162 protein-coding genes, 2 tRNA genes, 2 pseudogenes and 1 riboswitch are annotated in these 185,765 nt (G+C 63.3%); of the genes and pseudogenes, 76 read left to right on the top strand and 90 right to left on the bottom strand.

The features are described 5' to 3' along the window. Both lolB and F753_RS28155 read right to left on the bottom strand, forming a co-directional pair. A partial coding sequence (lolB, locus tag F753_RS28150; RefSeq protein WP_023444073.1) for a lipoprotein insertase outer membrane protein LolB occupies window positions 1–324 on the bottom strand: 324 nt, incomplete at its 3' end. 3 nt (window positions 325–327) lie between these two features. After that, window positions 328–2,055 (bottom strand): tetratricopeptide repeat protein, encoded by a 1,728-nt coding sequence (locus F753_RS28155; protein WP_023444074.1) that lies wholly within the window; start codon window positions 2,053–2,055, stop codon window positions 328–330. A gap of 200 nt (window positions 2,056–2,255) precedes the next feature. On the opposite strand from F753_RS28155, the gene hemA reads away from it, so the two are divergent. The 6 genes from hemA to F753_RS28185 all read left to right on the top strand — a co-directional run bounded on the left by hemA (window position 2,256) and on the right by F753_RS28185 (window position 7,630). Beyond that, complete coding sequence (hemA, locus tag F753_RS28160; protein WP_014819346.1) at window positions 2,256–3,524, top strand: glutamyl-tRNA reductase; 1,269 nt, start codon at window positions 2,256–2,258, stop codon at window positions 3,522–3,524. Then, entirely contained in the window at window positions 3,521–4,603 is a 1,083-nt protein-coding gene (gene prfA / locus F753_RS28165; RefSeq protein WP_011914265.1) for a peptide chain release factor 1, read from the top strand. Before hemA ends, prfA begins: the two co-directional genes overlap by 4 nt. A gap of 34 nt (window positions 4,604–4,637) precedes the next feature. Next, window positions 4,638–5,465: a peptide chain release factor N(5)-glutamine methyltransferase gene (gene prmC, locus F753_RS28170; RefSeq protein WP_023444075.1), complete on the top strand. Its 828-nt coding sequence runs from the start codon at window positions 4,638–4,640 to the stop codon at window positions 5,463–5,465. 22 nt (window positions 5,466–5,487) lie between these two features. Continuing rightward, window positions 5,488–6,243, top strand: a complete 756-nt coding sequence (locus F753_RS28175) for a molybdopterin-synthase adenylyltransferase MoeB (RefSeq protein WP_023444076.1) — start codon at window positions 5,488–5,490, stop codon at window positions 6,241–6,243. Beyond that, a complete protein-coding gene (gene murI / locus F753_RS28180; RefSeq protein ID WP_023444077.1) occupies window positions 6,236–7,030 on the top strand; it encodes a glutamate racemase in 795 nt (264 codons plus the stop codon). The genes F753_RS28175 and murI overlap by 8 nt, the downstream gene beginning before the upstream one ends. Window positions 7,031–7,111: 81 nt before the next feature. Beyond that, entirely contained in the window at window positions 7,112–7,630 is a 519-nt protein-coding gene (locus F753_RS28185; RefSeq protein WP_023444078.1) for an acyloxyacyl hydrolase, read from the top strand. 57 nt (window positions 7,631–7,687) lie between these two features. Here F753_RS28185 and F753_RS28190 read toward each other — a convergent pair whose 3' ends face one another. The 3 genes from F753_RS28190 to upp form a co-directional block, all read right to left on the bottom strand. After that, window positions 7,688–7,999 carry a YkgJ family cysteine cluster protein gene (locus F753_RS28190; protein WP_003284787.1) on the bottom strand — a complete coding sequence of 104 codons (312 nt, stop codon included), beginning with the start codon at window positions 7,997–7,999 and terminating at the stop codon, window positions 7,688–7,690. Window positions 8,000–8,081: 82 nt separating this feature from the next. Continuing rightward, window positions 8,082–9,341, bottom strand: coding sequence for a uracil-xanthine permease family protein (locus tag F753_RS28195; protein ID WP_023444079.1), 1,260 nt, complete (start codon window positions 9,339–9,341; stop codon window positions 8,082–8,084). Between the two features lie 2 nt (window positions 9,342–9,343). Then, window positions 9,344–9,982: a uracil phosphoribosyltransferase gene (gene upp, locus F753_RS28200; RefSeq protein WP_003284783.1), complete on the bottom strand. Its 639-nt coding sequence runs from the start codon at window positions 9,980–9,982 to the stop codon at window positions 9,344–9,346. 250 nt (window positions 9,983–10,232) lie between these two features. Between upp and F753_RS28205 the strand changes: the two genes are divergently transcribed. The 5 genes from F753_RS28205 (at window position 10,233) to F753_RS28225 (ending at window position 19,386) form a co-directional block, all read left to right on the top strand. Further along, window positions 10,233–10,790: a hypoxanthine-guanine phosphoribosyltransferase gene (locus tag F753_RS28205; protein WP_003299821.1), complete on the top strand. Its 558-nt coding sequence runs from the start codon at window positions 10,233–10,235 to the stop codon at window positions 10,788–10,790. Between the two features lie 531 nt (window positions 10,791–11,321). Continuing rightward, entirely contained in the window at window positions 11,322–13,127 is a 1,806-nt protein-coding gene (locus F753_RS28210; protein WP_020308396.1) for a DUF1302 domain-containing protein, read from the top strand. Window positions 13,128–13,228: 101 nt separating this feature from the next. Continuing rightward, entirely contained in the window at window positions 13,229–14,590 is a 1,362-nt protein-coding gene (locus F753_RS28215; RefSeq protein WP_031297208.1) for a DUF1329 domain-containing protein, read from the top strand. Between the two features lie 484 nt (window positions 14,591–15,074). Further along, window positions 15,075–16,496 (top strand): group II intron reverse transcriptase/maturase, encoded by a 1,422-nt coding sequence (gene ltrA / locus F753_RS28220; RefSeq protein WP_017517123.1) that lies wholly within the window; start codon window positions 15,075–15,077, stop codon window positions 16,494–16,496. A 268-nt stretch (window positions 16,497–16,764) separates the two neighbouring features. Further along, window positions 16,765–19,386 carry a LuxR C-terminal-related transcriptional regulator gene (locus F753_RS28225; protein WP_023444083.1) on the top strand — a complete coding sequence of 874 codons (2,622 nt, stop codon included), beginning with the start codon at window positions 16,765–16,767 and terminating at the stop codon, window positions 19,384–19,386. 170 nt (window positions 19,387–19,556) lie between these two features. Here the strand turns inward: F753_RS28225 and F753_RS28230 are convergent, their stop codons facing one another. The 4 genes from F753_RS28230 to F753_RS28245 form a co-directional block, all read right to left on the bottom strand. After that, complete coding sequence (locus F753_RS28230) at window positions 19,557–19,826, bottom strand: DUF3509 domain-containing protein (protein WP_023444084.1); 270 nt, start codon at window positions 19,824–19,826, stop codon at window positions 19,557–19,559. Window positions 19,827–19,943: 117 nt separating this feature from the next. Next, window positions 19,944–20,198: a YebG family protein gene (locus tag F753_RS28235; RefSeq protein ID WP_003299828.1), complete on the bottom strand. Its 255-nt coding sequence runs from the start codon at window positions 20,196–20,198 to the stop codon at window positions 19,944–19,946. A 96-nt stretch (window positions 20,199–20,294) separates the two neighbouring features. After that, the gene (locus F753_RS28240; RefSeq protein WP_023444085.1) at window positions 20,295–20,759 is read right to left on the bottom strand and encodes a hypothetical protein; all 465 of its coding nucleotides are present in this window, start codon (window positions 20,757–20,759) and stop codon (window positions 20,295–20,297) included. Between the two features lie 122 nt (window positions 20,760–20,881). Continuing rightward, window positions 20,882–21,337 carry a DciA family protein gene (locus tag F753_RS28245; protein WP_023444086.1) on the bottom strand — a complete coding sequence of 152 codons (456 nt, stop codon included), beginning with the start codon at window positions 21,335–21,337 and terminating at the stop codon, window positions 20,882–20,884. A gap of 282 nt (window positions 21,338–21,619) precedes the next feature. Between F753_RS28245 and secA the strand changes: the two genes are divergently transcribed. From secA to F753_RS28285, 8 genes are all read left to right on the top strand, one after another. Continuing rightward, window positions 21,620–24,358 carry a preprotein translocase subunit SecA gene (secA, locus tag F753_RS28250; protein WP_023444087.1) on the top strand — a complete coding sequence of 913 codons (2,739 nt, stop codon included), beginning with the start codon at window positions 21,620–21,622 and terminating at the stop codon, window positions 24,356–24,358. Window positions 24,359–24,472: 114 nt separating this feature from the next. Next, on the top strand, window positions 24,473–25,690 hold the full coding sequence (argJ, locus tag F753_RS28255; protein WP_023444088.1) for a bifunctional glutamate N-acetyltransferase/amino-acid acetyltransferase ArgJ: 1,218 nt from the start codon (window positions 24,473–24,475) through the stop codon (window positions 25,688–25,690). 123 nt (window positions 25,691–25,813) lie between these two features. Beyond that, complete coding sequence (locus F753_RS28260) at window positions 25,814–26,446, top strand: glutathione S-transferase family protein (protein WP_023444089.1); 633 nt, start codon at window positions 25,814–25,816, stop codon at window positions 26,444–26,446. Next, window positions 26,443–27,381 (top strand): Nudix family hydrolase, encoded by a 939-nt coding sequence (locus tag F753_RS28265; RefSeq protein WP_023444090.1) that lies wholly within the window; start codon window positions 26,443–26,445, stop codon window positions 27,379–27,381. Before F753_RS28260 ends, F753_RS28265 begins: the two co-directional genes overlap by 4 nt. Window positions 27,382–27,555: 174 nt before the next feature. Further along, window positions 27,556–28,119 carry an alkyl hydroperoxide reductase subunit C gene (ahpC, locus tag F753_RS28270; RefSeq protein WP_003284760.1) on the top strand — a complete coding sequence of 188 codons (564 nt, stop codon included), beginning with the start codon at window positions 27,556–27,558 and terminating at the stop codon, window positions 28,117–28,119. Window positions 28,120–28,238: 119 nt separating this feature from the next. Beyond that, on the top strand, window positions 28,239–29,801 hold the full coding sequence (gene ahpF / locus F753_RS28275; protein ID WP_023444091.1) for an alkyl hydroperoxide reductase subunit F: 1,563 nt from the start codon (window positions 28,239–28,241) through the stop codon (window positions 29,799–29,801). A 153-nt stretch (window positions 29,802–29,954) separates the two neighbouring features. Beyond that, window positions 29,955–31,082 carry a DUF3182 family protein gene (locus F753_RS28280; RefSeq protein WP_023444092.1) on the top strand — a complete coding sequence of 376 codons (1,128 nt, stop codon included), beginning with the start codon at window positions 29,955–29,957 and terminating at the stop codon, window positions 31,080–31,082. After that, window positions 31,069–31,845 (top strand): alpha/beta hydrolase family protein, encoded by a 777-nt coding sequence (locus tag F753_RS28285; protein WP_023444093.1) that lies wholly within the window; start codon window positions 31,069–31,071, stop codon window positions 31,843–31,845. Before F753_RS28280 ends, F753_RS28285 begins: the two co-directional genes overlap by 14 nt. A 63-nt stretch (window positions 31,846–31,908) precedes the next feature. Here F753_RS28285 and F753_RS28290 read toward each other — a convergent pair whose 3' ends face one another. The 5 genes from F753_RS28290 to F753_RS28310 are packed head-to-tail and all read right to left on the bottom strand — an operon-like array spanning window position 31,909 to window position 37,478. Beyond that, entirely contained in the window at window positions 31,909–32,937 is a 1,029-nt protein-coding gene (locus F753_RS28290; protein WP_023444094.1) for an ion transporter, read from the bottom strand. Beyond that, window positions 32,930–33,520 carry a cob(I)yrinic acid a,c-diamide adenosyltransferase gene (locus F753_RS28295; RefSeq protein ID WP_023444095.1) on the bottom strand — a complete coding sequence of 197 codons (591 nt, stop codon included), beginning with the start codon at window positions 33,518–33,520 and terminating at the stop codon, window positions 32,930–32,932. The genes F753_RS28290 and F753_RS28295 overlap by 8 nt, the downstream gene beginning before the upstream one ends. A 16-nt stretch (window positions 33,521–33,536) precedes the next feature. Further along, window positions 33,537–35,552 carry a sensor histidine kinase gene (locus F753_RS28300; protein ID WP_023444096.1) on the bottom strand — a complete coding sequence of 672 codons (2,016 nt, stop codon included), beginning with the start codon at window positions 35,550–35,552 and terminating at the stop codon, window positions 33,537–33,539. Between the two features lie 46 nt (window positions 35,553–35,598). Continuing rightward, the gene (locus F753_RS28305; RefSeq protein WP_023444097.1) at window positions 35,599–36,510 is read right to left on the bottom strand and encodes a putative 2-dehydropantoate 2-reductase; all 912 of its coding nucleotides are present in this window, start codon (window positions 36,508–36,510) and stop codon (window positions 35,599–35,601) included. 2 nt (window positions 36,511–36,512) lie between these two features. Then, entirely contained in the window at window positions 36,513–37,478 is a 966-nt protein-coding gene (locus F753_RS28310) for a response regulator (protein WP_014819368.1), read from the bottom strand. Between the two features lie 157 nt (window positions 37,479–37,635). On the opposite strand from F753_RS28310, the gene F753_RS28315 reads away from it, so the two are divergent. Together F753_RS28315 and F753_RS28320 are read left to right on the top strand one after the other, a co-directional pair. After that, window positions 37,636–38,115, top strand: a complete 480-nt coding sequence (locus F753_RS28315) for a YajQ family cyclic di-GMP-binding protein (protein ID WP_003299849.1) — start codon at window positions 37,636–37,638, stop codon at window positions 38,113–38,115. Between the two features lie 89 nt (window positions 38,116–38,204). Next, a complete protein-coding gene (locus F753_RS28320; RefSeq protein ID WP_023444098.1) occupies window positions 38,205–39,029 on the top strand; it encodes a mechanosensitive ion channel family protein in 825 nt (274 codons plus the stop codon). 60 nt (window positions 39,030–39,089) lie between these two features. On the opposite strand, the gene F753_RS28325 is transcribed toward F753_RS28320, so the two are convergent. Further along, a complete protein-coding gene (locus F753_RS28325) occupies window positions 39,090–40,790 on the bottom strand; it encodes an AmpG family muropeptide MFS transporter (RefSeq protein ID WP_023444099.1) in 1,701 nt (566 codons plus the stop codon). Window positions 40,791–40,829: 39 nt separating this feature from the next. Next, the gene (locus F753_RS28330; RefSeq protein WP_014819370.1) at window positions 40,830–41,189 is read right to left on the bottom strand and encodes an MGMT family protein; all 360 of its coding nucleotides are present in this window, start codon (window positions 41,187–41,189) and stop codon (window positions 40,830–40,832) included. A 137-nt stretch (window positions 41,190–41,326) separates the two neighbouring features. On the opposite strand from F753_RS28330, the gene F753_RS28335 reads away from it, so the two are divergent. Continuing rightward, window positions 41,327–42,331, top strand: a complete 1,005-nt coding sequence (locus F753_RS28335) for a DUF481 domain-containing protein (RefSeq protein ID WP_023444100.1) — start codon at window positions 41,327–41,329, stop codon at window positions 42,329–42,331. Window positions 42,332–42,405: 74 nt separating this feature from the next. Here F753_RS28335 and F753_RS28340 read toward each other — a convergent pair whose 3' ends face one another. Continuing rightward, window positions 42,406–43,164 carry an SDR family oxidoreductase gene (locus F753_RS28340; RefSeq protein ID WP_023444101.1) on the bottom strand — a complete coding sequence of 253 codons (759 nt, stop codon included), beginning with the start codon at window positions 43,162–43,164 and terminating at the stop codon, window positions 42,406–42,408. 100 nt (window positions 43,165–43,264) lie between these two features. Between F753_RS28340 and F753_RS28345 the strand changes: the two genes are divergently transcribed. The 6 genes from F753_RS28345 (at window position 43,265) to F753_RS28370 (ending at window position 49,114) form a co-directional block, all read left to right on the top strand. Next, window positions 43,265–43,972, top strand: a complete 708-nt coding sequence (locus F753_RS28345) for a HugZ family pyridoxamine 5'-phosphate oxidase (protein ID WP_023444102.1) — start codon at window positions 43,265–43,267, stop codon at window positions 43,970–43,972. Between the two features lie 131 nt (window positions 43,973–44,103). Further along, window positions 44,104–44,562: an FxsA family protein gene (locus F753_RS28350; protein WP_014819374.1), complete on the top strand. Its 459-nt coding sequence runs from the start codon at window positions 44,104–44,106 to the stop codon at window positions 44,560–44,562. A 247-nt stretch (window positions 44,563–44,809) separates the two neighbouring features. Then, the gene (locus tag F753_RS28355; RefSeq protein WP_003294630.1) at window positions 44,810–45,103 is read left to right on the top strand and encodes a co-chaperone GroES; all 294 of its coding nucleotides are present in this window, start codon (window positions 44,810–44,812) and stop codon (window positions 45,101–45,103) included. 49 nt (window positions 45,104–45,152) lie between these two features. Further along, window positions 45,153–46,802, top strand: coding sequence for a chaperonin GroEL (gene groL, locus F753_RS28360; protein WP_003299861.1), 1,650 nt, complete (start codon window positions 45,153–45,155; stop codon window positions 46,800–46,802). Between the two features lie 485 nt (window positions 46,803–47,287). Next, window positions 47,288–48,709, top strand: a complete 1,422-nt coding sequence (gene ltrA / locus F753_RS28365; RefSeq protein WP_017517123.1) for a group II intron reverse transcriptase/maturase — start codon at window positions 47,288–47,290, stop codon at window positions 48,707–48,709. A 183-nt stretch (window positions 48,710–48,892) separates the two neighbouring features. Further along, the gene (locus tag F753_RS28370) at window positions 48,893–49,114 is read left to right on the top strand and encodes a hypothetical protein (protein WP_031297212.1); all 222 of its coding nucleotides are present in this window, start codon (window positions 48,893–48,895) and stop codon (window positions 49,112–49,114) included. Window positions 49,115–49,146: 32 nt separating this feature from the next. On the opposite strand, the gene F753_RS28375 is transcribed toward F753_RS28370, so the two are convergent. The 7 genes from F753_RS28375 to F753_RS28405 form a co-directional block, all read right to left on the bottom strand. After that, window positions 49,147–52,203 carry a multidrug efflux RND transporter permease subunit gene (locus tag F753_RS28375; protein ID WP_023444104.1) on the bottom strand — a complete coding sequence of 1,019 codons (3,057 nt, stop codon included), beginning with the start codon at window positions 52,201–52,203 and terminating at the stop codon, window positions 49,147–49,149. Window positions 52,204–52,270: 67 nt separating this feature from the next. Further along, the gene (locus tag F753_RS28380; protein ID WP_023444105.1) at window positions 52,271–53,407 is read right to left on the bottom strand and encodes an efflux RND transporter periplasmic adaptor subunit; all 1,137 of its coding nucleotides are present in this window, start codon (window positions 53,405–53,407) and stop codon (window positions 52,271–52,273) included. Window positions 53,408–53,629: 222 nt separating this feature from the next. Beyond that, window positions 53,630–55,252, bottom strand: coding sequence for a methyl-accepting chemotaxis protein (locus F753_RS28385; protein ID WP_023444106.1), 1,623 nt, complete (start codon window positions 55,250–55,252; stop codon window positions 53,630–53,632). A gap of 84 nt (window positions 55,253–55,336) precedes the next feature. Next, window positions 55,337–56,431: a DUF1513 domain-containing protein gene (locus F753_RS28390; protein WP_023444107.1), complete on the bottom strand. Its 1,095-nt coding sequence runs from the start codon at window positions 56,429–56,431 to the stop codon at window positions 55,337–55,339. A 2-nt stretch (window positions 56,432–56,433) separates the two neighbouring features. Then, a complete protein-coding gene (locus tag F753_RS28395) occupies window positions 56,434–57,510 on the bottom strand; it encodes an imelysin family protein (protein WP_031297213.1) in 1,077 nt (358 codons plus the stop codon). A 69-nt stretch (window positions 57,511–57,579) separates the two neighbouring features. After that, complete coding sequence (locus F753_RS28400; RefSeq protein WP_023444109.1) at window positions 57,580–58,998, bottom strand: di-heme oxidoreductase family protein; 1,419 nt, start codon at window positions 58,996–58,998, stop codon at window positions 57,580–57,582. Window positions 58,999–59,167: 169 nt separating this feature from the next. Further along, window positions 59,168–60,502 carry an imelysin family protein gene (locus tag F753_RS28405; protein WP_023444110.1) on the bottom strand — a complete coding sequence of 445 codons (1,335 nt, stop codon included), beginning with the start codon at window positions 60,500–60,502 and terminating at the stop codon, window positions 59,168–59,170. Window positions 60,503–60,674: 172 nt separating this feature from the next. Here F753_RS28405 and F753_RS28410 point away from each other — a divergent pair, with 172 nt between their 5' ends. Both F753_RS28410 and F753_RS28415 read left to right on the top strand, forming a co-directional pair. Then, window positions 60,675–61,247, top strand: coding sequence for a LemA family protein (locus F753_RS28410; RefSeq protein ID WP_014819382.1), 573 nt, complete (start codon window positions 60,675–60,677; stop codon window positions 61,245–61,247). 1 nt (window position 61,248) lies between these two features. Then, window positions 61,249–62,142, top strand: coding sequence for a GIDE domain-containing protein (locus tag F753_RS28415; protein WP_023444111.1), 894 nt, complete (start codon window positions 61,249–61,251; stop codon window positions 62,140–62,142). Window positions 62,143–62,152: 10 nt separating this feature from the next. On the opposite strand, the gene F753_RS28420 is transcribed toward F753_RS28415, so the two are convergent. The 4 genes from F753_RS28420 to F753_RS28435 form a co-directional block, all read right to left on the bottom strand. Next, the gene (locus tag F753_RS28420) at window positions 62,153–62,836 is read right to left on the bottom strand and encodes a spermidine synthase (RefSeq protein ID WP_014819384.1); all 684 of its coding nucleotides are present in this window, start codon (window positions 62,834–62,836) and stop codon (window positions 62,153–62,155) included. Window positions 62,837–62,968: 132 nt separating this feature from the next. Beyond that, complete coding sequence (locus F753_RS28425; protein ID WP_023444112.1) at window positions 62,969–65,029, bottom strand: putative bifunctional diguanylate cyclase/phosphodiesterase; 2,061 nt, start codon at window positions 65,027–65,029, stop codon at window positions 62,969–62,971. 285 nt (window positions 65,030–65,314) lie between these two features. Continuing rightward, a complete protein-coding gene (locus F753_RS28430) occupies window positions 65,315–65,896 on the bottom strand; it encodes a superoxide dismutase (protein WP_014819386.1) in 582 nt (193 codons plus the stop codon). A gap of 400 nt (window positions 65,897–66,296) precedes the next feature. Next, the gene (locus tag F753_RS28435; protein WP_014819387.1) at window positions 66,297–66,905 is read right to left on the bottom strand and encodes a LysE/ArgO family amino acid transporter; all 609 of its coding nucleotides are present in this window, start codon (window positions 66,903–66,905) and stop codon (window positions 66,297–66,299) included. 90 nt (window positions 66,906–66,995) lie between these two features. Here F753_RS28435 and F753_RS28440 point away from each other — a divergent pair, with 90 nt between their 5' ends. After that, the gene (locus F753_RS28440) at window positions 66,996–67,886 is read left to right on the top strand and encodes a LysR family transcriptional regulator ArgP (protein WP_014819388.1); all 891 of its coding nucleotides are present in this window, start codon (window positions 66,996–66,998) and stop codon (window positions 67,884–67,886) included. Window positions 67,887–67,890: 4 nt separating this feature from the next. On the opposite strand, the gene F753_RS28445 is transcribed toward F753_RS28440, so the two are convergent. Then, the gene (locus tag F753_RS28445; RefSeq protein WP_023444113.1) at window positions 67,891–68,157 is read right to left on the bottom strand and encodes a hypothetical protein; all 267 of its coding nucleotides are present in this window, start codon (window positions 68,155–68,157) and stop codon (window positions 67,891–67,893) included. A 359-nt stretch (window positions 68,158–68,516) separates the two neighbouring features. Here F753_RS28445 and F753_RS28450 point away from each other — a divergent pair, with 359 nt between their 5' ends. After that, window positions 68,517–69,422, top strand: coding sequence for a hypothetical protein (locus F753_RS28450; RefSeq protein ID WP_023444114.1), 906 nt, complete (start codon window positions 68,517–68,519; stop codon window positions 69,420–69,422). Between the two features lie 55 nt (window positions 69,423–69,477). Here the strand turns inward: F753_RS28450 and F753_RS28455 are convergent, their stop codons facing one another. Next, window positions 69,478–71,394: an autotransporter domain-containing SGNH/GDSL hydrolase family protein gene (locus F753_RS28455; RefSeq protein ID WP_023444115.1), complete on the bottom strand. Its 1,917-nt coding sequence runs from the start codon at window positions 71,392–71,394 to the stop codon at window positions 69,478–69,480. Between the two features lie 338 nt (window positions 71,395–71,732). Here F753_RS28455 and F753_RS28460 point away from each other — a divergent pair, with 338 nt between their 5' ends. Further along, complete coding sequence (locus F753_RS28460; protein ID WP_023444116.1) at window positions 71,733–72,929, top strand: GGDEF domain-containing protein; 1,197 nt, start codon at window positions 71,733–71,735, stop codon at window positions 72,927–72,929. Between the two features lie 3 nt (window positions 72,930–72,932). On the opposite strand, the gene pncB is transcribed toward F753_RS28460, so the two are convergent. The 4 genes from pncB to hmpA form a co-directional block, all read right to left on the bottom strand. Further along, on the bottom strand, window positions 72,933–74,135 hold the full coding sequence (gene pncB / locus F753_RS28465; protein WP_014819393.1) for a nicotinate phosphoribosyltransferase: 1,203 nt from the start codon (window positions 74,133–74,135) through the stop codon (window positions 72,933–72,935). A gap of 302 nt (window positions 74,136–74,437) precedes the next feature. Continuing rightward, on the bottom strand, window positions 74,438–74,608 hold the full coding sequence (locus tag F753_RS28470; protein ID WP_023444117.1) for a con-10 family general stress protein: 171 nt from the start codon (window positions 74,606–74,608) through the stop codon (window positions 74,438–74,440). Window positions 74,609–74,842: 234 nt separating this feature from the next. Further along, complete coding sequence (locus F753_RS28475; protein ID WP_014819394.1) at window positions 74,843–75,076, bottom strand: hypothetical protein; 234 nt, start codon at window positions 75,074–75,076, stop codon at window positions 74,843–74,845. 51 nt (window positions 75,077–75,127) lie between these two features. Then, entirely contained in the window at window positions 75,128–76,306 is a 1,179-nt protein-coding gene (gene hmpA / locus F753_RS28480; protein ID WP_023444118.1) for an NO-inducible flavohemoprotein, read from the bottom strand. Window positions 76,307–76,579: 273 nt separating this feature from the next. On the opposite strand from hmpA, the gene F753_RS28485 reads away from it, so the two are divergent. After that, entirely contained in the window at window positions 76,580–76,804 is a 225-nt protein-coding gene (locus tag F753_RS28485) for a DUF2188 domain-containing protein (RefSeq protein ID WP_003285107.1), read from the top strand. Between the two features lie 35 nt (window positions 76,805–76,839). Here the strand turns inward: F753_RS28485 and pyk are convergent, their stop codons facing one another. The 5 genes from pyk to gcl form a co-directional block, all read right to left on the bottom strand. Next, window positions 76,840–78,255 (bottom strand): pyruvate kinase, encoded by a 1,416-nt coding sequence (gene pyk, locus F753_RS28490; protein WP_023444119.1) that lies wholly within the window; start codon window positions 78,253–78,255, stop codon window positions 76,840–76,842. Window positions 78,256–78,287: 32 nt separating this feature from the next. Beyond that, entirely contained in the window at window positions 78,288–79,559 is a 1,272-nt protein-coding gene (locus F753_RS28495) for a glycerate kinase type-2 family protein (protein ID WP_023444120.1), read from the bottom strand. Window positions 79,560–79,886: 327 nt separating this feature from the next. After that, window positions 79,887–80,777 (bottom strand): 2-hydroxy-3-oxopropionate reductase, encoded by an 891-nt coding sequence (locus F753_RS28500; protein ID WP_023444121.1) that lies wholly within the window; start codon window positions 80,775–80,777, stop codon window positions 79,887–79,889. Between the two features lie 28 nt (window positions 80,778–80,805). Then, window positions 80,806–81,588, bottom strand: coding sequence for a hydroxypyruvate isomerase (gene hyi, locus F753_RS28505; protein WP_023444122.1), 783 nt, complete (start codon window positions 81,586–81,588; stop codon window positions 80,806–80,808). Between the two features lie 215 nt (window positions 81,589–81,803). Continuing rightward, a complete protein-coding gene (gene gcl, locus F753_RS28510; RefSeq protein ID WP_023444123.1) occupies window positions 81,804–83,585 on the bottom strand; it encodes a glyoxylate carboligase in 1,782 nt (593 codons plus the stop codon). Window positions 83,586–83,694: 109 nt separating this feature from the next. Between gcl and F753_RS28515 the strand changes: the two genes are divergently transcribed. Next, window positions 83,695–84,603, top strand: a complete 909-nt coding sequence (locus F753_RS28515; protein ID WP_014819402.1) for a LysR family transcriptional regulator — start codon at window positions 83,695–83,697, stop codon at window positions 84,601–84,603. 5 nt (window positions 84,604–84,608) lie between these two features. Here the strand turns inward: F753_RS28515 and uraH (F753_RS28520) are convergent, their stop codons facing one another. Both uraH (F753_RS28520) and F753_RS28525 read right to left on the bottom strand, forming a co-directional pair. After that, window positions 84,609–85,019, bottom strand: a complete 411-nt coding sequence (gene uraH, locus F753_RS28520; RefSeq protein ID WP_023444124.1) for a hydroxyisourate hydrolase — start codon at window positions 85,017–85,019, stop codon at window positions 84,609–84,611. Between the two features lie 16 nt (window positions 85,020–85,035). Beyond that, window positions 85,036–85,539, bottom strand: coding sequence for a GlcG/HbpS family heme-binding protein (locus tag F753_RS28525; RefSeq protein ID WP_031297216.1), 504 nt, complete (start codon window positions 85,537–85,539; stop codon window positions 85,036–85,038). A 141-nt stretch (window positions 85,540–85,680) separates the two neighbouring features. Here F753_RS28525 and F753_RS28530 point away from each other — a divergent pair, with 141 nt between their 5' ends. From F753_RS28530 to F753_RS28550, 5 genes are all read left to right on the top strand, one after another. Continuing rightward, window positions 85,681–86,355, top strand: coding sequence for a heavy metal response regulator transcription factor (locus tag F753_RS28530; protein WP_023444126.1), 675 nt, complete (start codon window positions 85,681–85,683; stop codon window positions 86,353–86,355). Beyond that, window positions 86,352–87,710, top strand: a complete 1,359-nt coding sequence (locus F753_RS28535; RefSeq protein ID WP_023444127.1) for a heavy metal sensor histidine kinase — start codon at window positions 86,352–86,354, stop codon at window positions 87,708–87,710. The genes F753_RS28530 and F753_RS28535 overlap by 4 nt, the downstream gene beginning before the upstream one ends. Window positions 87,711–87,793: 83 nt before the next feature. Beyond that, on the top strand, window positions 87,794–88,639 hold the full coding sequence (xth, locus tag F753_RS28540; protein ID WP_023444128.1) for an exodeoxyribonuclease III: 846 nt from the start codon (window positions 87,794–87,796) through the stop codon (window positions 88,637–88,639). Window positions 88,640–88,868: 229 nt separating this feature from the next. Continuing rightward, window positions 88,869–90,137 carry a sensor domain-containing phosphodiesterase gene (locus F753_RS28545; protein WP_023444129.1) on the top strand — a complete coding sequence of 423 codons (1,269 nt, stop codon included), beginning with the start codon at window positions 88,869–88,871 and terminating at the stop codon, window positions 90,135–90,137. A gap of 138 nt (window positions 90,138–90,275) precedes the next feature. After that, complete coding sequence (locus tag F753_RS28550) at window positions 90,276–90,728, top strand: PA2169 family four-helix-bundle protein (protein WP_014819409.1); 453 nt, start codon at window positions 90,276–90,278, stop codon at window positions 90,726–90,728. A 65-nt stretch (window positions 90,729–90,793) separates the two neighbouring features. Here F753_RS28550 and F753_RS28555 read toward each other — a convergent pair whose 3' ends face one another. The 9 genes and pseudogenes from F753_RS28555 to puuE all read right to left on the bottom strand — a co-directional run bounded on the left by F753_RS28555 (window position 90,794) and on the right by puuE (window position 100,501). Next, window positions 90,794–91,417 carry a TetR/AcrR family transcriptional regulator gene (locus F753_RS28555; protein WP_014819410.1) on the bottom strand — a complete coding sequence of 208 codons (624 nt, stop codon included), beginning with the start codon at window positions 91,415–91,417 and terminating at the stop codon, window positions 90,794–90,796. A gap of 125 nt (window positions 91,418–91,542) precedes the next feature. Then, a complete protein-coding gene (locus F753_RS28560; protein ID WP_023444130.1) occupies window positions 91,543–92,355 on the bottom strand; it encodes an outer membrane protein OmpK in 813 nt (270 codons plus the stop codon). A 95-nt stretch (window positions 92,356–92,450) separates the two neighbouring features. Continuing rightward, window positions 92,451–93,944, bottom strand: coding sequence for a uracil-xanthine permease family protein (locus F753_RS28565; RefSeq protein ID WP_023444131.1), 1,494 nt, complete (start codon window positions 93,942–93,944; stop codon window positions 92,451–92,453). Window positions 93,945–94,153: 209 nt separating this feature from the next. Next, entirely contained in the window at window positions 94,154–95,704 is a 1,551-nt protein-coding gene (locus tag F753_RS28570) for a cation:proton antiporter family protein (protein ID WP_023444132.1), read from the bottom strand. A gap of 249 nt (window positions 95,705–95,953) precedes the next feature. After that, window positions 95,954–97,202, bottom strand: a pseudogene (locus F753_RS28575) (urate hydroxylase PuuD). 113 nt (window positions 97,203–97,315) lie between these two features. Further along, a complete protein-coding gene (locus F753_RS28580; protein WP_023444133.1) occupies window positions 97,316–97,828 on the bottom strand; it encodes an ureidoglycolate lyase in 513 nt (170 codons plus the stop codon). Window positions 97,829–97,995: 167 nt separating this feature from the next. Continuing rightward, window positions 97,996–98,991, bottom strand: coding sequence for an allantoicase (gene alc / locus F753_RS28585; protein WP_023444134.1), 996 nt, complete (start codon window positions 98,989–98,991; stop codon window positions 97,996–97,998). A 65-nt stretch (window positions 98,992–99,056) separates the two neighbouring features. Further along, a complete protein-coding gene (gene uraD, locus F753_RS28590) occupies window positions 99,057–99,572 on the bottom strand; it encodes a 2-oxo-4-hydroxy-4-carboxy-5-ureidoimidazoline decarboxylase (RefSeq protein WP_014819417.1) in 516 nt (171 codons plus the stop codon). Beyond that, the gene (gene puuE, locus F753_RS28595) at window positions 99,572–100,501 is read right to left on the bottom strand and encodes an allantoinase PuuE (RefSeq protein WP_023444135.1); all 930 of its coding nucleotides are present in this window, start codon (window positions 100,499–100,501) and stop codon (window positions 99,572–99,574) included. The genes uraD and puuE overlap by 1 nt, the downstream gene beginning before the upstream one ends. Before the next feature lie 279 nt (window positions 100,502–100,780). On the opposite strand from puuE, the gene uraH (F753_RS28600) reads away from it, so the two are divergent. Then, window positions 100,781–101,134, top strand: a complete 354-nt coding sequence (gene uraH, locus F753_RS28600; protein WP_023444136.1) for a hydroxyisourate hydrolase — start codon at window positions 100,781–100,783, stop codon at window positions 101,132–101,134. 586 nt (window positions 101,135–101,720) lie between these two features. Here the strand turns inward: uraH (F753_RS28600) and F753_RS28605 are convergent. Both F753_RS28605 and F753_RS28610 read right to left on the bottom strand, forming a co-directional pair. Then, window positions 101,721–102,347, bottom strand: a complete 627-nt coding sequence (locus F753_RS28605; RefSeq protein ID WP_023444137.1) for a LysE family translocator — start codon at window positions 102,345–102,347, stop codon at window positions 101,721–101,723. Window positions 102,348–102,426: 79 nt separating this feature from the next. Then, entirely contained in the window at window positions 102,427–103,773 is a 1,347-nt protein-coding gene (locus tag F753_RS28610; RefSeq protein ID WP_031297218.1) for an NCS2 family permease, read from the bottom strand. A gap of 339 nt (window positions 103,774–104,112) precedes the next feature. Here F753_RS28610 and F753_RS28615 point away from each other — a divergent pair, with 339 nt between their 5' ends. The 4 genes and pseudogenes from F753_RS28615 (at window position 104,113) to F753_RS28630 (ending at window position 107,621) form a co-directional block, all read left to right on the top strand. Then, window positions 104,113–104,868, top strand: a complete 756-nt coding sequence (locus F753_RS28615) for a GntR family transcriptional regulator (protein WP_023444139.1) — start codon at window positions 104,113–104,115, stop codon at window positions 104,866–104,868. Between the two features lie 325 nt (window positions 104,869–105,193). Then, window positions 105,194–105,862, top strand: a complete 669-nt coding sequence (locus F753_RS28620) for a metal ABC transporter ATP-binding protein (protein ID WP_023444140.1) — start codon at window positions 105,194–105,196, stop codon at window positions 105,860–105,862. Window positions 105,863–105,903: 41 nt separating this feature from the next. Next, window positions 105,904–106,739: pseudogene (locus F753_RS28625) on the top strand (metal ABC transporter permease). A gap of 9 nt (window positions 106,740–106,748) precedes the next feature. Next, window positions 106,749–107,621, top strand: a complete 873-nt coding sequence (locus F753_RS28630; protein WP_023444142.1) for a metal ABC transporter substrate-binding protein — start codon at window positions 106,749–106,751, stop codon at window positions 107,619–107,621. A gap of 77 nt (window positions 107,622–107,698) precedes the next feature. Here F753_RS28630 and guaD read toward each other — a convergent pair whose 3' ends face one another. From guaD to F753_RS28670, 8 genes are all read right to left on the bottom strand, one after another. Then, on the bottom strand, window positions 107,699–109,006 hold the full coding sequence (guaD, locus tag F753_RS28635) for a guanine deaminase (protein WP_023444143.1): 1,308 nt from the start codon (window positions 109,004–109,006) through the stop codon (window positions 107,699–107,701). Window positions 109,007–109,095: 89 nt separating this feature from the next. Next, on the bottom strand, window positions 109,096–109,956 hold the full coding sequence (gene xdhC, locus F753_RS28640; RefSeq protein ID WP_023444144.1) for a xanthine dehydrogenase accessory protein XdhC: 861 nt from the start codon (window positions 109,954–109,956) through the stop codon (window positions 109,096–109,098). Window positions 109,957–110,069: 113 nt separating this feature from the next. Then, the gene (gene xdhB / locus F753_RS28645; RefSeq protein ID WP_023444145.1) at window positions 110,070–112,466 is read right to left on the bottom strand and encodes a xanthine dehydrogenase molybdopterin binding subunit; all 2,397 of its coding nucleotides are present in this window, start codon (window positions 112,464–112,466) and stop codon (window positions 110,070–110,072) included. Next, a complete protein-coding gene (gene xdhA / locus F753_RS28650) occupies window positions 112,459–113,910 on the bottom strand; it encodes a xanthine dehydrogenase small subunit (protein WP_023444146.1) in 1,452 nt (483 codons plus the stop codon). Before xdhA ends, xdhB begins: the two co-directional genes overlap by 8 nt. Window positions 113,911–114,071: 161 nt before the next feature. After that, a complete protein-coding gene (locus F753_RS28655; RefSeq protein WP_023444147.1) occupies window positions 114,072–115,046 on the bottom strand; it encodes a 2-oxoglutarate and iron-dependent oxygenase domain-containing protein in 975 nt (324 codons plus the stop codon). A gap of 138 nt (window positions 115,047–115,184) precedes the next feature. Beyond that, window positions 115,185–116,276 carry a BMP family ABC transporter substrate-binding protein gene (locus F753_RS28660; RefSeq protein ID WP_014819430.1) on the bottom strand — a complete coding sequence of 364 codons (1,092 nt, stop codon included), beginning with the start codon at window positions 116,274–116,276 and terminating at the stop codon, window positions 115,185–115,187. A 203-nt stretch (window positions 116,277–116,479) separates the two neighbouring features. After that, window positions 116,480–117,835: an 8-oxoguanine deaminase gene (locus F753_RS28665; protein ID WP_023444148.1), complete on the bottom strand. Its 1,356-nt coding sequence runs from the start codon at window positions 117,833–117,835 to the stop codon at window positions 116,480–116,482. 198 nt (window positions 117,836–118,033) lie between these two features. Beyond that, window positions 118,034–118,714, bottom strand: coding sequence for an SDR family oxidoreductase (locus tag F753_RS28670; RefSeq protein ID WP_023444149.1), 681 nt, complete (start codon window positions 118,712–118,714; stop codon window positions 118,034–118,036). Between the two features lie 206 nt (window positions 118,715–118,920). Here F753_RS28670 and F753_RS28675 point away from each other — a divergent pair, with 206 nt between their 5' ends. After that, window positions 118,921–121,638 carry an HAD-IC family P-type ATPase gene (locus F753_RS28675; protein WP_023444150.1) on the top strand — a complete coding sequence of 906 codons (2,718 nt, stop codon included), beginning with the start codon at window positions 118,921–118,923 and terminating at the stop codon, window positions 121,636–121,638. Between the two features lie 18 nt (window positions 121,639–121,656). On the opposite strand, the gene mltF is transcribed toward F753_RS28675, so the two are convergent. Further along, window positions 121,657–123,117, bottom strand: a complete 1,461-nt coding sequence (mltF, locus tag F753_RS28680) for a membrane-bound lytic murein transglycosylase MltF (protein WP_023444151.1) — start codon at window positions 123,115–123,117, stop codon at window positions 121,657–121,659. 168 nt (window positions 123,118–123,285) lie between these two features. Here mltF and F753_RS28685 point away from each other — a divergent pair, with 168 nt between their 5' ends. Further along, window positions 123,286–123,561, top strand: a complete 276-nt coding sequence (locus F753_RS28685; protein WP_003284707.1) for a GIY-YIG nuclease family protein — start codon at window positions 123,286–123,288, stop codon at window positions 123,559–123,561. Between the two features lie 103 nt (window positions 123,562–123,664). After that, complete coding sequence (locus tag F753_RS28690) at window positions 123,665–124,603, top strand: glutathione S-transferase family protein (RefSeq protein WP_023444152.1); 939 nt, start codon at window positions 123,665–123,667, stop codon at window positions 124,601–124,603. A gap of 7 nt (window positions 124,604–124,610) precedes the next feature. Here the strand turns inward: F753_RS28690 and F753_RS28695 are convergent, their stop codons facing one another. The 3 genes from F753_RS28695 to yejK are packed head-to-tail and all read right to left on the bottom strand — an operon-like array spanning window position 124,611 to window position 127,286. After that, window positions 124,611–125,456 carry a DUF4344 domain-containing metallopeptidase gene (locus F753_RS28695; protein WP_023444153.1) on the bottom strand — a complete coding sequence of 282 codons (846 nt, stop codon included), beginning with the start codon at window positions 125,454–125,456 and terminating at the stop codon, window positions 124,611–124,613. Further along, complete coding sequence (locus tag F753_RS28700; RefSeq protein ID WP_023444154.1) at window positions 125,453–126,271, bottom strand: polyphosphate kinase 2 family protein; 819 nt, start codon at window positions 126,269–126,271, stop codon at window positions 125,453–125,455. The genes F753_RS28695 and F753_RS28700 overlap by 4 nt, the downstream gene beginning before the upstream one ends. 7 nt (window positions 126,272–126,278) lie before the next feature. Next, entirely contained in the window at window positions 126,279–127,286 is a 1,008-nt protein-coding gene (yejK, locus tag F753_RS28705) for a nucleoid-associated protein YejK (RefSeq protein ID WP_023444155.1), read from the bottom strand. A gap of 163 nt (window positions 127,287–127,449) precedes the next feature. On the opposite strand from yejK, the gene F753_RS28710 reads away from it, so the two are divergent. The 3 genes from F753_RS28710 to F753_RS28720 all read left to right on the top strand — a co-directional run bounded on the left by F753_RS28710 (window position 127,450) and on the right by F753_RS28720 (window position 130,317). Then, the gene (locus F753_RS28710; RefSeq protein ID WP_023444156.1) at window positions 127,450–128,349 is read left to right on the top strand and encodes a prenyltransferase; all 900 of its coding nucleotides are present in this window, start codon (window positions 127,450–127,452) and stop codon (window positions 128,347–128,349) included. 100 nt (window positions 128,350–128,449) lie between these two features. Further along, window positions 128,450–129,661 carry an MFS transporter gene (locus F753_RS28715; protein WP_014819440.1) on the top strand — a complete coding sequence of 404 codons (1,212 nt, stop codon included), beginning with the start codon at window positions 128,450–128,452 and terminating at the stop codon, window positions 129,659–129,661. 464 nt (window positions 129,662–130,125) lie between these two features. Continuing rightward, the gene (locus tag F753_RS28720) at window positions 130,126–130,317 is read left to right on the top strand and encodes a hypothetical protein (protein ID WP_003298204.1); all 192 of its coding nucleotides are present in this window, start codon (window positions 130,126–130,128) and stop codon (window positions 130,315–130,317) included. Between the two features lie 27 nt (window positions 130,318–130,344). On the opposite strand, the gene rlmF is transcribed toward F753_RS28720, so the two are convergent. The 9 genes from rlmF to F753_RS28765 all read right to left on the bottom strand — a co-directional run bounded on the left by rlmF (window position 130,345) and on the right by F753_RS28765 (window position 142,024). Further along, window positions 130,345–131,337 (bottom strand): 23S rRNA (adenine(1618)-N(6))-methyltransferase RlmF, encoded by a 993-nt coding sequence (gene rlmF / locus F753_RS28725; RefSeq protein ID WP_023444158.1) that lies wholly within the window; start codon window positions 131,335–131,337, stop codon window positions 130,345–130,347. A 70-nt stretch (window positions 131,338–131,407) separates the two neighbouring features. Continuing rightward, complete coding sequence (locus F753_RS28730) at window positions 131,408–132,577, bottom strand: YbfB/YjiJ family MFS transporter (protein ID WP_023444159.1); 1,170 nt, start codon at window positions 132,575–132,577, stop codon at window positions 131,408–131,410. Window positions 132,578–132,687: 110 nt separating this feature from the next. Next, window positions 132,688–134,514, bottom strand: coding sequence for an SLC13 family permease (locus F753_RS28735; RefSeq protein ID WP_023444160.1), 1,827 nt, complete (start codon window positions 134,512–134,514; stop codon window positions 132,688–132,690). 6 nt (window positions 134,515–134,520) lie between these two features. Next, window positions 134,521–134,817, bottom strand: coding sequence for a winged helix-turn-helix domain-containing protein (locus F753_RS28740; RefSeq protein WP_014819444.1), 297 nt, complete (start codon window positions 134,815–134,817; stop codon window positions 134,521–134,523). A gap of 58 nt (window positions 134,818–134,875) precedes the next feature. Further along, window positions 134,876–136,258 carry a sodium:proton antiporter NhaD gene (gene nhaD / locus F753_RS28745; RefSeq protein ID WP_023444161.1) on the bottom strand — a complete coding sequence of 461 codons (1,383 nt, stop codon included), beginning with the start codon at window positions 136,256–136,258 and terminating at the stop codon, window positions 134,876–134,878. A 362-nt stretch (window positions 136,259–136,620) separates the two neighbouring features. Further along, window positions 136,621–139,476 carry a valine--tRNA ligase gene (locus F753_RS28750; protein WP_023444162.1) on the bottom strand — a complete coding sequence of 952 codons (2,856 nt, stop codon included), beginning with the start codon at window positions 139,474–139,476 and terminating at the stop codon, window positions 136,621–136,623. Window positions 139,477–139,583: 107 nt separating this feature from the next. Further along, on the bottom strand, window positions 139,584–139,970 hold the full coding sequence (locus F753_RS28755) for a hypothetical protein (RefSeq protein WP_023444163.1): 387 nt from the start codon (window positions 139,968–139,970) through the stop codon (window positions 139,584–139,586). Window positions 139,971–140,041: 71 nt separating this feature from the next. Continuing rightward, entirely contained in the window at window positions 140,042–140,461 is a 420-nt protein-coding gene (locus tag F753_RS28760; RefSeq protein ID WP_023444164.1) for a DNA polymerase III subunit chi, read from the bottom strand. Window positions 140,462–140,536: 75 nt separating this feature from the next. Continuing rightward, the gene (locus F753_RS28765; RefSeq protein ID WP_023444165.1) at window positions 140,537–142,024 is read right to left on the bottom strand and encodes a leucyl aminopeptidase; all 1,488 of its coding nucleotides are present in this window, start codon (window positions 142,022–142,024) and stop codon (window positions 140,537–140,539) included. Window positions 142,025–142,291: 267 nt separating this feature from the next. On the opposite strand from F753_RS28765, the gene lptF reads away from it, so the two are divergent. Both lptF and lptG read left to right on the top strand, forming a co-directional pair. Next, window positions 142,292–143,413: an LPS export ABC transporter permease LptF gene (lptF, locus tag F753_RS28770; RefSeq protein ID WP_014819450.1), complete on the top strand. Its 1,122-nt coding sequence runs from the start codon at window positions 142,292–142,294 to the stop codon at window positions 143,411–143,413. Further along, the gene (gene lptG / locus F753_RS28775) at window positions 143,406–144,467 is read left to right on the top strand and encodes an LPS export ABC transporter permease LptG (protein WP_023444166.1); all 1,062 of its coding nucleotides are present in this window, start codon (window positions 143,406–143,408) and stop codon (window positions 144,465–144,467) included. Before lptF ends, lptG begins: the two co-directional genes overlap by 8 nt. A 78-nt stretch (window positions 144,468–144,545) precedes the next feature. Here the strand turns inward: lptG and F753_RS28780 are convergent, their stop codons facing one another. The 3 genes from F753_RS28780 to F753_RS28790 form a co-directional block, all read right to left on the bottom strand. Further along, window positions 144,546–145,043 carry an RDD family protein gene (locus tag F753_RS28780; protein ID WP_014819452.1) on the bottom strand — a complete coding sequence of 166 codons (498 nt, stop codon included), beginning with the start codon at window positions 145,041–145,043 and terminating at the stop codon, window positions 144,546–144,548. A gap of 98 nt (window positions 145,044–145,141) precedes the next feature. Then, on the bottom strand, window positions 145,142–145,354 hold the full coding sequence (locus F753_RS28785; protein WP_003298189.1) for a cold-shock protein: 213 nt from the start codon (window positions 145,352–145,354) through the stop codon (window positions 145,142–145,144). A gap of 496 nt (window positions 145,355–145,850) precedes the next feature. Next, window positions 145,851–145,937 (bottom strand) — tRNA-Leu (locus tag F753_RS28790). Between the two features lie 113 nt (window positions 145,938–146,050). Between F753_RS28790 and queA the strand changes: the two genes are divergently transcribed. The 7 genes from queA to ltrA (F753_RS28825) all read left to right on the top strand — a co-directional run bounded on the left by queA (window position 146,051) and on the right by ltrA (F753_RS28825) (window position 153,974). Then, the gene (gene queA, locus F753_RS28795; RefSeq protein WP_023444167.1) at window positions 146,051–147,100 is read left to right on the top strand and encodes a tRNA preQ1(34) S-adenosylmethionine ribosyltransferase-isomerase QueA; all 1,050 of its coding nucleotides are present in this window, start codon (window positions 146,051–146,053) and stop codon (window positions 147,098–147,100) included. Window positions 147,101–147,114: 14 nt separating this feature from the next. After that, window positions 147,115–148,230, top strand: coding sequence for a tRNA guanosine(34) transglycosylase Tgt (tgt, locus tag F753_RS28800; RefSeq protein ID WP_023444168.1), 1,116 nt, complete (start codon window positions 147,115–147,117; stop codon window positions 148,228–148,230). Between the two features lie 42 nt (window positions 148,231–148,272). After that, a complete protein-coding gene (yajC, locus tag F753_RS28805; protein WP_003296020.1) occupies window positions 148,273–148,602 on the top strand; it encodes a preprotein translocase subunit YajC in 330 nt (109 codons plus the stop codon). A gap of 64 nt (window positions 148,603–148,666) precedes the next feature. After that, the gene (secD, locus tag F753_RS28810; protein ID WP_014819455.1) at window positions 148,667–150,535 is read left to right on the top strand and encodes a protein translocase subunit SecD; all 1,869 of its coding nucleotides are present in this window, start codon (window positions 148,667–148,669) and stop codon (window positions 150,533–150,535) included. A gap of 12 nt (window positions 150,536–150,547) precedes the next feature. Next, the gene (gene secF, locus F753_RS28815) at window positions 150,548–151,459 is read left to right on the top strand and encodes a protein translocase subunit SecF (RefSeq protein WP_023444169.1); all 912 of its coding nucleotides are present in this window, start codon (window positions 150,548–150,550) and stop codon (window positions 151,457–151,459) included. 76 nt (window positions 151,460–151,535) lie between these two features. Next, window positions 151,536–152,069, top strand: coding sequence for a glycine zipper 2TM domain-containing protein (locus F753_RS28820; RefSeq protein ID WP_014819457.1), 534 nt, complete (start codon window positions 151,536–151,538; stop codon window positions 152,067–152,069). Window positions 152,070–152,552: 483 nt separating this feature from the next. Next, window positions 152,553–153,974, top strand: coding sequence for a group II intron reverse transcriptase/maturase (gene ltrA, locus F753_RS28825; RefSeq protein WP_017517123.1), 1,422 nt, complete (start codon window positions 152,553–152,555; stop codon window positions 153,972–153,974). 95 nt (window positions 153,975–154,069) lie between these two features. On the opposite strand, the gene F753_RS28830 is transcribed toward ltrA (F753_RS28825), so the two are convergent. Further along, complete coding sequence (locus F753_RS28830; protein WP_023444170.1) at window positions 154,070–154,261, bottom strand: hypothetical protein; 192 nt, start codon at window positions 154,259–154,261, stop codon at window positions 154,070–154,072. A 168-nt stretch (window positions 154,262–154,429) separates the two neighbouring features. Here F753_RS28830 and F753_RS28835 point away from each other — a divergent pair, with 168 nt between their 5' ends. Then, window positions 154,430–155,014 (top strand): YajG family lipoprotein, encoded by a 585-nt coding sequence (locus F753_RS28835; RefSeq protein ID WP_014821319.1) that lies wholly within the window; start codon window positions 154,430–154,432, stop codon window positions 155,012–155,014. 142 nt (window positions 155,015–155,156) lie between these two features. Here the strand turns inward: F753_RS28835 and F753_RS28840 are convergent, their stop codons facing one another. Then, window positions 155,157–156,506, bottom strand: a complete 1,350-nt coding sequence (locus tag F753_RS28840) for a DUF1329 domain-containing protein (RefSeq protein ID WP_023444171.1) — start codon at window positions 156,504–156,506, stop codon at window positions 155,157–155,159. Between the two features lie 388 nt (window positions 156,507–156,894). Between F753_RS28840 and F753_RS28845 the strand changes: the two genes are divergently transcribed. Beyond that, window positions 156,895–157,167, top strand: a complete 273-nt coding sequence (locus tag F753_RS28845; protein WP_023444172.1) for a hypothetical protein — start codon at window positions 156,895–156,897, stop codon at window positions 157,165–157,167. A 56-nt stretch (window positions 157,168–157,223) separates the two neighbouring features. On the opposite strand, the gene F753_RS28850 is transcribed toward F753_RS28845, so the two are convergent. Further along, window positions 157,224–158,390 (bottom strand): 1-acyl-sn-glycerol-3-phosphate acyltransferase, encoded by a 1,167-nt coding sequence (locus F753_RS28850; RefSeq protein WP_014821316.1) that lies wholly within the window; start codon window positions 158,388–158,390, stop codon window positions 157,224–157,226. A 238-nt stretch (window positions 158,391–158,628) separates the two neighbouring features. Here F753_RS28850 and F753_RS28855 point away from each other — a divergent pair, with 238 nt between their 5' ends. From F753_RS28855 to F753_RS28865, 3 genes are read left to right on the top strand one after another with little or no spacing between them, the layout of a single operon-like run. Further along, the gene (locus F753_RS28855) at window positions 158,629–158,811 is read left to right on the top strand and encodes a CPXCG motif-containing cysteine-rich protein (RefSeq protein WP_003302744.1); all 183 of its coding nucleotides are present in this window, start codon (window positions 158,629–158,631) and stop codon (window positions 158,809–158,811) included. Then, window positions 158,811–159,071: a putative signal transducing protein gene (locus tag F753_RS28860; RefSeq protein ID WP_014821315.1), complete on the top strand. Its 261-nt coding sequence runs from the start codon at window positions 158,811–158,813 to the stop codon at window positions 159,069–159,071. The genes F753_RS28855 and F753_RS28860 overlap by 1 nt, the downstream gene beginning before the upstream one ends. A gap of 11 nt (window positions 159,072–159,082) precedes the next feature. Continuing rightward, entirely contained in the window at window positions 159,083–159,700 is a 618-nt protein-coding gene (locus F753_RS28865) for an SOS response-associated peptidase (RefSeq protein WP_023444175.1), read from the top strand. Between the two features lie 21 nt (window positions 159,701–159,721). Here F753_RS28865 and F753_RS28870 read toward each other — a convergent pair whose 3' ends face one another. Further along, the gene (locus F753_RS28870) at window positions 159,722–161,851 is read right to left on the bottom strand and encodes a methyl-accepting chemotaxis protein (protein WP_023444176.1); all 2,130 of its coding nucleotides are present in this window, start codon (window positions 161,849–161,851) and stop codon (window positions 159,722–159,724) included. A 224-nt stretch (window positions 161,852–162,075) separates the two neighbouring features. Here F753_RS28870 and F753_RS28875 point away from each other — a divergent pair, with 224 nt between their 5' ends. Further along, window positions 162,076–162,894 carry a M48 family metallopeptidase gene (locus tag F753_RS28875; RefSeq protein ID WP_014821312.1) on the top strand — a complete coding sequence of 273 codons (819 nt, stop codon included), beginning with the start codon at window positions 162,076–162,078 and terminating at the stop codon, window positions 162,892–162,894. Between the two features lie 22 nt (window positions 162,895–162,916). Here the strand turns inward: F753_RS28875 and F753_RS28880 are convergent, their stop codons facing one another. The 4 genes from F753_RS28880 to F753_RS28895 all read right to left on the bottom strand — a co-directional run bounded on the left by F753_RS28880 (window position 162,917) and on the right by F753_RS28895 (window position 166,336). Continuing rightward, entirely contained in the window at window positions 162,917–163,360 is a 444-nt protein-coding gene (locus F753_RS28880; protein WP_023444177.1) for an ester cyclase, read from the bottom strand. Window positions 163,361–163,444: 84 nt separating this feature from the next. Next, complete coding sequence (locus F753_RS28885) at window positions 163,445–164,032, bottom strand: TMEM165/GDT1 family protein (RefSeq protein ID WP_014821310.1); 588 nt, start codon at window positions 164,030–164,032, stop codon at window positions 163,445–163,447. A gap of 90 nt (window positions 164,033–164,122) precedes the next feature. After that, a riboswitch (yybP-ykoY riboswitch) is annotated at window positions 164,123–164,239 on the bottom strand. A 54-nt stretch (window positions 164,240–164,293) separates the two neighbouring features. Then, window positions 164,294–165,292: a methyltransferase gene (locus F753_RS28890; RefSeq protein ID WP_023444178.1), complete on the bottom strand. Its 999-nt coding sequence runs from the start codon at window positions 165,290–165,292 to the stop codon at window positions 164,294–164,296. Between the two features lie 84 nt (window positions 165,293–165,376). Further along, a complete protein-coding gene (locus F753_RS28895; RefSeq protein WP_023444179.1) occupies window positions 165,377–166,336 on the bottom strand; it encodes a 2-hydroxyacid dehydrogenase in 960 nt (319 codons plus the stop codon). A 68-nt stretch (window positions 166,337–166,404) separates the two neighbouring features. Here F753_RS28895 and F753_RS28900 point away from each other — a divergent pair, with 68 nt between their 5' ends. The 6 genes from F753_RS28900 (at window position 166,405) to F753_RS28925 (ending at window position 176,592) form a co-directional block, all read left to right on the top strand. Continuing rightward, window positions 166,405–167,034, top strand: coding sequence for a LysE family translocator (locus F753_RS28900; protein ID WP_031297223.1), 630 nt, complete (start codon window positions 166,405–166,407; stop codon window positions 167,032–167,034). 105 nt (window positions 167,035–167,139) lie between these two features. Continuing rightward, window positions 167,140–168,825: a fatty acid--CoA ligase gene (locus F753_RS28905; protein WP_023444181.1), complete on the top strand. Its 1,686-nt coding sequence runs from the start codon at window positions 167,140–167,142 to the stop codon at window positions 168,823–168,825. Window positions 168,826–169,040: 215 nt separating this feature from the next. Continuing rightward, window positions 169,041–169,685 carry an MBL fold metallo-hydrolase gene (locus F753_RS28910; RefSeq protein ID WP_023444182.1) on the top strand — a complete coding sequence of 215 codons (645 nt, stop codon included), beginning with the start codon at window positions 169,041–169,043 and terminating at the stop codon, window positions 169,683–169,685. Window positions 169,686–169,823: 138 nt separating this feature from the next. After that, window positions 169,824–170,477 carry a YiaD family glycine zipper/OmpA-like lipoprotein gene (locus F753_RS28915; RefSeq protein WP_003302724.1) on the top strand — a complete coding sequence of 218 codons (654 nt, stop codon included), beginning with the start codon at window positions 169,824–169,826 and terminating at the stop codon, window positions 170,475–170,477. Between the two features lie 148 nt (window positions 170,478–170,625). After that, a complete protein-coding gene (locus tag F753_RS28920) occupies window positions 170,626–174,342 on the top strand; it encodes a CHASE domain-containing protein (protein WP_023444183.1) in 3,717 nt (1,238 codons plus the stop codon). 126 nt (window positions 174,343–174,468) lie between these two features. Further along, window positions 174,469–176,592, top strand: coding sequence for a putative bifunctional diguanylate cyclase/phosphodiesterase (locus F753_RS28925; RefSeq protein ID WP_023444184.1), 2,124 nt, complete (start codon window positions 174,469–174,471; stop codon window positions 176,590–176,592). 9 nt (window positions 176,593–176,601) lie between these two features. On the opposite strand, the gene F753_RS28930 is transcribed toward F753_RS28925, so the two are convergent. From F753_RS28930 to F753_RS28940, 3 genes are all read right to left on the bottom strand, one after another. Next, entirely contained in the window at window positions 176,602–177,510 is a 909-nt protein-coding gene (locus F753_RS28930) for an acyltransferase (protein WP_023444185.1), read from the bottom strand. Between the two features lie 131 nt (window positions 177,511–177,641). Continuing rightward, entirely contained in the window at window positions 177,642–179,738 is a 2,097-nt protein-coding gene (gene pta / locus F753_RS28935) for a phosphate acetyltransferase (RefSeq protein WP_023444186.1), read from the bottom strand. Between the two features lie 164 nt (window positions 179,739–179,902). Continuing rightward, a complete protein-coding gene (locus F753_RS28940) occupies window positions 179,903–181,090 on the bottom strand; it encodes an acetate kinase (RefSeq protein ID WP_014821300.1) in 1,188 nt (395 codons plus the stop codon). A 238-nt stretch (window positions 181,091–181,328) separates the two neighbouring features. Between F753_RS28940 and F753_RS28945 the strand changes: the two genes are divergently transcribed. The 4 genes from F753_RS28945 (at window position 181,329) to F753_RS28960 (ending at window position 184,318) form a co-directional block, all read left to right on the top strand. Further along, on the top strand, window positions 181,329–181,814 hold the full coding sequence (locus F753_RS28945; RefSeq protein ID WP_014821299.1) for an FKBP-type peptidyl-prolyl cis-trans isomerase: 486 nt from the start codon (window positions 181,329–181,331) through the stop codon (window positions 181,812–181,814). 114 nt (window positions 181,815–181,928) lie between these two features. Next, a complete protein-coding gene (locus F753_RS28950) occupies window positions 181,929–182,411 on the top strand; it encodes a glutathione peroxidase (RefSeq protein ID WP_003302715.1) in 483 nt (160 codons plus the stop codon). A gap of 141 nt (window positions 182,412–182,552) precedes the next feature. Then, window positions 182,553–183,212, top strand: a complete 660-nt coding sequence (locus F753_RS28955; RefSeq protein ID WP_023444188.1) for a TetR/AcrR family transcriptional regulator — start codon at window positions 182,553–182,555, stop codon at window positions 183,210–183,212. Then, window positions 183,209–184,318, top strand: a complete 1,110-nt coding sequence (locus tag F753_RS28960) for an NADH:flavin oxidoreductase (protein ID WP_023444189.1) — start codon at window positions 183,209–183,211, stop codon at window positions 184,316–184,318. Before F753_RS28955 ends, F753_RS28960 begins: the two co-directional genes overlap by 4 nt. 98 nt (window positions 184,319–184,416) lie before the next feature. Here F753_RS28960 and F753_RS49465 read toward each other — a convergent pair. The 3 genes from F753_RS49465 to F753_RS28970 form a co-directional block, all read right to left on the bottom strand. Next, window positions 184,417–184,527 (bottom strand) — tRNA-OTHER (locus F753_RS49465). Beyond that, window positions 184,493–185,248, bottom strand: a complete 756-nt coding sequence (cysZ, locus tag F753_RS28965) for a sulfate transporter CysZ (protein ID WP_023444190.1) — start codon at window positions 185,246–185,248, stop codon at window positions 184,493–184,495. The genes F753_RS49465 and cysZ overlap by 35 nt, the downstream gene beginning before the upstream one ends. 236 nt (window positions 185,249–185,484) lie before the next feature. Then, a partial coding sequence (locus F753_RS28970; RefSeq protein WP_023444191.1) for a HopJ type III effector protein occupies window positions 185,485–185,765 on the bottom strand: 281 nt, incomplete at its 5' end.

Below are 185,765 nucleotides of genomic sequence, written 5' to 3' on the forward strand. Positions count from 1 at the left end.
CCCCCGCCCTGCGACTTCCAGAGATACGGCGTCGGGGCGGCCGGTCAGGCGGGTGGCGCCTCGGCCCAGGGGGCCGGACAGGCGAATGTCGAAGTAGTCCTGGCGCTGCAGCCAGAACAGTGTGCCGCTGCCGGATTCCTGCGGTGCGCGAATGCCGATCTTGCCGCTGATCTGCCAGCCATCGACCGTCGCGACCTGGCTGCGATGCTCTTTCCAGGCGGAGGCATTGCCGGGGCCTTCAACCGATTCGCGTGGGCCTAGCCCGGCACAGCCAGCAAGCAGGAGGGCCAGGCAGGGAGCAAGAAGGTTTTTCAACAGGGACATGGGTCAGGGCTTCTCCGATCCGGTCAGCCGTTTCAGCGTTTCGCGCAGGATCTGGCTGTCCGGTTGTAGTTTGAGTGCCTTCGACCAGACCGCGCGGGCCTCGCTGCGTTCACCTTGGGCCCAAAGCACCTCGCCCAGGTGCGCGGCGACTTCGTGGTCGGCAAAGCGTTGCAGCGCCTTGCGCAGCAGCGCTTCGGCCTCGGTCAGATTGCCCAGGCGGAAGTTGACCCAGCCGAGGCTGTCGAGGATCGCCGGGTCGTCGGGGTTGAGCTGGTAGGCCTGCTCGATCAGCTGGAGCGCTTCCTTGTGGCGATCAGTACGGTCGGCCAGGGTGTAGCCGAGCGCGTTGAGCGCCATGGCGTTGTCCGGCTCACGCTCGATGATGAAGCGCAGGTCGCGTTCCAGTTGCGCCAGATCGCCGCGCTTTTCCGCAAGCATGGCGCGGGTGTACAGCAGATTGAGGTCGTCGGGGAAATCGGCAAGCGCCTGCTCCACCAGTTGCCAGCCTTGTTCGGTGCGGTTTTGCTCGGAGAGCGCTTCGATCTCGATCAGGTACAGCTGGATAGCGTAGTCAGGCTGCTGCTGGCGTGCGTCGGCCAGTACCGCGGACGCTTCCTGGTCGCGATTGCCGGAATAGAGCAGCTGGCTCTGCAGCAGTTTCGCTGGCAGGTATTCGTTGCCAGGGCCGACTTGAGCTAGCGCGTCGAGCGCCTTGGCGTTCTTGTCCATCGCCTGATAGGCACGGCCAAGATTGAAGTAAGCCGCGTCAACGTGGCTGCCGCGTTCGATCAGCTCTTCCAGGTACACGGTGGCTTCGCGCCAGGCCTCAGCCTCCATGCAGACCAGCGCCATGGAGAAGCGCAGGTCGTCGTCGGTGGGGTGTTGCTGGACCAGGGTGGCGAACTCGCCCATGGCGTCTTCCAGGCGCTCCTGTTCCACCAGAAGGCGTGCATAGGTCAGGCGCAGACGCTTGTCCTCGGGGTGCTGGCGCAGGCTTCGCTCGAGCAGCGGGATCGCTTCGTCGCTGCGTTGCAAGCTGTGCAGCAGGCGTGCTTCGAGCAGGATCGACGGGATCTGCCGCTCCTTGTCCGGCTGCTTCTGCAGCAATGCCAGTGCTTCCTCGCTGCGATCATCCTGTTGCAGCAGCACGGCCTTGCCGAAGGAGAGCTGTGGATTGTCGGGGTGTTTGACCAACAGCTTGTCGAAGCTTTGCAGCAGACCGGCGCGGGTGTCCGGGTCGGTTTCCGAGGCCGAAAGGGCGAGGAAATCGAAATGAGTGTCGCCCTGGCCCTGCAGAACCTTCTCCATGAACTCGAGCGATTCTTCGTAACGCCCGGCGCGGGCTAGCTGCACGGCTGCGGCGCGCTGCGCGTCGAGACTGTCAGGGGCGTTGCGTGCCCAGATCATTGCGGTATCCAGCGCCGCCTGGTCTGCGCCAAGGTATTCGGCGATACGGAATCCGCGTTCGGCGACGCCGGCGTCCTGTGTCGCATGCGCCTGCTGTACGTAATTGCCCAGGGCAATGTCGAAGCGGTTGCGCTGGCCGGCAAGCTCTGCGACCAGAAGTGCATAGAGGGATTGGCGACTGAACGAGCCGTACTCTGCCGCGTCGCTGGCGGAGCTCTCCTGGGCAGCGTCCTCGACCGGCGGACTGCTTTCGGGGGCTTGCTGCGTGAAGGTCTGGCAGCCGCCGATGAACAGCAGGGCGGCAAGTGCGGCGAGTTTTTTCATAGGGGAAATGTACGGCTGGTGTGCGGTCGCGGCATGATGACACAAGCCGCAGGTCAAGCCCATGGGCCCCGGGAGGCGCGCAGGCCGGTTCGGTAGCTGATTGGCAGTACCAATCGAATCCGACAATCGAGGGCAATGGTTGTTCTCCATCTGACGAAGTAGGAGAATTGCGCGCTCTGTTATCGAATCAGCGATTCTGCATGGCTTTCCTCGCGCTTGGCATCAATCACAAGACCGCTTCGGTGGACGTCCGCGAGCGCGTAGCCTTCACGCCCGACCAGATGGTCGAGGCTTTGCGGCAACTGTGCCGCGTCACTCCGACCCGCGAAGCGGCGATCCTCTCGACCTGCAATCGCAGCGAGCTGTATCTGCAACAGGATCAGGTCGAGGCCGATGCCGTGCTCGCCTGGTTGGCCAATTATCACCGTCTCAGCCTCGACGAGCTCAAGGCATGCGCCTATGTGCATGTCGACGATCAGGCCGTGCGCCACATGATGCGCGTTGCCTCCGGGCTCGACTCGCTGGTGCTGGGCGAACCGCAGATTCTCGGGCAGATGAAGTCGGCCTATGCGGTCGCCCGTGAGGCCGGCAGCGTCGGGCCTCTGCTTGGCCGGTTGTTTCAGGCCACCTTCAGCACCGCGAAGACCGTGCGCACCGACACCGCCATCGGCGAGAACCCGGTTTCGGTGGCGTTTGCCGCGGTCAGTCTGGCGCGGCAGATCTTCAGCAATCTGCAACGCAGCCAGGCCCTGCTGATCGGCGCCGGTGAGACCATCACCCTGGTCGCGCGCCATCTGCACGAGCAGGGTGTGAAGAAGATCGTGGTCGCCAACCGCACGCTTGAGCGGGCCAGCGCGCTGGCCGCCGAGCTAGGGGCGCAGGCGATCCTGCTTGCCGATATCCCGGACGAGTTGCACAACAGCGACATCGTCATCAGCTCCACCGCCAGCCAGTTGCCGATTCTCGGCAAGGGCGCGGTCGAACAGGCGCTGAAGCGACGCAAGCACAAGCCGATGTTCATGGTCGATATCGCCGTGCCGCGGGACATCGAATCGCAGGTCGGCGAGCTGGACGACGTCTATCTGTACACGGTCGACGATCTGCATGAGGTGGTTGCGGAGAACCTCAAGAGTCGCCAGGGGGCGGCCCAGGCCGCCGAGGAGTTGGTCGCGGCCGGCACCGAGGACTTCATGCAGCGCCTGCGCGAACTGGCCGCGGTGGACGTGCTCAAGGCCTACCGGCAGCACGCCGAGCGCATTCGCGACGACGAGCTGAGCAAGGCTCAGCGGCTGCTGGCCAATGGGGGCAGCGCCGAGGAGGTTCTCGTTCAGCTCGCCCGTGGCCTGACCAACAAACTGCTGCATGCACCCAGCGTGCAACTGAAGAAACTCTCCGCCGAGGGCCGCGTCGAGGCGCTGAGCATGGCCCAGGAACTCTTCGCCCTGCACGAGGGCACGGAAAAACCATGAAAGCTTCGCTGCTGAACAAGCTGGACATCCTGCAGGACCGTTTCGAAGAACTCACCGCACTGCTCGGCGACGCCGAAGTCATCAGCGATCAAAGCCGTTTTCGCGCCTATTCCCGCGAGTACGCCGAAGTCGAGCCGGTGATCGTCGCCTATCGCCAGCTGTGCAAGGTTCAGCAGGATCTCGAGGGCGCTCAGGCGCTGCTCAAGGACAGTGATCCCGACATGCGCGAGATGGCCGAGGAGGAGGTTGCCGAAGCCAAGGCCCAGCTCGAGACGCTTGAAGCCAACCTGCAGCGCATGCTGCTGCCCAAGGACCCCAACGACGGGCGTAACGTGTTCCTCGAGATTCGCGCCGGCACCGGCGGCGACGAGGCGGCGATTTTTGCCGGCGATCTGTTCCGCATGTATTCGCGCTATGCCGAGAAGCAAGGCTGGCGAGTCGAGATCCTCTCCGAGAGCGAAGGCGAGCACGGCGGCTACAAGGAAGTGATTTCCCGCGTCGAGGGTGACAACGTCTACGCCAAGCTCAAGTTCGAATCTGGCGCGCACCGCGTGCAGCGCGTGCCGGAGACCGAATCCCAGGGACGCATTCACACCTCCGCCTGCACCGTGGCGGTGTTACCGGAGCCGGATGAGCAGGCGGCGGTGGAGATCAATCCGGCCGAGCTGCGTATCGACACCTATCGCTCCTCCGGCGCCGGCGGTCAGCACGTCAACAAGACCGACTCGGCGATTCGTATCACGCACCTGCCCACTGGCATTGTGGTCGAGTGTCAGGAAGAGCGTTCGCAGCACAAGAACCGCGCCAAGGCCATGGCCTGGCTCGCCGCCAAGCTGCAGGACCGCCAGGATGCCGCGGCGCACAAGGAAATCTCCGAGACGCGCAAGTTGCTGGTCGGCTCCGGGGATCGCTCCGAACGTATCCGTACCTACAATTTCCCCCAAGGCCGGGTCACCGACCATCGCGTCAACCTGACGCTGTATTCGCTCAACGAAGTGATCGGCGGCGCCGTGGAGCAGGTCATCGAGCCGCTGTTGCAGGAATACCAGGCCGACCAGCTGGCCGCGCTGGGCGACTGATCCTTTTCGCTGCGCTCCGCGCTAAGAGCACCTCATGCCAACCGTCGAGTCCTTGCTGCACAGTGCCGATCTCCCTGATTCGCCGAGCGCCAGGCTGGATGCCGAATGGTTGCTCGCTGCCGCCCTGAACAAGTCGACCAGCTATCTGCGCACCTGGCCGGAGCGCGAGGTGCCGGCAGAGTGTGCCGAGCGCTTTGCTGCTGATCTCGCACGGAGGCGTCAGGGTGAACCGGTCGCCTACATTCTCGGGCGCCAGGGCTTCTGGAGTCTGGAACTTGAAGTGGCAGCGGATACGCTGATCCCCCGGCCTGACACCGAACTGCTGGTGGAGACCGCGCTGCAGCTGCTCTCCGCTGCACCGGCCCGGGTGCTCGATCTGGGCACCGGCACCGGCGCGATTGCGCTGGCTCTGGCGACCGAGCGGCCGGCGTGGCAGGTCTGCGGTGTGGACCGTATCGAGGCCGCCGTGAGGCTGGCTGAGCGCAACCGGCTGCGGCTCGGACTGCACAACGCGGCGTTCACCCTGAGCGACTGGTTTGCCGGTCTGAACGGCGAGCGGTTCCAGATGATCGTCAGCAATCCACCCTATATTCCGGCCAGCGACCCGCACCTGCTGCAGGGCGATGTCCGCTTCGAGCCGCAGAGTGCGCTGATCGCGGGCGCGGATGGCCTGGACGACATCCGCACGATCATCGCCCAGGCGGCGGCGCACCTGCAGTCGGGTGGCTGGTTGCTGCTGGAGCACGGTTACGATCAGGCTGAGGCGGTGCGCATGCTTTTGCTTTCCCGCGGTTTCGAGGATGTGCAAAGCCGGCTCGATCTGGGTGGGCATGAGCGCATCAGCCTTGGCCGCCTGCCATGATTGCGTTTTGTGAGGTGCTTGGATGCTGAGTGACGAAGAGCTGCTGCGCTACAGCCGGCAGATCCTGCTCAAGCAGGTCGATATCGACGGCCAGTTGCGCCTCAAACAGAGTCGCGTGCTGATCGTCGGGCTTGGCGGGTTGGGCTCGCCGGTAGCGCTCTATCTGGCGGCCGCTGGTGTCGGTGAGCTGCACCTGGCCGACTTCGATGCGCTGGATCTGACCAATCTGCAGCGGCAGATCGCTCACGACACACCTTCGCTTGGCCTGCACAAGGTCGACTCGGCCATGGCCCGGCTGGGGGCGCTGAATCCCCATGTACAGCTGGTACCGTATCGCAGCGGGTTGGACGCCGATTCCCTGGATGCGGCAGTGGAGCGGGTCGATCTGGTGCTCGATTGCACGGACAACTTCAGCATTCGCGAAGCGGTGAACGCCGCATGCGTGAAAGCGAAAAAGCCGCTGGTCAGCGGCGCGGCGATCCGTCTTGAGGGGCAGCTTTCGGTGTTCGATCCGCGAGTCGAAACGAGCCCCTGCTACCACTGCCTCTATGGGCACGGTAGCGAAGCCGAGCTGACCTGCAGCGAAGCCGGTGTAGTGGGGCCGCTGGTGGGCATGGTTGGCAGCCTGCAGGCGTTGGAAGCGCTCAAGCTGCTGGTTGGCTTCGGCGAGCCGCTGATTGGTCGACTGCTGCTGATCGATGCGCTGTCCAGTCGCTTCCGTGAGTTGCGGGTCAAGCGCGATCCACATTGTGCGGTGTGTGGCGCAAGCCATGGCTGACTGCGCCGCACCGGTCGGCGTCTTCGACTCCGGAGTAGGCGGGCTCTCGGTGCTGCGTGAGATCCGGCAGCGCCTGCCGCATGAGTCGCTGCTCTATCTCGCCGACAGCGCCCATGTCCCCTATGGCGAAAAGAGCCCGGACTACATCCGTGAGCGCTGCCGTGTCATTGCGGCCTTTTTTGTCGAGAAGGGCGCGAAGGCGCTGGTGGTGGCCTGCAATACTGCGACCGCCGCTGGCGTCACCGAATTGCGCGAGCTGTATCCGCAATTGCCGATCATCGCCATGGAGCCTGCCGTCAAGCCTGCCGCCCAGGCCACGCGGAGTGGCGTCGTCGGCGTGCTGGCGACCACCGGAACGCTGAAGAGCGCCCGCTTTGCCGCGTTGCTCGATCGCTTTGCCGCAGATGTACGGGTGATCACTCAGCCGTGCCCCGGCTTGGTCGAGCGCATCGAGGCAGGCGATCTGAACAGTGCCGAAACGCGCGCCATGCTGATGGCATGGGTCGGGCCGCTGCTGGCACAAGGCTGCGACACGCTGATTCTGGGTTGCACGCATTACCCCTTTATAAGGCCGCTGCTCAGCGAGCTACTGCCTGGAAACGTCCGCCTGATTGATACCGGAGCAGCCGTCGCGCGACACTTGCGCGATCTGCTGGCAGAGCGCCATCTGCTCGCCAGCGGGGTGGCCTCCGAGCGTTTCTACTGCAGCGGCGATCCGCGGCGAATGGCCAGCGTGTTGCCTATACTTTGGGGCGAAAACGCGAAAGTCGAGTTTTTTCCCCGCTAGGAACTCCAAGCGCAGCGGGGTTTCTCAAATATGCTGGCACCAAAAAACCAAACAAATGCAGTGTTTGATAAGGAAGTTCTCATGAAAAAACTGTTCTCCCTGGCTGCAGTGGCGGCACTCTCTGTAGGTTCGATGGCGGCTGCCCACGCCGTAGACTTTACCGTTGCGGTCGGCCAGACGGACGAGTCGACCATGACCTATCGCCTGGGTGCGCAATTCGATTTCGGCACCAGCTGGTTCCAGACCAGCGTGGGCCGACTGACCGGCTACTGGGATGCCGGTTATACCTACTGGGAGGGCGACGAGTCGTCGAGCAATCACAGCATTTCGCTGGCCCCGGTCTTCGTCTACGAGTTCGCTGGTGAATCGGTCAAACCCTATGTCGAGGCAGGCATCGGCGTTGCGGCGTTCGAGAGCACCGAGGTCGAGGGCAATCGTCTGGGTTCGTCTTTCCAGTTCGAGGATCGGATCGGTGCAGGCCTGCGTTTCGCCGGTGGCCACGAAGTGGGCGTGCGCGCAATCCACTATTCCAACGCCGGCATCAAGAAGCCGAACGATGGTGTCGAAAGCTACGCCTTGCATTACCGGATGGCCTTCTAAGCAGGCCATCCCGAGGTGCTGCAGGGCGGTTCGCCAGCCCTGCACTGCCGATAGCGTTCAGCCATATGCCGTGGCGCTGCCCTTGCGCTCTTCGTGGCAATCCTCTGACCCCAGTTCGAACTCCCTGCAGATCAATGGCCGGTTTTCGTAGATCGTGCAGCGCATGCTGTCCCGATCAAGCGCCGCGCACCAGCCATCCTCCAGGCGCAGCATGACTTCGCCGCCCCAGCTGTCGGTGTCGATATAGCGCTGCGGAACGCCGGTATCGCTGAACAGCAACACTTCGAGTCGACAGCAGCAGGCCGCGCAGGTGGCGCAGCTCACGCTGGTGTCTTCGAGTTGTTGGTGGGGAATGGTCGAATCGTTCATCGCGCCAGTCTAGTCGATACGCTCGACCGGGCGCCCACTCAGGGCGCCGCGTGGTGGCACCAGCAAAGCCGGTGTCACGCTTTTACAGCTCTTCGTTCAGCTGCTTGTTGCGCCAACCATCCCCGCCGGGGAGCAGGAGGTTGAGCAGCAGGGCGATGATCGCGCACAGCGAGATGCCGGACAGGGTGAATTCACCGTAGCCGAACGCCATGCCGCCGATGCCGAACACCAGCGTCACCGAAACGATGATGAGGTTGCGTGCCTCGGACAGGTCGACCTGATGACGAATCAACGTGCTCAGACCCACCACGGCAATCGAGCCGAACAGCAGACAGAGAATGCCACCCATCACCGGAACCGGAATGCTCAGCAAGCCGGCGCCGAATTTGCCGATGAACGCCAGGGCGATGGCGAATACCGCTGCCCAGGTCATGATCTTCGGGTTGTAATTCTTTGTCAGCATCACCGCGCCGGTCACTTCGGCATAGGTGGTATTCGGCGGGCCGCCGAAAAGGCCGGCTGCCGAGGTGGCCACGCCATCGCCCAGCAGCGTGCGGTGCAAGCCTGGCTTCTTGACGTAGTTGTTGCCGGTCACGCTGCCGATGGCCACCACGCCGCCGATGTGCTCGATGGCCGGTGCCAGGGCGACCGGGACCATGAACAGAATGGCGCCGATATTGAACTCCGGCGCGACGAAGTTCGGCATCGCCAGCCAGGGCGCTGCGGCGATACCGCTGGTATCCACCACGCCGAAAGCGAATGACAGCCCATAGCCGACCGCAACGCCGGCGAGAATCGGTACCAGGCGAAACAAGCCCTTGCCCAGCACCGCCACGAGCAGGGTCGTGACAAGTGCCGGCATCGAGATCAGCATCGCCGTTTGGTAGGGGATCAACTGGGCGCTGCCATCGCCGGCTTTGCCCATGGCCATGTTCACCGCCACAGGTGACAGCGCCAGACCGATCGAAATGATCACTGGGGCGATGACCACCGGCGGCAGCAGGCGATCGATGAAGCCGGGGCCCTTGAGGCGCACCGCGAAGCCGAGCAGCATGTAGACAAGTCCGGCAGCGACCACGCCACCCATGACCGCCGGCAGGCCGAACTCACCCTTAGCCGCAATGATCGGTGCGATAAAGGCGAAGCTGGAGGCCAGGAATACCGGTACCTGACGGCGCGTGACCAGCTGGAATAGCAAGGTACCAAGGCCGGCGGTGAATAGTGCCACGTTGGGGTCCATGCCGGTGATCAGCGGCATCAGCACCAGGGCGCCGAAGGCCACGAACAGCATCTGTGCGCCGGCCAGTACCTGCCGGCCAAGCGGCTCGTCGGTTTGCGACATGCTCAGATGTCCTTCTGCTTGGTGCCGAAGATCTTGTCGCCAGCGTCACCCAGGCCCGGGACGATGTAGCCGTGTTCGTCGAGACGCTCATCGATGGATGCCGTGAAAATCAGCACGTCCGGGTGTGCTTTTTCCACAGCGGCGATGCCTTCCGGGGCGGCGACCAGCACCAAAGCACGGATTTCCTTGCAACCGGCCTTCTTCAGCATGTCGATGGTGGCGACCATCGAGCCGCCGGTGGCGAGCATGGGGTCGATGATGATGGCCAGGCGCTGCTCGATTTCCGGAACCAGTTTTTCCAGATAGGTCTGCGCCTGCAGCGTTTCCTCGTTACGGGCAATGCCTACCGCACTGACCTTGGCGCCCGGGATCAGGCTGAGCACGCCGTCGAGCATGCCGATGCCCGCACGCAGGATGGGTACGACGGTGATCTTCTTGCCGGATATCTTCTCGACCTGCACCGGGCCGCACCAGCCGTCGATGCTGTAGTGTTCCAGCGGCAGATCAGAAGTTGCTTCATAAGTGAGGATCGAGCCCACTTCCTGAGCCAGTTCACGGAAGTTTTTGGTGCTGATGTCGGCGCGGCGCATCAGGCCGAGCTTGTGGCGGATCAGCGGATGGCGGATCTCTCGAATGGGCATTGTGGGCTCCGGCGGGCAAATAAACCGGCTTAGATTAAAGCATCGTCGAGTCAGCGGCTATTCGCGCGTCATTCGACCGGCAGACTTGCTGCAGCCCGCGGGGGTGGGTATCTTCCACGCCCTTTCGCGGACGGCTGAAAGTGGGCTGTTCGGTCAGGTTTTTCGCTGTTCAGGATACGGCGATTCAACCGCGCGAGTTGCCAGGCTCAATTGGCGCTCTAACACTCATCTTTCTGAGGGGAATCGCATCATGTCCGTCGATCTCGCACATATCCGCCAAGTCATGGCCGAGGCTGACTGCCTGTACACCGAAGAGCAGGTAGAAGCGGCAATCAGCCAGGTCGCCGAAACGATCAACGGCGAGCTGGCCGACCGCAATCCTGTGGTCTTCTGCGTCATGAATGGCGGTCTGATCTTTTCCGGCAAGCTCGTCCCTAAGCTGAACTTCCCGCTCGAACTGTCCTACCTGCATGCCACCCGTTATCGCAATGAAACCAGCGGTGGCGAGCTCTTCTGGAAAGCCAAGCCGGAAATCTCCTTCATCGATCGCGACGTGCTGATCATTGATGACATCCTGGATGAAGGACACACCCTGGGTGCGATCATCGATTTTTGTCGCCACGCGGGCGCCGCCGCGGTGCATACAGCGGTGCTGATCGACAAGGATCATCAGCGTAAGGCCCGCCCGGATCTCAAAGCCGATTATGTTGGCCTCAGCTGTATCGACCGCTACATTTTTGGTTACGGCATGGACTACAAGGGCTACTGGCGCAACGCCCCTGGTATCTACGCCGTAAAGGGCATGTAAGCGTCTCGGCGGAGCTCATTGTCATGCGCGCCCGCAATGAGTGCGCAGCCACACGGCCGCGACGATTCGCCGACCTGGCGGCAGTCATGCGCGCTGCGATCTGGGAGCTGCGGCAGTTACGTTTCGATTGGCCCCATATGCGCTTCCTAAAGTAACGCAGCGGTGGCGTGTCCGCGCCTGATCCGCTCGTTCTCGCGCTGGCTGCGTTTGGTGTTTCACAATGCCGGCTGCCTTGATCCAGATGGATTGGGCTGCTTATCGGCATGGTGAATACTACTTTCGGATAGCCAGCCGACATTTCTTCATTTCAACCGCACGAAAGGCTCTGCGGCGGGCTTTGCGCTTCTAGCGTTCACGGCTAAGCTCAGAACATCCTTAAATACGCATGGCTGAACGAAATCACGCTGAAAGCCAATGCTGGAAAGGCTATTCATACTAAAGGATTACAAGCTAAATCAAACCTTAGTGCGCTTAACCCTCCTTCTACGTCTGGGTAGGGTTTACGCACTTCGAACCAATCAGGAGCGCCTCATGACAAAAACAACAAGGCAAGGAATCTTCCAGCCGAAGTCCCTAGCTCTCGCCGTAGCGCTGGGCACTGCCGCCCCGGCTTACGCCGTGAGCTTCAATATCGGCGAGATCGAAGGGCAATTCGACTCGGCGATGTCCATCGGTGCCAGCTGGTCCATGGCGGACAGGGACAGGGATCTGGTCGGCATCAACAACGGCGGTACCGGCTTTACCCAGACCGGCGACGATGGTCGTCTGAACTTCAAGAAGGGCGAGACCTTCTCCAAGATTTTCAAGGGTGTGCACGATCTCGAGCTTCGTTATCGCGATAGCGGTGCCTTCGTTCGCGGCAAGTATTGGTATGACTTCGAGCTGAAGGATGAGAGTCGTCTTTTCAAGGACATCAGCGACAGCAACCGGAAAGAAGCCGCTCAATCATCCGGCGCGCAAATTCTGGACGCGTTCGTCTATCACAATTATTCCGTTGGTGATCTGCCCGGGACCGTCCGTCTTGGGAAGCAGGTAGTGAGCTGGGGCGAAAGTACCTTTATCGGTAACAGCATAAACTCCATCAATCCCTTGGACGCTGCAGCATTCCGCCGGCCGGGTGCTGAGATCAAAGAGGGGCTGATTCCGGTCAATATGTTCTACATCTCGCAGAGCCTGACCGACCGGTTGAGCATGGAGGCGTTCTATCAACTCGAGTGGGATCAGACCGTTGCCGATAATTGCGGTACTTTCTTCGCTGTAGATGTCGTTCAGGATGGTTGTGATGCCAACTACCACGTGGGCAGCCCGGCAATCGCTCCTCTTCAACCCGTCGCTGCTGCGTTCGGGCAGGGGTTCGAAGTCACTCCTGAGGGTGTGGTTTTGCCGCGAGCTGGCGACCGGGATGCACGTGATTCGGGGCAGTTCGGTCTTGCATTGCGCTGGTTGGGTGATGCCACCGAGTATGGTGCGTATTTCATGAATTACCACAGTCGGACGCCAAACGTCAGTACGCGATCTGCTGGCTTGGCTACCGCAGCGCAGCTGCCTGGCATTATCGGTACAGCTAATGGGCTCGTGCCTGGTGCTGGCTCTGGTTTGGCGCAGAGCGTCATGCTTGGCAACGGCCGCTATTACCTTGAGTACCCCGAAGATATCCAGCTTTACGGCCTTAGCTTCTCTACGACATTGCCCACTGGCACCGCGTGGTCTGGTGAGATCAGCTATCGACCCAATGCACCGGTTCAGCTGAATACTCAAGACCTCACTCGGGCTTTGCTTAATCCCCTTGCGCCGGGAACCTCTCCCATTGAAAGTACTTTCGGTGCAGAAAATCGCGGCTACAACCGCAAGGAAATCACCCAGTTGCAGACCACATTCACTCACTTCTTCGATCAAGTACTGGGCGCTGGTAGGGTGACCGTGGTGGGCGAGGTCGGCTACACGCATGTCGGCGGTCTCGAGAGCACCAGCGAACTGCGCTATGGGCGTGATCCTATCTACGGCACCCCGGATGATCCAGCCGCTTTGGCCCGCTACGGCCGCCACGGTTTCGTCACCGCCAACTCCTGGGGCTACCGCCTGCGTGGCATCGCGGACTACGACAACGTCTTCGCCGGCATCAACCTCAAGCCCAACCTGTCCTTCTCCCACGACGTCGACGGCTACGGCCCCAACGGTCTGTTCAACGAAGGCTCCAAGGCGGTCAGCATTGGTCTGGATGCCGAGTACCAGAATATGTACACCGCCAGCCTGTCCTACACCGATTTCTTCGGCGGCGACTACAACACGCTGGTTGACCGCGACTTCCTCGCGTTCAGCGTGGGCGTGAACTTCTAAGGAGACCAGCCGAGTGTCCGGCCGATGAGGATGATCGGCCGGACATCAGCGACAGGCATGGGCCTCCGGCCTATAACAAGATCAAGAGGAACTGGAATCGTATGAAAAAAACAGGAAAGCTATTGAGTGTCTTGGCCTTCTCCCTGCTCGCGAGCAGTGTGATGGCTGCCGTTTCCCCAGAAGAAGCCGCCAAGCTCGGTACATCGCTGACGCCGCTGGGCGCAGAAAAAGCCGGTAACGCCGACGGCAGCATCCCTGAGTGGACCGGTGGTCTCAAGACCGACGCGGCCCCCCTCAACAATGGGCATCTGACTAACCCGTTCAAGGACGAGCAGCCGAAGTTCGTCATCACCTCGCAGAACGCCGAACAGTACAAGGACAAGCTGACCGCAGGTCAGATGGCCATGTTCAAGCGCTATCCGGAAACCTACAAGATTCGCGTGTTCCCGACTCATCGTTCGGTCGCCGTGCCGGATGAGATCTATGAGGCTGCGAAGAAGAGTGCTGTGAATACCGAACTCGTCGAGGGCGGCAACGGTATCGCCAACTTCACCGACAGCCGTTATTACGCATTCCCGATTCCGAAGAATGGTCTGGAAGTGGTGTGGAACCATATCACCCGCTATCGCGGTGGCAACGTCCGTCGCAATATCGTCCAGGCTACCCCGCAAACCAACGGTAGCTACACCATGGTTCACTTCGAGGACGAAGTGGCGTTCCCGCTGGGTATGACGGATCTGGATCCCGAGCGCGCCAAGAACGCGCTGCTTTTCTTCAAACAGCGGGTGACTGCGCCGTCTCGCCTGGCAGGGAACGTCCTGCTGGTGCACGACTCGCTGGATCAGGTTAAGGAGCCCCGTCAGGCCTGGATCTACAACGCTGGCCAGCGTCGGGTACGCCGCGCGCCGCAAGTTGCATACGACGGGCCGGGTACCGCTTCGGACGGTATGCGCACCACGGATAACTTCGATATGTTCAGCGGCGCACCTGATCGCTACGACTGGAAGTTGATCGGCAAGAAAGAGCTGTACATCCCGTACAACAGCTATGAAATCGCTTCCAGCGAACTGAAGTACGACGACGTCATCAAGGCTGGCCACGTCAATCAGGATCTGGCGCGTTACGAGCTACACCGCGTCTGGGAGATTGAAGCCACGCTCAAGAGTGGCGAGCGCAACATCTACGCCAAGCGCCGTTTCTTCGTCGACGAGGATAGCTGGACCATCGTCCAGTCGGAGCTGTACGACGGTCGTGGTCAGCTTTGGCGTGTAGGCGAGGCCCACTCGCTGCAGTACTACCAGCACAAGGTGCCGGCTTACGCGTTCGAGGCGCTCTACGACATCATCTCCGGCCGCTACATCGCGATCGGCATGAGTAACGAGGAGAAGCCGCACGAATACGGCTATCGTGCCTCCGCTCGGGACTTCACGCCGGCTGCCCTGCGTAACGCAGGGGTGCGCTGATCGACTGACATTTAACCTGTGAATAAGGCGGCCAGGTGGCCGCCTTTTTTTTTGGTGCGCCAGGCATGGCGCGTAGCGCCGTGACTGGCGCTGTCGGGTTCACTGTGGTGGTGAGCCTGGCGACTTGGAGGTGAAAGTCCTCTACACACCCGGCAAGGGGAAGTGTTAGCTGAAGGCAAGGGTGTCGCGGGCGACTGCGAATCTGAAGGAAGCCCGAGGCAAAATGCTGGCCTGACGAACAGGAAGCGGATGAGGCGGCGCAGCGGGGTGAGGTGGCCATAATCGCCAAAGCCCGATACTTGCACGGAACGCTGCGACGTAGATCCGACAGGCATAAGCAGGAAGGTCGCGCGAATTACCCTGGGAGATCTGTACGCTTGCCATTGTGCTACCGATTGTCGAGAGGCGACGGGATGGGCGTGCAGAAGTCAGCCGAGGCCGTAGTAAGTGGCGGTCAACCACGCCATCAAGGGCCGAACAGGTCATGCCGCCAGTAGGCGTCAGCGTCTCGTCGATAACCGAAATGCAGAAATTTCTCCAAGAGAAGACTGTCACCCCGAGTCCCGGCCAGAGGCCGAGGATGACGCCTGACAGCGCAGAGGTATCGGCGGCGTCGGTGACGTGGATGAACGCGGAGCCGGACACGCTGATGGAGCGGGTGCTTGCACCGGCGAATCTCAAGCGTGCGTATCAGCGCGTGGTCAGCAACAAGGGGGCGCCGGGTGCCGATGGCATGACGGTCGCCGACTTGGCAGGCTACGTGAAACAGTATTGGCCCATCCTGAAGGTCAGGCTGCTGGCAGGTGAATACCATCCCCAGGCAGTGCGGGCGGTCGAAATTCCCAAACCGCAGGGCGGTATGCGGCAACTGGGCATTCCCAGTGTCGTGGATCGCCTGATCCAGCAAGCCCTGCTGCAACAGCTCACGCCGATCTTCGATCCGCTGTTCTCGGACTATAGCTACGGCTTCCGTCCGGGCAGAAGCGCTCACCAGGCTGTCGAGATGGCCCGCACCCATGTGGCGGCGGGTCATAGGTGTTGCGTGGAACTCGATCTGGAGAAGTTCTTTGATCGGGTCAACCACGACATCCTGATGTTCTGTGTTGAGCGCCATGTCGAAGACAAACAGGTGCTCAGACTCATCCGCCGTTACCTCGAAGCGGGCGTCATGTCGGACGGGGTTGTCAGCCATCGGCAGGAGGGGGCGCCGCAAGGCGGCCCGCTTTCGCCGCTGCTGTCGAACATCCTGCTCGATGAACTCGACCGTGAGTTGGAGCGGCGAGGCCATCGCTTCGTGCGCTATGCCGATGACGCGAACATTTATGTCCGTAGTCCGCGTGCTGGCGAACGAGTGCTGGCCAGTGTCGAGCGGTTCCTGAATCACCGTCTGAAACTGAGACTGAATCGGGACAAGAGTCGCGTGGCTGGGTCGTGGAAATGCGACTACCTGGGGTATGGGATGAGTTGGCACTCGCTGCCTAGACTGCGAGTGGCAACCATGAGCCTGCGCCGTGTGCGCGACCGTCTCAGGGAACTGCTGCGAGGGGTGCGGGGCCACAAGATGGCGAATGTCATCGAGCGGGTAAACCCGGTGCTGCGAGGCTGGGCAGGCTACTTCAAGCTCAGCCAGAGCAAGCGTCCACTGGAAGAGCTGGATGGCTGGGTCAGGCACAAACTTCGCTGTGTCATCTGGCGGCAATGGAAGCAGCCCTCTACGAGGGCGCGCAACCTGATGCGCCTGGGATTGAGCGAGGAGCGTGCCTGCAAGTCGGCCTTCAATGGCCGAGGCCCGTGGTGGAACTCAGGAGCGCCGCATATGAATCAGGCGCTGCCGAAGAAGCTATGGGACAGACTTGGACTGGTCTCGATACTGGATACGATCAATCGGCTTAACCGCATGGCCTGAACCGCCGTGTACGGAACCGTACGCACGGTGGTGTGGGAGGACGGCGGCCGTGAGGCCGCCTCCTACCCGATCGGCGAACCAGTGGATGATAATTTCCATTCGGTGCCCGAGGTCAGGACGATCGCATTGCTGGAACACTGGGCCCAATATGCGACGTGTGCAACGACAAGGCTGGCGTTTCGGCTGCCCGTGGTAACGACCGAGCGCGATGCCTGGCACAGACCGCGCTGTGTTTCAATGGACTGATTCGAACAAGAGAACCTTTGCCATGTCCGTACGCTTCATTCCTGATGCGCTCAGTGCAGAGGCAGGTGCCGTAGAGCAACTCGCATCCATTCCTCGGCTGCCGCCGCTGCATATCGACCGGCCCAGGCTGGTTCGTGCGCTGCTCGATACCGATTGCCGTCTGCGCCTGATCTGCGCCCCAGCCGGGTTTGGCAAGACCGTGCTGATGAGCGAGTGCGCGCGCTTGGTGCCTCCGGGCACACGCCTGGTGTGGCTGGATCTCGGCGGGCGGGCATGTACGGTTCAGGCGCTTTACGGCCAGTTGAGCGATGCGTTGGGGGAGCGGACGGGCAAGGATGATCGTTCCGAGAACGACATGCTGGCGCTGCTGCGACAAGTCCGGCAGCCGCTGTGGATCATGCTCGACGACTACCCGCGTGATTACAGCCCGGAACTCGATGCTTGCATTGATATGTTGTTGGACATGGGGCCGGCACAAATCAGTTGGTGGGTATCCAGTCGCCGCCAGCCAGCGTGGAAGCTTCCACGGCTCCTGCTGCAAGGGCACCTTCTGGAGCTGGAGGCGGAAGCGCTGGCGTTCACCGCCGAAGAGCTCGAGCAACTCCTGAGCGTCCATCGTCTGACGCTCTCGTCCGAGACTTTTCAGCAATTGCATCATGTGATGGAGGGGTGGCCGGCTGGAGTCTGTCTGATGTTGCTCCACGCCGATGAGCAGGCGCTGCGTGAGCGTCTGGTTGCCGGGACGCCATTGCTGCGTGATTACGTCCAGCGTGAGGTCATGGCTGGACTGAGCGATGAAGTGCGGCGGGCCATGCTGGCACTGGCGCGTATGCCGCGTTTCTCGGCAGAGCTTTGCGACCATGTGCTCGACGGTGTTGGTCGCGAAATCCTCGATATCCTCAAGACGCTCCAGCTCTTCATTCGGCAGATCGATAACTGCGGTGAGTGGTTTCGCCTGTGGAAGCCGCTGGCGCTGATGCTGCAGCGCTCCGCAGAAACGACCGCGCCGACCCAGGCCCATCTGCGTGCCTGTCAGTGGTTCGCCAGTCGCGGCGAGATGCGCGAGGCGGTAGAGCATGCATTATGGGCCGGCCAGCCTGAGGTCGCTGCCAACTACCTGCAGCGTTACGGACAGGAACAGTTGCTGATCGGCGATAACGTATCGCGCTTTCTGAAATGGCGAAGCGAGCTGCCACAGGACCTGTTCGCCAGCACCACGCGCCTGATCGTTTTGCAGGGCTGGGCGCTGATCATTTCGGCGCGACTTGATGAAGTGGATGACTGTCTGGCCGAGCTGGCCAAGTTCTTCCCCCAACCCGATGCGCGCCGGCAAGCCCAGTTATTGGCTCAGTGGCAGGCCCTTCGGGGGTTTCTGGCCCGCCTGCGCGGTGAGCCCGAGGCACGCCAGAACTGCCTGCAGGCGCTCGAGGTACTGTCCGATCACGCCTGGGCGCAGCGCGTGCTCTGTTATCAGGTGCTTACGCAGCAAGCGATGGCCGAAGGTGAGCTCGACCTTGCCCAGCAATACAACAGCGAAGGCATGAAGCTCGCACGGCTGAAAGGTAGCGTGCTCTACGAAGTGATGCTCAGCGTCGATCGAATCCAGTTGCTTGAACTCACCGGTGAGTTCGAGCGTGCGGTCGGCGTGCTCAACGAGACACTCCAGGCGTTACGTGACTCCGTCCGGCGCAGCCCTCTCATCGGCAGGCTGCAACTGCTGCAGGGGCATCTGCTGGCTTACCAGGGGCTCGACGAGCCGGCGCAGGAGGCATATCAGCTCGGTAAGGCGGAGACCGAAACCTGCGGTGATTCCTACTGTTTCTTCGGTTATGTCGGGCTTGCCGAGCTTGCCGCGCGCAGTCACGAGTTTGCCTGCGCCTATCACTGGCTGCGGGACGCCGAGCGCCTGTCTCAGTGGCGCCATGTACCTGAGGCGAGATTCCGCGGCATCCTGCCGCTGATAAACGGTGTGGCCTGGCTGCATCAGGGCGAGCTGCGCAAGGCGCGTGGTGCGCTGTATCAGGTACTGGAACTGTATGAAGGACGGGGTTACCTGTCGCCGTCCGGATTCTACGAGCTGTTGCCTCGGGTGCGGCGCTATCTGGCGGTCATCGATGTGCTCGAGGGACAGCCAGCACGAGCGATCACAGCCTTGCGTGAGCAGATCGAGCAGAACCTGCTTGCCCAGCGTCTGGGGCTGGCATGCGAGTGTCGTTTCAGTCTGGCGGAAGCGTTACAGGCCGATGGCCAGGTCGCCGAGGCGGAGCTGGAGCTGCGTCTGGCGCTCAGCGAGGCCGCGCGTCAGCATCTGGTCAAGCCCTTGTACGAACTACAGTATCGGCAGCCGCAATGGCTGGCGCGAGTGCTACCCGCAGCGAAGGGCGAATCGCTTCGGCAGCGGCTGCTGAGCTACGAGCGTGAGCCGGAAATGACGCTCCCGGCAGCGGATGAAACGGTGCTCAGCAACCGCGAACTGACGGTGTTGCGGCTGATCGCCCAGGGGTGCTCGAACCAGGAGATTGCCGAACAGCTGTTCATATCCCTACATACCGTGAAGACCCATGCGCGCAGGATAAACACGAAGCTGGGCGTCGCGCGCCGTACTCAGGCGGTGGCGAAGGCCAAAGCGCTGGCCTGGCTCTGAGAACAAGCAGTTATCCAAGGGATCATTCATCGTCGCGCCTGAAACAGCAAAGTTCAGGCGCGCCGATTCGCTGCAAGCCTGGCGGCTGTCAGACGAAGATGGATTCTTGTTTTTGTTGGGTAAGTTTCGGGGCGGAGCGGCGCAACCTGCAGGCAGTCAGGTTGATGACATTACACTGGTGCGGGTTGCAAGCCTCCGTGGGACATCCGTTGTGGCAACTGCTCGCCGCGCTCGATGGCCAGACTGACTTGCAGGCTGGTGATGAGTCGCTGCAATTGCTGTTGATCGCGCCATTGGTAGGCACTGATGTAGCGCTTCACTGCAACGCCTTCCGAGCCCGTCAATGTCAGCAGAATGCTGCCATCGGGCTTCTCGATGCTGAAGTTGACGTTGTAGCGCGGACGAAACACATCACTGATCTTCTGAAATGGACTCGTCATGCCTGGATACCTATGTGAGGGGTTGCCAGCAATGGACCAGGCAAGGCGATGACAAGTTTCCCGGGCGCAACGGCATGACCGCCGCAAAAATGTCGCGGGCATACCTGCCATCTCATTTCATGCCTGCGCAGTCAGCTCCGTCAGAACATCGGGGCTGCTCTTGAATGCCTTGGCAAACAACTCGCGGTGCCTGGCCATGTAGATGCCGATGTCTTCGGCTTGCTGTTCGCTCAGCGACGGCGAAGCTTGCTGCAGCACCGCAGCTAGCGCCTCTGCCAGCTCAAGCATCTTGTCGTGACGATCGGCTTCGGCTTTATCCATGAACAAACGCTCCAGGTCCCGGCTGCTGCGGTACACCACTTCGACGGCCATTTACCACCTCGGTCATTGGCAGATTGATACTGTTTATTTGTACAGCATAAGCGGCTGCGGCGAAGATTGAAAGCCTGCGCAGGAAGCGGAGTTTCGTCAGTTCTCGAATCGGCCTTGCACGCGCTCGGCCCGAAACTCCAGTGTGGCGGCGCGGTAACCGGCGCGCAGCAGCGGTAGCGGCAGGCAGGATTCCCAGCTTGCGCCGGGCTGCAGACCACCTGCCCCCTGGTAATCCGGTGCATCGTAGGCGCGTCGCGCCAGGTTGGTGCGCGAGCCCGGCGCATAGGCGGCGACTTCCCACTGCAGGCTCTGCAACTTCTTGTCGGTGTGATTGCGCAGGCGCACATGCAGCGGCTGCCCGCCGGCGCAGTGACGAGGGTCGTGAGTCAACTGAATTTCGATACGAGCGAGCAACTGCTCTTCGCGATGCTCCTGCCAGAGTACCCAGCCAGCGACCAAGGCAAGGCCGAGCACGGCACCCAGTGAAATGGGTACGGCCCTGAATGGATAGCGGATCAGCAGCACCAGCCAGGTCAGGATGAGCAGAGCGCCAATCAGCATGGTCGAGTACCGACGATCAGGTGGTTGGGCAGCATGAACGTCCTCCGTTGCGATGGGGGCATGCTAACCCGTGGCGGCGGACCCCGGGCAACAACGAAGTGGCAAGCATTTGTCGCAGGATGTCAGTCGTCCACTTTGCTGCGGCTGGCCAGACGTTCCAGTGCAGCGCGAAGCTTAGGGTCGCGGATGCCATCAGCTGCCGCCTGAATGCTGTCGGCGGCGTTGCTCGAAAGCGGTTGCGTACGCGCCGGCGTGTGCCTGGGCGGGGGCGGTGGCTGTACCTTGAACTGGATACGCGTCAGGCCCGCGAACTCTTCGAGCACTTCCAGTTGACGTTGCAGACGCCGCTGCTGATAGCGCAGCCGTGTCGCCCAGTGGCCGTCGGTGACGATAAGCAGCAGACAACCTTCGCGCCAGGATGCCACGCGGCAGTGTTCGCGTGCTGCGGGCTGCAACTGGCTCTCCAGCAGCTGTTGCAGACGATCGAGCCGAAGCGCTTCGCCGAACAAAGCTCTGAGCGGCTTCGCTTCGCGCAACAATGAGGCAGGAGCACGAGCCGGCGACGGGCGAAAGGCCATGATGGTCCGAGATGCTTGGTAGAAGCGTGAATGGTAGCAGAAGCCGGTTCGGGGAATATCCTGCCGCCTCCGGCGTTGGCGTGCTGCGCAAATGCCCAGCCTAGAGGGTTTATCGCCTGCCAGCTGCGAATATACAGGTACCCGGTAGCGCGTCCGTTGCGTCATGGTGCTGCGCAGTCAGGCACCTTTCCTCACTGCCGTTTCCGAGTAGAATGGCCCCTTTGCACGCAGCCGTGACCTCGCGGACGTGCCTCCATCCCCAGCATGGAAGTCTTTGTCGATATGTTTGCGCCTTTATTGAAGAAACTCTTTGGAAGCAAGAATGAGCGTGAGGTCAAACGCATGCTCAAGGCGGTGCAGTCCGTCAATGCCCTCGAAGAGCAGATGCTGTCGCTCTCCGACGAGCAACTGCGCAGCAAGACCGAAGAGTTCAAGGCCCGTCTCGAGAAAGGCGAAACCCTCGATCAGATCCTCCCCGAAGCATTCGCCGTCTGCCGCGAAGCGGGCAAACGCGTCATGGGCATGCGCCACTTCGATGTGCAGTTGATCGGTGGCATGACCCTGCACGAAGGGCGCATCGCCGAGATGCGTACCGGTGAAGGCAAGACCCTGGTGGCTACCCTGGCCGTTTACCTCAATGCGCTGGCCGGCAAAGGTGTGCACGTAGTCACGGTCAACGACTACCTGGCGCGACGCGATGCCAACTGGATGCGCCCGCTGTACGAATTCCTCGGCCTCTCGGTCGGCATCGTCACCCCGTTCCAGCCGCCGGAAGAAAAGCGCGCTGCCTACGCAGCCGACATTACGTATGGCACCAACAACGAGTTCGGCTTCGACTACCTGCGTGACAACATGGCGTTCAGCCTGCAGGAAAAGAACCAGCGCGAACTCAACTTCGCCGTGATCGACGAAGTCGACTCCATTCTGATCGATGAAGCGCGCACACCGCTGATCATTTCCGGCCAGGCCGAAGACAGCTCCAAGCTTTACCAGCAGATCAACCTGCTCATTCCACGCCTTACCCAGCACATCGAGGAAGAGGAGGGAGTCGTTACTCAGGAAGGGCATTTCTCCATCGATGAGAAAACCCGTCAGGTCGAGCTGAACGAACAGGGTCACCAGTATATCGAGGAGCTGCTGACCCAGGCCGGTCTGCTGGCCGAGGGCGAAAGCCTCTATTCGGCGCATAACCTCGGTTTGCTGACACATGTGTATTCTGGCCTGCGCGCCCACAAGCTGTTCCATCGCAACGTCGAATACATCGTGCAGAACAACCAGGTACTGCTGATCGACGAGCACACCGGCCGCACCATGCCGGGCCGCCGTCTTTCCGAAGGTCTGCATCAGGCCATCGAAGCGAAGGAAGGGCTGCAGATCCAGCCCGAGAGCCAGACCCTGGCTTCGACCACCTTCCAGAACTACTTCCGCCTGTACAAGAAGCTGGCCGGCATGACCGGTACCGCCGACACCGAAGCGTTTGAATTCCAGCAGATCTACAACCTGCCGGTGGTGGTCATCCCGACCAATAGGCCGCTGGCGCGCAAGGACTTCAACGACCTGGTTTATCTGACCCAGGAAGAGAAGTTCGCCGCGATCATCTCCGACATCAAGGAGTGCCGGGAGCAGGGCCGTCCGGTGCTGGTCGGTACAGCCACCATCGAGTCCTCCGAATACGTGTCGCGCCTGCTGGAGGCCGAAGGTTTCGAGCACAAGGTGCTTAACGCCAAGCACCACGACAAGGAAGCCGAGATCATCGCCCAGGCCGGGCGCCCCGGTGCCGTGACCATCGCCACCAACATGGCCGGCCGTGGTACCGACATCCTGCTGGGCGGCAACTGGGAAGTGGAAGTCGCGGCGCTGGACAACCCGACCGAAGAACAGGTCGCGCAGATCAAGGCGGATTGGCAGAAGCGTCACCAGCAGGTCCTCGAGGCGGGCGGCCTGCACGTGATTGCATCCGAGCGTCATGAATCCCGTCGTATCGACAACCAGTTGCGCGGTCGTGCCGGTCGTCAGGGCGACCCGGGTTCGAGCCGTTTCTATCTGTCGCTGGAAGACAGCCTGATGCGCATCTTCGCCTCCGATCGGGTGAAGAACTTCATGAAGGCGCTGGGCATGGAGTCCGGCGAGGCCATCGAGCACCGCATGGTCACCAACGCCATTGAAAAGGCGCAGCGCAAGGTCGAAGGCCGCAACTTCGACATGCGCAAGCAGCTGCTCGAGTACGACGACGTGGCCAACGAGCAGCGCAAGGTGATCTACCACATGCGCAACAGCCTGCTCGCAGCCGATGAAATCGGCCAGACCATCGCCGAATTCCGCCAGGAAGCGCTGGACGCCGCGATCAGCGCGCACATTCCGCCGCAGTCGCTGCCGGAACAGTGGGATATCCCGGGCCTGGAGGCGGTGCTCTACAGCGATTTCGGTACGCGTCTGCCGGTCCAGCAGTGGCTCGACGAGGACGAAAAACTCTACGAGGAAACGCTGCGCGAGCGCATTCTCGAAGCGCTGCTGGCCGCCTACAACGAGAAGGAAGAGCTGGCTGGCGTCGAGGCACTGCGCTCCTTCGAGAAGCAGATCGTGCTGCGTGTGCTGGATGATCTGTGGAAAGACCACCTCTCAACCATGGACCACCTGCGTCACGGCATCCACCTGCGAGGCTACGCGCAGAAGAACCCGAAGCAGGAATACAAGCGCGAGTCCTTCACGTTGTTCCAGGACCTGCTCGAATCGATCAAGCGCGACAGCATCCGCGTGCTGTCCCATGTGCAGGTTCGTCGAGAAGATCCGGCCGAAGAAGAAGCCCGTCTGCGCCGCGAAGCCGAAGAGCTGGCCAAGCGCATGCAGTTCCAGCATGCCGAGGTGTCCGCGCTGGATCAGCCGGAGGAGGAGCCCGAGGTCGAAGGTCAGGCTGACGTCGCCGCGGCGCCAGTGCGGACCGAACCGAAGATCGGTCGCAACGAGCCCTGCCCGTGCGGATCGGGCAAGAAGTACAAGCATTGCCACGGGCAGGTTCAGTAAGTCCGACCTCGCCTGACGATTCCGCGCCGCGACCGGCTTCTGCCGCTCGCGGCGTTTTTGTCGCAACCCCTTTCTCGGCCTGTTGGCCATCCATTGTTCTGAAGGAGCGCATCCATGGCTGTCGGTCTTGGTCCTTTACCTACTCTGCACCCGGTACCCGGTTTCGAACTCGGCATCGCTTCGGCCGGCATCAAGCGACCAGGGCGTAAGGACGTAGTGATCATGCGCTGTGCCGAGGGCTCCCGTGTCGCCGGCGTGACCACCACCAATGCCTTTTGCGCTGCCCCCGTGCTCGTCACCCGCGAACGCATGCACGGGCCGGTGCGTTATCTGCTGACCAATACCGGTAACGCCAATGCCGGAACCGGCCCGCAAGGTCTTGCCGACGCCCGCCACACCTGTGCGGCCCTTGCGGCCATCACCGGAGTCGACGAGACGGCCGTGCTGCCCTTCTCGACTGGCGTGATCGGCGAGCCGCTGCCGGTACAGAAGATCGAATCGGCATTGCAGGCTGCACTCGATGATCTGTCGCCTGATCACTGGGCCGATGCCGCGACCGGCATCATGACCACCGATACGCTGCCCAAGGGCGCCAGTCGACAGTTCCAGCATGATGGTGTGACGGTCACCGTCACCGGTATCAGCAAGGGCGCCGGCATGATCCGGCCGAACATGGCGACCATGCTCGGTTACATCGCCACCGACGCCAAGGTGGCTGGCAGCGTGCTGCAGGATCTGGTACGCGATGCGGCGAACAAGTCGTTCAACCGCATCACCATCGATGGTGATACCTCTACCAACGATTGCTGCATGCTGATCGCCACCGGCCAGGCGGCGCTGCCGGAGATCACCTCCGCCTCCGGCGAGCTGTTCGCCAGGCTCAGGCAGGCGGTGCTGGAAGTCTTCATGGAAGTGGCTCAGGCCATCGTTCGCGATGGCGAAGGCGCGACCAAGTTCGTCACGGTGCAGGTCAACGGCGGTGGCAATCATCAGGAGTGCCTGGACGTCGCCTATGCCGTCGCGCATTCGCCGCTGATCAAGACCGCGCTGTTCGCCTCGGACCCGAACTGGGGCCGCATTCTCGCTGCGGTCGGCTACGCCGGCGTGCCAGATCTGGACGTGAGCAAGATCGACGTGTTCCTCGGCGAGGTCTGCATCGCCAGCCAGGGCGGGCGCTCGCCCAGCTACACGGAAGAGCAGGGCGCGGCGGTAATGGCCCGCGAGGAAATCACCATCCGTATCGAACTCGGACGTGGAGATTGCAGCGAGACCATCTGGACCACCGACCTGTCCCACGAGTACGTGAAGATCAACGCCGAATACCGAACCTGATCGAATCCTGCCCTTAGCTATTCCCGTTGTGCATGGCCCCATGTGCAACGGGAATTGCCATTTGCGCTTGCCGCGCTTTAACGTCCGCTGACTCTTCCGAAGGCAACTCGAGGTGCATCGGTCATGGCTCTGCAACTGGTAGTCGGCGACAAGAACTATTCATCCTGGTCGCTTCGCGCCGCGCTGGCAGTGGAACTGTCCGGCGCTGCGTGCGAACAGGTTCCGGTCTCACTCTATCGGCCGGACAGCCGAGCCCGGCTGCTGGCTTACTCGCCCACCGGCAAGGTGCCGGTGCTTCTGACCGAGGACGGCCCGGTGTGGGATTCGCTGGCAATCGCCGAATACCTGGCAGAGCAGTTCCCTGATGCAAACCTGTGGCCGCGTGAGCGCTATGCGCGCGCATTGGCGCGAAGTATCTGCGCGGAGATGCACAGCGGCTTTCAGGCACTGCGCAGCCATCTGCCGATGGATATGGCGCGCGGCCAGGCCTTGCCCGAGCTTCCCGATGCAGTGCAGGCAGACATCGAGCGAATCTGCGCCATCTGGAGCGGTTGCCGCGAGCGCTTTGGCCGGAGTGGTGATTATCTGTTTGGCCAGCCAAGCATTGCCGACGCCTTCTATGCGCCGGTGGCTTCGCGCCTGCGCAGTTATCAGGTGGCCTTGCCAGCTGCCGCAGCAAGCTACGTCGAGACGATCCATCAGTGGCCGGCTTTTCAGCGCTGGCATCGGAGTGCCCTGCAGGAAGTGCGAAAGTGAAACGAATCCATGTCGCCGCAGCCGTCATTCGTGGTGCCGACGGGCGCGTACTGATCGCCAAGCGCCCGCTCGACAAGCATCAGGGTGGGTTGTGGGAGTTTCCCGGCGGCAAGGTCGAGGCTGGTGAGCGCGTCGAGGCGGCGCTGGCGCGCGAGTTGCTGGAGGAGTTGGGCATCGTCGTTACCGCGGCGCAGCCGCTGATCCAGGTGCGCCACGATTATCCGGACAAGCAAGTGCTGCTCGATGTCTGGGAGGTGCAGGCGTTTACCGGTGAACCCCACGGGGCGGAAGGCCAGCCGCTGATGTGGGTGACGGCCGACCAGCTGACGAACTACAGCTTTCCTGCCGCCAATCAGCCGATCGTGGCGGCTGCGCGCCTGCCGCAGCGCTATCTGATCACCCCCGATGGTGTCGCTCCGCAGCGGTTGCTCGATGGACTCGTGCGGGCGCTGGATGAGGGCATCCGGCTGATTCAGCTGCGTGCACCGTCGCTATCCGTCGTCGATTATCGTGCGCTGGCGGAAAGGGCACTTGGCTTGTGCGAGGGTCGCGCCCAGCTGATGCTTAAAGGCCCGCTGCAGTGGGCTGGCGACTATCCCCAAGCGGGTTGGCACCTGACGGCCGCACAGCTGCGGCAGGGGGGGGCAGAGCGGCCGATACCGGCCGAACAATGGCTGGCCGCCTCCTGCCATGATGCCAAGGAGCTGGAACTGGCCGCCGCATTGGGAGTAGATTTCATCACGTTGTCGCCGGTGCAGGTCACTGTGAGTCATCCGGAAGCGTCGCCACTGGGTTGGGCGTCTGTTGCTGATTTGCTGTTAGGCTTTGACCGGCCGGTTTACCTGCTGGGCGGCCTGGCCGCGGTGGATATTCCCAGAGCTCGTGCGGCAGGCGCCCAGGGCATCGCGGCAATCCGAGCGTTCTGGCCGAATTGAACCGCAGGCGGTATTTGCCGGTCACTGCCGGTGCAGCCCGCAAACTGACACCGAAATATGTCATTGATAGTTAAAAGCAATCGGCGCAATTCCCTTAATCAATTATCGGTATGCTGTCGGCTACGCTATCGTAGGCCCCGTTAAGTTTTCTGAACCCCCCAAAGGAGTTAGCAGATGTCGCTGATCAACACTCAAGTTCAACCCTTCAAAGTCAATGCCTTCCACAACGGCAAGTTCATCGAAGTCACCGAAGAATCCCTGAAGGGCAAGTGGTCCGTGCTGATCTTCATGCCGGCTGCCTTCACCTTCAACTGCCCGACTGAAATCGAAGACGCAGCCAACAGCTACGCCGAATTCCAGAAGGCCGGTACCGAGGTTTACATCGTCACCACCGACACCCATTTCTCGCACAAGGTCTGGCATGAAACTTCCCCTGCCGTTGGCAAGGCGCAGTTCCCGCTGATCGGTGACCCGACTCACCAGCTGACCCGCGCTTTCGGTGTGCACATCGAAGAAGAAGGTCTGGCTCTGCGTGGCACCTTCCTGATCAACCCGGAAGGCGTGATCAAGACCGTCGAGATTCATTCCAACGAGATCGCCCGTGACGTGTCGGAAACTCTGCGCAAGCTGAAAGCCGCTCAGTACACCGCCGCTCACCCGGGCGAAGTCTGCCCGGCCAAGTGGAAAGAAGGCGAGAAGACCCTGGCTCCTTCGCTGGACCTGGTCGGCAAGATCTAAGGCTTCGCCTATCTGCCCTGCGTGCTGGAGAGGCTGTAACCGGCCTCTCCAACCCAACGCCTGGACGCGAACCGTCCGGGCGTTTTATTTCCTGAATTCCGTACGGGGTACCGCTGCTCATGTTGGACACCAATCTCAAGACCCAGTTGAAAGCCTACCTGGAGAAGGTCACCCAGCCCTTCGAGATCGTCGCGTCCCTCGATGACGGCGAGAAATCCCGGGAAATGCTGAGCCTGCTGCAAGACATCGCCGAGCTCAGCGACAAGATCACCCTCAAGACCGACGGTGACGATGCACGCAAGCCGTCGTTCTCGCTCAACCGCATCGGCGGCAACATCAGCCTGCGTTTTGCCGGCATCCCCATGGGCCACGAATTCACCTCGCTGGTGCTGGCCCTGCTGCAGGTCGGCGGTCATCCGTCGAAGACGGCACCGGAAGTGATCGAGCAGATCAAGGCGCTGGATGGCGACTACAGCTTCGAAACCTACTTCTCGCTGTCCTGCCAGAACTGCCCGGACGTGGTCCAGGCGCTGAACCTGATGGCCGTGCTGAACCCCAACATCAAGCACGTCGCCATCGACGGCGCACTGTTCCAGGACGAAGTCGAAGCTCGTCAGATCATGTCGGTGCCGAGCATCTACCTCAACGGCGAGCTGTTCACCCAAGGTCGCATGAGTGAGGAAGAGATTCTCGCCAAGCTCGATACCGGCTCCAGCGCCCGTGACGCCGAAAAGCTCAAGGCCAAGGACGCCTTCGACGTGCTTGTGGTCGGCGGTGGCCCGGCCGGCGCCGCAGCGGCGATCTACGCGGCGCGCAAGGGCATCCGCACCGGTGTCGCCGCCGAGCGCTTCGGCGGTCAGGTGCTCGACACCATGGCCATCGAGAACTTCATCTCGGTGAAGGAAACCGAAGGCCCGAAACTGGCCCGCGCGCTGGAAGAGCACGTGCGCGAGTACGAGGTCGACATCATGAACCTGCAGCGCGCCAGCCAGCTGATCCCGGCCGGCGACGACGGCCTGCACCGCGTGCAGTTCGAGAACGGCGGCGAGCTCAAGGCCAAGACCCTGATCCTCGCCACCGGCGCGCGCTGGCGCGAAATGAAGGTGCCGGGCGAGCAGGAATACCGCGGTCGTGGCGTCGCCTACTGCCCGCACTGCGACGGCCCGCTGTTCAAGGGCAAGCGCGTGGCGGTGATCGGCGGCGGCAACTCGGGCGTGGAAGCGGCCATCGACCTGGCCGGCATCGTCGCCCACGTGACCCTGCTCGAGTTCGGTGAGGAACTGCGTGCCGACGCCGTGCTGCAGCGCAAGCTCAACAGCCTGCCCAACGTCCGCGTGCTGAAGATGGCGCAGACCACCGAGGTCAAAGGCGACGGCCAGAAGGTCACCGGCCTGGTCTACAAGGACCGCAGCAGCGAAGAAATGCACAGCGTCGAGCTGGAAGGCATCTTCGTGCAGATCGGCCTGCTGCCCAACAGCGAATGGCTCAAGGGCACCCTGGAGCTGTCGCGTTTCGGCGAGATCATCGTCGACGCCAAGGGCCAGACCAGCATCCCCGGCGTGTTCGCTGCCGGTGACGTGACCACGGTGCCGTACAAGCAGATCGTGATCGCCGTCGGCGAAGGCGCCAAGGCCTCGCTGAGCGCCTTCGATCACCTGATCCGGTCGTCCGCGCCGGCCTGAATCGAAGCGCAATAAAGAAGGGGAGCAGCCGCGAGGTTGCTCCCCTTTTTCGTTTCTGGCGCTCGGCGGGACGCTCAGGCAGAAGCGAACGCCTGCCGGCGCGCCGGGTCTCAGGACGTACATGCCGAGCAGTCCATGGAGCTGTCCACAACGATGATGAATGCGCAAACGCTGCAGAGCTCACGCCGGGTCGTGCTGACCTATGCCAACCGACCACGCGAGCCGCAGCACGAGAAGGTCGTCCACGCGGCCTTGGCCGAACGCCTGGCGACCTTGCTGGGGACGAGTTACGGCGGTGAGTACGATCCAACGCGTCGCTATGACGCCCATCCCTACCTGATACCGTCGGGCACCGTCGTCGGCCTCCGCGAAGCCCAGGAGCTGGGGCTGAACGAGGAGGGTGACCTGTTTGGTGGTGTCGTGCCGCAGGCCTTCGTCGAAACCAAAGCGATCACACACCCGCTGGTGCGTCCGGACGCCGTGGCGCCGGTCGGCTGGTCGCGGGACTTCAGTACCCAGGTCAAGGGCAGCGTGCTGGCCGGCTACAGCGCCTTCAGCATTGAGGATGCGCGTGACGCCGGGCGGCGCCTTTTGCACGAAGGGCCGGTGCGGATCAAGCCGGTACGCGCCACTGGTGGCCGCGGGCAGCTGCGCGTCGATGATGCCGATACCCTCGATAAGGCCTTGTTTGCGCTCGATGAAAAGGAGCTGGCCCAGTACGGCCTGGTTCTGGAGGCGCATCTGGATCGCGTCATCACCTTCAGTGTCGGCCAGGTACGTGTCGGGGGCCGTCTGGCCAGTTACTACGGTACGCAGCGCCTGACTCGGGACAACGCGGGCAACGAGGTGTATGGCGGCTCGGATCTGGTGGTTGTCGATGGCGACTTCGAGGCGCTGATGGCCCTTGATCTGCCGGAGACGACTCGTCTGGCCGTGCGCCAGGCGCAGGTCTACGACGAGGCAGCCTCGGCCTGTTATCGGCATTTCTTCGCCTCGCGACGCAACTACGACATCGCCCAGGGCGTCGATGGCCGGGGCCGGTCACGTTCCGGCGTGCTCGAGCAATCCTGGCGTATCGGCGGTGCCAGCAGCGCTGAAGTGGCTGCCCTGGAAGTCTTCAGGCAAGGCACTTCGGCGCGCGCGGTGAAGGCGTCTTCGCTGGAGTTCTATGGGCGCGAGCAGAGCGTGCCGGCCGGTGCGCAAGTTCTGTATCGGGACGAGGACGCCGATGTGGGTTTCATCACCAAGTGTGTAACGGTGGAGGACTATGGCGACGCATAGCGAAATGGTGAACATCCTGGTGGGTGATGAGCATATCGCCGGGACCTTCCTCTCACCGCCGGAGAAGATGCCAGGCGTGCTGTTCGTACACGGTTGGGGTGGCAGCCAGCAGCGCGACCTGAACCGCGCGCGTGGTATCGCCGGGCTTGGTTGTGTCTGCCTGTCGTTCGATCTGCGCGGCCATGCGCAGACCCGCGCGCAACAGGAAACCGTGACGCGGGAGCAGAACCTCAATGATCTGCTCGCCGCTTACGATCTGCTGGCCCAGCACCCGCATATCGACCCCTCCGCGATTGCAGTGGTCGGCACCAGCTATGGCGGCTACCTCGCGGCGATTCTCACCGAGCTGCGTCCGGTGAAGTGGCTGGCCCTGCGCGTGCCGGCGCTGTACCGCGACGAGGAGTGGCAGGTGCCCAAGCGGCAGCTCGATCGCGACGTCCTCAACCAGCTGCGCAGCCGGCGCGTGCTACCGGACGAGAACCGCGCGTTGGCCGCCTGCGCGGCGTTTCGCGGCGACGTGCTGATCGTCGAATCCGAGCACGATACCTTCGTCCCGCACGAAACCATCATGAGCTATCGTGCCGCCTTCCACGGCACCCACTCCCTCACCCATCGCATCATCGACGGTGCCGACCATGCGCTGAGCAACGAGCGCTGCCAGGAGGCCTACACCTCGATTCTGGTGAACTGGGCGACCGAGATGATCATCGGCGCGCGTCTCGACGAAAAATCTCCTGAGGGCTTCAAGGCGGTCGACGAGTAGCAGGTCAGCACTCGCCTCCAACGGCCCTTGGGGCACGCAGCGGAGAGCACTGCGTCAGTCCGCTCACTCGGGATGTGTCGGTGGGGGCGTGGGGCCGACGAAACGACTCCAGCGGCGGTCGAGCACCTGCTGCTTGAGCACTTCGATGACGTCGACCAGCAGTTCTTCCAGCGCCAGGTCGGTATTTTCGTCCTGGTAGACCCAGGCATCGAAGAACTCGTCGGCGAGATTGCCGGCCAGTGCCTGGAACTGCGGGCCACGCATGCCTTCCACGGCGCCCTGCAGCAGCCGCGCGGCGATGTCGCCGAGTGCATCGTCGAGCGTGCTGGCCAGGCGGTTGCCCAGTGGCAGGCGCCGCAGATTGTGCATCTCGGGATTGTTCTGCAGCGCCTGGTGAATCAGTTGGCTGACATAACCTTCGATGGCGCCGCGATTGTCGCGGTAGCCAGTCTCCAGCATGTCCTGCAGGCGCCGCGAGATGTCGTTGAGCAAGCGCTGTTTGCGCGGCCGCACCACTTCCTGCAGCAGCCGGCGCGAAAGGTCGTCGCTGGCGCCGATCTCCTGCTGCAGGCGGCCGAACAGGCGCACCATCACCCGGTCGGAAAGCTCCTCGATCAGCAGGTAGTAATAACGGCTGAAAAGGCCGTAGATGGCCCAGCCGCGCATGTCGATCAGCCCTAGGCGCTGCAGGCGGATCAGCAGCGCGCCGACACGCAGTACGCGCAACCAGCGCAGCCCGGCCAGGGGAATGCAGCCGAGCACGTCATACCAGTGCGCGAACGGGTAGTAGTACCAGCGTGCATAGCGGCGCTCGAACAGTGCCACGGTCCAGCCGAGCAGCACGTCGAGGACGAAGATCGCGACGAAGCCCAGGTCGATGTACTGGAAGTTGGCGTGGACACTCTGCTGGTAACGCGCGTGCAGCTCTGGCGCGAGGTCCGCCAGCACTGCGCTGACAGGCTGCAGGGCGAACAGGCTGTCGAACAGAATCAGCGACAGGTTGATGCACACCAACAGAACGATGAAGGCTTCCCAGGCGGCGTGCAGCTGGTCGCGACGGCGGGCCTGTCGCGCCACGACCGGCTCAGTCATCCGCGGCAGGTGAAGCAGCGGCTGGCTGCCAGAGTATTTCACCGCAACCCTGGCGCCGAGCGATCAGGCGGGCGGCGACGAACAGCGCATCGGAGAGCCGGTTCAGATAGGCCAGCAGCACCGGGCGTACCGTTTCGCTGGCATTGAGCTGCTGACAACGACGCTCGGCAGTGCGCGTCATGCTGCGGCACAGGTGGGCGAGGGCGATCAGCCGGGAACCGCCTGGCAGGATGAATTCCTTCAGCGGCCCGAGCTCCTGGTTCCAGCGATCGATGGCCTGTTCCAGCCGCTCGATTTCGTTGTCCTGCAGCGCCTGGTAGTCGGGCATCGCCAGCTCGCCGCCGAGGTCGAACAAACGGTGCTGGCAAGGCGCGAAAACGCTGATCAGCTCGTCGAGCGTTGGCCACTGCACCTGCGCATCGGCCAGTTCGGCCAGCAACAGGCCGAGCTGACTGTTGAGGGTGTCGACCTCGCCCATGGCCTCCACGCGAGGATGGTCCTTGGCAACCCGACGGCCGTCGCCGAGGCCGGTTTCGCCGCTATCGCCGGTGCGGGTGTAGATTTTCGACAGTCGATTGCCCATGTATCGGTTCCTTGGTTCAGGTCGCCATCTGCTCGCCGGGCGAGCTCAGCGGCAACCGCAGGGTGAACGTGGTGCCGTGGCCAGCTTGGCACTGCACCTCCATCTGCCCCTGATGGTTGTTGGTGATGATGAAATACGAGACGGAAAGACCCAGCCCGGTTCCCTGGCCGACTTCCTTGGTGGTGAAGAACGGCTCGAAGATGCGCTTGCGCACATTCTCCGGGATGCCGCCGCCGTTGTCCTCGACCTGAATTTCCGCCCACGGCGGATTCAGGCGCGTGCGCAGGATGATCTGTCCCGGCTCGTCGCTCTGATGGGTATGGATGGCCTGTGCAGCGTTCTTCAGCAGGTTGAGCAAGACCTGCTCCAGCTCGTTGCCGATGCACGGTACGCGGTCGATCCGCGGGTCGAAGTCACGAACGATATCGATGGCCTTGAAGTCGAAGCCTTCCATCAGGGCGAAGTCGTTTCCGGCGATCTCCAGTGCCTGATCGATCAGAACGGGCAACTGGCAGTCCGCCAGCTGACGGTTGCTCATGCGGCTGAAGCTGAGCATGTGGCTGACGATCTTCGCCGCGCGCGAGCCGGCCTGCTGGATACCATCGAGCAGCTGCGGCACTTCGCGGCGCTGTAGGTACTGGTTGACCGCTTCCAGGCGCACGCCGGTTTCCTCCGCGGCCTCGCGATTGCGCTCGAGCTCGGGCGAGAGCCGGCGGCGGATGTTCTGCGCGTTGTGCAGGATGGCGCCGAGAGGATTGTTGATCTCGTGGGCCATGCCGGCCGCGAGGCTGCCCACCGAGAGCATTTTCTCCGACTGCACCATCATTTCTTCCATGTTGATGCGCTGGGTGATGTCGTCGATGCGGATCACCACACCGCGGCCACCTGCGCCGGTCAGTGGGTAGCAGGTCAGCGCATAGTGGTGCGGCTCGTCGTTGCGCATCCAGGTCACCCGCTCGATCTTCGCCACCACGTGCTGTTCCGAAGTACGGCGGATCTGCGCGAGAAACGGCTTGAGCGGCTCGAAGGCGACGAACACCGGCTGGTTGAGGGCGTCATCCAGCGGCGTGCCGGAGAGGGCGCTGGCTTCCTGGTTCCATTGAGTAACGTAGAGCTGTTCATCGAGGGCGATCAGCGCGGAGGGCATCGAGTCGATGATGCTGTTGAGGTATTTCTGGAAGCCGGTCAGCTTCTGCTCGATCTTGCTGCGCACCTGCACTTCCAGCTCCAGCTTGCGGTTGGAGTGGCGGGTTTCCTCGGCCAGGCCCTGGGCATGATCGAATGCCTCCTGGGCATCGTCACGGGCGCGCTTGAGCTGCTGCTCGCGGGCCTCCATGCGCGACAGCATGGTGTTGAAGGCATCGGCCAACCGGCCGATCTCGTCCTGGTTGCCGGGCTTGGCGCGCAGGGAATAGTCCTCCTCGCGGGTGACCTGGCGTGACAGCGCCTCCAGATCGCGAATCGGGCGGGTAATGAGCTGGCGGATCTGCCGCGCAACCAGGATCCACAGCAGCAGGCTGGCAACGAGAATGGCCAGGCTGGCGGTCAGCGTGCCGGTGTAGAAGGCGCCGGGCAGCTCGCTGCTGGCGACCATCAGCAGATGCCCGGCACTGCCATCGGCTTGCGGCAGCCTGACCAGCAGGTTGGCGCGAATCTCGCTGGCGCGCCAACGTTCGACATCGCTGAGCTGTTCCGGCAGACGCAATCGGTCGCCTTGCTGGAGTTGCGCGAGGCTGTTGCCGTCACGGTCGTAGATCATCGCCGCGCGCAGCGGTGCGTAGCCTTCGAGGCGCTTGAGCAATCTACTGGCGGCTTCCGGCGAAGACAGCGCCCGCGCGCTCAGTTCTTCGGTAGCGAATAGCTCGCCGAGGGTGTGCATGGCCTGCGGCGCGACGCTCTGCCGTGAAATCCAGTAGGCCGCGCTGATGAACGTCAGGTTGGAAACCAGCAGAACGGCGGCAAGCAGGACGAGCAGGGCCAGCAGCAGTTTGCGACCGACCGGAAGGTTTTCGAGGCGCTGACGCAGGATCATTGGCGGGACACGGCATAGCAGAGAGTTTCTGCAGGGTAGCCGCGGCTCAGTCCGTGGGCAATCCGCGCTGGCTCAGGTGTTCACGCAGGTGGCGGTGCAGCTCGTGCAGCCGGGGTAGCGCGAGCCCCAGCGAGTCGGCGCTGCGGCAGGCATGGCCGAGCAGGTAGGCGATCTCGGTGCGCCGGCCGAGTCGAACGTCCTGATACATCGATGAATAGTTGGCCGCGGTGGCGTCGATCACCCGCAGTACCTCGCCTTGCAGATCGCTGGCCGCGGCTGGCTGACCGCTGGCTTCGAGCAGATCGACGAGTTCTTGGCAAAGCCCGGAGAGCTGCTCGCGATGCTGCAGCAGCTCGCCATTACGGCAATCGTGGAGCACCGTCAGCGGATTGATCGCGCAGTTCAGTGCCAGCTTGCGCCAGAGCCGCGCCAGGATGTCGCTGGACCAGGTTTGCGGGATGCCCGCTCTGTTCAGTTCGTCCAGCCAGGCCGGTGCACTGCCGCCGTTCGAATCGCCCAGCCAGTTCTGCCCACGGCCGGCGAACACGACATGGAAATCGTCTTGTCGATAGGCCCCTTCGGTACTCGACACGAAGATGCAACGCGCCTGCGGCCAGCGTTCGGCGATGGCCTGCTGGCTGCCGAGGCCGTTCTGCAACAGGAGTATTTCGCAGCCAGAGGAGAGGCGGGACGCCACCTGAGCGACCGCGGCTTCGGCGTCGTAGGCCTTGCATGCAACCAGCAGGCGCTGGATTGGTTCGCTCGCATCAGGCAGTTCTGCCGGGATGGCGTAGAGCCGAGATAGATCTTCGGCAGTCAGCGTGAGTCCTCCGGCGCGCTGGTAATCGGCGAGGCGCTGGGCAGAGCGCAGGATTATCCGTACTGTTGCGTCCGCTCCAGCCAGGCGGGCCGCCCAGAGGCTGCCGAGTGCGCCTGCGCCGAGGACGTGCCAGCTCACCCTCAGGCCGACTGCTTCAGGCGCAACGGCACGATGCGGCCGGTGCTGTAGGCGCTCGGCAGCAGGGCGGCCGCGCGCTCGATGATGGTTTCAGGCGCGATCGGCAGCGCATCGGTGTCGAGGCTGATCAGACTGATTCCCGCCTTGATGGATACGAAACCCTCGCTGGTCTTCAGCGCCCTGAGGTTCAGGCCTTCATGCAGGCGCTTGAAGCTGCTTGGCGAGCACCCCTTGAGATCGTTGACCAGGGCCAGCAGGCCGAACTGGCTTTCATTGATTCGGCACACGACATCCAGCGGGCGGACGAGCTGCTGCAGGCGTGTGCCGATGGCGCTGAGGATTTCCGCGTAGACCGCATCGCCATAGCGCTCGCGCAGCGCATCGGCGTCGGGCAGGCCGATCTGCAGGTAGTACAGCGCCGTGCCGCGGTTCTCCATCTGGCGCAGGCTGGCCGCCAGGCGCTGGTGCATGTAGCGGGCGTTGCCGAGATGGGTCTGCGGGTCCTGCAGGCTCTGCCCTTCGAGGCTCGCGACATTCTCTGCGAGCTGGTGATTCTCCTGCTTGAGCCGTTGCAGCGAGCCGCATAGACGGTCGGCGGCGAAGATGCGCGGCAACAGCTGCTCGTTCATCGCCGACTTGCTGATGAAATCGTCAACGCCGTGGTCGAACGCCTGCCCCAGGGCGTTCTCGCTGTCACGGCCGGTGAGCAGAATGATGTAGCTGTAGTGCCCGCTCTGGGCGTCGCGCTGGCGAATCTGGCCGGTCAGCTCGAGGCCGTCCATTTCCGGCATCAGCCAGTCCGCCAGCAGGACATGCGCGGGGCGTTGCGAATGCTGCACCAGTGCGTCGGCGGCGCTGCTGGCGAAGCGGATATCCTGGTAGCCGGCCTTGCTCAGCGCGCGACCGATCATGACGCTGGAGAATTTGGCGTCATCGACGACGAGAATGCTCAGGAGAGGGTTGGGCATGGCAAGCTCAATCAATTGAAGGGGGACGTCCTGTCACTCCTTGCCGTAGGGCGGGCGCTGACACGTCGAATCGTTATAATGACCGCGCTTTCTTAACCGTCAAGACATACGCGCTCGGCTCATGCGGCCGGTCGCGCTATACAGTGGAGGAATCCCCATGCCCTCGTTCGACGTGGTGTCCGAACTGGACAAGCACGAAGTCACCAACGCGGTCGATAACGCGATCAAGGAACTGGATCGTCGTTATGATCTGCGCGGCAAAGGCAGCTTCGAACATAAGGATCTGACCGTGCAGCTGACGGCGGACGCCGAGTTCCAATTGGAGCAGATGCTCGAGATCCTCAAGTTGAGCCTGGTCAAACGCAAGATCGATATCCAGTGCCTGGAGATCAAGGACGCCTACGCTTCCGGCAAGAGCACCAAGCAGGAAGTGGTGCTGCGCGAGGGCATCGACAAGGAGCTGGCGAAGAAGATCGTCGCCTACATCAAGGATGCCAAGCTCAAGGTGCAGGCCGCCATCCAGGGTGAGCAGGTACGCGTCACCGGCAAGAAGCGCGACGACTTGCAGGAAGCCATCGCCCTGCTGCGTGGCCACGAATTCGGCATGCCGCTGCAGTTCAACAACTTCCGCGACTGATCCTCCCTCCGCGCCTCGGCGCGTGCATTCATCCCCCGCTTTCCATCGGTGCTCGCGCTGCGGGCACCGATCCTCACAAGGAGTAATCCATGGACCTGAGCGTCGACTACCTGGTCGATCTTTCCGAATCCTGGCTGCCTGTGGTGCTGCAATACGGTGCCCAGGTGACCCTGGCGATATTGACCCTGCTGCTCGGCTGGTGGTTGATCAACACCCTGACCGGCAAGGTCGCCAGCCTGCTGCAGCGTCGTCATGTGGATCCGACTCTGCATGGTTTCATCGGCAGCCTCGCCAGCATCGTGCTCAAGGTGCTGCTGCTGGTCAGCGTGGCTTCGATGATCGGCGTGGAGACCACCTCGTTCATCGCCGTGATCGGTGCTGCCGGCCTGGCCATCGGTCTGGCGTTGCAGGGCAGCCTGGCGAACTTCGCTGGCGGCGTGCTGATTCTGCTGTTCCGTCCGATTCGGGTCGGCGAGTGGATCGAAGCCCAGGGCGTAGCGGGCACCGTGCATTCCATCCAGATATTCCATACGGTGCTCAAGTCTGCTGACAACAAGACCATCGTGGTGCCCAACGGCAGTCTGTCCAACGGTCATATCACCAATTACTCCCGCGAACCGCGGCGTCGTGCCGATATCAACGTCGGCATCGATTACGGCGCAGACATCAAGCTTGCGCGGCAGATACTGCTGGAAATCGCGCAGGACGAGCGCGTGTTGCGCGACCCCGAGCCGGTGGTATTTGTCACTGGGCTGGGTGACAGTTCGGTCAATCTGTCGTTGCGGGTCTGGGTCGCGACCGGTGATTTCTGGCCGGTGACCTTCGGTTTCACCGAACTGGTGAAGGAGCGTTTCGACGAGGCGGGGATCGGCATTCCGTTTCCGCAGCGCGTGGTGCACCTGGTTCAGAGCTGAGGTCTTGCCTGAACGAAGCGAAGCCGGCATTTGCCGGCTTCGTCGTTTCTGCTTGTCGCCTCAGGAATGTTCGGAGGCTGTTTCGTGCGGCGTGTCGTCCGGCTGCTGGCGGGTTCTGCGCCACTGCCAGACGATCAGAATCAGCGTCGGCACACCGAGCAACGCGGTGACCAGGAAGAAGTCGCTGTAGCCGAGGTGTTCCACCATGACCCCGGAGTAGCCACCCAGCAGACGGGGCAGCAACAGCATGAGCGAACTCAGCAGGGCGTATTGGGTGGCCGAGAACTTCAGGTTGGTCAGGCTGGACAGATAGGCGACGAAGGCGGTGGAGGCGAGGCCGCCGCTGAAGTTGTCGCAGGAGATGGTGACGATCAACATGTTCAGATTCGCGCCCATCTCTACCAGCAGCATGAACATCAGGTTGGTCGCTGCCGAGGCGACTCCGCCGATGAACAGGATTGGCAGGATGCTGAAACGCACGATAAGCAAGCCGCCGAAGGCCGCGCCGAGCAGCGTCATCACCAGACCGAACAGCTTGCTGACGCTGGCGATCTCGTCCTTGGAAAAACCCTGATCGATGTAGAACACGTTGGCCATCACGCCCATCACCGTATCCGACATTCGGTAGGTGGCGATCAGCCCCAACAGCAGCAGCGCCTGCCAGCGGTAGCGCAGGATGAAGTCGGTGATCGGCGTCAGCACCGGCCCCATCAGGATGCGCCCAGGTGCCGAGAGGCAGCCCCAGCAGATCAGCAGGTACATGGTGCCGCGCGGCCAGTAACCGCCCCAGTAGGACTGGAACATGCCGGTGGTCGACACCATGAGGATGATCAGCACGATCACCGATACCGCCTGGTGGGCGAAGTCGAAGCGCGCCGGTCGCTGGCGTTGCTTGGCTTGGCTGAAAATATGGCGTACCGGCACGAACAGCGCCCGGCCCATCGGCGAAATGCTGCCGAGGATGAATAGTGCATACAGCGTCGCTCGCGGCCAGGCCTGGGCGATCAGTGCGTTGATCATCGCCGGTATCGAGATCAGCAGCACCAGTAGCAGACCGACTGCAGCGAGCTGGTGATTGAAGCTGTAGCGCGAGGGCTCGTTGGGTAGCGGCGGGGCGGCGTCCGGCTCGCGGATCACCAGGCTGGTGATCAACCCCGGAAGGATCAACAGGGCGAAGGCGAAATAGGTCGTGGTCCAGGCGGCCTGGTTGTAGTCGAGGCTGCTCGAGCCCAGCCATTCGGCGAGGAAGAGCGCGCCGGCGCTGGCGAGCAGCATGGCGATGCGATAGCCAGTCATGTAACTGGCTGCCAGGGTCGCCTGCAACTTGTCCTCGGCGATCTCCAGGCGATAGGCATCGATGGCGATGTCCTGGGTAGCCGACGAAAACGCCACGACCACCGCCAGGGCGATGAGCATCGTGAGGTTGTATTGCGGGTTGCACAGGGCCATGCCAACCAGGCCGATGGCGATCAGCGCCTGCGACAGCACCAGCCAGGAGCGTCTGCGCCCGAGCGCGCCGATCCAGGGCAGTCGCCACTGGTCGAGCATCGGCGACCAGACCCATTTGAATGCATACGCCAGGCTGATCCAGCTGGCAAAGCCGATGGTTTCCCGCGAGACGCCCGCTTCGCGCAGCCAGACCGACAGCGTGGAGAACACCAGAACGGCGGGAAGACCCGCAGCGAAACCCAGCAACAGCAGGGCCAGCGTAGCGGGGCTGGCGTAGGCGGCTAGCGCATCGCGCCAGGTTTCACGGGACATACATCGAGGATCTGTGCAGTTTTGGACGAAGCGCGCACTCTAACCGCTGTGCTCCGTCGAATGCCAGCCGTGCCGACGCATGTCCACCCGGTCGTTGATGATGGTCAGCCCTTCAGCCCGCAGGCGCATGCGCTGCTCGTGCCCGGCAGGGGAACCGGCCGGCAGGCTGAGCCGTCCGCCGGCAGCGATCACCCGGTGCCAGGGCAGGCTGGTGCCGTCGGGCAGCTGAGACATCAACCGGCCAACCCAGCGGGCCGCGCGACCGAGTCCGGCCATGGCGGCCAGTTCGCCGTAGCTCACCACCTTACCCGGCGGTATCTGCGACATTACCAGATAAACAGCGGCACGCCGTGCATCGGCGTCGGCAGCAGGTGGCAGCAGTGGTGGAAGGTCGGCCATGACAGGTACTCCGGTGCAGGCAGGCGTACTGCGCGCCGAACTAGTGCTCCATTCGGCGGTCTTTGCTTGCTGTAGTTAAACGCATAGGGATAATGCCAGCCTTTCAACCGCCTTCGACCAGATTTTCAGCACATAATATGTTCTCCAGAACCCTGCTTTGCGTGACCCTTTCCGCGATTGCCCTGCCTTCGTTCGCCGACACCGTGTGGTTGAAGAATGGTGATCGTCTGACCGGCAAGATCAGTGTGCTCGACGGCGGCAAGCTGCTCATCGAAACCGAATACGGCGGCTCGATTCCGCTGAAGTGGAGCAAGATCGCCACGCTGGAAAGCGACCAGAAGCTTCTGATCAAGCAGAACGACGTGACCGGCGAGGTCGCGCAGTCGCTGCAGGCAGCCGACGAGGGCAAGGTTGTCATCGCCAATGGTGCCGCGCCGCGCACGGTGGAATTGGCAAGCATCACGCAGATCATCCATCCCAAGCCGTTGATCCAGGATTTCACCTGGAGTGGCAATGTCGACGTGGCGATGGATTACAAGCGTGCCGAAACCGACACCGATGACTACGACGTTTCCTTCGACACCAAGGCGCGCCATGGGCTCTGGCGCCACAACGGTACCGGTAACTACAACCGTGAATATCGCGATGGAGTGACGGTCACCGACAACTGGGATGCCGAATATGCGCTGGACCGCTTCCTCGACGAACACTGGTTCTGGCAGGGGCGTCTGAGCTACAAGCGCGACCAGATCGAAGATGTCCGTCGTCAGCGCACCATCGGTACCGGCCCGGGTTATCAGTTCTGGGACAACGAGCTTGGCGCGTTCTCGCTGGCGGCGTTGTTCAACCGCAGCGACTACGAATTCGCCGACGGCGACAAGGAGAACTTCTACCTGGCGGCGATGAAGTGGGACTACAACCGCTACCTGGTGGGCAAGACCTTCGAGCTGTTCAGCACCGGTGAGCTTGGCAAGCCGCTGGAAAATGTCGCCGACTATGCCCTGGATGCCGAGGTTGGCCTGCGTTACAAGGTCACCGACTGGGCCTCGCTGAACATGAAGGCAGAGAAGGACATCATCAGTGGTGCCGACAGCGACCTCGACGAGACCCGCTACAGCATCGGGTTCGGTGTAGGCTGGTAAGCAAATCCCGTACGTCACGCATATATAAGAAAGGCAGCCAGATGGCTGCCTTTCTTTTTGCTCTGACGACACGCTCAGAGGCGCAGGCCGCCGTCGAGTTCGAGAATGCGCCCAGTGTAATAGTCGTTCTCGAAGATGTACGCCACCGAATGGGCGATCTCGGCCGGCTTGCCCATGCGCCTGAGCGGGATGCCGGAGGTCATCTTCTCCAGCGCTTCGGGTTTCATGCTGGCAACCATCTCCGTCTCGATGAAGCCCGGCGCCACGCCCGCAACGCGGATGCCGTAACGCGCCAGCTCCTTGGCCCAGACCACTGTGGCCGAGGCCACGCCGGCCTTGGCGGCGGAGTAGTTGGTCTGGCCCATGTTGCCGGCGCGGGAGATCGAGGAGATGTTGATGATCGCGCCCTCGCTTTTGAGCTCGACCATCTTCGCCGCGACCTCGCGGGTGCAGAGGAACACTCCGGTCAGGTTGACATCGATCACCGCTTGCCACTGCGCCACGCTCATCTTGCTGATCTCGCCGTCCTTGACCTTGAGCAGCAGACCGTCGCGCAGGATGCCGGCGTTGTTCACCAGGCCATGCAGGCCGTCGAAATCCTCGGCGACGCGCGCAACCATGTCGCTGACCTGCTCTTCAATGGCGACGTTGCATAGGTAGGCGCGGGCGTCACCGCCAGCGGCCTTGCAGGCCGCGACCGCCTCATCCAGACGCTCCTGATTCAGGTCCACCAGTGCCAGCCGCGCGCCCTTGCTCGCCAGGTACTCGCCCATGGCGCGGCCGAGGCCCTGGCCGCCGCCGGTGACGATGATGACTTTGTCTTGAAGGTGCATGCCTATCTCCATGTGGTCGTTCTGCTGCGGGAACGACGCCCGCCGGGGAAACCGTTATGCTGGGCGCCCGTCGATCCGGACCCGTCTCGAGGAGCCTCAGGTGAGCGCCGAAGCCAGCAAGCATGCCCGACAACTCCTGCTCAAGGAATACCGCGGCGTGCTCTCCACCCATTCCCAGGCCATGCCCGGCTTTCCGTTCGGCTCGGTAGTGCCTTACTGCCTGGACGCCAATGGCTGGCCGCTGATCCTGATCAGCCGCATCGCCCAGCACACGCGCAATCTGAAGGCCGACGGGCGGTGCTCGCTGCTGGTCGGCGAACGCGGCGCCGAGGATGTGCAGGCGGCCGGTCGACTCACGCTGCTTGCCGAAGCCCGTCAGCTCGCTGAGCCCGCTGCAATCGAGTCGGCGGCACAGCGCTACTACCGCTACTTTCCCGAGTCGCGCGACTACCATCGTGTGCATGACTTCGATTTCTGGATGCTGGAGCCGGTGCGCTGGCGCTACATCGGCGGCTTTGGCGCCATTCACTGGCTGGACCACGTCGCGCTGGCCAATCCCTTCGCGATCGAAAGCGGCGAGGTGGAGCAGGGCATGGTCGAGCACATGAACGATGACCACGCCGCTGCCATCGCCCGCTATGTCGAACAGGCCGGGGTGCGTCAGAGCGCGCCAGCGCAAATGGTCGGGATCGATAGCGAGGGCTTCCATCTGCGTATCGGCCAGGCACTGCATTGGCTGGCGTTTCCGGAACCATGCGAAACGCCAATGGCGGTGCGCCAGGCGCTGGTTGCCATGGCGCGAGGTTGAGGGGATTCAGTTTCGCTTCAGCCGTGTCGCGCATAATCCGGTTACAGGCCGATTGTCACCCGGGTTGAATTAGACCCCTCCTGCCGCCATCTACAGAGGACTGGAAGCTGATCTTCCGTCAAGGACCATCGATGCGAATCTTCTTTGTACTGTTTCTGTTGTTTCCGCTGGCCGAGCTGTATGTGCTGATCAAGGTCGGCGGCTCCATTGGCGCGCTGGCGACCATCCTGCTGCTGGTGCTCAGTGGCATCGCCGGCATTCTGCTGCTGCGCCTGGCGGGTTTCGCCACCGCCTGGCGCGCCCGCGAACGTCTGGCCCGCGGTGAACTGCCCGAGCGCGAGATGCTGCAGGGGCTGATGATGGCCATTGGCGGTGGCTTGCTGTTCCTGCCCGGTTTCATCAGCGATGTGCTGGCGCTGGTTGTGCTTTTCCCACCGACACGCAACTTCCTGTTCCGCCAGATCAACCGGCGGATCGAGGCGCAGGTGCGCCGCCAGCGTGCTTTTGCCGACGATCTGCAGGCGCGCTCCAACCCGCAACGGCCGAATGTGATCGAAGGCGAGTGGGAGCGCAATGACCGCGACCGCTAAGCTGCTCAGCCGACAATCCGGCATGCCATCAGGCATGCCGGTTTCGTTTGTGGCCATGAAAATTTCATCTGCGCCCCTTGAAATGCACTTGAACGCCCGCATGTAGCGGACACCGCAAGGTCGCTGTCGTGTTCGACAGTCCGTCTTCTGCGGCTCGCATTGCGGGCCGCAACCGGCACCGCCGGATTTGCCCAACCCGCCGATGAAGATCATCGGCATGGAACAACTCTACTAGGAGAGATCGACAATGAAGCTTCGTCCTCTGCATGACCGCGTCGTGATTCGTCGCAGCGAAGAAGAAACCAAGACCGCAGGCGGCATCGTCCTGCCGGGCTCCGCTGCCGAGAAGCCGAACCGTGGCGAAGTCGTTGCTGTGGGTACCGGCCGCGTGCTGGACAACGGCGAAGTACGCGCCCTGGCCGTGAAGGTCGGCGACAAGGTGGTGTTCGGCCCTTATTCGGGTAGCAACACCGTCAAGGTTGACGGCGAAGACCTGCTGGTGATGAGCGAGAACGAAATTCTCGCTGTCGTCGAAGCCTGATCGCCCCGCGAATCTCCGTAAATAATTCACGAATTGAGGATCAATCAACATGGCTGCTAAAGAAGTCAAATTCGGCGACTCCGCACGCAAGAAGATGCTGGTCGGTGTAAACGTCCTGGCTGATGCCGTTAAAGCGACCCTCGGCCCGAAAGGCCGTAACGTCGTGCTGGAGAAGAGCTTCGGTGCCCCGACCATCACCAAGGATGGCGTTTCCGTTGCCAAGGAAATCGAGCTGAAGGATCGCTTCGAGAACATGGGCGCCCAGCTGGTCAAGGACGTTGCGTCCAAGGCCAACGACGAAGCCGGTGACGGCACCACCACCGCTACCGTTCTGGCCCAGGCCATCGTCAACGAAGGCCTGAAGGCTGTTGCGGCCGGCATGAACCCGATGGACCTGAAGCGCGGCATCGACAAGGCCACCATCGCCATCGTCGCCGAGCTGAAGAACCTGGCCAAGCCGTGCACCGACTCCAAGGCCATCGCCCAGGTTGGCACCATCTCCGCCAACTCCGACTCCTCCATCGGTGACATCATCGCCGAAGCCATGGAGCGCGTAGGCAAGGAAGGCGTGATCACCGTCGAGGAAGGTTCGGGTCTGGAGAACGAGCTGTCCGTCGTAGAAGGCATGCAGTTCGATCGCGGCTACCTGTCGCCGTACTTCATCAACAAGCCGGACACCATGGTCGCCGAGCTGGACAGCCCGCTGCTGCTGCTGGTCGACAAGAAGATTTCCAACATCCGCGAACTGCTTCCGGTGCTGGAAGCCGTTGCCAAGGCCGGTCGTCCGCTGCTGATCGTTGCCGAAGACGTCGAAGGCGAAGCCCTCGCGACTCTGGTGGTCAACAACATGCGCGGCATCGTCAAGGTTGCTGCAGTCAAGGCCCCGGGCTTTGGCGATCGCCGCAAGGCCATGCTGCAGGACATCGCCATCCTGACTGGCGGTACCGTGATTTCCGAAGAAGTCGGCCTGAGCCTGGAAACCGCTACCCTGGAGCACCTGGGTAACGCCAAGCGCGTCGTGCTGAACAAGGAAAACACCACCATCATCGACGGTGCTGGTCAGCAGGCCGATATCGAAGCCCGCGTTGCGCAGATCCGCAAGCAGGTCGAAGACACCACCTCCGACTACGACAAAGAGAAGCTGCAAGAGCGTCTGGCCAAGCTGGCCGGCGGTGTTGCCGTGATCAAGGTCGGTGCCGGTACCGAAGTCGAGATGAAAGAGAAGAAGGCCCGCGTTGAAGACGCCCTGCACGCGACCCGTGCTGCCGTCGAAGAAGGCGTGGTTCCTGGCGGTGGCGTTGCCCTGGTGCGCGCTCTGCAGGCCATCTCCGAGCTGAAGGGCGAGAACGAAGACCAGAACGTTGGTATCGCACTGCTGCGTCGCGCTGTCGAAGCACCGCTGCGCCAGATCGTCTCCAACGCCGGCGGCGAGCCAAGCGTAGTGGTCGACAAGGTCAAGCAGGGTGAAGGTAACTACGGCTTCAACGCCGCTTCCGACACCTACGGCGACATGATCGAGATGGGTATTCTCGACCCGGCCAAGGTGACCCGTTCGGCTCTGCAAGCTGCAGCGTCCATCGGCAGCCTGATGATCACCACCGAAGCGATGATCGCCGAAGTGGCTGAAGACAAGGCCGCCGGCGGCATGCCGGACATGGGTGGCATGGGCGGTATGGGTGGCATGGGCGGCATGATGTAAGCCGACCGGCTCTTAGCTACAAAAAGAACCCCGCCTCGTGCGGGGTTTTTTTATGGTGCGCCAGGCATGGCGCGTAGCGCCGTGACTGGCGCTGTCGGGTTCACTGTGGTGGTGAGCCTGGCGACTTGGAGGTGAAAGTCCTCTACACACCCGGCAAGGGGAAGTGTTAGCTGAAGGCAAGGGTGTCGCGGGCGACTGCGAATCTGAAGGAAGCCCGAGGCAAAATGCTGGCCTGACGAACAGGAAGCGGATGAGGCGGCGCAGCGGGGTGAGGTGGCCATAATCGCCAAAGCCCGATACTTGCACGGAACGCTGCGACGTAGATCCGACAGGCATAAGCAGGAAGGTCGCGCGAATTACCCTGGGAGATCTGTACGCTTGCCATTGTGCTACCGATTGTCGAGAGGCGACGGGATGGGCGTGCAGAAGTCAGCCGAGGCCGTAGTAAGTGGCGGTCAACCACGCCATCAAGGGCCGAACAGGTCATGCCGCCAGTAGGCGTCAGCGTCTCGTCGATAACCGAAATGCAGAAATTTCTCCAAGAGAAGACTGTCACCCCGAGTCCCGGCCAGAGGCCGAGGATGACGCCTGACAGCGCAGAGGTATCGGCGGCGTCGGTGACGTGGATGAACGCGGAGCCGGACACGCTGATGGAGCGGGTGCTTGCACCGGCGAATCTCAAGCGTGCGTATCAGCGCGTGGTCAGCAACAAGGGGGCGCCGGGTGCCGATGGCATGACGGTCGCCGACTTGGCAGGCTACGTGAAACAGTATTGGCCCATCCTGAAGGTCAGGCTGCTGGCAGGTGAATACCATCCCCAGGCAGTGCGGGCGGTCGAAATTCCCAAACCGCAGGGCGGTATGCGGCAACTGGGCATTCCCAGTGTCGTGGATCGCCTGATCCAGCAAGCCCTGCTGCAACAGCTCACGCCGATCTTCGATCCGCTGTTCTCGGACTATAGCTACGGCTTCCGTCCGGGCAGAAGCGCTCACCAGGCTGTCGAGATGGCCCGCACCCATGTGGCGGCGGGTCATAGGTGTTGCGTGGAACTCGATCTGGAGAAGTTCTTTGATCGGGTCAACCACGACATCCTGATGTTCTGTGTTGAGCGCCATGTCGAAGACAAACAGGTGCTCAGACTCATCCGCCGTTACCTCGAAGCGGGCGTCATGTCGGACGGGGTTGTCAGCCATCGGCAGGAGGGGGCGCCGCAAGGCGGCCCGCTTTCGCCGCTGCTGTCGAACATCCTGCTCGATGAACTCGACCGTGAGTTGGAGCGGCGAGGCCATCGCTTCGTGCGCTATGCCGATGACGCGAACATTTATGTCCGTAGTCCGCGTGCTGGCGAACGAGTGCTGGCCAGTGTCGAGCGGTTCCTGAATCACCGTCTGAAACTGAGACTGAATCGGGACAAGAGTCGCGTGGCTGGGTCGTGGAAATGCGACTACCTGGGGTATGGGATGAGTTGGCACTCGCTGCCTAGACTGCGAGTGGCAACCATGAGCCTGCGCCGTGTGCGCGACCGTCTCAGGGAACTGCTGCGAGGGGTGCGGGGCCACAAGATGGCGAATGTCATCGAGCGGGTAAACCCGGTGCTGCGAGGCTGGGCAGGCTACTTCAAGCTCAGCCAGAGCAAGCGTCCACTGGAAGAGCTGGATGGCTGGGTCAGGCACAAACTTCGCTGTGTCATCTGGCGGCAATGGAAGCAGCCCTCTACGAGGGCGCGCAACCTGATGCGCCTGGGATTGAGCGAGGAGCGTGCCTGCAAGTCGGCCTTCAATGGCCGAGGCCCGTGGTGGAACTCAGGAGCGCCGCATATGAATCAGGCGCTGCCGAAGAAGCTATGGGACAGACTTGGACTGGTCTCGATACTGGATACGATCAATCGGCTTAACCGCATGGCCTGAACCGCCGTGTACGGAACCGTACGCACGGTGGTGTGGGAGGACGGCGGCCGTGAGGCCGCCTCCTACCCGATCCTGCTGAACAGTGGCGTCACAGGCCGTACATACCGTTCGTCCAAAATTGCACAGGAATTAAACAACTGAACTACGGTCAGTTAACTACTCGCTTAATCAAGGGCTTACGCCATGAAGCTGGAAATAGCTCGAGGATTGTTCCTGGTTGGCGCTCTGGGAGTGACCACGCTGTGCGTGGCGGCCTGGAATGAGCCCGGAGCGACGCTGGTGCAGAGCAGCGAAAGCCGCAGCTATTGCCCGGTGCCGCCTGGTGGGCACCCGCAGTTCGAGGCGATGCGGCCTGATCAGGATTTGTTGTTGCTGCTGTATGGCCTGTCCCAGGGCATGCAGTGAGCTGGAGGCTATCCTCGCAGGCCACACCGCACTCAGCCGGCGCTCGGTACGGCCGCCGTGGACGGGCTTTGGTCGGGCTTGGCCAGCAGGTCATAGACCGCCGGTAGCACGAACAGGGTGAACAGCGTGCCCACCGACATGCCGGTGGCAATCACCAGGCCGATGTCAAACCGGCTGACCGCGCCGGCCCCACTGGCGATGATCAGCGGCACCATGCCGAACACCGTCGCTGCTGTGGTCATTAGCACCGGCCGCAGGCGGATCGCCGCCGCTTCTTCCACCGCTTCGCGTCGACTCAGGCCCTGTTCGCGGCGCAGCTGATTGGCGAACTCGACGATCATGATGCCGTGCTTGCTGATCAGTCCGATCAGCGTCACTAGGCCCACCTGGGTATAGATGTTCATGCTCGACAGGCCAAGGAACAGCGGCACCAGCGCACCGCAAACCGACAGCGGCACGGTGACCAGGATCACCAGCGGATCGCGGAAGCTCTCGAACTGCGCGGCCAAGACCAGGAAGATCACCGCCAATGCCAGCGCGAAGGTCAGGTACAGCGCGTCGCCTTCCTGGATGTACTGGCGCGAGGCGCCGGCGTAATCGAAGCTGAAACCTTCGGGCGCTTCTTCGCGGGCGATGGTCTGCAGCGTTTCGATCGCCTCGCCCATGCTGACGATCGGAAAGCCCTGGATCATCGCGGCGTTGAGTTGCTGGAACTGCTTGAGCTGAGTCGGTCGGGCGCGATCGTGCACCTGGATCAGCGTCGACAGTGGAAGCATTTGGCCTTGCCCGTTGCGCACGTAGTAGTTGCTCAGCCAGTCCGGGTTGTCGCGGTAGGCGCGCTCGACCTGAGCGATGACCTTGTAGCTGCGGCCTTCGATGGTGAACCGGTTGATCTCCCCTTCGCCGAGCAGGGTGCTCAGGGTCAGGCCGAGGTCTTCCATGGAGACGCTCATTTGTGCCGCCTTCTCGCGGTCTATCTCGACCACGATTTCGGGTTTGTCGAAGGCCAGGTCCACATCAAGGAAGGCGAACTTGCCCGATTCCTCGGCGCGCTTGCGGATGCGCTCGGTCACCTGCAGCAGCGTCTCGTAGTCGTTGGCGGTGTTGATCACGAACTGGAAGGGCAGGCCTTCGCCAGTGCCCGGCAGCGAAGGCAGGTTGAAACCGAAGATCTGCAGGCCCGGCAGGCGATCGAGCTTGGCCTGTACCTCGGGAAGGATCTCCATCTGCGAGCGCTCGCGCTCGTCCCAGGGCTTGAGCAGGAAGCCGCCGATGCCGCTCTGCACGCCGTCAAAGCCGTTGATCTGGAACCAGGAGTAGTACTCCGGGAAGCTCTTGAAGATCTCCAGAAACTGGTCGGTGTAGGCGTTCAGGTAGTCCAGGTTGGCGGTCTTCGGTGCGCTGGCCATCATGAAGACGATGCCCTGGTCCTCTTCCGGCGCCAGCTCGCTCTCGGTGAACATCAGCAGCACCGGAATCAGCGCCAGCACGAGCACGGCGAACACCAGTACCACCGGGCGTGTATTGAGGGTGCCGTGCAGCGCGTGCTGGTAACGCTGCTTGAGGCGTTCGAACAGTTCGTCCAGGCGATGGGCGAAGCCGCTGGGGTTCTCCTCATGGCGCAGCAGCTTCGAACACATCATCGGTGACAGCGTCAGCGCCACGACTCCGGAAATCAGCACCGCGCCGGCCAGGGTCAGGGCGAACTCCTGGAACAGCGCGCCGGTCAGCCCCTGCAGGAAGCCGATGGGTGCATAGACCGCCGCCAGGGTGATGGTCATGGTCACCACCGGCATGGCGATTTCCCGTGCGCCGTCGATGGCCGCCTGGAACGGTGACTTGCCCTGTTCTATATGCCGGTGGATGTTCTCCACCACGACGATGGCATCGTCCACCACCAGGCCGATCGCCAACACCATGGCCAGCAGCGTCAGCAGATTGATCGAGTAACCCATCGCCTGCATGAAGAACAGCACGCCGATCATCGACAGCGGAATGGTCACCACCGGAATCAGCACGGTGCGCAGCGAGCCGAGGAAGAGAAACACCACGACGATGACGATCACTGCGGCTTCGGCCAGGGTCTTCACCACCTCGTCGATGGAGGCCTGGATGAACTCGGTGGCGTCGTAGGCGATGGTCGCCTTCAGGCCCGGCGGCAGCTGTGCCTCGATCTGCGGCATGATCGCGCGCACTTCCTTGATCACGTCCAGCGGGTTGGCGCTGGGTGTGCCCTTGATGCCGATATAGACCGAGGGGATACCGTCGAACGAGCTGATCGAGTTGTAGCTTTCGGCGCCCATCTCCACCCGCGCCACATCACCCAGCAGAACGCGACTGTCGCCCTGCGTGCGCAGCGGGATGGCGGCGAACGCTTCCGGCGTCTTCAGCTCGGTGTCGGCGTTGATGCTGGTGACCACGTACTGGCCCTTCACTTCGCCGGCCGCCGAGAGGAAGTTGTACTTGCGCACCGCCTCGTTCACGTCGCTGGCGGAAACCCCATAGGCCGCGAGCTTCACCGGGTCCAGCCAGAGGCGCATGGCGAACACCTGGTTGCCGAGAATTTCCGCTTCGGCCATGCCCGGTAGCGTTGCCAGCTTGGGCTGGATGACCCGCGACAAGTAGTCGGTGATCTGCGGGTTGCTTAGCTGGTCGCTGTAGAAGCTGATGTACATCAGCGCGGTGGAGTCGGCTGCCTGCTTGTTCAGCACCGGGTCCTCGGCATCCTGCGGCAGCTGGTTCTTCACCGAGTTGGCCTGGCTCAGCAGCTCGGTGTAGAGGCGATCGGTGTCGGCACCGATGCGCGCATAGACCGAGATCACCGAGGCGTTCTGCTGGCTGACCGAGGTCATGTAGTCGACGCCTTCGGCGCTGGCCAGACTCTGCTGCAACGGCTGGGTGATGTAGCCCTGAATGGTCTCGGCGTTGGCACCGGGGTAGGCGGTGGTCACCGTGATCAGCGCACTTTCCATCTGCGGGTACTGACGGATGGTCAGGCTGTTGAAGGCCTGGATGCCGAGCAGCACGATCAGCAGGCTGATGACGCTCGCCAGCACGGGGCGGCGGATGAAGGGATCGGTGAACGCCATGGGAAGTCCCTGGAACCTTGTCTGAGTCTGCTGTGCATCGGGCCTGCCGCGTGAGGAACAGGCTTTTCTATTCGGTTGCCGGCTGCTGAGAGCCTTCCAGCTTGAGCGTGCGGCTTTCGGCGATGGCGACATGGGCGCCGGTGTCCAGCTTGAGCTGGCCGGCGGTGATCACCTGTTCGCCGCCCTCCAGGCCGTCGAGGACGACCGTCAGTCCGTCGCGCCGCTCGCCGGTGGTGACGAAGCGGCGCTCGACCACCAGGTAGGGCTCGTCGCTGCTGACGCCTTCCGGCGGCGTGCCCTCGGTCACCAGCAGCACCGAGTTGCCATACAGGGTGTAGGTGATGGCGGTTTCCGGGACCACCACCTGGGCGGTTTCGGTCGGCAGCAGCACCTGCAGGTCGGCAAACATGCCGGGCAGCAGACGTCCGTCCGGATTGCCCAGTTCGGCGCGCACCTGAACGTTGCGGGTAGTGGTTTCCACCTTCGGGTTCAGCGCGCTGATCACGCCTTCGAAACGTTCGCCGGGATAGGCGGCGACCTGTAGCTGCACTCGCTGGCCGAGCTTCAGCAGCGGCACATGCTGCTCGGCCAGGAAGAAGTCGACGTACAGCGTGGTCAGGTCCTGAAGCGTGGCGATCGGCGTGCCGGCGGCGATGTAGTCGCCGACATCCACCTGACGGATGCCGATGGTGCCGGAGAAGGGCGCCAGGATGCGCTTCTTCGACAGACTGGCGCGCAGCTGCGCGACGCTGGCCGCGGCCTTCTGCGATTCGGCATTGAGCCGGTCGTACTCGCTGCGCGAAATGGCCTGGCGATCCAGCAGGCTACGCGCACGCTGGAACTCCAGGCGCGACAGGTTGAGGTCGGCTTCGGCGCTGGCCAGGCTGGCCTGCTCCATCTCGCTGTCGAGCAGCACGATGGCCTGGCCCTTGCTGACCTTCTCGCCGGACTGGAACTGCACGTCGGTGATGGTGCCGGCGATCTCGACGCTGAGGTCGATGCCCTGCGACGCCTTGAGCGTGCCGATGGCTGGCAGGCGGCTTTGCCAGTCCATGCGGCGGGCGAGCTCGGTTTCGACGTCGATCGCAGGCTTGGGCGCCTGGAACTGTTGAATCTGCTGATAGATCGAGTTGAATTTGAGCGCGGCAAGAATCGCAACGACGACGACCACCGCGCCCAGCATGAACAGCATGCGGCGCAACATTTTCCGATTTCCTTGGAGATGTGAGCCGGCTGTCTACTGCCGTGATCGAGGCAGCCGTTCGAACGGTCCGGTCGCCGGCTTCGGCAACCTGCTGGCACCTGACTCAGCAGGACCGGAGAGCGAGGAACTTAGCCTCGAAACGAGGCTAAGTAAAGGGGGAGAGCGGGCGGAAAGCAGCGCAGGTGGGGGCGGTCGACAGACTGTCGACCCGCCCGCTGATCATCAGCCGGCGAGGCGTTGGGTGACCTCGGTAAGTTGCGCCGACAACCCATGCAGGTTCTGGCTGGCGGTTTCGGTGCGCTCGACGTTCTGTTGGTTGATCGTGGCGATCGAGGTGATCTCGGTGAGATTGCGCGAAATATCTTCGGCCACCGCGGTCTGCTCCTCGGCGGCCGTGGCGATCTGGCGGTTCATGTCGCGGATCGCCTCGACCGCTTCGGTGATGCGCTGCAGCATCTGACCGGCCTCGGTCACCTGGCCGACGCCCTGCTCGCTGCGCGCCTGGCCGCTCTCGATGGCGCGTACGGCATTGCTCGCGCCGGTCTGCACGGTGTCGATGATCTGGTGAATCTCGGCGGTGGACTCGGCGGTGCGCTGAGCCAGGGTGCGCACCTCGTCGGCTACCACGGCAAAGCCGCGGCCGGCGTCACCCGCTCGAGCTGCCTCGATGGCGGCATTGAGCGCGAGCAGGTTGGTCTGATCGGCGATCCCGCGGATCACCTCCAAGACCTTGCCGATGCGCCCGCTATCACCCTCCAGGCGGCGGATGACGTCTGCCGTGCTGGCGATCTCGTTGCTCATGTCGGTGATGGTGGCGATGGTGCCGCGCATCACCGCTTCGCCCTGCTGGGCGGAATGGTCGGCGGCGTCGGCGGCCTGCGCGGCTTCGGCGGCATGCCGCGAGACTTCCTGGGCGGTCGCGGACATCTCGTGCATCGCCGTGGCGACCTGATCGGTACGCGAGAACTGCTCGCGGGCGCCGTCGGCCATCAGCCTGGCGATGGCGTTCAACTCGCCGCTGGCACTGTCCAGATTCGAGGTGCTCTGCTGCAGGCGGGTGAAGGTGTCGGCGAGGAAGTCGCGCAGCACGTTGGCGGCAGCGGCAAGGCGGCCCAGTTCGTCGCTGCGGCTGGCATCCACGCGGTCGGCGAACTTGCCCTGGCTGAGGCGCGCGATGTGCTCGATCAGGTTGCGTATCGGTTCAATGATCCGACGATTGACCAGCCAGAGGCTGAACAGCGCCACTACCACACTGGCAAGGATCATGATGATCGGACCGAATGATGCGGTGCTCTGTGCGTCGGCACGGATGGTCTCCGAGCGCTGCGCTGCGGCGTCGCCCAGCTGTTTGACCAGCTCGCTCAGCTGAGCGCTGGTCGCCCGGTCGATACCGGCTACCGCGGCGTCCCCGGCGAGCGGGTCGCTGTCGGCAGCGATGAAGGCATCCAGGCCCTTGCGATAGGCAACGCCGAGAGTGCGGTGCTCGCTGCGCAGGCTCTCGATCTGCCTGGCCAGCTCCGGCTCGTCGGCGCTCGATACGAGCAGGTCGCCGAGAATCTTCTGCACCTTGGCTTCCTGGGCCTCGAACTGGCTCCAGTAGCGGTTGCGTGACTCAGGCTGTTTGCCGCGCAGCAGCACGTTCTTCCATTCCTGAACCTGGACCTTGAACTCGAGGTTGGCCTCGTCGATCAGTTGCACTTCGGCCAGCGGGCCGTCGAGCAGCGTCTGGAAGTGGTCGATGTTGTTGCTGAGCAGGCGAATGCAGGCGAGGGCGATGAGCAGCGTCAGCAGCAGGCTGCCACCAATCAGCGCGAGTATCTGCGCGCGCAGGGATTTCTGGAGCATGGGCAAGGTCTCGTCATTTGGGAAACGTCAATGAGCATCCCTGCCGTTGCCCAGTATCATCGGCCGGGTGATGTTTTTCTTGAGCTAGACAATGCGCAGATGGTTGTCCCAGAGCCCCGCCGGCAGGTCCAGCGGCGTGCTGGCGATGCGTTCGCCACGGCAGTCGAACAGGCGGCAGCGGCCTTGCCCGGAGCTGACCACGAAGCCCTCGGCGACTGCCGCGACGCCCGCACAATCGGGCACGTGGGCCGCCTGGCGCAGCTCGGCGCTGTCCAGGTCCCAGATGAACAGCTTGTTGCCACGCGGCGCGGTGACGGCCAGCAGGCGCAGCTCGTCGTGGATGGCGAGGCTGGCGGTGTACTGGTTCATGATCTGCCGCTGTGCCTCGCCCAGCGGAAAGTGCTGGAAGGGCTGCCCGGGCCGCTTGATCGCCAGCAGCGGGATGCGGTCCATGGCATCGCCTTCGTACTGCTGGCCGCTGACCACGGTACCGTCGGCGGCGACGGCGAGGTGACGCACGCTGTTCATCTGCTCCGGCAGCTGTTCCTTGCTGACCAGCGTACCGTCGCGGCGCAGCAGCACCAGACTCGGCTCCATTGCATCGAGATTCATCATCTCGCGGCTATCGGCCTCGGTGCGGATACCGCCATTGGCGATGACCAGGGTTTCGTTGTCCGGCATCCACAGCAACTGGTGCGGGCCGATACCATGGGTGGCGTGCTCGCCTACGCGCACCAGCTGGCGGTCTTCCAGGCGATAGACGCCAAGCACGCCACGGCCGGCATCGGCGGTGTCGTTTTCGGTGGTGTAGAACCACTCGCCGTCCTTGTGAAACACCCCGTGCCCATAAAAGTGGCGCTCGGCCGGCGAGGCCATGACCTGCAGCAGACGACCGTCACGCGAGTCGATCAGGTAGCTCTCGCGGCTCGGGCGACGGCCGACGAACACCGCCAAGGGCAGGTACGGGTGCGGGTAGACGTCATGGCAGCGTTCGGCGACCGGTGTGGCGAACACCTGGCTGCCATCGAGGCGGTAGCCGACGGCGTAGTGTTGCCCGTCGGCGCCATCACGCGCGGAGAGCAACATCTGCTGCCCGCCGTGACGCGTCAGTGTCCAGCCAGCGATGCCGCTGGCGGCAAGCATGGCACCGGTCAGGCCAAGCAGGGTGCGGCGTTTCATGATCAGTCTCCGTCGTGCGCGTTGAAGCCGATCTGTACGCCGAGGGCGCGTGCCAGCTCGAGCTGGTGCAGGCGATGCAGTTGGTCGATCCGCTGGTACAGCGCGTCGAGCTGCGCACGACTCTCCTCGTTGGCGAGCATTTCGCCGAACGGCTCGGACATGGCTTTCAGTTGCTGCAGCAGATCGGCGTAACCGGCGTCGATGCGCTTGGCCAGATCAGCCTGCTCTGCGCCGAGCAGCGCGCGCAGACCGTCCTGATCGGCACCCAGCCACAGGCTTTCGGCGCCTTTGACGGCGGCGGCGATATTGCTCAGGGTCGTGTCGCTGCGCCAGCCTTCGGCCTGATACGGCTGCGGATGGCCCTTGGTCTGGCGGCCGAGCGGCGCGCCGAGCTTCTTCTTCAGGCCGTCGAGGGCCGTGACCTGAACCCGCAGCAGTTCGGCGATGGCTTCGCTCGGTTCGGCATAACGCTCGTTGGGAAAGCTGCGCAGCTGATCGGCCATGCCGTCCTTGTCCTGCCATTGCTGCAGGACGCTGGCTGCAAGCTGCTGCTGGTGCTCGCCGATGGCCGTCAGCAAGGGGCAGTAGCGCGTCCTGGTGGCGGGGTCGGCGAGGTCGATGCTGCTGTCGAAAAGGACGTACTCGTAGGCGCTCAGGCCCTGCACCACGACGCTGGCGTTATCCAGATCGGCCTGGGTCAGCTCGGGCTTGGTCTTGAGCAGTGCCGTGACCTGGCGTGCAACGAGGTTCTTCTTGTCCGGCCAGAACTGGACCTGCCAGGCCAGATTGCCTTCGCCCATTGGGCCGATCAGCAGCGGCTGCAGGCCGGCCCAGGCGGTTTGCGCATGCACAAAGGCTGCATGCGCTTCGTCCAGGGTCTGGTTGTCGGCACAGAAGGCGATCGCGCTGGCCGCCAGGCGGCGGTCGGCTTCCGACCACTGTTTATAGGCTGGCAGCAATACGCCATCGGCCAAGGCTTTGCTGGTCTCGGCCTGCGGGTCGGCGGGCGTGCAGGCGCTCAGCAACAAGGCGGTGAGCAGAGCGCCGCTGGCGATGCGCAGGGTGTTCGAACGGATCATGGTGTCCTCATCGGCAAGGCCGGTTGCAGCGCTTTCGCGCCGGGAAAGCATGGTGAATAGCATGGGCATTCAGAGCGACTCGAGGAAGCTCAGCAGCGCGGTACGTTCGTTCTGGTCGTAGCCGAGCACGATCTGGCGCGCCTTTTCGGCCTCGCCGCCGTGCCAGAGTATGGCTTCGAGCAAATTGCGAGCGCGGCCGTCGTGCAGGAACTGGGTATGCCCGCTGACTGCCTGGGTCAGGCCAATGCCCCACAGCGGTGGCGTGCGCCATTCCCGGCCGTTGGCCTCGAACTCGGCGCGGTCATCCGCGAGGCCTTCGCCCATGTCATGCAGCAGCAGGTCGGTGTAGGGGCGAATCAGCTGATTGGCCAACTCCGGTTCCGCGGCGTCGGCAGCGGTGGTGAACTGTGGCACGTGGCAGCTCTGGCAGCCGGCGCGGTGAAATAGCGTCTTGCCGGCGAGTACCTGTGGGTCGTCGACGTTCCGTCGCGCAGGTACGCCGAGATTGCGGGTGTAGAACAGCACCTGGGCGAGGATGTCGTCGCTGACTTCCGGCTCGCCGCCGTCCGGCATCGCGCGACACTCGGTCTGCCGGTCGGTGCAGCTGCTGCCACTGAGCAGACTGGTGGACAGGCCCATATCGTTGAAGAAGGCGTCGGCGTTCTGCTGGTTGAGGCTCGGCTGTCCGGCCTTCCAGCCGAAGCGGCCAATCACGGTCTGCCGGCTGGTCTGGTCGAAGACCCTGTTCGGGCGGCCGGATATGCCGTCGCCGTTGCGGTCATCGGGGTCGGCATTGGCCAGCAGCGCTTCTTCGGGAATGGCTTCGAGCAGGCCCAGGCCGATCATCGGTGGCGCGATGCGCAGGGACATCCGGGTTTCCGGATGCATGTCACCATAGGCCAGGTCGTTCAGTTCGATTTCCGGCCTGCGCAGCTCGACTTCGGTGCCATCGGCGAAGCGCACCTGCTCGGTCGAATAGCGCAGCCGTACCTTGCCTTCCGGGGCGACGCCGGGAATCGCCATGTCCTGCAGCTGGCCGCCGTAGCTTGGCTCCGGTGCGATGCCACGTTCTCGGACGACTTCGGCGTGCTCGGGACCGGCCGGAATGGACAGCCGTACCAGCATCGACACGGCGCTGGTCGCATCGGGTGCCGGCGGATGGCCGCGGCCGTCCTTGATATGGCAGTTCTGGCAGGCGTTGGTATTCAGCAGCGGGCCAAGACCATCGCGAGCGGTGGTGGATGCCGGGGCGATGACCCAGGGATTTCGGAAGAAGCTGTTGCCGACGCTGAAGTCGAGTCGACGCATCGGTGCCAGATTGGCCGAAGGCATGGAGTAGGCGTTCTGGTCGAACTTCATCACCGTGGTGCTGCCGCCGGAGAGCGCCTCACCAGGTTCGGGCTGGGAGAAAGTCGGTGTTTCAACGTTATCGCAGGCGACCAGGGCCAGAGCCAGCAGCGGGAAGAGGCGGCGAAACAGCGGGCGCATCGGAAGTACCTGCAGGGCGGTGAATTAAGCCGCGCAATCTTAGCAGGCTAATCGTAATGGAATAAGAGGGATTTGCATTTGCGCGAGAGGGGCGCGCGCTCTGGAACCAGGCAGGGGGACAGCGAAAAGCCCGACACGGGCGCAACAGCTGCGCCCGTGTCGGCGCCGATCAGAACTCGTGATCGGCGGTGTCAGGGTTGAGGTCGCTGATGCCGAGGGCACCGGCGGCCTGCTCGATCGCGGCGGTCTGCTTGACCAGTGCGCCGATGGCATCGCGTACTTTCTGCTGGCCTTCGGTGTTGTCCGAAGCGATCAGCTGGTCGAAGGCCTCTCCGTTCTTCGCACTTTCAACCAGGACTTGCAGCTTGGCTTCGGTGGTTTCCAGGTCGGTCTTCAGCGTGCTGTCCACCTCTGGGCTGACGCCCTGAACCAGCGATGCCAGGCTTGGACCGGTCAACGTAGTGCCGTCGACGCGCTTGTACTCGCCGAGGTAGACGTTGCGAACGCCACGGGCATTGAAGAAGTGCGAGTTGTGGGTGTTGTCGCTGAAGCAGTCGTGCTCGTCTTCGGTGGAGTTGGCTTCCAGAGCGACTTTCATGCGCTCGCCAGCCAGTTCGCCGAGGGACAGGCTCCCCATGCCGAAGAACATCTTGCGCAGGCCGTTTTCCGCGGTATCGGCTTCGAGGCTGGCGCGGTAGTTCTCGGCATTCGGCTGCCACTGCTCGACCATTTCCTGCAGGTCGCTGACCAGCAGTTCGGTCGCGACTTTCAGGTAGGTGCGGCGGCGGTCGCAGTTGTCGCCGGTGCAGCCTTCGCCTTCCACGTAGTCGGTGTAGGGCCGCTCGCCGGCACCTGGGCCTGTGCCATTGAGGTCCTGGCCCCAGAGCAGGAACTCGATCGCGTGGTAGCCAGTGGCGACGTTCGCTTCGGAGCCGGCCAGTTCGTTGAGGCTGGCCAGCAGCTCGGCGTTGATTTCGCTGGTGTCGACCTTGTCTTCGCCAATCTGCAGTTCGCTGTTGGCGATGATATTGGCTGTGGCGCCCGGGTTGCCGAGGGCGTGCTGGTAGTCGCCCTCGATGTAATCGATCAGGCCCTCATCGAGCGGCCAGGCATTGAGCTGACCTTCCCAGTCATCCACCACGGCGTTGCCGAAGCGGAAGACCTCGGTCTGCATGTAGGGAACGCGGGCCGCCAGCCAGGCCTGACGCGCGGCCTGCAGGGTCTCTTCGCTGGGGTTGGCGAGGAGGGCGTCGACAGCTTCCTGCAGTTTCACGCCGGTGGCGTGGGCATCGCTGAATACCGCCAGCGCCAGATCGGCGTAGTGGCTGACGACTGCCTTGGCCGCTTTCTCATCGGGCGCCTGCGCCTTTTCCGCTGGCACGCTTTCGGTAGTGCTTTGCGGGGCAGCAGTCTGGTTCGCGGGGGTCTTGTCCTCACCGCAACCGGCGAGTGAGATGGCCACAGCGAGGAGGCTGGCGGTTGCCCAGATGGGGGTGCGTAGCATGTGCGGGTTCCTTTGCGTGCGAGTGAACGAAGCCGAGGGCTGCTCGGAAGCCGTCAATAATGCGAAAGATTTTCATTTTGTGCAAAGCCAATGCGTGCACAGGCTCTCTCTTCCGTTTCGGTGCAGCCGGTAGAATGCTGGCGTTCTGACGGCCTTTGTCCCTGGAGATGCTATGAGCCTGAGCGCGGTGGTTGTGCTGGTTGTGCTGTTTCTCGTCGCCGCTTACGCGGTGATTCTCTACAACGGGCTGGTGCGTCTGAAGCATGGCGTCGGCAAGGCCTGGGCCAATATCGACGTGCTGCTGCGTCAGCGCCATGAAGAGTTGCCCAAGCTGGTGGAGACCTGCCGGCAGTACATGCAGCATGAACGCAATACGCTGGAGCAGGTGATCAGTGCGCGCAATGCCGTGTCCAGCGCGCGGGAGCAGGGCGATGTGAGTGCGCTGGGGCAAGCCGAAACCGGTCTGCGTGCTGGCCTCGGGCGGCTGTTCGCGCTGGCCGAGAACTACCCCGAGCTCAAGGCCAACGAGAGTTTCCGCCATCTGCAGCAGCGCATCAGCGGACTGGAAAGCGGAATCGCCGATCGCCGTGAGCTGTACAACGAGGCGGTCAACCTGAACAACGTGCGCATCGAGCAATTCCCCGATGTACTGCTGGCGCGGACGTTCGGTTTCAAGGAGGCTGCCCTGCTGCAGTTCAGCGAGGCGGAGAAGGCCGACGTCGATCTCAAGGCGCTGTTCGGCTGAAATGCATCCGGGCCAGGTTTTCACACTCATTCTCGCCGCCGCGCTTTGCGTCGGCGGGGCGTGGATCTGCATCGGTCGCTGGTCGCGTGCCCGTCATTTGCTCGATACCCCGACTTCTCGCATTCGCTCGGCAGCCCAGGGGTATGTCGAGCTGGTTGGCGTGCTACGCGAGCTGATGGTGCCGCAACCGATGGCGCCGCTGACCGGCGAGCGCTGCCTGTGGTGGCGCTACCGTATCGAGGAGTACCGTTCCAACGGCAAGCGCAGCAGCTGGAGTGTGGTCGAACGCGGCGTCAGTGAAGCCTGGCTGCGCCTGGCCGATGCCACCGGCGAATGCCTGATCGACCCGCGTGGCGCGGAGGTCCATCCCGCCTTCCGCAAGGTCTGGACCGGCGATCTGCGCCACCCGCGCGGTGTCGCTCCGAGTGGCTGGGTCGGCCTGTTCAGCATCGGCAAGCGCTATCGCTACACCGAGGAACGTCTGCACGAGGGTGAACCGCTTTACGCACTCGGTGATTTCCGCACGAGCGGCGGCGGGCGACAGGGCCTCGACCTGCAATCCGCCAAGCGCGACGTGATCCGTCAGTGGAAGGGGGATTTCGCCGGCCTGCTGCAGCGTTTCGACAGCAACGCCGACGGTCAGCTCGACGAGCAGGAGTGGAGTCGCGTACGCCTGGCGGCGCGCCTCGAGGCGGAAGATCGGCATCGCGAGAGCAGCGCCGCGCCGGCATTGCACCAGCTGGGGCAGCCCGGGGAGGCGCTGCCTTTCGTACTGTCCAGCCACGGTGAGGAAGTGCTCACGCAGCGCTTCTACTGGCAGGCCGCCGGTGGTGCACTGATGTGCCTGGCTGGCGCCGTCTGGCTGGCGTCGCAGCTGGGTGTGACGGCCTGGTAAACCGGCCGGCTCAGCGCTTGCGTTTTTCGGCGATCCAGATCGTATGCCGGGTGCCGCGGTTGCCGTGGGCGAACACCTGCACTTCTTCGGCCTTGAAGCCGGCCTTGGCGAGCTTGTCGGAAAAGGCGCGGTCGGCGCTGGCCGACCAGACCGCGAGGATGCCGGACGGGCGCAACGCGCGGGCGCAGGCGTTGAGGCCGTCAGCCGAGTACAGCCAACTGTTGCTCTTCTGCGTCAGTCCCTCGGGACCGTTGTCGACGTCCAGCATGATCGCATCGAAGCCCTGGGCTTGATCCCGCAGTAACTCGGCGACGTCCTGGTTCAGCACCCGGGCGCGGGCATCGCGCAGCGGATTGCCGGACTTCTCGCCGAGTGCACCGCGGTTCCACTCGATCACCCCTGGCACCAGTTCGGCGACCAGCACCTCGGCGTCCGGCCCGAGATGGCGCAACGCAGAAGCGAGGGTAAAGCCCATCCCCAACCCACCGATCAATACGCGGGCCTGCGACCGTGCGGCGATCCGTTTGCAGGGAATCTCCGCCAGCGCGTCCTCTGAGCCATGGGTGCGGGTGTTCATCAGCTGATTGCCGTTTCCGCCCTGGATCTTGATGACGAAGTCATCGCCATATTCGAACAGGCACAAGGCGCCGCCAGTGGGAATGGCGGCGGTATCCAAGAGTACGAAGCGTTTCATCGGGGACTCGTTGTAGGCGCGGGCGATAAAAGGCTGGAAGTGTGGCCCATGTGCTCATGACTGGCCAGCGCCAGGGGGCAAGTGCGGGGGGCGATTCAAGGCGGCGATGCGCGCCAGCGGCGCGCTGTCGGGCTAGCGCAGCTCGGAATTGACTGCCCGATCGAATGGTGTCGACTGGCGCAGCAGCAGGTCGAGATCGCGGGCGGGCAGCGGCTTGCTGTAATAGTAGCCCTGGCCTTCCTGGCAACCTTCGGCGATCAGATAGGCTTCCTGCTCCGGTGTTTCGACGCCCTCGGCGATCACCGTCATGCCGAGGCTTTTGCCCAGCTGGATGACCGCGCGCACGATGGTCGCGCCCTCGTCCTGGCCGATGTCCTGGACGAAGCTCTTGTCGATCTTGATCTTGTCCAGCGGCAGGCTCTTGAGATAACTCAGCGAGGAGTAACCGGTACCGAAATCGTCGATCGCGATCAGCGCGCCGGAGCGCCGCAGGCTGTGCAGGTTGTGCGCTGCCGCGTCGATGTCTTCCATCAGCCCCGTCTCGGTCACCTCCAGTTCGAGGGTTTCGGCCGGCAACTGGTGCTTCTGCAGCAGCTCGCCGATCATTTGCGGTAGCTGCGGGTGGCGCAGTTGTACGGTGGAAAGATTCACCGCAACGCGCAGACCGGTGTAGCCCTCGGCATGCCACTGCCGCAGCTGGCTGCAGGCCTGATCAAGCACCCATTTGCCGATCTCGATGATGCTGCCGTTCTGCTCCGCCAGCGGGATGAACAGATCCGGTGGGACCAGCTTGCCCTGGGGGTGTTTCCAGCGGATCAGTGCCTCGACGCCGGTGATGCGGTTCTGGCGGTAGTCGACCTGGGGCTGGTAGACCAGATGGAACTCGTTGCGCTTGAGCGCTTCGCTGAGATCCTTTTCCAGCTCCCGACGGGCGCGCATCTCGCTATCGATGCTGGCGACATAGAACTGGTAGCGGTTGCGCGAGCGGCTCTTTGCCAGCGTCATGGTCTGCTCGGCCTTTTGCAGCAGCTTTTCGGTATTGTCGCCATCTTCTGGGTACAGCGTGATGCCGATGGTGGCGCGCAACCGAATCGGGTCGCCGTCGAACTCGATCGGGGTTTCCAGATCGTCCAGCAGCGCCTGGGCCAACTCGGCGGCATCGTAGGGCTGCTCGATGCCGCTGAGTACGAGGACGAACTGATCGCCGCCCAGTCGTGCCAGCGCACCGAGACGGCCAGCGGAGCCGCGCAGGCGGTCTGCCAGGGCCTTGAGCAGGCAGTCGCCGGCCTGATAGCTGTACTGCTCGTTTACACCCTTGAAGTCGTCAAGCCCAAGACAAAGCACTGCGACGCGCCGCTGCATGCGTCGAGCCTCGTCGAGAATGTGGTCGAGCTGACTTTGCAGCTGCTGCCGGTTCGGCAGACCGGTCAGGGAGTCGTACTGGGTCATGCGATACAGGCTGCTTTCAGCCTCCTGACGCAGGTGCATGTTGTGCTCGATAGAGGCGAGCAAGCCGTTGGCCGTTTCCACCCACAGGCCTAGCTCGTTGCGCTCATGCCCACGGATCATCGGCAACTTGTGCTCGCCGGGCCGGTCGGGGTTGATCCGCGCCAGATGCTCGATGAGCTTGGTCAACGGACGGGTCAGCAGCCACTGGTAGATCAGGAAGAGCACGAAGCCCAGCGTCAGCGCACGCAGGATGCCGACAATGAAGATCACGATGGAGTCGTTGATGAATTCCTGGCCGTATTTGGCGGTGTCCAGGGTTATGCGCAGCTCGCCGTAATATTCGTTGTACGGCGGTTTGCCGATCAGCGGAATCGAGAACTGTCGGTCGCGGTGGAGAATCGGATCGGTCAGCCAGCGTGTCGGCAGGTCGATAGGTGGTCTGATCTTCAGCGCCAGCATGCCGTCGTCCGGATGGCCGATGGATGCCATGCGAATCGATTCGTGCTGGAAGAGCCCCTCCATAACCTGGGCGCCCATCTCGCGGTCGAGGCTGTAGATCGCCTGAGTGGATGGGTCGCGGGTCATGCGCAGGATGCGTTGGGCATCGGCTTCGATCAACTGGCGTGTCTTGTAGGCACCGAAGATGATCTGTGCGCAGCTGAGCACCAGCCCTACCGCAAGCGCCGATAGCAGGACTACACGCAGGAGCTTACGCGACAGGCTATTGCGCATTTCCAGCTTCAAATGAAGGTCCTTTTCCGTGCCGACGCTCGGTTGCGGAAGTATTGTTAGTCATTCGGCAATCGTCAAAGGCAATTAAACCAGTAAGTCAGCAAGCTCCGACTGTGCCGGCAGTACGTCTTAGGATGCAAGCCCAAAGGCGTAATCCTAAGGAAACATTGCACGTCGATTACCGATACCGTAAGGCGACTTTTTTCCGGGCTGCAAATGTATAGCGGCAGGCGACACCGAACCCTTAAATGAAAATGCCCGCAACAAGTGCGGGCATTTTCGTTAGCGCTGGGTGGCTCAGCCGGCGAAGTTCTTCGCGACGAATTCCCAATTGACCAGGTTCCAGAACGCTTCGACGAACTTCGGACGAGCGTTGCGGTAGTCGATGTAGTAGGCGTGTTCCCAGACGTCACAGGTCAGCAGTGGCTTGTCACCCGCGGTCATCGGGTTGCCGGCACCGATGGTGCTTGCCAGGCCGAGGCTGCCGTCGGACTTCTTCACCAGCCAGGCCCAGCCGGAGCCGAAGGTGCCGATGGCGGTCTTGGTGAACTCTTCCTTGAACTTGTCGAACGAGCCGAAGGAAGCGTTGATGGCATCGGCCAGCGCGCCAGTCGGCTGACCACCGGCGTTCGGCGCCAGGCAGTTCCAGAAAAAGGTGTGGTTCCAGACCTGAGCGGCATTGTTGAAGATGCCACCGGAAGAGGTCTTGATGATGCTTTCCAGATCCTTGCCTTCGAACTCGGTGCCCGGGATCAGGTTGTTCAGATTGGTCACGTAAGCAGCGTGGTGCTTGTCGTGGTGAAACTCGAGCGTCTCGGCGGACATGTGCGGCTCGAGAGCGTTCTTTTCGTACGGCAGCGGCGGCAATTCGAAAGCCATGATGTATCTCCTACTCAGGTGTCGAGGATTGATGCGGCCAGCTGGAAGGAGCGTGCGAGGCGTGCCGGCGATACCGGTGAGCAGGAGCGAATGTGCGTCCCGCCCTGACCTCTGTCGTTCCCTTCGCTCGCTACATGCTTGCGCAATCTCTGGCCGTTCACGGTCGGCCGAACAGACAGACTGAAGCCTTCCGCTTCATGTCTGCGAGCCAGCGATCATAGCACCCGACCTGCGGCAAAACCACGCGGCAACTGTATGGAATATAGGTTCCAGAGGGGTTGGCGAGGCGAAGCAGCGGATGCAAACAACTGGCTGCGCCTTGCGTGGACCGCGCCGTCGGGCCGGGCGTTCCTTGCGACCTGCAAAAATGGCGCGCGGCCGGTTGTCGCGCGCTAGGGCGTCAGCTGGCGAATGCGAGCTGTGCGGCAATCGCGAACATCATGGCGGCGACGCCGAGGTCGATCAGACGCCAGGTCAGCGGGCGGGCCAGCCAGGGTGCAAGCCAGGCGCCACCGAGCGCAAGGGTCATGAACCACAGGGTCGATGCACTGGCAGCGCCCAGTGTGTAGGCGCCTGGCTCGGGCTGCTGTGCGCCGAGTGAGCCGATCAGTACCACTGTATCGAGATAGACGTGCGGATTGAGCAACGTCACCGCCAGCGCGGCCAACAGCACCGCACGCAGTGGTCGCGGCTGCGCATCAGCGCTGCGCAGGCTCTGTGGCTTGAACGCGCGACGCAGCGCCAGGGTGCCGTACCAGAGCAGGAAGGCGACGCCGCCCCAGCGAGTGATCTCCAGCAGTAGCGGGTTGTCCGCCAGCACTGCTGCCAGCCCGAAGACGCCGACGCTGACCAACAGTACGTCACAGAGGATGCACAGCGCCGCCACTGGCAGATGGTGCTCCCGGCGCAGGCTTTGCGCGAGCACGAACGCATTCTGCGCGCCGATCGCCATGATCAGCCCCGCCGCGACCAGAAGGCCGTTGATATAGCTTTGCCAGATTGCATTCATGCCGCACGCCTCGTCTGATTTACTGGTGAGTCTGGGCAGCGGGGCGTTATAAGAGAAACAAATTCTCTTCAGGGTGCATTAGGAATACTGATGTTCGATTACAAATTACTCGCGGCGCTTGCGGCGGTTGTCGAGCAGGCAGGTTTCGAACGAGCCGCGCAGGCGTTGGGGCTTTCGCAATCGGCCATATCCCAGCGGATCAAATTACTCGAGGCGCGCGTCGGCCAGCCGGTGCTGCTGCGCGATACGCCGCCCCGGCCGACCGAGCTGGGTCAACGATTGCTCAACCATGTGCAGCAGGTGCGCTTGCTCGAGCGGGACCTGCAAGGGCAGGTCCCGGCGCTGGACGAAAATCGCCTGCCCGAGCGATTGCGTATTGCCCTGAATGCCGACAGCCTGGCGACCTGGTGGGCGGGCGCGGTGGCGTCGTTCTGCGCCGAGCATCGGGTGCTGCTCGATCATGTGGTGGAAGACCAGGCGGTCGGGCTCAAGCGCATGCGCGCTGGCGAGGTCGCAGCCTGCGTGTGCGCGGCGGAACGGCCGCTGGCAGGTGCGCGCAGTCAGTTTCTTGGGGCGATGCGCTATCGCGCGCTGGCCAGTCCGGTCTTTGTCAGTCGGCATTTCCAGCGACCGGCAGCCGCTGCGGATCTGGCTCGGGTGCCTGCCGTGGTCTTCGGCCCGGATGACCAGCTGCAACACCGCTACATGGCAGCAGTCGGCGGGGGAGAGGCGTTCGTCCATCACCTCTGCCCGTCGTCCGAAGGTTTCGTACGCCTGCTGCAGAGCGGGCTTGGCTGGGGGTTGGTGCCGGAGTTACAGGTGCGCGGCGAACTTGCGCGCGGGGAATTGGTCGATGTGCTGTCCGGACCGCCGATCGACGTGCCTTTGTATTGGCATCACTGGCGTAATGGCGGGCAATTGCTCGACGAGCTGACCCGGCATCTGGTGCGTTGCGCCAGCGACTGGTTACTGGTTGATTGAGCGCTCAGGCGAGTACGCGCTGGCCTCGGTAAATGCGTACCGTGGCGCCGCTGCTGGCCGCGCGTGGTGGAGGTGGTGCCGGCAACCGATCACTGAACGCGGCGAGCTGGCGTCCGAGTTCGCGGGTCAGCTCATCGTTGGAGTTCATGCACCCGGCAAGCATTGCCGTAACCGCATCCGGTTGGTCGAGATGGATGTCGAGTTGCTGCTCATCGCGAAGTCTGCGTCGCAGGCTGCGCATGCAGTCGATAACCGCCTTGTTCAGCTCCATGCTGTGTTCCTCGTGAATTGCCCTAAGGCCCAACATCCCTGTCGGAAGTGTCTATCCGCTGGCAAGAGAGACAGAGCAAGTGGCGTACCAATTTCCGGCGTTGCTGCGCGGTTTTTGCATCTGGCAGGCGAAGCGCCCGGCTGGCGAGGCCTGCAGACTGCCCGTAGGCGATGGTCACCGCTGTGGTGCCTGTTCGCGGGGCTGCCGAGTGCGCCATTCGATGCACCGTGATGCGTATCACAAGCGGCGCACTGCTCTACCACGGTGCATCTGCTCCACCGGCGCGCCGTCACTGATGGGCACGCCCTGAATCGTTATACTGCGCGCTGTATTTCGCACCGCGCCATTGAAGGTACCCCATGCGCAACGATGCTCACGACGAACTGGACAACATTCCCAGCCTGACCGCAGGCCGTGACCGCGTGGAGCCCTATCCGGCGCCGGATCTCGAGCCGATCCGCAGAACCGCCGATGAGCCTGTGGATGACGGGCGCTCCCGCCAGAAACGTCGCCCTGCAAGCACTGCTGGCAAGGTGAGTACGGCGCCGCTGTGGGTCATGGTGCTGGCCTTGCTCCTCAGCCTTGGCGCGCTCGGTTGGTGGAGTTATCAGAAGATCGCCATGCTGGAAATGCAGCTGGTCGCCACCCAGGAAAGCTTCGCGCGTATCAGTGAGGATGCCGCCGGACGACTGCAGGACATCAGCGGGAAAGTCGTTGCGACCGAGTCCAATGTGACTACGGAAAGCGAGGCGGTGAAACTGCGCATCAAGCAGCTTGAGCAACAGGCCATCGATCTTGACCGCAAGCAGCAGGCCTTTGCTACCGAACAGCAGAGTCTGACTGGCAAACAGGGCAATCAGGATCGACGCATGGACGAGCAGGGCAAGCGCCTCGAGCAGCTGGGTGCCGACCTGCAGGCTCAGCAGGGGAGTACTGCGACACTGGCAGAGAGCGTCAAGGCGTTGGGCAGCGAGCAGGCGTCACTCAAAACGACCCTGGACGAGCAGGGCAAGCTGGCCGGACGGGTCGACAGCTTGAGCAAGGACATCGCGGCGCTGAAGCAGGGCGGTAACCAGAGTCAGGCGATCAGCCGGCTGGAGCAGGACATCCTGGTGCTGCGCAGTGAGCTGGACAATCGGCCGGCGCCCGCGCCAAACGCGATCAACACCGCCGAGTTCGACTCCTTCCGGGCTCAGGTCACCCGCACCATCAATTCCATGCAGGGGCAGATCGCCAATCTGCAAGGTCAGCTCGACGGACGTTAACCGCGTAAGAGCCGCCGCGCGTATTCGCGACGGCGGCCTTTGCGCTCTACGAACCTTACAGGTCCCAGGCCAGTGACAGCCCCACTCCGTGGTCGCGGTTATCGTTGCCGCGGTAATGGTAGTTGGCGCGCAGCGCCAGACCGGGCGTCAGGCGGTGCGTCAGGCCCACGCTGAAGCGCGTCTGGTCGCCGGTCGGTACCGCGCCCGGCAGCTCGAAGCTGTTGCCCGACACACTGTTCAGCGACATGCGCAGGTCACGCCGATCCTCGTCCTCGCGCTCCACCTCCCGCGCCACCTCGCCGAATAGCCGCGTGCGTTCGCTCAGCGCATAGTCGCCGAACAGGCCGAGTGAGAGGCGCAGCGAATCCAGTTCCTGATCGTCATAGCTCAATGCAGTGGAGCGCTCGCCCTGCTCGCTGTAACCATCGACTTCGACCTTCTGATAGCTGGCACCGACGAATGGGCCGAACTGGAGTTGATCGCCTGGCTGCATCAGGTTGAAGCCAGCCTTCGCCGCCGCGCCCCATAGCGTGCCTTCGGTGTCACCCTTTTCCGTGCGCTCGCTGATGCCAAGGGCGAACGTACGCTTGAGGTCGTGGTAGTCCAGATACCCGGCGCTGAGGCTGAAGTCGGCGAACAGACGCTGGTGTTCGTAACGGGCGAAGGCCGTGGCCAGGTAGCTGCGCATGTCGTACTCGGAGTCGTTTCTGCCCAGTTCCAGCGAGTTTTCCGCCAGGCCCAGGCTGACGCCGGCCAGCCACGTCTCACTCAAACGCTGGGTAACACCAAGCGACAGGCTCAGGCCGCTACCGTCACCGCCACCGTAACCGTCGTACTCAGGCCGGTTGTAACCACCCTGGACGAAGGTGCGCCAGGCGCCGACCGCCTGCCAGTCGCCGCGCCGCGCAGACAGTTCGTTGTCCAGTTGCTGCAGGTGAGCGCGCAGTGCCGAGCGGCCCATTTCCGGTAGCAGGGATACTTCCCACGGCGCGGAAATGATCGAGTACAGGTAGTCGGCGCTGATCTGATGAACAGCGGTGGTTGGATGGACGGCGTCGTTGAACAGCAGGCGGTTAGGATCAGGTGCTGTGCCGCCGAGGCTGTAGGTCGGGTCCGGCAGGCAGGTGCCGCCCGACGCATCGAAACACACGGCTGTCTGTGCCACGTTGGGGTCGAAGCCGAAGGCGGCCAGGTCAGCACGTACCTCGGCCAGCAACAGGCGGTTGTTCACCAGCACATAGTTGCCACCCTGGGCTTGCAGCTGTTCTGCCAGCGCTGCGTTGAACTGGTCGCTCAGAAAGTTGAGTGTGGCAGCTCCGCCCGGACCAGCGGTGGCACCTAGTGGCGTGATGCCGACGTCCGGCAGATCGGAGACGATGAAGTAGCGCGCGCCCGCGGCCTGTAGTGCAGCGACGCCAGCCACCAGATTGCCGGCGGCGTCAGCCATCGTGACCGGGTTGGTGCCGAGCTGGAAGATGTCGTTACCGCCGCCGTTCAGGTAGTAGAGAGCATTGCTGTCGACGCGCGGGTTCTCGACCAGATAGCCGGGCCGGGTCCGGGTAGAGCCGCCCGCGGAAACGGTCGAGTCGAGGGTGATCGAATCGAGAATCTGGTCGGTGCGGTAACCGCCGACGGCATAGTTGGTGCCGTCCGGATTGCCTGTAAGGACTGCCGGTAACAGCGGCGTGGAGGGTAACGATTGAAGGCCCAGCATGCTCGCCAGGCGTTGCGTGCCGACCTCGCCGATATATTCGCCGGCACCATAGGTAGGGCCGGTGCGGTTGGTGAAGCGCAGACCTCCTGTAGGGTTGCCCCCGAGTGTCGGGCTTTGCAGATCGGGAAAGTTGCCAGCATCGCTCAGCGAGTCGCCGAACACGACGAACTGACTGAACGGGCCGTCATCGGCGATGGCCGCGTCTGTCGCGCAGGTGAGTAGAACGGCTGCCGCAAGCGGTTTGAGGGCGCTCTGCACGGGTAACTCCTTATTGTTCTTTTTGTTTGGATGCATCGCTCGCACATGCGCGGGCGATCCGGCCACGCTATTGGGAGCCGCCAGCGGGTATAAGCGCCCGAAAGGGCGATTTTTCCGAACGGTAGATCGTTCTTAGGAGTTATTTGCAGCTTCGATTTCATTGTCCTGGCTCAAGGGTTGTTGGTGGCCAACTGATACCATTCGCCGCGCTTGCGCTTCTGTGGACGTCCGATGCACCGGCGAACGGTGGTCTTCTTTGAGACGGATATGAAAGCAGCCGGCGGCGTCCGGACCGCCGGTTGTAAAGAAACCTTCCCTGCCTGGGAGCACAATAATAAATGCCATCGATTCTCGACCTGCTGCGCAGTCGCCTGAGCTCGTTGCTGCCCAGCGAGCTCAAGTTCAACGAGCTTCGCCATCTGCTGAGCCCGCGACGCCATCCACTGCTGCTCTGCCAGCGCCGCGCGACCCTGATCGTCAACCGTGTTCGCCTGTTTGCCTTTCTGTTCGCAGTGCTCACTCCGCTGTGGAGTCTGATCGATCTGCTGGTGTTCGAGCCCAAGCTGTGGGCAGCGCTGGCCGGTTTTCGGATGATGGCGTGCCTGGCGTTCACCTGCCTGCTGCTGTTCTACCGTCCGAGCGGCAATCTGCTGGACGCCTATCGGGCGATCGCGATCTTGTTCGCCATTCCGACCATCTTCTACATCGCCTCGCACACCTTGCTCGGCAGCTATCAACTGGCGCAGTTCTCCGCGGTGGTCGGCGCCGGCTATGCCTTTCTGCCATTCGTGCTGATGGCCGGGCTGACCATTTTCCCGCTGACCCTGGTGGAGAATCTGGTGCTCTCCAGCCTGTTGCTGCTGGCCCAGGCGCTGGCTGGCTATCTCAGCTGGGCGACGCTGAACTGGCCGTCGTTCGCCGGTGCCTTCTGGCTGTTGATCCTGATCGCCGGCGTCGCCAGCCTGGCCAGTATGAGCCAGCTGGCGTTCATGTTCGCGCTGGTGCGCCAGGCCATCCGGGACCCGCTCACCGGGGTCTTCTCCCGCGGCAGCGGCGAGGAGATCCTTCGGCTGCAGTGGGACAGCGCACAGCGCAAGAGTGGTCCGCTGGCGCTGGCATTCATCGACCTCGACCACTTCAAGTCGATCAACGACAACCATGGTCACGAATCCGGCGATCAGGTACTGCGCGAGGCGGCCAGGCGTCTGGTGGCGACGCTGCGTGGCTCCGACAGCCTGCTGCGCTGGGGCGGCGAAGAGTTCCTGTTGATCATGCCGGAGACCGACATGCAGCAGGCGCACATGGCGCTCGAGCGCATCATTGGCCAGGGCCTCGGCGTGCGGCCGGACGGTGCGCCGCTGACGGCGAGCATCGGGTTGGCCGAACGCCGTTGCGATCAGGTCGCGAACTACCGTGACCTGCTGGAGCTGGCGGATAAGCGCATGTACTGCGCCAAGACGAGCGGGCGCAATCGCCTCTGCGCCATGGAGCCGGAGGCTGTGCAGCCGCCCCAGGCATTCGCCGTGGGCGGCTAGTCGTTAGCCATTGGCCAAGCCGAAGACGTGCCGCATGTAGCTGACGAATGCCTCGTCGCGGCACATGGTCTTGCCCGGCGAGTCGGAGATTTTTGCCACCGGTTGACCATTGCAGGCGGTCATCTTGATGACCATGTTGGTCGGCTCCACGCCCGGGATGTCGCAGGTCAGTCCGGTACCGATGCCGAAACTCGGATTGCTGCGCCCGATCAGCGCGCGATGGAGTTCCAGCGCTCTGGCCAGGTCCAGGCCATCGGAGAAGATCAGCTGGCGGGTTTTCGGATCGATACCCAGGCGCTGGTAATGCGCGATGGCCTTCTCTGCCCACAGCAGAGGGTCGCCAGAGTCATGACGCAGGCCGTCGAACAGCTTGGCGAAGTACAGATCGAAATCGCGCAGGAAAGCATCCATGGTGATGCAGTCGGTGAGCGCGATGCCCAATGCCCCACGATATTCGCGAACCCAGCAGTCCAGCGCCGCAACCTGGCTGTCGATCAGCCGCGGGCCGAGTTGCTGGTGCGCCATGATCCACTCATGGGCCATGGTGCCCATCGGCTTCACATTCCGCGTGCGTGCCAGATGCACATTGCTGGTGCCGGCGAACCGGCCGGGAAAATCGCATTGCAGTCGGTCCACCACCATCGCCTGCACGGCAAAGGAGAAACGACGGCGTGTGCCGAAATCCGCCAGGGTGAAGCTGGCCAGTTCGTCGCTGCTGGCCTGGCTGCGTAGCCAGTGCAGCTTCTCATCCAGCCGGTCGCGCGCCTGGCCCAGCGTCACCGCCGGGTAGCGCGCGCGGTTGCGCACCTCGCTGACGATGGCCAGCAGCGGCACTTCGAACAGGATCACATGGAGCCAGGGGCCGCGCAGGTGCATCACCAGCTCGCCGTCCTCGATGCTCACCTGCAGATAACGCAGATCGAAACGGAACAAACCGAGGAAGCGGATGAAGTCGGGCTGCATGTAGGGGATGCGCTCGAGGTAGGCCAGCTCCTCGGTTGTCATCTGCAGCTCGGCAAGCGCCTCGATCTGCTGGCGGATCTCGTCGAGGTAGGGCGTCAGGTCCTCACCGGAGCGGCTGCGGAATGCCCACTCCACCTCCGCGTTCGGATAGTGATGCAGCACCGCCTGCATCATGGTGAGCTTGTAGAAATCGGTATCCAGCAGGCTCTGGACGATTCGTTCGGAAAAGGCGCTGCTGTTCATCGACCGCTCCAGCTTGAAATGCCTGTCGATGATATCGACAAACGGCAAGGGATGCAGGTCATCGTTATAAGTTAGGAATGAGTAAAATAACCGCAGATATCAGCTGCAGATATCAGCTTCTGCCTGGCCGTCGCTTTGCGCAAACGGCTTATGAATATAATTCGGCCGGCTATATATCGATCGGATAGCAATATCGCATTACTTTGCAGTTTCGTTTTTTGATTATTCGCTTAAAGGATTGAATGGAGAAATGAAGAAGGGCAGGGCCATACGGCGCCTGCCCTTCTTCATCTCCTCAGCACTTAGCTGCTGCGGCCACCGCCGTGGCTGTTCTGGCCGCCCTTGCGGCCGGCCTCGGAGGCCTTCTCGCGGTCATTGGCGAAGTTGCCGCCGCTGTTGTGGCCGCCCTTGCGGCCAGCATCGGAAGCTTTCTCTCGATCGTTGGCGAAGTTGCCAGGGTTGTTATTTGCCATGTGTATTTCTCCTCAATTGGATAGACACGTTCAAAAACGGCTGAAAGAGAGAGATCAATCAGCCTCACAGTGTCAGAGGAAGACTTCAGACAAGAGTTTCGGTGAATTCAAAAGTGTAGACGAATGGTTTTCCCCATGTTGCGTATGACTATGGCGGACTGAAATTACAGGCGAAGCGGCAAAGTTGCAGGAACGAATTACGATTATCCGAGAGCGGAATTATCCAACCGCGCCTCAGGCCGCAAGTTTCGTCTTGCGCTCGGCCAGAAGGCGCATCACGTAGCCGATCTTCAGCGCCGTGGGGCCGAGGATGACCAGCGCATGGGCCGCGATGATGCTGCCCATCGCCAGATGTCGATCGAACAGGTAGGCGCCGCTGATGCCCAGCAGCAGGAGCAGTATGCCTGCGACCATCAGCGCATTTGCGGCGCCCATCAGGCGTTGTGGAGAAGCTGAGTGATAAAGCATGACTGAATCTCCTTCGGGGAGAGGCTCGCGCCGGGCGAGCCTCCGAATGGATCAATCGAGTGCCGAAGCGGGTCCGAAGAACTCGTAGCGGGTTTGCTGTTCCGGCACACCGAGTGACTTCAGCTGGCGGCGGACGGCAGCCATGAAGGGTTTCGGCCCGAGGAAATAGGCGTCCACGTCGCGGTCTTCCGGTAGCCACCTGCCAAGCTGTTGCTCGGTCAGGCGGCCAACGGCATCCGGCGCGGCATCTGCGCCGTCGTGCTCCTCATAGCAGTAGAAACGCTTGAGCTGGGCGTGACGCTCGGCCAGCGCGTCCACGCTGCGGCGGAACGCATGCACGCCGGCATTGCGCGCGCAGTGGATGAAGTGCACCGGTCGTGCGCTGGCCAGAGCCTGTTCCAGCATCGCCAGGGTAGGCGTGATACCGACGCCGCCGCTGATCAGCACCAGGGGCTTGTCGCCCGGTTCGAGGGTGAACTCGCCAGCCGGCGCGAACAGCTCCAGCACGGCACCTTCGGGCATGGCATGCAGCGCGTTCGAGGCGACGCCGACGGGTTCGCGCTTGACGCTGATGCGGTATTCGCTGCCATTGCTGGCGGCGGACAGCGAGTAGTTGCGGCGCACCTCCTGGCCGTCGACCTCCAGGCGCAGGCCGATGTACTGGCCGGGCAGAAAGTCCATCAACGCGCCGCCATCTTCCGGCTGCAGGTGAAAGGAGGTGATCTCTGCGCTTTCGACGATCTTGCGCGCAATGCGAAAACGCCGCGCCCCCCGCCAGCCACCATCCGCCTCGGCCTTGGTCTGGTAGAGATTCTCCTCCTGACCGATAAGGATGTTGGCGAGTTGCTGGTAGGCGGCGCCCCAGGCGTCGATCACGGCGTCGGTAGCGATCTCGTCGCCGAGCACTTCGCGGATCGCCCGCAGCAGGCAGGAGCCCACCAGCGGGTAATGCTCGGGCAGTACCTGCAGCGCGACATGCTTGTTGATGATCTGAGCGACCAGCGGGCCGAGGGCGTCGAGCCGGTCGATGTGTTTGGCATACATCAGCACGCCGTTGGCCAGTGCACGCGGCTGTTCACCGCTGGCCTGGTGGGCCTGATTGAACAGCGGGCGCACTTCGGGATGCTCACTGAGCAGCAGGTTGTAGAAATGGGTGGTCAAGGCCTCGCCGCCGCTTTCCAGCAGCGGCACGGTGGCTTTGATAAGGGCAGTCTGTTCAGCGCAAAGCATTGCTAACTCCTCTGATGGGAAAGTCGTCCTGTATTCGCGGGGCGAACACGAAACGTTCTGCCATAGAGGCTTTCAACAATCGTTCCAGGTCGAAAATTGACTTGAATCAAGGTTTGCAGGATGTGCGAGGTAAAAAGAACCTTGGCTTTTCATGGTGATATGGACCTTAAAGGGTCGAAATCACCTTGGCGGTGACGATCGAACCTCGCCCGCTGGCAGCTTTCTTACCAGGGGCGATCCGCGATATTTCATTCAACAGCAGGAGAGAGGGCAATGGAGATCTATCACATCACTCACGAAGATGACCGCTGGGTGCTACGCGAAGAAGGCGATCAGCGCGCGTTGCTCGAAGCCGGGAATCGACAGGACATTCTCGATGAGACGCGCGACTACATGAAGCTGCGTACTGCGCTGGTGAACGTCCACGGCGACGACGGCAGCATCGAGGAGGAGCATCGCTACCCTCAGGAGCAGAACCCGCTGGAGACCAAGGGCTGACCGCTTGGCCATTGTGCGCTGGGTGGGCTGCCAACCTAGTCGAGGACTTCGATACGCAGCGTGTTGGTGGTGCCAGGTTGGCCGAGCGGCACGCCAGCGGTGATCAGCACCGTGTCACCACTGCCGGCCATGCCCTGGGCGCGCGCCAGCTCGAGGGCGTGGCTGCTGACCTGCTCCATATCGCGCATCGGTGCATCCACCACCGAATACACGCCCCAGGCCACCGTGAGCTTGCGCGCGGTGGCGGTGCTCGGCGTCAGGCTGAGGATCGGCGTGGCCGGGCGCTCGCGCGAGGCTCGCAGGCTGGAGCGGCCTGACTCGGTGTAATTGACCAGCACCGCAATCGGCAGGATGCCACTGATGCGGCGGATCGCGCAGCTGATGGCATCCGGCAGCGTTGCCTCGGCATTCGGTCGGTGCACATCGAGCTGGGCCTGGAAATCCGGGCCGCCTTCGACCTGGCGGATGATCTTGCTCATCATGCTCACCGCTTCCAGCGGGTAGTCGCCCGAAGCGGTTTCCGCCGACAGCATCACCGCGTCTGCACCCTCGGCGACCGCGTTGGCCACGTCGGTGACCTCGGCGCGCGTCGGCGCCGGGGCGAAGCGCATGGATTCGAGCATCTGCGTCGCCACCACCACCGGGCGGCCGAGCTGGCGGCAGATGCGCACGATGTTCTTCTGAATGCGTGGCACATTCTCCGGCGGCACCTCCACGCCGAGGTCGCCACGCGCGACCATGATCGCGTCGGACAGCCGCGCGATCTCGCGCAGGTGCTGCACCGCCGAAGGTTTCTCGATCTTGGCCATGAGGAAGGCGCGCTCACCGATCAGCTTGCGCGCCTCGTGTATGTCCTGTGGGCGCTGGACGAAGGACAGGGCCACCCAATCCACGCCCAGTTCAAGGCCGAAAGCCAGGTCGCGGCGATCCTTCTCCGTCAGCGGGCTAAGCTCCAGCACTGCTTCCGGCACGTTGACGCCCTTGCGGTCGGACAGCTCGCCGCCGGCGACCACGCGGGTGTCGATGGCATCGCTGTGGCGCGCGGTGACCGTCAGACGCAGGCGGCCATCGTCGATCAGCAGCTGCATGCCCGGCTCCAGCGCGGCGATGATCTCCGGGTGCGGCAGGTTCACGCGTCGGTTGTCGCCCGGCGTCGGGTCCAGATCCAGACGGAAGGCCTGATCACGATCCAGCCGCACCTTGCCCTCGGCGAAGCGGCCGACCCGGAGCTTGGGCCCTTGCAGGTCCATGAGGATGCCGATCGGTTGGTTCAACTCACGTTCCACCTCGCGAATCCAGGCGAAGCGTTCGGCATGGTCGGCGTGCTCGCCATGGCTGAAGTTCAGGCGGAACAGGTTGACCCCTGCCGCGACCAGCGCCCGTACATCATCGATGCTGCGGGTGGTGGGGCCGAGGGTGGCAAGTATCTTGACCTTCTTGTCGGGTTTCATGGCGGGCTCGCTGGCAGGGGAGCGTCCTCGGTCTAGGCCGAGGGCGGCAGAATCAGGATGGCGCGGAAATCGTTGACGTTGGTACGCGTCGGGCCGGTAACGATCAGGCTGTCCAGCGCGGCGAAGTAGCCATAGCCGTCGTTGTTGGCCAGCGCATCGGCGGCACGCAGGCCCTGTGCTTCGGCGCGGGCGAAGCTGTCCGGGGTCATCAGTGCGCCGGCGTTGTCCTCGGAACCGTCGATGCCATCGGTGTCGCCGGCCAGGGCGTATACACCGGGCAGGCCTTGCAGGCTTTCGGTGAGGGCAAGCAGGAATTCGGCGTTGCGTCCGCCGCGGCCGTTACCGCGCACGGTCACCGTGGTCTCGCCGCCGGAGAGGATCACGCAGGGCGCGCCGATCGGCTGGCCGTGCAGCACCACCTGGCGGGCAATGCCGGCATGCACCTTGGCCACCTCACGCGCTTCGCCTTCCAGGTCGCCGAGGATCAACGGGGTGATGCCGGCGGAACGGGCTACTTCGGCTGCCGCATCGAGCGACTGCTGCGGCGTGGCGATCAGCTGGAAGTGGCTGCGCGAGAGCATCGGGTCGCCCGGCTTGAGGGTTTCCGAGCGCGGGTCTTCGAGCCAGGCGCGCACGTTGGCCGGCACCTCGATGTGGTAGCGCTCGAGGATCTCCAGTGCCTGCGCCGATGTGGTCGGATCGGCGACGGTCGGGCCGGAGGCGATCACCGTGGCTTCGTCGCCGGGTACGTCGGAAATCGCATAGGTGTATACGCTGGCCGGCCAGCAGGCCCTGGCCAGGCGGCCGCCCTTGATCGCCGAGAGATGCTTGCGCACGCAGTTCATCTCGCCGATGTGCGCGCCGGAACGCAGCAGCGCCTTGTTGATCGCCTGCTTGTCGGCCAGAGAGATGCCCTCGGCTGGCAGTGCCAACAGCGAGGAACCGCCGCCGGAAAGCAGGAATATCACCCGGTCGCTTTCCTCGAGGTTGCTGACCAGCTCCAGTACGCGGCGTGCGACGCGCTCGCCGGCATCGTCCGGCACCGGGTGTGCGGCCTCCACCACCTCGATGCGGCGGCAGTCGGCGTGATGTTCATAGCGGGTCACCACCAGGCCGGAGAGTTCGCCTTCCCAGACCTGCTCAATGGCTTCGGCCATGGCCGCAGCCGCCTTGCCGGCGCCGATGACGATGGCTCGGCCGCTGCGGTCTTCGGGCAGATGGTCGGCGAGCACATGGCGTGGATGGGCGGCCTCGATGGCGCTATCGAACAGCTGGCGCAGCAGGGCTTGGGGATCGATGGGCATCTCTGGCTCCTTGGGTCTTTTTGCAGAGGCCGATTGCAGACCTTAGGGCTCGGCAATGCAAGCGCTAAGGGTTGAAATCGACCCGCCCGGCAGTCGGGCCGTGACTCCTTGTGCCGGGCGAATCGAAAAGGTGCCGTCCGCAGACGGCGGTTGGTGTGCAGGCGCGCGGGGCCCTGGTCGTGGGGGAGACGCGATGATTCCGACCCCGCGTACCTGCACACCAACCCTTTGAGCATCACTGGTGCCGAGCGTTGCGCTCACCCCACCACCTGGTCTGTCTGTCCCTGAAGGTGGGGTCGTAAGCCCGACTCAGTGCGCTCGAAGGCTTTACTCCTTGCGGATCGAGAAATTGGCCATGTGCTCCAGGCCCTTGATCAGCGCCGAGTGGTCCCAGCCGCTGCCGCCGATGGCCGCACAGGTGCTGAACACCTGCTGGGCATTGGCGGTGTTGGGCAGGTTCAGGCCCAGCTCGCGGGCTCCGGCCAGGGCGAGGTTGAGGTCCTTCTGGTGCAGGCTGATGCGGAAGCCCGGGTCGAAGGTGCCCTTGATCATGCGCTCGCCGTGCACCTCGAGAATCTTCGAGCCGGCGAAACCGCCCATCAGCGCCTCGCGCACCTTGGCCGGGTCGGCACCGTTGCGTGCGGCGAACAGCAGGGCTTCGGCGACCGCCTGGATGTTCAGCGCGACGATGATCTGGTTGGCCACCTTGGCAGTCTGGCCATCGCCGTTCTCGCCGACACGGGTGATGTTCTTGCCCATCGCCTGGAACAGTGGCAGGGCGCGCTCGAAGGCCGTTTCGCTACCGCCGACCATGATCGACAAGGTGGCCGCCTTGGCGCCGACCTCACCGCCGGATACCGGGGCGTCGAGGTACTCGGCGCCGCTCGCCTTGATCTTCTCGGCGAACTGCTTGGTGGCGCTGGGGGAGATCGAGCTCATGTCGATCACCACCTTGCCCGGGCCGACGCCAGCGGCGATGCCCCGGTCGCGGAACAGCACGTCTTCAACCTGCGGGGTATCCGGCACCATGACGATGATGAACTCGGCCTCCTGCCCGACTTCCTGCGGGGTGGCCAGGGCGATGGCGCCGGCCTGGACCAGGTCGGCGGGTGCCTTGTCATGATGTTCGGAAAGGAATATCTGGTGGCCTGCGTTCTGCAGGTTGCTTGCCATGGGTTTGCCCATGATTCCGGTGCCGATAAATCCGATCTTAGCCATGGTCGTTTCTCCTCAAATTCTGTTCGGGTCAGATGGCGTTGTGTGTCTTCAGCCAGGCGAGGCCTTCGGCGGTGCTGGTGGCCGGCTTGTACTCGCAGCCGACCCAGCCCTGGTAGCCGATGCGATCCAGATGCTCGAACAGGAAGCGATAGTTGATCTCGCCGGTGCCCGGCTCGTTGCGACCGGGGTTGTCCGCCAGCTGGATATGGTTGATGGCTGCCAGGTTGTTCTCGATGGTCCGCGCCAGGTCTCCCTCCATGATCTGCATGTGGTAGATGTCGTACTGCAGGAACAGGTTGGCGTGACCGACCTTGCCGCGGATCTCCTGCGCCTGGGAGGTGTTGTTGAGGAAGAAGCGCGGGATGTCGCGAGTGTTGATCATCTCCATCACCAGGCGAATGCCGGCTTCCTCGAGCTTCTGCGCGGCGTAGCGCAGGTTCTCGATAAAGGTGATTTCCAGCTGGCCGAGGTCGGCGCCACGCGGGGCAATGCCGGCCAGGCAGTTGACCTGGGTGTTGCCCAGCACCTTGGCGTAGGCGATGGCCTGGTCCACGCCGGCGCGAAATTCCTCGACCCGCTCCGGCAGGATGGCGATGCCGCGCTCGCCACCAGCCCAGTCGCCGGCCGGCAGGTTGAACAGCACCTGGGTCAGCTGGTTGGCGTCCAGCCGGGCCTTGATCTCCTCGGCCGGGTGGTCGTAGGGGAACAGGTATTCGACGCCGGTAAAGCCGGCTTCGGCAGCGGCGGCAAAGCGGTCAAGGAAATCGACCTCGGTGAACAGCATGGACAGATTGGCGGCAAAGCGGGGCATGGTTCTCTCTCCTGATCTGTAGGGATCAAATTCGGTCTGCATTGCGGCGGTGCGGTGACCACCCTGGGTGTTGCGTTGCGGTGGATAGGCTTCGCGATATCCACCCTACGGTTGCTTCGGTGCCCGTCGCTGATAACTGCGGCGGCCGGTAGGACGGGTGGCCGCCCCGTGGAAGACCGCGAAGCGTCTTCCACGCGGTTGTGGTTACGGGCGAATCAGTCCAGCAATCCAACCGCCGTCGGCGCGTCTTCCCGGCCTTCGGCCAGCGCCTCGAACTCGTTGATGGCGTCGATCTCTGTGCCCATGGCGATGTTGGTCACCCGTTCGAGGATCACCTCGATCACCACCGGCACCTGATGCTCGGCCATCCAGGCCTGCGCCTGTTCGATGGCCGGGCGCAGGTCTTCCTGCTTGAACACGCGCAGTGCTTTGCAGCCCAGCCCCTCGACCACCGCGACGTGATCGACGCCGTAGCCTTCCATGCCGCTCTGGTCGGCATTGATGTTCTCGAAGCCGAGCTGCACGCAGTAATCCATCTCGAAACCGCGCTGCGACTGGCGGATCAGCCCGAGGTAGGCGTTGTTTACCAGGATGTGGATGTAGGGCAGCTTGAACTGCGCGCCCACGGCCAACTCCTCGATCATGAACTGGAAGTCGTAGTCGCCGGACAGCGCCACTACCTTGCGCGCCGGGTCGGCGGCAACCACACCGAGCGCCGCCGGAATGGTCCAGCCGAGCGGGCCGGCCTGGCCGCAGTTGATCCAGTTGCGCGGCTGGTAGACATGCAGGAACTGCGCGGCGGCGATCTGCGACAGGCCGATGGTGCTGACGTAGCAGGTGTCCTTGCCGAAGGCATTGTTCATGCACTGGTACACGCGCTGCGGCTTCATCGGCACGCTGTCGAAGTTGGTCTTGCGCAACATCGTGCGCTTGCGTTCCAGGCAGTCGGCGGCCCAGGCGCGGCGATCCGGCAGACGACCTTCGGCCTTGCGCTGCCTCGCAACCTCGACGAACAGCTCCAGCGCGGCGCGGGCGTCGGAAACGATGCCGTAGTCCGGCGCGAACACCCGGCCGATCTGGGTCGGCTCGATGTCGACGTGAACGAAGGTGCGGCCCTTGGTATAGGTCTCCACGGAGCCGGTGTGACGGTTGGCCCAGCGGTTGCCGATGCCGAGCACGAAGTCGGATTCGAGCAGGGTCGCGTTGCCGTAGCGGTGGCTGGTCTGCAGCCCGCACATGCCGGCCATCAGCGGATGGTCGTCGGGGATCGAGCCCCAGCCCATCAGCGTCGGGATCACCGGCACGCCCACGGTCTCGGCGAACTCCACCAGCAAGGTTTCTGCCGCGGCGTTGTAGATGCCGCCGCCGGCGACGATCAGCGGACGCTCGGCGGCGCAGAGCATGTCGATGGCCTTCTCGATCTGCTTGCGGGTCGCCGCCGGCTTGTACACGGCGAGCGGCTCGTAGGTGTCGATGTCGAATTCGATCTCGCCCATTTGCACATCGAACGGCAGGTCGATCAGCACCGGTCCGGGACGCCCCGAGCGCATCACATGGAAGGCCTGCTGGAACACGCGCGGCACCAACGCCGGTTCGCGAACGGTAACCGCCCACTTGGTCACCGGCTTGGCAATGGATTCGATATCGACGGCCTGAAAGTCCTCCTTGTGCAGCTTGGCACGCGGCGCCTGGCCGGTGATGCAGAGGATCGGAATCGAGTCGGCGGATGCCGAGTACAGGCCGGTGATCATGTCGGTGCCGGCCGGGCCGGAGGTGCCGATGCACACGCCGATGTTGCCCGGCTTGGCACGGGTGTAGCCCTCGGCCATGTGCGAGGCACCCTCGACGTGGCGGGCGAGGATGTGGCGGATGCTGCCGTCGGCGCGCAGGGCGGAATACAGCGGGTTGATCGCCGCACCGGGGATGCCGAAGGCGGTGTCGATGCCTTCCTTGCGCAATACCGCGACGGCGGCGTCGATTGCTCTCATGCGGGCCATGGACCACTCCTCTTATTCGATAGTTTTTCTACGTGGCTCAAGCATGCCGGCCTGGATTCGCTGGCGGAATTGGTCGAGACTTCAGTTCTGTCGATATCAGGAGTATCGAATGGATCGCTATACGACCCTGCGCAGCTTCGTGCTGGTGGCCGACTGCGGCAGCTTCGCCGCGGCTGCGCACAAGGAGAACGTCACCCCGGTGGTGATGGGCCGGCGGCTGGATGCGCTGGAGCGGCATCTAGGTGTGAAGCTGATGCACCGCTCGACGCGCGGGCTGTCATTGACCGATCTGGGCGAGCAGTATCTGGAGCGCGCCCGTGGGCTTTTGAAGGATTTCGATGAGGTAGATGCCAGCATCAGCCACGACCGTACCTCGGTACGCGGCCATCTGGTGGTGTCGGCGCCGGCCGCATTCGGGCGACGGCATATCGGCCCGCACGCACCGGCGTTCCAGGCGCGCTATCCGGACCTGCAGCTGTCGTTCAACTTCACCGACAGCGTGGTCGACCTGGTGCGCCACGGTTACGACATGGGCATTCGCATCGGCGAGGTGACCGACCCCAACTATGTGGCGGTGCGGCTGTTTCCGAACAGGCGGGTGGTCTGCGGCTCGCCGGAGTACTTCGCCCGCCATGGCACGCCGACGGCATTGGAAGAGCTGACGCAGCACAACTGCCTGGCCTTCAACCTGCAGGGCGGGCAGCAGCGTGGCTGGACCTTCCTGCGCGACGGCAGGCAGGTGGCGATCCGCGTGGCTGGCAATCTGGACTGCAATGACGGTGAGCTGCTGTTCGACTGGGTCAAGCAGGGCCTGGGCATCGGCTGGCGCTCGACCTGGGAGATCCAGGCCGAGCTCAAGCGTGGCGAGCTGGTCACGGTACTCGACGAGTACGCGTTGCCGGCCTACGACATCCAGGCGGTGTACCCGCAGCAGCGCTACCTGCCGGCCAAGGTGCGATTCTTCATCGACTATCTGAAGGACATCTACAACGCACCGGGCTATTGGGAAGTGCGCTGAGCGGCTCAGTTGCCGCGGTAGGTGGAGAAGCCGTAGGGGCTCAGCAGCAGCGGGATGTGGTAGTGCTCGACGCTGCCATCGGCTTCGAAGATCACCGGAACTTCGGGGAAAAAGGTGCTGGCCTTCTGCGTGGCGAACCAGTCGCCAGTCATGAAGGTGACGCGGTAGGTCCCCTTTTCCAGCGCCTTGCCTTCTGGGTAGAGCGCGGTGATGCGGCCTTGGGCGTTGGTCTCGCCACTATTGAGTGATTTCCAGGCATCACCCTGACGTTGTTCCAGGGTGACGCGCACGTCCGGTGACGGCAGGCCGTTCTCCAGATTCAGCACGTGCACGCTGAGCGGGTTGCCGGCAGCCAGGGTGAGACCGGACAGGCCACTGAGCATCAAGCCGGCAGCGATTGAACGTAGTGCTTTCATGGTGTTTTCCTTTTCTTCAGTGGGAGGAGGGCAGCAGTTTTTCGATGGCGGCCATGGCGCAGGCCTCGTCGTTCTTGGCACCGCCGGCACCGGCCACGCCGATGGCACCAATCACCTCGTCGCCGACCTTCAGCGGCACGCCACCGCCGAGTAGCAGCAGCTCATCCAGCGTATTGAGGTTGGCGGCATCCGGCGTAGCGGCGGCGCGTTCGGCGAACAGGCGGGTCGGGGCCTTGCTCGACAGCGCGGTGTAGGCCTTGCGCTGCGCGGCCAGGGTGTTGTGCGGACCGACGTTGTCGTCGCGGCGCAGGGCAACCAGGTTGCCGCCGCGATCGACCACGGCGACTACCGCGGTGCGGTTCTGTGCGTGGCAGGCATCCAGGGTCTGCTGGATCAGGCCGTCGGCCAGGGCCAGCGAGACGTTCTGCTGGGTGATCGGTGCTGGCGTGGCGGCGTTGGCGCTTAGGGCCGGGGTAAGTAATGCCAGCGTCAGCAATGACAGTGTGGCTGCGATACGCATATCGGTTTCCTTGGGTGACTTGGCTTCGGGGCGCATGGTGCCGATGCCTGCCCGTCAGAACCGTTGCCTGCGCATTACGCTTTTGTAATGGCTCGCAGTGCGGCGGCGCCATAACCTATGCGCCATCAGCGAGGTGATCCGATGCGAATTCTGGTGGTGGAGGACGAGGCCAAGACGGCCGACTACCTCAAGCGTGGGTTGGAGGAGTCCGGCTACCGCGTCGAGGTCGCGCGCAACGGCGTCGACGGCAAACACCTGATCGAGGAGGAGACCTTCGACCTGGTGATCCTCGACGTCATGCTGCCGGGGCTCGATGGTTGGCAGCTGGTGCAGGTGGTGCGCAAGCGTTCGACGCATACGCCGGTGCTGTTCCTGACGGCGCGCGATGCGGTGGAAGACCGTGTGCGCGGGCTGGAGCTGGGCGCCGACGACTATCTGGTCAAACCGTTCTCCTACGCCGAGCTGCTGGCGCGGGTACGCACTCTGCTGCGCCGCGGGCCGCCGCGCGAGGTCGAACGCTTTCACATCGCCGATCTGGAGCTGGACCTGCTGCGCCGCCGCGTTACTCGCCAGGGCGAGCGCATCAGCCTGACCAACAAGGAGTTCGCCTTGCTGCATCTGTTGCTCAGTCGCCAGGGCGAGGTGCTGTCCCGCGCGCAGATCGCTTCGCAGGTCTGGCAGATGAATTTCGACAGCGACACCAACGTGGTCGACGTCGCGATCCGCCGCCTGCGCGCAAAGGTCGACGATCCCTATCCGCTCAAGCTCATCCACACCGTGCGCGGTATGGGTTACGTGCTGGAGACGGCATCGTGAGGCTGTTGCCGCGCTCGCTCAGCCTGCGCCTGGCCATCGCTTTCGCCCTGGTGGCGGTGGTGCTGCTCGGTGCCATCGGCCTCTATCTGTACCGCTCGCTGGACCGGGAAATCAGTTGGCGTGACGATCAGGCGCTGCTCGGTCGGCTGGAGCGCATGCAGGCCCTGCTCGAGGACAGCGCCAGCGTCGAGGCGCTTCGGCAGCGTCCCCAGCTTTACGAAAACATGCTGGGCAATCGCGACAGCCTGCTCTGGTTGCTCGACGCTCAGGGGCGCGCGCTGATCGAAATCAACCCGGCGCGGCTGGCTATACCACCGCTGCCGGCCGGCGATGCTGCGGCGCTGACCGATACTGATGGAGCGCGGCTGGCCTGGCGGCGGCTGCCGGGCGAGGCGGGGCTGACGCTGGTCGCCGGGCGCATGCTCGTCGAGCGCGAACAGATGCTCGCCGCCTACCGTGTGAAGCTGTGGTGGGCGTTGAGCCTCGGTGCGCTGCTGGCGTCAGTGCTTGGCTGGCTGATCAGCCGGCGCGCGCTACGTCCCGTACGGCATCTCACGCGCCAGGCGCTGGCGATCGATGTGCAGCACCTGCACTTGCGCCTGGACGAATCGGCGATGCCGAGCGAACTGGAACCGCTGCGTGCCGCGCTGAACCAGATGCTCAACCGGTTGGAACAGGGTTTCGCGCGCCTGTCACGCTTCAGCGAGGACCTGGCCCACGAGATGCGTACGCCGCTCGGCAATCTCATGGGGCAGACCCAGCAGCTGTTGCACAGGGACCGCGATGCCGAGGCCTATCACGCGCTGCTGGTGTCCAATCAGGAGGAGTATGAACGCCTGGCGCGGATGATCGACAGCATGCTGTTTCTCGCCCGTGCCGAGCAGCCGGCTGCGGCCATCGAGCGGCAGCGCTTTGCATTGCCGGCACTGGTCGAGCAGCTGTGCGACTACTTCGAAGGCGTCGCCGAAGAGCGCGGCATTCAGCTGTTCGATGAAACCGAGGGTGAGCTTTTCGGTGACACTGAGATGATCCGCCGGGCGCTGGCGAACCTGCTGGCCAATGCGCTGCGCTACGGCGCCAGTGACAGCACGGTGCGTATTGTCAGTGGCTCAGGAGTAGGTTGGCGGTCGGTCAGCGTGATCAATCTGGGACCTCCGATCCCGCCCGAGCATCTGCCGCGGCTGTTTGATCGCTTCTACCGCTGCGACCCATCGCGCGCCGAGCCGGGCGATACCGGCGGCCTGGGGTTGGCCATCGTGCGCTCGATCATGCAGCTGCATGGCGGCGAGGTGAGTGTTCGCAGCGACGCCGGGGTGACCGAATTCACCCTGCGTTTCGCCGAAACGCCGGCCTGATTCCGATCATTGGCACCGGATCGGGAAGCCGCACTGCGCTGTCACAGCTAAGGTGGATATAACCGCCTGTGAGAGACGCGCTTGTGGATAGTCTGAAAATCGCTACCTACAACATCAATGGCATCCGTGCACGTCGGGCCAATCTGCTCGAATGGCTGGCGCGCGAGCAGCCTGACGTGGTCTGCCTGCAGGAACTCAAGGCGCAGGATGCCGATTTCCCCATCGACGACATCCGTGCGGCCGGCTACGGCGCGATCTGGCACGGGCAGAAGTCCTGGAACGGGGTGGCGATTCTGGCCCGCGATTGCGAGCCGCTGGAGATCCGCCGCGGGCTGCCGGGCGTTCCGGATGACAGCCACAGCCGCTATCTGGAAGCGGCCGTGCAGGGTGTGATCGTCGCCTGCCTCTACCTGCCCAACGGCAACCCGCAGCCGGGGCCGAAGTTCGATTACAAGCTGAGCTGGTTCGAGCGCTTCATCGAGCATGCCGCCGGTCTGCTGGCAAGTGGTCATCCGGTGGTGCTGGCCGGCGACTACAACGTGGTGCCCACCGACGAGGACATCTACAACCCGCGCTCCTGGAAGAAGGACGCGCTGCTGCAGCCGGAGAGCCGCGAATGTTTCGAACGCCTGCTGGCGCAGGGCTGGACCGACGCGTTGCGCGCCAGGTACCCGGACGAGCGCATCTACACCTTCTGGGACTACTTTCGCCAGCACTGGCAGAAGAACTCCGGGCTGCGCATCGACCATCTGCTGCTCAGCCCGGACCTTGCGCCGCGGCTGCAGGATGCCGGCGTCGATCGCTGGGTACGCGACCAGGAACATGCCAGTGACCATGCGCCTACCTGGATAACCCTGAAAGGTGACGCGAGCGCGGCGGCCGAGCCGGCGAAGTCGAGCAAGCGTGGCAAGACGGGGGCGAGCAGCTAGAGGCAGGCGGTGCGAGGCGGGGTTCGAACGGTGCGGCAACGTGCGACGCGGCCGGTTCTACAAGGCCTTGTGCCAATCGTCGCTGAGGCATCAGCAGATCGACGGGCGCGACTAGTATCCGGGCAACTGGTCGGCAAACGACATCGCGGGCTCCAGCGGCTCTCCAGCGGCTCGCTGTCGACGGTATTCATACGGCAGCAATGGCAGCCAGCAAACGGGGAGGGACTCCATGTCTGATGACATACAGCAGGATCAGGTCGATCAACTCGGGATGGCCGATGATCCGCTCTCCATTCTGCGTCGCCTGGAGAGCGCCAACCTTTCATTGAGCGAGATGCTCGTCGAAACCCTGCATGCCGTGCGCACGCATCTGGGGATGGATGTCGCGTTCATCAGCGAGTTTCGCGGCGGCAGCCGGATTTTTCGCTACCTGGACGGCAATTTCGTACCCCTGCAGCTCGAGGTCGGGGCGTGCAATCCTCTGGACGACAGTTACTGTCAACGCGTGCTCGACGGGCGCTTGCCCGAGCTGATTCAGGATGCGGCGACTCTACCGGAGGCTTTGGCCATGCCGGTGACCAAAGCCTTGCCGGTCGGTGCGCACCTCAGTGTTCCGCTGCGCTTCAGCGATGGTCGGCTTTACGGCACCTTCTGTTGCTTCAGCACCACGCCGGACAACAGCCTCAACGAGCGAGATCTGAATACGCTGCGGCTGTTCGCCGACTTCGCCGGCCGATTGCTGGAACGCCATGCGCTCAATGAGATTCGCTATGCCGAGACGCTCACGCGCATTCGCTCGGTGCTCGAGCAACGCGCGTATTCGGTGGTGTACCAACCCATCGTGCATCTGGTGGAAAACCGCATCGTTGGCCACGAGGCGCTGGCTCGATTCAGCGCGCAGCCGCAGCGAACACCGGACAAGTGGTTCGCCGAGGCCGGGCTGGTCGGCTTGCAGCAGGAGCTGGAGGTCGCCCTGATCGAGGCGGCCCTGCACGACTTCGATCAGCTGCCTGCAGACAGCTACCTGTCGCTCAATGTTTCGCCGGAAACCATCCTCGCCGGCGCGCTTGGCACGGTGCTCGCCGATCAACCGCTGGCGCGGCTGATGCTCGAGGTGACCGAACACGCATCGGTACAGGACTACTCGCAGCTGGCCGAGGCACTCGAACCACTGCGCAGCAAGGGGCTACGGCTGGCGGTTGACGATGCCGGCGCCGGCTATGCGAGTTTCCGCCATATCCTCAAACTCAAGCCGGACGTGATCAAGCTCGACAGCAGCCTGATCCGCAATGTCGACAGCGACACCGGCTGCCGCGCGCTGGCCGCCGCGTTGATCCGCTTCGCCGAGGAAACCGGCTGCAAGGTCGTCGCCGAAGGGGTTGAAACCCAGGAGGAACTGGCCATGTTGCGGCGGCTTGAAGTGAACAAGGCGCAGGGCTACCTGCTCGGTCGGCCGATGCCATTGCATCACGGGCTCGCCATGAGCCGACAGGCATAGCCGGCGTGGCCGGGTGATGAGCCAAGAGAGTGCCTTCGGGCGGTTTCGCTGAACCTTTGTGGTGCGTGGGCAGTCGACTTTATAACGCGGGCGGCAGCGATGTGGCCCTTTCCGAGTCGACTTGTCAGGAGGTACAAGATGGATACGAAAGACACGATTTCAGTGCTCAACGACCTGATTGAAACCAGCAAGGATGGCGAAAAGGGCTTCCTCGAATGCGCCGAAGACCTGCGCGATCCGCAACTCAAGAGCACCATGAATCAGCGTTCGCGCGACTGCGCCACGGCCGCCGCCGAGCTGCAGCAACTGGTCCGCTCCATGGGCGGCGATCCGGAGACCAGCACCAGTGTGGCTGCCGACATGCACCGTCGCTGGGTAGACCTCAAGTCGATGATCACCGGCAAGGACGACGAGGCCATTCTCAACGAGTGTGAGCGTGGTGAGGATGTCGCGGTTAAGAGCTACCGCAAGGCGCTGGAAAAAGACCTGCCAGCCGAAGTGCGGATCGTGGTCGAACGTCAGTACCAGGGCGTACAACGCAACCATGATCAGGTAAAGGCTTTGCGCGACGCGGCTCGCGCCCGGAGCTGATGCTTCGCCAGCCGGTCAGGGTTTGAAGAACGCCAGCGCATGCTGGCGTTTTTCGTTTCCGCCGGTCAGTCGACCTGAGCCGGCTCGGCGATTTCGCAACCCTTGAGTACCAGGCGAATGATGGTGTCTGCCGCCGCATCGTAGTCGGCGTCGTCGAGGCGGTTCTTGCCGGTGACGGTGCTGATCTGCCAGTCGAAATCGGCGTAGGTCTGGGTCGCCGCCCAGATGCTGAACAGCAGGTGATTGGCATCGACCTTCGCCATCAGGCCGTCGTCGATCCAGCGCTGGATGCAGGCGATGTTGTGTGCCGCCTGGGCGTTGAGTTGCGCAGTGCGTTCCGGCGACAGGTGCGGAGCGCCGTGCATGATCTCGTTGGCGAACACCTTCGAGGCGCAGGCGTGGTCACGGGAAATCCTGATCTTGGTGCGGATATAGGCGCGCAGGACCTCGGCCGGATGGCCTGGCTGGTTGAACGGCGCCGAGGCTTCGAGCAAGGGTTCGACGATGCTCTCCAGCACCTCGCGGTAGAGGTTTTCCTTGGACTTGAAGTAGTAGTAGACGTTGGGCTTGGGCAGCCCGGCGCGGGCGGCGATGTCACTGGTCTTGGTCGCGGCGAAGCCCTTTTCGGCGAATTCTTCGCTGGCGGCTTTGAGGATCAGCTCTTTGTTGCGCTCACGGATACTGGACATGGGGGCCTTTCGCTGGCTGCCGGCGATACGAACAAGCGCCCGCATGCTAGCACCCTGGTCGCAAGCCCCTCAACCGAAGCGCCGGACGAGAGGCGAAGGGGCCCGGAGCCCCTTCGCGACAGCACTCAGAAGTGCGCCTTGACGATGGCGCTGAAGGTGCTCTGGTCTGTTTTGCCAACGAAGTTTTCGCTGACGAAGCCGCCGTCTTCGATGCCGTACTTGTCCGACCAGTAGTCGTACTCGATACCGACGTAGAGCTGCTTCTCGCCCCAGTTCATCGCCTTGCCTAGGTCGTACTTGATCTGCGGGTTGATGTGCAGGTTGGCGTGATATTCCTCACCGCGGGAGTTGCTGTCGTTGTCGACCACCCAATCGATGAAGCCGTCGATGAGGATGTCGGAGTTGCCCACCGGCAGGGTGTAGCCCCACACCGGGGTGACCTGCCAGGTGCCGTCGCCTACGCGGTCACCGTCAGTGTCGCGGTGGTAGACGTTCACCGAGACATAGTCGAAGCCGGGCACGTCCAGATCGAAGCCCGGGCCGATCATGTAGGTTTCCACATCGCCTTCGCCGAACTCGTAGGTCATTGCGACCAGCACATCCTTGATCGGGCCGAAGCTCAGGTCGCGCTGGAAGATCTTGCCGAACGACAGGCGCGGTGAGAATTCGCCGTAGAAGGTGCTGTCGTCGTTGCCGTTGTCGTTACCCTTGCCGTTGAAGTGGATCGAGTCGAGAAACAGGAACGTGTCGCCATACTTCCAGCCGTTGACGTGCTCGAAGGTGACAGTCTGCTGGATCGGCGCATCGATCTTGTAATCCTTGCCGTACAGGTAGGTCAGGCTGTTGCTGTGCCAGTGGAGGAGGCCTTCGGCCATCGCCGGGGCGGTCAGCAGGCTGCCGGCGAGCGCGACGGCGAGGGGAGCGGTCTTCAGTTGCATGTGGATTTCCTTGAAGTGGGTGACGGCTTTTTTTGGGCGCCATTGTCTTTCAAGACTGGCGTGGCGAGAAGCGCACGATGGCGTGATTCTGACCATCAGACGGATCGCCCCGTACAGGGAGTCGTGGCGTTATCCCTGCGCGCCGAATAGTCAGGAATATTCACCGACAGCGTGTTGGTGCCGACGGCATCCTCGACCAGTTCCTCGGGGTCGAATACATCGACTTCGCTCGGTTCGCGCGGCAGGAACAGGTTGAGCAGGATGGCGCTGAAGGCGCCGATGGTGATCGGCGAACCGAAGATGTTCTTCAGCACCTCGGGCATCGCGCTCAGCACCTCCGGCACGCCGGCGACACCCAGGCCGAGACCCAGGGAAATCGACACGATGAGCATGTTGCGGCGATGCAGGCCGGCTTCGGCGAGGATCTTGATACCGGCGATGGCCACGGTGCCGAACATGATCAGCGTGGCGCCGCCGAGCACCGGCTTGGGCATCAGCTGCAGCACACCGCCGACGAAGGGGAACAGACCCAGCAGTACCAGGACCGCGGCGATGTAGTAGCCAACGTAGCGGCTGGCGACGCCGGTGAGCTGGATGACGCCGTTGTTTTGGCTGAAGGTGGTCATCGGCAGGCTGTTGAACACCGCGGCGACCGCCGAGCTGCAGCCATCGGCGAGGATTCCCGACTTGATCCGCCGCAGATACACCGGCCCACGCACCGGCTGACGCGAGATCATCGAGTTGGCGGTGAGGTCGCCGGCGGTTTCCAGCGGTGTGATGAGAAAGATCACCGCGATCGGGATGAAGGCCATCCAGTCGAAGGCGAAACCGAAACGGAACGGTTGCGGCACGCTGAGCAGCGGCAGTTCGCCCAGCTCGGCGAAGTCCACCTTGCCCATGGACCAGGCCACCAGATAGCCCGCGGTCAGCGCGATGATCACCGCCGACAGCCGCAGGATCGCCCAGGGAAAGCGGTTGAGCACCACGATGATGCCGATCACCAGGCCGGCCAGCGCCAGGTTGGGCAGGGCACCGAGGTCATCGGCGCCGTAGCCGCCGGCGATATCGGTCATCGCCACCTTGATCAGCGAAAGGCCCATCAGGCAGATGATAGTGCCGGTGACCACCGGCGTGATCACCCGGCGCAGCTTGTTGATGCACTGGCTGAAGGCGATCTCGACGAACGCGGCGCAGAAACTCACGCCGAACAGCGTGGCGAGGATCTCCTCCGGCGTGCCGCCCCGCGCCTTGACGATGAAGCCGGCGCTGAGGATGGCGCTGAGAAAGCCGAAGCTGGTGCCCTGCAGGCACAGCAGTCCGGAGCCGATGGGGCCGAAGCGCCGGGCCTGGACGAAGGTGCCGAGACCGGAGACGAACAGCGCCATGCTGACGAGGTAGGGGACGTATTGATCGAGGCCAAGCGCGCTGCCGACGATCAGGGTGGGGGTGATGATACCGACGAAGCTGGCCAGCACGTGCTGCAAGGCGGCGAAGGTCGCGGGTAGCGGGCCGGGGCGATCATCGAGCTGATAGATGAGGTCCTGGTTCGCTTGCGGAGCGGTGCCGCTCCTGTTTTCGGTTGCGGTCATTGTTAAGCCTGCCATTTGTTGTTTTACGGTCATGGGCTTGCGAGGCTTCACGGCACCTCTATCGCTGTCCGTCGAAAGCTGTTCGATCGGTCAGGACGCCTGGACTATAGCAACCTGTAGACAGGCTGATAAACAATAAATCAGAAAATTGTGCACAATTGGATCGGCGGCAGTTGGCCCAGATCGCGCGAGCGGTTCTGGACCGGGCCTCAGCGCGGTGCCTGCAATTCCCGCGAGACATTTTCCGCAAGGCCCGCGCCGGCCTCGCTCATGGTCAGGTAGGTGCGGTCGGCGCCGGCTTCCTGGATGCGCTGGGCGATATCCTCGTACATCGCGTGGGACACGATGAGCCCGCCGAAGCCGCTTTCACGCAACTTGCGGGTGGAGATGATCTTGGCCTCGGGATCGTTCATCGCCAGGATCACCGCTTCGACCTCGTTCATCTCCAGGCTCTGCCAGAACATCTGGTCCTCGGCATCGGCAAAGAGGATGTGCCGGCCCTCGGCGGTGTTCTTTTCCACCATGACCGGGTCGGAATCGAGGCTGACCAGGGCGAAACCCTTCTCCGCCAGGTAGTCGTAGGCGGCGCGCCCGGTACGGCCCATGCCCATGATCAGAATGCGCGCATCGCCCAGGGACACCGGTTGTTCGTCGGGGTGGCGAATGTTGCGCTCGTAGCGGAGCAGACGCGGCGCCAGACGTTCGTACAGCGGATGGGCGAAACGGTTGATCTGCGCCGAAACGATGAACGAGAACGCCACGGTGATCGCCAGCGGCATCAGCCACTGCGGCAGCACCACGCTGACGACGATCAGGCCGAACTCGCTGTAGTTGGTCAGGCTGGCGGCACTGAGAAAGGCGCTGCGGGCGCGCAGGCGGAAGGCGACGAACAGGCCGAAGAACAGCACCGCCTTGAGCGGCAGCAGCAGCGACATGGCGAAGGCGAACCAGAGGGCGTCGGCGTCTGGCAGCCCACCGATGCCGATCTTCAGGAAGAAGCCGACCAGAAACACTTCCTTGATCGCCCACAGCGAATTCGACAGCTCGCTGGCGCGCTTGTGTTTGGCGAGCATGGCGCCGAAGGCCAGCGCCCCCAGTTCGGAACTCAGGCCGACGTATTCGAAGCCGAGACCGCCGGCCACCAGCGCCAGCATCAGGCCCAACAGCACCATCAGCTCTTCGTGGCCGCTGTGGTCGAGCAGGCGGAACAGCACGGGGCGCAGCAGCGGCAGCAGGAACACCAGCAATGCCCAGGCGGAAGGGGCCTTGCCTGCGGCGAGGCTCATGACCACCAGAGCGATGAGGTCCTGGATGATCAGCACGCCGATGGCGACGCGGCCGTGAAAGGCGCGCAGCTCGCGCTTGCTTTCCAGCACCTTGGCCGCCAGCACGGTGCTGGAAAAGGACAGCGCGATTGCCAGCAGCATGGCCTCACGCCAGCTGTTATCGAGGATCAGCATGATCGCCGGCATCACCAGCACGCTGGAGATGAAGAAGTGCAGCAGGCTGCCGCCGATGACCTCGCGGCGAACCAGATTGCCGAGCTTGAGCTTGAGCCCCACGGTGAACAGCAGCAGGAGCACGCCCAGATGCGACAGGTGATCGAGAACGATGCTGTCGTCACGGGTCACGCCCACGTAGTCGCCCGCTGCGGCCAGCGCGAAGCCGGCGCCCAGGTAGCCGATCAGCGGCGGCAGGCCGATGAAGCGGGCAAGCAGCCCGAGGGCGAAAGCGAAGGCAATCCAGCTGGCTTCAATCACGGGGCGGCGTCCGGCGTCGAGGGAGGGCGCGGCATTTTAACGGGGTGTCGGCGATTGGGTAGCGTCGGCAGCGATATTCCTTGCGGGAATCTGCTCGCCCGCCGCCGGCCTGGAGGCGGGAGTTGCCGTGATGCAGCGCAGCGTTGCCATGCCTGCCTAGGGAGCCGAGGAGGGATGTGGTGCGGCCAGTGCTCCAACTGGAACGGTACGTAGAGAGAACGCCGCGCGGGCTGCGCGCGGCGTCTTTGCTCAGTCGATGGACGCGCCCTTGGCGATCCAGTCACCCAGCAGATCGCGCTCGTCCTGGGTCATCTGGGTGATGTTGCCCAGCGGCATGATCTGGCTGGCCACGGTTTGCGCATGGATCTTCGCCGCCTGCTCGCGTATCTGCTCGGCGGTATCGAACATCACGCCCGCTGGGGCCGCGCTGAACAGCGGGCTGCTCGGCTGCGCTGAGTGGCAAACGGTGCAACGCTCGTGAATCACTTCGCTGACCTGGGCGAACTGGCTGGCACTGGCGCCGCTCTGCTGTGCACTCGTGCTGGCCTGCTCCGGCGAGGTCGCTGCCAGGTTTGGTGCCGGTTGGCGGTTCGGCGCGGTGACGTAGGCCAGGCAGATCATGCCCAGTGCCGCGGCCGGAAGCGCCCAGGCGAAGCGATTACTGTTGTGGCGGGGGGTGGAGGAGGGGGGCGCTGTTGAAGTAGTGGCGCGCCAGCACCGACAGCGCGCCGAGCGCGGCGAGGATCAGCCAGTTGTATTCGCTGCCGTAAGTGCTCGGGAAGTGGTTGCTGATCATGATGAACAGCACCGGCAGGGTGAAATAGTTGTTGTGCCGCGAACGCAGCAGGCCCTTGGCCGGCAGCACAGGATCGGGCGTGCGGTTCTGTTCGATGGCGGCGACCAGCGCACGCTGAGCCGGCATGATGATGCGGAACACGTTGCCGACCATGATGGTGCCGATCAGCGCGCCGGTATGAATGTAGGCTGCGCGGCCGCTGAATATCTGCGAATAGCCCCAGCACGCGGCGATCACCAGCACGAACAGCACCAGGCCGAGCAGGGTGGGGGTCTTGCCCAGCGGCGAATCGCAGAGCAGGTCGTAGACGAACCAGCCGACGATCAGCGAGCCGAAGCCGATGGCGATGGCCGCCGCAGGGGACAGTTCGCTGCCCGCTGCGATCAGGTACAGGCTGGGGTTGAGGTAGTACACCACCATCAGCAGCGCCACGCCCGATAGCCAGGTGGTGTAGGCCTCCCACTTGAACCAGTGCAGGTTTTCCGGCATCTGCGGCGGCGCCAGCTTGTATTTCTCCAGGTGGTAGATACCGCCACCGTGGATGGCCCAGAGATCGCCCGACAGGCCCTCACGCGGGTTGGCGCGGTTGAGGTTGTTCTCCAGCCAGACGAAATAGAAGGAAGCACCGATCCAGGCGACGCCAACGATCATGTGAATCCAGCGGATACTCAGGTTCAGCCATTCGGTCAGATGGGCGTCCATTTGTCATGCACCTCTTGCGGCCTGCAGGCGGCCGTATTTCTTCTTATTGGAATCGGCTTGAGCGCGGCGCGAACGCAGGCAAGGCAACGCCGAATGAGCCAGCGCAGTAGCGGTCATGTCGATTCCCGTTGGGGGTCGAGGAGGAGTTGCTGATCCTCCGTGAAGAAGTACTCGTCGCAGTTGTTGCCAGAACCGCTGCGATCGACCACCAGGAATTCATCCCGCTTTTCGATCGTCAGCACCGGGTGGTGCCAGACGCCGCGGTGGTAATTGACGCCCTGCCTGCGGTTGCTGCGGAAGGCGCGGACGTGACCCGGTACAGGTGCATCGCCAAGTGGCGCGACCACGACCAGAAAAGGGTTGCCGAGCAGCGGGATGAAGGCTTGGCTGCCCAGCGGATGACGTTCGAGCATGCGGATGACCAGCGGCATCTCCAGCGCCTCGGCGGCGAAGATGCTGATGATCGCCTGGTCATCGGGCGCGGCGGTCTCGACCGTGGCCAGCTTGTGATAGCGGCGGGTCGAGCCGTTGTTGATCATGAAGTAGTCGCTGCCTTCGGTCTCGATGACGTCGCCGAAGGGGGCGAAGGCTTCCTTGGTCAATGGCTCGATGGTCAGGGTGCGCATGGTGTGCTCGTTCAGTTAGTGGATGCTTTTCGTTGTTCGCTGGAGCCCGCCCCCTCACCCCGGCCCTCTCCCCAAGGGGGAGAGGGGGCACAAGGTTGAGCCCTGCGCCGCGCCGGTTCCCTCTCCCCTCTGGGGAGAGGGTTAGGGTGAGGGGCCAACCCCGCTCCTTACTTCACCACCTTGCCAAACAACCGCAGCCGGCTCACACCGCCGTCTGGGAAGATGTTCAGGCGCACGTGGGTGATCGGGCCGAGCTTGGCGATCTGCTCGCTGAACTCGTGTTCGGCGTGCATCGACAGCTTCTGGCTCGGCAGCAGCTCGCGCCAGAACAGGCTCTGGGTTTCGATCTGGCTGTCGGTGCCGCCTTTGACGTAAGCCGCCTGGATCGAGCAGCTGTCCGGGTAGTTGCCCTTGAAGTGCAGGGTATCGACGACGATGCGCTCGATCTCGCCCGGATGGCCGAGGGCGACGATGACCCAGTCGTTGCCGGGCGTGCGGCGGCGGGCGGTTTCCCAGCCGTCGCCCATGTTCTCGCCGCGGTTCGGGTTGAGGATGTTGCTCATGCGGCCGAAATGCTCGTCCGAGCAGGCCAGCGCGCGACCGCCATTCAGCGCCGCCGCCAGGTCGATCTGTTCGTTATCGCCGACGCTGCTCCAGTCGCGGAATGGGATGCCGTGCACGCGCAGACGCGCCACGCCGCCGTCCGGGTAGATGTTGAAGCGCAGGTGGCTGACTGGCTTGTCGAAGGCGATCTCGTGGTAGTGGTGGCTGTTGCCCTGAAGCTCGACGGCCGGGAGGATTTCCGTCCAGACGGTGTCGTCGCTCGGGTCGCCGTCGGCGACGAAGCAGGCTTCCAGCGAGGCGGACGGCGGGTAGTTGCCGGTGAAGTGGCTGGTGTCGATATCCACGCCCTTGATCTGACCCGGCACGCCCAGGCGGATCACCGCATGGTCGTAACCTTCGAAGCGCTTGCGGCGCGACTCCCAGCCGTCCATCCACTTGCCGTTGTCATCGAAAACGCCCTCCTTCCATACGGCCGGTGTTGGCTGGAACAACCGGTTGACGTCGGCGAACCAATCGTCGGTGACGGAGATGGCGCGGGTGCCCAGGCGGGCATCGGCCAGGTTGACGTATTTTTCGAAGGGTACGGCGTAAGCTTTCATGGACTCGTCTGCCTTGGATGAGAAGCGGTTTCTGTCATTACTGCCTTTGTTGCGGTTGGTGCTCGTTACATCGCCTGCAGGCGGAACAGGGCGATCTTGTTGATTTCCGCCAGCGCCCGGGCGAATTCCTGCTCGGGATCGTTGTGGATGCGTTCTTCGAATGCGGCGAGGATCTGGTGCCGGTTGCTGCCCTTGACCGCCATGATGAAGGGGAAGCCGAACTTGGCCTTGTAGGCCTCGTTGAGTTCGGTGAAGCGGGCGAACTCCTCCGGCGTGCATTCGTGGATGCCGGCGCCGGCCTGTTCCGAGGTGCTGGAGGCGGTCAGCTCGCCACGCACGGCGGCCTTGCCGGCCAGGTCGGGGTGAGCATTGACCAGTGCCAGCTGAGTGTCATGGTCGGCGGCGAGCATCGCCTGGGACAGGCGGGTGTGCAGCACCTCGATGTCGTCCAGCGTCTCGTCGACGCCCGCCTGGTAGACGGTTTCGGCAACCCAGGGTGAGTGCTCGTAAACGTCGGCAAAGGCGGCGACGAAGGCGTCGCGATCCAGCGTCGAGGGTTTGATCGTCTTGAACGGGGTCATCAATTGCGCTCCGCGGTAAAAGGATGGGTGGCGTGCCAGTGGCGGGCAATGTCGACACGACGGGCGCACCAGACCTTCTCATGACCCTTCACGTACTCGATGAAGCGGGCCAGCGATGCCAGGCGCGCCGGGCGCCCGAGCAGCCGGCAGTGCATGCCGATGGACAACATCTTCGGCGCGCCTTCGCAGCCTTCGGCGTAGAGCACGTCGAACGCATCCTTCAGGTAGGTGAAGAAGTCATCGCCGCTGTTGAAGCCCTGCACCTGGGTGAAGCGCATGTCGTTGGTGTCCAGCGTGTAGGGGATCACCAGATGCGGCTTGTCCGGCGTCGACTCGGAGTCCCAGTAGGGCAGGTCGTCGTCGTAGGTGTCGGAGTCGTAGAGAAAGCCGCCTTCCTCGCGTACCAGGCGCCGGGTGTTCGGGCCGGTACGGCCGGTGTACCAGCCGAGCGGCCGTTCGCCGGTGATCTCGCCGAGGATGCGGATGGCTTCCTGCATGTGCTCGCGCTCTTCGGCCTCGTCCATGTACTGGTAGTCGATCCAGCGGTATCCGTGGCTGCAGATTTCGTGTCCGGCGCCGGCCATCGCCTTGATCAGTTCGGGGTGACGCTGGGCGGCCATGGCGACGGCGAAGATGGTCAGCGGGATGTCGTGCTTGTCGAACAGCTTGAGCAGGCGCCATACGCCAGCACGGCTGCCGTATTCGTAGAGCGACTCCATGCTCATGTGGCGCACGCCTTGCAACGGTTGCGCGGCGACCATCTCGGAGAGAAAGGCCTCGGATTCCTTGTCGCCGTGCAGCACGCAGCGTTCGCCACCTTCCTCGTAGTTCAGCACGAAGGACAACGCGATACGCGCATCGCCCGGCCAGCGCGGGTGCGGTGGGTTGCTGGCGTAACCGATCAGGTCGCGTGGGTAGTCGGCGCTCACTGGGGTGCTTCCTGTATGGCGGGTCGTCATGGCACGACCGGATGACTGGATTGTATACAAATTGAATGGGGCTTTGTAAATAGCAATTTTCATCCTTTCGCTATAGCTGGTATCTGCCGTGTCGCGATTAACCATGCTCAGAGCCATCTGCAGCTTGCAGGTAACGGGCCAAACGATGCTTGAAAAACTGTATACAAAAATATCTGCAGATTGTCTTGAGCGATGTGGGGTGGATGGTTATGCTCGGGGCAGTTTCCATTCAACAGAGCGGAGGTGCCCGTGGGCCGATTGACCACACACGTACTCGACGCCGCCCACGGTTGCCCGGGCAGCGGAATCAAGGTGGAGCTGTATCGCGTCGAGGATCAGGCGCTGACCCTGGTCGCAACCCGTGAGACCAATGCCGACGGGCGCTGCGACAGTCCGTTGCTGGAAGGTGCGGATTACCTGTCCGGTGTCTATCAGCTCCAGTTCAGTGCCGGCGACTACTACCGCCGCCGTGGTGTGGTCCTGGCGGATCCTGAGTTTCTCGATGTGGTGGTGCTGCGCTTTGGAATCGATTCGGCGCAGGAGCATTACCACGTGCCGTTGTTGGTATCGCCGTATAGCTATTCGACGTATCGGGGGAGCTAGTCGTTTTTCCCTTTAGTGCTGACTCTTGTGGAGTCCCTTTTGCCCGCCGTAATGGCGGGTTTTTTGTGGGTCGAGTTTGGTCAGCGTGAGGCGCTCGGCGCTGGTTTTTAGCCTGAGTGGCCTAGGCATCTGTGGCGTGAGGTTCGTGCGATGGCGCCGCGCTTTCCTCGGCCCGACCGGCAGGTTGCGCCTCTCACGGCGCGTCACTTTTTCTTGCTTGGCCAAGAAAAGTAACCAAAAAGAAGGCCATCCCGGCATCCGGCCCTTCGCTGCGCGAAGGGTTCCCTCACTCCATCGCCATTGCAGGGGCACGCTGTGAAGGGCCATCCATGGCCCATCACAGCTCTCACGGCATCCATGCCGCTTCAACCCCTTCCATGACGATTACGCGCGGCCTACTGACGGGCCTCAGTGTCCGAGTCGCCTATGACTTCTAAGCGACGAAAGAAAACGCGCATTGCTTGCTCCTACTTGCACGGCCTGGCGGGCAACGTTCATCTTCCGCGACTGGAAAAAAGTGAATTGCCCAGCAGGGCGGAACCAATGCCTCAGCCAGGAGCCTGGCTAAGGGGCAAGCTGCAGAGCGCTACCGACTCATCAAAGACGCCGCCCCCGCGCCCCCAAACAGCGCCGCACTTGTCCGGTTGAACCACACATGCCCCTTCCCGGTGCGCAGGTAACGTGCCGCCCCCTGCGCGCCCAACCCGTAGGCCAGCTTGCAGAGCAGATCGAGGACGGCCCAGGTAAGGATCATCACCAACAGCTGCGGCAGCAACGGCTGCCCCGCGCTGAGAAACTGCGGCAGAAAGGCGGCGAAGAAGAGAATGTCCTTTGGATTGCTGCCACCAAGGATGAACGCCCGGCCGAACAATCGACTGAAACGTGGGGCGAGGGCGGGGCTTTCGATCTCGTGGGCGGTGGGTGTGCAACGGGCTTCCTTCCAGCTCTGCCAGGCGAGGTAGAACAGGTACAGCGCACCGACCAGCTTGAGCGTGCTGAACAGCCGCTCCGAGGCCATCAGCAGCGCGCCAAGCCCCAGCGCCGAGGCGCTGAGCAGGGCGATGGAAGCTGTCACGCCGCCCAGGAAGGCCGGCCAGGAGCGGCGCACTCCGTAGTTCAGGCTGTTGCTGATCATCAGTAACGACAGCGGCCCGGGGATCAGGATCACCACCAGCGCCGCACCGGCGAACAACAGCCATATTTCCAGGGTCATGACGGCCTCCTTCAGCCAATGCAAAAGCCCCACTGCGAAGCAGTGGGGCCGTAGGTGAGCCGGGTGCTGCCGGCCCGGTTCAGAGAAACGCGAACTTGGCGATGAATATCACGCACAACACATACAGACTGATCGATACCTTGTCGCGCTGGCCAGTCAACAGCTTGAGCGTCGCGTAGGTCAAGAAGCCCAGGGCGATACCGTTGGCGATGGAAAAGGTCAACGGCATCATCACCACGGTGACGATGGCCGGGATGGTGTCGGTGTGGTCCTTCCAGTCGATATTCGCCAGGCCGCTCATCATCAGCATCGCCACGTAGATCAGCGCGCCGGCTGTGGCATAGGCGGGAATCATGCCGGCCAGCGGGGCGAAGAACATGGCAATCAGGAACAGCACGCCGACGGTCACTGCGGTCAGCCCGGTGCGGCCGCCGGCGGCGACGCCCGCGGCGCTTTCCACGTAGCTGGTCACTGGCGGGCAACCGACGAAGGCGCCGACCACGCTGGAGCTGCTGTCGGCCTTCAGCGCGCGGGAGAGGTTCTCGATCTTGCCGTCCTCATTGACCAGGTTGGCACGGTGGGCGACGCCCATCAGGGTGCCGGCGGTGTCGAACATGTTCACGAAGAGGAAAGCGAGGATCACGCTGACCATCGCCACATTGAGCGCGCCGGCGATATCCATGGCCAGCCAGGTCGGCGCCAGGCTCGGCGGCATCGACACCAGGCCGTTGTACTCGACCAGACCAAGCGCCCAGCCGATACCGGTGACCGCGAGCATGCTGACCAGGATCGCACCGAAGACATTGCGGTGGCTGAGTACGGCGATCATCAGGAAGCACGCCGCGGCCAGCAACGCCGACGGCTCGGCGAACGAGCCCATGGTCAGCAATGTTGCCGGGCTATCGACGACGATGCCGGCGGTCTTCAGGCCGATCAGGCCGAGGAACAGGCCGACGCCAGCGCCCATGGCGAAGCGCAGGCTCATGGGGATGCTGTTGAGCAGCCATTCGCGGATGCGCGACAGGCTCATGATCATGAACAGCACGCCAGAGATGAACACCGCGCCGAGCGCGATCTCCCAGCTGTAGCCCATCTCGCCGACCACCGTGTAGGTGAAGAAGGCGTTGAGGCCCATGCCTGGCGCCAGGCCCACCGGCCAGTTGGCGTACAGCCCCATCAACAGGCAGCCGAGCGCCGCGCCAATGCAGGTGGCAACGAAGGCAGCGCCGTGGTCGATGCCGGCGTCGGCCATGATGTTCGGGTTGACGAAGATGATGTAGGCCATGGTGACGAAGGTCGTCAGGCCGGCGAGCAGTTCGGTGCGGATACTGGTGCGGTGTTCGCTGAGCTTGAACAGGCGGTCCAGCCAAACGGGGGCGGTGCGCTGCAAGGGTGCTGCCTGGGGCTTGCGCTTGATGCTTTCCACTGGGCGTTCCTCATCGTTCTTGTTGTCGATCACCCGGAGTGTGAGTACTCCCGAGGGGCGGGTGATGGTGGGCCATCTGCATCGGTAGTTGACCGAAAGGTCAGAAAGGCTTTCCGGATTATGCTTTTGTATACAAGAATTGCAAACAATAAATCGGTGGTCCCGCTGAATGTGCGTGGCCTGTGCGAGCTGACGGATTTGCGCGTAGGAAAACTTGAGGCTGTGAATTGTGCACAAGGTTAACGGCGTTTCAGCGTATTTATTTGTCCAGCGAACTGCCAGTAGCGGCGCGAACCCAGTAAAGTTCGGCGTTGCCGACACCTCATTTGCGAGCCATCGATGAACGAACAGTTGCAGCCCCTGAAGAAGCCGACCAAGACCGGCAAGACTCGCACCGGGACGCAGGACGATATCGTTTATGCGCACATCTTCGATGCCATCCTCGAGCAGCGTCTGGCGCCGGGGACCAAGCTCAGCGAAGAGGCGCTCGGCGAGATATTCGGCGTCAGCCGCACCATCATCCGCCGCGCGCTGTCGCGTCTGGCCCATGAAGGGGTGGTGCTGCTGCGGCCCAATCGCGGCGCGGTGGTGGCCAGTCCGAGCGTTGAAGAAGCGCGGCAGATCTTCTTCGCCCGTCGTCTGGTGGAAAAGGCCATCACCGAACTGGCCGTGCAGCACGCCAGCGACGCGCAACTCGCCGAGCTGCGGCAGATGGTGACTGATGAGCGTGATTGCTTCGACCGAGGCGATCGCGGGGCGGGCATTCGCCTGTCCGGCGAATTTCACCTCAAGCTGGCGGAGGCGGCGAAGAACGCGCCGCTGGTGAGCTTCCAGCGCAGCCTGGTTTCGCAGACCTCGCTGATCATCGCCCAGTATGAAAGCGGCAATCGCTCGCACTGCTCGTACGACGAACACAATGAACTGATCGACGCCATCGCTGCCCGCGACAGTGACAAGGCGGTGCGCCTGATGATGCACCACATGGACCACATCGACAGCAAGCTCAACCTCGAGGAAGACAGCGCCTCGGGTGATCTGCATGCGGTCTTCTCGCACCTGGGCCTGGCGAGGAAGAAGCCTCGCACGGCTCGCTAGCGTTGCCCCGCGCGCTGACTCGTTCTGAGTCAGCTCCGTCAGTCATCACCTGCCGCGGTGGCGGCAGAGCCATGCCGGCCTGCCAGCGCCGATCGCCCGCCAGGACCGCACGCTGCAACCCGATTCAGTACTGATCACGGCATCAGTGCGCTTCCCGCCTCCGATCCGATGTGCATAGCCGCGCTGTTCAGTGAATCAGCTTGAATTTATCTCGTTAGTGTTATGTTATAACTATCACATGTTGCGCATTGGCGTCTCTCGTTCCTGTTTATCGAAGGCGAGCGGTGCGCATTGTCTGGGTTGGAATCCTGACACCGAGGTAACGATGATCGAATGCCACGGCCTGCAATGGGGCTCGGGTAGGCCGCTCACGCCGCCATTGGATCTGCAGTTGGCTGCGGGCAGCCTGACCGCTGTCATCGGCAGCAACGGATCGGGCAAGAGCAGCCTGCTCAAGGTGTTGGCCGGCTTGGATCGGCCGCTGGCTGGGCGGATCGATGTGCGCGTACCGCGCATGGGCGGGGTGGCTTATCTACCGCAACAGCAGCATTTGGATAGGCAGTTTCCAATCCGACTTGCCGAACTGGTGAGCGCCGGTTTCTGGCGTAGCCGGCTCGGACGCGACGAGCGTCGGGCAAGGCTGCGCCAAGCGTTGGCGGACTGGGGCCTGCTCGATCTGCAAACCCAGGGGCTGCATGCATTGTCCGGCGGCGAGCTGCAGCGCGCCTTACTGGCACGGCTGAGCCTGACCGATGCCCAGGTGCTGTTGCTCGACGAGCCCGAAGCGGCACTGGACGATGTCGGACTGGGCTTGCTCTGGCAGCACATTGAGCGTTGGCAGCGCGAAGCGAGGACGCTGGTACTGGTCAGCCATAACCTAGTCGGGCTGACTTATCACCACTGTGACGGGTTGCTGATCGCTCGCAGCGGCTGCATCAAAGCACCGATCCGCCAGTTCGCGGCCGAGCGGCAACGGCTTGGGCAAGTCGCGTGACGCCGGATTTGCTCTGGGCGCCGTTCGGCGAGTTCGCCTTCATGCGCCGGGCGCTGTTTGGCGGCGTTGCGCTTGCCTGCAGCGCGGGGCCGCTGGGCGTATTTCTGATTCTGCGTCGAATGAGTCTGATCGGTGATGCCATCGCCCACGGCATCCTGCCCGGTGCAGCATTGGCGTTCTGGCTGTTCGGCTTGAGCCTGCCAGCATTGACCGCGGGCGGCTTGGTCGCCGGTCTCGGTATGGCGGGGGGGGGGGGCGGGGGGGCGCAGCGGCCTGGGTCACACGGCGCACCGGGCTACGCGAGGACGCGAGCCTGGCCGCGCTGTATCCGATTTCGCTGGCCAGCGGCGTGCTGCTCCTTGGTCTGGCCGGGCGCAAGCTGGATCTGCTTCACCTGTTGTTCGGCTCGGCGTTGGCGGTCGATACCGCGACCCTGTACGGCATGCTCGGCACCTCGGTGTTCAGTCTGGTGGTGCTTGCGCTGAGCTATCGCGCCCTGGCGCTGGACAGCCTCGATCCGCTGTTCCTGCGCAGCATCAGCCGCTTCGGCCCACTGGCGCATGCCGCGTTTCTGACGCTGGTGGTACTCAATCTGGTGATCGGTTTCCAGGCCATCGGCGCGTTGATGGTGGTGGGGCTGATGATGCTGCCGGCTGCCGCCGCGCGCTTCTGGAGCCGACGGTTGTTGATCCTGTTACCGCTTGCCGCGCTGATCGGTGCGGTGTGCGTATGGTTCGGTCTGGTTCTTTCCTTCTACGCCAGCTTGCCCAGCGGGCCGTGCATCGTACTCCTGGCCGGCGCTTTCTATCTGTTCTCGCTGGTGGCGGGCCCGGTAAATGGCCTGCTGCGCTCGCCCCCTTTCCCCGTCACCGTTTGAGGTATACACATGCGTTACCTGCTTATCGCGCTGGCCCTGTGGCTCCCGCTCTCACTGCAAGCCGCTGAAAAACTGCAGGTGGTGACGAGCTTCAGCATCCTCGCCGACCTGACCCGCGAGGTGGGTGGCGAGCATATCGAGCTCACCAACCTGGTCGACGCCGATGCCGATGCTCATGTCTACGAGCCCAGCGCGGACGACGCCAAGGCTCTGTTGCGCGCCGACCTGATCGTCGCCAATGGCCTGGGCTTCGAACCCTGGCTGGAGCGCCTGCTGGCCAGCAGCGAGCCCAAGGGCAAGCGCATCGACGCCAGCGCGGGTGTCGTTCCGCTGATGCTGGATGAAGATGGCGAGGCGGTTCCTGACCCTCATGCGTGGCAGAGCCTGACCAATGCCGAGATCTATGTGCGCAATATCGCCGAGGCACTTGGCGAACTGGACCCGGCCAACCTCAATGTCTACATCGAGCGACGCGATGCCTACCTGACGCGCCTGCACGCATTGCTGAAGAAAGCCGACGCGCAGATTGCGAGCTTGCCGCCCAGTCAGCGCAAGGTCGTCGCCAGCCACGACGCATTCGGCTACCTGGGGCAGGCCTGGCAGCTGAAGTTCATTGCGCCGCAGGGATTGTCCACCCATGACGAGCCTTCGGCGGCGGAAGTCGCGGCCTTGATCCGGCAGATACGCAATGAAGGAGTGCTAGCGGTGTTCGTGGAGAACATCCGTGATCCGCGACTGATCCGTCAGATCGCCGACGAAGCCGGCGCCAAGGTCGGCGGCACGTTGTATTCGGATGCGCTGGCCAGCGCAGGGCCGGCCAGCACCTATCTCGGGATGTTCGAGCAAAATCTCGACACGCTGATGGCCGCGCTCAAGCCGTAGAGTGGACGCCAAGCATTGATCCACGCGCTCATCAAGCATGGAGACGACCGTTGATGATCAGGTTCGCGATCAGCTGCTCAGCAACCCTTTCGGTGCACTGAAACCCCGGCGGCGAAGGTCTCCTTCACCGCGCGGTCGTCGCCGAGGATCATCAGGGCGAAGAGCTTTTCCTGCAGCGTTGTCGCCTGGCTCAGGCGGTAGTCGATCAGCGGCGTTGCCTTGTAGTCGAGCACGACGAAGTCGGCGTCCTTGCCCGGCTGCAGATTACCGATCCTGTCGTCCAGATAGAGCGCCCGCGCGCCGCCAAGGGTGGCGAGATAGAGCGCCTTGAACGCATCGAGCTTCTGGCCCTGCAGCTGCAGCACCTTGTACGCCTCGTTGAGGCTGGCGAGCTGCGAGAAGCTGGTGCCGCCGCCGACATCCGTACCCAGGCCGACGCGCACACCGAAGCCTTCCACTTTGGCCAGGTCGAACAGGCCGCTGCCGAGGAACAGGTTGGAGGTCGGACAGAACGACCCCGCCGAGCCGGTCTCACCGAGGCGCTGGCACTCGTCGTCGCACAGGTGCACGCCGTGGGCGAATACCGAGCGCGGGCCAATCAGGCCGTGGTGGTCGTAAACGTCCAGGTACCCCTTGCGTTCGGGGAACAGCTCCTTCACCCACTCGACCTCCTGTTTGTTCTCGGAGATGTGGGTGTGCATGTACAGGTCGGGGAATTCGGTGAACAGCTTGCCGGCGAGGGTCAGCTGCTCCGGCGTGCTGGTCGGTGCGAAACGCGGGGTGACGGCGTAATGCAGGCGGCCCTTGCCGTGCCAGCGCTCGATCAGCTCGCGGCTGTCGGCGTAGCCGGATTCGGCGGTGTCGGTGAGGAACTCCGGGGCGTTGCGGTCCATCAGCACCTTGCCGGCGATCATCCGCAGATTGCGCTTCTCGCAGGCCTCGAAGAAGGCGTCCACCGATTGCTTGTGCACCGTGCCGAACACCAGCGCGGTGGTGGTGCCGTTGCGCAGCAGCTCGCCGAGGAACAGCTCGGCCTGCTCGCGGGCATGCGCCATGTCGCTGAAGCGGCCTTCGTTGGGGAAGGTGTAGGTTTCCAGCCAGTCCAGCAATTGCGCGCCGTAGGAGCCGATGACGCCGACCTGCGGGTAGTGGATATGGGTATCGACGAAGCCAGGGGTAATCAGCGCATCCGGGTATTCGACCACTTCGGTGCCGGCCGCCAGGGTCGGCAGCAGCTCGGTGGCGTGGCCGATGCGCGCGACCTTGCCGTCCTCGACGATCAGCAGGCCGTCCTCGAAGTATTCATGGGATTGCTCGATGCCCACTTCGCGCGGGTCGGCGAGGCAGTGGAGCAGGGCGGCACGGTAGGCTTTGGTGCTGGGCATGGTGACTCTCGAAAATCGTTGTGTGAGGTGATGCGTTGACATGGGCAGGCCGCCGCCGAAGGCGTGCCTGCAACGAGGAAATCGGGCGGTCAGTTTGTCTGGGCGCGACGCGAAGCGGGGACCAGCATCGGTACCGGCTTTTCACCGTCCGCGGTCTTCTCGCCACCCTTTTCACCGAAATGCGCGTTGTAGGTGGCGATCACTTCGCCGGCGATGGACACGGCGATCTCCACCGGCAGCTTGCCCTTCACCTCGGCGATGCCCATCGGGCAGCGCATGCGTTGCACCGTTTCGGCCTGGAAGCCGCGCTCCCGCAGGCGATGCTCGAACCTGGCGCGCTTGCTCTTCGAGCCGATCAGCCCGTAGTAGGTGAAATCGTTGCGCGAGAGGATCGCGGCGGTCAGTTCCAGGTCGAGCTGATGATTGTGGGTCATGACGATGAAGTAGCTGCCGGCGGGCATGTTATCCACTTCCTCGACCACATCGTCGTTGACCACCTTTTCCACGCCGCGCGGAATCTCGGCGGGAAATTCGTTATCGCGCGAATCGATCCAGCGCACCTTGCATGGCAGGCTGGCGAGCAGCGGCACCAGCGCGCGCCCGACATGCCCGGCACCGAACACGGCGATATGCGCCTGCGGCTGGCCCATGGGCTCGAACAGCAGCACCGTGGCGCCACCGCAGCACTGTCCGAGGCTGGCGCCGAGGGAGAAGCGCTCGAGTCGGGTGTCGCGGCTGCGTTTTTCCAGCATCTCGCGGGCGATCTCTTGCGCCTTGTATTCCAGGTGCCCGCCGCCGATGGTGTCGTACAGGCGTTCGCGGCTGACCACCATCTTCGAGCCGGCATTGCGCGGCGTGGAGCCGCGCTCCTCGATGATGGTCACCAGCACGCAGGGTTCGCCCTGTTGTTGCAGGTCGGCGAGTGCTTCGATCCAGGCCGTGTTGCTCATGGTTCTGTCCTTCGTAGTGCGGGGGGCCGCCCCGTGGAAAACCGCGAAGCGTCTTCCACCAAAACGATCAAGTTGTGTCGATGGTGGACAAGCACAGCGTTGTCCACCCTACGTCAGGCCAGCGTCGTCTGCGTTGCCGCAGACTTGCTCGCCGCCTGCTTCAACTTGCGCATCTGCTCCACGCCCCAGAGCACGCGCTCGGGCGTCGCCGGTGCGTCGATCTGCGGCTGCGCCCGGTAGTCGGCCAGGCTGGCGACGGCGTCCTTGATCGCACACCAGACCGAGATGCCGAGCATGAACGGCGGCTCGCCGACGGCCTTGGAGTGGAACACGGTGTCCTCGGGGTTCTTGCGGTTCTCCACTAGCTTCACCCGCAGATCCAGCGGCATGTCCGCCACCGCCGGGATCTTGTAGCTGGCCGGGCCGTTGGTCATCAGCTTGCCCTTGTCGTTCCAGACCAGCTCTTCCATGGTCAGCCAGCCCAGACCCTGGACGAAGCCACCCTCGACCTGGCCGATGTCGATTGCGGGGTTCAGCGAGGCGCCGACGTCATGCAGGATGTCGCTGCGCAGCATCTTGTATTCACCGGTCAGGGTATCGACGATCACTTCCGAACAGGCCGCGCCATAGGCGAAGTAGTAGAACGGCCGCCCGCGCGCCTGGCTGCGGTCGTAGTAGATCTTCGGCGTGCGGTAGAAGCCGGTGGACGACAGCGAGACCTGGCCGAAGTAGGCCTGCTGGATCAGCTCATCGAAGCTGATGTACTGGTCGCGCAGGCGCACCTGGCCGTTCTTGAACTCGATGTCTTCCTCGAAGATCTGCCACTTGCGCGCGGCGAACTCCACCAGCCGTTGCTTGATGGTCTGCGCCGCATTCTGCGCCGCCTTGCCGTTGAGGTCGGCACCGCTGGAGGCTGCCGTCGGCGAGGTGTTGGGCACCTTGTCGGTGTTGGTGGCGGTGATCTGGATGCGTTCGATATCCACTTGGAACACCTCGGCCACCACCTGCGCGACCTTGGTATTGAGGCCTTGGCCCATCTCGGTGCCACCGTGGTTCAGGTGGATGCTGCCGTCGGTGTAGACGTGCACCAGTGCGCCGGCCTGGTTGAGGAAGCTCGCGGTGAAGCTGATACCGAACTTCACCGGCGTGAGCGCCAGGCCCTTCTTCAGGATCGGGCTCGCGGCATTGAACGCGCGGATTTCCTCGCGGCGCCGAGCGTATTCGGCGCTGGCTTCCAGCTCGGCGGTCATCTCCTCGAGCATGTTGTGCTCGACGGTCTGGTAGTAGTGGGTGACGTTGCGCTCGGTCTTGCCGTAGTAGTTGCGCTTGCGCACGTCGAGCGGGTCCTTGCCCAGCTCGCGCGCCACGGCGTCCATGATCTCCTCGATGGCGACCATGCCCTGCGGGCCGCCGAAGCCGCGGTAGGCGGTGTTCGACGCCAGGTTGGTCTTGCAGCGATGGCCGTTGATGGTGGCGTCGCCCAGGTAGTAGGCGTTGTCGGAGTGGAACATGGCGCGGTCGACGATGGAGCCGGAGAGGTCCGGCGAGTAGCCGCAGTTACCGGCGAGGTCGATCTCGATGCCATGCAGCAGGCCGTCGTCATCGAAGCCAACGTCATACTCGACGTAGAACGGGTGGCGCTTGCCGGTCATGGTCATGTCTTCCATGCGCGGCAGGCGCATCTTGGTCGGCCGACCGGTGAGGTGCGCGATCACCGCGCACAGGCACGCGGGGCCGGCGGCCTGGGTTTCCTTGCCGCCAAAGCCACCGCCCATGCGACGCATGTCGATGACGATCTTGTTCATCGGCACGCCGAGCACTTCGGCGACCAGCTTCTGCACCTCGGTGGGGTTCTGCGTCGAGGTGTAGACGATCATGCCGCCGTCTTCGGTGGGCATGACCGAGGAAACCTGGGTTTCCAGATAGAAGTGCTCCTGCCCACCGATGTGCAGCGAGCCCTGCAGCCGACGCGGCGCGCTGGCCAAGGCCGTCGCCGAGTCGCCGCGCTGGTGGGTGTGGCTGTCGAGCACGAAGTGTTTCTTGTGCAGCGCCTCGACCACGTCGAGCACCGGCTCAAGATCCTCGTATTCGATGATCGCGGCCATGGCCGCCTTGCGCGCGGTTTCCAGACTGTCGGCGGCGACGGCGATAACCGGCTGGCCGATGTACTCGACCTTGCCGTCCGCCAGCAGTGGATCGCCGGGCAATACGGCGCCGATATCCAACTGGCCCGGTACGTCCTTCGACGTGATGGCGATGGCCACGCCTGGAATCTGGTAGCAGGGCGCGGTGTCGATGCGCACGATGCGGGCATGGGCGCGCTCGCTCATGCGCGCATAGATATGCAGCTGGTTGGGAAACTCCAGGCGGTCGTCAACGTATACCGCTTCTCCGGAGACGTGCTTGGGCGCGCTGTCGTGCTTGACGCTCTTGCCGACGCCGGTGACCAGATCTTCGGTAAACAGCGCCGCGATTTCTTCCTGAGTGCGGGTGGTTACGTGGTTAGACATAAGCGGTCACCCTCGTTTCGGTTTTCGGTGCGTGTTGTTCGAGGAAGCATTTACGCAGCAGGTTCTGCGCGACCAGCAGGCGATATTCGCGGCTGGCGCGGAAATCGGTCAGCGGCGTGAAGTCCTCGGCCAGCGCATCGCAGGCCGCCTCCACGGTTTTCTGGTTCCAGGGCGCGCCGTTCAGGGTCGCCTCGCAGGCCGCGGCGCGTTTTGGGATCGCCGCCATGCCGCCAAAAGCGACGCGGGCATCGGCGATCATGCCATCAGTGATTTTGAGATCGAACGCGGCGCAGACCGCCGAGATGTCGTCGTCCAGCCGTTTGGAAACCTTGTAGGCGCGGAACAGGCGATCCGGCGTGGCGCGCGGCACGATGATCTGCTCGATGAACTCGCCGGGCTGGCGCACGGTGACCTTGTAGTCGAGGAAGTAATCCTCGAGCGGCAGGGTGCGGCTGACATCGCCCTTGCGCAGCACGACCTCGGCGCCCAGGGCGATCAGCAGCGGTGGGGCATCGCCGATGGGCGAGGCGTTGCCGATGTTGCCGCCCAGCGTGCCCTGATTGCGGATCTGCAGCGAGGCGAAGCGCTGCAGCAGATTGCCGAAGTCCGGGTACTCGGCAGCCAGCGCGGCGTAGCAGTCGGTCAGCGGTGCGGCTGCACCGATCTCGATATGGCGGTCGGTGATCTGGACCTGCTTCATCTCGGTGATCTGGCCAACATGGATCATTACCGGCAGTTCGCGATGGAACTGGGTGGCCTCCAGGGCCAGGTCGGTTCCACCGGCGAGCAGCCGCGCTTGCGGATTGGCGGCATACAGCTCGGCCAGCTCAGCGACCGTCAGCGGCGACAGGCTGCGCTTTTCGCCGTCGCTGAGTTCGGCCGTTTCACGTGGCGCGATGCGCTGCAGCTGGGCGATGGTCTCGGCTTCGCGGGCATCGAACTGGTCCGGCTGCTTAGCACAGCAGGCCTGTTCGGCGGCTTCGAGGATCGGGCGATAGCCGGTGCAGCGGCAGAGGTTGCCGGCCAGGGCTTCGTGGGTCTGGTGTGGATCGTAGGTCTGCACGCCGTCGCTGCGATTCTTCTGCAAGGCGAACAGGCTCATGACGAAGCCGGGAGTACAGAAGCCGCACTGCGAGCCGTGGCAATCGACCATCGCCTGCTGGACGCTGTGCAGTTGACCCTGATGCTTGAGGTCTTCGACGGTGATCAGTTGCTTACCGTGCAGGGCGCAGACGAAGGTCAGGCAGGAATTCAGGGTGCGGTAGCGCAGCCGATCGCCGACCAGTTCGCCGACCACGACGGTACAGGCGCCACAGTCGCCGGAGGCACAGCCTTCCTTGGTGCCCGTCTTGCCGCGGTGTTCGCGCAGGTATTGCAGCACCGTGGTGTTGGGGTCGAGAGCCTGCTCGCTGCGCAGCTCACGATTGAGGAGAAACTGGATCAAGGCGGTGCCTCCGACTGTTGTTGTTCTGACGCGCAAATTATCGCTATCTGACTTTTCGGTCAACTTATTCCTGACTCAAAAGTCAATGCGGCATGCGCGCGCAGGTCGGGCGAGGGCTGGGTGGCCATCGCCCGGTTCTTCCTACTGCAAGTAAAGCCCGCTCAGGCCGATTCGGCCTCGCCCTGCCGTCGGTAGGCATAGGTCTCGGCGAAGCGCGAGAGCATGTATCGGCTGCAGGTGGTGCTCGGGTATTTCGGCGGGTTGGTTTCGTCGTAGCAACCGGGCAGGCAGGCGATTTCGGTGTCCGGATGCGGCTCGGCGAAGAACGGCATGGAATAGCGATCCACGCCCAGCGGGCTGACCACGCGATGTGGCGTCGACTTGTAACGATCATTGCTCCAGCGCGCCATCATGTCGCCGATGTTGACCACGTAGGTGCCTTCGATGGGCGGCGCGTCGATCCATTCGCCCTTGACGTTCTGCACCTGCAGGCCGCCGGCCTGGTCCTGATAGAGCAGGGTGACGCAGCCGTAGTCGGTATGCGCGCCGGCGCCTTGCTGATCGGCGCTAGTGGCGGTCTGCCGGGGCGGGTAGTGGATCATGCGAAACACACTGATGGGCTCGACGAAGCGCTTGTCGAAGAAGTCCCGCTCGATACCCAGGGCCAGCGCGATGGCACGCAGCAGGGTGCAGGCAAGATCCTGCATGTCGCGGTAATGGCCCTCCATCAGCTCGGTCCAGCCTTCCAGCTGCAGCGGATGGCGGTTGGGCCCGCGCAGTGGTTTTTCGGCTAGCACCTCGGGGTGATCGGCAGGCATATGGAAACCCATGTCGAAGGTTTCCTTGAGGTCGCACGGCTGGCTCGGGTCCAGCTGCTCGGTGGCAACGGCACCGTAGCCGCGGTGGTGACGGCTCTTGGTGATATCGATCTTCAGCTTATCTTCGGCAGGCAGCGCAAAGAACCGCTGGGCATGGTCGGTGAGGGTGGCGATGCGCTCGGCGCTGATCGGATGACCCTTGATATAGAAGAAGCCCCACTCGCGGCAGGCGCGGTCGATGGCCTCGGCGACGGCCAGATGGCCGGCCTCGTCGGCGTTATAGAGCGGGGAAATGTCGATGATGGGCAGTGAATTCATGGCTGACTCCGGTACGGCGCCGCCGGTCTTCTCGTACCGGCGGCTTTCGAGGGCAATGCCCCCTGCGTGCGGTTCGCCAGGCGGCGGGACGGCACGCAGATTCCGCAGTGCGCCGGGCGGGGCCGGCGCGGGTAACGCTTACTTCGGCATTTCAGCCTTGACGCCTTCGACGTAGTAATTCATCGAGGCGAGGTCCTTGATGCTGGCGGTCTCGCCCTCGGCGATGCGCACTTCGCCGGCCTGGTCCTTGATCGGGCCGGTGAACGGGTGGAATTCACCGCTCTTGATGCTGGCGATGATCGCTTCGGCTTCGGTCTTCACATCGGCCGGCACCAGATCGCTGATCGGCAGGCTGATGCTGTCCTGGGCCAGACCACCCCAGAAGTCTTCGGATTTCCAGGTGCCGGCCATCACCGCTTCGGCGGACTTGGTGTAGTGCGGGCCCCAGTCGTTGACGATGGAGGTCAGCACGGCCTTGGGCCCGAAGTGCTGCATGTCCGAGGCGTAACCGACCGAGTAGACGCCACGACGCTCGGCGGCCTGGATCGGCGCCGGGCTGTCGGTGTGCTGGAAGATCACGTCGACGCCCTGGTCGATCAGCGCGTTGGCGGCATCGGCTTCCTTGCCCGGATCGAACCAGGTGTTGACCCACACCACCTTGATCTCGGTGCCGGGGTTGTACTTGTCCAGCGCCAGCTGGATGGAGTTGATGTCGCGGATCACTTCCGGAATCGGGAAGGAGGCGATGTAGCCGACCTTCTTGGTCTTGGTCATCTTCGCCGCGAGGAAGCCGCCTACATAGCGGCCCTCATAGGAACGGGTCAGGTAGGTACCGACGTTCTTCGCCTGCTTGTAACCGGTGGCGTGCTCGAAGGTGACCTTGGGGAACTGCTTGGCGACTTTCAGCGTGGGGTTCATGTAGCCGAAGGAGGTGGTGAAGATCAGGTCGTAGTCGCTCTTGGCCATGTTGCGGATGACCCGCTCGGCATCGGCGCCTTCCGGCACGTTCTCGACGAAGCTGGTCTTCACCTTGTCGCCCAGTTTTTCTTCCATGTACTTGCGGCCCTGCTCGTGCTGGTAGGTCCAGCCGTGGTCGCCGATCGGGCCGATGTAGACGAAGCCGACCTTCAACGGATCGGCGGCCGACGCCGCGGCGGTCGTCAGTGCGGCGCTGAAGCCGATCGCTGCGGCGAGTGCACGCAGCAGGGTTTTCCGAGTGTTGTTCTGCATGGCGGGTGACGCTCCTGTTTGTCTAGCTACAGAGCCTATGTTGGCTGATAGCTGGTTAGCAAAAAGCTGACCAACTGGACAGATACCTTCGTTGTGCCGGATTGCGGGCGCTTCGACTCGACGCTGATGCCTGGTCGAGGCTTGCGCTGGTGCGCCAGTAATCCACGGCGCCCAGCTTTGGTGCAAGCCTCGATCATTGCCGATTAGCCGTTTACCAGCTGCCGAGCCGCCTGCTGGTGATCGGCGATCAGCCCCTGAACGTCGAGGCCTTCGACCTGGCCGTCGATGACACGCCACTTGCCGGCGACCATCACCCGGTCGGCGCGGTCGGCGGCGCACAGCAGCAGCGCGGCGACGGGATCGTGGCTGCCGGAGAAGCGCAGTTCGTCGAGCTTGAACATTGCGAGGTCAGCCTGCTTGCCAACCGCCAGTTCGCCGATGTCGCTGCGCCCGAGCAGGCGTGCGGAGCTGCGGGTCGCCCAGCCGAGGACCTTCTCTGGCGTGATCTTCTCGGCGCCGTAGCGCAGGCGCTGGATGAACAGCGCCTGGCGCGCCTCGAGCATCATGTTGGAGGCATCGTTGGAAGCTGAGCCGTCGACGCCCAGGCCAATGGTGGCGCCCTTGTCTTCAAGCTCCAGCGTGTGGCAGATACCGGAGGCCAGGCGCATGTTGGAACTCGGACAATGGCAGATGCCGACCCCGGCCGCGCCCAGGCGGTGGATCTCCACCTGATTGAAGTGAATGCCGTGCGCCAGCCAGGTCCGCGGGCCGAGCCAGCCGACGCTCTGCAGGTAATCCACGGTGCGCATGCCGAAGCGCTTCGCGCAGAACTCCTGCTCGTCGAGCGTTTCGGCCAGATGGGTATGCAGACGTACGTCGCGCGCTTCGGCCATCTCGGCGCAGGCACGCATGATGTCGGTGGTGACCGAGAAGGGCGAGCAGGGCGCCAGGGCGATCTGGATCTGCGCGCCGTCGCCGCGCTCGTGGTAGCGATCGATCAGCCGCTCGCTGTCGGCAAGAATCGTCTCGGCGTCCTGCACCACGCTCTTGCAGGGCAGGCCGCCGTTTTCCTTGGACAGGTTCATCGAGCCGCGGGTGAGCATGGCGCGCATGCCCAGCTCGCGGACGGCCTCGACCTGAATGTCGATGGCATCCTCGAGCCCGCCCGGAAACAGGTAGTGGTGATCCGCCGCCGTGGTGCAACCAGACAGCAGCAGTTCGGCCAGCGCCACCTTGCTCGCCAGCTGTAGCGCCTGCGGCGTGAGCCGCGCCCAGACCGGGTAGAGGGTCAGCAGCCAGTCGAACAGCGGCTCGTTGACCACCGGCCCCCAGGCGCGGGTGAGGGTCTGGTAGAAGTGGTGGTGGGTGTTGATCAGCCCCGGCAATACCACGTGTTCACGGGCGTCGAAGGTCTCATCCACCGGCAGCGCGGGCGTGGCGCCGGCGGTTAGTAGTTCGGTGATGACACCGTCTTCGATCACCAGTCCGCCTGGGGCTTTCTGGCCGTTGGCAGTGAAGAGGGCGAGGGGATTCTTGATCCAGATTCGATGAGCAGCCATGGCCGGCTTTCTCCTGAATGGTTGAGTTCAGAGTAGCCAGCTCAGTTATGCCCTGTCTGCTGATCCAGGAGGCGGAGCGGTGGATGCCTCGCCGGGGGAGGAAGATAAAGGGTTTGGGGTGGGTTTGTCACAGGGCTGCCAAGGGTTGGGTAGTGGGAGTGGCCAATCCGACTCCCGAGATAACCCTTGTGGCCGTCATCACCAGGGAAGCGGATTGCCCTGGTAATCCAGATACCGATGCCCACCCTGTCCAATGGCCTGGGTAACCTGCTCGAGCATACCGCGCGTGCTGGTCTCGACATCCAGTGGCGCCTGGTCGCCGCCCATGTCGGTCTTGACCCAGCCGGGATGCATCGACAACACGGTCAGCCGGGTCTCGCCCAGTCCGGCGACGAAGGTACGGGTCATGTGATTCAGCGCGGCCTTGCTCGCGCCGTACAGGTCCATGCCCATGCCCGGACCGGTTTCGACGCTGCCGAGGATGGAACTCATAAAGACGATCACGCCCAGCGTAGGATCGACCAGCGGCAGCAACCGCTCGGCCAGGCGCACCGGTGCGACGGCATTGGTGAAGAACAGCTGGCCGACTTCCGTTTGATTGGCTTGCGTGGCCGGTTTGTGCTGCGGGCCGGCGACGCCGGCGTTGACGAATAGCACGTCGAGTCTGGTACCGGCCAGGCGGGCGGCCAGCTGGTCTACGCTGCCTGCATCGTCCATATCCAGCGTTTCGACGCGCACCTGCGGTATCTGGCTGAGGGCTTCGGCGTGCTGCGGGTTGCGCACCGTGGCGATCACCTGCCAGCCTGCGGTGCAGAACTGTTTCGCCAGGCCGAGACCCAGACCGCGGGAAGCGCCGATGATGAGTGCTGTTTTTTGCATGCTGCGTCCTCGGTAGGTCATGACTGACCGGCAAGAATAGCGCGGCTGCGACGCGCGCGTGCAGCAATGCTGGGGTGCGACATCTGGTCGTCGTGCGAGTGTTGCAAGCGGTTTCGCGGCGGTGGTCATAGGGGCGCTGTTTCGGCTCTGATGGGCCAGCGTTGCCGGTGCTTCCGGCATCATCGAATCAAGATCAGGGGGATCCAATGCCCGACCCGCAAACACAGTCGAACCGCTGGCATGCTCGGCAGAGCGATGAGGCGTTGCTCGAACTGGAGTCCTCGAGCGCCGGCCTCAGCCACGAACAGGCCCGGCAGCGCCTGCTGCAATACGGTCCCAATCGGCTCGATGAGGCCAAGCCGGCGAGTGTCTGGCAGCGCCTGCTGCGTCATCTCAACAATCTTCTGCTTTATGTGCTGATCGCCGCGGCGCTGGTAACCGGCCTGATGGGGCATCTGGTCGACACCTTCGTGATCCTGGCGGTGGTGGTGGTCAACGTGGTGATCGGCTTCGTTCAGGAGGGCAAGGCGGAAAAAGCGCTGCAGGCGATTCGGCATCTGCTGGCGCCGCACGCGGTGGTGTTGCGCGATGGCCGCCAGCAGGACCTCGATGCCGCCGAGCTGGTGCCCGGGGATGTGGTACTGCTGGCTTCCGGCGACAGCCTGCCGGCGGACGTGCGACTGCTGCAGGCGCGCAACTTGCGTATCGACGAGGCGGCGTTGACCGGCGAATCGGTGCCAGTCGACAAGCAGGTCGAGGCCGTGGCCGCCGATGCTTCCATCGGTGATCGGCTTTGCATGGGCTATGCCGGCACGCTGGTGACCCAGGGCCAGGCGCGTGCGGTGGTGGTCGCCACGGGCGCGGCGACCGAGATCGGGCGTATCGGGACGATGCTGGAATCCGTCGAACAGGGCACCACGCCGCTGCTGCGCAAGATGTCCGATGTTGGCCGGGCGCTGACGGCCGTGATCCTGGCCGCGGGCGTTCTGCTGTTCCTGTTCGGCACGCTGGTGCGGGGCATGGGCGCCGGCGAGATGTTCATGGCGGCGGTGGGGCTTTCGGTCGCGGCGATCCCCGAGGGGCTGCCGGCGATCATGACCATCACCCTGGCCATCGGCGTGCAGCGTATGGCCAGTCGCAATGCGGTGATCCGGCGCCTGCCGGCGGTGGAGACGCTGGGCTCGGTGACGGTGATCTGCTCGGACAAGACCGGCACCCTGACGCGCAACGAGATGACGGTGCAGGAAGTGATCTGCGCCGGGCAGGCACTGGAGGTCGAAGGCGCGGGCTATGCACCGCAAGGTGCGTTGCTGTTCGAGGGCGTGGCAGTCGAACCGGTGGCGCTGGCAGCGCGCACGCCGGCAGCCAGCGCGCTTGCCGAAGCCGCGGCGCTGTGCAACGACGCCAGCCTGCACGAGAAGGACGGACTGTGGACCCTTGCCGGCGACCCCACCGAGGGCGCGTTGCTGACCCTGGCGATGAAGGCGGGACTGTCGCCGGCCAACCTCCACGTCGACCGTCCGCGGCTGGACGTGATCCCCTTCGAGTCGGAACACCGCTTCATGGCGACCCTGCACGCCTGCGAAGGCGGCAGCGAAGTGCTGGTCAAGGGCGCGCCGGAACGGGTCCTGGCCATGTGCGCGCGGCAGCTCGAGGCCGACGGCCAGGAGCGGCTGCTGGATCAGTCGCACTGGCATGAACAGGTCGAGGCGCAGGCGCGGGCCGGTCGTCGCGTGCTGGCGCTGGCGCGGCGCAGGCTGCCGGCCGGCAAGGAGGCGATCGAGCATGCCGACGTTGCCAGCGAGCTGACCCTGCTCGGGCTGGTCGGCATTATCGATCCGCCGCGTGACGAGGCGATCCGTGCGGTGGCGCAGTGCCGTGCAGCTGGCATTCGCGTGGTGATGATCACCGGCGACCACGGCGTCACTGCCAGTGCCATTGCCAGGCAGCTGGGCATGGGGGATGACATCAAGGCGATCACCGGGCCGGAGCTGGAGCTGATGGATGAAGCGGCCATGCGCCAGTCCGTCGCCGAGGCCCGGGTGTTCGCCCGCGCCAGCCCGGAACACAAGCTGCGCCTGGTGCGTGCGCTGCAGGCCAATGGCGAGGTGGTCGCCATGACCGGCGATGGCGTCAACGATGCGCCAGCGCTGAAGCAGGCCGATGTCGGCGTGGCGATGGGCATGAAGGGCACCGAGGCGGCCAAGCAGGCCGGCGCCATCGTGCTGGCGGACGACAACTTCGCTTCCATCGCCCATGCGGTGGAAGAGGGGCGCACCGTCTACGACAACCTGCGCAAGACTGTGACCTTCCTGCTGCCGATCAACGGCGGCGAGTCGCTGTCGCTGCTGCTGGCGGTGCTGCTCGGTATCGCGCTGCCGATCACGCCGGTGCAGGTGTTGTGGGTCAACATGGTCAGCTCGGTGGCGTTGGCCATGGTACTGGCGTTCGAACCGACCGAGGCGGATGTAATGCAGAGGCCGCCGCGGCGGCCGGACGAGCCGATGCTGTCGCGCTTCGTCATCTGGCGGATCTTCTTCGTTTCCGCGCTGTTTCTCGCCGGCATCTTCGGCATGTACCAGTGGATGCTGACGCAGGGCGCGACGATCGAGGCGGCGCGCACCGTCGCAGTCAACACGCTGGTGTGCATGGAGGTGTTCTATCTGTTCAGCGTGCGTTATCTGAAGGCGCCTTCCTTCACCGTGCAGGGCGTCAAGGGTACGCCGCGGGTGCTGGTGGCGGTGTTCGGTGTGTTTGCCCTGCAGCTGATGTTCACCTACGCGCCGTTCATGCAGTCGCTGTTCGCGTCCGAGGCGTTGCCGCTGGCGACCGGTGTGCTGGTGGTGCTGGCCGGGGTGGCCGTGCTGGTGATTCTGGAAATCGAGAAGGCGCTGTTGCGTCGGATGGGCGTCGGCCCGGCGTGAGCCGGGCTTGCGCAAAGGTCAGAGCGGCGGCAGCTCTTCCATCAGGTCGGTCGTGTGAACGCCGGGGATATGCAGCTCGCTCTTGGCCAGCTGCTGGCCTTCCATCTGCGGCTGGGTCACCCAGGTGAGGATGTCGTAGTAGCGGCGGATGTTGGCCACGAAGTGCACCGGCTCGCCGCCGCGGGCATAGCCGTAGCGGGTCTTGCTGTACCACTGCTTCTGCGCCAGGCGCGGCAGCATCTGCTTCACGTCCAGCCACTTGTTGGGGTCCAGCCCCTCGGCTTCGGCGAGTTTGCGGGCGTCTTCGAGATGCCCTCCGCCGACGTTGTAAGCAGCGAGGGCGAACCAGGTGCGATCGGGTTCCTGCACGCTTTCGGGCAGGCTGGCGTGCACCTTGACCAGGTATTTGCCGCCGCCCTGGATGCTCTGCACCGGGTCCAGGCGGTTGGTCACACCCATGGCGTTGGCGGTGCGCAACGTCAGCATCATCAGCCCGCGCACGCCGGTCTTGGAGGTGGCCTCGGGCTGCCAGTGGGACTCCTGATAACCGATCGCGGCCAGCAGGCGCCAATCGATGCCATGTTTCCTGGCGGTCTCGCGGAAGGCTTTCTCGTAACGCGGCAGACGCTGCTGCAGATGCTTGGCGAAGGCGTAGGCGCCGACGTAGCCGAGCACGTCCACATGACCGTAGTAGCGTTCGCGCAGGCGCTGCAGCGTGCCGTTCTGCTGGGCCTGCTCGAGGAAGGAGTTGGCGGCCTCGAGCAGGCTGTCGTCCTCGCCCTTGGCCACGACCCAGGCCAGGCTGTTCTGCTCGCCAACATCGAAGCCGGCGCGGATGTTGGTGAAGTACACCTGGTTCATGGACATCTCGTTGGATTCCACCAGGGTCAGGTCGATCTGCCCCTCGTCGACCATGCGTAGCAGGTCGACCACTTCCACGGCGTCGGATTCTTCGTAGCGCAGGTCGGGATATTCGGCCTGCAGCGTGGCGAGCTTCTCAGCCTGGCTACTGCCTTTGAGCACGAGGATGCGCTTGCCGATCAGGTCCTTGGGGCTGGTCGGACGGCGCTGGCCGCTGCGGTAGACGACCTGGGTGGTGACGTCCAGATAGGAGCGGGTGAAGCGTGCCAGTTCCCGTCGGCCTTCGCTGGCGACCAGGCCGGCGGCGGCGAGCGCCGGGCCGCCGGGCCGGTTGAGACGGTTGAAAATGTCTTCGATGTTGTCGGCGGTTTCGATCTGCAGCTCGACGCCGAGATTGCTGGCGAAGCGCTTGGCCAGCTCGTACTCGAAGCCGGCTTCGCCGTTGCGGTCCTGGAAATAAGTGGAAGGGCTGTTGCGGGTGATCACGCGCAGTACGCCTTCCTCCTGTATACGCTCAAGCTCGCTGGGCTTCTCGGCGCAGCTGCTGAGCATCAGGAAGAGTCCGGTCGCCAACAGCCAGATGGCGCAGCGCTTGCGGAACACGGTTTGGGCAAACATCGGCGCAGTATACGCAAAGGCGAACCGCCACCATATCTGGACAGCGGTCGGGCTCTCTGCTAAGCGAGCACCTTCCTACGGCAGGGTAATGCTGCCAAACGACCGTGGCGCGCAAGTTCGGCATAATGCCGGCCCGTGCCGCCACCGACTCCGAGAGTTTTGCGAAACATGACCGAGGTTCAGCCCAAGCCCTGGTTCGTCTATCTGGTGCGCGCCGCCAACGGTGCGCTGTACTGCGGTATCAGCGACGATGCGCAGCGTCGTTTCGCCGAGCACCAGCGCGGGCGCGGGGCGCGTTTCTTTCACTCCAGTCCGGCGCAGGCGCTGGTCTATGTCGAGACTTGCGCCAGCAAGGGCGATGCGTTGCGTCGCGAGATCGCCATCAAGCGACTGGACAAGCGTGCCAAGGAACGCCTGGTGAGCCTGGCCAGCCCCGTTGCGTGAATGACGCACCAATCAGCCGGTAGGCTCGGTGGAGCGGAGCGTCTAAGCTGATGCTCTTCCAACGGGGCGACGCCCCATCTCGAGACCTCTGGCGGAGCCTGTCATGCACGAGCTGATCCTGCACCACTATCCCACCTCGCCCTTTGCCGAAAAGGCGCGCCTGATGCTGGGGTTCAAGCAGCTGTCCTGGCGCTCGGTAATGATCCCTCCGGTCATGCCCAAGCCCGACCTGACCGCGCTCACCGGCGGTTATCGACGCACGCCGGTGTTGCAGGTCGGCGCCGACATCTATTGCGACACCGCCCTGATCGCGCGTCGGCTCGAGGCCGAAAAGACCACCCCGGCGCTGTTCCCGGAAGGCCAGGAGTTCACCGCCGCGACGCTTGCCCAGTGGGCCGATTCGGTGCTGTTCCTGAACGCCGTGAGCCTGGTGTTCCAGCCCGAATCCATGGCCGTCCGCTTCGCCCAGGTGCCCAAGGAGTTCGTCCAGATCTTCAGCAAGGACCGTGCGCAGCTGTTCTCCAACGGCTCGGTCAGTCGCGTTCCGCTGGAGCAGGCGAAGAGTGATTGGCCAACCTTCATGACGCGCCTGCAGCAGCAGCTGGCGCGGGAGGAGGGCGAGTTCCTGTTTGGTGCGGCGCCGTCGATTGCCGACTTCGCCGTCGCGCATTGCCTGTGGTTCCTGCGTGCAACGCCGGTCACCGCGCCGCTGGTGGATGGCTACCCGGAGGTGGCGGCCTGGCTTGGCAAGGTACTCGGCGTGGGCCATGGCTCCAGCAGCGAGCTATCCGCCGACGATGCGCTGCGCATGGCGCTGGAGGCCGAGCCTGCGCCGCTGCCGGACGAAGCATTCAGCGAGCCGAATGGTTTTCAGGAAGGGCAGAATGTGGCCATCGCCGCAGTGGATTACGGCGCCGATCCGGTCGAGGGTGAGTTGGTCTTCGCCGGTAGCGAAGAGCTGATCCTGCGCCGCAGCGATGACCGCACTGGGGTCGTGCACGTGCACTTCCCGCGTGTTGGCTATCGCATCGAGGCGCGCTGAAGACGCCTCAGTGCGGCGTCGGTGATTCGCCGGCGCGCAGCTTCGGCAGCTCGCGGGCGAGCGTGCGGAAGTAGGCGATGCGCTCGTAGCACAGCGTAAGCTCACCGCTGATGCGGTTGAACCAGGCGTCCGGCGCGCCGCAGGTGGACATGCGCAGGGTCAGGTCGCGGGGCAGCTCGAAGGCATCGCTGGCCTTCGCCGCGACCGCTTCCAGCTCGCCGCTGGCGCGAATCTTTTCCAGCAGTTCGGCACCACCCGGCAGATGTCCGGGGGGTGTGTCGTAGATCACCTGAATGCGGTGCCGCGCCGGTCGCTCGTCGCTGCGGCCGAAGTGCTCGCGAAACCACTGCACTGCGTGGGCCGCCTGTTCGTATTCCTCGGGACAGTACAGCGCGCGCTCCACCGGCAGGCCGCTGACTTCCAGCACCCAGTCGAGCCGATCCGGGTCGCTGCCGTAGGCCAGGCAGGCGATGTTGTAGAAGCGCTGGGCGTCCAGTGCATGGCTGTCCCAGACCGGCACCGGGGAGCCGTCGCGTTCCGCGTGCTGCCATTCCAGGCGCCAGTAATCGGCGACATCCATCAGCTTGGCGTAGAAGTCGTCGCGGTGCTGTTCCCGCTGCAACAGGAACAGACCCATGAAGCCGAGCTGGTCGGCGGCGTCTTCCTCGCGGCCCAGTACCGGCAGCTGCAGTTCGCTGATGAGCAGGTGCCCCATCTCGTGCATCAGGGTGAATTCGGAGTTGGCGACCGTGAAGCGGACTTCGTCCACCGACAGTTCCGGTGCTGTTTCGCCTTGCTGCGCCTGCGCCAGCAGCGGCAGAAGCAGCAGCTGCAACAGAGCGAAGCGCTTCATGGCGTGCTGTCCAGATCGGCATGGGTGAATGGCGCCGGCCGCACCGGCCAGTCCAGTGCCAGGCGCTCGAACGCGCGGGCGAGCAGGCTGGCGATGAGCAGGTCGCGCAACCAGCGGTGGTCGGCCGGTATCACGTACCAGGGTGCTTCGCGGCTGTGGCTTTTGCTCAGCACGGCAGCCCATTGCGCCTGCTGCTGGGCGAAGTTGCGGTGGTCCTGCAGATCGCCGAGGGTCAGCTTCCAGCGCTTTTCCGGCTGCTCCAGGCGCCGATGCAAGCGCTGCTTCTGCTCGCCGGCAGACAGCTGCAGGTAACACTTGAGTGGCTGGATACTGGCGGCCGGCAGCTCGCGCTCGAAAGCCAGGATTGCGGCCTCGCGCTGCGGAATATCGGTAGGCGAGCACAGGCCGTCGCGCAGATCGCTGACCAGCGCTTCGTAGTAGCTGCGATTGAATACGCCGAGCATGCCGGGCGCCGGCAGCCGCTCCCGGTAGCGCCAGAGGAAGTCGTGGCGGCGTTCGTTCTCGCTGGGCGCCTGAAAGCTGTGCGGCGACAGCCCCAGCGGGTCCAGGCCACCCAGCACGCGGCGGATCACGCCGTTCTTGCCGGAGCAGTCCGGCCCCTGCAGCACGAGCAGCAGGGCGTCGCGGCGGTTGGCCCAGAGCATGGTCTGCTGTACCCGCAGCCATTCCTTCAGGCTTGCCAGCTGCGCTTGAGCCTGTGCTTTGTCCAGGCCGTAGCAGCGTGCCGGATCGCGCGCCAGCGGCGCCGCGGGGTCGCACAGGCAGTCATCGAGAATGGCGTCCGCCAGGCGCATGGCGCGGTCAGTCCTTGCGCCGCTTGAGCTGGTCTTTCAGTTGGGTCGGCAGCTGGCGGATGATCAGCATGTCGCGCGCCTCGTCGTACTCGACCTTCGAGCCCAGCAGATGCGACTCGAAGCTGATCGACAGCCCTTCGGCGCGCCCGGTGAAGCGCTGAAACTGGTTTAGCGTGCGTTTGTCGGCGGGAATTTCCGGCGACAGCCCGTAATCCTTGTTGCGGATGTGCTCGTAGAAGGCGCGCGGACGTTCCTCGTCGATCACCCCGGACAGCTCTTCGAGCGACATGGGTTCGCCGATCTTCGCCTGGCTACTGGCGTAGCCGACCAGCGCGCTGGTCTTCTCCCGTGCTTTTTCCTCGGGCAGGTCTTCGCTTTCGACGTAGTCGCTGAAGGCCTTGAGCAGCGTGCGGGTCTCGCCCGGGCCGTCGACGCCCTCCTGGCAGCCGATGAAGTCGCGGAAGTACTCGGACACCTTCTTGCCGTTCTTGCCCTTGATGAAGGAGATGTACTGCTTGGACTGCTTGTTGTTCTGCCACTCGGAGATGTTGATCCGCGTCGCCAGGTGCAGCTGTCCGAGGTCGAGGTGCCGGGCTTCGGTCACGTCCAGCGAGTCGGTAACGGTGACGCCGTTGCTGTGGTGCAACAGGGCGATGGCCAGGTAATCGGTTATGCCCTGCTGGTAATGAGCGAACAGCACGTGGCCGCCGGTGGACAGATTGGATTCCTCCATCAGCTTCTGCAGATGCTCGACTGCCTGGCGGCTGAATGCGGTGAAGTCCTGATTGCCTTCCATGTACTGCGCGAGCCAGCCGCTGAACGGATAGGCGCCGGACTCCTCGTGAAAGAAGCCCCAGGCCTTGCCCTGCTTGGCGTTGTAGCTCTCATTGAGATCGGCCAGCAGGTTCTCGATAGCCTGGGAGTTGCCCAGCTCCGAGTCACGGGCGTGGAGCACGGCGGGGGTGCCGTCCGGCTTTTTCTCGATCAGATGGACGATGCAGTGGCGGATGGGCATGGTGGTCTCACGGCTGGAATGCAACAGGTTGGGCAGTTTACCCGAGAGCGGGTAGTGCGTGCCTGCAGCCGAAGCTGCGGTCTGGCAGAGTCGATCTGTGTCAAGGACGTCTCGCGGCGTTGGGGTTAGCCTGCTGTACACCAGACGATAGCGGGAGGCGTAGATGAGCGGAACCTTGGACTGGCTGGGTGTGGCGCGCGGTCGTTTCCTGCTGCTGACGCTGAGCTGCGTGGCGCTCGGGCTGGCCTTGGCAGCGCGCGGGAGCGCGGAAGCGATGTCCTACAGTGATGCACTGCTGGTGATGCTCGGCGCCCTGGCCGCCCATGTGGCAGTCAATGCGCTCAACGAATGGGGTGATTACCGCAGTGGGCTGGACCTGCAGACCCGCCGCACGGCATTCAGCGGTGGCAGCGGTACCTTGGTGACCCATCCGCATCTGCTGGGTCGCACATTGCTGCTCGGTCTCGGCAGCCTGCTGACCTGCGCGCTGATCGGCGTGTTGTTCCTGCTGCGCCAGCCGCCGCTGTTGCTCAGTCTGGCGCCGATCGGTCTGGCGGGACTGTTGCTGGTGCTGCTTTACACGCCTTGGCTGACCCGCCACCCCTGGCTGTGCCTGTTCGCGCCGGGCTTGGGCTTCGCGCTGATGGTGCTGGGTACGCGCATCGTTCTCGGCGGCGCGCCGGATCTCGGCGATCTGTGGTTGATCCTGCCCCCTCTGCTGCTATGCAACAACCTGCTTTTGCTCGGCCAGTTTCCGGACATTGATGCTGACCGCGCTGTCGGCCGGCGAACCCTGCCGATGCATATCGGCTGCGCCAACGCCGTGCGCGTGGCGCTTGCGCAATGGCTGCTGGCCTACGGAGTACTCCTGGCTGTGCTGGCGCAGCCAGGTCTGGCCGGTGGCGCACTCGGCTTGTTGACCTTGCCGTTGGCCCTGCGAGCGGCATGGTTGCTGCGTCGCGAACCGCTGCAGGCGCAGCGCCTGCTGCCGGCATTGGGGCTGAACGCTGCGGTCAGCGTGGCGACGCCGTTGTTGATGGCCGTAGGGTTGCTGGCGCTTTAGCGTTCCGCGAGAGCGGAGGGCACCCGATCGGACACATGGGGTGACGAAAGAAAGGCTTAACTGAGTAAACTGGTCGCCTTTTCTTCGAGGAATGACCCCCATGACCGCTGCATGGCGCAACTCTGCCTGGATTCTCGCTGGTGGCTCGCTGATCCTCGCGATTTCGCTGGGTGTGCGCCACGGCTTCGGTCTGTTCCTGCCGCCCATGAGTGCCGAGTTCGGCTGGGGTCGCGAGGTGTTCGCCTTCGCCATCGCGATACAGAACCTGATCTGGGGCCTGGTGCAGCCGGTGACTGGCGCGCTGGCCGATCGCTTCGGCGTGGCTCGTGCGGTGCTGATCGGCGGCATTCTCTACGCCGTTGGGCTGGCATTGATGGCGGTGTCCGATTCGCCGACGACCCTGACGCTGAGTGCCGGGCTGCTGATCGGACTGGGGCTGTCAGGCACCTCGTTCTCGGTGATCCTCGGCGCAGTCGGGCAGGCGGTTCCGCCGGAGAAGCGCAGCATGGCGATGGGCATCGCCAGCGCTGCGGGCTCCTTCGGCCAGTTCATCATGCTGCCCGGCAGCCTGGGGCTCATCGAGTGGCTGGGGTGGTCCTCGGCGCTTATGGCGCTCGGTTTGCTGGTGGCGCTGATCGTGCCGCTCGCGGGGATGATGCGCAGCCCCGCGCGGCCTCCGGCGGCACCCGGAACTCAGCAGTCGCTGGGCGAGGCGCTGCGCGAAGCGGCCGGGCATTCCGGGTTCCGTCTGCTGGCGCTGGGCTTTTTCGTCTGCGGCTTTCAGGTGGTCTTCATCGGTCTGCACCTGCCGGCCTATCTGGTCGATAAGCATCTGCCGGCGCAGGTCGGTACCACGGTGCTGGCACTGGTCGGGCTGTTCAACGTCGTCGGCACCTACACTGCGGGCTGGCTGGGCAGCTGCTACTCCAAGCCAAAGCTGCTGGCCGGGTTGTATCTGATTCGCGGTGTGGTGATCAGTGTTTTCCTGCTGGCGCCGCTGAGTGTCTGGAGCGCGTACGCATTCGGCATCGCCATGGGCTTGCTGTGGCTGTCCACGGTGCCACTCACCAACGGTACGGTGGCGACCATGTTCGGCGTGCGCAACCTGTCGATGCTCGGCGGTATCGCCTTCCTTTTCCATCAGCTGGGCTCGTTCTTTGGCGGCTGGCTGGGCGGCTGGCTGTACGACCGTACCGGCAGTTACGATCTGGTCTGGCAGATCGCGATCGCGCTGAGCCTGATGGCGGCGGTACTCAACTGGCCGATTCGTGAGCAGCCAGTCGAGCGCCTGCGCGAGGCGCAGGTCAACTGATGCGGCCGCTCTGGCTGGGTATGAGCGTCGCCCTGGTGCTGGGTCTGCTGATGCTGGCCTGGTGGGGCTGGCAGCGTGGCGGCCTGGCGCTGCTGCAGATTGGGCTGGGCACCTGCTGATTCAGCTGGCCTGCGATCTCGTAATTCCTTCTTTTCCGCGTGGCCGGTTTATCCGGTCGCGCCAAAGCTGCCATGCCCGCAATAGTGATCCCATAGCCTTGCTTTCCAGTTCGAAAAACGGCGACGAACGTGACGGAATCAATTCGGTATTCATCGCTCCAAAGCGAAGCGGCGTAGAAGAAGTTAAGAACAAATCGCCGGTTCTTAGCAGCAACCTACCGGCTTTTGTGCATACCCCTGCGATCGAGTGGCAGCCTGGCAACCCTGTTCTAAGCTCGGCTGTCGCATAACCGTCATCAACAGTTGGTAAATACCTGCGGCACGCAGTCAATGGAGCAACAAGCAATGTCCACCCTTACCGAACTCGCCCAACAAATCGCCAAGCTCTATCCGTTGAAGGACAAGCGTGTAGGCAAGCGTTATCGCGTGGTAGGCGAGCTGGCCGGGATGACCGAACTGGAAGAGATCAACGGTGAACCGCGCTATATCCAGACCATGGCGCTGAAGAACAAGCAGCTCTGGGACGTGGCGGTCTAAACCTTTCCGTTGACGCCTGCCTGAATTTCACCCTTTCGCCCAGCGCTCGGCGCGCCAACTCGCCTGCTCCGTTTGACTCAGGAAGGTCCAGGCGACGAAGCGGCTCTTCTTCTGCCCCTGAGCCATGTCCAGCGTGTGCATCTGGCGGGCACCGAGGCGTTTCAGCCGCGCCTCCAGCGGCGCCACGTTGGCGCCCTTCGATACCAGGGTACTGAACCAGTAGACCTGTCTGGCGAACGCGACGCTTTCCTCCGCCATGCGCGCGACAAAGGCCGCTTCGCCACCTTCGCACCAGAGCTCCGCCGCCTGACCGCCGAAATTGAGCGCGGGTAGTTTGCGGCTCGGATCGAGCTTGCCGAGGTTACGCCACTTGCGCTGGCTGCCACTGCTGGCTTCGGCCTGCGATGCATGGAAGGGCGGATTGCACAGCGTCAGGTCGAAGCGATCCTCGGGCAACATCACCCCCTTGAAGATGTGCTTCGGCGCCGCCTGTTGTCTCAGCTCGATGGCCTTGACGAGGCCATTGGCCGAGACGATGGTGCATGCCGAGGCCAGAGCGGTGGCGTCGATATCACTGCCGGTGAAGCGCCAGCCGTATTCCCGGTGGCCGATCAGCGGGTAGATGCAGTTGGCACCGGTGCCGATGTCCAGCGCGTGAATGGCGGTGCCGCGGGGAATGGCGCTGGCATCGTTCTGCCCGAGCAGATCGGCCAGTCCATGCAGATAATCGGCGCGCCCTGGCACCGGCGGGCACAGGTAGCCTGGCGGAATGTCCCAGTGCTGGATTCCGTAGAACTGCCTGAGCAGCGCGCGATTGAACACCCGCACCGCATCCGGATTGGCGAAGTCGATGCTCTGCTTGCCGTAGGGGTTGATGATCACATGCTCGGCGAGCTCAGGGCAGCCGGCGATCAGCGCGGGGAAGTCGTAGCGGCCGGTGTGGCGGTTACGTGGATGCAGCACCGCCTTGGCTTCAGCGCGGGCAGGCTGCGGGGTTGGGCTCGGGGATTTGCGCGGCATTTGATCGGCGGAGGTTGGCGGCTGGGGCGCGCATTGTCCCACAACCGCTGCCCGCGGATAGGTCTCGTTGCTAACGGCGGCGCGGCACCATCAGCATCCAGAACAACCCCCAGAGCAGCGCCGCCGCGCCGAGCCAGAAGGCACTGTGCAGGCTGCCGCCCATCCCCATCCAGATGCTGGTCAGCCAGGGTGCGGCGAGCTGGGTCAGGCCGTAGAGTGCGATCAGCGCCGCCGACAGCCGCGGTCCTTGATGTGGATGCAGTGTCCGCGCCAGACGCTGGGTCAGCAGCACCGTGCCGAGAAAGGTGCCGCCGACCAGTACCGCACAGAGCAGGATGCCGACCGCGCCGGGCAGCAGCAGCGCGGCCAGTACGCCGAGCAACTGGGTGAGGTAGCTCAGGCGCAAGGCGATGTCGTCACCCATGCGCACGCCGAGACGATTCCACAGCCAGGGCGCCGGCAGCGTCGCCAGCGCCACCACCAGCCAGCTGCCACCGATGAGGAAGTCACCGGGCTCTACCTGCAGACGCGCGACCATCGGCAGGAAAGTCATCGGCAGGATGTAGCCCATGCCGGCGCCAGCGTAGGAAAGAAACAGCGGTGTGCTGGAGCGATCGAGCAGCTTGCCGCTGGGTGGCTCCTCCGCAGAATGGGCCTTTTCCTCGTCAGGCATGTCCAGCTGCGACAGCTGCCGCCAGCCCCACCAGGCCAGCGGTATCGAAAGCAACGCCGCCGGCCACCAGCGCTCGGCTCCCAGCAGGTACCCGTCGCTCAGGCTCACCAGCAAACTGGAGAGAATCAGCCCGACGCAGACACCGAGATAGACCAGGCCGCTGGAGGAAACGCGCTGCTGTCGCGCCAGCCATTCGAGGATCAGCGAGGGCGCCTGTACGAATACCAGACCGTTGCTGATGCCATTGGCCAAGCGCAATGCGGCGAGGGCGTCAGCGGATTCCGCCTGGGTCTGCAGCAGGGCGCTCAGGACGTGTAGCGTCAGTGCCCAGGGCAGCGTACGACGAATCTGCGCGACGCGATGCCAGCGCACCGCGAGCAGGGCGCCGATCAGATAGCCCAGGTAGTTCCAGCTGGCGATGCTGGCGCCTTCCTGCACGGTCAGCAGACCGTCCTCCACCAGCCAGGGCAGCAGCGGGGTATAGACGAAGCGGCCAAGGCCATGGACGACCAACAACAGGACGGCACCGGCCAGCAGGACCGGAAACAGGGCGACACGCTGAGGCATGGAGTCTGTTCTTTTTAGAATGAGAGCTGGAGCTTAACGGCTGGCCCTTTCAGCCGCCATGCCACTTTTCGCTGGCTACCCGTCGGTGGGTGTCCCGAGGCAGCCGGCATTCATAGCGGAAACAGCAGCGGCACCAGCAGCACCGAGACGATCATGACCAGCGCGGTAAAGGGCACGCCAACTCGGACAAAGTCGGCGAAGCGGTATTGCCCGGGACCGAGCACCAGCGTGTTCACCGGCGAGGAAATCGGCGTCATGAACGCGGCGGAGGCCGCCAGCGCGACGATCATGGCGAACGGGTAGGGCGAGGCGCCCAGCTGCTCGGCGGTGGACAGCGCAACGGGTGCCATCAGCACAGCCGTCGCCGTGTTGGAGATGAACAGCCCGATCACGGCGGTCAGCAGAAACAGGCAGGCGAGCAGGGCATGCGGTCCGGCGTCGCCGAGCAGGCCGACCAGCCCCGATGTCGCCAGGGCGATGCCGCCGGTTTTCTGCAACGCCAGGGCGAACGGCAACATGCCGACGATCAGCACCAGGCTTTGCCAGTGAATCGCCTTGTAGGCGCTGTCCATGTCGATGCAGCGGAACAGGCCCATGACCAGGCAGCCAATCAGCGCCGCCAGCACGTTGGGCACCAGCCCGCTGACCATCAATGTCACCATCACCGCCAGCCCGAGCAGCGCGAACGGTGCCTGGTTGGCCGCGGGTGCCACATCGTCCACCTCGGCCGGCAGGCTCAGCACGAGGAAGTCGCGGCTCATGCCCTGCAGACGGTGAATGTGCTTCCAGCTGCCGGCCACCAGCAGCGTATCGGCTGGCTTGAGCTTTTCATCCACCAGCAGCCCCTGCAGGGCTTGGCGATTGCGGCGCAGACCGACCACGTTGAGCTTGTGCCGGCTGCGAAAACCCAGTTGCTGGATGGTCTTGCCCGGTAGGCGCGAATCCGGTGGCAGCACCACTTCCGCCAGCCCCAGCTCGCGACCGTGCACCGAATAGTAGGAGGTGCTGAGTTGCAGGGGATCGAGGCCCAGCTCCTGATAGGCGCCGAGCAGGCCGATGGCCGGGCTGGCCAGATCGACCAGCAGCACATCGCCGACGAACAGTTCGGTATTGCCCGTCGCGATCAGCAGAAGGTTGCGAAAGCGGTCATGGCGTTCCACGGCGATCACGTTGATGCCGTACTGGGTTCGCAGCTTCAGCTCGTCCAGCGCCTGGTTGGCGAGAATCGATCCCGGCATCACCCGCAGTCGCCGCTCACGTTCTTCCAGTCGATACTCCCGCGCCAGATCCGCCAGCGTATGGCGATGTTCTGTCGCTTCGCTGCGCTTGTCGCTGCCCAGCCAGCGGCGCGCCAGCAGCATATAGCCGACGCCGAGCAACAAAATCACCAGGCCGATGGGGGTGAAATCGAAGAAGGCGAAGCCGTCGAGCCCGGCGCGGCGCAGTTCGCTGTTGATTACCAGGTTCGGCGGCGTCGCCACCAGCGTCAGCATGCCGCTGATCAGGCCGGCGAACGCCAGCGGCATCATCAGCCGCCGTGGCGAGACCTTCATGCGATTGGCGATGCCGAGCACCACGGGAATGAAGATCGCCACCACGCCGGTCGAACTCATCACCGAGCCGAGCCCCGCGACGGCCAGCATCAGCAGAATCAGCAAGCGGGTCTCGCTGCTGCCGGCGGTACGCATCAGCCAGTCGCCCAGGCGATAGGCGATGCCGGTGCGCACCAGGCCGTCGCCGATGACGAACAGGGTGGCGATCAGCACCACGCTCGGATCGCTGAAGCCGGCCAATGCCTCCTGTACGCTGAGCACACCAGTGAGCGGCAGCGCGACCATGGCCAGTACCGCCACCACGTCCATGCGTGGCTTGTTCAGCGCGAACAGGCCGATGCAGCCGGTGAGCAGGGCGAGAACCATCAGCAGGTCGCCACTCATGGTCGATCAGGGATATTCGAGAATGGATTTGATACGCGGCAGGTTGCGCTCGATCCAGCCCTTGTCGATGGCACCCCAGTCGCGGATGGCGTAGTGGCCGGCATTGTGCCGTTCGCCGTCGTCCTGCTCGAAGCTGCAGTCGATGTCCAGCTCCGCGAGCGCGGCAAGGGTGTCCTGGGCGGTGCGCCGTGGCATGCCGGTCGCGGCCATCAGTGCAGGGACACTGCAGGCGGTGCCGCTGTCGATCAGCCAGGCGACGTAGAGTCGGCGATAGAAACTGGTTTTGGTCTTGCTGACGGTCATGGAAGGTCCCTGGCCAGGTCGTCTGTGGGGGCAGCGACCTGGCCAGGCTCGCTGCGGTTTAGCGCAGGGCGAGCATGCCGATGTAGGTCGCGGCGCCCGCAGTGTAACCGAGGAAGGCCAGCAAGCTGACGCGCTTGACGTACCAGGTGAAGCTGATCTTCTCCATGCCCATCGCCGCGACCCCCGCAGCCGAGCCGATGATCAGCGTGCTGCCGCCGGTACCGGCGCAGAAGGCGAGCATCTCCCAGAAGTTGCCATCGACGACGAACTGGGACATCCAGCTAATTTCCTCTGCCGCGGTTGCAGCCAGCATCTTCTCGCTGACCAGCGGGTACATCTTCATCGCACCGGCCACCAGCGGCACGTTGTCGACCACGGCCGAAAGCAGGCCGATGGCGTAGGTGATCGGGTAGATGTGGCCGAGCGATTCGCGCAGGGCTGTCGCGACCTGGGTCAGGTGGCCCGCGGTAGCGAGACTGGATACGGCCAGCAGAATGCCGAGGAAGAACAGCACGCTGGGGGTGTCCACCTTGCGCAGAACGCCGACTACCGAAAGCGGGTGCTTGTCTTCGGCATTCTTGTTGCGGTGGATGAACTCGGTGGTCACCCAGAGCACGCCGAGGCCGAAGAGGATGCCCATGTAAGGCGGCAGGTGGGTCACGGTCTTGAACACCGGGACGAAGAGCAGGGCAGCGAGGCCAAGACCGAGTACCAGGTTGCGCTCGAATACGGTGGTGGTCGGCGGATGCTTCTCGGCCAGGTGAGCACGAGGACGCGGGCGTGGTGCCTCGCCGCGCAGACGGAAGCTGAGAATGATCAGCGGCACCAGCAGGCACACCAGGCTTGGCAGGAACAGGCCGGTGATCACGCCGGAAGCGCTGATCTGGTTGCCGATCCAGAGCATGGTGGTGGTCACGTCACCGATCGGCGACCAGGCACCACCGGCGTTGGCGGCGATTACCACGACGCCGACGAACAGCCAGCGCTCAGGACGGCCGCGGATTAGCTTGCGCAGCAGGGAGACCATGACGATGGTGGTGGTCAGGTTGTCCAGTGCTGCGGAGAGGAAGAAGGTGAGGAAGCCGATGATCCACAGCAGGTGTACGCGCTTGCGGGTCTGGATGCGGTCGGTGATTACCTTGAAACCTTCGTGGGAGTCGATCAGCTCGACGATGGTCATCGCGCCGAGCAGGAAGAAGAGAATCTCCGAGACTTCACCCAGGTGATGACGCAGCGATTCGACCACCACCGCCGAGGAGTCCCCGGGGTTGTGGCTGCCGGGTTGCAGCAGCGGAAGTATCTGGTCGGCGCCCAGCACCAGAATGGTCCAGGTCACAACCGCGGTTAGGATCGCGGCAGCGGCCTTGTCTATCTTCAGGGGATGTTCAAAGGCTATGCATAGATAGCCTATGACGAACACGACAGCCATGAGTGCATACATCGGAGGGACTCCATCTTGAGGAACCTTGCCGGGGCATGCGGGTGTGTCGACGCAGCCTCAGCGGCTGGCAGGGGAACGATTCGCTAGCGAGGTGAAACAAATCGGGGCGGTGGACTGCCCTGGGAGACGGTTGCGCGTTCGGCGAAATACGTGGGGCATTGCGCTTCGCAGCAGGGGGCTCATTTCACATCGTCGAGCTGTTCGTCTTGGCTTTAACGGCCTGCCAGTTTGTAAAGGGGTGTTTCATGTGCGGCATAGTGTATCAGCGTTGCCGGTAATAACTTGTCATCAATCAAGATGACCTCCTTAAGCAAAAAGGCCAGCACCTTTCGGGCTGGCCTTTTGCGTTTACCGCGTCCTGATCAGAGCGTGGCGATGCGGTCGCGCTGCTCCTGCAGCCTGGCTTTGGCCTGTTCGGCCTCGGCCAGTTTGGCGCGTTCCTTGTCGATCACCTCGGCGGGAGCCTTGTCGACGAAACCGGCGTTCGACAGCTTTCCGCCGACGCGCTTGACCTCGCCGTCCAGCCGGGCGAGTTCCTTGTCCAGGCGAGCCAGTTCGGCATCCTTGTCGATCAGACCAGCCATCGGCACAAGCACCTGCATGTCACCCACCAGCGCGATGGCCGACAGCGGTGCTTCTTCGCCGTCGTTGAGCAGGCGCACGCTTTCCAGCTTGGCCAGTTTCTTCAGCAGCGGCTCGTTGTCGGTCAGGCGGCGTTGATCGGTAGCCGAGGCGTTGCCCAGCACCACGTCGATGCGCTTGGCCATGGAGATGTTCATCTCGCCGCGGATCTGGCGGATGCCCAGCATGAAGGCCTTGAGCCACTCGATATCGCCTTCGGCGGCTTCGTCGATACGCTCCGGGTTGAACTCCGGCCACGGCTGCAGCATCAGCGTCGGACCGGACTTGCCGGCGAGCGGCGCGACGCGCTGCCAGATTTCCTCGGTAATGAACGGCATGAACGGATGCGCCAGGCGCAGCGCGGTTTCCAGCACGCGCACCAAGGTGCGGCGGGGGGCGCGCTGGCGGTCGGCGCTGCCGCGCTGGCGTTCGGCGCTTGCGGTCTCGTCCCACAGCAGCGGCTTGACCAGCTCCAGGTACCAGGCGCAGTACTCGTCCCAGATGAACTCGTACAGCGCCTGAGCGGCCAGGTCGAAGCGGAACGCCTCCAGCTGTCGATTCACTTCGCTCTCGGTACGCTGCAGCGCGGAGATGATCCAGCGATCCACCGACGAGAGCTCGACGGGCTCGCCGTTGGCCCCCGTGTCCTTGCCCTCGGTGTTCTCGAAGACGAAGTTGGCGGCGTTCCAGATCTTGTTGCAGAAGTTGCGGTAACCCTCGACGCGGCCCATGTCGAACTTGATGTCGCGGCCGGTTGAGGCCAGCGAGCAGAAGGTAAAGCGCAGGGCGTCTGTGCCGTAGCTGGCGATGCCTTCGGGGAACTCGGCACGGGTCTGCTTGGCGATCTTCTCGGCCAGCTTGGGCTGCATCATGCCGCTGGTGCGCTTGGTCAGCAGTTCATCGAGGGTGATGCCATCGACGATGTCCAGCGGGTCGAGCACGTTGCCCTTGGACTTGGACATCTTCTGCCCCTGACCATCGCGTACCAGACCGTGCACGTAGACGGTCTTGAACGGAATCTGCCCGGTCAGGTGAGTGGACAGCATGATCATCCGGGCGACCCAGAAGAAGATGATGTCGAAGCCTGTGACCAGCACGTCGGTGGGGTGGAAGGTCTTCAGGAACTCGGTCTGCTGCGGCCAGCCGAGTGTGGAAAAGGTCCACAGGCCGGAGCTGAACCAGGTGTCCAGGACGTCCTCGTCCTGACGCAGTTCGACGTTGTTGCAGAGGTTGTACTTGCTGCGTACCTCCACTTCATCGCGGCCAACGTAGACGTTGCCGGCTTCGTCGTACCACGCAGGAATGCGATGGCCCCACCAGAGCTGACGGCTGATGCACCAGTCCTGGATGTCGCGCATCCAGCTGAAGTACATGTTCTCGTACTGCTTGGGCACGAACTGGATCTCGCCGCTTTCGACGGCGGCGATGGCCTTCTCGGCCAGCGGTTTAGTGGAAACGTACCACTGGTCGGTCAGCCACGGCTCGATGATGGTGCCGGAGCGATCACCGCGGGGGACTTTCAGCGCGTGGTCGTCGATCTTTTCCAGCAGGCTCATGGCGTCGAACTCGGCGACGATGGCCTTGCGCGCATCGAAGCGGTCCATGTGCGCGTAGCCGTCCGGCAGGTTGGCATCGATCTTGTCGTTCGGCGTCCCGTCGATGTTGAACACCTGGGCCTTGGCGAGCACCGCGGCGTTGCGGTCGAAGATATTGATCAGCGGCAAGTGATGACGCTTGCCGACCTCGTAGTCGTTGAAGTCATGCGCCGGGGTGATCTTCACGCAGCCGGTACCGAACTCGAGGTCGACATAGTCGTCAGCGACGATCGGGATCAGGCGGTTGACCAGCGGCAGCATGACGTGACGGCCGATCAGGCTCTTGTAGCGCTCGTCCTCCGGGTGCACGGCGATGGCGGCGTCACCGAGCATGGTTTCCGGACGGGTAGTGGCGACCACCAGGTAATCCAGGCCGTCTGCAGTCTTGCAGCCGTCGGCCAGTGGATAACGCAGGTGCCAGAGATGACCTTTCTCGTCATGGTTCTCGACTTCGAGGTCTGAGATCGCGGTGTGCAGCTTGGTATCCCAGTTGACCAAACGCTTGCCGCGGTAGATCAAGCCGTCCTCGTGCAGGCGGACGAAGGCTTCCTTGACCGCCTCGGAGAGGCCATCGTCCATGGTGAAGCGCTCGCGTGACCAGTCCACCGAGGAGCCCAGGCGACGGATCTGCCGGGTAATGGTGCCGCCGGACTCTTCCTTCCACTGCCAGACCTTCTCGAGAAACTTCTCGCGTCCAAGGTCATGACGCGAAACGCCCTGCGCGCCGAGCTGGCGCTCGACCACCATCTGCGTGGCGATACCAGCATGGTCTGTACCTGGCTGCCACAGGGTGTTGCGGCCCTGCATGCGGCGCCAGCGGATCAATGCATCCATGATGGCGTTGTTGAAGCCGTGACCCATGTGCAGGCTGCCGGTGACGTTCGGCGGCGGGATCATGATGGTGTAGGGCTCGCCGGAACCTTGCGGGGCGAAATAGTTGTTCGATTCCCAGGTCTGGTACCAGGAAGTCTCGATGGCGTGCGGCTGGTAGGTCTTGTCCATGCGGCGGGACCCTTAAAACGGCTGGTCGGAAAAACGGGCAAGTATAAAGGCAAACGGCCGCGAGATTTCGCGGCCGTGCTTATTAACTGCGCATTGTCGCGGATGACTCAGGAGCGAGGCGGGGGCGTGCGTACCAGGCGCTCGATTCGGCTCTCGAGGCGACGCTTGAGTTCCGCCTCGATCTGCGGCACGAAGTCGTCGATCACTTCCTGCAGGATCAGATTGGCCGCGGTGCGCAGTTCGTGGTCGATGTGCCGTTCGGCCAGGGAGCGAAACGCGCTGCGCACGCTGGTTTCCCGCGGCTCGTCGTCGCTGGCGCTCGCGGCCGGAACGGCAGGCGCTGGCTCGACGATATCGGACAGCAGCGGAATGCTGTCCGGGTCCAGCGCTGCGCCGGCCGGAGCCTCGTCTGGAAAATCGTCACCGAGCAGGGCGCGGATGGACTCGAGATCGCTCAGCAGTTCGGCGGGTTTGTTCGGGGCTTTCGGTGTCATCTGAGAAGTTTCCGGGGCTTGAGCATCCCGGCGGCTGCCAGGGGTTTTCCCTTGCTGTCGAATGGTTGGTCTTAAAGCTCGACCCGTTTCGGATCATAGCCCTGGCGTCGATACAGGCGGAAATTCTCCCGGCAGGCGGTCAGCAATTGCGGTTCCTGGTTGACGATCTCGATGACCCGGCTGAACTGGTCGATGTGCGACGAAAGCGTCGATGCCAGGTTGATCAAGAGGCCCTGCGTGAATTGAGGTGCCTGGTCGACACCGATCACCACCGGGGCCTTCGGGTCGTCGACGTGCTGCTCGTGGGGAATGAAGCGCTCGGCGCGAAAGTCCCAGAGTAGCTCGTCGACTTCGCTCGACTGCGTTTCATCGACGCAGCGAATGAATACCTGCATGCCGTGTTGCCAGCCCTTGGCCGCCAACTGACAGGCCGCCCGCAGGCGGCCGGTCGGGTTGGCGTCGGGCAGGACGTAGAATTCGATCCGCGTCATGGGCGTGCTCCGCTCTGGCCGGGCAGCGCAAGGCGGCTCCGGCCTGAGGGATCAGGCGCGACGGCCAGGTGCATCTCAGTTGACCCGGTCCAGCAGGTACTGGGTCAACAGCGGCACGGGCCGGCCGGTGGCGCCTTTTTCCTTGCCGCCGCTGGTCCAGGCGGTGCCGGCGATATCCAGGTGCGCCCAGGCGAACTTCTTGGTGAAGCGCGAGAGGAAACAGGCAGCCGTGATGGTGCCTGCCTTGGGGCCGCCGATGTTGGCGATATCGGCGAATGGGCTGTCCAGCTGCTCCTGGTATTCGTCGAACAGCGGCAGCTGCCAGGCGCGGTCGGCAGCGTTCTCGCCAGCCTGCAGCAGTTGCTGCACCAGGGCGTCGTTGTTGCCCAGCAGACCGGAAGTGTTGCCGCCCAAGGCGACGATGCAGGCACCGGTCAGCGTGGCCACGTCGATCACCGCGCGCGGCTCGAAGCGTTCGGCGTAGGTCAGCGCATCGCACAGCACCAAACGGCCCTCGGCATCGGTGTTGAGGATTTCCACGGTCTGGCCGCTCATGGTAGTGACGATGTCGCCCGGACGGGTGGCGCCGCCGCTGGGCATGTTCTCGGCACAGGCCAGCAGGCAGACCAGGTTGATCGGCAGCTGCAGCTCCAGCACGGCCTTGAGTGTGCCGAGTACGCTGGCGGCTCCGCCCATGTCGTACTTCATCTCGTCCATGCCCTGGCCCGGCTTGAGGCTGATGCCACCGGTATCGAAGGTGATGCCTTTGCCCACCAGGGCATACGGCTGCTCGCCCTTCTTGCCGCCGTTGTACTGCATGACGATGATGCAGCCGGGCTGGTCGCTGCCCAGGGAAACCGCGAGGAAGGCGCCGGCGCCGAGATCACGCAGCTTCTTCTCGTCGAGCACGTCGACCTTCAGGCCCTTGCAGGCCTTGCTCATCTGCTTTGCCTGTTCGGCGATGTAGGTCGGGTGGCAGACGTTCGGTGGCAGGTTGCCGAGGTCGCGTGTGAACGCCATGCCACTGGCGATCGCCGAGGCTTCGCGGGTCGCGCGTTCCACGTCGGGCTGCTCGCTCTTGTCACACAGCAGGATGATCTTCTGCAGAGCGCGCGGGTCGGCTTTCTTGCTCTTGAAACGATCGAACACGTACTGGCCGTCGGCAAGGATTTCCACCAGCAGGCGAGTGCGGCCGTAATTGTCGCGGCCTTTGATCTGAACATCCTGCATGGCGAAGGCCGCATCGGCACCGCCGAGACCCTTGATTGCGGCAAGTGCGGCATTGGCGATCTTGCGCCACTGGCGGTTGTCCAGTTCGTCGACCTTGCCGATCCCGACCAGCAGTACGCGCTCAGCCTTGAGGCCGGGCAGGCCATGCAGCAGCAGGGTCTGACCCACTTTGCCCTGGATGTCGCCACGCTTGAGCGCAGTGCTGAGCGCGCCGCCGCTGGTGCTGTCTACGTTCTGCGCGACGCTGCCGAGAAGGCAGTCATCGCCGAGCGGCAGAACCAGGGTGGCGGTCTTCTGGGTGGAGGCTTTGGCGCTTTTGACAACAAATTCCATGACGTGGTGTCCCCAAGACAAAGAGTCGGGTTTGCAGGATAATGCCGGGCTTATTTTTCCGGTGGTTCGCCTGTTCGGTCGTTGCTAACGACTGCGCTAGGCTAGAAACGTTGCAATCGTCGATGCTTCCGCGATTGTTTCGGCGCGGCGGTCCGCGTCCGCTCGGTGCGTCATTACCCAATTTCCAACGGCCCGCTCCGGCGGGCCGGCAACTGGCGGCTAGTTTGAGCGTTGCCGCCAGAGCCTGACAACCCTGGAGTGTCTGGTTTGATCGTCTTTCGTTACCTGTCCCGAGAGCTGCTGGTCACCATGAGCGCGGTCAGTGCCGTGCTGCTGGTGATCATCATGAGTGGCCGTTTCATCAAGTATCTGGCGCAGGCTGCGCAGGGACTGCTCGACCCAGGGGTGCTGTTGCTGATCATGGGCTTTCGTCTGCCCGGCTTTCTGCAGCTCATCCTCCCGCTCGGACTGTTTCTCGGCATTCTGCTGGCTTACGGGCGCCTCTATCTGGAAAGCGAAATGACGGTGCTTTCGGCTACGGGCATGAGCCAGCGCCGGCTGCTGGTCTACAGCCTGGCACCCGCCGCCCTGGTGGCGGTGGTGGTGGGATGGCTGAGCCTTGGGTTGGCGCCGCAGGGCATCGCCGAGGTGGACCGTATCCTCAATCAGCAGGACTCCCTGACCGAGTTCGACACGCTGGTGCCGGGGCGCTTCCAGACGTTGCGCGGCGGTTCACGGGTAACCTACACCCGCGAACTGTCGGCTGACCGCAGCGAGCTCGGCGGGGTGTTCATCTCCGAAACCAATGTTTCGCGTCAGACCGGAAAGGAAAGCGGGCTGTCTGTGCTGGTTGCCGAGAGCGGACGGCAGGAAGTCCAGCCCGATGGCAGTCGCTATCTGATTCTGGAAAACGGCTATCGCTATGACGGCAACCCGGGGCAGGCCGATTACCGCGCCATCCAGTACGACACCTATGGTGTGCTGCTTCCCAAGCCGGAAGTGAGCATGGAGCTGAGCGAACGTGAGGCGCTGCCGACTCGGGAGCTGCTCGGCAGCGACAACATCCGTCATCGCACCGAGCTGCAGTGGCGCTTCTCATTGCCGTTGCTGGTGTTCGTCGTTACCGTGCTCGCGGTGCCGCTGGCCAAGGTGAATCCGCGACAGGGGCGTTTTCTCAAGCTGCTGCCGGCGATCCTTCTGTACATGACCTACCTCGCGTTGCTGATCGCCGTGCGCGGTGCGCTGGACAAGGGGCGAATCCCGATGGCGCTGGGCCTTTGGTGGGTGCACGGGCTGTTCCTGGCGATAGGCCTGTTGATGCTGTACTGGGAGCCGATCAGGCTGCGGATGAAGAAGGGCAGTGCGCAGCGGGAGGTGGCTCGTGGTTAAGCTGGATCGCTACATCGGAGTCCATGTCTTTCTCGCGATTCTGACTGTCCTCGGCATCATCGTGGGTCTGGCTCTGCTATTCGCGTTCATCGATGAATTGAGTGATGTGGAAGGCAGCTACGGGCTGGGCGATGCACTGCAGTACGTGCTGCTGACGTCGCCTCGGCGTCTGTATGAAATGCTGCCTATGGCGGCACTGATCGGTTGTTTGATCGGCCTTGGCACGCTTGCCAGCAGCAGCGAGCTGACCATCATGCGCGCGGCTGGTGTCTCGCTGGGGCGCATCGTGGTGGCGGTGATGAAGCCGATGCTGGTGCTGCTCATTGCCGGCATTCTGATCGGTGAGTACGTTGCGCCAGCGACCGAGGACATCGCCCAGGCGCGGCGCTCCCTGGCGCAGGGCGCAGGCGAGGCGCAGAGCAGCAAACGCGGCCTGTGGCACCGGCAGGAGAACGAGTTCGTGCACGTCAACGCCGTGCAGCCCGGCGGCATGCTGGTGGGGGTGACACGTTATCGCTTCGATGACGAGCGCCGCCTGTTGTCGTCCAGTTTTGCCCGTCGCGCCAGCTATCAGGCTGATCACTGGCTGCTCGAGAATATCTCGACCACCCATTTTCGCGGCGATCACACCGAGGTGGTGCGCACGCCGCAGGAACGCTGGGATGTTCAGCTGACGCCGCAGCTACTCGGGACGGTGGTGATGGAGCCGGAAGCGCTATCGATCACCGGCTTGTGGCGCTATATCCACTACCTGGGCGAGCAGGGGTTGAACAACGGTCGTTACTGGCTGGCATTCTGGACCAAGGTGCTGCAGCCGGCCGTCACCGTTGCGCTGGTGCTGCTGGCGATCTCGTTCATCTTCGGGCCGCTGCGCTCGGTCACGCTTGGTCAGCGCATCTTTACCGGCGTAGTGGTCGGCTTTGTATTCCGCATTATTCAGGATTTGCTCGGGCCGGCTAGCCAGGTGTTCGGCTTCTCGCCGTTGCTTGCGGTGGTGCTGCCAGCGGGCATCTGTGCACTCATCGGTGCCTGGTTGCTGCGTCGGGCGGGATGACGGGTGCCTCCGGCGTGAACCGCCGGAGGCGCTGTCGACAAGGTTTGGGTCAGTGTTGGTTCGGTGCGCAGAGCAAAGTCACTTCTTGTGAATGTTCTTCGGTAGCTGAACGGCCTGGCTCTCCGAGTACATGTCGTGCCAGGTGCGGTTCTGTTTGTCGAGCAGCATCCACCAATAACCCATGCCCAGGCACAGCAGCGAAACCAGTGCGATCAGAAAACGCAGAAGCGCCTGCCAAAGATCGATGGCGGTTCCGTCTGCATTCTGGATCCGGATGCCCCAGACCTGCATGCCCAGCGTTTGGCCGCTGTGGGTCCAGAACTTGGCGAAAAAGCCGAACAGGCTGAACAGCAGTAGCGTCGAGAGCAGGGGGTCGATGTCCAGGCGGCCGGCATCCGCGAGCTGCTGCAGCTGTTCACTGCCGTAGAGCAGGCGCAGCAGCACTTGCTGATAGAGCAGTGTCACTACCATCATCAAAGCGATGCACAGCAGGCTGTCATAGAACATTGCAGCAAGCCGACGTACCAGGCCGGCGGCGGGAAACTGGCCCTGCGGGCTGAGCAGGTGTCTGCGCATTGGGTGTCTCGATCAAAGAGGTGGGCGGCGCATTCTACGGAATTGCGCGCATAAAAAAGCCCCTGATGTTGCCATCAGGGGCTTTTCGGAGAAGAGGCTTAGCCCAGGATCTGAACCTGGTCTGCCTGCATGCCCTTTTGACCTTGCACTGCGACGAAACTGACTTTCTGGCCCTCTTTCAGGCTCTTGAAGCCGTTGCCTTCGATCGCGCGGAAGTGCACGAACAGATCCGGACCGCTCTCGGGAGTGATGAAACCAAAACCTTTCTCGTCGTTAAACCACTTGACGGTACCGTTCTGACGATTCGACATGTCTTTGTATCCTTGAAACTCAAAAGTAGAATTGCCCCCCGCAGAGCAGGAAGCTGGAACTGGTTGCAAGGAGTAAGAGAGTCGAGCGGAGTAGCGGATCTGAAGATCTACTGCACCAGGTCACGATTCAACAGCGACCCATGCAAACACAGTGGGCACACTCTACGATAACTCGCCAGGGAATGCCAACCCCTCGGAGCCATAGAATTTGCCTGTCCAGGCGGCGCCATTTGGCGCTTTTTGACGTGGCTTTGACTCGCCTTATTCGCTGTTGCGAGAGAGGCAATGCCACGAGTCGACTGCATCGATATCGAGTGTCAGTCTGAGGGGAAGCGATGTAGCTGGCGTTGCTTGCCGTGCTGCCGATCCAGGTTGTCTGGATGCTTGCATGCGGCCTGGTGCGCTTTGAAGCTTCGCTACGGCGTTAGACTTGCAGGCGATCCGGTTGCCCGTTTCACTAAGCATGCAGCTTGGCTGCGTTGTAGCGATTCACTGATGGTGCCTCGAGAGAGACTCGAACTCTCACGTTGTTACCAACGGCGGATTTTGAATCCGCTGCGTCTACCGATTCCGCCATCGAGGCACAGTGGGCGCGCAGTATAGGGATGCGCGACGGGGTGGTCAATCGCTTGGCGTGGTCAGGTCGACGTGTTTCGGATAAGATTTGCGCCCTTTCCGCGTCCCGACCTCCGATCCATGCAAGTTGCCGATTTTTTCTTCCAGCTGCCCGATGCCCTGATCGCAAGACATCCCCTGGCGGAGCGGCGCGCCAGTCGTCTGCTGGTGCTCGAAGGCGAAACGGGAAAGCTCTCGCATCGCAACTTCGCCGATCTGCTGGACCATGTGCGGCCTGGCGATCTGATGGTGTTCAACAATACCCGGGTGATCCCAGCGCGCCTTTTCGGTCAGAAAGCTACCGGCGGCAAGCTGGAAATCCTTGTCGAAAGGGTAGTCGGCAATCGCAGCGTTCTGGCGCATGTCCGTTCCAGCAAGTCGCCCAAGGCCGGATCGAAGATCCTGCTCGATGGCGGCGGCGAAGCGGAAATGATCGCCCGGCATGATGCGCTGTTCGAACTCGAGTTCGACGAGGATGTTCTGCCGTTGCTCGAGCGCATCGGGCACATGCCATTGCCTCCTTATATAGACAGGCCTGACGACGCCGCCGACCGCGAGCGTTACCAGACCGTCTACGCGCAGCGCGCCGGTGCCGTGGCTGCGCCGACCGCAGGACTGCACTTCGATGAGGCGCTGCTGCAGATGCTGCGTGAGTCTGGCGTGGAAACGGCCTACGTTACCCTTCATGTCGGCGCCGGCACCTTTCAGCCGGTGCGCGTGGAGCGTATCGAAGAGCATCACATGCATCGCGAATGGCTGGAGGTCGGCCAGGATGTCGTCGATGCGGTGGCGGCCTGTCGCTCCCGTGGTGGGCGCGTGATCGCTGTCGGTACCACCAGCGTGCGTTCGCTGGAGACGGCGGCGCGCGATGGTGAACTCAAGCCGTTCAGTGGCGACACCGATATCTTCATCTACCCAGGCAAGAGCTTTCATGTGGTGGATGCACTGGTCACCAATTTCCATCTGCCTGAATCCACGCTGCTGATGCTGGTTTCCGCCTTCGCCGGTTATCCGGAGACCATGGAGGCCTACGCCGAAGCGGTGGCTCAGCGTTATCGCTTCTTCAGTTACGGCGATGCCATGTTCATCACCCGCAATCCCGCGCCGCGCGGCCCCGAGGAAACCCAATGACTCGCTCCTGCCATATGTCCTTCGAGCTGCTTGCCACCGATGGCAAGGCGCGCCGCGGACGTCTGACCTTTCCGCGCGGCACCGTCGAGACGCCGGCGTTCATGCCGGTGGGCACTTACGGTACCGTCAAAGGCATGCTGCCACGTGACATCGAGGCGATCGGAGCGCAGATCATTCTGGGCAACACCTTCCATCTCTGGTTGCGCCCTGGCACTGAAGTGATCAAGCGCCATGGGGACCTGCACGACTTCATGCAGTGGCAGGGGCCTATCCTCACCGACTCGGGCGGCTTTCAGGTGTTCAGCCTGGGGGCGATGCGCAAGATCAAGGAGGAGGGCGTCTACTTCGCCTCTCCGGTAGATGGCGCAAAAGTCTTCATGGGGCCGGAGGAGTCGATGCAGGTCCAGCGTGACCTGGGCTCGGATATCGTGATGATCTTCGATGAATGCACGCCTTATCCTGCTGACGAAGACGTGGCGCGGCGTTCGATGGAGCTGTCGCTGCGCTGGGCCAAGCGCTCGAAGGTTGCCCATGGCGACAGTCCGGCTGCGCTGTTCGGTATTGTTCAGGGCGGTATGCACGAATCTTTGCGCATGCGCTCGCTGGAAGGGCTTTGCGAGATCGGATTTGACGGCCTGGCGATTGGCGGCCTGTCGGTTGGCGAGCCGAAGGAAGAGATGATCCGTGTGCTGGATTTCCTTCCGCCACAGATGCCAGCGGATAAGCCACGCTATCTGATGGGGGTGGGTAAGCCGGAGGACCTGGTCGAGGGTGTGCGGCGCGGCGTCGATATGTTCGACTGCGTGATGCCAACGCGCAATGCGCGAAATGGGCATCTTTTCGTTGATAGCGGTGTGATCAAGATCCGCAACGCCGTTCACAAACACGACGATTCTCCGCTGGATCCGAGCTGTGACTGTTACACCTGCAAACATTTCTCCCGCGCTTATCTGCATCATCTGGATAAATGCGGCGAAATGCTGGGTAGCATGTTGAATACCATCCATAACCTGCGGCATTACCAGCGGGTTATGGCTGGTTTACGCGACGCCATTCAACAGGGTACATTGGCGGCCTTTGTCGACGCCTTTTATGCCAAGCGCGGTCTGCCAACGCCGCCGCTTGCGTGACGTGCCAGAACAAAACAATCCTTTCTGCAACAGGAGTGCTACATGAGCTTTCTGATTCCCGCCGCCTATGCCCAGGAGGCTGCTGCTGGTCCTGCTGGTACTGGTTTCGAGTGGGTTTTTCTAGTCGGTTTTCTGGTCATCTTCTACCTGATGATCTGGCGCCCCCAGTCCAAGCGTGCCAAGGAACACAAGAACCTGATCGCCGGCCTGCAGAAGGGCGACGAAGTGGTCACTTCCGGCGGTATCGCTGGCAAGGTCACCAAGGTCGCCGATGACTTCGTGGTGATCGAGGTGTCTGACAACGTTGAGCTGAAGTTCCAGAAAGTGGCGATCGCCGCAACATTGCCCAAGGGCACACTGAAAGCCATCTGAGCTGACTTCATTCAATATCGACGGGGCGCGCAAGGCGCCCCGCGTTCATTAAACGGGCTGCGTCATGCTCAATAGATTCCCTCTCTGGAAATACCTGCTGATTCTGGCAGTGCTCGCGATCGCCTTTATTTACTCTGCGCCCAACCTCTATCCGGATGACCCGGCGATTCAGGTTACCGGTGCCAGCACATCGCAGGAGATCGGCGAGGCAGACCTCGAGCGCATCAGCAAAGCACTCGTGGATGGCGGTATCGCGGTCAAGTCTGCGTCCCTGGACGAGCAGGGCCGAGGTGGCCTTGTGCGTCTCGAGCGTCAGGATGATCAGTTGCCGGCAAAAGATATCGTGCGCCGCGCGCTCGGCGACGCCTACGTAGTTGCGCTCAATCTGGCGCCTACGACTCCCGACTGGTTGCGCAATCTTGGCGCAAGCCCGATGAAGCTTGGTCTGGATCTCTCCGGTGGTGTGCACTTCCTCCTGGAAGTGGACATGGACAAGGCAATTGAAACGCGCCTGAACGTCTCCGAGGGTGAGGTCAAGAGTCTGCTGCGCAAGGAGCGTGTGCGATACCGCAGTCTGCCGAATCTGAAGGATTCGGTGCAGTTGGGCTTTGCCGATGAGGCTACCTTGGATGCCGCCCAATCGCTCATCCGCAAGGAATTTACGGACTTCGAGCTGACGTCCGCAGAACGCAACGGCCAGTACGTGCTGCGTCTGACGCTGACCGAAGCCAAGCTGGCGGAAATTCGCGAGTACTCGATCAAGCAGAACCTGACCACGGTGCGTAATCGCGTCAACGAACTCGGCGTGGCTGAGCCGTTGGTTCAGCGTCAAGGTGCCAATCGGATCGTCGTCGAGCTGCCGGGTGTGCAGGATACGGCCGAGGCCAAACGTATCCTCGGCAAGACGGCGAACCTCGAGTTCCGCCTAGCTGCCGATTCAGATGCATCGCGTGCTTCCACCGAAACCTTCGAGTTCCGCGAAGAGGGCCGCCCGCCGGTTCAGCTTGAGCGCACACTGATCATTACAGGTGATCAGGTGACCGACGCCCAGGCCAGCTACGACGAGAATGGCCGTCCGCAGGTGAATATCCGGCTCGATGGCCACGGCGGCGATCTGATGAATCGCGCCACGCGCAACAATGTCGGGCGCAGCATGGCCGTGATCTTCATCGAGCAGCGGCCGATGACTCGCTATGTGCGGCAGACGGTTGATGGTGTTGAGCAGGAAGTGCGCGTCGAGACCTTCCAGGAAGAAAAGAAGATCATCAGCCTTGCAACTATCCAGTCGCCACTCGGCAGCCAGTTCCGCATCACCGGCCTCGATGGCCAGGGCGAGTCGTCAGAGCTGGCGTTGCTGCTGCGCGCCGGTGGTCTGGCGGCGCCGATGTACTTCGCAGAAGAGCGCACCATCGGCCCGAGCCTGGGCGCTGAAAACATCAAGCTGGGCGTCCAGGCAGCCATGTGGGGCTTCCTCTTCGTCGCCATCTTCATGGTGCTGATCTACAAGTTCTTCGGTGTGTTGGCGACCATTGCGCTGCTGTTCAATATGGTCGTGTTGACAGCCCTGATGTCGATGCTCAATGCCACGCTGACCCTTCCGGGTATTGCCGGTATCGTGTTGACCATGGGTATGGCGGTGGATGCCAACGTGCTGATCTTCTCGCGAATCCGCGAGGAGATCGCCAATGGCATGTCGATCCAGCGCGCCATCCATGAAGGCTTCGATCGGGCCTTCTCGGCGATCGTCGACGGCAACCTGACCACTCTGCTGGTCGGCGGCATCCTGTTCGCCATGGGGACCGGCCCGATCAAGGGCTTCGCGGTCACCCTTTCGATCGGCATCCTGACGTCGATGTTTACCGCAATCATCGTGACGCGCGCCATGGTCAACCTGATCTACGGTGGCCGCGATCTCAAGAAGCTGTGGATTTAAGGGGCTAGCACGATGAAACGCGTAATCAATTTCATGGGTGTCCGCCATGTGGCCTTCGCCCTGACCGTGGTGCTGACCGTTGCGTCACTGGCGAGCCTGGTGGTCAAGGGGCTCAACTTCGGGTTGGACTTTACTGGCGGTACACTGATCGAGCTCGGCTATGAGCGCCCGGTTGAACTCGAGCAGGTGCGTGGGCAGCTGGTGCAATCCGGTTTTGGCGACGCTGTAGTGCAGAGCTTCGGTGCGACTACTGACGTGCTGGTGCGCATGCCGGGCGACGATCCTCAGCTGGGAGAGCGCATCGCTGATGCATTGCGCGGCGCTGACAGTGCCAACTCGGTGAGCGTCAAGCGAGTCGAGTTCGTCGGGCCTGCGGTGGGTGAGGAGCTGCGCGACCAGGGTGGCCTGGGCATGCTGCTCGCGCTGGGTGGTATTCTGGTCTACGTGGCCTTTCGCTTTCAGTGGAAGTTCGGTCTCGGTGCCGTGCTGTCGCTGTTCCACGATGTGATCGTCGTTCTCGGGGTGTTCTCCTTTTTCCAGATATCGTTCGATCTCACCGTGCTGGCCGCTGTGCTGGCGGTTATCGGCTATTCGCTGAACGACACAATCGTCATCTTTGACCGGATCCGCGAGAACTTCCGCATGCTGCGCAAGGCGGAGCTGCTGGAAAACATCAATATCTCCACGACGCAAACCTTGCTGCGCACCATGGCAACTTCGGTATCCACGTTGCTGGCTGTCGGTGCGCTCATGGTCTTTGGTGGCGAGAATCTGTGGGGCTTCTCGTTGGCGCTGTTGATCGGCGTTGGGGCAGGCACGTACTCGTCGGTCTATGTCGCTGGCATGCTGCTCGTCTGGCTGAAGCTCACCCGTGACGACCTGATTCCACCAGTGGTGGAAGAGGAAGCGGACGAGCGCCCCTGATCTTCTTCGAACTTCCGCAGCCTAAAGGAGTCCAAGGCTGCGGAACGGGCGCAGCCCGAAGGAAGAGGAAGTCACAGTGAACAAGTCCATGTTGGTCGGTACGGCGCTCGGAGTGGTGGTCGCCACGGCTGGCGGCGCTTTCGCTACTTATAGTCTGGTTGATCGCGGGCCGAAATTCGCCGATGTGCTGGCGGTGGAGCCGATCAAGGAAACCATTCGGACTCCGCGAGAGGTTTGCAAGGATGTCGCGGTGACTCGGCAGAAACCAGTGCAGGATCAGCATCGCATCGCAGGTACAGCAGTGGGTGCGGTGGTTGGTGGCCTGCTCGGCAATCAGGTTGGTGGCGGTACCGGCAAGAAAATTGCGACGGTCGCCGGTGCGGTCGGTGGCGGTTATGCAGGCAATCAGGTGCAGGGCCGCATGCAGGCCAGCAGCACCTATACCACTACCGAAACACGTTGCAGCACGGTAACCGATTCGCACGACAAGATCGTCGGCTACGACGTGAAGTACGACCTCGCCGGCAAGGTGGGTCGCGTACGCATGGATCGTGATCCGGGTAGCCAGATCCCGGTGCAGGATGGACAGTTGTCGCTATCGCAGCAGTGAGTTGAGCGATTGTGCAGCAACAAAAAAACGCCCCGTTGGGGCGTTTTTTTATGGTGCGCCAGGCATGGCGCGTAGCGCCGTGACTGGCGCTGTCGGGTTCACTGTGGTGGTGAGCCTGGCGACTTGGAGGTGAAAGTCCTCTACACACCCGGCAAGGGGAAGTGTTAGCTGAAGGCAAGGGTGTCGCGGGCGACTGCGAATCTGAAGGAAGCCCGAGGCAAAATGCTGGCCTGACGAACAGGAAGCGGATGAGGCGGCGCAGCGGGGTGAGGTGGCCATAATCGCCAAAGCCCGATACTTGCACGGAACGCTGCGACGTAGATCCGACAGGCATAAGCAGGAAGGTCGCGCGAATTACCCTGGGAGATCTGTACGCTTGCCATTGTGCTACCGATTGTCGAGAGGCGACGGGATGGGCGTGCAGAAGTCAGCCGAGGCCGTAGTAAGTGGCGGTCAACCACGCCATCAAGGGCCGAACAGGTCATGCCGCCAGTAGGCGTCAGCGTCTCGTCGATAACCGAAATGCAGAAATTTCTCCAAGAGAAGACTGTCACCCCGAGTCCCGGCCAGAGGCCGAGGATGACGCCTGACAGCGCAGAGGTATCGGCGGCGTCGGTGACGTGGATGAACGCGGAGCCGGACACGCTGATGGAGCGGGTGCTTGCACCGGCGAATCTCAAGCGTGCGTATCAGCGCGTGGTCAGCAACAAGGGGGCGCCGGGTGCCGATGGCATGACGGTCGCCGACTTGGCAGGCTACGTGAAACAGTATTGGCCCATCCTGAAGGTCAGGCTGCTGGCAGGTGAATACCATCCCCAGGCAGTGCGGGCGGTCGAAATTCCCAAACCGCAGGGCGGTATGCGGCAACTGGGCATTCCCAGTGTCGTGGATCGCCTGATCCAGCAAGCCCTGCTGCAACAGCTCACGCCGATCTTCGATCCGCTGTTCTCGGACTATAGCTACGGCTTCCGTCCGGGCAGAAGCGCTCACCAGGCTGTCGAGATGGCCCGCACCCATGTGGCGGCGGGTCATAGGTGTTGCGTGGAACTCGATCTGGAGAAGTTCTTTGATCGGGTCAACCACGACATCCTGATGTTCTGTGTTGAGCGCCATGTCGAAGACAAACAGGTGCTCAGACTCATCCGCCGTTACCTCGAAGCGGGCGTCATGTCGGACGGGGTTGTCAGCCATCGGCAGGAGGGGGCGCCGCAAGGCGGCCCGCTTTCGCCGCTGCTGTCGAACATCCTGCTCGATGAACTCGACCGTGAGTTGGAGCGGCGAGGCCATCGCTTCGTGCGCTATGCCGATGACGCGAACATTTATGTCCGTAGTCCGCGTGCTGGCGAACGAGTGCTGGCCAGTGTCGAGCGGTTCCTGAATCACCGTCTGAAACTGAGACTGAATCGGGACAAGAGTCGCGTGGCTGGGTCGTGGAAATGCGACTACCTGGGGTATGGGATGAGTTGGCACTCGCTGCCTAGACTGCGAGTGGCAACCATGAGCCTGCGCCGTGTGCGCGACCGTCTCAGGGAACTGCTGCGAGGGGTGCGGGGCCACAAGATGGCGAATGTCATCGAGCGGGTAAACCCGGTGCTGCGAGGCTGGGCAGGCTACTTCAAGCTCAGCCAGAGCAAGCGTCCACTGGAAGAGCTGGATGGCTGGGTCAGGCACAAACTTCGCTGTGTCATCTGGCGGCAATGGAAGCAGCCCTCTACGAGGGCGCGCAACCTGATGCGCCTGGGATTGAGCGAGGAGCGTGCCTGCAAGTCGGCCTTCAATGGCCGAGGCCCGTGGTGGAACTCAGGAGCGCCGCATATGAATCAGGCGCTGCCGAAGAAGCTATGGGACAGACTTGGACTGGTCTCGATACTGGATACGATCAATCGGCTTAACCGCATGGCCTGAACCGCCGTGTACGGAACCGTACGCACGGTGGTGTGGGAGGACGGCGGCCGTGAGGCCGCCTCCTACCCGATCCCTGAACAAAGCGCCTGTTCCGCTCAGGCCGCGCGTTCGCAGTCGGTGGGAAGATGCCGGCCAATCCAGCTCAGGCGCGCTTCCTCGACCTCCACCCAGTTCGCGCCATCGGGCCGGCCGGCACTGCTCAGCAGCATGCGGCAGCGCCCCTGTTCGTCGAGCAGGGCGAAATGACGGGGCTTGCGGCGGCGCAGCAGCGAAAGGATCTGGCGCATGGGTTTCACTCCTGGCGAAGAGATGCTCCCTTATCGCAGGGCTCTATGGCAGCCGCATTAAATGAACGGCGCAGCACTGCCATCGGTCTGAATCGCATCACTGTCGGCGCGTCGTACCGCTGGGTATACTGCGCCGCACTCGTCGCCCCCTAACCTGGAGAAAACAGCATGCTGCAACGCCTGTTGTTCGGTTTTGTCACCGTTCTTGGAATGAGTCTCGTAGGCTGTGCCCACAGCCCGCAGCAGCTCGATCCGAACCCCAAACTCAATGGCACCATCAATCCTGTCGGCCAGGGCCAGCCGGTCGTCGTGCGCGTGGTCGATGCGCGCCCCTCGCCGACGCTTGGCACCCGCGGCGGCCTTTACCCGGAAACCAGCGCGGTGATCGTGCCAAGTGCCAAGGTCATACCCAAGCTGCAGGCTCAGACCGAAGCGGCGGTGCGCCTGCTCGGCTTCACCCCGTCGCCCAACGCCTACAACGCGCCGCAGCTAACCCTGACCCTCGCGGAGCTGAAGTACCAGTCGCCGAAAGAAGGGCTGTACGTGACCGAGGCCAATATTGGCGCGACGCTGAAGATCGAAGTGCAGAACGCCGGTAAACGCTACAACGGCCGCTATGGTGCCTCGCTGAACCAGCGTTTCGGCATGGCGCCGAACGAGCAGACCAATACCAAGCTGGTCACCGATGTGTTGAGCGATGCACTGACCCGGGTCTTCCGCGACGACAACATCGGTCGCCTGCTAGCCGAGTAAGTTGCCAGCGATACGCACGACTCGCCGGTCCTGCCGATCCGAAACCCTGCCATGGCCCAGCCTGGCAGGGTTTCTTCGTTTTCACGGGGCGGAAAACGAAAACGCCCCGCGATCAGCGGGGCGTCGAGTGCAGCCAGTCGAATCAGCGAACGCCGGAGTTGCGCAGGGCAGCCGGGGTGTACTGGTTGGAGTTGGCCTTGTAGTTGTAGGTGTAGGGGTTCTTCTCTTCGTTCTTCATGCCCATGACCAGGTAGCGGCCAGAGATGAGGTCGTACAGGGTCTCCATCGAGTACAGCGGAACCTGCACGTTGTAGAAGTACAGACTGTGCGCCTCGGCTACGCGCCACAGCTGGTTGCGGCCGTCGTAATGGTCGATCACCGCAGCTTGCCAGGTGTCTTCGTCGATGAAGAAGTGGCGCTTGGCATAGATGTGGCGCTCACCCGACTTCAGCGTGGCTTCCACTTCCCATACGCGGTGCAGCTCGTAGCGGGTCAGATCCTGATTGATATGGCCGGCCTTGACGATGTCTTCGTACTTCAGCTCGGGCGAATCCAGGCGGTAGGAGTTGTAGGGGATGTACACCTCTTTCTTGCCGATCAGCTTCCAGTCGTAGCGGTCCGGCGCACCGTTGAACATGTCCAGGTTGTCGGATGTGCGCAGGCCGTCGGCTGCAGTGCCCGGGCCGTCATAGGCGACCTGCGGTGCGCGGCGTACACGGCGCTGGCCGGCGTTGTAGATCCACGCCATGCGCGGTTCCTTCACCTGGTCGAGGGTCTCGTGTACCAGCAGCACGTTGCCGGCCAGGCGGGACGGCTCGGTTACCTGCTGCTTGAAGTAGAACAGCACGTTGCCATGCTTCTCGGGGTTGTAGTCGGTCAGGGTGTCGGTATAGACCACCTCATCGACGAACTTAACCAGGCTGAAGCTGCCGTTCACCTGTGGCGTGGCCTGGGCGACGACGCGCCGCGCCGAGCCCCCGCGGTAGCGGGTAATGTGGTTCCAGGCGACTTCGAGGCCGTCCTTGGGGATAGGGAAGGCGACGGCCTTCTCGAAGTTCTCCAGGCCGTTGCCGCCGCGGACCATGTTGGTCTGCGTGGCATTGCGCGCGGCGGCGTCATAGACATGCTGCGGCATGGCTGCGCTGCGGCGTGTCTCGTAGACCGGCAGGCGGTAGCTGTCCGGATAGCGCTTGAGCATGGCGATCTGCCCAGGTGTCAGGTTGTCCTTGTACTGCTCGTAGTTCTGCGCCGTGATGGTGAACTTGGGCTTGTCGCTGGCGTAAGGATCGCTGACGAAACCGTCTGGTGTCACCGTCGCAGCGTCCTGAGCCAAGCCGCCGGTCCAGGCTGGAATGGTACCTGCAGCGTTGCCGGACTTCTCCGCGCCGATCGGCGTCAGTTCGTTGCCGAGGCGGGCAGCCTCGGTTTCGGACACCGCAGCCATGACGTTACTGGCCAGCAGTGAAAGCGTGAGCGCTCCGGTTGTGAACATTGTTATTTTCATTATCTCGTCCTGTCATTTCTGAATAGCTGATTCCCCGTGGCGCTCGCTGCTGCTGCGCCATGTGATTCGGCCTGAAGAGCTGTGCCTGCAGCGCCTGGGTTGCGGGTAACCGCTCGATGGAAAGGGATGCTTGTCCATTGACCGTTATCGCATTTGGCTGCCGCCCCCGCACAGGCTCTATTTCGCCGTTTCGAGGTATGCCGAGGGTGACGGCGCACCCGGCCTTTAGTCAAGGCCGACCGGTGAAGAGCGCGTCATAAGCTGGCCTGATAATGGTGCAGGACTGACATCGCTCCGTCGGGGAATTCGGAATCCTGGCGGGCGTCTGGATATACTACGCGGCTGCCTGGGCGACTTCGAAGAGAGGAAAATCTGAATGGTGTTACAAGCGCAGTCGGGGCTGGTGATTGCCCCAGCATTGCTTCTCAACGGGCTGGCGCTGCTGTGCGCGCTGTGCGGCGGCTGGTTGCTATTGGCGACGCAGTGGCGAGAGACACGCGCCCTGCGGCGGCCGCTCGTCGCTTCCGCACTGGAAACTGCGTCGACGAGAGATGGCGCGACTCAGCGCGTCAATCAGCTGTTCAACAGGGTAGGCGGGGCTGGACTGCTGCTCGGTCTGGGGCTGTCGATGGCCTCACGGCTACTCTGAACGTGTTTTCGGTTCGCTGAAGGGCCCGCAGATCAGGTACTGCGGGCCTTATGGGTTCAGGGTTCCAGACCGGCGTTGAGCCGGTACTGATTGCGCACCGGCATGGCGTACTGCTGAATCAGATAGGGCTGCTGCACGCTCGGGCAGGCGGCCAGACGCTTGCTCCATTCGGCTTCGGCGCGCTCCACTTCCTCGCGACTGAACAGCTCGGCGGCACTGGGCACCTGGATATCCGGATCACGGTCGTCCCAGAGGCGGTACGCGAGGTAGTGCACCGGGAACAGCCGATAGCTGCCGAGAATCTGCCGATCCAGCGCCAGGGCCATCTGCTTGGAATCTTCGGGCGCGCGCTCCATGGGCGTGCCGAAGGCGATGTGCACGCGTCCCTTGTAGCCGGTGATGCCCAGGGCAATGCTCGCGTCGTCCTCGCCCGGTGCCTTGGTATAGGTGCCGGTGGTGGCGCGGATGTATAGCTCGCGGGCCTTGGCCTGGTCGCATGGGTCGTATTCATAGCTGATCGCCACCGGCACCGGGCGCAGTGCCGCCAGTGCGTCCGCGAACGCCTCGTCCTTGCGGCTCATGTGCAGCATCTTGAGGATCGCCGAATCGGTGCGGTCGTCCCCATCCTTCGCGCGCCCTTCGGCCTGGGCTATCCACACCGACTCGCCATCGTTGCGGATCGAATGGTTGATGTACGCCGACAGCACCTGGTAAGCCGCCAGCTTCTCGCGCCGCCCACTGATGGAGCGGCGCACGATGAAGCTCTTGTTCAGACGCATCAGATCGCTGACGAAGGGGCGCTGCAGCAGGTTGTCGCCGATGGCGATGCGCGGAGTGCGGATGCCGGCCTGATAGACCGCATAGTTGACGAACGCCGGGTCCATGACGATGTCGCGGTGGTTGGCCAGGAACAGATAGGCTCGTCCCTGCTGGAGCTGCTCCAGGCCGGAAAAGGTCACGCCGTCGGTAGCGCGCTCGATCGTGCGGTCGATGTAGGCTTCGATCTTGTGCTGCAGTGCGTCTACCGTGCGGATACTGGCGAACTGCTTGCGCAACCTCCGCGAAATGACTGGCTTGATCAGCCAGCCCATGCTGTCGGCCAGCCGCGGGAAACGGAAGTGCGCCAGAATGTCGAGAAACTCGCGATCGGCGAACAGGCGCGCCATGACCAGCGGTACTTCGGCGTCGGCGTAGGGTCGGATGGCTTCGAATTCGTCCATCATGCTCTCTGTAAAGGAAACGAGGAACGGGCCTGCAACGGATGGGCAGGCAATTTGCGGAACGGACCGGAGCCGGCTGGCTCATACTCATCGAGTAAACGGCCGTTTCGCCTCATGCCTGTGAAATCCTGCTTGCGGCCCAGGGTGCCCAATTGCGGGACACACCGAGTCGGTCTTCTAAAGGTTCGAATCAGCGACCTTTAAAGACGGCGATTATAGCGACAAGTCACCCGGAGGACCGATGCTGGAAACACAGCTCTTTCATTGCCCTTATTGTGGCGAGCCGGTCGAGGCCGTCCTCGATCTCAGTGCGGGCGATCAGCAGTACATCGAGGACTGCGCCGTGTGCTGCCGGCCGATCGTCTTCGACCTGCGTACGGACGGTGAACAGTGGCAGCTGGAAACCCGCGGGGAGGACGAATGATGCGGCGTATCTACGAGCCGCGCGATCTGCTGGAGGCGGAGATGCTCAGCGGCATGTTGATTGCCGAGGGCATCGAGGCATTCCTGGCGGGTAGTCATCTGATCGGCGCCATGGGCGAGCTGCCGGCGGCCGGGCTGCTCGGACTGATGGTTGCGGATGCGGATGCCGAGCGGGCACGTCAGCTGATCGCTGCGTACAATGGCGCCGAGCCGTTGCCGGGCGATGAACCGGAGAGTTACCCCGGCGAACTGATCTGCTGACGAGTCTTTTTATGTGCGGTCGCTACGCCCTTTTCCGCTGGAGCCAGGACTTCGCTGCCTTGCCCGGCTTCCCCTCTGATCAGCAACCGCACTGGAGCCTCGCGCCTGGCGCTTCGGTGCTGCTGCTGCGCAAGGTCGATGCGCAGTTGCAGCTCAGCCGCGTGCGCTGGGGGCTGACCCCGGCCTGGCTTACTGATCTGACGCGCACCCCTGCCCAGGCCCGGGCAGAAACCATCAGCGAACAGCCTATGTTCCGCGAGGCGTTTCGCCTGCGCCGCGGGTTGCTGCCGGCCAACGGCTTCTACGAGTGGCGTGGCGCGGCGCGCAAGCGCCCGTACTGGATGACCAGCGAAGGCTCGCTCGGCTATTTCGCCGCACTCTGGGAAGCCTATCCGGTACAGGGTCATACGTATCTGAGCGCCGCCGTGGTGACGCTGCCCGCGGCTACGCTGCGTCGGCCACTGATGCTTGATGAAGCCGGGCAGGCCGCCTGGCTCGATCCCGAAACGCCGCTCGAGACATTGCAGGCGCTGCTGGCCCAGCCTCAGCCGGCCTTGCGTGAGCGCCCACTGGCAACCGTGGTGAATGACCCGCGTATCGACGGGCCGGAGTGCCTCACGCCGGCGTGAACCGGCGCGGCTGCGTCGTCGTCACACCCTGAACTGGTTGATCAGGCGACGCTGCTGTTCGGCCAGGCGCGTCAACCCGGCACTGGCCTGGCTGGCTTCCTCGGCGCCACCGGCAACTTCCTGCGCGACCTGACCGATGTTGGTGACGTTGCGGTTGATGTCTTCGGCCACCGCGCTCTGCTCCTCGGCGGCACTGGCGATCTGGTTGTTCATGTCGTTGATCAGTGAGACCGCCTGGGTGATCGCCTGCAGCGCCTCGGCGGCGGCATCCGCCTGCTCGACGCTGCGCTGGGTGCGGCTCTGACTCTGCTCCATCACCTGCACCACATCCCGCGTGCCGTTCTGCAGCTGCTGGATCATCTGCTGGATCTCACCGGTCGCCTGCTGCGTCTTCTGCGCCAGGTTGCGGACCTCGTCGGCCACGACGGCGAAGCCGCGTCCCTGCTCGCCGGCGCGGGCCGCCTCGATTGCTGCATTGAGGGCGAGCAGGTTGGTTTGTTCGGCAATGCTGCGAATGGTCACCAGGATGGCGTCGATGTTCTCGCTGTCGCGGGCCAGGGTCTGCACCACCTCCACCGCGCGGCCGATCTCGTCGGCCAGTTCGGTGATGGTCGAGCCGGTGTCCTGCACGATGTGCCGGCTCTGATTGGCCGCGCGATCGGCATTGTTGGCGGCTTCGGCGGCCTGGGTCGCGTTGCGCGCCACGTCCTGGGCGGTGGCGGTCATTTCGTGCACGGCAGTGGCCACCAGCTCGATTTCCGCCAGCTGGGTCTGCACGCCCTTGTCGGTGCGGATGGCGATGTCGGCGGTGTGCTCGGAGGCATCACTGACCTTCTGCACCGAGCTGACGACCTCGCCGATCATGCCCTGCAGGCGCGCGAGGAAGGCGTTGAAGCCGGCGGCGATCTGGCCTAGCTCGTTGCGACTGTCGATGTTCAGGCGCTGGGTCAGGTCGCCTTCACCCTGGCCGATGTTGTCCAGCATGACCACCATTTCGCGCAGCGGGCGGGTGATGCGGCGGCTGATCAGCCAGATCGCCAGCAGACCGGCAAGGCCGATCAGCACACCGATGACCAGCATGGTAGCAAGGCTGCTGCGGCTTTCGTCGGCGAGGGCGACCATCAACTGGTCCAGCTCCTTCGTCACCTCGGCGGTCGGCAGCTCCAGCATCAGCACCCAGCGGGCCTCGGTGCCGGCAAAGGAAAACGGCAGGAACAGCGCGACGCGGCCACGGGCCTGATCGATTCGATAGTGGGTCTGACCGGCCGGCAACTGCTTGACCAGTGCCTGCTCCTCGGCATCGAGTATCTGTGCGGCGGGCTTGCCGATAAGGGTGGTGTCGCGGCTGTAGGCGGCAAGGCGGCCGTTGTTGGAGATCAGCGCGATCTGGCCGACGCCACCGTAGAGCTGGGTGTTGGCGTCGCTCAGCAGCTGTTGGATGAAGTCGACGCTGATGTCCGCGCCGACGATACCGTGGAACTTGCCCTCGATTATGATCGGCGCATTGAACGACGACAGCAGCGACGTCTTGCCATTCATCTCGTAGGGTGCTGGATCGCCTACGCAGGGCTTGAGCTGCTCGCGCGGGCAGAGGTAGTACTCGCCGGCGCGCACGCCGGTTTCCAGCAGGCGGGTATCCTCGATGTCGGTGAGCTTGTCGACCACCATCTGGCCGCTGGCGTCGCGGTAGATCCAGCTGGCGAAGCGGCCGTCGACCATGCCCGGGGCGTCGCCGCGGTACATGACGTCGTTGACGTCCACGCCGTTGGGCTCCCAGGCGATGTAGGTGCTGGTCAGATTGGGGTTCTCGAGCAGGGTCTGTCGCGCCAGATTGATCAGCTCTTCGCGCGTCAGGTTGGCCATCGGCATCCCTTCGTCATCACTGAGGCCGGTCAGGGTGTGTACTCGAGCGAGGCCTGTGGCGATCTGCAGGGGGGCCTGGAGTTGTGCCTGGATGCGGCTGACCTGGGTCTGGGCGAGGGCGGTGACGCGCTGCTCGACCATGCCGTCGATCAGCGAACGGGTCCGCTCCTCGACCAGCGCCTGGCTGCGCATTCCGGAAACCATCGCATACAGCAGAAGTGCGGCGATCACGGCCAGGGTGCAGGCGCCGGCCAATGCGGCGAAGGCGGTCTGGATGGATCTGAACATGTGCGGAACTCCAATTGCGCAGCGGATAAAGAGGCTATCGGCAGGATTTGCGACAACTGCAGCGGTACGTTCGGTTGCCTGACAGGTGGGTCCGCGATAGGGTCTGTTCCCGTTTCGTACGCGGCCGCGCCGCCCGGCCATGGCGCCATTTGGCGCAGCAACGTGGCTTGCGACGAAACGGGAACAGACCCTAGGATACGGCGCAGGTTTTCCGGAGAGACTCGATGTTCAAGCCGCACAGATTGTCGCTGTTGGTCGCCGCTGCCGTGCTGGCGGGCTGTCAGGCCGTCAACACCACCAGCGGCGGCGCCGTAGGCGTCGACCGCAAGCAGTACATGTTCAGCATGCTGTCGACCGAGCAGGTCAACCAGATGTACGCCCAGTCTTATCAAGAGACGCTCAGTGCGGCGTCAAGCAAGGGTGTGCTGGAGAAAAACAGCGCAATCACCAAGCGGGTCAACGGTATTGCCCAGCGGCTGATCGCCAAGGTGCCGGTGTTCCGCCCCGATGCCGCGCAATGGAACTGGGAGGTCAACGTCATCGACAGCCCGGAGCTTAACGCCAACTGCGGCCCGGGCGGCAAGATCATCTTCTACACCGGCCTGATCGAGAAGCTGAAGCTCACCGACGACGAGATCGCGGCCGTGATGGGCCACGAGATCGCCCACGCATTGCGCGAGCACGGTCGCGAAGCCATGTCCAAGGCCTATGGCGTGCAGATGGCGACGCAGCTGGGGTCGGCCATGGGCGTCGGCACCGGCGGCCTGCAGCTGGCGAACATGGGTGTGGAATATCTGATGACGCTGCCCAACAGCCGCGGCAACGAGAACGAAGCGGATCTGATCGGCCTGGAGCTCGCGGCGCGCGCGGGCTACAACCCGAATGCGGCGATCACGCTGTGGGAGAAGATGGCTTCGGCCGGTGGTTCGGCGCCGCCCGAGTTCATGAGCACGCACCCGTCGTCCACCACCCGCACCGCGGCGTTGAAGACGAATATTCCGAAAGTGATGCCGCTCTACGAACAGGCCCGCAGCGGCCGTTGAGCGATGACCTGTCGCCGGCCGTTCAGGCCGGCGACAGCAGCGTCGAAAGGGGTGTCTCGATACCCAGTTGCTGATGCACGCCTTCGAGGTCGATGAGCGTGTGGATTTCCTCGATATCGCCAGCCGGGTTCAGCGTCCAGACGCTCATCACGGCGATCGCGAGAATCTTGTCGGCGACCGAGTAGCCGAACAGCGGCGTCGCCAGCGTTCCCATCACAGTGCTTGAGGTGACCACCTTGTGGCCCTCGCAGATGCACTCATCCACCACCACTTCCAGATCCGGCATGGCTGTACGCACATTGCGCACGAGCTCGGCGAAACCTGCGCTGTTCAGCGGCTGGCCGATGAATGAGCCCTTGTAGGCGAAATACTTGCTCTGCATCTGTTCGGAAAGGGCCAGGCGGCCCTTGTTCCAGCTCAGATCGATATGGTTGCAGACTCGTTTCTTGCGTCCATCCGCTGACATGCAGCCTGATCTCCTCGGGGCGCTGATGTGCGCTGCGGTAGCGCACTCTATCAGCTCCCCGGTGGCGCAGATTTGCGCTGGGTATCAGCCTGAGACAATCGTGCTCATGGACAGCGCCTGATAGCCGGCGTACAGCGCGAGTGCGGCAAAGCCGGCCGCGGCGACCCGGCGGATCAGCGTCAACGGCAGGCGGTCGGCGGCGAAGTGGCTGATCAGCACCACCGGAACGTTGGCCAGCAGCATGCCGACCGTGGTGCCGAGGATGACCAGGATGAATTCCGGATACTGTGCGGCGAGCATCACCGTCGCGACCTGGGTCTTGTCGCCCATCTCGGCAATGAAGAAGGCGATCGTTGTCGCGACGAAGGGGCCGTAGGCGCGGCCCAGCTTGGCATCGTCGTCATCCAGTTTGTCCGGCACCAGCGTCCACAGCGCTACCGCGGCGAAGCTTGCCGCCAGTATCCAGCTCAGCGCCACCGGCGAAAGCAGGCTCGATACCCAGCTGCCGACCGCGCCGGCGGCGGCATGGTTGGCCAGTGTGGCGACGACGATGCCCCAGATTATCGGCCACGGTCGTCGATAACGCGCCGCCAGCAGCAGCGCGAGCAACTGCGTCTTGTCGCCGATTTCGGCGAGCGCAACGATCAGGGTGGGGACGAAAAACGATTCCAAGCGGCATTCCTTTAGGGCGGGTCGACAGATTCACCATGACATGCGCAGCCTGCCCGCCCGGGTCAGGTGTACATGTCATGGGTCTTGTCAAACCTGGCCTGGCGTATCGTTACGCGCTGGCCGGTCGCATGCGCCATGGTCTGCGGACCAAGTATGTTGACGCATGCCGGACGAGCAGGGCGCTCGTCGGAGACTACTCCCCCAAGGACGGCGGCGAGTTTGCCGCAACCGGCCGGTCGGTGCAACCGCCGGTCGCGGGCGTCAGGGGTGCACGGCGCGGTAGATACGGAAGCCGTCGCGCTCTGCAAGCGTGTGACAGGGGCCAAGATGCTGCTCGACCAGGGGGGGATACCTGAGGAACGCGTTGGCTACCAGGCGCAGCTCGCCACCGCTGACCAGGTGCTCGGCGGCGCGCTCGATCAGCGCCTCGCTGGCCCGGTAGCTGGTGTGCACGCCCTGGTGGAACGGCGGGTTACTGACGATCGCCGCCAGGTGTCGTGGCGCGGCGTCGATGCCATCCTCAGCAATCACTTCAGCTTCGAGCCCGTTCGCGGCGAGCGTCCTGCGGCTGCTCTCGATGGCGAAGGCGTCCACATCCAGCAGCAGCAGATTGCTTTGCGGATAGCGACGCTTGAGCGTGGCGCCGAGAATGCCGGCCCCACAGCCGAAGTCGAGCACGCGCCCACTTGGGAGGTCATCGAGATGCTCGAGCAGCAGGGCGCTGCCGACATCCAGGCGACCATGGCTGAACACGCCGGGCAGGCTGATGACCTGCAACGGGCCGTCCGTCAGCTCGAGGGTGAAATGGTGCGCCAGGGCGTCCAGTTCGGGAGCAGCAGGTACCTGCTCGACCATTACCTGCCAGAGCTGGCAGTGGCGGGCGCTGTCGAGCTTGCGCGCGCGGCCGAACCCGGCCAGTTGCCTGGCGGCGCGCTCGACGCCGGCACGTTTCTCGCCGACCAGATACAGCGGCCGTCCGTTGAGGCGCGCCGCCAGCGTTTGCAGCAGATAGTCGGTGAGCTCGCGGGATTTCGGCAGGAACAGTACGGCGGCGTCGAACTCGCCCGGTACCGGTGCGACGCCAAAGCTGCAACGCCCGCCGAAGCGCCGGTCCAGCAATTGCTGCTCGCCTGCATGCCAGCTCCAGCCAACCGCGGCGGGAAGCTGACCCAGCAGGTCGTCGGCGGGCGGCCCGGCCAGCAGCAGCCGGCCTTGAAACAGCTCGGCCTGACGCAGCAGCACTTCGCTTCGAGGGTCCATTGGCGTCTCCCGGAAAAAGTCGGGGAGCTTAGGGGCTATCGGCGTTTTCTCGCAAGCCGGGACGCCCAGCCCCTGGGCCGGTGCTCAGTTCACCTGCCGAATCGGCGCGCCGGCAAAGAAGGCCGTTGCATTCTCGGCGAGCTGGCCGACGATGCGCTGGCGCGCCTCGCGGCTGCCCCAGGCGCTGTGTGGGGTGATGATCAAGCGGGGCAGGCTCGGGTCCAGCAGCGGGTTGTCGTCGCTCGGCGGCTCGCTGGTCAGAACGTCGGTGGCGGCACCACCCAGGTGACCGCGGCGCAGGGCATCGGCCAATGCCTGTTCATCGACCAGACCACCACGGGCGGCGTTGATCAGGAACGCGCTCGGCTTCATCAGTTGCAGTTCGCGCGCACCGATCAGATTGCGCGTCTGCTCTGTCAGCGGGCAGTGCAGCGTCAATGCGTCCACCTGCGGCAGCAGTTCGTCCAGATCCAGGCGTTCCGGGCGCTTCGGCCGTCCCGGCAGGTTGCCGACCAGCACGCGCATACCGAACGCCTCGGCCAGTCGCGACACCGCGCTGCCGAGTTCGCCGTGGCCGAGCAGGCCGAGGGTCTTGCCTTCCAGCTCGACGATGGGAAAGTCCAGCAGGCAGAACTGACCGCTTTCCTGCCAGCGGCCGCGGGCGACGGCCGCCTGGTAGTCGGGCAGGCGCGTGGCCAGTGCCAGCAGCAACATCAGGGTGTGCTGGGCCACGGTCGGGGTGCCGTAGGCCTGGCAGTTGCAGACCACGATGCCGCGCTCGCCAGCGGCCTGCAGGTCGATGTTGTTGACTCCGGTGGCAGAGACCAGGATCAGCTTGAGATCGGGGCAGGCCGCCAGGGTGTCTGCACTCAGCGCGACCTTGTTGACGATGGCCACCTGCGCGCCGCGCAGACGCTCGACAATCTGATCCGCTGTGCTTTGCTCATGACACACGAGTTCGCTGAACGCGTCCTGCAGCGGGGTCAGATCGAGGTCGCCTTGTTCGAGTGGGGAAAGATCGAGGAAAACGGCGCGACTGGACATCAACTGTACCTTTCGAAGAAGCCGGGGCTGATCGACAATGAAGCCCGGCATTGCGTGGAGACTGGATTGTGTACTGGATGGAATTTATGACCGTGGCGCTGGTGCATCTGCTCGCGGTGGCCAGCCCGGGACCGGATTTCGCGGTGGTGGTCCGCGAAAGCGTGACCCAGGGACGCCGTGTCGGAAGCTGGACGGCGCTGGGCGTCGGCTGCGGGATATTCGTCCACGTCGCCTATTCCCTGCTCGGTATCGGCCTGATCGTCTCGCAGTCGATTGTGCTGTTCAACCTCTTCAAGTGGCTGGCTGCAGGCTATCTGCTCTATCTCGGCTGGCGCGCGCTGCGTGCACGACCCATGAGCCTGGATACGGCAGACGAGGTCGACACCACGTCGGATCGGTCACCCTGGCAGGCGTTCGTCGTCGGCTTCGTCACCAATGGCCTGAATCCCAAGGCCACGCTGTTCTTCCTCTCGCTATTCACGGTCGTGATCAGCGCCGATACGCCACTGTGGGTGCAGGCCGGTTACGGCGTCTACCTCGCCGGTGCCACCGCGCTGTGGTTTCTGCTGGTGGCCTGGCTGTTCAGCCGAGGCCGCGTGCGTGCTGGGTTTGCGCGAATGGGCCACTGGTTTGACAGGCTGACCGGCGCCGTGCTGATCGGCCTTGGTGTACGCCTGGCGGTAAGCGAGATCGGTTAACACGCGGAAACGAGGTGCGCGGAAAATAATCCTTTGGACTGATTTTGCCTGGGGGCGGACGCTCTAGAGTGCTGTTTACAACTCCAACAAGAACAGGATGCCCCCATGCTGCAGACCCGTGTCATCAAGCCCGCGGCGAACGCTTACCAGTACCCGCTGCTGATCAAGCGCCTGCTGTTGTCCGGCGTGCGCTACGAGCGCACCCGCGAGATCGTCTACCGTGACCAGCTGCGTTACGACTACCGCACCCTGAATCAACGTGTCGCGCGGTTGGCCAACGTGCTGACTGCAGCTGGCGTCAAGGCAGGTGACACCGTGGCGGTGATGGACTGGGACAGCCACCGCTATCTGGAATGCATGTTCGCCATCCCGATGATCGGCGCCGTGGTGCATACCATCAACGTGCGCCTCTCGCCGGACCAGATCCTCTACACCATGAACCACGCCGATGACCGCTTCGTGCTGGTCAACAGCGAGTTCGTGCCGCTGTACCAGGCGATTGCCGGGCAGCTGACCACCGTGCAGAAGACGCTGCTGCTCACCGATGGCGACGTACACGACGCCGGCCTGCCGGATTGCGTCGGCGAGTACGAAAGCCTGCTGGCTGCCGCCGAGCCGAGCTACGACTTTCCCGATTTCGACGAGGACTCGGTCGCCACGACCTTCTACACCACCGGCACCACCGGCAACCCCAAGGGCGTCTACTTCACCCATCGTCAGCTGGTGCTGCACACCCTGGCTGCGGCAGTGACCGTCGGTTGCCGGGAGAATCCTCGGCTGATGGGCTCGGACGACGTCTACATGCCGATCACGCCGATGTTCCATGTGCATGCCTGGGGTTTGCCCTACGTCGCCACCATGCTCGGCCTCAAGCAGGTCTATCCCGGGCGCTACGATCCCGAGTACCTGATCGACCTGTGGCGCCGTGAGCAGGTGACTTTCTCCCATTGCGTGCCGACCATCGTGCAGATGCTGCTCAACGCCAAGGCGGCACAGGGCACCGATTTCAAGGGCTGGAAGATCACCATTGGCGGCAGTGCGCTGACCCGCGGCCTGTATGACCAGGCCAAGGCCCGTGGCATGAACCTGATCGCTGCCTACGGCATGTCCGAGACCTGCCCGCTGATTTCCGGCGCGCACATCAACGACGAGCTGCTCAAGGCCGACGAAGACACCCGCAGTACCTTCCACCTCAAGGCCGGCGTCCCGGTGGTGCTGGTCGATGCGGCGATTCAGGCGGCGGACGGCAGCTTCCTGCCGGCGGATGGAAGCTCCCAGGGCGAGCTGGTGCTGCGTGCACCCTGGCTGACCCAGGGCTATTACAACGAGCCGGAGAAGAGCGAAGAGCTGTGGGCTGATGGCTGGCTGCACACCGGCGACGTCGCGGTCATCGACGAGATGGCCAATATCGAGATTCGCGACCGCATCAAGGACGTGATCAAGACCGGTGGCGAATGGCTGTCCTCCCTCACCCTTGAGGGGCTGATCAGCCGTCATGAGGCGGTGCGCGATGTCGCCGTGGTTGGTGTGCCGGACGAGCGCTGGGGTGAGCGACCCTTTGCCCTGGTGGTGCTGGGCGAAGGCCGCGAACTGAGCGCTGCCGAGTTGCAGGCCTTCCTTGAGCCGGCGGTGGCCGAGGGGCACATCAACAAGTGGGCGATCCCGCAGCAGATCGCGGTGGTCAGCGAGATTCCCAAGACCAGCGTCGGCAAGCTGGACAAGAAGCGCATCCGCAGCGAAATCGCGCGTTGGCAGAAAGAGGGGAGCGCCGAGCAGACCTCGCTCAGCTGAACCGAGGTCGCGTATCGGCTCAACGCTCGGTAGGGGCCGTCCACGGATTTGCCGGGCGCCCTGATACCGGGTGATCACCGTCGCGATCGGCCTGAACCATCGCGGCGGGCATTCATCGATGTCGATCCCGGCAGTTGCCTGAAGCCTGCCCACTCGGCAAGCTGCGCTCCCTGCGCGCCCGCGCAGCGAGAGATTGCCAAGCACCCGAGGACGTCATGGCTGCCACCCAACAGATGCTGATTCGCGAAACCTTCCCCGTCGGGCCTTTGCAGTGCAACTGCACGATCATTGGCGATCCTGTCAGCAAGAAAGCCATCGTGGTCGATCCGGGTGGCGATCCTGAACTGATCATGGCGCGACTCGACGCCCATGGCCTGAAGGTGGTGAGCATCATCCATACCCATGCGCACCTGGACCACTTCCTCGCATCCGGCTCGATGAAGGAGAAGACCGGCGCCACGCTCCATCTGCACAAGGCCGATCAGGTGCTCTGGGACAACCTGGAGATGCAGTGCCGCATGTTCGGCGTGCCTTACCGTCCGGTGCCAGCGCCCGATCAGTGGCTGAGCGACGATGAGGAGCTGGCCTGTGGCTGTGGCGTGGCATTGCACACGCCGGGGCATACGCCGGGATCCATGAGCTTCTGGTTCGCCGACGCCAAATTGCTGATCGCGGGCGACACCCTGTTCCGCCGCGGCATCGGGCGCACCGATCTGTGGGGTGGTGACTACGCCACCATCGAGCGCTCCATCAAGCAGCGGCTCTACTCGCTGGATGAAGACGCGACCGTGGTGACCGGCCACGGCCCGGATACGCGGCTGGGGGACGAAATGCGCGAGAATCCTTTCGTCCGGGCCTGACCCGGGGTGCCGTTGGCCGGGTTCTGCTGCACGGTTCCTATCCCTGGCGGTGACCGATGGTACTCTAGCGCCGCATTCAGGGCCGCGCTCGCAAGGGCTGGGGACTGCCCTGGTAACCGACGAGAGAAGGAAGTAACTATGAAAATGCTGAACATGACCGCCCTCGCAGCGAGCGTCGCTCTGCTGGTGGGATGCACCACCAATCCCTACACTGGCGAGCAGCAAGCCGGCAAGGCCGGCGTTTACGGTGGTATCGGCGCAGTCAGTGGCGCCGTAATCGGTGCGGCGACCTCGAGCAAGAAGGATCGCACCAAGGGCGCGTTGATCGGTGCAGCGGTCGGTGGTGCGGCTGCCGGTGGCTATGGCTACTACGTCGACACCCAGGAGGCCAAGCTGCGCCAGACGCTGCAGGGCACCGGTGTTCAGGTTCAGCGCAATGGTGACAACCTGACGCTGATCATGCCCGGCAACATCACCTTCGCCAGCAACTCGGCGGATATCTCCAGCAGCTTCTACCCGACCCTGAATTCCCTGGTGCAGGTGTTCAAGGAGTTCAACAAGAACGGCGTCGATATCGTCGGCCACACCGACAGCACCGGCTCCCTGCAGCTGAATCAGGACCTGTCCAACCGCCGCGCCCAGAGTGTTGCTTCCTACCTGGTCGGCAATGGTGTGGCCGCTTCGCGGATTTCTTCCTACGGTGCCGGCCCCAGCCAGCCGATCGCCAGCAACGATACAGCTGCCGGTCGCGCGCAGAACCGCCGCGTCGAGATCAACCTGCGTCCGTTGTAAGCATTCATAGGCCGCGGGGCTGCAACGGCCTCGCGGGCGTCGAAATTCAGACGCCATAATTCCGTTTATCTCTGCTTCCATTGAACCTCTCTGCGCTATTCGTATCTGACATTCGATAGCACGCCAGTTGTGGCACAGAGGAGGTCGAATGGATGATCGTACCGCTCTCCATTCCCGCAGGTCCTGGTTGCCATTATTGGTCGCTCTGGCCCTGATGGCGGGCCTGGGTGGATGGATCGGCTGGCAGTGGCATGTCCAGGAACAGCGCAGCAAGGTCGAGCAGGAGCAGCGCTTCACCTTCGCTGTGGATGACATCGAACACACGCTACGCGAGCGGATGCGCGCCTACGAGATGGTCTTGCGCGGGCTTGCTGGCGTCGTTGCCGGCAGCGACGAGGTCCGCATCGATGACTGGGCGCGGGCCGTGGACCAGCTGCAGCTGCAGGACTTCTATCCGGGCATCCAGGCTGTCGCGCTGGCGCGGCATGCGACGCCGGAAACCCTCACCAGCCTGATCGACCAGATCCGCGCCTCCGGCCGCGAGCGCTTTCGCATGTATCCGCCGGGCGACCGCGAAGAGTACGTGGTGACCGACTACATCCATCCGACCGACTGGCGCAATCGGCGGGTGCTCGGTTTCGATCTGTTCAGTGAGGCGACCCGCCGCGAGGCGATCATCAGTACGCGCAACAGTGGCAATCCGGTGCTCACGGGGCCGTTGCGCCTCAAGCAGGAAACCGAGCAGAACGTCCAGGTGGGTGTTCTGTTGTTCTTTCCGATCTATGCGGCGACGGCGCCGGTCACCACCGAGGAGGAGCGTCAGCGCGCCTTTGTCGGCACCCTGCACGGCGCGTTCCGTCTGACCGACCTGATGGAAGGCATACTCGGCTCGCGCAGCCGAATGCTGCAACTGCAGCTGTTCGATGCCGCCAATCCGGAGTCGCCACTGCTCACCGGACGTGCGCCGGTCAGCGCCGACGCCAAGTTCCAGCGCATTCGGAATATTTACATGTACGGCCGCAGCTGGCAGCTGCAGGTGGCCAGCACGCCGGAATACGAGGCGGTGCTGCGTGACAACAATCGGGCCTTCAGCCTCGCCGCGGCGCTTATGGCGGCGGCATTGTTCTCGTTGCTGGTGGGCGGCTATTTGTATCTGCGCGAACGTGCGCTGCGCAACAGTCAGGTATTGAGCCTGCAATTGCAGGAGCGCGAGGCGCGCTTCCGTCAGCTGATCGAACAATTGCCCGTGGCGACCCTGCTATGCAACGCCGGTGGGCGCATCGAACTGGCCAACCAGAGCGCCGGGCAGCTGTTCGGCAGCTCGACGGAGCTGCTGGCCGGCGAGCGTGTGAGTCGTTACGTGCCCGGCGTGCTCGGCGAGCAGGTGCTCGGGCAACTGCGCGAAACCAGTCAGCTCGAACTGCAGGCGCAGCGCGAGGACGGCAAGGCGATCCCGGTTGCCGTCAGCCTGACCAGCTTCAGACATGACGATGTCTTGTATTACGTCCTGAATCTGCTCGATCTGCAGGCGCGCAAGCGCGACGAGGAGCGCTTCCGTAATGTCGTCGAGGCCTCGCCCAATGCCTTTGTGCTGGTGGATACCCGCGGCGACATCGTCATGGTCAATCGCCAGACCGAGCTGCTGTTCGGCTATGAGCGCCAGGAGCTGGTCGGGCAGCCCGTGGAACTGCTGTTGCCCGAAGCCTTGCGCGAAGCGCATCGCGGTCTGCGCCAGGGTTATGCCGAGAATCCGGAACCACGTCGCATGGGCGGCAACCGCGAGCTGTTCGGCCTCCACCGCGACGGCAGCGCGTTGCCTGTGGAAATCGGCCTGTCGCCCTTGCGCAGTGGCGACGAGCAGCTGGTGCAGGCGGTGATCATCGATATCAGTCACCGCAAGGCGGCCGAGCGTCGCTTGCGCGAGCAGGCCGACCAGCTGGCAGTAGCCAATCGCTACAAATCCGAGTTTCTCGCCAATATGTCCCACGAGCTGCGCACGCCGCTCAACAGCATTCTCATCCTCAGCGATCAGCTGCGTCAGAACGGCTCGGGCAACCTCAACGACAAGCAGGTCCGGCATGCCGACATCATTCATCGCGCCGGTCATGAGCTTCTGCAGTTGATCAACGATGTGCTGGATCTCGCCAAGATCGAGTCCGGCCATATGCAACTCAAGCTGGAGCCGCTGAACCTGCGTGAGTTGCTGACCGAACTGGAAACCTCGCTGACGCCGATGGCCGAGCAGAAGGGCTTGGCGCTGAAGGTGGTGGTCGACGCCGACGTACCGCCTGCGCTGAATTCCGACCGGGCCCGGCTGCAGCAGATTCTGCGCAACCTGTTGACCAACGCCTTGAAGTTCACCGAGCAGGGGCAGGTGGAGTTGCTGGCGAGCTACCCGCCGGAGGACGCTGACGGACAAATCCTGCAGCTGCAGGTACGTGACAGTGGCATCGGCATCGCCGAGGACCAGCAGGAGCGGATCTTCCAGGCGTTCCAGCAGATCGATGGTTCGATCAGCCGTCACTACGGTGGCACCGGTCTGGGCCTGGCGATCACTCGCCAGTTGGTGGAGGTGCTCGGGGGGCACGTCACGGTTGATAGCGAACTCGGCAACGGCGCCACCTTCACTGTGCGATTGCCGGTGGAGTCGACGTCCGGCGCATCAGCGCAGGCGCTGTTGCCGCGCCAACCGCAGCGCCGTGGGCGTGGTCCGGGGCTGTTGATCATCGAGGACGATGCCGATTTCGCATCGGTAGTGGCGGAGGTCGGGCAGAGCCACGGCTTTACCAGTCTGATCTGCAGCACCGGTCAGCAGGGGCTGGAAGCCCTGCGGCGCGAGCACTTTGCCGCAGTGATCCTTGACATTCTGCTGCCGGACATCAGTGGTTGGCAGGTGCACCGGGAATTGCGTGGCGACGAGCGTCATCAGGGCATGCCGGTGCTGATCATTTCCTGCGTGCCGCAGCCTCACGACTGGCATGACGATGGTTCGCGCTATCTGGTCAAGCCGGTAGCGCAGGCCGAACTCGAGCGCATCTTCATCGAACTGGCGCGCCACGAACAGAATTCGCTGCGCCTGCTGCTGGTGGAGACCGATCCTCGTCGCCGCGAACTGATCCGTGTGTACTTCGAGCGGCTCGGCTATAGCGTCACGCTGGCAGGGGGCGCCGAAGCGGCCCGGCTGGCGTATGCCGAACAGAATTTCACTGTGGTGGTGGTCGAGCAGGAACTGGCAGACGGCAGCGGGCTGGATCTGCTGGATGCGCTGGAGCGCCTGCGTTCGCTTCGCGGCGTCACGGTGTTGGTGAACAGTCGTGAAAAGCTGTCGGATACAGACCTGCAACACTTGCGCCGTTATTCGGCTTCAGCACTGTCCAAGGAGGATGATGTGAAACGTATGGGAGAACTGGTTCGCCGAGGGCCAACGGTGTCGTCGCCAAGCGCCGCGGCTTCGCTGCAGGTGGCGGCGTCGGGCCGGCGCGTGCTGCTGGTGGATGAGGATGTACGGCTGATCTATTCGCTGACCGCCCAGCTCGATGAGCTCGGGCTGCTGGTGGTCCCGGCCACAAGTGCCGACGAAGCGGTCGAGCGTTTCGATGAGGATGCCTTCGATCTGGTACTGCTGGACATGAGCCAGCCTGGGGCGGAAGGTCCTGATTTGGCGCAGCGGCTTAAGCAGGCGCATGACTGTCAGGCCCCCATCGTTGCGCTGGTGACAACGACCGGTGGGGGTGAGCGCGAGCGTTGCATGGCGGCTGGTGCCGACGACGTTCTGCTCAAACCCGTCGAGGCCACGGCGCTGGCGGCGCTGTTGCAGCAATGGCTGGGTCTGGAGAGCGGTGCGGCCGAGGCTGAAGAGGAGTAAGCAAGTCGTGCGTGTTGAACATGCCTGTGGTGATGCGTTGATCGAACGATATGACACCTGGTGCGCGAATGCCCCGTGGGACGATTGTTGTCGGCAGTTTGGCAACGGATTGCTCGGAGGTTGGCGATGACGCAGACGCAGCTCAAGGCCAAGCCACGCAGTCGTACGCTGCTGGTGGTGGACGACCGGGAAGCGAATCTGGTGGCCATGGAAGCGTTGCTGGGCGATGGTGACTGGCAGGTGCACACGGTCAACTCCGGCGAGGCTGCGCTGCGGGCATTGCTGGAGCTGGACGTCGAGCTGGTGTTGCTGGACGTGCAGATGCCCGGCATGGATGGCTTCGAAGTCGCCCGGCTGATGCGTGGCAGCCCGCATACCCGCTACACGCCGATCATCTTCGTTTCGGCCATCGCGCATACCCGCGACTCCGTGCTGCGCGGTTACGCCACCGGCGCGGTGGACTTCATCCTCAAGCCGTTCGATCCACAGGTGCTCAAGCACAAGATCAACACCTTGCTGGCCCACGAACACAACCGCCGTGATCTGCAACTGCTCACACAGCAATTGGACAGCGCCCGTGCATTCAATGCCTCGGTCCTGAGCAACGCGGCCGAGGGCATTCTGGTGGTCGCCGAGGACGGCTATATCAGCTTCGCCAATCCGGCGATCGCCGGCATGCTGCACACCCGCGTCGAGGACCTGCAGGGCACGCCGCTGCTCTCGCATCTGGCGGCGCCGGAGATGCCGGCCAACTGGCAGGAGTCGGACTTCTACCGTTACTGGCGCAGCGGCTCGACCTATCGTCTGCACGAGGCGCAGCTGCACACCGCCACCGGTACGCCGTTGCCCGTCGCGTTGTCCAGCTCGCCGCTGCCGCGCCAGCAGCGCTCCATGGTGGTCATCGCGTTGGACATGTCGGTGGTGCGCAACCTTCACGTTCAGCTGGAGACCCAGGCGGTCACCGACTCGCTGACCGGGCTGCTGAACCGGCGCGGCTTCCATCAGGCGCTGGAATCGTCGCTGGCGCGGGTCGATCGCAACGGCAAACGCATGGCGATCCTTTATATCGATCTGGACGGCTTCAAGCGCATCAACGATTCGCTCGGCCACGATGCCGGCGACGAAATTCTGTGCAAGGTGGCGCGCCTGCTGGAGACCTGCATGCGTCCCTACGACATCATCGCGCGCATGGGCGGTGACGAATTCACCGCGTTGCTGGATTCGCTGGATCACCCGGAGGATGCCGCACGGGTGGCGGAGAAGCTGATCGAGCTGATTTCGGTACGACACAAGATCGATGGCACCGAGGTGACTCTTGGCGCCAGCATCGGCATCGCCCATTTCCCCGACTGCGGGGTCAGCGTCGATCAGCTGCTGCGCTCGGCGGACATGGCGATGTACGAGGCCAAACGTGCCGGGCGCCGACAGTATCGCTTCTTCTCCAGCGACATGAACGAGCGTGCGCATGCGCGGCTGATGATGGAGGAGAACCTGCGCAGCGCCACCGAGCGCAACGACTTCGAGCTGCTGTACCAGCCGCAGATCATGCTGGCGACCGGCAAGCTGAGGGGGTTCGAGGGTTTATTGCGCTGGCCCCAGGGTGATGCAGAGGAAAACCAGCCGGGCAACTTCATCCCGCTGCTGGAAGAAACCCGACTGATCGAGCGCGTCGGCGACTGGGTGCTGCGCGAAGGCATGAACCAGTACTGCCAGTGGCTGCCGTCATTCGGCAGCGATCTGATTCTCAGCCTGAACGTCAGCCCGGTGCAGTTCAGCCGGGCTGGGCTGTTCGATTCGCTTCGCCGTCTGCTGGATGAATATCAGCTCCACCCTGCGCAACTCGAGCTGGAGGTCACCGAAGGCACGCTGATGCAGGATCTCGAGCAGAGCTGCGAAAAACTACGGCAATTGCGCAAGCTCGGCGTGCGCGTGGCCATCGACGATTTCGGCACCGGTTATTCATCGCTGGCTTATCTGCGGCACTTCGAGCTGGATACACTGAAGATCGACCGACTTTTCATCGCCAACATGCTGGATTCCCCCCGCGATGCGGCGGTGGTAAGCACCATCATTGATCTGGGCCGCAACCTCAACCTGGAGGTGGTGGCCGAGGGCGTGGAAATCCTGGCGCAGCGTGACTGGCTGGTGGAGAACGGCTGCGACGTCATGCAGGGCTTTCTCGTCTCTCCGGCCTTGAGCGCCGAGCAGGCACGGGCCTTTCCCACTCAGGTCGCCTGGGACGCGCTCTGAGCGAGCCGGTCAGGGCTGCACCGGAAACTGCTGGTGCAGCTGCTCCAGTTGCAGATCCTTTTCACTCCAGAGCCCGTTGACCCACTGCTGGAACGCCAGTCGGTACGACTCGTCCTGGTCGTAGTTGTGGCGGAGAAACTCGGCGGGAATCGGCTGCGCCTGGAGGCGTACGACGACCTGATGAATGTTGCCGGCGAGAAGGTCCCAGAAACTCGGGCGACCGTCGGGGTAATGGATGGTGATGTTGATCAGCGCCGTCAGTTGCTCGCCCATGGCGTCGATGACGAAGGCGATGCCGCCAGCCCTTGGCTTGAGCAGATAGCGATAGGGTGAGGCTTGTTCGGTGTGCTTGTCCTCGGTGAAGCGTGTGCCTTCGAGGAAGTTGAACACCGACACCGGATTGGTCCGATAGCGCTCGCAGGCTTTGCGTGTGGTCGCCAGGTCCTCGCCACGCTTCTCCGGGTACTTGGCCAGATACTCCTTGCTGAAGCGCTTCATGAAGGGAAACTCCAGCGCCCACCAGCACAGGCCGATCACTGGGACCCAGATCAGCTCCTGCTTGAGAAAGAACTTGAGGAAAGGCATGCGCCGGTTGAGCTGGTACTGCAGCACGAGGATGTCCGCCCAGCTCTGGTGGTTGCTGGTGACCAGGTAGGAGTGATGCATGTCAACCTGATCCAGACCCTGCACGTCCCAGCGGATCGGGCGAACCAGATTCATCCAGAAGCTGTTCATCGCGATCCATGACTCGGCGATCCAGTGCATGCCGAAGCGCAGGCTGCGTTGTATCGCAGGGATTGGAAACAGCAGCTTGAGCAGCGAGAGCGCAAACAGCGGCCAGCACCAGAACAGGGTATTGAGCGCAAGCAGCAGGGCGGCGAGCGTGCCGCGGAGTGGCGCGGGGAGAAAGCTCAGCATGAAGTTCTTGTCGATACGGCTGATTCGAGGCGCCAAGAGTAGCGATTACGCGCTGAACTGCAACTATCGAGAGGGGTGAAGCACTGGCGCCGCCTGCCGGAGGGCGAGGCGGCTCCAGTCGGAAGCGGCCGTCAGGCCTTCTGGTTGGCAGCCTGCAGAGCGGTCAGGGCGATGGTGAAGACGATGTCATCCACCAGGGCGCCGCGGGACAGGTCGTTGACCGGCTTGGCCAGGCCTTGCAGCATCGGGCCGACGCTGAGGCAGTTGGCGTTGCGCTGAACCGCCTTGTAGGTGGTGTTGCCGGTGTTCAGATCGGGGAAGATGAACACCGTGGCCTGGCCGGCGACCTTGCTGTTAGGGGCCTTCTGCTTGCCGACGCTGAGCACGGAGGCGGCGTCGTACTGCAGCGGGCCGTCGATCGGTAGTTCGGGCGCACGACCCTGGGCGATGCGAGTGGCTTCGGCGACCTTCTCGACTTCTGCACCGCTGCCGGAGCTGCCGGTGGAATAGCTGATCATCGCGACGCGCGGGTTGACGCCCAGGGCCACGGCGGACTCGGCGCTCTGCAGGGCGATCTCCGCCAGCTCGGTGGCGCTCGGATTCGGGTTGACCGCGCAATCGCCGTAGACCAGAACCTGATCCGGCAGCAGCATGAAGAACACCGAGGACACCAGGCTGTAGCCCGGTGCGGTCTTGATCAGCTGCAGGGCTGGGCGGATGGTATTGGCGGTGGTGTGCACTGCGCCGGAAACAAGGCCGTCCACTTCGTCCAGCGCCAGCATCATGGTGCCGAGGACCACGGTGTCCTTCAGCTGCTCGCGGGCATCGTCCGGGGTCAGGCCCTTGGCCTTGCGCATTTCGCACATCGGCTCGACGTAGCGGTTGGCGATGTTGTCCGGATCGAGAATCTCCAGGCTGGCGGGCAGGGTGATGCCTTGCTCGCGAGCAACCTGCTGGACTTCTTCCGGCTTGGCCAGCAGCACGCAGCGGGCGATGCCACGCTCCTGGCAGATGGCGGCGGCGCGGATGGTGCGTGGCTCGTTGCCTTCGGGCAGCACGATGCGCTTGTTGGCATCCTGCGCGCGCTTGACCAGCTGGTAGCGGAAGGCTGCCGGCGACATGCGCAGCTCGCCACGCGGCACGCTGTAGCGGGTGTGCAGGAACTCGGGGTGCAGGTGCTTGGCGATGAAATCGGTGACCCGTGTGGCACGTTCGATGTCGTCCGACGGGGTTTCCTTGTTCAGGCCGAACAGGTTGTTCGCCGTGTCGTAGGAGTTGGTTTCCACGGTCATCACCGGCAGGCCGCCGTCCAGTGCGGCCTTGCACAGCTCGAGGATGCGCGGGTCCGGCGCGAAGTCGCTGCACAGCAATAGGCCGGCGAGTTTTTCGCCGTTGAGCGAGGCCAGGCTGGCGGCCAGGATGATGTCGTCGCGGTCGCCTGGCGTCACTACCAGCACGCCGGACCGCAGCAGCTGTACGGTGTTCGGAACGGCGCGCGCGCACAGCACGATCTTGTTGACGCGACGCTGGTCGGCTTCACCGGCGTTCAGTACCTGAGCGCCGAGCAGCTCGGCGATGTCTCGGGTGCGCAGTGCGTTGAGCTCTTCGGAGAAGGGGATCGCGCCCAGCAGCTGGAAGTCGGCGCTGCCCAGCAGCGGCAGGTGCTGCTTGAGGCTGTCGACGAAAGCCGGCAGGCCTTCTTCGGTCTTGACCTTGTTGAGGATGACACCAAGCACCTTGGGGTCCTTCGCGCCGCCGTACAGCTGCGCCTGGATCTCGATGCGTTCGGCCAGGCGCTTGAGGCTGTCGCTGCCTTGGGCGCCGATCAGGATAACCTCGGCGTCCAGGCTCTTGGCCAGCTGGGTGTTGATGCGCTGGGTGTAGTTGGACTCGCGGGTGGGCACCATGCCTTCGACGATGACCACGTCCTTGCCGGCAGCGACTTCCTGGTAGCGGCTGATGACATCTTCGAGCAGCAGGTCGATCTCGCCATCGGCGAGCTGACGCTCTACCTGCTCCAGCGGCAGCGGCTCGGGCGAGGTCAGGTTAAGGGTGCGCTCGACCAGAATGCAGGAGCGCTCACGGCCCTGATCGACCGGAAAGGGCTGGGCGATCGGCTTGAAGAAACCGACCTTCAGCCCGGCGTTTTCCAGGGCGCGAATCAGGCCGAGGCTGATGGAATTGAGGCCGCCGCCGAAACCGGTAGGGGCTAGAAAGATTGTGTGCATGGCATCTCCTTGAGGGCAGGGTGCTCGGGGTAACGGTGCTGGGCGCCGGCAAGGCTAGGGCAGTTGCCACGGGACGGAAACTGCCGGATTGCCGCGGCGCTGATGTGCAAAGACCCGACCGCCAGGGGCTGTCGGGTCTCGGAATCGCTACATGCCTACTGCGCTCAGGCGTCCAGCAGCGCCAGCGTATCGAGGGCAATCTGGCGCTCCTCGTTGGTCGGGACGACCATGACGCGCGGGCTGCCTTCAGCCTGGATTTCGCCGGCAACGCCGCGGGTGCAGCGGGCGTTGGCTTCGGCGTCGAGCTTGAAGCCGAACAGCTTGAGGTGTTCCAGTGTCCGCTCGCGCACTGCCGAGGAGTTCTCGCCGATACCACCGGTGAACACCAGGCCGTCCAGCTGCGGCAGGGCGCAGGACATGGCGGCCAGCGACTTGGCCAGGCGGTAGCAGAATACTTCGAAGGCCAGCACCGCGCCTGGATGACCGGCGTTGCGGGCATCGGCCAGGGTGCGCATGTCGTTGGACAGGCCGGAGAGGCCCTTCAGGCCGCTTTCCTTGTTGAGCATGTTGTCGATCTTGGCCAGGTCCCAGCCCAGCGTCTTGCTCAGGAAGTTGTGCAGGCTCGGATCGACGTCACCGCTGCGGGTGCCCATCACCAGGCCTTCGAGCGGCGTCAGGCCCATGCTGGTGTCGCGGCTTTCACCGTTGACTACCGCGCAGGTGGAGCAGCCGTTGCCAAGGTGAGCGACCAGCCAGCTGCTGTTCTCGACCGGTACGCCGGCCAGTTCGGCGGCGCGCTTGCTGACGTAGCGGTGGCTGGTGCCATGGAAGCCGTAGCGGCGTACACCATGATCCTTGTACAGCACATCCGGCACGGCATAGCGGTAAGCATGCTCGGGCATGGTCTGGTGGAAAGCGGTGTCGAACACGCCAACCTGCGGCAGCTCGGGGAACAGATTGATGGCGGCGTGGATGCCGCTCAAGTTGGCCGGGTTGTGCAGCGGCGCCAGCTGAATGTTGGCTTCGATGCCGGCCAGGGTTTCATCGGTGAGCAGCGAGGAGGCAAAGAACTTTTCGCCGCCGTGTACTACGCGGTGGCCGATGCCATCCAGATGGCCGCCAGCGGCGTCTTCCACGCGCGGCAGGATCTGGGCCAGAGCAGCCTGATGATCGGCATTCGGCACCTTGACGCTTTCCTTGCCGGCTGCGCTCTCGAAGTGGATGACGGCTTCCGGGCTGCCGATGCATTCGGCCAGGCCTTGTAGCGGGAAGGTCGCTTGCGCTTCGTTGACCAGGGCGAACTTGATCGACGAGCTGCCACAGTTAATCACCAGGATGTTACGAGCCGACATCGGTGCTCCTTGGTTCTCTAATGTTATTGATATGGGTGCCAAAGATACTTTCCGCCGATTCTTGCACATCGGCCATGAAAGCGATGCCATCCAAAGGTTGTAGTCCCATGTTCAATGGCACTACATGCGGGGCGAGGGCGACGAACGGCATTGGCCCGTTCATCCAAGGTCGGTTCGCAATCGGCGCGGTGGATGGTTAAACTTCGACATCCATTCTCTAAAGCAAAGGTTCTGCCCCATGCTGATTGCCGCTAACAAGGCTGTCTCCATCGACTACACACTCACCAACGACGCCGGTGAGGTGATCGACAGCTCGGCCGGCGGCGCGCCGCTGGTCTACCTGCACGGCGCAGGCAACATCATTCCGGGCCTGGAGAAGGCCCTCGAGGGCAAGCAGGGCGGTGACCAGATCCAGGTCGCCATCGAGCCGCAGGACGCTTACGGCGAGTACAGCGCGGAGCTGGTCGCTACCCTCAATCGCGCCATGTTCGAAGGCGTCGACGAGCTGGAAGTTGGCATGCAGTTCCACGCTTCCGGTCCGGACGGCGGCATGCAGATCGTCACCATTCGTGACGTGGAAGGCGACGACGTGATCGTCGACGGCAACCACCCGCTGGCCGGCCAGCGCCTGAACTTCGACGTCAAGGTCGTCAGCGTGCGTGACGCCAGCGAAGAAGAAGTTGCCCACGGCCACGTCCACGGCGAAGGTGGCCACCACCACTGATCCGGGTCGCCGCATAGGCGTCCGCAGGCACGGCGGCAGGAACCGCTACCGTGCGGATCGAAAAGAAGAGCGCTCCGGTCGTTGCCGGGGCGTTTTTTCGTTAGGAGAGATGAGATGAGCGCATTCCACCAATTGGTGTTGCCAGGCCTGGGCAGCGAGGAGCTGCCGTTGGCGCAGTTCGGCGATCGGATCACGCTGGTGGTCAACGTCGCTTCGCAGTGCGGGCTGACCCCGCAGTACGCCGGCCTGGAGCGGCTGCAGCAGCAATACGCTGCCCGCGGCTTCAGCGTGCTGGGCGTGCCATGCAATCAGTTCGCTGCGCAGGAGCCGGGCAGCGATGAGGAAATCCGCTCGTTCTGCACACTCAACTATGGTGTGAGCTTTCCTCTGAGCGGCAAGCTTGAGGTGAACGGTCCGCAGCGCCATCCGCTGTATCGTTTGCTGGCTGGCGAAGGGGCCGATTTTCCGGGGGACATCACCTGGAACTTCGAGAAGTTCCTGGTGGGCAAGGACGGCCGTGTGCTGGCCCGTTTCTCACCGCGCACCACGCCCGACGACCCCGCCCTGATCCAGGCGATCGAAACCGCTCTGGCCTGATCTGCAGTTCTGCGACCGTACGCGCGGTCGCGTTCTCTTTCTTGAGTACTGGATATGCCGGCCATGCTTGCCATGGTTGCCGCTGAATAAGTGTCATGGATGATGCTGTGCCGGCGAGACGACCGGTCATATTCTCGCTGCATGACCAATCCAGCACGCAACGACAAGCGCGACCTGATCCTGTCCAAGGGTGCCCGGGTGATGACCCGCCGCGGCTATCACGGCACCGGTGTCCAGGAAATCGTCCAGGCGGCCGGTATTCCCAAGGGCTCGTTCTATCACTACTTCGCCAGCAAGGAAGACTTCGCCCTGCAGGCGCTGGACTATATCTATGCGCCCCGGCTGGAGCGCTATCAGGCGGCGCTGAGTAACTCAGCAGTCTCGCCCCGGCAGCGCATCCTCGACTACTACGCCGATCTCGTTGCGCACTTCGCCCGCCAGGAAAAGCCCGAATATCACTGCTTCATCGGCAGCCTCAGCTTCGAGATGGCCGAGCTGTGCCCGGCCATCGCTAAACGGCTCAGCGCGATACTGACGCAATCGGTCGAGTTGCTTACGGCCTGCCTCGAACAGGCGCGTGACGCTGGAGAGATCGCGGCCGATTGCGATTGTGCAGTGCTGGCGGAATTCATAAGCAACGCCTGGGAAGGTGCGCTGCTGCGCATGAAAGTGAGCGGCAGCGTTGCGCCTTTGCAGATGTTTTTCCAGCAGCTCGAACGCCTGTTGGCGCCGGCTGCAATAACTTCGCCGGGGCATGAGCGCCCGGCTGCCTTGACCAATGCCACAGGAGTCGATCGATGACCGCCAGCGTACAAGCCTTGTTTCAGCCCTTTGAGTTGGGTGCTCTCCGTTTGCCGACCCGTGTGGTCATGGCGCCGATGACCCGTTCGTTCTCGCCTAACGGCGTACCCACTGCCGATGTGGTCGAGTACTACCGCCGTCGTGCCGCCTCCGGGGTCGGGCTGATCATCACCGAGGGCACCACGGTCGGCCACGCCGCGGCGAACGGTTATCCCCATGTGCCGCGTTTCTACGGTGAAGATGCGCTGGCTGGCTGGAAGGCTGTGGTCGATGCAGTGCACGCCGCTGGCGGCAAGATCGTCCCGCAGCTCTGGCACGTCGGCAACGTGCGCCGCAAGGGCACCGAGCCGGAGCCGGAGGTCGTCGGTTACGGCCCGATGGAGAAGCAGAAGGACGGCCAGGTCGTCGTTCATGGCATGACCAAGCAGGACATCCAGGATGTGATCGAAGCATTCGCTCAGGCTGCCCGCGATGCTCAGGCGATCGGCATGGACGGCGTGGAAATCCACGGTGCCCACGGCTACCTCATTGACCAGTTCTTCTGGGAAGGCAGCAATCAGCGCACCGATGAGTACGGCGGCAGCCTGGCCAATCGCTCGCGCTTCGCTATCGAGCTGGTGCAGGCCGTACGTGCAGCGGTTGGCCCTGTTTTCCCGATCATCTTCCGCTTCTCGCAGTGGAAGCAGCAGGACTACACGGCGCGCCTGGTGCAGTCGCCCGAAGAGCTCGGCGAGTTCCTGGCACCCTTGTCAGCGGCCGGCGTGGATATCTTCCATTGCTCGACGCGCCGTTTCTGGGAACCGGAGTTCGAAGGCTCCGATCTCAACCTGGCCGGTTGGACCCGCCAACTGACCGGCAAGCCGACCATCACCGTCGGCAGTGTCGGCTTGGATGGCGAATTCCTGCAGTTCATGGTCAAGACCGACAAAGTGGCGCAGCCGGCCAACATCGAGGGATTGCTGGAGCGTCTGAACAAGCAGGAGTTCGATCTGGTGGCGGTGGGGCGTGCGCTGATCTGCGATCCGGATTGGGCGGTTAAGGTGCGTGAAGGGCGGATGGAAGAGATTCTGCCGTTCAGTCGTGAGGCGTTGAAGACGCTGGCGTGAGTGAGGGCGGCAGCCAGGGTGATCTGGCTGCCGATTTCCCCTTACCCGGCAGCATCCGATCTCGCCAGGCCTTCACGCTGAGCTGTCAGCATGTGACGTGGTGCGGACGGAGAGACTCGAACTCTCACACTTTGCGGCGCTAGAACCGCGACCGCGGAGTGCGACGCCTGACGTCTACGCAGGTCGGTCCAGCTGCCGATTCGGCCCGCCTTCCCTTACCCAGAACAGCGTCGCTCCCGCGACGGCCGCCGGCATGATCAGCAGGTTCAGGACCGGCACCAGCAACGCCGCATAAGTCACCGCACCAAAGCTCAGGCTCTGCCAGCGTCGCTGGCGCAACCAGCCCATCATGTCCGCCCAGCTCAGCTTGTTGTTGTCCGCCGGGTAGTCGATGTATTGCACTGCCATCATCCACACGCCGAACAGCAGCCATAAAGGCGCGGCAACAAGGTTCAGCACGGGGATGAATGAAAGCACCAGCAACGCCAGCGCGCGCGGTGCGAAATAGCCCAGCTTGCGCAGCTCGCGGCCAATCGTGCGGGGCAGCATGGCCAGCAGCTCGGCCCAGCTGAAAGGCGGCGCTGCGTCTTCGCCGCGCACCACTACCTCGACCTTTTCCGCCAGAAAGCCGTTGAACGGTGCGGCGATGATGTTGGCCAGCATGGTGAAGCTGAAGAACACCATCAGTACCACCAGCACGACGAACAGCGGCCAGAGGATGTATTCGAGAAAGGCGAGCCAGGTCGGCAGGTTGGGCATGAAGGTGTCGACCCAGCCGCTGAACTGGCCGACCGCGAACCAGATCAGGCCGAAGAACAGCAGCACGTTCACCGTCAGCGGCAGGATCACGAACAGACGCAGCCCCGGGCTGAGCACCAGGCGCAGGCCTTCGCGAAGGTATTGCGGGCCGGAGAGGGCGGATACGGGCATTGGCGTCTCCTGAAAAAGGGCAGGGTTTCGTCGAGAGGGGCGTAGCGCAGCGGGATAGTCGATGACTATGGGGTGTATGCAGAACCTGAATTATCCACGGCCTTGGCGGATAGCTAAGGTGGCGCTCAACGTTTTTCGGGTCATCCGCTCCTTCAGCCTTCCCCAAGTGCTTGGGATGACCCTTTTTATTCCCATTGAGCCGGCATAGCCGGCTCGATCCGTCGAAAGGATGCGCGTTACTTGCGCTTGAGCGGTTGGGTGTCGAAACGCACGCCCGGCAGGCCGGTTTCCATGAGCGCGCGAATGTTGCGGTGGTCGCTGCCGTTCGGGTCGGCCAGGACCGCCTGATAGTGCTCGCCGAACGCAAGCAGCGCTTCTTCCGTCGTGAAGTCTTCAAGCAATGCGAGGCCCAGCGTCTTGCAGGAACCTTCGTTCTCGCCGGCAGCGTTCTCCAGTGTGCCGTTGACGAAGCGGCTCGGCTGGGAGTCGTAAGCGCCCCCGATGAAGGCAAGCGTTT

Origin of the sequence: Stutzerimonas chloritidismutans AW-1 (assembly GCF_000495915.1) — a bacterium.
Classification (GTDB): domain Bacteria; phylum Pseudomonadota; class Gammaproteobacteria; order Pseudomonadales; family Pseudomonadaceae; genus Stutzerimonas; species Stutzerimonas chloritidismutans.

What these genes read in the sequence shown, in the direction of transcription:
- F753_RS28155 (WP_023444074.1), bottom strand. Translation starts at nt 2,055, where the DNA reads ATGAAAAAACTCGCCGCACTTGCCGCCCTGCTGTTCATCGGCGGCTGC.
- hemA (WP_014819346.1), top strand. Translation starts at nt 2,256, where the DNA reads ATGGCTTTCCTCGCGCTTGGCATCAATCACAAGACCGCTTCGGTGGAC.
- prfA (WP_011914265.1), top strand. Translation starts at nt 3,521, where the DNA reads ATGAAAGCTTCGCTGCTGAACAAGCTGGACATCCTGCAGGACCGTTTC.
- prmC (WP_023444075.1), top strand. Translation starts at nt 4,638, where the DNA reads ATGCCAACCGTCGAGTCCTTGCTGCACAGTGCCGATCTCCCTGATTCG.
- F753_RS28175 (WP_023444076.1), top strand. Translation starts at nt 5,488, where the DNA reads ATGCTGAGTGACGAAGAGCTGCTGCGCTACAGCCGGCAGATCCTGCTC.
- murI (WP_023444077.1), top strand. Translation starts at nt 6,236, where the DNA reads ATGGCTGACTGCGCCGCACCGGTCGGCGTCTTCGACTCCGGAGTAGGC.
- F753_RS28185 (WP_023444078.1), top strand. Translation starts at nt 7,112, where the DNA reads ATGAAAAAACTGTTCTCCCTGGCTGCAGTGGCGGCACTCTCTGTAGGT.
- F753_RS28190 (WP_003284787.1), bottom strand. Translation starts at nt 7,999, where the DNA reads ATGAACGATTCGACCATTCCCCACCAACAACTCGAAGACACCAGCGTG.
- F753_RS28195 (WP_023444079.1), bottom strand. Translation starts at nt 9,341, where the DNA reads ATGTCGCAAACCGACGAGCCGCTTGGCCGGCAGGTACTGGCCGGCGCA.
- upp (WP_003284783.1), bottom strand. Translation starts at nt 9,982, where the DNA reads ATGCCCATTCGAGAGATCCGCCATCCGCTGATCCGCCACAAGCTCGGC.
- F753_RS28205 (WP_003299821.1), top strand. Translation starts at nt 10,233, where the DNA reads ATGTCCGTCGATCTCGCACATATCCGCCAAGTCATGGCCGAGGCTGAC.
- F753_RS28210 (WP_020308396.1), top strand. Translation starts at nt 11,322, where the DNA reads ATGACAAAAACAACAAGGCAAGGAATCTTCCAGCCGAAGTCCCTAGCT.
- F753_RS28215 (WP_031297208.1), top strand. Translation starts at nt 13,229, where the DNA reads ATGAAAAAAACAGGAAAGCTATTGAGTGTCTTGGCCTTCTCCCTGCTC.
- ltrA (WP_017517123.1), top strand. Translation starts at nt 15,075, where the DNA reads ATGCCGCCAGTAGGCGTCAGCGTCTCGTCGATAACCGAAATGCAGAAA.
- F753_RS28225 (WP_023444083.1), top strand. Translation starts at nt 16,765, where the DNA reads ATGTCCGTACGCTTCATTCCTGATGCGCTCAGTGCAGAGGCAGGTGCC.
- F753_RS28230 (WP_023444084.1), bottom strand. Translation starts at nt 19,826, where the DNA reads ATGACGAGTCCATTTCAGAAGATCAGTGATGTGTTTCGTCCGCGCTAC.
- F753_RS28235 (WP_003299828.1), bottom strand. Translation starts at nt 20,198, where the DNA reads ATGGCCGTCGAAGTGGTGTACCGCAGCAGCCGGGACCTGGAGCGTTTG.
- F753_RS28240 (WP_023444085.1), bottom strand. Translation starts at nt 20,759, where the DNA reads ATGCTGATTGGCGCTCTGCTCATCCTGACCTGGCTGGTGCTGCTGATC.
- F753_RS28245 (WP_023444086.1), bottom strand. Translation starts at nt 21,337, where the DNA reads ATGGCCTTTCGCCCGTCGCCGGCTCGTGCTCCTGCCTCATTGTTGCGC.
- secA (WP_023444087.1), top strand. Translation starts at nt 21,620, where the DNA reads ATGTTTGCGCCTTTATTGAAGAAACTCTTTGGAAGCAAGAATGAGCGT.
- argJ (WP_023444088.1), top strand. Translation starts at nt 24,473, where the DNA reads ATGGCTGTCGGTCTTGGTCCTTTACCTACTCTGCACCCGGTACCCGGT.
- F753_RS28260 (WP_023444089.1), top strand. Translation starts at nt 25,814, where the DNA reads ATGGCTCTGCAACTGGTAGTCGGCGACAAGAACTATTCATCCTGGTCG.
- ahpC (WP_003284760.1), top strand. Translation starts at nt 27,556, where the DNA reads ATGTCGCTGATCAACACTCAAGTTCAACCCTTCAAAGTCAATGCCTTC.
- ahpF (WP_023444091.1), top strand. Translation starts at nt 28,239, where the DNA reads ATGTTGGACACCAATCTCAAGACCCAGTTGAAAGCCTACCTGGAGAAG.
- F753_RS28280 (WP_023444092.1), top strand. Translation starts at nt 29,955, where the DNA reads ATGATGAATGCGCAAACGCTGCAGAGCTCACGCCGGGTCGTGCTGACC.
- F753_RS28285 (WP_023444093.1), top strand. Translation starts at nt 31,069, where the DNA reads ATGGCGACGCATAGCGAAATGGTGAACATCCTGGTGGGTGATGAGCAT.
- F753_RS28290 (WP_023444094.1), bottom strand. Translation starts at nt 32,937, where the DNA reads ATGACTGAGCCGGTCGTGGCGCGACAGGCCCGCCGTCGCGACCAGCTG.
- F753_RS28295 (WP_023444095.1), bottom strand. Translation starts at nt 33,520, where the DNA reads ATGGGCAATCGACTGTCGAAAATCTACACCCGCACCGGCGATAGCGGC.
- F753_RS28300 (WP_023444096.1), bottom strand. Translation starts at nt 35,552, where the DNA reads ATGATCCTGCGTCAGCGCCTCGAAAACCTTCCGGTCGGTCGCAAACTG.
- F753_RS28310 (WP_014819368.1), bottom strand. Translation starts at nt 37,478, where the DNA reads ATGCCCAACCCTCTCCTGAGCATTCTCGTCGTCGATGACGCCAAATTC.
- F753_RS28315 (WP_003299849.1), top strand. Translation starts at nt 37,636, where the DNA reads ATGCCCTCGTTCGACGTGGTGTCCGAACTGGACAAGCACGAAGTCACC.
- F753_RS28320 (WP_023444098.1), top strand. Translation starts at nt 38,205, where the DNA reads ATGGACCTGAGCGTCGACTACCTGGTCGATCTTTCCGAATCCTGGCTG.
- F753_RS28325 (WP_023444099.1), bottom strand. Translation starts at nt 40,790, where the DNA reads ATGTCCCGTGAAACCTGGCGCGATGCGCTAGCCGCCTACGCCAGCCCC.
- F753_RS28330 (WP_014819370.1), bottom strand. Translation starts at nt 41,189, where the DNA reads ATGGCCGACCTTCCACCACTGCTGCCACCTGCTGCCGACGCCGATGCA.
- F753_RS28335 (WP_023444100.1), top strand. Translation starts at nt 41,327, where the DNA reads ATGTTCTCCAGAACCCTGCTTTGCGTGACCCTTTCCGCGATTGCCCTG.
- F753_RS28340 (WP_023444101.1), bottom strand. Translation starts at nt 43,164, where the DNA reads ATGCACCTTCAAGACAAAGTCATCATCGTCACCGGCGGCGGCCAGGGC.
- F753_RS28350 (WP_014819374.1), top strand. Translation starts at nt 44,104, where the DNA reads ATGCGAATCTTCTTTGTACTGTTTCTGTTGTTTCCGCTGGCCGAGCTG.
- F753_RS28355 (WP_003294630.1), top strand. Translation starts at nt 44,810, where the DNA reads ATGAAGCTTCGTCCTCTGCATGACCGCGTCGTGATTCGTCGCAGCGAA.
- groL (WP_003299861.1), top strand. Translation starts at nt 45,153, where the DNA reads ATGGCTGCTAAAGAAGTCAAATTCGGCGACTCCGCACGCAAGAAGATG.
- ltrA (WP_017517123.1), top strand. Translation starts at nt 47,288, where the DNA reads ATGCCGCCAGTAGGCGTCAGCGTCTCGTCGATAACCGAAATGCAGAAA.
- F753_RS28370 (WP_031297212.1), top strand. Translation starts at nt 48,893, where the DNA reads ATGAAGCTGGAAATAGCTCGAGGATTGTTCCTGGTTGGCGCTCTGGGA.
- F753_RS28375 (WP_023444104.1), bottom strand. Translation starts at nt 52,203, where the DNA reads ATGGCGTTCACCGATCCCTTCATCCGCCGCCCCGTGCTGGCGAGCGTC.
- F753_RS28380 (WP_023444105.1), bottom strand. Translation starts at nt 53,407, where the DNA reads ATGTTGCGCCGCATGCTGTTCATGCTGGGCGCGGTGGTCGTCGTCGTT.
- F753_RS28385 (WP_023444106.1), bottom strand. Translation starts at nt 55,252, where the DNA reads ATGCTCCAGAAATCCCTGCGCGCGCAGATACTCGCGCTGATTGGTGGC.
- F753_RS28390 (WP_023444107.1), bottom strand. Translation starts at nt 56,431, where the DNA reads ATGAAACGCCGCACCCTGCTTGGCCTGACCGGTGCCATGCTTGCCGCC.
- F753_RS28395 (WP_031297213.1), bottom strand. Translation starts at nt 57,510, where the DNA reads ATGATCCGTTCGAACACCCTGCGCATCGCCAGCGGCGCTCTGCTCACC.
- F753_RS28400 (WP_023444109.1), bottom strand. Translation starts at nt 58,998, where the DNA reads ATGCGCCCGCTGTTTCGCCGCCTCTTCCCGCTGCTGGCTCTGGCCCTG.
- F753_RS28405 (WP_023444110.1), bottom strand. Translation starts at nt 60,502, where the DNA reads ATGCTACGCACCCCCATCTGGGCAACCGCCAGCCTCCTCGCTGTGGCC.
- F753_RS28410 (WP_014819382.1), top strand. Translation starts at nt 60,675, where the DNA reads ATGAGCCTGAGCGCGGTGGTTGTGCTGGTTGTGCTGTTTCTCGTCGCC.
- F753_RS28415 (WP_023444111.1), top strand. Translation starts at nt 61,249, where the DNA reads ATGCATCCGGGCCAGGTTTTCACACTCATTCTCGCCGCCGCGCTTTGC.
- F753_RS28420 (WP_014819384.1), bottom strand. Translation starts at nt 62,836, where the DNA reads ATGAAACGCTTCGTACTCTTGGATACCGCCGCCATTCCCACTGGCGGC.
- F753_RS28430 (WP_014819386.1), bottom strand. Translation starts at nt 65,896, where the DNA reads ATGGCTTTCGAATTGCCGCCGCTGCCGTACGAAAAGAACGCTCTCGAG.
- F753_RS28435 (WP_014819387.1), bottom strand. Translation starts at nt 66,905, where the DNA reads ATGAATGCAATCTGGCAAAGCTATATCAACGGCCTTCTGGTCGCGGCG.
- F753_RS28440 (WP_014819388.1), top strand. Translation starts at nt 66,996, where the DNA reads ATGTTCGATTACAAATTACTCGCGGCGCTTGCGGCGGTTGTCGAGCAG.
- F753_RS28445 (WP_023444113.1), bottom strand. Translation starts at nt 68,157, where the DNA reads ATGGAGCTGAACAAGGCGGTTATCGACTGCATGCGCAGCCTGCGACGC.
- F753_RS28450 (WP_023444114.1), top strand. Translation starts at nt 68,517, where the DNA reads ATGCGCAACGATGCTCACGACGAACTGGACAACATTCCCAGCCTGACC.
- F753_RS28460 (WP_023444116.1), top strand. Translation starts at nt 71,733, where the DNA reads ATGCCATCGATTCTCGACCTGCTGCGCAGTCGCCTGAGCTCGTTGCTG.
- pncB (WP_014819393.1), bottom strand. Translation starts at nt 74,135, where the DNA reads ATGAACAGCAGCGCCTTTTCCGAACGAATCGTCCAGAGCCTGCTGGAT.
- F753_RS28470 (WP_023444117.1), bottom strand. Translation starts at nt 74,608, where the DNA reads ATGGCAAATAACAACCCTGGCAACTTCGCCAACGATCGAGAGAAAGCT.
- F753_RS28475 (WP_014819394.1), bottom strand. Translation starts at nt 75,076, where the DNA reads ATGCTTTATCACTCAGCTTCTCCACAACGCCTGATGGGCGCCGCAAAT.
- hmpA (WP_023444118.1), bottom strand. Translation starts at nt 76,306, where the DNA reads ATGCTTTGCGCTGAACAGACTGCCCTTATCAAAGCCACCGTGCCGCTG.
- F753_RS28485 (WP_003285107.1), top strand. Translation starts at nt 76,580, where the DNA reads ATGGAGATCTATCACATCACTCACGAAGATGACCGCTGGGTGCTACGC.
- pyk (WP_023444119.1), bottom strand. Translation starts at nt 78,255, where the DNA reads ATGAAACCCGACAAGAAGGTCAAGATACTTGCCACCCTCGGCCCCACC.
- F753_RS28495 (WP_023444120.1), bottom strand. Translation starts at nt 79,559, where the DNA reads ATGCCCATCGATCCCCAAGCCCTGCTGCGCCAGCTGTTCGATAGCGCC.
- F753_RS28500 (WP_023444121.1), bottom strand. Translation starts at nt 80,777, where the DNA reads ATGGCTAAGATCGGATTTATCGGCACCGGAATCATGGGCAAACCCATG.
- hyi (WP_023444122.1), bottom strand. Translation starts at nt 81,588, where the DNA reads ATGCCCCGCTTTGCCGCCAATCTGTCCATGCTGTTCACCGAGGTCGAT.
- gcl (WP_023444123.1), bottom strand. Translation starts at nt 83,585, where the DNA reads ATGGCCCGCATGAGAGCAATCGACGCCGCCGTCGCGGTATTGCGCAAG.
- F753_RS28515 (WP_014819402.1), top strand. Translation starts at nt 83,695, where the DNA reads ATGGATCGCTATACGACCCTGCGCAGCTTCGTGCTGGTGGCCGACTGC.
- uraH (WP_023444124.1), bottom strand. Translation starts at nt 85,019, where the DNA reads ATGAAAGCACTACGTTCAATCGCTGCCGGCTTGATGCTCAGTGGCCTG.
- F753_RS28525 (WP_031297216.1), bottom strand. Translation starts at nt 85,539, where the DNA reads ATGCGTATCGCAGCCACACTGTCATTGCTGACGCTGGCATTACTTACC.
- F753_RS28530 (WP_023444126.1), top strand. Translation starts at nt 85,681, where the DNA reads ATGCGAATTCTGGTGGTGGAGGACGAGGCCAAGACGGCCGACTACCTC.
- F753_RS28545 (WP_023444129.1), top strand. Translation starts at nt 88,869, where the DNA reads ATGTCTGATGACATACAGCAGGATCAGGTCGATCAACTCGGGATGGCC.
- F753_RS28550 (WP_014819409.1), top strand. Translation starts at nt 90,276, where the DNA reads ATGGATACGAAAGACACGATTTCAGTGCTCAACGACCTGATTGAAACC.
- F753_RS28555 (WP_014819410.1), bottom strand. Translation starts at nt 91,417, where the DNA reads ATGTCCAGTATCCGTGAGCGCAACAAAGAGCTGATCCTCAAAGCCGCC.
- F753_RS28560 (WP_023444130.1), bottom strand. Translation starts at nt 92,355, where the DNA reads ATGCAACTGAAGACCGCTCCCCTCGCCGTCGCGCTCGCCGGCAGCCTG.
- F753_RS28565 (WP_023444131.1), bottom strand. Translation starts at nt 93,944, where the DNA reads ATGACCGCAACCGAAAACAGGAGCGGCACCGCTCCGCAAGCGAACCAG.
- F753_RS28580 (WP_023444133.1), bottom strand. Translation starts at nt 97,828, where the DNA reads ATGCGCACCCTGACCATCGAGCCATTGACCAAGGAAGCCTTCGCCCCC.
- alc (WP_023444134.1), bottom strand. Translation starts at nt 98,991, where the DNA reads ATGAAAGCTTACGCCGTACCCTTCGAAAAATACGTCAACCTGGCCGAT.
- uraD (WP_014819417.1), bottom strand. Translation starts at nt 99,572, where the DNA reads ATGACCCCGTTCAAGACGATCAAACCCTCGACGCTGGATCGCGACGCC.
- F753_RS28605 (WP_023444137.1), bottom strand. Translation starts at nt 102,347, where the DNA reads ATGACCCTGGAAATATGGCTGTTGTTCGCCGGTGCGGCGCTGGTGGTG.
- F753_RS28615 (WP_023444139.1), top strand. Translation starts at nt 104,113, where the DNA reads ATGAACGAACAGTTGCAGCCCCTGAAGAAGCCGACCAAGACCGGCAAG.
- F753_RS28620 (WP_023444140.1), top strand. Translation starts at nt 105,194, where the DNA reads ATGATCGAATGCCACGGCCTGCAATGGGGCTCGGGTAGGCCGCTCACG.
- F753_RS28630 (WP_023444142.1), top strand. Translation starts at nt 106,749, where the DNA reads ATGCGTTACCTGCTTATCGCGCTGGCCCTGTGGCTCCCGCTCTCACTG.
- guaD (WP_023444143.1), bottom strand. Translation starts at nt 109,006, where the DNA reads ATGCCCAGCACCAAAGCCTACCGTGCCGCCCTGCTCCACTGCCTCGCC.
- xdhC (WP_023444144.1), bottom strand. Translation starts at nt 109,956, where the DNA reads ATGAGCAACACGGCCTGGATCGAAGCACTCGCCGACCTGCAACAACAG.
- xdhB (WP_023444145.1), bottom strand. Translation starts at nt 112,466, where the DNA reads ATGTCTAACCACGTAACCACCCGCACTCAGGAAGAAATCGCGGCGCTG.
- F753_RS28655 (WP_023444147.1), bottom strand. Translation starts at nt 115,046, where the DNA reads ATGAATTCACTGCCCATCATCGACATTTCCCCGCTCTATAACGCCGAC.
- F753_RS28660 (WP_014819430.1), bottom strand. Translation starts at nt 116,276, where the DNA reads ATGCAGAACAACACTCGGAAAACCCTGCTGCGTGCACTCGCCGCAGCG.
- F753_RS28665 (WP_023444148.1), bottom strand. Translation starts at nt 117,835, where the DNA reads ATGGCTGCTCATCGAATCTGGATCAAGAATCCCCTCGCCCTCTTCACT.
- F753_RS28670 (WP_023444149.1), bottom strand. Translation starts at nt 118,714, where the DNA reads ATGCAAAAAACAGCACTCATCATCGGCGCTTCCCGCGGTCTGGGTCTC.
- F753_RS28675 (WP_023444150.1), top strand. Translation starts at nt 118,921, where the DNA reads ATGCCCGACCCGCAAACACAGTCGAACCGCTGGCATGCTCGGCAGAGC.
- mltF (WP_023444151.1), bottom strand. Translation starts at nt 123,117, where the DNA reads ATGTTTGCCCAAACCGTGTTCCGCAAGCGCTGCGCCATCTGGCTGTTG.
- F753_RS28685 (WP_003284707.1), top strand. Translation starts at nt 123,286, where the DNA reads ATGACCGAGGTTCAGCCCAAGCCCTGGTTCGTCTATCTGGTGCGCGCC.
- F753_RS28690 (WP_023444152.1), top strand. Translation starts at nt 123,665, where the DNA reads ATGCACGAGCTGATCCTGCACCACTATCCCACCTCGCCCTTTGCCGAA.
- F753_RS28695 (WP_023444153.1), bottom strand. Translation starts at nt 125,456, where the DNA reads ATGAAGCGCTTCGCTCTGTTGCAGCTGCTGCTTCTGCCGCTGCTGGCG.
- F753_RS28700 (WP_023444154.1), bottom strand. Translation starts at nt 126,271, where the DNA reads ATGCGCCTGGCGGACGCCATTCTCGATGACTGCCTGTGCGACCCCGCG.
- yejK (WP_023444155.1), bottom strand. Translation starts at nt 127,286, where the DNA reads ATGCCCATCCGCCACTGCATCGTCCATCTGATCGAGAAAAAGCCGGAC.
- F753_RS28710 (WP_023444156.1), top strand. Translation starts at nt 127,450, where the DNA reads ATGAGCGGAACCTTGGACTGGCTGGGTGTGGCGCGCGGTCGTTTCCTG.
- F753_RS28715 (WP_014819440.1), top strand. Translation starts at nt 128,450, where the DNA reads ATGACCGCTGCATGGCGCAACTCTGCCTGGATTCTCGCTGGTGGCTCG.
- F753_RS28720 (WP_003298204.1), top strand. Translation starts at nt 130,126, where the DNA reads ATGTCCACCCTTACCGAACTCGCCCAACAAATCGCCAAGCTCTATCCG.
- rlmF (WP_023444158.1), bottom strand. Translation starts at nt 131,337, where the DNA reads ATGCCGCGCAAATCCCCGAGCCCAACCCCGCAGCCTGCCCGCGCTGAA.
- F753_RS28730 (WP_023444159.1), bottom strand. Translation starts at nt 132,577, where the DNA reads ATGCCTCAGCGTGTCGCCCTGTTTCCGGTCCTGCTGGCCGGTGCCGTC.
- F753_RS28735 (WP_023444160.1), bottom strand. Translation starts at nt 134,514, where the DNA reads ATGAGTGGCGACCTGCTGATGGTTCTCGCCCTGCTCACCGGCTGCATC.
- F753_RS28740 (WP_014819444.1), bottom strand. Translation starts at nt 134,817, where the DNA reads ATGACCGTCAGCAAGACCAAAACCAGTTTCTATCGCCGACTCTACGTC.
- nhaD (WP_023444161.1), bottom strand. Translation starts at nt 136,258, where the DNA reads ATGTATGCACTCATGGCTGTCGTGTTCGTCATAGGCTATCTATGCATA.
- F753_RS28750 (WP_023444162.1), bottom strand. Translation starts at nt 139,476, where the DNA reads ATGGACAAGACCTACCAGCCGCACGCCATCGAGACTTCCTGGTACCAG.
- F753_RS28755 (WP_023444163.1), bottom strand. Translation starts at nt 139,970, where the DNA reads ATGACACCGAAAGCCCCGAACAAACCCGCCGAACTGCTGAGCGATCTC.
- F753_RS28760 (WP_023444164.1), bottom strand. Translation starts at nt 140,461, where the DNA reads ATGACGCGGATCGAATTCTACGTCCTGCCCGACGCCAACCCGACCGGC.
- F753_RS28765 (WP_023444165.1), bottom strand. Translation starts at nt 142,024, where the DNA reads ATGGAATTTGTTGTCAAAAGCGCCAAAGCCTCCACCCAGAAGACCGCC.
- F753_RS28780 (WP_014819452.1), bottom strand. Translation starts at nt 145,043, where the DNA reads ATGCGCAGACACCTGCTCAGCCCGCAGGGCCAGTTTCCCGCCGCCGGC.
- F753_RS28785 (WP_003298189.1), bottom strand. Translation starts at nt 145,354, where the DNA reads ATGTCGAATCGTCAGAACGGTACCGTCAAGTGGTTTAACGACGAGAAA.
- queA (WP_023444167.1), top strand. Translation starts at nt 146,051, where the DNA reads ATGCAAGTTGCCGATTTTTTCTTCCAGCTGCCCGATGCCCTGATCGCA.
- tgt (WP_023444168.1), top strand. Translation starts at nt 147,115, where the DNA reads ATGTCCTTCGAGCTGCTTGCCACCGATGGCAAGGCGCGCCGCGGACGT.
- yajC (WP_003296020.1), top strand. Translation starts at nt 148,273, where the DNA reads ATGAGCTTTCTGATTCCCGCCGCCTATGCCCAGGAGGCTGCTGCTGGT.
- secD (WP_014819455.1), top strand. Translation starts at nt 148,667, where the DNA reads ATGCTCAATAGATTCCCTCTCTGGAAATACCTGCTGATTCTGGCAGTG.
- secF (WP_023444169.1), top strand. Translation starts at nt 150,548, where the DNA reads ATGAAACGCGTAATCAATTTCATGGGTGTCCGCCATGTGGCCTTCGCC.
- ltrA (WP_017517123.1), top strand. Translation starts at nt 152,553, where the DNA reads ATGCCGCCAGTAGGCGTCAGCGTCTCGTCGATAACCGAAATGCAGAAA.
- F753_RS28830 (WP_023444170.1), bottom strand. Translation starts at nt 154,261, where the DNA reads ATGCGCCAGATCCTTTCGCTGCTGCGCCGCCGCAAGCCCCGTCATTTC.
- F753_RS28835 (WP_014821319.1), top strand. Translation starts at nt 154,430, where the DNA reads ATGCTGCAACGCCTGTTGTTCGGTTTTGTCACCGTTCTTGGAATGAGT.
- F753_RS28840 (WP_023444171.1), bottom strand. Translation starts at nt 156,506, where the DNA reads ATGTTCACAACCGGAGCGCTCACGCTTTCACTGCTGGCCAGTAACGTC.
- F753_RS28845 (WP_023444172.1), top strand. Translation starts at nt 156,895, where the DNA reads ATGGTGTTACAAGCGCAGTCGGGGCTGGTGATTGCCCCAGCATTGCTT.
- F753_RS28850 (WP_014821316.1), bottom strand. Translation starts at nt 158,390, where the DNA reads ATGATGGACGAATTCGAAGCCATCCGACCCTACGCCGACGCCGAAGTA.
- F753_RS28855 (WP_003302744.1), top strand. Translation starts at nt 158,629, where the DNA reads ATGCTGGAAACACAGCTCTTTCATTGCCCTTATTGTGGCGAGCCGGTC.
- F753_RS28860 (WP_014821315.1), top strand. Translation starts at nt 158,811, where the DNA reads ATGCGGCGTATCTACGAGCCGCGCGATCTGCTGGAGGCGGAGATGCTC.
- F753_RS28865 (WP_023444175.1), top strand. Translation starts at nt 159,083, where the DNA reads ATGTGCGGTCGCTACGCCCTTTTCCGCTGGAGCCAGGACTTCGCTGCC.
- F753_RS28870 (WP_023444176.1), bottom strand. Translation starts at nt 161,851, where the DNA reads ATGTTCAGATCCATCCAGACCGCCTTCGCCGCATTGGCCGGCGCCTGC.
- F753_RS28875 (WP_014821312.1), top strand. Translation starts at nt 162,076, where the DNA reads ATGTTCAAGCCGCACAGATTGTCGCTGTTGGTCGCCGCTGCCGTGCTG.
- F753_RS28880 (WP_023444177.1), bottom strand. Translation starts at nt 163,360, where the DNA reads ATGTCAGCGGATGGACGCAAGAAACGAGTCTGCAACCATATCGATCTG.
- F753_RS28890 (WP_023444178.1), bottom strand. Translation starts at nt 165,292, where the DNA reads ATGGACCCTCGAAGCGAAGTGCTGCTGCGTCAGGCCGAGCTGTTTCAA.
- F753_RS28895 (WP_023444179.1), bottom strand. Translation starts at nt 166,336, where the DNA reads ATGTCCAGTCGCGCCGTTTTCCTCGATCTTTCCCCACTCGAACAAGGC.
- F753_RS28905 (WP_023444181.1), top strand. Translation starts at nt 167,140, where the DNA reads ATGCTGCAGACCCGTGTCATCAAGCCCGCGGCGAACGCTTACCAGTAC.
- F753_RS28910 (WP_023444182.1), top strand. Translation starts at nt 169,041, where the DNA reads ATGGCTGCCACCCAACAGATGCTGATTCGCGAAACCTTCCCCGTCGGG.
- F753_RS28915 (WP_003302724.1), top strand. Translation starts at nt 169,824, where the DNA reads ATGAAAATGCTGAACATGACCGCCCTCGCAGCGAGCGTCGCTCTGCTG.
- F753_RS28920 (WP_023444183.1), top strand. Translation starts at nt 170,626, where the DNA reads ATGGATGATCGTACCGCTCTCCATTCCCGCAGGTCCTGGTTGCCATTA.
- F753_RS28925 (WP_023444184.1), top strand. Translation starts at nt 174,469, where the DNA reads ATGACGCAGACGCAGCTCAAGGCCAAGCCACGCAGTCGTACGCTGCTG.
- F753_RS28930 (WP_023444185.1), bottom strand. Translation starts at nt 177,510, where the DNA reads ATGCTGAGCTTTCTCCCCGCGCCACTCCGCGGCACGCTCGCCGCCCTG.
- pta (WP_023444186.1), bottom strand. Translation starts at nt 179,738, where the DNA reads ATGCACACAATCTTTCTAGCCCCTACCGGTTTCGGCGGCGGCCTCAAT.
- F753_RS28940 (WP_014821300.1), bottom strand. Translation starts at nt 181,090, where the DNA reads ATGTCGGCTCGTAACATCCTGGTGATTAACTGTGGCAGCTCGTCGATC.
- F753_RS28945 (WP_014821299.1), top strand. Translation starts at nt 181,329, where the DNA reads ATGCTGATTGCCGCTAACAAGGCTGTCTCCATCGACTACACACTCACC.
- F753_RS28950 (WP_003302715.1), top strand. Translation starts at nt 181,929, where the DNA reads ATGAGCGCATTCCACCAATTGGTGTTGCCAGGCCTGGGCAGCGAGGAG.
- F753_RS28955 (WP_023444188.1), top strand. Translation starts at nt 182,553, where the DNA reads ATGACCAATCCAGCACGCAACGACAAGCGCGACCTGATCCTGTCCAAG.
- F753_RS28960 (WP_023444189.1), top strand. Translation starts at nt 183,209, where the DNA reads ATGACCGCCAGCGTACAAGCCTTGTTTCAGCCCTTTGAGTTGGGTGCT.
- cysZ (WP_023444190.1), bottom strand. Translation starts at nt 185,248, where the DNA reads ATGCCCGTATCCGCCCTCTCCGGCCCGCAATACCTTCGCGAAGGCCTG.